The sequence below is a fragment of the Prosthecobacter sp. GW821-HT29F12 genome (genome assembly GCF_058803405.1).
This window is the reverse complement of sequence record NZ_CM179517.1, coordinates 6645766-6876451: the sequence shown is the minus strand read 5'-3', so window position 1 is coordinate 6876451 and position 230686 is coordinate 6645766. Positions and strand designations below refer to the sequence as shown.

The window sequence follows — 230686 nt, the reverse complement described above, 5'->3', positions numbered from 1 at the left end:
CAGCGGCTGCTGCAGCAGCAGCCGGACAAGGTGGAAGTCACGACGCTCCTTCCCGCAGTGAAGCCGGTGATCGAACGCTTGTCCCAGACCGCCGCCACTCAGGAGGAGAAGTACCTGCTGGCACAGACGATGAACTCGTTTGGCATGGAGGAGGAGGCAGAGAAGATGGTTCAAGCGGCGCAGGGGAGCACCGTCAGATCACGCCAACAAAGAATGCCGGTGGTCGCCAATCCCTACTCGCGCAGCTATTCCTACCGTCAGCAGCAGCAGAAGCGGCAGGTGTCCCCCGAGGAATTGATCAAGAAGGGCGACCAGGCTGGTGCCATCCAGGAAATCGTCAGACAGCTGCGCCTGGCGATCCAGGGCTGTCTGAACCCGCAGAACAGCTCCAGCGCCCATCATCAGATTCATGAGGTCATCAATCTGTTCACCCAGCACAAGCTGACGGATCAGGTGATGCAAACCCTGAAGACCGCCGCCGGTGCTGGATGGAAGCCGCAGCAGGAATACGCGGTGCTGCTGGAACATACCGGACTCGAAACCAAGCCCGCCATTGAAGCGCATCGCGCCGTGATCTCCGCCAATCCGCGTGCGTTTGCCTCGCATGCACGTCTGGCCACACTGCTGGCCATGGAGGGAGACTTCCAAACTGCGCTGCAGCATTGGAAGCTCCTGCCTGAAGTCACCCAGGCGATGTATCTGCCTGCGCTCATCCATGAGTTCAGCGAGCGGAGCAGCATTTCCATTCCACGGCCCGCCGCACTTTCAGGGCTGCTCTCCACATGGCTGCACTCCCTGCCAGCCAATCGTCCGCTGCCAGCCAGTCTCACCCAGCATTTTGTTCAGGCTTTGAACAACATTCAGCAAAGTGATTCTGGCCAGAACCTATCCTTCCCCGCCCTGTGGGAACCCTGCACGAAGGAGAACTCCCGCAACAATCGCAACTGGGTCTTCAATGACGACGGCACACTCAAGCTCACCCCTGAAAGCCAGAAGGCCAGGGACGAGCGGTGTGCGGCGCAGGACCAGCTCTGCCAAGCCATGCTGCAAATCTCCGAACTCGCACTCATGGGTTTCGCTCCGCTCGGAGGTCTGGCCATGTTTGAAAACCGCAGTCTCGCCGAGACAGAAAAAATGGCGCTCGATCTGCTCAGCCTGCGCGCCATGCCCAAGGTGAAAAGGCGGCTCATGGCTCAGGGCAGCTATCAGGGGTACAACGGCGGCACCGATCCCGCCTCACCCTTCGGCAGCCTGTTTGCCACCTCAGAGCGCATCGCCATGCCGGTGCCCGCCGTGTTCGCGACTTACAGCGCTGCACTGCGTGGAGATCAGCGCACGCTCGATGAGGTGATCTTCCCCGCCATTCTTAAGGCGGAAGGCAAATCCATCGCGGAGTACTGCCGTGCCTATGCCGCAGTGCTCATGGCGGATGAAGCACACTTCGTCTCTGCTGCATCTGCATGGCTCAAACCATCGGGTAAAGGCAATTACGCTCACCGCAGCCAGCAGCATGGGGGGCCTTTGGAGGAAATCGTGCAGCAGTGGCAGAAGCGGAAGATCAAGGAGTCATTGAACGAGCTCATCCTCTCTCAATACGCCCAGCCGACAAACGGCTACTTTGGATACTCGCTGCAGGTGGTGAATACCTACGTCTTTGCTCTCGGGCAGCGTGATCCGGAGGCTCTGCGCAGCTTCATCCACAGTCTGCGTGACCGATGGATCGGCACCACCCCTGAATTACGCGCCAAAAACATCGCTGACTGGCGTGAATACCAGCGGCAGCAGCAACGCGGCGGCCGCTTTTCCTCTCAGTCCTCACGCACCCTGCAGGCCGTCCAAGGTTACATCCAGTGGCTGCAAAATCTGCTGCAGGATCGCCGCGGCCTCGGGCTGATCGAATTCGCCATGGAAGACGGCCTCGACAATTCGCCTGACTGGCTGCGCCAGATCGCCTCCTATCATACTGGAAGCGACCGCATTCGTACACCCGAAGAGTTTCTGCACAGCGCTGCCGCCGTCGGCTTTCTTGGGGATGCCGCCCATTTCCGTGCGTATGATTTGAGTGAAGACCAACGGCACAACACCTGGCTGGGCAATCTCATCCGCCAGTGGCGCGAACGTTCGAACGACGAACTGCTCAACGCCACCCTGACCCTGCTCGGCAAACGCAAGCCCAGCTTCGGCACTGATCTCATGCAGGCACTGCTGCTTAAAAACAGCCGCACGGCGTTGCAACTGGACGGCAAACCGATTCCGCTCGAAGCCGCACAGGTCGCCAGGTTCCAATCCCGCGAGGCAGAAGACGGCTTTGCCTTTCGCGGTGCCGCGCTGCAGATGGTCCTGATACGGCATGCGCAGGAGATCGCCACGATGAGCGCCGTCAGCCAGTTTGATCTCGCCATCCTTCTGCGAGACGAGTTTCGAGGCTATCCGCATCCTGATCGGCTGGGCGAGGAACTCACCCGCGTCCTTGCCCCGCTGCTCAAAATCGAAAACATCGAACTCGCCCGCAAGGTCGATCAGGTGCTCGCCGCCAAGACCTGGAGTGATCTGCATCAGCAGGAATACCAGTTTACCCAGCAGTTTCCGTCCCTGCTGCGTGACTTTGCTGAATTCGACAGCGCCAAAGCTGATGCCGCTGCCCGTCACGCCGTAGAACTCCTGCGCGGCAGTCCTGAGCAGAAGCAGTCCATGCTGCAGAACAATCGTGAAACAACGGTGCACCGCCTGCTGACAGCGCTCGCCAGAGTGCCGCAGCTGCTTCACACCACGCTTGCGCTCGCCGAGCAGGAAGGCTTCTCTCAGTCGCTCAGCTGGACCTCCAACCTTCGCAGTTTCGTGGAAGAATCACTGCGTCGGCCAGAAAACGTCCGCTTCGTATTTTCCGGCACGCCTTGGGTCGCCGAGGCGGCGGGATTTCGGGATCTTAAGTCCGAAAACAACCAGGAACCGACGCTGCTCTCCAGCCTGATCAACCGGATCGAAAACAGCAAAGATCTCCGGACTGCGGTGAATGACCTCCTGGCGAAACAACCTGCCACCTTTGGCACCGAATTGCTGCTGGCATTTCTGCACCGGGCCCCGGGAGAAGACACAAACATACGCAGCTTTTACAACAGCAAACGCCCGGATGAATCCGCCATCCTCGCCTTCATCCAAAAGCGGCGGGAGGATTTTGCCAAACTCCATCAAGCATCGGCCGCCAATCTCCTGGCCATGCTCAATGCCCGCCTGCCAGATTTGGCTCAAAGATTAGAGCAGGAAGGCGCACTCAAGCAGGCCCTGCAGCCGTTGATCAACGCAAGTGCGGTTCAATATGAAGCTGACATAGCCAGCTGGATGCAGATGACCAGTCTGAGCGGCTCAGGCAGCCCGGTGTATGAAGCCATGCAGAATTGCCTGCCCTTGATTGACCGCCTGGCTCAATCAGACAAGCCGCGAGCCATCGCCCTGCTTGATCATGTCAGCAAACTCGTGGCGCAGCAGGATGCGCTGAACAGCCGTGGCGGCAGCCGTCCGCCGCCCCATCAAACCCAGGTCGCCCAATGGCTGCAAAATGCTGCCGCCGTGCCTGAGCTCTTCGGCGAAATCATGCAGCGTGCTGACGAAAGCGGAGCGGCCAGAGATTCATCCTGGCTGGGAAACATGCTTGGCTCCGCGCGCAATCTCTACAAGCACCGCGGAAAACCTTCGCGGGTCATCGCCCTGCTGGAGGCCGCAGGCATGCTTGATCCTGCCGCCACTTTCAATCCCCGCCCGCTGCCCGGCAATTCCCAGCAGTCCACCATGCTTGAAGTCATGAGCGCTGAGTTCACCGGTGGCAGCACACATCCCGGGCTTGTGGAGGAGCTCGGCAAACGCCAGCCGCGCACTTTCGGGGTGGATTTGATCCTCCTGCTTTGCAGCAAACGATACAATGCTCCGGACGAAGTGAGTGCTTTCGCCCAGGCTCACGCCGCTGAGATCTCCGCGTGCTCCGCTGAGCAGCAGAAGCTGATTGCCGGGTATGTTCAGCGGCGAAAGTGGACCGAGACTTTTGCCGCGCACGTGCCGGCCCTGCAGGACGAATTTGCGCCGCTGTTGGAGGAGCAGAATGCCAGGCGCCAGTCCTACATTGAGGATGTGCTCAAAACCACCACCTGGCAGGAGTTCGAACAGCTCTATTTTAAAATGCAGTCCCAACCCTCACGCGGCGGGCCCGCGATGGCGCGTGAGGAAATGGAAGCCCGCATGCGCATGAGTGCAGGACCGTATTTCCAGCGCGGCCAGAGCAGCCCCTCCATGGACTACCTCGCTTCTCATCTCATACCGCTGGCTGCAGTGGATGTGAAGAAAGCCCGGTTGACTCTCCGTCACTTCACCAGCCTTTACCGCGCCTCTTTCAACCAGTCAGCGGACCCCTATCGCACACCACCGGTGGACAGCTTCGTCATGACGTTGAGCGCCTCGCCCAGGCTGCTGTCCGAAGTTCTGCAACTCACGGTTCCAAGAAGCTCGACTCTCCGAACTCCCACCGGCAGCTCGATGAACACTTACACGCTGCTCGACCGTGCCTTTCCCTCCAGCACTCTCGCCAGTGCCGAGAAGACCATCACCACACTCGATGAAATGGAACTGCTGGCAGATGCCGAGACTTACGATGCTTTTCCGGGGCCCGGCCTGGCTTCAGGCAGCCTGCTGGGGATGGTGTTCGCGAAGCTGTCGCGGCTGAGTCCGGAAGTGGGGGCCCAAACCGCGCAATTGCTCGCGGAACAGAAGGACGCCAAATTCGGTCATCGCTTGTTCGCAGCAAAGCTCACCGCCGATGATTCGCCGGAGAAAGCCCGGCGCTGGGAACTCTGCACCGCCCAGTTTCCCCGCGTGCGCCTCCAGGCCGCAGGGGCCGTTTTGCAAGCCTTGGAAAACGTGTTCCCCGGGCTTGCGAAGACAGAACAGCCCGAAGGTGATCTGGCGCCTTTTGCCCCCTTGTTTCAACGCCGTGCGTTGGAAGAACGCAGTTACCTTGATGCCATCCAGTCCAGCCATAACAAGCAGACGCCGCCGTTTCGGGGATATTCTGCCGTTGTCCGGAGTGAACTGATCCGGCTGATGAAGGCCCACAAGTCAGCGGATATCAGCAGGCTCCTGCGTGGCCTGTCCGGTCAGCTTGAAACCCAGGAGGCGGCCAGTCGCTTTGCCACGCCCCCATATTACCGTGACGGCTACGGCGTGAGCTACTACCTTCGCAGCCTTTTGAGAGTCGATTCCGAGGATGCCCCGATCCTGCTCGCCTGCCAGATGCAGGCGGCGGCAGGCCTTCCCGAAATTCGTGTGCAGAATGAATCCCTTTCATCACAAAGCGCCGCTCAGTCGGATAATGCATTGTTCCAGCTCTGGGATCAACGTGGTGGCCGTGCCAGACCGAAGGAGGTCTTTGTTGAACTGGCGCGTGAAGTCGCGCGACATGACATTCAAAACACCTCAGGCCTGTGGCTGCCAGTGATGCATGATGCGCTCGACCGGATGGGAGAACTGGAACGCCGGGAAATTTCCGACTGGGCGGCCAAGGAAAAGCAGCCCGAGCTTCAGATTATCTGCCGCGAGCACCGCCTCGCTCAAAAGCTGCTCGAATGCACCGAGCCAGTCCATTCATCTGAAGGTGGCCCGCGCCGGCCTTCTCCTGGGGCAGCCTCCGCCTTGAAGAACTATGCCATCCTCAGCAAGGAGGCCCTGGGGATGCTGCAGGATGAGAAGACCGCCCCTCATGTCCGCCTGACACTGGCAGCGTTTCTCACATCCACGTACCCAGGCATGCTGGACGTGGAGGCCAGGCAGGCGTGGGGACTTGCCGCCGCCAAGTCCTGGCATGCGGGTGTTCCAATGACGCGATGGGAGCTCGAAACCCTGCTCAATTCTGCCGCAGTGCTGCCCATCAATAAAACCTGGGAGCAGACCAGCAAGCTCGCCATCGAACGCTGGAATCAGCGTGAGGAAATCATCCGTCCGACGCGACGGCGCTACATCGAGCCCGAGATGTATTCAGCCATCCTGCGCTTTGCCATTCGTTCGGGTGACACGACTTCCTTGGAACCGTTTATCGACACCTTCTCCCACTACAACATCCCGGGGTTTACCGGCATCCTGCTGGAAAATGGCGACTGGAAGCATATCGGGAAACTGAAACTGCGGACAACCACTCCCATGTCTTTCTCCACCCGTTCCGAAAAGTGGAATGGCTGGCTGCCACCCACGGATGCCACGCTCCAGGCGATGACCGACATCGATCGCGAAGACGCACTGCTCGCAGAAGTTCTGGCGCTCACTGCGAATGATGAAGCGACACGCATGCTCTATCCAGAAGGCCGCTTTCTGACACGCCACGAGCGACTGGCGGCCTTCGCGCAGAAAATCGCTTCCCTGCCTCTGCCAAAGAAACCTGCACTGCGTGCGCAAGCCCTCGTCATCCTCGGGCTTGAGCACCCGCAGGCTGCCTTGAAACTGCTGCCACAGTACGATGCCATCGCCCGGGTGTTTATGTCAGACACCCTCGGCGAGGGGTCCACCGAGATTCATCATTGGGAAAAATTTCTCGCGGTTCACGCAGCCTTGAAAACAGCCAAAGTCGACTTCACGGCACCCGACGTTCTCTACAATCGCTTGCTAAACGACCCGGGTGTCGTCAAACGCTATGGTGGATCGTCCACATCGGTGGGAGGGGCCTTCCGCTCGGCCTTGTTTCAGTGCTTGTCACAATTGTGGTCTGCTGGCATTGCGCGCGACCCCGAAAAAATGCTTCAGTTCACGGTCCTTTCCGGCACACAACAAAACTCGTCCGAATACGATTTCCTGCCGCCATCCGCACTTCAATCCGGCATCGGTGCATGGCAGGAAGTCCTCAAAAAGGAACCCCTGCCAACGAACGTGGTGGAACCAGTGCCCGGGGTCAGCAGCGTCACGCGCTTCATGGAGTTTGTCGCATCAATAGCCGGAACAGGTAAAAGCCGTCTCTCTTTCCAGCAGCGACTGGAACTGATCGTGCGTGTTTTCGGCCGGATGAAACTTTACTCCGCGCCCAACGTCTGGGCGCTGTTTGTCGAGTACAACATCTTTACTACCGACGAGCTGGACAAAAACGCCGGCGCAGTCCTGAAATACTCCGATTCGCTCAGCCCGGCCTGTCTTGAAGAATTCGCCGGGTATGTTCGCGATCATGGTGCGTACTCCATTGCCTCGCGAGCTTTTGAAACAGCGGCCGAAAAGTGGTCACGGTCAAAAGGGAGTACACCTTACGCCGCGAATCGCTGCCTGCTCAGCCGGGTCGAAATGCTTGTTCGGCTAGATGAATTGAAAGAAGCCAGACTGTGCCTCAAGAATTTCATTGAAGGCGACAGGGCTGTGTACAATCTCGCCAAGCACGAATCCTTGCTCAAGCTCCTTTCGCAGCCAGCTCCAGCACCTGCAAAGTAAGCATCACATTCAGCTCCAGATCCAGCGGCTGCCGCGTTTTGACAGGCCCGGCACTGCCGCGCGCGCGCCAGTGATTGATGCACATGCCCAGTGTCGCCAGATCCCCCGCATCGTTCAAAACATGGCCGTTGATGCCGGGGTCTATCAATTCACTGGCCCCATTGAAACTCGTCGTGATCACAGGAATGCCGGTGGCCAGCGCCTCGCTCACCACATTGGAGCAGGGTTCATAAATGGGCAGGAAGGTGAGCACATCGGCGGCGGCATAGGCGGCTTCCACATCGTTCAGCGGCCCTGTAAGGATGACGTTCGGTGGAATCTTGCCGCGCATGCGATCCCGCGTGACGACAAGCATCTTGAGCTGCGGATCATCACTGCGCCCGGCCATGAACTTCAGCAGCCAGGGCAGCCCCTTGCGCTCCCAACCTGAGCCGACGAAGACCAGCACGAAATCACTATCCGAGAGCCCAAAGCGTTTCCGCGCCGCAGCCCTCGACACGTTTTGGAAACGCCGCACGTCCACCCCGTTGCGGATCGTGTGCACTCGCTCCTGCGGGAAAGCGGGGAAATGCTGTGCGATCTCGCCACGCACCATTTCAGAGTTCACGATGATGCGCTGCGTGTTTGCCGGATCAAAGGTTTGCGCCTCAAGCGCCATCATGTTGCGGTGAAACGCACCCACCCCCACCAGCGGGCGCTTCCACCAGGGGGCGAACTGTCTGCGCCGCTGCAGCCACACACGATGCAGGCCGTCTCCAGCGCGGTAAACATCCTGCTTCAGCGTGCGCTCCAGGCTGAATACACAGTCAAACCTCTCATGCAGCAAAGCGGCGTTCACAGCCTCCGCAAAACGCTGCGGCCGCTCCGCGCGTGATCCATCCACAGGGACACCGTGAAACTGTACGCCCGCCGCCTGTCCCTTCCACTTTTCCGCAAACAGATGCGTCTCATGCCCCGCAGCAGTCAAGGCCCCCAGCAGACGTTGCACGTACAGCTCCGCGCCTCCGGTGGCGGAGTACTGTCGGCGAATGAGGGCGAGTTTCATGCGAGTGGCGCAAACGTCTCGTTTGCGGGCGGGACGCTTGAATTAGGACTGCTTGGACCGCCACTGCTCAAAGCTCTCCTTCGGCGTGCGAAAGACAGCACCGCAGCGCGGGCAGTGAATCTGCGCCACGCCGTCGGCAAAGATGTGGTCCAGGTCATCCTGCGGCAGGCGCATGATGATGGGCATCAGGCGCTCCACAGAGCAGCCGCATTCAAACACGTAGCCACGCGTTTCCAGCAGGGTGAGATGCTCGTTCGTTTCAATGGCAAGAACCTGCTCCAGCGTTAGTTCGGACAGCCATTGCTCATCGCAGTCCGGCTCGGCGGAAATTTGCACGAACTCTTCATCCTCCAGCCGGAAGAAGCGTGTGAGGCGCTGCTCGCTGGTGGTGTAAAACGTCTCCACCGCCTTCAGCATGTCGTCACCATGAAACTCGATCATGCTCTGCCGCGGCGCCTGATCCGGCCGCGTCGTCTGGGAGATGAACATTGCCTCGCCCTCCTGACGCACGTCTTCGGTGAAAACCCGGCCCGCCACACGGCCGGGACGTGAGCTGCCGGTGACAAACACGTTCGCACGCTGTGGCTCTTTGACGTGGATGGTCCACGCACAGCTTTCGTCCTGCGGGCGCGAGCAGAGATGCAGTGCCAGCGCAGCAAGCGCGTCCTTCAGCATTTGATCCAGCGACTCCGCATTCTGCAGGCCGTACTGCATCAGGTGAAGGTAGTAATCGAGATAGAGCGGACTGAAGCGCCCCCGTACCAGCAGCGCATTGCGCTTCCGCACGAAATAGGAGCGGAGGTCCACCACGGAAAGATCCGGTTCAAGCATCTGACTCATGCACAGCTTATCTCACCGGATGAAAGGGGGCGCAAGTGGCGCGGACGTCACTTCCCCGCCATGCCGCGGAATTTTTGCCGGTAGGCGCTCGGGGTCGTCCCCATCACCTCGCGGAAGCGGCGGTTGAAGTTCGCCAGGTTGCGGTAGCCACAGTCCATCGCGATGTCCGTGATGTTTGACACATCCTCCGCCAGCATGCCGCAGGCACGGCCGATGCGCACCTCGTTCACATACTGCGGCACCGTCTTGCCCGTGCGCGAGTGGAAGAAGCGGCTGAAGGCCCCCAGACTCAGGTGCGCCAGCTTCGCCAGACGTTCACGGTCGATTTCTTCCGTCAGATGCGTGTGAATGAAATCGATCACTCGCTCCATCCTCCCCTGGTCGGCAGATTCGAGCTTGGGCTCAAAATTGGAGCTGGCCAGCGCCTTCAAATCTTCAGAGCCGGCCAGCGCATTGAGAATGGCCAGCAGTTCGATCACCCGCGCCAGCCCCTCGCTGCCCGCGAGACGTTTCATGTGCTCCGTTACCACCGCACGGGCGGCCCCACGCACCTCCAGTCCGCGCGCCGCACGCTGCAGCAGCCGCTTCACCGGCTCCATCTCCGGCAGTGCCATGAAATCCCGCCCCAGAAAGTCCTCGTCAAACCGCACGATGATGGCATTCACCCGCCGCGCCTTCGCGTTCACGTCCTGATGCCACACATGCGGGAGATTGGAACCAATCAGCACGATGTCTCCGTCCGTGAGCGCGCTGATGTTGTCACCCACCACCCGATGACCGCGGCTCTCGATCGCCAGCGTCAGCTGATACTCCGGATGAAAATGCCAGCGCGTCCCATAGTCCAGCGCACGCACCGTCTCACAGTGGAAGGACTCCCACTGACGCTTGGGGACTTTCTCGAATACAGGCTTCATGAGGGAAGTTTGCAGTCGTTGGCGATGGTTTGCAATGGTTTGCGATTGTTGAACCAACGCAAACAACGGCAAACCACTGCCAACAACCGCAAACCAAATTACACGTCGTCGTCCTTGTCGTTGTCCCCGGCCTTCCGGCCGCGCAGCTTGGCTTCCATGAAGGCGTCCAAGTCTCCGTCCATCACAGCCTGCACGCTGCTGGTCTTTTCACCCGTGCGGTGGTCTTTGACCATCTGGTAAGGCTGGAAGACGTAGCTGCGAATCTGGCTGCCCCAGCCGATGTCGCTCTTCTCGCCATACTGGCGGTCGATCTCGGCCTGACGCTTGTCTTCCTCGATCTGGTAGAGCTTTGCCTTGAGCATCGCCATCGCTTTGGCGCGGTTCTTCGGCTGGCTGCGTTCGATCTGACAGGCCACAATGACACCGCTGGGAATGTGCGTCAGACGCACGGCGGTTTCCACCTTGTTCACGTTCTGGCCGCCTTTGCCGCCAGCACGATAGGTATCCACACGCAGATCTTCATCCCGCACGACAATGTCAATCTCCTCTTCGGAGTCGGGCGTCACGTCAATCGAAGCGAAACTCGTATGGCGCTTCTTCGCCGCATCAAAGGGGGAGATGCGCACGAGACGGTGCACACCGCGCTCGGTTTGCAGGAAGCCAAAGGCGTTTTCGCCGATGATTTCGAGCGTGGCGGAGCGTGTGCCCACGTCATCACCCGCTTCATGGTCGATGAGTTCCACCTTGTAGCCACGGCGCTGGCACCAGCGCTGATACATGCGCATCAGCATGTCCGCCCAGTCACAGGCCTCCGTGCCACCGGCTCCGGAATGGATGGTGATGAAGGCATTGCCACTGTCAAACGGGCCGCTGAGCAACTGGCTCAGTTCAAAGCTAGAAACATCCGCGCTGAGCTTCTTGTGCTCCTGCTCCACCTCATGCCACGTGTCTGTGTCGCCCGCTTCTTTGGCCAGCTCAATGAGCCCGTCAAAATCTCCGGCGCGCTGCTCGAGATCCTGCAGCGGTCCGATTTTCTTTTTGATGACATTCGTGCGGTCGATCAGCTTGCGCGCTGCGTTCGCGTCATCCCAGAAGCCAGGGGCCGCCATGCGGTCCTCCAGCATGGCCAGTTCGTCTTTTAATTTCGGGACGTCAAAGATACCTCCGGAGTTCCCCCAACCTTGCCTTGAGAGCCGTGGTGTCGAGGGATTGAAGGTCGGTGAGGATGGTCTTGCTGGTCTTTTCCATGCAGCGTAGATAGCGGCTTGGCGTGCGAGTTCAACGCCTTTTGTCATCATGGAAAAAACCGAGGCCATCCTCATCGGACGCACGCGCTATGCGGAGAGCAGCCTCATTGTTCAATGGTGCTCGCCGGAGGCCGGCCTGTTCAAAACCATCGCCAAAGGTTCCCTGCGGCCCAAATCACCGCTCTACGGCGTGCTGGACCTGTTTGTCTCCGCCGACCTGCGCTTCGTCCGCAGCAAATCTGGTGATCTCCACACCCTGGCCGAGGCCCGCTGGACCAATCCCCGCCTCGGCCTGCGTGAAAGTTATGGCCGTGTTCTCGCCGCCACCTACCTCGTCAAGCTCATCACCCTCGTCGCCGAAACCGACTCTCCCATCCCCGAGATTCACGAACTCCTCGTCAAAGCCCTCGACTACCTCGCCGCGAAGGATCCCGTGCCCGCCCTGATCACCCGCTTTGAGCAGCGCCTCGCCGAAATCCTCGGCATCATCCCCGAAGGCGAATCCGGCATGGCCGCCGCCGCCATCGAAGACAGCTTCCATCGCAAGCTGCCCGTGCAGCGCCGGCAGCTCGCGGATTGGATGGCCAAAAAATAATCAGCTACTTCAGCGCCGCCTCAATCGCGGCCAGCAACTCCGGTGAATCCGGCGCCACGTCCGAGCCAAAGCGCTGCAAAACCTTGCCGTCCTTGCTCACCAGAAACTTCTCAAAGTTCCAGCCGACTTCACCACCAGCAGCGGTTTGCAGCGCAGCATACAGCGGATGCTTGCCATCCCCCTTGATCGCCACCTTGGCAAACATCGGGAATGTCACCTTGTAGTTCAGGGAGCAGAAGCTCTTGATGTCCGCCTCGCTGCCCGGTTCCTGACCACCGAAATCGTTGCAGGGAAAGCCCAATACCGCCAGGCCCTTGCCGCTCATCTTTTCATGCAGTGCTTGCAGTCCGGCATACTGCGGCGTGTAGCCGCACTCGGAGGCCACATTCACAATGAGCAGCACCTTGCCTGCGTAGGCCTTGAGCGTGGTGTCTTTGCCGTCGATGTCCTTGATGGCGATGTCTTGAACATTGGTGTCAGCAGCGAAAGCCATGGAGGTCATGAGGAGGGAAAGGAGCAGGGTTTTCATGTGGGAAAAGGAACGCGGCAATTGCCACCTTGGTTTCACATCATTCCACCATGCTCAGGAAGATGTCTTCGAGCCGCCGCCCGCGCTTTTCGTGATCACGGCGCAGCTCTTCCAGCGTACCTAGAGCGATGAGCTTGCCGTGGTGGATGATGCCGATGCGGTCGGCCAGCTCTTCGGCGATGTTCAGCAGATGCGTGCTCATCAGCACCGTGGTACCGGCCTGGCTGCGCTCCTTGATCTCCCGCTTCACGGTACGTGCATGGATGGGGTCCAGGCCGACCATCGGTTCGTCGATGACGAAGACCTTCGGATCATGCAGCAGCGCGCTGGCGATGGCGAGGCGCTGCCTCGTGCCATGACTGAGGTTTTCAATACGCTGCCTTGCGTACTCATGCAGGGCAAATTTGGTGAACAGCACATCCGTCTGCGCCTCTGCATGGGGCTGATACATCTCAAACAGCTCCGCGATGAACTCCATGAACTCGGTCGGCGTGAGTTTCTCATAAAACACCGCCACGTCCGGCACATAGCCGAGCAAGGACTTTGCCTGCATGGATTCCAGCTGAACGTCATGGCCGCACAGCTTCACACGTCCCGAGTCCGGCTTCATCAGTCCTGTGAGCAGCTTCATCGCGGTGGTCTTGCCGGCACCGTTCGGCCCCAGAAAGGCGAACAGTTCGCCAGGCTTGATGGTGAGATTCAAGCCATCCAGCGCCCGCAGCTCGCCATAGTTCATCGTGAGGTCTTCAATCTCGATCATGCTTCAAAAGGGTTCGAATCAGTGCACGGCATCCTGCAGTCCGTGGATGGTGGGTTCCAGCAGCACGTAGTCGTCGGGAAGATCGATGCGCGCAAGCTCACCAGCTTCGGTGAAGATCATTTTGACCTCGTACATGCCCATGATCGGCAGCGTCAGCACAAAGCACTTCCGCTGCCTGCCTGCGAGCATCATCATCCCCTCGCGCGCCTGCAGTTTCGCGGCCTCCTTGTCCTTGTTGTCCGGCTGCTTGCCCGTTTTAGGCATGCCTCCGCCCAGCAGCGAGAGCATGGCCAGCGCACTGTCCTGACCGGCACCCATGCCCATGAGCAGCTTCACATCCTGCGAATTCATCAGAACACGTTCGCCCTGTTTCACCAGCACTTCGGGCGCCGGTTCTGTTTCGCTCCAGGTCAGGCGCATGCTCGCATCACGCTGCGGGAAGCTGGCTTTGATGGCCAGGTTTTGCCAGCGCTCGCCATCGGCCAGCGTGCAGCCCAGGCTCCAGCTCGCCATGATGCTGCGCACCTGGTCCTCCGGTGCCACCTGCTCCACGGCCCCATGGGCGATCAGGTCATACACGGTCTCCTGATTCGGCTTGGTGCGGCGGTTCACCTGCAGATTCGCATGCCCGATTTTTTCACGCTGATGGTAGAGATGCAGCGTGCAACCGAAGCTCTCCGACTGCCGCAAAAACAAATCCATCACCATGCGCGGAGGCACGATGGCAAAGCGTGAAGCCTCGGGGAAATAGATGTCACGCACCAGCAGTCCGGACATCACCGCCCAGAAAATCACCGCCAACACTGCCGCCACACGCCAGATCATTGCAGAATAGTAGTCAGGAAATGCGCGCACTGGCAAGCACTGCGGCATTTGGCTGCAAAAAAACTCGCCACATCAGCCCGCGTTTGCCACGATGCCCTCATGCGTCTGCTGCTTGCCCTTCTCCTCACCTCCCTCACTCTTTCCGCCGCCGATCAACGCCCACCGAATGTGGTGCTCATTCTGGTCGATGATCTGGGCTACGCCGATCTCGGCTGCTTTGGCGCGGAGAAGATCAAAACGCCGCACATGGACCGCATGGCATCGGAGGGGATGAAGTTCACCAGCTTCTACGTGGCTCAGGCCGTGTGCAGCGCCTCACGCGCGGCGCTCATGACCGGCTGCTACGCCAACCGCGTCGGCATGCAGGGTGCCTTGAATCACACGAGCAAGGAGGGCATCCACCCCGACGAATTCCTGCTGCCGGAGATGTGCAAAGCACGCGGCTACGCCACCGCCGCCTTCGGCAAATGGCACCTCGGCACCGACCTGCTGTTCAATCCGCTGCACAACGGCTTCGATGAATTCCTCGGCATTCCCTACTCCAACGACAACAGCAAGTATCACCCCTCCCTGGCGCAGGAAATGCCGCCCCTGCCCTTCTACGCCGGCTTGAAGGTCATCGAAACTGACCCCGATCAAAGCCAGTTCACCCGCCGCTTCACGGAAAGAGCGACGAGCTTCATCGAGCGTCACAAAGAACAGCCCTTCTTCCTCTACGTCCCCCATGTGATGCCACACGTCCCCATCTTTGCCTCCGCACCCTTTCGCGGTAAATCCAGCGCCGGACTCTACGGCGACGTGGTGCAGGAGATCGACGAGTCCGTGGGCCAGATCCTCGACACCCTCAAGCGCTGCGGCATCGATCAAAACACCCTGGTCCTCCTCTTCTCCGACAACGGCCCTTTCCTCAGCTACGGCAATCACGCCGGCAGCGCCAAACCCCTGCGCGAAGGCAAGCTCACCACCTTCGATGGCGGCGTGCGCAGCCCCTTCATCGCCCGCTGGCCCGGCCACATTCCCGCCGCTCAGGTCTGCGATGAGCCTGTGATGGAAATCGACCTGCTGCCCACCTTCGCCACCTTGATCGGCGGAAAACTCTCCGACCGCAAAATCGATGGCAAAGACATCCTCCCTCTGCTGGAAGGAAAACCAGGCGCCAAGTCCCCGCATGAAGCGCTGGTGTTTTACGGCGGCAATGAACTGCAGGCCATCCGCAGCGGCCCGTGGAAGCTGCATTTCCCCCACCCCTACATCACCGTGGATGGCGAGCCAGGCCGCGACGGCAAACCAGCACGCTTTGGCCAGATGAAACCCAAGGCGATCACCCAGAGCGGCATCGCCGGCATTGCCTCCCGCCACGGCTACCGCGTCGAAAACATCGGCCTGTCACTCTACAATCTTAACGACGATCCCGGTGAGACACACGATGTCTCAAAAGATCACCCTGAAATCGTGGCACGCCTGCAAAAGCTCGCCGAACCCACCCGCAAGGAACTGGGCGACACCCTCCTAAAAGTCAAAGGCACCGAAAACCGCCCTCTCGGCATCGCCCCATAGTTTAGCGTTTCGCCCTCTCCTTCGCGATAGCCTCCCGAATATGCTCCATCCGATTCTCAGGATTCGGATGCGAGCTCATAAAGTCTGATTTGTTCGCGCCACCGCTGACCTGGGCGAGAATTTCCATCACGCCAATGAGCGCTTCCGGATTGTAGCCCGCCTGCATCATAAACCGCACGCCGAGCGCGTCCGATTCCGACTCGTCATCCCGGCTGAACTTCATCACGCGCCATTGCGCCACCATGTTGGCAATCTGCGCCCCCGAGTTGTTGTGCCCGTCGGAAAGCAGCACGCCAAGTCCCTGCGCCAGACCGCTCCAGAGCTGGGAATTTGCCATCTGCTCATTCGAATGCCGTCCCACCACGTGTCCCATCTCGTGCCCCAGCACACCCGCAAGCTGGTCTTCCGATTTGAGACGGCGAAACAGCGCCTCGGTGATGAAAATCTGCCCGCCGGGCAGGGCGAATGCGTTCACCGTTTCGGTGTCGGCCAGCAGATGAAACTTAAACTGATACGACGTCTCCCTCGCCGCCGTGGAGGCGATCAAGCGCGCACCGACCCGGTCCACCAGCGCCCGCCCGTTGGCATCACGCGAGAGCCCGCCGCTTTCCCGGATCATCTGCGGCGCCGATTGCAGCCCCAGAGCGATCTCCTCCTGCGGCGTGGCCATCGCGAGTGCTTGCTTCCTACCGGTGAACTCATTTTGATAAGAGGTGGTGGCGATCCAGTGGTAAAGCAATGAACCAACGATGATCAGCAGCCCCAGGATGATGCGCGGGTTGATGCCCGGGCCGCTGCGCCTGCGGTCGTCCCCAAAGACGGAAATTCGCTTGAGAGATAAGAATCGGTGAAGCGTGGAGATCATGGATTGCCTTATACTTCATGGAAAAATCTTGAGCCAGCAGGTATTTTGCGGCATGGCAGGTCATGTCGTTGTTTCAAGAGCATGATCAGACTGTGGATTGGGGTCGCAAAGGCTCGCAGGCGGTTGTGACACTGGCGTGTCTCTTTGTCGTGCTGACCGGCCTGAAGGTCGCCGCCAATGTGCTGGTGCCCATTGTTTATGCCTTCTTCCTCGCGGTGCTCAGCTACCCGATGGTGCGCTGGCTCCGCCGGCACAAAGTTCCCGCAGGCCTCGCACTGGGCATCACCATGCTCATGAATCTGGGCGTCCTTGCGGGCATGGTCACGGTAGGTGTGCGCTTGCTCATCAGCTTCTGGAGAGATCTGCCGCATTACCTGCGCGGCCTGGAAAAGTATTCCAATGACCTCGGCGCCTGGCTCGAGCTCAAGGGCGTGGCTGACGCCAAGTCAATGCTGGGCGGCGTCTTCGACTGGAACACCCTCATCGGCTACGCCACCAAGCAGGATGTGATGGGAAGTCTCCCCGGACTGCTGGGCACCACCTTCGGCACCCTGGCCACCTTCCTCGCCAGCCTGATCATGATCATCATCGTCATGATGTTCATCCTCATGGAAGCCCGTGGCACCCAGAGCCGTCTGCAAGCCGTGCATCTCTCCGGCGGTCCGGATCTCACCGGCCTCATGCGCAGCGCGGACGACATCCAGAAGTACCTCGGCGTCAAAACACTCATCAGCGCGCTCACCGGCCTGCTCGCAGGCTTCTGGTGCTGGTTCTTCGACCTCCACTACCCGCTGCTCTGGGCGCTGGTGGCGTTCTTGTTTAATTACATCCCCGCCGTGGGCAGCACGGCAGCCTCCCTTCCCGCCATCGTCGAGGCGCTGGTGCAGCATGGCCCCGGCACGGCCATTTTCGTCGCCATCGGCTACGGCGGCATCAATTTCTTCCTCGATAACTTCGTGCAGCCCACCATGCTCGGCAATCGCTTCGGCATCTCGCCGCTCGTGGTCATTCTCTCCGTCATCTTCTGGGGCTGGCTCTGGGGCCCGCTGGGCATGTTTCTTGCCGTGCCTCTCACCATGGTTCTCAAGGTGCTGCTCGACAACAATGCCGAATTCCAGTGGATCTCCGTCGCCATGTCCAAAAAGAAAGTGCGCCATGGCGAAGTGGAAGTGGCAGGCTATGACCTGCAGATGAACGAGGACGAAACCATCGGCAGCGGCGCGAGCACAGAGATGCCAGGGCGGGACAAATAAGCAGCCAAACTGGGCTGCACATCTGTGCCACTTCGGCCTTTCAGTGTGCCAGTGTTGCACCGGTCAAACACCTAGGCAAACGACAAAAACAGGCCCTAACCTAGACAAATCAGGCGTAGCAGCCCATGCCAGGGCTGTGGCATGCTTCCAGCAAGAGAGTCAGAGAAACAACCCTTCTCCCAACCAACCATGTCACCCGAAAAATTCACCGTTAAGCTGCAGGAAGCCTTCAATGCCTCACAGTCCATCGCCACGCGTCATGGACATCAGGAGTTGAAGCCCTCCCACCTCATCCTCGCCCTGCTTGAGCAGGAGGGAGGCATCGCCACGCCCCTGTTTGAAAAGGCGGCGGTGAATCCGGCGGCGGCGCAAGGCCTGAAACCTGCGGTCGAAGCCCTGCTCGCTCGCCAGCCCAAAGTCAGTGGCGGCACCAGCGGCCTGCATCTCTCCAATGAGATGCGCGAGCTCATGACCAAGGCCGAGGACGAGCAGAAAAAGCTCAAGGACGAATACCTCAGCGTCGAGCACGTCATCCTCGCCCTCTTCAAAACCAAGACCGAACTGTCCGATCCCCTCAAGCAGGCTGGCCTCACCTACGACACCGTTTCCAAAGCCCTCACCGCCGTGCGCGGCAGCCAGCGCGTCGTGGATCAGGACCCCGAAGGCAAATATCAGACGCTCGAAAAATACGGCACCGATCTCACCGCCCGCGCCAAGCAGGGCAAGATCGATCCCGTCATCGGTCGCGATGAAGAAATCCGCCGCGTCATGCAGGTGCTCAGCCGCCGCACCAAGAACAACCCCGTGCTCATCGGCGAGCCCGGCGTGGGCAAGACCGCCATCGCCGAAGGCCTCGCACGCCGCATCGTCGCGGGTGACGTCCCCGATTCCCTCAAGGGCAAACGACTCATCAGCATGGACCTCGGTGGCATGATGGCCGGAGCCAAGTTCCGTGGCGAGTTCGAAGAGCGCCTCAAAGCCTTCCTCAAAGAAGTCACTTCCAGCGAAGGTGAAATCATTCTCTTCATCGACGAGCTTCACACCATCGTCGGCGCAGGCAAAGGCGAAGGTGCCATGGATGCGGGCAATCTGCTCAAGCCCCAGCTCGCCCGTGGTGAACTGCGCTGCATCGGCGCGACCACCCTCGACGAATACCGCAAGTACATCGAAAAAGACCCCGCACTGGAGCGCCGCTTCCAGCCCGTGAAAGTCGGCGAACCCAGTGTGGAAGACACCATCGCCATCCTGCGCGGTTTGAAGGAGCGCTATGAAGTCCATCACGGCGTGCGCATTCAAGACGGTGCCATCATCGCCGCCGCCACGCTGAGCAATCGCTACATCACTGATCGCTTCCTGCCGGACAAAGCCATCGACCTCGTGGACGAAGCCGCCAGCCGCATCAAGATCGAACTCGACTCCATGCCCACCGAGATCGACGTCATCGAACGTCAGGTCATGCAGGGAGAGATGGAGCGCCAGGCACTGAAAAAAGAAAAAGACGCCGCTTCCAAAGCCCGCCTCGAAAAACTCGACAAGGAGATCGCCGATCTCAAAGAAAGCTCATCCGCCCTCAAAGCCCAGTGGATGAAGGAGAAGGAATCCGTCGATGCCGGACGCAAGGTGAAGGAGGAGATCGACCGCCTGCGCACCGAGCTCGAACAAGCCCAGCGCCGTGGCGACTTCGGCCGTGCCGGTGAGATTCAGTACGGCCTCATCCCTGATCTCGAAAAGAAGCTCAGCGCCGCGCCCGTCGAAGCCTCCCAGCCGCGCGCCGCTCATTCCTTGCTGCGCGAAGAAGTCACGGAGGACGATATCGCCCGCGTCGTCGCCAACTGGACCGGCATCCCCGTCTCACGCCTGCAGGAAGGCGAGCGCTCCAAGCTCGTGAAAATGGAGGAGCGCCTCAGCCAGCGCGTCATCGGCCAGAAGGACGCCATCACCGCCGTCAGCAATGCCGTGCGCCGTGCGCGTGCCGGCATTCAGGATGAGAACCGCCCCATCGGCAGCTTCCTCTTCCTCGGCCCCACCGGCGTCGGCAAGACCGAGCTCTGCAAAGCCCTCGCCGAATTCCTCTTCGACGACGACACCGCCATGACCCGCATCGACATGAGCGAATACATGGAGAAGCACAGCGTCAGCCGCCTCATCGGCGCGCCTCCCGGCTACGTCGGTTACGAAGAAGGCGGCCAGCTCAGCGAAACCGTCCGCCGCCGCCCCTACAGCGTCGTGCTCTTCGATGAAGTCGAAAAAGCCCACCCCGATGTTTTCAACGTGCTGCTGCAGGTCCTCGACGACGGTCGCATCACCGACGGCCAGGGCCGCACGGTCGATTTCAAAAACACGGTCCTCATCATGACCAGCAACATCGGCAGCAGCGCCATCCAGGACGTCAGCAATCCTGAGCAGCGCGATGCCCTCGTGCGCGACAGCCTCAAGCAGTTCTTCCGCCCCGAGTTCCTCAACCGCATCGACGAGATCGTCATCTTCGACCGCCTCGACGCCGCCCAGCTCGATCAGATCGTCAAGATCCAGCTCCAGCGCGTCATCGATCGCCTCGCCAAGCAGAACATCCACCTCACCGTCACCGACGATACCACCCGCTACCTCGCCGACGCCGGCTTCGATCCCGTCTTCGGCGCGCGCCCCCTCAAACGCGCCATCCAAAAACACCTCCTCGATCCCCTCAGCCTCGCCGTCCTCGAAGGCGGCTTCAAAGACGGCGATCACATCACTGCCGAAATGAAGGGTGGGAAGCCGGTGTTTGAGAAGAAGTAAACGGGGCGCGGAATTTATTCCGCAGCACTCCGCCAACACCTCAAACAACGAAGATACCTCCCTGCCCGCCAGCATCCTGATATTGGCGGGCATTGTTTGGCAAGCACTCAGGCGCCCCAAACGACCGATGCGGACCAATGACCGCGATCCCGACGATACTCACTGTTACCACCCCCAATATCGGAACGAGGCATAAACTGTCTGTTTGGCATCGTCATAATAGAGAAGCAGGTTATCTTCGCCGACTTCGCGTCGCAGGCATTCGTCCATGGTCTCAAGCACCTTCGGCCAGCCTTCTGGCCGTGATTCCCGGCCGAAGAAGCTGATTCCACCAAGCAACTCCATGGAAAACTCCGGCTTGATGAGCTTATAAAAGTCCTTCGATGAAATGTGGAAAGTCAGAAGAAAACCGTCCATGCCGAGAGGCTTCAAGCTTTGAAGTTCCTTCGCATTTAGTCGCACTTCTTCACCAAAAAGTCGTTCGCATTCTACTTCCGCGTCTGGAGGCGTGCTCGCCAACACTAGCCATAGCAAGATGAGCAACGGACATGGCAGTGCAAGCATCGCAAGGCCCCGCTTCTTGGCGATCAACGCAATGATGAAGACAACAGTTCCGAGCAGGACGCCAAGCGCGATGAGAGCCATCAGAGGAGACATAACTGAACAAGGCGGCTATTCCTGAGTTTGTCGAAGTGGCGCTACGAAATAATGCCGCTTACTTCCTCCGCGCCCGCTTCGGCTTCTCCGGCACCAGCGTCATCTGCGGTGTCACTTTGATGCCCATGCGCTTGTAATAATCGAGCATCTTCTCCGTGGCCACGCGGCTGGCTTCGAGCACAATTTTCGACATCTCCGACATTTCGCGCGGAGGAGTCTCCTGAAGGCTGTTGGAGGCAAGCATGATTTGGAGTTCTTCGAGTGAATGAGTCGCGCTGTCGGCAATCTGCACGGCAGGCGGTGACTGATTGTCCCACAAACCCCACTCATCGGCAAGTGGCACGTAGTCCTCGATGAAATGCTTGCGACTCCTCTCAAAACGACGGCGAATGTCATCCTCCGGCACATCATGACCGCCAAGTTTCACGCGTAGGCCTACACGCCCGACAGCCTGATCCCCTGAACCAATGCGGATGTAATGCAGCAGAAAACGGTAACCCTGTGCCTTGGCCTCACGAATCATGGCCACATACGTTTTCCCGCTGAGCGTGGACTCAATGGCGAAGCTCGCCTTGGCCGCGATCAAGCCGCGCGCTTCTTCAATCAACAGCCGCCCTGCCTTAAATGCCGTGAGGCTCGGATCCAGCGGCGAAAGCCCCCGAGCGATCTCATCCGCATTGAGAAACCGCATCAGGCCAAGCCGCGGCAGAAGCTCCCGCGCCAGCGTTGTTTTACCTGCCCCATTGCAGCCACCAAGAATGCAGAGTGTCGGTGTCATGACGGTTGCGTCTTATCTTCCACAAAATCACTCGGACACAACCGCTTCACCGCCTTCGTCAGCGGATTCTGATCCTTGCGCCCATGCACATACAGCGCCGTCCATTCGGCCAGCCGACGCCCCAGAATGCGACAAGCCTCCTTCGTCTCCTCCTCACGCGGTGCCTTGGACGCCACCGCCCCATAATGCAGCGTCATCTTCTTGCCCGAGTAATCGGTGACGCCGAAGACCAGAAATCCAAAATTCATCAGCACCGTGAGAATGGACTGACACGCAAGCTCCATCCCGCCGCCCCAGCCACCCGCACTGCTGAAAGCACACGCGATCTTCCCATCCACCTCCAGCCATTTGTCCGCCATCGTCTCATCCCAGAAGCGCTTCATCTTCCACGACAGAATGCCCATGTTCGTAGGACTCCCCACGGCCAGCCCATCACACCACACCACATCTTCCGCCGTCGCCTCATCCACATGCCGCACCCGCACCTCAGTCTCCGGCACCTGCTGCACTCCTTCCGCCACCAGCGCAGCCATCTTGGCGACATTGCCGCTGCGGGAATCATAGAGGACAAGGATCTGGTTCATGGGTGGCACGATTCAACATCCCTGCGCCAGCTTCCGCAAGTATTCCAACTGCCTCTCCGGCGGTGCCCCATCGGCATGACACGGAAGGACACCATCAAGCGGCAGCTCCAACGCACGATGAATGCTGCGACGTGCCTCCACATTGTCTTGATTGAGATAAACGGGAGCGATCTGCGGTCCGAAACCAAAGGTGGCAAACAAATCCCCGCTGAAAAGCAGCCTGTGCTTGGCGGAGTAGTAGCCGCAGTGTCCATGCGTATGCCCGGGCAGCGCCACCACACGAAGACCGCCCCAGATTGAAAGTTCATCACCATCCTTGAGCAAACGATCCGGTTTAAACGAAGGCTGAAGCAGCAGCCGACGCCCCGCCCATTCAGCCACACCAGCGGCACGCCCGAGCCCGGTGTAGCGCGCACGCCCCTCATAATGTTCCAGATCGCGCTCAGGTCCCGCAATCCACGCAGCATGCTGTGCAGCCAGAGCAGGAGCATTCCTCACATGATCCAGATGCCCATGAGTGAGCAGGATGCCACGAATCGGCAGCGTCTCCCAACCACGCGCCACCAAGGCCGCATGCAATGCCTGCCGCCCACCGATAAAGCCAGTGTCGATGAGATAAAGTCCCTCCCCATCCCGCAGGACGAAAAACTGCACGATGAACGTGCGGACAATGAGCAGATCAGGCGGCATGCAGATTCATCCACGCTAGAGAGCCTCTTTTCCTGAAGCAACCCGCGAGTTCCTGCGTTTGATGGGACTCATGAAGTCGCTTTTCATCCTCACCTTGCTTCTCCTCGGCACCTTCGCACGCGCGGCGGACAAGCCGAACATCATCTTCATCCTGGCCGATGACATGGGCTACGGCGACGCCGGCTGCTTCGGTCAAAAAACCCTCACCACGCCGCACCTCGACAAAATGGCCTCCGAGGGCATGAAGTTCACCCGCATGTACGCGGGCTGCACCGTCTGCGCGCCATCCCGCTGCGTGCTGATGACCGGCCTTCACACCGGCCACTGCCGCGTGCGCGGCAATGGCGAAGGTCACATCCCAGACGAAGACCTCACCCTGCCCAAGGTGCTGAAGTCCGCCGGCTATCACACCGCCTGCATCGGCAAATACGGCCTCGGCAAGCCGCTCCCGCTGGACGATCCCCAGCGAAAAGGTTTCGATGAATCCTTCGGCTACGTCGGCACCAGCCACGCGCACAACTTCTACACCAAGGCCCTCGTTCGAAACGGCAAGATCGTGGACCTCCCGAACACCGTCATCCCCGGCTCATTCAAGGATGCGCATGATTATTCCGACAGCGATCTCGTCGGCACCGGTGTGGCCCCGCTGGACGGCCGCAAGTCTTGGGTCCCACAGCTCCTCGCCGACGACGTCCAGCGCTACCTCGGCGAGCGCGCCAAGGCCAAGGAACCCTTCTTCCTCTACTACGCCTTCAACATCCCCCACGCCAACAACGAAGCTGGCAAGAACTCGCCCTTGGGTCATGGCATGGAATCCCCCGACTACGGCGAATTCAAAGACAAAGACTGGCCCGATGCCGAGAAAGGCTTCGCCCAGTTCATCCGCTTCCTCGACAACGAGGTCGGCAAAGTGTTATCACGGCTCAAAGAACTCGGCCTCGCAGAGAACACCCTCGTCATGTTCTCCAGCGACAACGGCCCCCATCAGGAAGGCGGCCATCAAAGCGACTTCTTCAACAGCAACGGCGACTTCAAAGGCATCAAACGCGACATGACCGACGGCGGCATCCGCGAGCCCTTCATCGCCTGGTGGCCCGGCAAGGTCAAAGCAGGCGCAGTGAGCGAGCATGTCAGCGGCTTCCAGGATCTCCTGCCCACCGTGGCAGAACTCAGCGGTGCGAAAGTCACCGCCGAAACCGACGGCATTTCCTTCGCGCCCACCCTCCTCGGCAAACCAGGCCAGCAGCAGCACTCGCACCTCTACTGGGCTTTCGATGAACAGGGCGGCAAACTCGCCGTGCTGAAGTGGCCCTGGAAACTGATCTACCTCAACACTGGCGCTGCACCCAAAAACGCCAAAGCCAAGGCCAAATCCAAACCCCTCGAAAAACTCCTCTACAATCTTGAAACAGACATCGGCGAAGAAAAGAATCTCGCTGCGGAGAAGCCCGAGATCGTCGCTGAACTGGAAAAGCTCATGCAGGCCTCATACCGTGCGCCGTAAAGCTCTGTGACATTGTTGAGACGTTCGCAATAGACTGACCACCTCGTCTTGAAGGCCAACGGCCTTCCGTATCATAGCGAAGGGTTGCCGAGCATCAGCGAGGCTACCCTGGTACAGCCGCATCCTTCCGGGAAGCCAACCCAGCGCCTTCTTCACACGCCGTCTTCTCCAGCAGCGTCCGTCCGCCACTCCGCTGCAGGAGACTGTGTCCGCGCACGCCCAAGGCCTTCACACAAGCTCCCTTCATGTCCCTCTACTGCCCGGCCCTCTTCAGTGCCCCCCGCAGCATGCCACAGCCCCCCAGCACAAACAGCAGCGGAAACCAGATGGAATAGAGCGCTGCACGCGAGCCATGCTGCAGCACGGCCTCATCCGGAGCCGCCGGATTCACAAAGCATGTCTGACTCGATCCCGTCGGGTACTGCTGCTGCTTCTGCACCGCATCATCGAAATGCAGCGTCGGCGCGGCCTCCACCTGACGAATGCGCATGCTGCTGTGTTTCACACCCTTCACCTCATATTCGTAGCGCACCTCCACCCGGTGCGCGGGATCTGAGTGCGGCGTCGGCCTCTCGCTCACGATGCGGGAGGAGAGGATACGGCATGGAACCTGCGACCACTGCCGCGTGATCTGCGCCTTCTCATATGACAACCACATCCGCCACGCAAAGAACGATCCTGCCACGATGAGGAACAAACCCATCGTGCAAAGCCACAAGCGGCCTGATTGAGATGCAAATTGATTCTGCGACATGCGTTAGGGAAGCAGGCTTTGACTACGCTTCACGCGTGTTCCATACAGAGATGTATTCATCTCGCAAATATTCCACATGTCTGAACCTGCTCCCATTTCGATACGTCCGCCACGCTGGCTGCTGAAGCCCGCCGTGGAGGGCGCTGCCGAGCTGGCGGCAGACATGGGGCTGTCTCCGCTCATGGCGCAGCTTCTCGTGCAGCGCGGCCTCACCTCCGTGGAACTCGCGCGCGACTTCCTCGTGCCAAAGCTCGCCACCCTCGGCGATCCCACCGTTCTGCCTGAAATGATTCCCGCCGTCGCTCGCATTCTGCGCGCGGTCGATGAAAAACAAAGCGTCGTGCTTTATGGTGACTACGATGTGGATGGCGTCACGTCGATGGCACTGATGCATCTCATCTTGAAGGCCTATGGCCTCGAAACGCATCTCTTCCTCCCCACGCGCATGGAGGAAGGCTACGGTCTGAGTCTCGATGGCATCGCCAAATGCTACGAACAGTTTGGCAAACCGGACCTGTTCATCGCGCTCGATTGCGGCACCACCTCCTTGAAAGAAGTCGCCAAACTGCGCGCAGACGGCGTGGACTGCGTCATCATCGACCACCACGAACTCTCCCCGCAGGGTCGCCCAGACTGCCTCGCGCTGGTGAATCCAAAGCTCGGCAAAGACTACCACTACTTCTGCACCGCCGGTCTTGTGTTCAAAGTCTCGCACGCCCTGCTGAAGACGCGCATGATCGCAAGCTACGATCTGAAGGAAACGCTCGATCTCGTGGCACTCGGCACCGTGGCAGATCTCGTCCCGCTCATTGATGAAAACCGCCTGCTGGTGCGGCGCGGTCTCGAAGCACTGGCACAGACGACCCGCCATGGCCTGAAAGCCTTGAAGCAGATCGCCGGTGTGGAAGGCCTCGTGCAGACCCATCACGTCGGCTTCCGCCTCGGCCCCCGCTTGAATGCAGCGGGCCGGCTCGACACCGCCGCCACCGCCCTGCAGTTGCTCCTCGCGACAGACGCCACCAAAGGCGCCGCACTGGCTGAACTGCTCGAAGCCCACAACAAGGACCGTCAAAACGTGGAGCAGCAGGTGCACCTCGAAGCCGAGGCCATGCTCGCCAACATCGGCGAAATCGACAAGGTTTCCGCCATCGTGCTGGCCTCCCGCAAATGGCATCCGGGAGTGATCGGCATTGTGGCCTCGCGCATCTCGCGGCTGTGCCACCGCCCCACGATCCTCGTGTCCATCAACGAAGATGGCATCGGCAAAGGCAGCGGACGCAGCATACCGGGCTTTTCGCTCGTCGAAGCCATCGACATCTGCCGCGACCACCTGCTTGGTGGTGGTGGCCACGCGATGGCTGCCGGCATTTCCGTCCACGAAGACAAGATCGACTCCTTCCGTGCGGCGTTTCAGGTGGCCGCACGCGACGCCCTGAGCAAGGAAGCCATGACCGCCCTGCTGGAACTCGACGCCGAGGTCAAGCTGCGCGACCTCTCGCTGAGCTTCTTCGAAAGCTACAAGCTCCTCGAGCCCTTCGGCCAAAAAAACCCCGAGCCGTTGTTTCTCTGCCGCAATGTGAAACCCAAGCTTCCAGGTCGCACGATGAAGGAAAAGCACCTGCGCATCATCCTCACCCAGGAAGGTGCCTCCATGGAGGCACGCTGGTTCAATGCACCCATCGGCAATCTCCCTCCCGCCCCGTGGGATGTCGCCATGCGTATCCAGCGCGGCTGGTTTCGTGGCACGGAGCAGTGGCAGCTCACGCTTGAGGCGGTGCGCACTGCTGAATCCGTTCAGCGTGGGTGAAACCGGTAGTGCCCGGTGATCGGAAACTCAAACAGCCGGCTCTCATGCTTGGGTCCCTGTCCGATGTTGTGCACGATCCAGGGCGTCGCACTCCCATCCGCCGCTGGCACCACAATCGCAATGTGCGGCAGCCTGCCCGCAACCGTGCAGGTGATCAGATCCCCCGGCAGATAATCATCCGCCTTCTGCGTCACCGGCAGGGCCGCCCCACGCCTCTTGAAGAAGGTCTGCAAGTTCGGCACACGGCGGTGATCAATGTTTTTGTCCGTTGAGCTCAGCCCCCAAGTCTTCGGATACGCACCAAACGCGCGCTTCATGTCCTCATGCACCAGCTTTTGCAGATCGATCCCCAGCACCCGGTAGCTGCGGATGACTTCATCCGTGCACACACCCGTGTCGGCAGGCACATCGCCATTCGGATAGTCCAGCACCACATAGGCAGGCTCATAGCGCACCGTGTGCTGCACGCGCTCCAGAGCCGCCTTCACCAGCCGCTCAGCAAAGTTCGGCGCAACAGTTTGCGCCCTGCATGCCAGGACACAGGCCAAAAAAAGGATGCCGCGGCGAAAGAGGTTATTCATGCCCCACTTCGACACCGCCAATGAACGTCCGTTGAACTTCCAGCCTCCGGTTGAGCACCAGCACATCCGCCAGCTTCCCCTTCTCCAGACTTCCACACGTTTTACCCATCCCGGTCCGCTCCGCCGGCGTCAGGCTCGCCATGCGCACCGCATCCGGCAGCGAGGCCGAGGTGCTCTTCTTCATATGCCTCACCATATGGTCCAGCCCCATCACGGAACTCGCCAGCCCCTCTCCCGGCACGAATCCCACCCGGCCATCGCTCTCAAAAAACGAGCCGTCATCCTCCGATCCAAACCGGTAGCGCCCCGGCGGCATGTCCATGGCACGGTTGCAGTCAGTCACCAGGCACAGCCGCTGCGCGCCTTTCATGCGGAAGGCGAAATCCAGCAGCTCCGGCGCCAGGTGCATGCCGTCAGCAATGACCTCCGTGCTCATTTCCGCCGTGGCGAGGACGAACTGCTCCATGCTCGCCTGCATCGGCGTGCCAAATCGGGTGCGCAGGGAGGCCACCGAGCTCATCGCACACCAAAAATGATCCACATGCCGCATCCCCGCCTTGAAGGCCTTCGCCATCTCCGCCCAGTTGGCATTCGAATGCCCGCAGGTGATCAGGCAGCGCTTCTTGCGCGCCATCTGGTAAAACGCCTCCGCACCCGGAAGCTCCGCCGCACACGTGGCGATCCGCACCAGATCATCCCGAAACCACCGCGCATACTCCTCCGCATCCGGCGCACGCCGCCCTTCACGTGAGTGGCACCCCACCTTGTCCGGCGCAAAATATGGACCATACAAATGCACCCCGGCAATGCGTGATCCATGCCCCGGCTCCCAGCTTCGCTGCGCCTCTCGGCACGCTCCCAGCATGGCCATGATCTGCACCGGCGCCCCCGTCGTGGTCGTGGGAAAGATCGACGTGGTGCCATGCCGCGCATGCACCTTCAGGGCCGTGCGCACTGCAGGAACGGTGCCGTCCATGAAATCAGCCCCTGCACCGCCATGCACATGAATGTCGATGAACCCCGGGCTGATGTAGCCACGATTGGCATCCATCACGACCGCGTTCTTAGGCGCAGCGATGCCCTTGCCCACGGCCTTGATCCTGCCGCGTTCACACAGCACGGCTCCATCCTCGATCAACCTGTCCGGCAGGATGAGCGTGCCGTTTTGAATGAGCAACGCTGGTGCAGGCGGCGTTTTCATAGCAGCGTGAGCGGATTGACGCGAGTCTTCAGCGGAAACGTCACCCGCTGACCATTCAGCCGCTGCGATTCAAAGATGGCGCTCACCATCTCAATCGTCTCACGTCCCTGCTTCGCATCGATCAGCGGTGCACGATTGTCTCGGATCGCGGCGATCAGATCCAGCCCCGCGGTTTCATGGCTGGCCACCTGAGCCCCAAGATTGGCGATAGGTTCGGGCTTGTTAACCCCACCCGTGGTGATGGGCTGCCACTGGCGCGGCTCTTTGACGGCGGGATTGAACGGACTGCCGAGGCAGATGTGGGCCACCGGCTCCTTGTCGATGCGGAAATCGATGATGCCCTTCGTCCCGATGATCTGCAGGCCAAAGCCCGCCTCTTTCGTGCCGGCACTTTGCACCGAGTCAAAGAACATGGGAATGCCATTCGCCAGCTCAAACCTCGCATGCACCTCGTTGCCCGCGAGCGCACCGATGCCTTCATCCCCCTCCTTCACATCCGCCTTCGTGATCGGCTTGCCATCCTTCAGCACGGTGGCGCTGCATGCCTGCGGGGCTCCGCCGAAGTAGGTGCCAAGGTTGAAAAGATGCGTGCCCAGCACCCAGAGATCCAGCGAGCCACCACGCGTATCCTCCTTGCCCCGCCCCCGCATTTCCAGCACCCGGCCGATCACACCCTCCTGGATCAGTTTCGCAATCACCGGCAGCACCGGATGGTACCGGTTGCGATGCGCGATGGCGATCTTCGTCCCCGCCTTCTCCGCAGCGGCGATGATTTCGTCCGCTTCCGCCAGACTGCGGCAAAAGGGTTTTTCAATGTAGATGCCACGCGCCCCCGCCTGGATCGCCGCCAGCAGCATGTCCCGATGCTGGTCAATGTGGCGCGGACCGATGGCGACGATATCCGGCTTCACCTCGCTGAGCATGGCGCGGTAGTCGGCAAAGCCCTTGCTCACAGCCAGCTTCTTCAGCTCACCCTTGAGCCCCTTGTCGTCCGCATCCGCCACAGCCACGATCTCGACGGCGGGAATTTTGAGCCACATCGTATCGAGTCCGTGGCCATAGTTACCACGCCCCGTATGACCAATGACGGCAACGCGAAGTTTGGAATCAGCCGCAGCAGCAAAGCTGGAAGCAGCGAAAACAGCAGGCAGGGAGACGAGAAGATGGCGGCGGTTCATGCGGATTCATGAACGTCACCAGCATGTCCAAACACGCAATCAGATGCATTTGGAACTATTTCGCAGCCCCGGCGGGTCATACTTTGCGATTCTGAAGCCACCTTTTGAGTTTGTTTGTGGCAAATTGTGTCTATTCATCCCACCGCGTCCGCTCCCCAACCGCGCAGAGGACATTTCCACCCCCCATGTCAGAGACCCAAGTGCATGCCGCTGGCGACTCCGTGCCGGAGTTGAAGCAGCGTATTCGCGAACTGGCAGGCATGCTGCATGCCTGCCGCCTGCGCCTGCCCGATGCCCCCGCAGAGGCGGTGCGCGAAATGGCGGAAAGCGAAGAGCGCTTTGCTCTGGCCGTGCGTGGCACCAATGACGGCATCTGGGACTGGGACATCCGCACCGGCAAAGTGTTTTTCTCCCCGCCGTGGAAAAGCATGATCGGCTATGAAGACGATGAGCTCGCAAACGTCTTCGCCACCTTCGAATCTCATCTGCATCCCGAAGATCACGACCGCGTGATGGCCACCCTGAATGATTACCTGGCAGGCCGCATTCCGCGTTACTCCGTGGAGTTCCGCTTCCGCCACAAGGACGGCAGCTGGCGCTGGATCCTCGCCCGCGGCCGCGCCTTGCGTGATGAAAATGGCACGCCCTACCGCATGGCCGGATCACACACGGATGTGACCGAGCGCAAGCATGACGAGGAAGAGCTGCGTCAGGCCCGCCGGGCCGCCGAGTCCGCCAACAGCGCCAAAAGCGCCTTCCTGGCGAACATGAGCCATGAAATCCGCACCCCGATGAATGGCGTCATCGGCATGAGCGAACTGCTGCTCGGCACGGACCTCAACGAAACCCAGCGCGAATACCTGGAAATGCTCAAGCTTTCCGCAGACTCCCTGCTGGAGCTTCTCAACGACATCCTCGACTTCTCCAAAATCGAGGCCGGCCGCATGGAGCTGGACGCGCACGAGTTTGATCTGAACGAAGTCGTCACCGAGATCTCGCAGGCCATGGGCATCCGCGCGTTTCAAAAGCGGCTGGTGTTCCTCCATCACATCAGCCCGGATGTCCCCCTGCGTCTGATTGGCGATGACGGCCGCCTCCGGCAGATCCTGGTCAATCTTATCGGCAATGCCATCAAGTTCACCCACAAGGGCGGCGTCACCATCGAGGTCAGCTTGGAATCTCAGACTGCCGACATGGTCACTCTGCATTTCAAGATCAATGACACCGGCATCGGCATCGCCGCAGACATGCGGGAAAGCATCTTTGAGGCCTTCACCCAGGCGGAGCAGTCCACCTCCCGGCGCTACGGCGGCACCGGCCTCGGCCTCGCCATCTGCCATGATCTCGTTGCACTCATGCACGGCCGCATCTGGGTGGAGAGCCAGCCCGGCACCGGCAGCACCTTCCACTTCACCGCTTCCTTTGGCCGCACCAGCGGCATTTCGATCAAGCCCAAGTCCCCACGCTTCAAACCTGTGGTCACCGCTCATGCTTCCATGAAGGTGCTCATCGCCGAGGACGGCCACGTCAGCCAGCTCGTCGGGGCACGCATGCTGGAGAAACGCGGCCACGTCGTCACCCTCGCTTCCAACGGCAGGGAGGCCATTGACCGCTGTGAAAAGGAGGCCTTCGACGCCATCTTGATGGATGTTCACATGCCCGGCATCAATGGCTACGAAGCCACCGCCAAAATTCGTCAGGCCGAAAAGGCCACCGGCAGGCATGTCCCCATCATCGCCATGACGGCCAATGCCATGAAAGGCGACCGCGAGCGCTGCCTCGCGGCAGGCATGGATGATTACATCGCCAAACCCCTGCGCTCAGCTGAGTTGTTCCAGATCGTGGAGCAGTTCGCTCCACGGTCGGCCACACCCCAGCCAGCCCCGGCATCTCCTGCACCCGCACCCCGCCCGCAGATCGAGACACCTCCCTTCGACCTTGCCGAGTTTCGTGAATCCACCGGCGATGAAAAACTCATGCGCAAGCTCGTGTCCATCTTCTCTGAAGATGCGCAAAAATACCTGCGCAAAGCTGAGAAAGCGCTCGCAGCAGGCAAAGCCACTCAAGCCTATGAGGCCGCACACTCGCTCAAGGGCATGCTTGGCGTTTATTCCGCCAAAAAGGCGCTCACAATCTCCTCCGAACTCTGCGAATACGCCCACGCCGGAGATTTGAAGGGCGCTCAGCTCATGCTTGATCAGTTGAAAAAGGAATGCGCCCTGCTCGGCGAGGCCCTGCTCGCTGCTTTCGAGCCCGGTATTTGAATCAGCGGTACTCCGCCATGCCATCGTAGCCGTGCACCAGATGGATCGGATGCCCGACTTCCTTCAAAATCTGGCGCGTCAAATTAAGCTTGGCCTGCAGCGCAGCATCATCGTGGTCCGGGTCGTGATGCACCACGATCCACTTTTTAGCACCCACCAGCTTGGTCAGCGCACAGGCCGTGGCCAGATTGGAATGCCCCCATCCGATCCGTTTCGGGTAGTCCGTAGGCAAATACTGCGCCTCATGCACCAGCAAATCCACTCCGTCGAGGAAGGCCAGCATCGGCTCATAGGGCACCACGAGGTTTGAATCGCGCGTCAGCAGGACGGGGGAACCCGTGTAGCCCTGAAGAAATTCATTGTCGGGCACAAACGCCACGCTCCAGCCGTCATGCGTCACTTTGAATCCCACCGTCGCCCCGGGATGCTGCGTGAATTCACGCGTCACTGTCACGTCGCCGATTTTCACCGGTGCATCGTCGAGAAACACGAAGTTGATTTTAGCCCGCAGATCTTCCCGCTGAATCGGGAAATAATCACGGTCCATCTGGCCGCAGAGGAGTGACTCGATGTTTTTGCCAAAACCGCGCTCGCCGTAAACCGTGATTTCAAAGCCCGGCACGTAGATCGGCGTGAAAAAGGGGAAACCTTGGATGTGATCCCAGTGCGTGTGCGTGATGAACAGGTGGATGTGACACGGCCCGCCAGCCAGGAACGACTGCCCTGCATCCCGCAGTCCGGAGCCCGCATCAAACAGGATGCGCTCCTTCCCGGTGTTGTATTCAAAGCACGTGGTGTTGCCCCCATGCTGCGCATAGCGCGCTCCGCACACAGGGATCGAACCCCGCGTGCCCCAGAGCTTCACATGCGGACGCTTGGTGTCCAGCACCGGCGCATACTGCTCCGCAGACACAGGCAGGTGATCACGGTGCGTGATCCCCTTCGTCGTCGCGGCTTCATGAAAATACTGCCTCAGTTTCTCCAGCAGCAGCTCGGGGTCGAACGGCTTGATGAGCACATCCACCGGCCCGGTCTGCTGGATGTGTTTAAGTTCGGTCGAGTAATCCTTCGCCGTGCAGACAATCACCGGCATGTGCTGCGTGGACTGCTGCGCCCGCAGGTGCCGCAGCACCTCCAGCCCGTTCATTTTCGGCATGATCAGGTCCAGCACCAGCAGGTCGGGCTTGAATACCTCCATCTGTTCCAGGCACTCCTCCCCGTCTTCCGCCACGCACACCTCATAGCCATGCGTTTCAAGTGCATGCGACAGCCGCATGGAAAGCGCACGCACATCTTCTGCGAGCAGAATTTTTTTGGGTGGGGTTGGGATCGCCATATCTTGCCTCTATCTCTCAAATACGCGCAGGAGCATTGGTCGGGCTGGCGGGATTCGAACCCACGACCTCTTCGTCCCGAACGAAGCGCTCTACCAGGCTGAGCCACAGCCCGCCTTTGTCATTTCTGACTCTTGCGGCTCCACCTTGGGCATTGCTGCCATCCAGTGGGCGGGAAAGGATTTGTAGCCTCACAAGGGGTGCGCGCAAGCTGGAAAATGGCCCGCCTTCCGGGCACAGAAGGATCGCACCAGGATGAATAACGAAACTCCAAGTCAATCCCCCCGGCCGAGACTTGATAGGCAATGCACTCAAGGAATGCTTAGTTCAAGATCATGCGAAAAGGCTTTGCAGCGGCCATAGACGCGCTATCTTAAATGCTGAACGGCTCACGTACTTTGCACCGAAACACATGTTTTGGTACAATCCATGCGAGTGTCCGACCTCAACCCAACCAACCTAATACCAACCTGATCAGACTATGAAATTGAACGCATTGCTGAAAACGCTGGGGTTCTTGGCACTGGCCGCCACTCCCGTTGTGGCCGGAACATCCGCCCCTGCTAAGAATCCAAAAAACCCATACATCGCTCCTCCCGTGAACGATGACCTGGGCATCACCGCCTCCCTCGGCTACGACACCAACTACGTGTGGCGCGGTCTGAACTTCGGACAGCATTGGGTCCGTGCCGGCCTCAATGGCTCCATCCTCCTCGTCGGCGGTGCAGCTGAAGACGGCGCTGGCAGCACCTCCCTCCTCTGGGATGCGCAGTACGGCAGCTTTGCAGGCGACCAGGATCATTTCATGCCTGGCGGTGCCGGCAATGCCTCCTATCAGCGCCTTCAGCTTGGCACTGCTGTCTCCCATGACTTTGGTCCGGCCTCTCTGAGCCTCGGCTATCGCTACTACCGCAACATGGGCGTGTTGGGCACTCTCGGTGGAATGAATGACGGTCAGGAAGTCAGCCTTGGTGCATCCACGGCTCTCGGCCCGATCAATCTCTCCTCCAGCGCGAACTATGACTTCGTGAACGACTACTGGTATGTTGATCTCAGCGCGAGCTCAACCATCACGCTCACGGACGCCATCAGCGTTGTCCCTTACGCCACCATCGGCTATGGTCACAACATGAACTGGCAGTTCGCTCGCAACACGGGCGTGACCAGCACATGGGGCCGTAACAACACCTCCAACTTCACGGCGGTCACCACCGGCATCCAGGTTCCGATCAAGCTTAACAGCCGCGCAACCCTGACCCCCTACATCGCAGTGAACATCCCTATGAGCGGCATCCAGAACCTGCCACTCAACGGTTCTCCTGACAATGCTTGCAGCACCGTGCTTTACGGCGGCGTGACCCTCAGCGTCCGCTTCTAATACCTGTCGTTCTCTGAACGACTCAACCCTTCAAGGTTAACCTCCCGGCGCAAGCCGGGAGGTTTTTTTATGTCTGTTGCTCGGGCATGTGGATGGGATCAGGCGCGCCCCTGAGCATCCTATCAGGTGAGGGAAAATGCTTTCCCGTAATTACTGCACCTGCTAGCAAACCCTTTGAACGGCTCACATGCGTGGAATCAAACCTCCTGTTTTTGTTCCATCTCTTGCGAGTGTCTGACCTCAAACCCCAAAAACCTAAAAAACTGCTCAGACTATGAAATTGAACGCATTGCTGAAAACGCTGGGATTCTTGGCTCTGGCCGCCACTCCCGTTGTGGCCGGACCCTCCGCACCCGCTCCTAAAAACCCAATCGCTCCCGCTCCGGTGAACGATGACCTCGGTATCATCGCCTCCATCGGCTACGACTCCAACTATGTCTGGCGTGGCATCAACTACGGTCAGCATTGGGTGCGTGCCGGCCTCAATGGCGCAATCCCCCTCGTCGGCGGTGCCGCCGAAGACGGCGCTGGCAGCACCTCCCTCCTCTGGGACGTGAACTACGGCTCCCTCGCAGGTGATCAGGACCACTTCTCCCCCAATGGCCTGCAGGGCGTCGGCATCAGCAACACCGCTTCCTTCCAGCGCCTTCAGCTGGGTGCAGCCATCTCGCATGACTTCGGTCCTGCCGCAGTGAGCTTCGGCTACAGCTACATCCACAACATGGGCTCCTTGGCCAATGGCAGCGGTGCCAATCAGATTCCATTCACCACGGGTGGCTACGGCATGAACGACATCCAGCAGCTCACTCTTGGCGTCAACACCAACCTCGGCCCGATCAATCTGGCTTCGAGCGCGAACTATGACCTCGTCAACGGCGGCTGGTACTTCGACCTCACCGCCAAGTCCACCATCGCCGTGACCGATGCCCTCAGCATCGTCCCACACGCTGGTCTGGGCTATGGCCTGAACTACAATGCTGGCTGGACCCAGGCTTCCCGCAACCTCTACGGTGGCGGCGGTCTCTTCGGCCAGAGCGCTGCTCAGGGCGGCATCAGCGGCTGGACCGCTCTCAACGTTGGCGTTGATTTCCCAATCAAGCTCAACAGCCGTGCGACCCTCACCCCTTATGTGGCTTTCAACCTGCCAATGGGCCCGATGAAGAACATGGCTCATTCCGCTACGAACCCCTATGCACCCTTCCCTGGCGTTCCCGGTGGTCCTGCCACCGCTTTCCAGAGCGTTGTTTATTACGGCGTGACCCTCAGCGTCCGCTTCTAATTCAGATCGTTCTCTGAACGATTCAACCCTTCAAGGTTAACCTCCCGGCGCAAGCCGGGAGGTTTTTTTGTGCCTCAATGCGAGGCCGCTTCGCGCGCATTTCAACAATCCCACCCTCACCGAACCATCAGCGCGTGAACACACCCTCCGTAGGTTAGGTGTGGCGATGACCATCAACGTGTGAATACACCCGAGACCTCGGATCAAGCCAGCGCACCCACACATCATCTTCGATGGGCAGCCCCAAAACGCCCTGCCCCCTTCCTAAAAGATGTCCGGCTCCGGCACCGCAGGTCCGTATTGCAGGAAGTCAAAGTCAGCCCCCTGATCCGCCTGCGTCACATGCTCCACATAGAGCTTTGCATAGCCGCGATGGTATCGCGCTGGCGCAGGTTTCCAGGAAGCACGGCGTTCCTCCAGCTCCGCATCACTCACATGCAGATGCAGTTTCCGGTTCGGCACATCCAGCTCAATGAGGTCTCCCGTCTTCACCAGTGCCAGCGGTCCACCCACAGCGCTTTCCGGCGCGATGTGCAGTACGCACGCCCCGTAGCTCGTGCCGCTCATGCGGCAGTCGCTCAGGCGCACCATGTCACGGATGCCCTGCATGATCAGCTTCTTCGGAATCGGCAGCTGTCCCCACTCCGGCATCCCCGGCGCACCCACAGGCCCCGCATTGCGCAGAATCAAGACACTGTCCTTCGTCACATCCAGATCCATGTCATCGATGTTCTTTTTGAGCTCGGCATAGCTGTCAAACACCAGCGCAGGTCCGGTGTGCGTGCACAGCTCCTTCGTGGCCGCCGCATGTTTGATCACCGCACCATCCGGGCAAAGATTGCCACGCAGGATCGCCGTGCCACCATCCGGCTGCAGCGCATTGGCCGGTGTGCGGATCACATCGTCATTGTGAATGATCGCATCCTCAATGTCTTCACCCAGCGTCTTGCCCGTGATCGTCGGCACATCCGTGTGCAGCAGCTCGCGCATGCCATTGAGCAGCGCACGCAGACCACCCGCCAGGAAGAACTCCTCCATCAAATACTTGCCCGCAGGCCGCATGTTCGCCAGCAGCGGAATTTTGCGGCTGATCTCGTCAAACTTCTCCAGCGGCAGCTTGATGCCCAGCCGTCCCGCCATCGCCACCAGATGCACGATCGCATTCGTGCTGCCACCCAGAGCCATGTCCACTGCAATGGCATTTTCAAACGAGCGCTCGCTCACGATGCCCGACGGCTTGCGGTCCAGCCACACGTTCTCCACGATCTGCCTGCCAGCCGCCGCCGCGATGCGCGTGTGCGCGCTGTCCACAGCAGGAATCGAAGACGCCCCCGGAATGCACAGGCCCAGCGTCTCCGCCAAAGCGGTCAGCGTGCTCGCCGTGCCCATCGTCATGCAATGCCCCGGACTGCGCGCGATGCCGTCCTCGATCTCGCACCACTGCTCCCAGCTCAGATTGCCCGCACGCTTCTCATCCCAGTACTTCCACACGTCGCTGCCGCTGCCCAGCGTGTCTCCGCGCCAGTTGCCCTTGATCATCGGCCCGCAGGGCATGTAGATCACCGGGATGTCCATGCTGAACGCCCCCATGAGCAGCCCCGGCGTGGACTTGTCACAGCCACCCAGCAGCACCGCTCCATCGATCGGATTCGCCCGCAGCATTTCCTCCGTCTCCATCGCCAAAAAATTGCGGTGAAACATCGCCGTCGGCTTCGTCAGCATCTCCCCCGCAGACATCACCGGAACTTCCATCGGATGCCCGCCCGCCTGCAAAATCCCACGTTTCACCGCATCCGCCGTCAGCCGCAAATGCATGTGGCAGGAGTTCAGATCGCTCCACGTGTTCAAAATCCCGATCACCGGCTTGCCTACGATGTCCTCGCTCCCCCACCCCGCCTGCTTCGCCCGCGAGCGATGACCAAAGGATCTCAATTCATCACGGCCATACCAGCGCCAGGAGCGAAGTTGTTCAGGAGTTTTGCGAGTAAGAGTGTTTTCAGAAGCCATCGGTAAAAGGAATAACAAGATTCGCGTGCATTAACAGGCTGGATTTCTCCCGGTCAAATCGTCCTCGCACTTTCCCGCCCCTCCTCCAGCCTCACCTCCATTCCGGTTCCGTGTATTCAGTGTATTCCGTGGTTAAAAAAACTCTGCCCCCTCTGCCTCTCCGCTCCTCTGCGGCAAAATTCGAACGTCCCCATCGCTCTCCTGCAAAATCAGCCCATGCGTCCGATTCCACCCAAATCACGTCCGACATCGCTCTTGTCCTTTCTCCGTAGCTTCTGCTACAACCAAGCACCCACCATGCGCCCGCTGCTTTCCCTCTCTCTCTGCCTTCTCACCCTCAATCTCCTTGCCGCAGGCAAAGAGCTCGAAGGCGAACGTGCAGCCGCCTCCACCGTCTGCCCCACGCCTGAAGAAGCCCGCGCCAAAATGTCCGTGCCAGATGGCTACGAGGTCCGCTGCTTCGCCCACGAACCCATGGTCCAGAATCCCGTCGCCATGACCTGGGACCACCGCGGCCGTCTCTGGATCGTCGAAGCCTACGAATACCCCGAAGGCACGCCCCTCCCGGAAAACCAGCGCCCCTTTGGCGGCGTGGCCAAGGACGACAAATATCACCCCATGCCGAAACTCGGCGACAAGATCCCCCGCGATCGCGTCATCATCCTCGAAGACACCGACAACGACGGCACCGCCGACAAGCGCACCGTCTTCGTCGAAGGCCTCAACCTCGCCAGCGCCATCATCTGTGGCGACAACGGCATCTACGTCGGCCAGCAGCCCCACCTCATTCACTTCCGCGATGACGATGGCGACGACAAACCCGACGCCTGGCGCGTCATCCTCACCGGCTTCGGTCGCGAAGACACGCACGAACTCGTCAACAGCTTCACCTGGGGTCCCGACGGCTGGCTCTACATGACCCACGGCGTCTTCACCAACAGCAAAGTCCGCCGCCCCGGCCAGCCTGAAAAAGAAGGCTTCAAGTTCGACGCCGGCATCGGCCGCGCCCGCCCCACATCGCGCGAAAAAGAAGGAGCATGGGAATTCGAAGTCTTCGCCGACGGCACCAGCAATCCCTGGGGCTGCGACTACGACGCCGCAGGCAACTTCTTCGTCAGTGCCTGCGTCATTGATCACTTCTTCCACATGGCCCCCGGCGGCATCTACACCCGCCAGGGCGGAGCCCCCGAGAATCCCTATTCCTACGAACTCCTCCCCAGCATCGTCAAACATAAACACTTCCGCGCCGCCTACGCCGGCATCCAGATCTACCAGGGCGGCCGCTACCCCGCAGACACCCACGGCCACGCCTTCATCGGCAACATCCACGACAACGCCATCCACGAAGAAGTCCTCACCCCCGTCGGCGCCACTTTCAAATGCGAGCCCCGCCGCGACTTCCTCCGCGCCAACAACGGCTGGTTCCGTCCCGTCAGCACCCAGACCGGCCCCGATGGCTTCCTCTGGATCATGGACTGGTGCGACAAATACCCCTGCTACCAAAACGCCAAAGCCAATCCCGAAGGCGTGGACCGCGAACGCGGCCGCATCTGGCGCGTCGTCGTCCAAGACGAAAAATCCAAAACCACCCGCGACCAAACCGATCTCAACCTCAAAAAGCTCGCCACTAACGATCTCATAAATACCCTCGCACATCCCAACAACTGGATGCGCCGCACGGCGCGCAGAATGCTCGTGGAGCAAATGACTCCAGAAACAACCAAAGCTCTCACAGCAGTCGCCAAGGACAAGAAAGGCATTCCGCATCAGCGAGTCGAAGCCGCCTTTGCAGTGGCTCACTTGATTTATGACAACGACTGGAAGGTAAGCCTCACAGGAATGGAGGCTGCCAAGGAATTGTACAGTTCAAATATTCCAGCCATCCGTTCGACCTCATTGCGGATGTGGGGGGCATCCCGAGGCTGGCATGATGATGAGGACAACATTCCAGCCAATGCCACAGAAATTGACTTCGTTTTGAGCGAAGGAGATTCCCTCACCGATTTGTCCGATGATCTCGATCCAGGCGTGCGGCTTGCCTCCATCACCGCGCTTCGCGATGCTTCCGGACACGACCTGACCACCAATCGAAGAAGCCCATTTAAATTCGAAGTCAAAGGTCATAAGGATCGGTTGGACGCCAGACTGGATGCGGTTTTCGAATTGAAGAAAGTGCTGATAGGAAATGCCCAGGCTGATCGACAAATCGCCTTCGCAATTTGGATGTTCTTGGAGCCGCTTGTGGCTTCGCAGCCAGGCCGTTACCTCCCTGTTCTTGCTGAGACCGCCCCCTCCACACAGCCACTCTCACGTATCCTCTCTCACAAAGCCATGCGCCGTATGTGCGATACGCGGAAGGCGGAGAATCTCGATCTTGCTGTCGAGTTTTGTGACAAGCTGATTGAGCACGATGCCCTGTTGGTCGAAGCGATTGCCGGCCTGGTCAAAGGCCAGGAAGGCGGCATTATCATGCCTGTGAAAGATGTCTCCGGCAGTCTCGCGAACTGGCTCACGCATCCCAGCGCAGAGGTGCGCCAGCACGCCCAGAAACTTGCAGTTCTGTGGGGAGATGAAACCTCCGTGAAGGAGATGCTCGGCGCGCTGCACGACACAAAAAAACCTGAGAAAGAGCGCATCGCCATCCTGCAATCACTCCGTCCGGTGCGGACAAAGACGATGAAGGAAGGCCTCAAACCCCTCCTCACTCCCCAAACCTCCACCGCCCTCGCCGTCGCCGCCATCCGCGCCGCCGCAGATCTCGGCGGCGATGACTTCATCGCTCCGCTGCTGACCGTAGCGCAGGCCTCCGGCTCGCACTCCGATCCTCAAGCCCGCGGCCTGCTCTACAACGCCGCCATCGAAGCCCTCAGTGGCCGCACCATTTGGACCCAGGCCATGCTCAACGCCATTGCCGAAGGCAAAGTCAGCCCCACCGGCTTCCCCGTTCCCGTCCGCCGCGCCCTCGCCACCAGTAAAGACAAAGCCATTCGCGATCTCGCCTTCAAGGTCCTTGGCGCTTGGAAAGATTCCTCCGACGACGTGAAGTCCCTCATCGCCCAGAAGAAGCAAGCCTGCCTCACCGGCGAGCCCGATCTCGCCAACGGCAAACTCATCTTCACCTCCACCTGCATGGTCTGCCACGAGTTCCACGGCGGCGGCCAGAAGGTCGGCCCCGACCTCATCGGCAGCGGCCGCAGCAATCTCGACGCCATCCTCGCCAACGTCATCGATCCCAATCAGATCATCGGCAACGGCTACGAAAACTTCACCGTCACTACCAAAGACGGCCGCACCCTCGCCGGACGTGTCGTGGAGGACACCCCCAGCCACGTCAAACTCCTTGGCGCAGGCGGAGCCACCCAGGTCGTCCCGCGCGATCAAGTCGCCACCCTCACCAACACCAAGCAGAGCCTCATGCCCATGGGCTTTGGCAATTTCCCCGACACCGCCTTCCGCGATCTCATCTGGTACGTACTCGCCCCGCCGGAAGAAGGCCCTCTCACCAAGGAGAAAAAAGACCTCCTCATCAAAGGCGTCGAAGACACCGGCACCACCAAACCCAAAGGCCCCAGCTCGCGTGCCATCGACTGGGAAAGCGTCAGCCTCTGGAACCCCGAATGGAAAGTCAGCGCCCCCGACTTCGAACGCACCCCCGTCAAACTCGGTGAGTACTACGGCCAGAAAAACGTCCTCCTCGTCCACCCCTTCCCCGACAAAAAAACGCCCGCCAGCTTCGAGCGCAAACTCAAGGTCGAACCCGGCAAAACCAAGCTCACCGCCACCGTCGCCGCCGATGATCGCGGCGACTGGACCCTCAAGGCCGTCGTCAACGGCACCATGATCAAAGAGCTGACCGTCGACCACGAAAAACCCCGCTGGAAAACAGTCGAAATCGACCTCTCCAAATTCGCCGGCCAGGAAGTCACCCTCCGCCTCGAAGCCCACGCCAACGGCTGGAGCATGGAGTTCGCCTACTGGGGCGGTATCACCTTGGAGTGAGCCCCATTACTTTCGAAGACGTCTGATGATCAATACGAGAGCCTCAATCCCGACAATTAAGAGCCCCCATTCTGTCCATCCACTGGCCACCAGTTGGCCATAGGTACGACCATCGAGATGGATCTTCATCGTCGTCGGAGTCATGCCTGACGGCGTTTTCAGATATGTTCCAATGCTGGGCGAATAAAAGCGGTCCTCGGGTGAGCTGAAATAAGGATTCAACACAGTGAGGATGGCCGCGAGAAGCAAATAAAAGAACCAGCGGGAATAGGGAGGCAGCACTCTCTGCGGTTGAGTGGTTGTTTGCATGCTTGTTCATGCTGGCAGAATTTCCTCTGTCGCAAAAGCCCGAAATCATGCAGGATGCCCTCATGCGTTGCGCCCCCGCACTCCTTTCCCTTCTGGCCGTCAGCGTGAGTCTTCACGCGGCCCCTCCCTCCCCTGCCCCGCCAGCGGCTGCACCCGCGCCCGCTCCGGCCCCCAAACCTGAGACCAAGCCCGCACCCAAAGCAGAGCCAAAGACAGATCCCAAGGCACCCGCTTCCCCACCCGTAAAGCCACCGCCGGAGGACGCCTATGCGCAGATGGAAATGCTCACTCGCGCCATGGAGATGGTGCGGCAAAACTACGTGGATGATTCCAAGATCACCTACGCCGAGCTCGTCGAGGGCGCGCTGGAAGGCATGCTTCACAAGCTGGACCCTCATTGCGAGTACATGGGCAAGTCTCTCTTTGAAGACATGCAGCGTGAGCAGAGCGACACCTCCGAAGGCATCGGCATCACCATCGCCCTGCGCCAGAGCATCCTGACCATCATCACCGTGCGCGAAGACGGCCCCGCTGCTGCGGCAGGCGTCCTTTCGGGCGATCAACTCGTGCGCATCAACGACGTGCTGACCGACTCCGTGGGCATCGCCGAGGCCATGCAGCTTCTCAAAGGCAAGGCCGGCGATGAAGTCAGCCTCACCGTCCGCCGCCCCGGCACCAAGCAGTTCTTGGAATTCAAAGTGAAGCACGAAACGCTCACCGAGACCTCCTTGCACGATCCCATGCTGCTTTCGCCAAAGATGGCCGGCCCTTACAAAATCGGCTACGCACGCATCTCGCAGTACAACCAGCCCACCGCGCGCGAGCTGAGCAAGGCGCTCGATGAACTCGAAAAGCAGGGCATGAAGGCCTTCGTGCTCGATCTGCGCAACAACCCCGGCGGCCTTGTGGACAGCGCCGTCGCCGTGTGCGGCGAATTTCTTCCCGAAGGCACCGTGGTGGTCACCACCGAGGGCCGCGTCGCCTCGCAAAACCCGCCCCCCTTCCGCACCCCTTCTCGCAATGGCAAAGAGCCACGCAAGTATCCCATCGCAGTCCTCATCAATCAGGGCAGCGCCAGCGCCTCCGAAATCACCGCAGGCGCTCTTCAAGACTTGAAGCGCGCCATCATCGTCGGCACCACGAGCTTCGGCAAAGGCAGCGTGCAGACCATTCTCCCCATGAAAAACGGTGCCGCCATGCGCCTCACGACCGCGAAATACTACACCCCCAGCCATCGCACCATCCACGAAGCAGGCGTCGAGCCCAACATCGTCTCCGCCCTCACCTCTGAAGAAGAGCTCCGCATCGCCAAATGGCGCGCCTCCCACGGCACCGGCGAAGCCGCCGCACTGGAACTCGCCAACCTCGGCGACAAACAACTCGAACGCGCCGTCGACTCCCTCAAAGGCGTCCTCGTCTTCGATGCCTTCGTCGCCCCCTCCCTCGCCCCCGCAGCAAAGCCGTTGGAAAGCCGCTAAGCCAAGGTGTCGGGGTCTCCTGCCCCCGACTGTTGTCCGTCCGAACCTCGCAAGCGCAACAAGCACGAAGGGAGGGACATCTCCAGCCTACTCCAGCAACCCCCGCGCAATGATCGCATCCACCGGATTGTGGTCATCCGTAAAAACGTAGCTCGAACGCGGCACCGTCCCCGCAGGCACATGCGTGCGGATCAGTTGTTCCTGCCAGGAGCCCTGCTTCACATAGCGGTCCACAATCAGCGGCTTCAAATCTTCGCGTGAAGCCATGAGGATCACATTCTGCGTCTCATCACGGCGGTAACCCACGGCAAAAACCTCCACATAAGGAAACGCTTTCCGCACCGTGGCGATCATGCCCGAGGTCAGCTCCGCCTTCGGGCCGGAAATGGAGGCGATCAGGTTCATGATGAAGACCCCCTTCGGTTCCAGATGATCCGCGATCTGCTGATAAAACTCCTGCGTCGCGAGGTGCGGCGGGATCTGCCGGATGCCGTTGTACGCGTCCCCAAAAATCAGGTCCCACTTCTTGCCTTCATTCTGCAGCAGGTACCGGCGCGCATCACCCGCATGCGCCTTCACATGAGGATGTTCATCCAGCTTGAAAAACTTGCGCCCGACTTCGATCACCTGCGGGTCAATCTCCACCACATCCACCGCAGCCTCAGGAAATTCCCGCGACACATTCTCCGGCATGCCAAACGCGCCCGCGCCAATAAACAGCGCGCTGCCCACCTTCGCCGGCTCGCGCAGCATCGCCAGCTTCCAGTATTGTTGATACGGCAGAATAAGATCGCCGGTGTTCGCATCCATGCCCCCTTCCATCGTCGAATCCAGCTGGAGGATCCGGCGCTTCACATTGCCCTCGCTTCGCTCACTGACTTCGATGTGATGATAAAACGACTCATGCTCAAAGATCACACCCGGCTTCGGTTTCGGCGCCGTCATCCAGCTCATGCCAAAGGCAAAGAGGCCGCTCAAAATCACCGGGGCCTGCTGCTTCAGCGTGTTTTTGGCCAGTACGAATGCCGCAATGGCCAGCAGCATCAGCAGCGTCGCCGTGCCGAAAAAGATGCTGCGCACACCAAAGGTGGAGAGCAGGAAAAAGCCGGAGAGAAAGGTGCCCACGAAACTGCCCAGCGATCCCAGCATGCTGATCGTGCCCGCTGCCGCACCCACGTGCGTGTCCTTCAGCGTCAGACTGTAAAAGCGCACCGCAGCCGGTGACACGGCCCCCAGCAAAATCCCAGGAATCGCAAACAGCAGCAGCGAAATCATCACAGGCCCGGCAATGAGCCCCTGCGCGCTCATGCCCACAGCAAAGACCGTGTGCAGCGCCGGGATGAAGAAAGTCAGCACCGCAGATCCCGCCAGCAGCCAGCCGAGAAGATCAAGCGCCATCTTGCGGTCTGCCAGATGCCCCCCGAGGTATCCCCCCGCACTGAACGCGATCAAGATCACCCCGATCAATGCCGTCCAGGTGTACACGCTGTTGCCAAAGAACGGCGCCAGCAGGCGGTAGGCGCAGATTTCAATGACCATCATGGCTGCTCCGGCCAGGAAGCAGGAAATTCCCAGAAAAAGGCGCGTGCCACGTGTCGCGGCTGCATTCTCTGCCGAAGCGGCGGAAGATTTGGAAGGTGTGTGGGACATGCGTTTTTCGCGGTCAGTCGTTGTAAAAGACAAGGCTCATGATCTTCCACCCGGTGGAGGTCTTGATGAGCGTGAAACAATCGGTTCCGAGCGTGATGTCGGCTCCCTTCGTGAGCTTCCACCGCACGCTGGCCTGGGCGGTGCGCTCGTCGCTGAGAATCTTCATGTCCGTCGGCACCTCGGTCATCGGCACCGTGGTGGTGGCGTGGCTGAGTTTCTGGCCATGCAGAAAGTCCGTCAGCCCCTGGCTCTGCGGTATGCCCTGATGCACGAAGACGATGCGCGCCTGCTCATGAAAGCAGCCCCCATAGCCGTCCATGTCCTTGGCAGACCAGGTGGAAAAGTAATGCGTGAGGAACTCGCGCACGTCAGCAGAGTCAGTCTTCGACTCCGCCTGGCAGCCCATGAGCATCAGGGCCAAAAAAAAGAACGTCGCATGTCGCATGACGAACGCCATCGGCTTCAAACGCATGCTTGTTTCGTCATTCGTCATTCGGATTTCGTCATCGGCGCTCAGCGCCCGTTATTCCTCCGCAAAGGCCTCTTCTTTGACTCCGATCACACTCAGGATGCGGTTCAAATCTTCCACACCGTAGTAGTCGATCTCAATGCGGCCCTTCTTCTCGGCGTGATGAATGCTCACATTCGTGGTCAGATGCTGAATCAGCTTCTGCTCCACAGCCTCAATGGCACGCATCAGATCCGTCTCCGTAGGCTTCGGCTGGGGCGGCGGCGGCGGATGCAGGATGGCATCGATCGCTTTTTCCGTGGCGCGAACCGTCAGGCTCTTCGCCACGATCTGCTGCGCCAGACGCTCCTGCGCGTCATGCTGCTTCAGCATGAGCAGCACCTTGGCATGTCCGGTGGAAATCTTCGTCGCGATCAGCATGTCGCGGATGCTCTCCGGCAGTTCCAGCAGTCGCATCGTGTTGGCCACCGTCGCACGGTTCTTGCCCACACGCTGCGCGATGTCCTCCTGCCGCATCTGGAAATCCTTCGCCAGGCGCGAGTAGGCCTGCGCCTCCTCGATCGGGTTCAACCCTTCGCGCTGCAGGTTTTCGATCAGCGCCATCTCCAGCACATCCTTGTCGCTGGCTTCGCGGACAATGACGGGAACTTCCTTGAGACCCAGCTCGCGGGAGGCGCGGAAGCGCCGCTCACCGGCGATCAGTTCCAGCTTGCCGTTCACCCGGCGCACGATCAGCGGCTGGATGATGCCGTGCTCGCGGATGGACTCCATCAGCTCCGTCAGCATCTCCGGCTGGAATTCTTTGCGCGGCTGCAGCGGGCTCGGGACGATCTGGTCCAGCGTCACGCGATTCACCACGTCTCCAGGGGCTGGCTGTGCGAGTGCAGGCAGACGCGACACTCCAGACACCGATGAAGATGCCGAAATGAGTGCGCCGAGTCCTTTGCCGAGAGCCGCTTTTGCCATATGGGAGGGCGAGACTAGGGAGTACCCGGGACGATGCAAATCGGAATCGCGGCGAATGTGCGGCCGCCTCATCCAAAGCTTTACCAAAGTCAAATATCGTTCCATCTGATGACTATGAAAAGCATGACAGGATTTGGCCGGGGCGAATCACAGCGCTCCGGCGTGACGTGGAGCGTGGAATGCAGCTCCGTGAACCGCAAACAGCTCGAAGTCGCGGTCAATCTTCCCCGTGAACTCTCCGAGCTGGAAAACGCCGTCCGCACCGAGGTCTCCGCCGCCGTCTCCCGTGGCCGGGTGAATGTCGCCGTTCGCCGGGAAACAGGGGCAGCAGGAGCCGAGGCCGTCCGTGTCGATCAGGATCTCGCGTCTCATTATTACCACGCCCTGCACGCCCTCGCCTTAAAGCTGGACGTCCCTCCAAACATCACCTTGACCGACATCACCCGCCTGCCCGGCGTGATCACCCAGGCCCAGGCAGAAATCGCCACCGAAGACGCCTGGCCCTCCATTCAGGAAGCCCTGGCTGCCGCCCTGAAGCAATTGAACACCATGCGCAGCACCGAAGGTGCCAGCCTCCGCAGCGACATCGAAGCACGCCTCGCCGTCATCGAATCCCTGCTCGAATCCATCCGCGCCAAAGCCGCCACCGTTCCCGAGCACCAGCGCAAGGTCCTGCGTCAGCGCCTGGAAGACGCCGGACTGCCCCTCCCGCTGGACGACGAGCGCCTCGTCAAAGAAATCGCCCTCTTCGCGGACCGCACAGACATCTCCGAAGAGCTCACCCGCGCCGCCAGCCACGTGCAGCAGTTCCGCTCCTACCTGGCCAGCGACACCCCCGCCGGGCGCAGCCTCGATTTCCTCCTTCAAGAATTCTTCCGCGAGTTCAACACCATGGGCTCCAAGTGCAACAACGCCGAAATCGCCCACCACGTCGTCACCGCCAAGACCGAACTCGAAAAAATCCGCGAGCAGGTCCAAAACGCCGAATAATCAGATCACGAAGCCCCCGGCTTCGGCAGCCCCTTCGGCACCGATTTCGGGGCCTCCGCCGGCTTGGCCTTCCCATCCTCAGGCAGCCACGCCTCAGGCGCACCGGCCTTGACCATCACATCCCGCAGCATCACACGCCCGCCATCCCGGTGCTTGCACTCCTCCGCCGCCGCCATGAAGGCGTAAATTTCCAGCGTCTGCTTCGGCGAGACCGGCGGCTGCTTCGTCTGGAAAAATTTGACGATCTCACGCAGCATCGGCGTATAGTCGCCTTCGGACTTCTGCTCGGTGATCTGCTTGTCCCCAAAACGGATCAGCTTGTACGCCATCGCCCCTTCATGTATCGCCTGCAGCGTCCCAGTTCGCCCCCCGGACCAAAGCCCCGTGACGATGGATTCAGACGTCGTGGTCGTCCGAGTCACGGAAAGGCACCCGGGGCCCATCACCGTAAAAAGCGCCTCCGTCGGGTGAATCCCATAGAAAAACAGGTCAGGATGGAACGGCAGCACATGCGCCGGACCATAGGAAATCACGCTGCGCGCCGGGGTCGGCTCCGCATTGGCCACTTCCAGCACGCCAGGATACCAGCGCACGGCTGAGGCGCTGAACACCGGCACCTGCGCCGCTGCCGCCAGCTTGTAGATTTCCACCGCATCCTTCAGGGAGGCCGCCACCGGCTTGTCCATGAAGACCGGTTTGCCTGCGGCAATGATCTGCTTCATCTGCTCCAGGCGCGGCCTGCCTTCGAGGCTCAGCAGCATGATGGCATCCACATCTTTGCAGGCCTCCGCCACACTGCCCACGATGCGCACACCAAACTTGTCGCGCACCGTCGCCGTAAAGCCCTCGATGCGCGTCTTGCTCTCTTCAATGTCCGGGCTTCCGCTGGGGAAGGCCACCACCACCCGCGCACCAGGAATGTGGTTCGGGTTCGCGGGGTCGTTCAGGCGCAGCGTGAACTGCTCTGAATGCGAGGTGTCGAGCCCGATGATGCCGATGCGTAGGTCGTCTGCCATGAGGGTGGTGCTGAGCAGCGCCGCCACACATCCCATGACGAGGATGAGCTGATCTCGGAGACGGCAGGTCGGTCGCATGCCTGTAAAATGCAGGCTCGGGGGTCAAAGCGCAACTGTTGAGTCGCTTGACCGTCTCGCCCGCCCCGCTAGTCTCGCACAATGGAAACCGTCAGACTCGGCATCGTTGGGCTTGGAAACATGGGCAAGGCACACCTTGCGAACATTCGCGCGGGCAAAATCCCCGGCCTGCGCGTCACCGCTTTGTGCGAGAGCGTCGGCACCCTGCCGAACCTCACCGAAGGCGAAAAAGCCTTCACCGACGTCAATCTGATGATCCGCAGCGGTCACATCGACGCCATCCTCATCTGCACCCCGCACTTCAGCCACACCACCATCGGCATCGCAGCCCTCCAGGCCGGCCTCCACGTCCTCGTGGAAAAGCCCATCTCCGTTCACAAGGCCGATTGCGAGCGCCTCATCGCCGCCCACACGGACAAGAACAAAATCTTCGCCGCCATGTTCAACATGCGCACCAACGCCTGCTTCAAGAAGGTCAAGGACCTCATCGAAAGCGGTGAAATCGGCGCCGTCCGCCGCGTCCATTGGGAAGTCACCAACTGGTTCCGCACCAATTACTACTACGCCACCGGCGGCTGGCGCGGCACTTGGAAGGGCGAAGGCGGCGGCGTCCTCATGAATCAGTGCCCGCACAATCTCGACCTCTTCCAGTGGCTCTTCGGCATGCCTCAAAAAGTGCGCGGCTTCTGCCAGTTCGGCCGCTTCCACGAGATTGAGGTCGAGGACGATGTCACCGCCGTCATGCAGTATGACAATGGCACCACCGCCACCTTCGTCACCAGCACCGGCGAAGCCCCCGGCATCAACAAGCTCGAAATCTCCGCCGAGCAAGGCCGCCTCACCGTCACCGACGGCACCCGCATCCACTTCCAGCGCAACCGCCAGCAGATGAGCAAATTCTGCATGGAAGCCGAAGCCGCCTTCGCCATGCCCGAAAGCTGGCACATGGACATCCATGTGGATCAGACCGGTGGCCAGCACATCGAGATCCTGCAAAACTTCACCAATGCCATCCTGAAAGGCGAGAAACTCCTCTCCCCTGCCGCCGAAGGCATCCGCAGCGTCGAACTCGCCAACGCCATCCTCCTCTCCACCTGGCAGGACAAGACCATCGAGCTCCCCATGTCCTCCGCCGACTACGAGCGCATCCTCATGGAGAAGGGCGAGCAATCCACCTTCCAAAAAACCAAGGTCGTCGCCAAAGCCACCTCCGACGACTTCGCCAAAAGCTTCCGCTAAAAGCTCAGGCAACAATCACCCAAACAAAAACGCCGCCCGGGAAACCGCGCGGCGTTTTTTCTGCTCCAAAAAAGCTGCTGCTGCACACCCCCGCACAGCATCGGCACACTCATTGCTTGCAACCATTGAATAAATTCTCACGTTCTATCATCTGACCATTCATGCTCTCCCGCCTCACAGCCCTGATCCTCACCCTCTGCATCGGCCTTCCGATGTGCTGGTGCTGCATCACAGCTCCCCGGCAGGAAGAGGTCGCCAGCTGCTGCGCCAAAAAGCAGCACTCGGCCTCCGAGCATTCTCAGGAGCCAAACTGCCCCTGCGCCAAGCACGAAACCGCGCGCGATGTCGCCACCACCTTCGTCAACGCCCCGGCCCCCGCCTTGAAGCTGCTGGCCGAACCCACCTGGCACTCCCTTTCTCCTCTCAGCCTCATCTCAGAGGCTTTGGCCATTCATGCGCCCCGTCACAACCACGGGCCGCCCTTGCACGCGCCACCGCTCTACTCGCGGCATTGCGCCCTCTTGATTTGAAGCCACGCGCCATGCGTCTGGAAGCCAGACGCTCCGGGCAATGACTCGATTCCGCGCGGCCACCACATCCGCCGCCACCCAGACCGGCTGCCCGGTCGTCTGGCCTCACCGCCAGTTCAAACGCCACTCCATGGCAAACCGGCATGCTCACGCCTGCGCTGCATGCCGCAAATTCAAAGCAGGCACTTCAAAACACAACACATCCAAACACTATGAAAACCATCCTCATGCTCATCGCCGCAGCCTCCGTCGCCACCCTCTCCAGCACCGCTCTTGCCGCCGGCAAGGCCTGTGAAAAGTGCTGCAAGGACAACTGCGCCGCCTGCTGCAAGGACAAGGGCAAGACCTGCGGCAAAGACTGCTGCAAAGGCGAATAATCCCCCCCCCGGCCAAAAACCACGCCGTCACCCGGAAACGGGTGGCGGCTTTTTCATAGACCGGTTCTCAAAAAGATTGTCATTTTGATCCGGCGAGCGCAGCGGCCCCAGTGGCAAGGAGAGTGCGCCGCCTGCTATTTGAAAATAACAGGCAAGCACACGACGCAGCCAATGGGGCCGCTCCGCCGCCGGGCAATGTGACAAGATTTTTGAGAGTCGGTCTAGGTGATGCAGGCACTCTTGCCTGCACCTCGCCGGAGTCAGCCACATCCTTGAAAGCATCCGCACACTGATCCCAAAAAAGCTGTGTTCCGATAAGCGCTCGCCCCCCCCGCCTTCCCTTTACCTCTCCGCCGCCTGCTTGAGCGCCTTCAATGACGGCGCGCCGCTCAGCTTCGCCATCTCCGCAGCCACAATCTCTGCGCGCCTTGCCGCCTCCATGCGATCCTTGGCCTTGGCCTGCACCGCAGCGTTGTGCGCCTTGCGCAGTTTTTCGGCCACGGGCGAGGTGGGGCTTTTATCCGCTCCCGTAGCCGCCCAGTCGTGGGCAAACGAATTCACCAGCCTCGCCAGCTCTGCATCATGCTGTTCCAAGTTTTGCATCACCTCATGAATTTCTTCCGGTGTGGCCTGGGCGCTGGCGGACGAGCTGCGTGACGCACTCTTGGAAGACGGCCAGAAGATCAATGCCAAAAACCCAACCACCACCACTGCCACCACTCCGATGACCAGCATGAGCTGTTGCTGCTGCGGCGTCATTCCAACCGCCGGCTTGGGTGGCGGAGCTGCTTTCTTTTTCTCGACCGCCACGGGCACACCTGGCGCGCGCACGCCCGGCGCACGCGGCACACTCGGACCCGGTGCACGCACTGCCGGTACCGGTGCCGCTGCAGCAGGTGCCGACTGTGCAGCCGCACCCGAGCCTGCCCCCAAACGCAACCCTGCACCCAAGCCCGCCCCCATGCCCGCTCTCGAGGCTGTTCCCATGCCGATGCCTAGATCAATGGCCATGACATCGCCGGGCACCGCTTCAGGCTCGGCAGACTGCTTCATCGCCACATTGATGTGCGCACGAAGCTCTCCCGCATCCTGATACCGCTTCTCCGGATCGGGATCGATGGCCTTGGCGATGATGCTGTCCCACCGCGTTGAGATTTTGGCAAACTCCGTGACCGACCGCCGCGGCTCCCCCGGAATCGTACCCGTCAGCATCTCATAGAGCACCACACCTGCGGCGTAAATGTCCACTCGATGGTCCACCACGCTGCCACCACGAATCTCCGGCGCGGCATAGTCCGGCGTACCATAGGGGTTTTCCTGCTCCGCTTCGTCGGAGACCGGCCGCGCCAGTCCAAAGTCCGCCACCTTCACATGGTCGCTGTCATTGACCATGATGTTGCCCGGCTTGATGTCACGATGAATGATCTGATGATCATGCGCAAAGGTCAGCGCCTCACACAGCTGCATCGCCAGGTTCGTCGCCTTCCGCAGCGAAAGAGTCCCCTTGTGAATGAGATCGTGCAAAGAGCGCCCTTCGATCCATTCCATCACCAGATACAGGTGCCCTCCTGCCGTGATGCCAAAGTCATACACACCCACAATGTTCGTGTGATTTAGCTTCGCCATCGCGCGCGCCTCGATCTTGAAACGATCCGTGAATTCCTTTTCGGCCCCAAACTCCGGCGGCAAAATCTTCACCGCCACCCGCCGGTCCAGGCTCTCCTGATACGCCTTGTACACGGCCCCCATGCCACCGCATGCCGCCAGTTTTTCAAACTGGAACTGCGGCAGGTAGGCGTTCATCGCCTCCAGGCTCGGGACATCAAACGAAGGCAGCTCGCTGGGGGTAGTTTCTTCGGACATTCCTGATCCATAACCTTCTACAGCTTCTGCCGCGAGGAAAATTTCCTAACTGTTCCCTCCTGTAATGACTGCTCAACGCACAGGCTCTGCGGCCGTCGTCGGTGCCGTGCCCGCCCCCATTGTACCACCCACGCTTTCTCTCAAGGCTTTCATCGACGGCGCCGTCTTCAGCTTCGCCAGTTCCGCCGCCACGATTTCCGCACGTTTCGCAGCCTCCTCCCTGCCTGCGGCGGCACGTTCACGGGCCTTCTGCAAAACAAGCTCGCACTGGGCTATCCTCATTTTCCGGGCGGCCATGTCCGCACGTCCTTGAATCGCCTCGCGCTGCGCGTCGTAGGCCTTGCGCAGCGTCTTGAGCGTCTCCGGCCAGAGCTGATCCGGCTCGTCCAGCGGCTCATGATTCGCAATGTGGGAGATTTCACTCAGCACAAAATCCCGCTGCTGCGGCATCAGGCCGGCCAGACCACGTTGCAGCGCCGGGATGTATTTGTCAGCCAGGCTCTGCATTTCAGAACCAGTGCCTGTTTCCGAGTTGGTCATCCATTCTGCAGCGAAGTCACTGACCATCAGCGCCAGCTCCGCATCACGCTTCTCCAGTTGCTGGATCAATTCCTGCGGAGTTTCCGGCACCGGCACAACGGTTGGCATCACCACAGGCGCTGGCGCGGGTGTCGGAGCAGGTGCGGGCACAGGCGCCACGGCGACCATCTTTTCGACCTTCGGTGCAGGTTCTGGCGCTTTCATTTCCGGTTCCACAGCAGGCACCACCACCACCGGCTCCACCTTTTTGGCCGGCTCCTTCTCTTTCTCAATCTTGGGCGGCTGCTCAGGCTCATCAGCCTTCGGAGTGGCGGCAACCTTCTCTGTGGTCACAGGCACCTCCGATACAGCCTCGCCTTTGAAGATCATCCCGCCCACAATGCCGATGACAACCACCGCAGTTCCAATCAACACCAGGTGCAGCGGCTTCAATGCCGCTTTGCCCTGGGGCTCGTCCTCCTCCACAGCCACCACCTTCACCGGCTGAGCACCTTGGTTGATCAGCATCGCAATATGCGCACGAAATTCGCCCACATCCTGAAATCGCTTCGTGGGATCCGCATGCGTCGCCCGGTCAATCAGTTCATCCCATTTCGGAGACAGCGGAGCAAACTCAGTCACCGAACGCCGTGGCTGCTGCGGCACCCGCCCCGTCAGCATTTCGTACAACACCACACCTGCAGCGAAGATGTCCGCCCGCTGATCCACCGCGCCCTTGCCTAAAATTTCCGGGGCCGCGTAGTCCGGCGTGCCGAAGGGATTCTCCTCCGCCTCACCCGTGATCGGCCGTGCCAGTCCAAAGTCCGCCACCTTCACCTGATCATCCTCGCTGATCATGATGTTCCCCGGCTTGATGTCGCGATGAAGGATTTTGTTGTGATGCGCAAAGGCCAGCGCGTCACACAGCTGCATCGCCAGGCTCGCGGCTTTCCGCACCGGAATGCTCCCTTTATGAATCAGCGTGTGCAGCGTCTGCCCTTCCACCCACTCCATCACCAGATACAGGTGCCCCTCTTTGGTGATGCCAAAGTCATACACACCCACGATGTGCGTGTGGTTCAGCTTCGCCATCGCACGCGCCTCGGATTTGAATCGATCCGCAAAGTCCTCCTGCCTGCCAAATTCAGGCGGCAAAATTTTGATCGCCACCGGCCGGTCCAGGCTCACCTGCCTCCCACGGTACACCGCCCCCATGCCACCAAAGGCCGCGAGCTTTTCAAACGCATACTGCGGCAGCAATGCGGCCATCTCCTCGACGCTTGGGACGTCAAACGGGGGTTGATGCTGGGCTGAGGATTCCTGGGACATGAAAAAGGCGGCGGACTGTTACCGATACGCGCCCTAACAGCGAGTAAAATCACCATTGCTCACTTTGCCAGTCGGCCATCTCCCCTAGAGCTTCGCAGCCACCCTTGCCAGACCGCCGGCCTCCTTGACCCTGCACAAAAAGAGACTCGGCATGAAAATCGACGGTCCATTGTGCCGGTGTCTGGTACTTTTGTTCCTTTTGCCCTCGGAGCGGACGCCCGGCACGTTTTTGGCGCAGATTATGCATAGGGACTTCATCGTGCCAAATCCCCCCCGGCCAGTCAGTCGCACACCGTCCTCACCCCTCCTATTATGCCACACTCCCCAGTCTCTGAAGAAAAGCTTGTCGGTTTCCCTGCCCGCTGTCTTTCACTGCGCCAGAAGCTGCGTGTCTCAAAGCCCGAGCTCGCCCACTGGCTCGGCGTGGGTCGCAGTTACGTCACCGTCTTGGAGAAAGGCCGCCAGGCTCCTTCCAGACCCGTCTTCCAATTGATCGAAAAACTCGAAGCTGCCGCCAACCTCAAACAGCTCGCCATGCACATGCCACAGCCTGACACCACCTCTTCCCCCACCGAAATGGCTGGTCTCCCGCCCGCAGCCATTGAAGCTCTCGACCGCTTGGTGCAGCCGGAGCCAGCACCTGCACCCGCGCCCGCAGTCAAACCCGCCGAGAAGCCCGTCACCCGCGAAAAAAACACCTTCGCTTTGCGTGTCGCCGCCCTGCGTGAAAAAATGGGCGTCACTCGTCCAAAACTGGCCCAGCGCCTCGGCGTCTCCCGCCAGTACGTCACCAAAATCGAAAATGGCGCCCACGCTTCCCTGCCCGTCATCAAGCTGATCGAAAAACTCGAAGCCGAGATCCAAAACGAATCAGCCGCTGCCACCGCCGTTGCCGCAGAACACCAAACCGTCAGCGCTACCAGCGCCCCACCGCAGCCCGCCGCCGCACCTGCACCCGCTGTGGCGCACACTCCAGCCTTCTCGATGCCTGCTGCTCCCGCGCCCGTGGCCCCGCGCATCTCCCTCCTCCCCGTGCTCACTATCCCTGCCGCACGTGAACTGGCCTCGCCGGCTCAGGCCGCCTTCGCCGCCGCCGAGCACTTCGCCTTCAGCGTGACAGATCCTGATGCTTTCGCCATGCGCCTCGCAGGCGATGCCATGCTCCCCCAGCACCACGATGGCGAACTCGCCATCCTCTATCCCAACAGTCTCCCGCACACCGGCAACCGCGTCGTCGCACGCCTCAGCGACAGCCTCGGCGGCGATGTCCTTTTCCGCGTCTACAGCACCGCAGACCACGGCCACTCCATCGTCCTTTCCAGCCTGAACCCTCTCTATCCGCCAGTTACCCTGAGCCCCGAGGAAATCGCCTGGATTTATCCTGTCTCTTCCACGGTGCGCCAGATGATGCAGTAAACTGGCAATTCCGCGCAGCACGCCGGCGCTTGTATGCGCTTCGCACATGAGGCATGAAGTGGAGCACCCTCCGCTTCACCGCCCCATGCTGTCCCGACTCCTCGCCCTTTCCCTGTCAGCGGCCTCGCTCGCCTCCGCCGCAGACATTCTCCTCTCCCCCACCGGCCCCATCTCCACCCCGCAGGCCGCTCGTGATGCCGCACGCTCCGCCGCAAAGCCTGCACGCATCATCGTAGCCCCTGGCACCTACCCTGTCACTGAAACCCTCTCCCTCGGCAAAGAGGACTCCCAAGTCACCTGGACCGGCACCAACGCCACCTTCACCGCCGGCAAACCCATCACCGGCTGGCAAAAAACAAACGGCGGCCTCTGGAAAGCCCCGCTCCCCGACAAAGCCTGGAAGTTCGAACAGCTCTGGATCAACGGCCGCCGCGCCACCCTCGCTCGCTCGCCCAACAAAGGCTACTACCACATCACCGAAGCCGTCGGCGCAGGCGTGTTCCCAGACCTCAAGGAGAACATGAACTTCCACGCCTTCTCCATCGCCAAAGAGCAGTACGACGTCCTCAAATCCATCCCGCAGCCCGAGCGCGATTCCGTCCTCCTCACCGTCACCCACGCCTGGGCCGTCGGCCAGTGCCGCATCAAAGAACTCAACGACGAAGTCCTCGCCGTCCGCATCAAAGGCCGCTCCCGCTATCCCTTCGTCGAGTTCGAGCCCGACCAGCGCTGGTGGGTCGAAAACTTCCGCGCCGCCCTCGATGCCCCCGGCGAATGGTTCCTCGATCGCGCCCAAGGCGAAGTCCTCTACCTCCCCCTTCCCGGCGAAGACATGACCAAGGCCGAAGTCATCGCCCCCGTCGTGGACAAATTCCTTTCCATCAAAGCCGCGCACGATGTCCGCTTCGAAGGCATCTCCTTTCAAAGCAGCAACTACCACTATCCAGCAGACGGCCTGCACGACGGCCAGGCCGCCACCACCAGCGATGGCAGCATCGAGATCGAAGACTCCAGCGCCATCCACTTCACAAACTGCGAGATCGCCCACACCGGCCTCCACGCCCTCTGGTTTAAAAACGGCTGCTCAAACTCCACCATCACCCACAGCCATTTACACGATCTCGGCGGCGGCGGCGTCTATGTCGGCGAAATTGCACGCCCTGCCGATGAGCGCGTCAATCATCACATCACCATCGACGACTGCATCATTCACCACGGCGGCCGTCTCCACCCCAGCGCCTGCGGCGTCGTCTTCACCCACACCCAGTTCTGCACCGTCCGCCACTGCGACATCGCCGACCTCTACTACACCGGCATCAGCGCCGGATGGAACTGGGGCTATGGCGACACCGCCTCCCGCGAGACACTCGTCGAAAACAATCACATCCACCACCTCGGCTGGGCTTATCTCAGCGACATGGGCGGCTACTACGGCCTCGGCACCTCGCCCGGCACCGTCATCCGTGGCAATCATGTCCACCACGTCGCCAGCCATCGCTACGGCGGCTGGGGCCTCTACAATGACGAAGGCAGCGCCGACACCCTCATGGAAAACAACCTCGTGCACGACACCTGGAACGCCGGCTTCCATCAGCACTACGGCTACTTCAACACTGTCCGAAACAACATCTTCGCCTTCGGCCACACCGCGCAAATCCAGGCCTCCCGCAACGAAGCCCGCCTCCGCTTCCGCTACACCAACAACATCGTCGTCTGGGACCCCGCATCCCCCCTCCTCGATGGCGGCGAATGGAACTGGAAGTTCTTCGACAAACCCGAGCGCGGCGATCCCAAAGACAGCCTCGTCTTCCGCAAAAACCTCTACTGGCCCACCGACGGCAAAGTCCCCGCCAAGCTCACCAAAACAAATTTCACCTGGGACGAATGGCGCAAGATGGGCCGCGACAAAGACAGCCTCTTTGCCGATCCCCTCTTCGAAGACATCGCCAAGCGCGACTTTCGCCTCAAGCCCAACTCCCCCGCCGCAAAAATCAACTTCAAGCCCTGGGACCTTACCCTCGCCGGCGTCCGCAAAACCGACACCACATGGCGCACCCTCGCCGCTCAGGGCCAAGACTACCCCACCTGGGACACCGACGCCAAACCCTGGCCCGCCCCTCCCTACAAGGTCGATCAAGACTTCGAGCACGCCGGCATCGGTACCCTCGGCATTCGCGGCGCCAAATACACTCACGAAAACAAAGGCGAATCCATCGCCACCACCGACGAAACATCCTCCCCCTTCACCCCCGGCTCCAAGCGCAGCCTCAAAGTCCAGGACGCCCCCGACCTCAAACACAGCTACGATCCCATCCTCGACATCTACCCCACCACCTGGGACACCGGCACCTTCCACATCGAGTTCGATGTCATGGCCCAGCCCGGTGCCGACTGGTTCTTCGAGATCCGCGGCAAAAACCTCGACTTCGGCAACGGCCCCTACCTCCGCTGGCAGAAAGGCCAGCTCGCCGCCAGCACCGACGGCAAAGTCCAATTGGTAAGCATCCCCGCCGGCGAATGGTTCCACGTCTCCATCACCGCCACCACCGGCGCAGGCAAATGGTCCCTCGACATCACCCGTCAGGACGGCACCAAACACGCCTACCCCGACCTCAAGTGCAAGCCCGCCTGGACCAACGCCGGCTACCTCCTCTTCAGCGCCCTCGGCACCACCAAAACCGCCTTCTTCATCGACAACCTCAAGTTGGAACAGCTAAGATAACAGACGTGTTCCCGAACTGAAAATTTCACATCTGCCGGTGCATGCGCGATCGCGCTCGTAGGATGGTTGTGGCGACAGCCCGCCCGTCCACCAGCGCATGGCAACACCCATGACGCGCTGCCACCCAGAGTCAGCTCGTCTGGCGCAGCAGCTTTTTCATAATAAGAGGCCCCCAGCCCGCCAAACACACCCAACCCAAGTGAAGAGCAGTCCGCTATTCGGAAACAAGTCCAGCAGAGCATCTCCCGAAACTCACTCCCCGAGTCGAGACTTCGCGCCCTCCGTTCGGCTCGCGAAAACCTCCAGCTAAGCTCTGAACCGCGTAGCGGTGACATAACAGTAGCCGTGGGTGCCAACCCACGGTTCACACATTCACGGTCATTCCCACCCCGTGGAACCGCGTAGCGGTGACACAAACCTGCCTTGTCACCCATGTCTCGGCGATGACAAAAGCGCACACGATGCCGTGCCCTGACCAAGCACCACTCATCACCGGCATTTCATCACCAAGCTCCTGAAATTCGAAAGGATGCCGGTTCAGCGCCGCTCTTTGTCTGGACATCACTCTGATGCCTTCATTGGAAAAGCGCCCGCCATGACCCACCCCTCCTCAACCATCCGCCTCGGTCACACCGAAATTCTTTCCCCGGCGGCACTCACCACGGCCTCATCGTTGGCAGCGGCAAATCCTACCACAAGATAACATGAGCGAGAACACCTACTGGGAAAAGACCGACAGCTTTGAAACGAAGCTCCGCCTGCTGGAAGAAGCCTGGAAAAACAAGGACTTCCGCCTCGTCCGCTCACTCACCGACTCCCTGCGCAGCACCACCCTGCAGGCTCAGGCGGAAGGCGAAGACCACGGCACGCCCTTCGTCCCCACCGCTCAATTTGTGGCCGTGTCAGCGCTGCCGCCCGCGTGGCGCACCTGGGCATCCGGATGGCAGTTCTGCAAAGTGCTGACGCTGGACGAAACCATCGGCCTGGATCGCGCACCCGAGCCCGTGGAAGTCCTGCTCAGTTGCGCGGCGGAGCAGGCCGTCTCACTCACCCGCGAAGTCCGTGTCGCTCGCATCCAGCCCGACCACAGCCTCATCGAAGTGCCCAGCCAAACGCACAGCGAAGTTCGTCGCGGCAAAGAGCGCCAGGCCCACGTGCTCTTCATGGCCGAAGGCGCTGCCCATCTGCGCCAGACTTACCTCCTCTTCTATGGCAACCCCGATGCCGAGCTTCCCGCCTACCTGACCGACCTCCAAACACGCGGCGAAGGCTACGCGCTCGACATCGAAAACGACGCCTACAAAGCCTCCCTCTCCCACCAGATGGGACAGCTTGAGCGCATGACCCTCAAGCGCGAGCACGGCCTGGAACTCTTCGCCGGCGGCGAAGGTCATGGCGAGCCCCCGGGCATCGACTGGGCGCACGACTACGCCGCCGCCGGTCACTTTCAAAAACTGCGCGTCACCCTGTGGGAACGCTGCCCCGACTATGAAGTCATTCGCGGCCCCCTCTGCACCATCGTCCGCCGCTGGGGCTTTCCTTATTCTCCCGTGCATCCCGTCTTCTCCCCCAGCCGCCTGCACATCGAGGTCGAATACCGTTTTTATGCCGGCATCCCCTGGTTTCACAAGATCGGCCGCATGCATGTCATAAAGGAATTCGAAGCCGCGGCTCTGCGCGATGACGAGTGGGTCTTCTCCGGCCAGTCCTTCACCGAGATGCTCTGGATGGGTGCCGATGGCAAACTGCAAAGCGGACCCGTCGATCCCAAGCAGCGCGACAACATCTGGGCCGTCGGCTTTGCCAACAAAGACAGCAAAGACTCCTTCGTCGCCCTCTATCTCGAGCACACCGCCCAGGGCATGCCCGAGCCCAAACACTCAGGCTCGCCGAAGATGTTCTACCGCTGGCACGGCCATGTCTGGAGCCGCTATCCCCTGCCCCAGAAAGTCGTGCCCGCCGGAGCCGTGCTGCACCAAAAGAACGCCTACGTCGCCATCCCCTTCACCGCTGCCGAAGGCCCGGCGAAGCTCGAAGCCCTGCGCCATTGCCTCGCCAATCCTCTCCACCTTTCCCCCGGCGAAATCCCACGCAACATCACCCCGCCCAAGCCCACCACACGCCTCGCCCGACCCGGTGAAGCCGGCGACAGCCCCATCTCCAAACAAGCCCTGTGGGACGCCCTGCGCGAATGCAAAGACGAGCAGTTGTACACCGCCGACATCAGCGTCGTGGACCTCGGCCTCGTCCACGACATCCGCGTCCGTGGCGACACCGTCCACGTCATCATGTCCATGCCCCATCGCGGCCGCCCCCGGCTCGGCTTCTTCACCTTCGGCTCCGGCGGCAACTCCAAGCCCGTCGAGCCCCAATTACTGAAAGTCCCCGGCGTCAAACACGTCGTCGTCGAACAAGTCTGGGACCCCGCCTGGTCCTCCAACCGCCTCACCGACGCAGGCCGCCGCAAGCTGGGCCTGGAGGAGTAAAGGTAAGGAGTGGCCGGAGGTGGAGGGATCTTGGTCTATTGAGTGCTTAATGTTCCCTTTATTTTCTACGGAGCCCGGAACATACATGCCGAATGCCTGAAATTTGCCGGTTCCATAAAATCAAAATTCGCATGCACTTCGGGGACCACGAGCACCCGCCGCACCATTTTCACGCCAAGTCACCCAGTGGTAATGCCATGATCTCGCTGACTGGCATTATCATGGAAGGCAGCCTGCCGCCTGCTGAATTGCGGCTGGTTCAGTCCTGGGCGGTTCAGCATGCCGAAGAACTTGCCGCAAACTGGGACCGCTGCATGCGGAACGAATCACCTTTCAAAATCGACCCTTTGAAATAAATTAAACCCATGCCCGCCACTCTCCTAGACCTCAACGCTTGCGAAATCACTCGTGCCCGCGTCACCGGCGATCATCAAATCGCCATCCGCTTTCGTGACGGCCTGCTGGCCGAGCTTGACCTGGCTGACTGGCTCAGCCGTCAAAAGGGTCCCATGGTCGAACCTCTGCATTCAGCGGCCTACTTTGCTGATATGGACATCGACGACGGCGTTCTTACCTGGCCGAACCATTATGACCTTGACCCCGTCACGGTGCGGCATTGGGCGGAACAAGGATTCTGTGGCTGATTTTTTACATACAGGCGCCCTGGCATCTGTTTTCAATTCGTCCACGGCTCCGGTGGCAACTCCAAACCCGTCGAGCCCCAATTACTGAAAGTCCCCGGCGTCAAACACGTCGTCGTCGAACAAGTCTGGGACCCCGCCTGGTCCTCCAACCGCCTCACCGACGCAGGCCGCCACAAGCTGGGCCTGGAGGGGTGAGACAAACAATGCGACGTAAGTCATCGAACAAAACGAATGCAGGCAGCGGCTCGTATGGCAACTGTCGTGACATCAAAGCTTCCTGCTCGCTGGCGCCTGATACGCTGAGCTCGCACAAACCAACCCCCCCCGGCCCAGGCAAGTCTGCCAGACTCAAAAATGGTCGTGAAGGTCACGGGCGGACACTCGATGCCATTCTGAAGTCACGCACAGCCATCATCGGCCAAACAGGATCGGTGAAAAATGCCAGTCCCTTGGCCCGTCTCAATCCCGCGCACTTACGCCGCCTCGGGTGTAAACCAGTGTAGCAACGCACCCACTCCATGACCAACCGTCGTCACTTCCTCAGCAAAACCGCCGCTGCCTTCGCCGGTGTGCAAATCCTCCCGCGTTCCGTTTTCGGAGCCAATGAGAAGCTCAGCATCGCCTTTGTCGGAGCCGGCGGCAAAGGCTGGCACGCCGTGCAAAGCCTGCAAAACAACGACAGCGTGAACTTCGCCGCCTTTGCAGATGTGCATGAAGCCCGGGCCGCCGAGTCACGCAAAGCCAACCCCGCCGTGCCCTTTGTGTCCGACTTCCGCAAGATGCTCGATCAGCACGGCAAACACATCGACGGCATCATCATCTCCACACCAGACCACACGCATCACTTCACCGCCAAGACCTGCATGCAGGCCGGAAAGCCGGTGTATCTGGAGAAGCCGCTGACGCACAGCATCGCCGAGGCACGTGATTTGATGGCCCTGGAGCAGCAGACGAAGCTCGCCTGCCAGATGGGCAATCAAGGCCACTCCGGCGGCGGCATCCTCGTTATCGAAGAGTGGGTGAAAGCCGGCGTGCTCGGAAATGTGAACGAAGCTCACTGCTGGGCAGGCCCGATCTGGAGCTACCCTGATGCACGCCCCGCAGAAGAGCCGGTGCCCGCCGGTCTTGACTGGAATCAATGGCTCGGCCCCGCCGCAAGTGTTCCCTACAGCTCCAAGTATCTGCCTGCGCAGTGGCGCGGCTGGTTTGAGTTTGGCAACGGCACCCTCGGCGACTGGGCCTGCCACAACATGGACGCCCCCTATCACGTGTGGGGCCTCGACTGCCCCAGCCGCGTTGAGATCGAATCCTCAGGCCCCAGCAAGCTCTCCTTTCCAGCCAGGGTCAAACTCACCTACACCTTTCCCGCCAGCGCCACACGCGGCGAGTTCAAACTGCATTGGTACCACGGCGCAGACCACGCCCTCAAACGCCCGCCGGAACTCGATGCCGCACGCACCTTCCCGGAGGGCGGCACCCTCATTCACGGCAGCAAAGCCACCGTCCTCATGGGCACCCACGCCGGCACACCCCGCGTGATCCCCGAAGCCAAAATGCAGGAGCTCAGCACCTCACTGCCCAAGGTGAACCTCAAGCGCTCCAACCACTGGGACAACTGGCTTCTCGCCATCAAAGGCCAGGAAATCTGCCGCTCCAACTTCGCCTACGGCGGCCGCCTCACCGAGACCATGCACTTTGGCAACATCGCCCTGCATGTAAATCGCAGCCTCACCATCGATCCCGCCACCCGCAGCATCATCGGCGACGAAGAAGCCACCGCCCTCATGCACGGCCCCGCAGCACGCGAAGGCTGGAAGGTGTGAAAAGGTCAGCTGCACCCGCCCCGCGAAAAATCGCGCTAACGTCACCCAAAAACTGTGCCTGCGCAGATGCATTGAAGCACGATAGACACTCCTGTCTGTCGATCAGCGCCACCGCAATCCTCCGCGCCCACGCCCATCCCAGAGCTCAAACTCAACGCCCCCAAATGCAGATCCATCTTCCGTGATCCCATAACAGCCGTCTGCATTCTCCCATTCTCTCGCGGCGCAAAAAGGCTCCCCTCTCTTTCTCCGGCCATTCCTTTGCCCACCATTCCTTTGCCAAAAAAAGCCCCATCCTTTCGTCCAGCACTCCCTCAAAGCCCCCCCTTTTGCTGAATTCTCTGTTTCCGTGTATTCCGTGGTTAAAAAATTCCGTTCCCCTCCCCCTCCGGCCATTCCCCTGCTCCCCCATTCCATTGCTAAAAACAAACCCTTCCTTCCCCCAAAAACTCTCTCCACTTTTCCACCTCTCTCCCCTTTTCCGGTCACTCCCTCCCACTCCGATTTGACGAGTTGAACACCGCCAGCGCGCCATCCACCATGCCCCCATGAAGCACAGCGTCACCGAGCTCCCCTTCAACCGTTTCCTCGGCCTCGAATCATCCCCCGATCCCTCTCAACTCCTCCGCCTCCCCGCAGGCCCCCAATACCTCAACCACCTCGGCACCGTCCACGCCAGCGCCCAGCTCGCGCTCGCCGAAGCCTCCAGCGGCGAATTCCTCCTGCGTTCCCTCGGCTCTGACTCCGGCGTCATCCCCGTCGTCCGCCGTCTCGAATCCAAGTTCCGCAAACCCGCCAACGGCGCCATCACCTCCACCGTCACCACACCAGCCGAAACACTCGACCAACTCCGCGCCGACCTCGCCGCCAAAGGCCGCGCCATCGTCAGCATCGCCGTGGAACTCCATGACGAATCCGGTGCCCATACCCTCTCCTCCACCGTCGAATGGTTCATCACGCTCCTAAATCGCACCCCAGGCTGACACGCTTCAATCGACCACGGCATCCCGGCACTCAAAAATCAAAAATCGATTGCTCCTCAATCGTCAATCACTCACGCCCAGAACTCTCCCTCCTCGCCTCCGGCACCGCCCAGTTGCGCGCCCGTTTCGCACTTCGCTTCCAAAAACCCAACCTCCACGCGCATCTCATCAACCGCATCGTCATGGGCCAATTCGTCATAGACCACGAACGCGTCACCCGCACCTTCCCCGAAGGCACCGGCAGCATTGAACTCATCGCCACCTACGAGGTCGTTGACGGCAGAATCATCAACGCCTGGTTTCTCGCCGGCCCCAAAACACTCGACCCTCAATGAGTGAAACGGATCCACAACTCGCCTGGAGCCTCATCAACCCCTCCGACACCTCCGCCCCCGGCTGCAACCTCATCCGCCAATGGCTGCGCGAGCACAACTGGGCCGTGAATCCATCCTTTCCACAACTCGCCTGGAGCCTCATCAACCCCTCCGACACCTCCGCCCCCGGCTGCAACCTCATCCGCCAATGGCTGCGCGAGCACAACTGGGCCGTGAATCCATCCTTCATGGAGCATCTGCAACAACCCGCCCACGCTGCCCGGCCCCTCATCCTCCTCACTCACGCCAACGGCGAAACAGTAGGCGGCCTCCTCGCTGAAACCCAGCTCTCCTGGCTGCGCATCTCCATCATGTCCGTCCATCCCGAATGGCGCTCCAAAGGCATCGGCACCGCCCTCCTCGCAGAAGCCGAACGCCTCGCCCTCGAACGTGGCTGCAAGCACGTCTATGTCGATACCATGGAATATCAGGCACCGCAGTTTTACCAGGCTCACGGCTTCGAACGAGTCGGCCACATCCCCGACTGGGACTCGCACGGACACAGCAAAATGTATTTCTCCAAATCATTGAGCCCTGAAAAATAGGCTGGCACGCGACAATGCCGCTCATGCATTCCTCTTTTCACTAGGCGGCGTTTGAAACACCTGTGCTGAATGGCCATGGCAAGTTCATGCCATCTTATGGCCTGCTTCAAGCCGCAAGCCTCTCCCTCCGAAAGCGCGTAGCGCTGGCACAACCGTAGCCGTGGGCGCCAGCCCACGGAACCGCATCACCCATGTCCCCCCATTTCGTGGAACCGCGCAGCGGTGACACAAAACGCCGCCGCACCCAAATCTCACCGCGCAAGCGCTGTCGCGGGTTTTCAAACACCGCTTAATTCATGCACTTGCCCCCGGAGGGAGCATGGAAATGAGCCGGTGGTGAAACAAGGCCTGCCGAGCGAGAACCACCGGATCACGTGATGCAAGCATGCAGGATCAAGGTCGCATGCCAGAGGTATGCGAGATCCGTGTGCAGATTCATCGAGACCGCTGGGTTGCTTAAGATTTTTGGCCGTTGCCAATACTATGACGCGCTTCCAGACTCATCCGATTCTAAGGTGTGAATATATGACCCCAATGTCCTCATCGAGTCGCTCCATGAGACGTGAATACTCATCCTCCGTCATTCCTATGTCAGTCTGAAGGTGGCGATTGAGAGCTATACGCCCTCTCCGGTGGAGAAGTAACATTAGCCTCCCGTGATACCACCGACCAGACAGCGAACCAATCTCTGTCCAAGGATAGAAACGACGGCCATAATGGACTCCCTGTGAATCTATCCGCAACTCCAGGCGAAAGTCGGTCAGATAGTATCGAATGAGCATAGCGCCGATAAAAGCGAAGAGACTCAAGATGCCGATTGGAAATAAGCCAGGCACTAGCTTCCTGGGATCACGCCAAACGGCGGCGACCCACTGCGGGAAAAGACGGATAAGAAAGAAGGAGCAGAACGCAACGAACGCCATTCCGATGATCAATATTGGAAGTCGCCGATAATGGTATGTCGCAGTGTGATAGACTTCTTGCGTCACGGTGGGCGTGTTGAGTGGGGCGAACGACTCGGATCAGGCAACGGCGAGCGGAAAGCGTCGATGACACGACAGATGCCATAGCGAGCTCCCTGCCTGCATCCGTTTTGTTCGCGCTTGGTTGTTGTCGGTGACATATCAACAGTCGATCAGTCTAGGCGGTGTTTGAAAACCCTCATCGGCCGTATTGAAGCCAGTCGATGACGGCAGCAAACTCGATGAGCGAGAGGAAATGTGCGGCGAGTTTGTCTCGCCGAGTGCTGGCACAAGCCCAGCGCTTCAGACGGCAGAAGTAGTTCTCAATGCGATAGCGCTGTCGGTAAAGTTTACGGCTGACCTTGCGCTGGATTCCACATCTGGCTCTGCGTGGAATGCAATGGGTTGCCCCGAGCAGTTGAAGCTGCTGACGTAGCTTGTCACTGTCGAAGCCTTTGTCGCCAACCACGCACAGCCCTGCAGGGTTTCCCAGCAGCGGCAGAACATGGTGCCCTTCATAGGCCTGTCCTGCGATGAGCAGCAGGTTCACTGCAAGCCCCCGCCCATCAGTAAGGGCCATGATCTTGGTATTGCGGCCTCCTCGCGTTTTGCCCATGGCCTGCTTGTCTGCGCCACCTGCAGGATTTGCAGCACACTGATGAACCACCACATGCGTGCCATCCACAAGCCTGATGCGGTTCCTGGTTTTGCGGGAGACCATGGTGAGCATGCGCTTCCAGAGACCTTCGCGCGCCCACTGCCGATGCCAGCCATAGATGGTGCGCCAAGGACCAAAACATTCGGGCAGGTCACGCCAAGGACCCGCGTTGCGCAGCCGGTAAAACAAGCCTTCAAGAACAAGATCCAGCGACGCTCGCGGACGGCCGCCAATGTTCAAAGCACCATTTTTTTGAGTCGCTTTTTGAGCGGCTCCCACCATGCAAAGCGTTGTGTTTTCATCGGTTTTCTCTCATGCCACAAATGCTTTCCTTGGGCAATCGAGGGTTTTCAAACACCGCCTAGGGTCCATCTACCGCACCCACATCCATGCCATCGTAGCTATCAAGTCCGAACCTATCGGCGAGCGCATACAAAGAAGTATTCCGCTCAAACAACGATTCAGGCGTGTGGGTCTCGACCATATCGAAGCGCAAAAAGATGGTCTGACTCCCGTCATCTGGACTCGGGTCCAGAAAGCCTCTGACCTCGTAACCAATCGACTCAACGTGGCGGCCAGCCTCCGTGAGCTTGACTCTGTCCGTGTCGGTAAAGAAATACGACCACCTGCATTCACCGTCTATATCGAAACGTGCCTTCCCAGTCGCCTTGAGGTTACGGGTGTCATCAAAGAACCCAAGCAGCGTCTCCATGGTGATCATACGTCGTGGTGTCATTGAAAAATGAACTCGGTGGTTTTGCACGTGGCGCTCAATGGTTGAGCGAACGACTCGGATCAGGCGACGGCGAGCACAAGATGCCGCTGACACGACAGATGCCATTCGAGCCGTTGCCTGCATCCGTTTTGTTCGCCCTCATTTTGGGGTAAGTAACTCTGTGAGGGAATCAGACTTCTTCAAATTGCAGTCTTGGCAGAGGACGCGAAGGTTCTGAACAGAACTGCGTCCTCCGCGTGCTACTGGAATGACGTGATCGAAGTGGATTCGATCATCAGGAATGTGCTTGTGGCACTTCTGGCAGATTTGTCCATCTCGCCGAACTACCTTAAACATCACTTCTCGTGGTATGTATCGCCCAGTTCTTCTTTCTTCTTTGGTTTCCGTGAAGGGAACCGCCAGAAAGAAGATTGGGCATACGTGCCAGTACTGTTCGGCACGCGGTCTGCTATAGAGGGGTGAATGGAGCCAAGCATTTTTGAATTGAGGCGGCGGTGAAAGGGCCAGGGAGTGGGAGGTGGGCGACATCGTGGCATCCGGGCACGCGCAGCCCTGGCGCGCGCGCGCGCCTGCACTGCCCTTTGCTATGCGGGTTTCCAGTTGCTCAGCGTGCCATGCCGCGGCTTGCGCACCCGGGTGGCGCGCTGCACCTCAAGCCGCAGCGCCTCGGCAAGCTCCTCCTCGCTGGCCGTCTGCATCTGATGAAAGGCCAGCATCTCCAGCATGCGTTTGCTCGGCCGCCGTCCCAGCCTGCGCGTCAGCAGCACCGCGCAGATCAGCGCGGCATAGATCTGGATGGCCACGCCGTTTTCGCTCTCCGCAAACCAGTGCCGGCAGGGCAGCAGGCATTTGAGCCAGCGGAAAAATCCCTCCACCTCCCAGCGCTGCCGGTAGAGTCCGGCGAGCTCCCCGGCGCTGAGCTGTTCTGCCGTTTGATTGCTCACCAGCCATACGGGCTCCTCCATGTCCGGCCGGTCGACGACCACCAGGCGGAACGGGCCGCGCCTGCACAGGGCCCTCTCCCCGAGCATGACGCGCTCATCCCGGCAGACGCCGGCCTCAATGTCGCGCTGGCTTAGCGGCAGCTCCTGGAGCGTCTCCACCTTGACATGGTTCTGGCGCAGGCGCATGAGAAAGCCGCACCCGGCGCTCTCGAGCTCCTCGAGGTAGCGGTAGTTCATGCCGTAGTTGCGGTCGCCGATGTAGAACTCCCCGGCCTTGAGCTGCTGGCGCAGGGCTTTGCGCTCGCACAAAACCCCGTTGGAGGGCAGGCCGCCGGCAGGCAGGCCGTCGGCCAGGCGGTATTTGATGTGCAGGCGCACGGCGCGCTGGTCCTTGTACTGGCTGCGCCAGGTGGCCCAGTCCATGCGCGGGAGCACATACCACAAGGTGCTGTCGACCACGCGCAGCGCGGCGAGGTCCACGCCGCCGGGACCGGGCTGCGGGGGAAGGTCCGCCACCAGGCGCTCCAGCACGGCCTGGAGCAGCCGCGCATCAAAGAGGCTCTGCGCCTCCGAGAAGCTGCCCAGGCTTGCGGGCAGGGTGCCCAGGGAGCGTTGCGTGCGCTGCAGCCTGCTGGCCTGGCAGAGCCCGCGCATGGAGGTGATGACCGGGTTGAACAGGCCGAGCAAAAACAGCGAGAAGTAATCGCGCTGGTGGAGGGTGCGCCGCGGGTCGTGCTCGCTGCGGTGGGGCTGATGCAGCGGGCTGACGTCGTCGAGCACACGCTGGAACTGCTCGATGAGCTTCCAGTGCCGCAGCTGGGCGGCTTCAATCTTGGGGGCTGGGACTCGGGCTGCAGCCATCAGCAACTTCATGCCACCCTTCGCCCAAACGTACAGCAACGTTTTTGTCACATCACTCCACCTCAAACCCTGTGCCGAACACTATTGGCATACGTGCCCGTAAACGTTGCACTGAAGCTCGGTTGAATCGTAGTCGGCTAAAAGCTGCCATCTATCCGGATTAAAGAACTGTATGTCATGCAGAGCTGCGTGCATGTCGTCCTCTGATCTTACCGATGATGTGAGGACGGCCCATGCGGCGTCATAGCGTGTTTGAGCGCGCGCTACATCAGCCGCAGTAACCTGCCCCGTAGAGAGGGGATATTCTTCAACCAGAGGTCCGTATGGGCAATAGTTAAGCTCCCAACAGGGCTTGCAGACCGAATGGGGATGCCGTTTCTGTTTACGCATTGGAGTGGTTGGGCGAACGTCTAGCTCATCCACGGCGGGGAGGAAAGCCCGAATTCAAACAAGAGCGTTACCCGCCGTTGGATGCAGCGTCTTGTTCTTCCTCGTGTTGGTAGGTAGGATCATAGTCTCGATAGAGGATTCCGTAGCAGCGGATTCACATGCTGCCAAAACAGCGGAATCAACTTTTCATCCAAGTCTGACTCATCATCAAGTGTCCACGTTCCGGCCATGAACTTCTCAAATGCCAACGCTAAATCAAACCGGCACTCTGGAGGAATGGTAACCGTGACGGTGTATTCGAGCTGCCGTCGATTCATCTCAACGGCAGCCTTACTGCTGCCGTTGAGCAACGCGTCAAGTTCCAGTGATTCGGCAGAAGCAGGCCGGCTGCTCAAATCGTCTTCTCTGTCATAGAAATGAATAAACCCATCAGGATCAGCATGAATGATAAACTCGCGTCCTCTGACGATCTTAAGACAGTAATGGAAACATCCATCGCCGGGGTGATCGGCCCCTGGCGAGACCGGCTGACTAAAAGAGAGGCTTTTACGCTTCATGGTGTGGCAACCGAACTTGGTGTTTCTCGCGCTTTAGCAGCCAAGGCGTGGAACACACTTCGTTGGCCGAACTACTTGATGAGAAACAATTTTGTCGAGCACGTCAACAGCATTATGGGGAACAAATTTGTCGAGCACCAACGGATTTCAGCCTTCACGGGAGTTGCTTTTGACGCACTATGGCATGGAAAAAAGTCACCGGCCCTCAACCCCTGAAAATTCACGCGCGGCTGCAATATCAAGAGCTCCTCCCGGCGTTGATATGCCCATGCCTCTCCCGAACCTTCACTGGATCGAAACCGAGCGCACCCGCATGCGCCCTTTCGAGGAAGAGGATGCAGAGCAGGCCTTCGCATGGTTCTCAGATTGCGAGGTGATGCAGTTCATTCCTGGCGGGGCGGACCTCACGCTGGAGGACTCGCGCCGCCGCATCCATCGCTACCGCGAACATCAAAAACTTCATGGTTTCAGCAAACGGCTGATCCTTCATCGAGAAACCGGCAAGCCCATCGGCGACAGCGGTTTGTTTCATCTTCCCGACGGACAACGCATAGAGCTCGGCTTTCGTCTGGCGAAAACTTGCTGGGGCCAGGGTTACGCCATCGAGGTGGCCCGTGCCTGGCTCGAATGGTTTGACACACACCACGCAGCGGAACCGCTGTTCGCAGATGTGCATCCCGATCACCTGCGTTCCCGGCGTGTGCTGGAAAAACTTGGCTTTGACTGCTCCCATAAGGAAACCATCCTCGGCATGCCGATGCTGATTTACCGTCGCCGTTAGTTTTCGTCACCTGCCCCACACTCTGCCCACCATGAAACACCTTCTTCCGCTTCTGCTTCTGGTCACATCATCCGCATGGGCCCAGGACCTCAGCGCACAAAAACAAAACGCCCAGACCGTCGCCGAGAAAAACCAGGTCGAGCTCCGCCTCGACCAACCCTACGCCGGCAACGAAAACCCCAAACAGAAGGTCGATCTCTACCTTCCCAAGAAGCGCAACACCGACAAACCCCTTCCCGTCGTCGCCCTCATCCACGGCGGCGGCTGGGTGAATGGCGACCGCCTCGGCTACGCTGCCGCCGCCATCCAGTTTGCCCGCACCGGCAACTACGCCTCCGTTGCCGTCGGCTATCGCCTCACCAAAGAAGCCCACTGGCCCGCACAAATCTATGACTGCAAAGCCGCCATCCGCTGGATCCGCGCCCATGCCAAAGAATACAACCTCGACCCCGAAAAAATCGCCGTCATGGGCAGCTCCGCCGGCGGCCACCTCTCCTCCCTCATCGGCACCAGCGGCGACGTCAAAGAACTCGAGGGCGATCTCGGCCCCAACACCTCCTTCGCCAGCCGCGTCCAATGCGTCGTCAATCTCTGCGGCCCCGAAGACTTCACCCAGGCCCTCATGTTCGACAAAGACATGAAGCCCATCCTCAAAGACGATGCCGTCATCGGCCTCCTCGGTGGCAACTACGAAGAAAAACACGCCGAAGCCCTCGCCGCATCCCCCGTGACTTACGTCACCGACGATGACCCGCCCTTCATCACCTTCCATGGCACCGCCGACAAACGCGTCGCCTTCCTCCACGCCGAAGCCATCCACGCCACCCTGAAACAAGCCGGCGTCCCCTCCCTTCTCGTCCCCATAACAGACGGCGGCCACGGTTCCGTCGGCCATCCCGAAGTCATCGCCCGCGCCAAAACCTTTATTGGCAACACCCTCCGTGGCGAAGACACCCCCGTCGACGTCACCCCCATCCCCGCCCTGCCGGAAGTTAGGAAGTAGCCCGTCAAATGTACACACCCCCTGACTTCAAAATCGATGACCGCGACACGCTGAATGCTTTCATGCGCCAGCACAGCTTCGCCACCATCGTGTCACACGACGGCAAAGTTCCGCAGGCCACTCACATGCCCGTTTTGCTGAATCCGACACAAGGATCGCACGGTTGTCTGCTCTCCCACATGGCCCGCGCCAACCCTCAATGGCGCCATTTTTCCAACTCCGAGGTCCTCGTCATCTTCACCGGCCCCCACGCCTACATCTCACCCGCATGGTACGTCACCGAGCCCGCCGTCCCCACCTGGAACTACACCGCCGTCCACGCCTACGGCATTCCACGCATCGTCACTGACCATGACCGATTTGTGCAAATGCTGCACGATCTCGTCGAATTCTACGAAACCGGACGCCCCCACCGCTGGCACGGCCTCATGTCCGCCGAATTCCGCGATGGCCTCATGAAAGGCATAGTCGGCATCGAAATCGAAATCACCCGGCTCGAAGGCAAGTTCAAACTCAGCCAAAACCGTCCAAAAGATGCACCTTCTGTCATCGCCATGCTGGAAGACAGCATGGATCAGACCGATCGCGACACGGCCAAAATGATGAAGGAGAGACTTTGATGTCCACCCACACCGCCACCGTCCGCTGGAAAAACCAAGGTCCTGATTTCCTCAACCGCCGTTACTCGCGCGAACATGCGCTTCATTTCGACGGCGGTGCCATCATACCCGGTTCCCCCTCCCCGCAGATTGTGCCCGCTCCTTGGTCAAACCCCGCAGGCATCGACCCCGAAGAGATGTTCGTCGCATCCGTATCCAGCTGCCACATGCTCTGGTTCCTCCATGTGGCCTGTGACGCCGGTTTCCTTCCCGAGAGCTATGACGATGCAGCAGAAGGCATCATGACGAAAAACGTACGCGGCGTGCTCTGGATCAGCCAGATCACCTTGCATCCCCTCATCATTTGGAGCGGCGACAAGCAGCCCACTTCCACCGAATGCGATCACCTGCATCACCTTGCCCACGAACAATGCTTCATTGCCAATTCGATCAAAACAGATGTGATCGTGAAATCCAGAAACTGACATGAAACCGCAGCCCACACCCCAGCGCTTCGATGGCCGCTTCATCACGCTCACACCGCTCGACCTCGCGACGGATGTGGCAGAACTGTTTGCCATTTCGCATGTCGATGAAACCACACGCAAACTGTGGCGCTACATGCCTCGTGGGCCATTTGCTGATGCCCAAGATCAGGCCGCCTTTCTGCGTGAATGGCAGGCCACACCAAACGTGATCGCCTTCACCGTGCGTGACGCTGCTACACAGCATTGTCTTGGCAGCATCTCACTCATGAGCATCCGTGCTGAGCACGGCGTGGCAGAACTGGGCAACATTTGGTATGCGCCTGCAGCACAACGCACCAAGACCAACACCGAAGCCTGCTACCTGCTGCTGCGTCACTGCTTTGAAGATCTCGGCTACCGGCGCATGGAATGGAAATGCGATGCACGCAATGAACCCAGCCGCAATGCCGCCCTGCGCCTCGGCTTCACTTTTGAAGGCATTTTCCGCCAGCACATGATCATCAAAGGCGAAAACCGCGACACCGCATGGTTTGCCATGCTCGACCATGAATGGCCGCAGATTGCCACCGCGTTCCGCCGCTGGCTCTATGAAGACGACTCAATTCCGCTCGGACGATTGATTGCCGGGAGTCGCAGCGTACAAGCCCGTGCATGAAGCACGCCTTTCTCCTCCTGCTGACCAGCTCCTTGGTTGTCGCGGCTGACCCGAAGCCCAAGCCCGAGTTTCAATATCAGACCCAGGGTATTCAGGTCAGTCGGGCGACGGCTGATGAGCCTAAAGTGAAGGCCTTTGGCCCGGACACCATCAAAGCTGCCGCCAAATACCTCGATGATGGCGCCATCAGCTGGGTGCGCGAGAAAACCTGCGTGAACTGCCACACCACCGGCCCGTACCTGAGCGAGCGCCCAGCTTTGTCCAAACAGCTCGGCATGCCACTGGAGGAGGTGCTGGCAGACTTCGTCAAAACCGTGCCCGCAGAGGTCAAGCCGCAGAAAGAAACGGAAAAGGATGGCATCAAATACTACGGCGGCTCTTGGTCGAGCATCTGGCGCTCCATGGGTCTCGCCGAGTGGGACAAGCATGTGACAGGAAAACTCTCTCCCCACACGGAGCGCTCCTTGCAGGAAATGCTCATGCGTCAGTCCGCCGACGGCTCCTTCGTCAGCTATGGCGAAGTCGAAATCCCCCATATCACCACCGACTTCGAGCTCACTCTGCAAGCCGCCCGCGCGGCCACCACAGCGCCCGGCTGGCTCGCCAGCCTCAAGGACCCTGAACTGCTCGCGCGCGTTGAGAAAATGAAAGCATGGCTGCGCAATGCGCCGCCAAAAAATGACTTCGACCGCATCCTGCGCCTCCAGCTCGCGCATTACATGCCCGAGCTCGTGCCCCAGGCCCAGCGCGATACCGCGCTGGCTCTGCTGTCTTCCAAACAGCATGCCGATGGCGGCTGGTCGCTGCGCGACACGTCCTCCGTGGGTGACTGGCACTTCAAAATGAGCGACACCGTGGTGAAGCTCATCAATGGCCTGCCTGACGCCGCGAAACCGGAAAGCGATGCCTACATGACCGCCTTTGCCATCATCCTGATGCGTCAAAACAACATCCCAGCAAGCGATGAGCGCATCCAGCGCGGCCTCAAGTGGCTGAAGCAGGAGCAGCGCGTCTCCGGCCGCTGGTGGATGCAGTCTCTCTATCGTGGAAACTACAGCTACATCACCTACATCGCCACGGCTCAGGCTCTGAAGGCGCTGGCCTTGTGCGACGAGTTGCACTGAGTTTCATCGCCGCGCACGCCGATACACCGCCGGTGACTCGCCCATGCGTTTGCGGAAATGCTGGGTGAAGCTGCTCGCATCCACAAAGCCGCACTGCTCCGCCACCTCGCTGGCGGTCAGCGTCGTGCGTTCCAGGAGACGCACTGCGGCCAGCACCCGTGTCTTGATCAGAAATTCCTGCGGGGTGATGCCGAACGCGCTTTGAAACCGCCGCTGGAGCTGCCGCAGGGACTGCCCGCAGGACTTTGCCACATCCTCAATCAAGAGCGGCTTCGCATAGTCATGCCGGATGATCTCCACTGCCTGCGCCACGGTCTGAAACACCGGCAGTCTGCGCTCCGCTTCATCAGGGCGCCTTAATGTGCCCATCACACCCTGCACCCGGCGTTTGGAATCAAAGAGCGGCAGCTTTGTCACGAGAAACCAGTCCGGGATTCCTTGGGAATCCCACCAGAGCTCCACGCGCTCGATCACATCCACCTTGCCGGCCAGGATGCGTTTGTCGTCATCCACATAGGCCTGCGCCATCGTGTCCGGGTTCAGATCAAAGTCCGTGCGCCCAATGATCTCCGAATCATCCGGCATCTGGTAGCGCTGCATCAGCCCCTCGCTGGCAAACATGAGATGCCCCGCCTTGTTCTTGGCAAAGAAGTACACGCCGGGGATGTGATCAAACAGCCGCTGAAACAGCAGCGTCGGCTCCAGCGATGCCATCCATGCAGCGCGTTGCTTCCTCCAGCGCGCTATTTCCGCCGCAGTGCGCTTGGGGCGCACGCGGGGTCTCAGAGGCACATCAGATCGCCGGGAGGGTGTCACAAGAAAGAGAATGGCGTAGCGCAAGCCTTGCGCAACTCCCCTGCTTGCCTCAGCGCGCGATCTTTTCCAGCATCGCCCGGCAGTCTTCCCAGGCCACCTCATGAGGCTGCTGCTTGTGCAGCGCGGCCAGGGCCGCGGCGACGCCCGCGGCCTCGCCCATGGCCACGGCATTGCCCGTCACCCGATAGCTCGCATGTGCCACAAAATCCCCGCTGATGCAGCGTCCTGCCATCATGAGGCCGTCCACATCCTTCGCAATGAGAGCACGCAGAGGAATGTCGTAGGGAGTGAACTTTTTCACGCCACCGCGCTCGATGGTCAGCTTGTCGTTGTCCGCCTTGCTCTTCGCATGAATGTCCACGCCAAAGGTCACACGTGCCACCGCATCAGGATGGCGCGCGCCCTGGGTAAGATCCTCCGTTTTCACCACATAACGGCCATGAATGCGCCTGCCATCGCGCACGCCGATCTGCTCTGCCGTGGCCACCACCTGCAGGCCGTCCCACACGCCGCCCAGTTTCCGGAGAGCGCGTGTGATGGTGAAGATCTCCTTCCGTGCGCGCACCGTGGCGGTGGTCATCGCATCGGCGTCATCGGGGCGTACGCCGTATTCGTGGTTCAGCATCAGCAGCACGATGTTGTCACGAACATGGAAAATGGTCGGCATGCCATAGGAGGGGTCCACGCCTGCGCGCTGAATCTCCGCTTTGAAGTTCGCTGTTGCCTCCACGTGCCACTTGAGGTCGCCCTGATAAAAGGAGATGTATTTTCCCATCTGCGTCACATCCCGCACGACGGCCAGGGCATTCATGGTGAGCGGCTGGCAGGCGCACTCCGCCGACTTGTCATCCTGGCCCATCCTGCCCAGATCCCAGCCGCAGCCAGCGAGGGCTCCCAGCACGCCATCGCCTGTGGTGTCGATGAATACCGGAGCCTGCCAGGCCTCACGGCCGGAACGTGATTCCGTGATGACTGTGGTGAGTTGCCGTCCCTCGCGGTAGGCTGCCACCACGCGCGTTTGCAGGCGAAACTTCACCCCTGCCTCAGTGCACAGATCCTCCAGCAGCAGCTTCATTTCGTCCGGTTCATAAACAAAGCGCCCTGGATCGCCGCCACGGCGTGCTCCGCGTTCATCAAGCAGCCGCGTGATCTCCCGGGTGAAGCCGGGTTTGTCGAAATCAAAGATCCACGTGAGCAAGCCCGCCGTCCAGACACCGCCGAGGCAGCCATTCGTTTCAAACAAACGCACCCGTGCTCCCGCCCGCGCCGCAGCGACCGCAGCCGCCACACCCGCCGGGCCCGCACCGCAGACAATGACGTCCGCATCATGCACCAGCGTCACACTGCGGTTGGGTTCATCAAAGTTCACTGCATCGCTCTTGCTTTCCGAAGCAGACACCCATGTGGCCGCAGGCAGCAGCCCGGGACCTGCAAGAGCAGCACGCAAAAAGTGACGTCGGGAAAAATCGGCAGATTGGGGTTTCATGGATGGTTGGTACGCGTTGCAGTTTGCTGCCTCCCAGCCCAGCTTCCCAGTGGAAGATGCTAACAAAGATAGCACAAACGCAATATGTCCGAAGCTCATGCCCCTGCCAGCCGCTGGCCCCAGTGGATACACCGCCTGCTGAGGCGCGACTGGCCCAGACGTGTTCACCTGGCGCTGGAATCAGGTTCTCCAGCCCTGCGGGGTGGGCTGCCGGTGCATGACAGCCCGCGCTTCTCCATCTGCCTCGCCGGCACAGGCCGCTACGTTGTACTGCGGCAGCAGCGCCAGGAAGTCGTCACGCTTCAGCGCGGCGACGCCATCGTGGCTGCGCCCCAGGCACTGATGGAGCCACATCCTGCGGCGCACTATCTTGCCATCGGTTTCGTCTTTACTCCAGAGATGACGCAATACTTGCTGGCTAAGAAAGGCCGTGGAGGCCATCGGTTTCTTCAAACGCATCACGACTCACGGGTGCTGGATGAAGACGGGAGGCATTTTTTCCAAGCCTTGCAAAACCGGCGTGGTTCACCACCCGATGACCTCGCCGCACGTCGGCTCGTGGAACTCCTCCTCATCAAAACCGCCCAGATGTCTGAGCAGCCCGAGCCAGTGGTCTCAAAAGCTGGCAAGGCGCGATTCACCTGGCTGGCCGCCTGCCAGTTCGTGCAGGAAAACCTGCATCACCCCATCGGGCGGCAGGAGGTGGCGGACTTTCTGCATCTTCATCCCAACCATGTCTCCCGGCTGTTCCGTGACTTCAGCGGGCAGTCTTTTCTCGATTACCTGCTGCACGCACGACTGGAACGTTCTCAGCCTCTTCTAAAAGATCCGCAGCTCAACATCGCGGAGATCGCCCATGTCTGCGGCTTTCGCGATGCCAACTACTTCATCCGTTGTTATCGGCGTCATTTTGGCAAATCACCCGGCCGCGCCCGCTTGTCGCATTTCGCATGATCTTTGTCGTGACGACGACGCCGGGTTCTGCGTTAATCTGGTCCCCACAACCGCCCATGAAACCCATCGTTCAAATTTCCCTCGACCTCACCAACATCGACGAAGCGCTCGAAACCGCCGCCCTGGCCATGCGCGCCGGTGTGGACTGGTTGGAAGCCGGAACGCCTCTCATCCTTGCAGAAGGCCTCCACGGTGTGCGCGCATTGAGAAAAGCTTTTCCAAACACGCCGATCGTTGCCGATCTCAAAACAATGGATGGTGGCTATCTCGAAGCCGAAATGATGGCCAAGGCCGGTGCCACCCATGTCGTGGTCATGGCCCGTGCTCATGCCGAAACGGTGAAATGCGTGGTCAAAGCTGGCAAGGACTTCGGCTGCAAGGTCATGGGAGACAACATGATCTCCGAGGACATGATCGCCGGAGCCAAGTGGCTGGAGGATCTGGGCTGCGACTACGTGATTCATCACATTGGCTACGATGAGCGCCGGGGCATAGCCGCTGCAGGCAAACGCATGCCGAGCCCGCTGGATCAGCTCCGTGAAGTGGTCAACGCTGTCAAAATCCCCGTGCAGGCCGTTGGCGGACTCAGCTTGGAGCAGGCCATCCAGTGCCCCAAATACGGCGCTCCGCTCGTCGTCCTCGGCGCTCCTCTCACCATTGACGCCGACGCCTTCAAAACGGCGGACGGCAATCTCGAAGCATCACTGCGCATGATTTGCGAGGCGGTGCATGCGCAGGACGTTCCTGCGTTTTGAGCCAAGGACGACTTCCAAACAAAGCAGCTTGCATTTCGCAATGCAGGCTGGGTTGAAGGTCCGCCGGGACGGCAGACGTTTATTGTGACTGCAAGCGGAAGAACGCCGCGCCGTCTGGCACAGTAAACTGGAACTCCAACTGGCCCTGTGCATTGACTGTCGTTTGTGGCGCGGTCAGAGGGAAGGCATCGAAGTGCGTGAGGTCGGCGGACTTTTGCACGCCAATGGTCAGCTTAAACTGGCCGGTGATCCCATCCTTCTGCAGCAGGGGCACGCCCACGCTCAGCGCCTGGAATTGTGACTGCGTGTAGAGACTGTAGGTGTTGGGGGAGCCTGTCACATCATCGCGCCCGCTCTGGCGGCTGGCATTCACCTGAGTCTGGGTGAAGAGGTTCGCGGTATTGGCGTTGGTCGTGAGGGTGGTGACCAAGGCAGGCTGCGCCGTCTGCCAGTCAAAGCCGAGCGTACTCATCTTGAACTCGGCGGCATCATTGAGGCCATCGCTATCGGTGTCGTAGGTTTGAGACAAGCCGGTGCCGCTGAGAGCGATGTCGAACGGATTCTGATTGGGGTCATTGCTGGCGATGTGGAGTACGGCGGTGCGGGCACCGCTCACTGAGGCGGCGGTGGGCGTGAAGGTGACGGTGAAGGTCTTGCTGGCGTTCGAGGCCACGGTGGTCGTCATCCCGGTGGTGTTCACCGTGTAGTCGCCTGCATTGGTGCCGTCCTGGGTGATCACGATTCCAGTCAGGTCGCTGGCGCCCAGGTTCTTGACGGTGAAGGTCTTCGCCGCAGTGCCAGACCCTGCCGCCATGACGCCGAAGGTGATGGTGCTGCTGCCAGAGGTCAATCCAGTGCCCACAGGCTGTTCAATCGCAATTTCAGGGGCCGGCGGGGCGGCCACCAAGGCCAGCGTGTGGCCGGCAGAGCGTCCGCTCACCACCAGGCTGAAGTGCTCGCCGCTGGCCAGCGCGCTTGTGTTCACCGCCACCGGCACCTTACTCTGCGTCGTACTGTTGTTGCCCAGTTCGCCGTAGCTGTTGCCGCCCCACGCCGCCACCGATCCGTCGCTGCACAGCACCTGAGCGTGATAGCCTCCCGCTGCGATGGCCACCACCGTCTTGCCATATAGCGCACTCGTCCCGCTCGCCACGTTCACCGCCACCGGCACCTTGCTATCGGTCGTGCTGTTGTTGCCCAGCTTGCCATAGACGTTCCAGCCCCACGCCTCCACCGTGCCGTCACCGCACAGCGCCAGACTGTAACTTTCTCCCGCCGCAACGGCCGTCACAGTCTTGCCATACAACGCGCTCGTCCCGCTCGTCACGTTCACCGCCACGGGCACATGACTTTCGGTCGTGCTGTTATTGCCCAGCTGGCCAAAGCCGTTGTAGCCCCACGCAGCCACTGTGCCATCACTGCACAGCGCCAGACTGTGACTGTTCCCCGCCGCGACAGTCACCACCGTCTGGCCATACAGCACGCTCGTCCCACTCGCCACGTTTACCGCCACTGGCACATTGCTCTGCGTCGTGCTGTTGTTTCCCAGCTGGCCATTGATATTCCAGCCCCACGCCGCCACCGTGCCGTCGTTGCACAGCGCCAGACTGTGACCACTTCCCGCTGCGACGGACACCACCGTCTTGCCATACAACGCGCTCGTCCCGCTCGCCACGTTCACCGCCACCGGCACATTGCTCTGCATCGTGCTGTTGTTGCCCAGCTGGCCGCCGCTGTTGTCGCCCCACGCAGCCACTGTGCCATCACTGCACAGCACAAGACTGTACTCGTTTCCCGCCGAGACGGCCACCACCGTTTTGCCATACAGCGCACTCGTCCCGCTCGCCACGTTCACCGCCACCGGCACATTGCTCTGCGTCGTGCTGTTGTTGCCCAGCTGGCCAAAGGTGTTGGCCCCCCACGCAGCCACCGTGCCGTCACTGCACAGCGCCAGACTGTGACTTCCTCCCGCTGCGACGGTAACCACCGTCTTGCCGGAGAGCACTCCACTGCTGAGCACGGCGGTCGGCACCTGGCTGGCAGTCGTGCTGTTGTTACCCAGCTGGCCATTGCTATTGTTGCCCCAGGCCAGCTCACGCACTTTGCCCCACTGCAGCACCAGGTCATTGCCCGTGCCTCCATAATAGTTCGCCACAAAGGAGTAGTTCACCCCGCCGTAGCTCAGCACCACGCTCTGTCCTTGCGCCAGATTGCTGAACTTCCCGCTGATGAAGTCCAGCCCCGTGTTGTTAATGACCGTCAGGTTCGTGCCGGCCACCGGCGCGAAGTTGAGGCTGAGATTGACCGTGCCGATGGCGCTATAGTTGGAACTCGTCGCCCCCACGTCTGTAGCGGTGGTAAAGGTGAAGGTGAGTCCGTAGGGGATGACCGTGGCCACCTGCACGGCCGCTCCGCTGCTGGCAGAGTTGGTGGTGACGACCGCATTCAATGCCCCCACAGTCAGCCCGCTGATGCCGGTCACCGTAAGGCTGGTCGCCGTCGAGGCCGTCACTGTGCCGGTGCCTGTGGGGGAGAAAACCACTGTGTTGTTGCCGGGCGTCGTAGCGTCAAAGTTCGTGCCGTTGATGGTCAGGGTGGTGGCGTTGGCGACCAGGTTGGCCGTGCTCAACGTCACCGTTGGTGGTGGTGGTGGCGTGGCGGCCACCAAGGCGAGCGTGTGGGCGGCAGACCGCCCGCTCGCCACCAAGCTGAAACGTTCGCCACTGGCCAGTGTGCTTGTGTTCACCGCCAACGGCACACTACTCTGCCCCGTGCTGTTGGTTCCCAGCTGGCCAGAGGAGCCTTGCCCCCACGCCGCCACCGTGCCGTCACTGCACAGCGCCACACTGTGATAGGTACCCGCTGAGAGGGCGACCACGGTCTTGCCATACAGCGCGCTCGTCCCGCTCGCCACGTTCACCGCCACCGGCACATTGCTCTGCGTCGTGCTGTTGTTTCCCAGCTGGCCACTTTCGTCCCGGCCCCAGGCCGCCACCGTGCCGTCACTGCACAGCGTCAGACTGTGATAGTCTCCTGCGGCGAGAGACACTACCGTCTTGCCATACAGTGCGCTCGTCCCGCTCGCCACGTTCACCGCCACCGGCACATTGCTCTGCGTCGTGCTGTTGTTTCCCAGTACACCATAGAAGTTCCAGCCGCACGCCGCCACGGTGCCGTCACTGCACAGCGCCAGAGTGTGATAGCCACCCGCTGCGACGGCCACCACCGTCTTGCCATATAGTACGCTCGTCCCGCTCGTCACGTTCACCGCCACCGGCACATTGCTATCGGTCGTGCTGTTGTTGCCCAGTTGGCCATAGACGTTGAAGCCCCAGGCCGCCACCGTGCCGTCACTGCACAGCGCCAGACTGTGACCGTTTCCCGCCGCGACGGACACCACCGTCTTGCCATACAGCGCGCTCGTCCCGCTCGTCACGTTCACCGCCACCGGTACATTGCTATCGGTCGTGCCGTTGTTGCCCAGCTGGCCACGGTCGTTGAGGCCCCACGCCGCCACCGTGCCGTCGCTGCACAGCGCCAGACTGTGAGTCTGTCCCGCTGCGACAGCCACCACCGTCTTGCCGGAGAGCACCCCGCTGCTGACCACGGCGACCGGCGTATGTCTTTCGGTCGTGCTGCTGTTGCCCAACTGGCCATGGTCGTTGGCGCCCCACGCCGCCACCGTGCCGTCACTGCACAGCGCCAGACTGTGACCTCCTCCCGCTGCAATGGCCATCACTGTCCTGCCTGAGAGCACACCGTTGCTGAGCACGGCGGTCGGCACTTGGCTATCAGTTGTGCTATTGTTCCCCAGCTGGCCTTGGGCGTTATAGCCCCAGGCCAGCTCACGCACTCTCGCCCACTGGAGCACCAGGTCATTGCCTGTGCCGCCATAGTAGTTCGCCACAAAGGAGTAGCCCACCCCGCCGTAGCTCAGCACCACGGCCTGCCCCTGCGCCAGATTGCTGAACTTCCCGCTGATGAAGCCCAGCCCCGTGTTGTTGATGGCCGTCAGGTTCGTGCCGGTCACCGGTGTGAAGTTGAGGCTGAGACTGATCGTGCCGCTGGCGCTATAGCTGCTCGCGGTGACAGGCACATCAGTGGCGGAATTGAAGGTGTAGGCAAGGGCTGCCGAGGGGACCACCACAAAAGCAAGGCCCATCATCAAGGCGGCCCTCCGCAGAAAACGAGCGAAAGTGCGGACAGGGAGAGGGGTATGGGTGCTCATGAGATGACGGATTGAACGGGGGGGCGGGGGTGTCTCGCACTAGAGACGGTCCATGGCAGGGTATCTTTTTTAGCAAATCTTCAAATTGTTTTACGCCATTTAAATAGAGGAACTAAAAAATCTAGCCGAAGATGCAGCTCACTTAGCCCATGCCTTCCCCCTCGCCGGACAAGCCCACCCTGCCGAGTGGATGCCCCCCTCTCTATTATTACCGCCTAGCCAAGCAGCCGCGCCGACGATGGAAAACGCCAACCTAACGTCCCGCTCCTCCAGCGTCACCTGACCGCCTTTGACGACGGACCGGAAGGCCAGCATCAGCAGGATGCAGGCCCTCTCTCCCATGTCGCATTTCATCCATTCTTTGTCGTGACGGTCTGGACAGAATGGTTCATCGTCAAGCCCAACCATGAAATCCGCCGCCGTCGTTAATTACGCGCCTGAAAAAGGCTCCGTCGAAGTCCGTGAAATCGAAACACCCACCATCGGCAGCGAGGACGTGCTCCTCGAAGTGGCCAATGTGGGTGTCTGTGGCTCCGATCTGCACCAGTGGACCGCCGACCATTCCTGGCCGGTGAACTATCCGGTCGTGCTCGGCCATGAGTTCGGCGGACGCATCGTCGAAGTGGGCAAGGACGTGGAAGGCTGGAAGGAAGGCGACCGCGTCGTCTCCGAAACTGCGGCCATCATCAGCCCGAACAATCCGATGACCAAGCGAGGGCTCTACAATCTGGACCCAACCCGCAAGGGCTTCGGCTATGGCGTGAACGGAGCCATGACGAAATATGTGCGCGTGCCCAGCCGCATTCTGCACCACGTGCCGGATCAGCTTCCCTTTGAGCAGGCCTGCCTCACCGAACCCTGCTGCGTGGCCTACAGCGCGGTGGTGAAAAATGCGCGCATTGAACCTGGTGACCGAGTCGTCGTGCTTGGGCCAGGGACCATCGGCATCCTTTGCGCCGCAATGGCGCGTCTTTGCGGTGCACAAGTTGCCATCGTCGGCTTGCCGCAGGATGCGCACCGTTTGGAAATCGCGAAGCAGTACGGTTGCGAAGTCATCATTGGCGATGCGAAGCCGTGGGCCACTGCCCGCGACGGATTGGGCTGCGACGGAGTGATTGACGCTGCAGGTGCGAGCATCACACTCAAGATCGCGCTCGACATCGTGCGCCCGGCCGGATGGATCAGCAAAGTAGGATGGGGCCCGCAGCCTCTCGGCTTCAACCTCGATCCGCTGGTGCAGAAGAACATCACACTGCAAGGCAGCTTCAGCCACAACTGGCCGATCTGGGAGCGCGTCATCGCCCTGCTGAGCAGTGGTCAGTTTGATGTGAAGCCGATCATCGGCGGCGTCTGGCCCGTGACCGAATGGCACGAAGCCTTTGAGAAGATGCACAAGGGCGAAGTCGTGAAGAGCGTGCTGCGTCCGGTGTGATCGCCGGATCATCCCCATCCCTTTAAATCGCATGAGCATGCGATTTTTGTCGGCTGTGGCACTGTCTTGGGTGAGCGCACCTTCGCAGTGCCTGCCGGAAACGGGGCAATGGACCTTCACCCGCTCGGTACTGGACTTTGTGAACAAGTTCGTCAAATAGCCTGTGTGATGGACGGCGCACGGCCGTTCTTCTTTCTTCACCCACCACCACCATGAAATCCATTCTCTGCCTCGCCCTCCTGGCGACCTCCGCATTTGCCCTCGATTATCCACGCGTCATTTTCTCGGACGACTTCGCCGCCGACGGTTTCGGCAAAGCCTGGGGCCATTACAAGAGCTCCAGCGTGGTGAAAGACGGCGTGCTGGTGGGCATCACCGCGCCGGAGTCGGATCATGCGGCGGTGGATGTGATCCGAATCGCCCCTGAGACGGATCTGGAAGTGTCGGTGAAGTTCCAGTTCGTCAGCGATCAGGCCAAGGGCTTCAATGTCTGGCTTGATGACAAGGACTACAAAGGATCGCACGCAGGGCACATTTGCAGCATCTCGGTGAATCCAAAGTCCGTGGTCGTTGCGGATGCCAAGGCTGGCACCTTCAGCAACGACATCTACACACGCAAGAAGACGGTGCCGCCGACGCTGACTGCGGAGGACAAGGCCAACATGCTCAAGTGGACGAAGTCGGTGCCCACCACAGTGTCTCTCAAAGAGTGGCACACGCTCACCGTGCGCACCCAGAATGACGTGGTCGAAACCAGCATCGACGGGAAGGTTGTCAGCACTTTCCAGTCTCCCGGTGTCGCGCATGATCACAAGACGGTCGTGAGTCTCACCACCAACCGCATTGACGTGAAGTACGACGACTTCAGCATCAAGGGCGTGGCGAAATAATCAGACGAGTTTCCCTCTCACCAGTTTTTGATCCATTTGACGCCGAGGCTGGCATTGGCCTCGGTGTCTTTGGATTTGGCCATGACGTTTTTGTCGTCTTGAGAATATGACCAAAGGTCATAGGTGGAGTTGAGGGTGTTTTTCTTTGCGCTGTCGGCTTTGATGTATTGAAATGGGCGTCCGAAGGAATCGACGAGAATGTAATTGCCGCCCACCTTGCGCCACATGCCCTCCGGCATATCGGCCATGATGACGTTCTTCATTTCGTCTGCGCTGACCTTGCCATCTGACTGAGATTCGCCTTTCTCAGCGCGTCCGGCTCCCTTGATGGCATCATAGCCGTCTCCCCGCAGTGCTTGATACAGGCACCGGGCGGCACCGATGCGATAGACCTTTCCGGGCATGATCTCGGCGGTTTCATCTGCATTTACCGGCTCCGGATATTCACCATACTGCTCGTAGTAGCGCTCCAAGGCAGCCGCGACCGCCTCCATCGTGCCTTGGGTTGCCTGACGCTTGGATGAGCCCGATCCCCCCGGTACCAAGCACCAAGGCCGCAAGCAGTGCAATGATGCCGATGACAACGAGCAGCTCTATCAGCGTGAAACCATGGCCTTTAGAGCATTTTAAATAATAATGTAGCCATTGGGCGGGGATATGCTATGCATTGGGCATGGCAACACTCTCCCTTGATTTGCGTGAACGCATCGTCAGCGCGTATGACAAAGGTGAAGGCACGCGTGATGAGATCGCACGGCGCTTTCGCGTCTCGCTGGGCATGGTCAAAAAGCTCCTCCAGCAGCGTCGCAAGACCGGCAGCATCAAGTCCCGGCACCACCTCGCCGGACGCAAGAAGCTCATTGTGGCTGAGCACCGCATGACCATTAGGCAGCAGCTCAAACGCAAGCCCGACATGACGCTGGCCGAACTGCGCGACGCTCTGGGGCTGAAGTGCACGCTGCCCGCGATTCATTATGTGCTCGTGGACATGGGGCTGACATATAAAAAAAGACGCTCCGCGCCGCCGAGCAGGACCGGGAGGACGTCCGCAAAGCACGCCGCTGCTGGAAGCGCCGGCAAGGCGGCTTAGAGCCTTGGCGGCTGGTCTTTCTCGACGAGAGCGGTGCCAAGACCAACATGACGCGCCTGCGCGGCAGGGCACCCCGTGGGCGGCGGCTGCATGCCGCAGCCCCCTGTGGCCGCTGGCAGAGCACCACGATGATCTCCTCCATCCGGCTCGATGGCACCACGGCCTGCATGCACCTGGCAGGAGCCGCCGACACCGACGCCTTTGTGGCCTATATCGGCCAGGTGCTCTGCCCAACACTCAAGCAAGGTGACATTGTGGTGATGGACAATCTCGCGGTGCACAAGAGTCCGGAAGTGCTGCGCTTGGTGGCGGCAGCAGGAGCGGAGGTGCGGTTCCTGCCGGCCTACTCGCCCGACCTCAATCCCATTGAGAAAATGTGGAGCAAGATCAAAGCGCTGCTGCGCAGCGCCGAGGCCCGCACCCCCGAGCAACTCGACCAAGCCATCAGTCTGGCATTCTCAAAAATCACAGCCAAAGACGCTGCAGGTTGGTTTGCTTCTTGTGGCTATAGTATTATTTAATATGCTCTAGGCGGTGTTTGAAAACCCTCGATTGCCCAAGGAAAGCATTTGTGGCATGAGAGAAAACCGATGAAAACACAACGCTTTGCATGGTGGGAGCCGCTCAAAAAGCGACTCAAAAAAATGGTGCTTTGAACATTGGCGGCCGTCCGCGAGCGTCGCTGGATCTTGTTCTTGAAGGCTTGTTTTACCGGCTGCGCAACGCGGGTCCTTGGCGTGACCTGCCCGAATGTTTTGGTCCTTGGCGCACCATCTATGGCTGGCATCGGCAGTGGGCGCGCGAAGGTCTCTGGAAGCGCATGCTCACCATGGTCTCCCGCAAAACCAGGAACCGCATCAGGCTTGTGGATGGCACGCATGTGGTGGTTCATCAGTGTGCTGCAAATCCTGCAGGTGGCGCAGACAAGCAGGCCATGGGCAAAACGCGAGGAGGCCGCAATACCAAGATCATGGCCCTTACTGATGGGCGGGGGCTTGCAGTGAACCTGCTGCTCATCGCAGGACAGGCCTATGAAGGGCACCATGTTCTGCCGCTGCTGGGAAACCCTGCAGGGCTGTGCGTGGTTGGCGACAAAGGCTTCGACAGTGACAAGCTACGTCAGCAGCTTCAACTGCTCGGGGCAACCCATTGCATTCCACGCAGAGCCAGATGTGGAATCCAGCGCAAGGTCAGCCGTAAACTTTACCGACAGCGCTATCGCATTGAGAACTACTTCTGCCGTCTGAAGCGCTGGGCTTGTGCCAGCACTCGGCGAGACAAACTCGCCGCACATTTCCTCTCGCTCATCGAGTTTGCTGCCGTCATCGACTGGCTTCAATACGGCCGATGAGGGTTTTCAAACACCGCCTAGGCGGTGTTTGAAAACCCTCAATTGCCCGAGGAGAGCGTTTGTGGCATGAGAGAAAACCGATGAGAACACAACGCTTTGCATGGTGGGAGCCGATCAAAAAGCGGCTCAAAAAAATGGTGCCTTGAACATTGGCGGCAGGCCGCGAGCGTCGCTGGATCTTGTCCTTGAGGGCTTGTTTTACCGGCTGCGCAACGCAGGTCCCTGGCGTGACCTGCCCGAATGCTTTGGTCCCTGGCGCACCATCTATGGCTGGCATCGGCAGTGGGCACGTGAAGGTCTCTGGAAGCGCATGCTCACCATGGTCTCCCGCAAAACCAGAAACCGCATCAGGCTTGTGGATGGCACGCACGTGGTGGTTCATCAGTGTGCCGCCAATCCTGCAGGTGGCGCAGACAAGCAGGCCATGGGCAAAACGCGCGGAGGCCGCAACACCAAGATCATGGCTCTTACCGATGGGAGGGGGCTTGCAGTGAACCTGCTGCTCATCGCAGGACAGGCCTATGAAGGACACCATGTTCTGCCACTGCTTGGAAATCCTACGGGGCTCTGCGTGGTTGGCGACAAAGGCTTCGACAGTGACAAGCTGCGCCAGCAGCTTCAACTGCTCGGAGCAACCCATTGCATTCCACGCAGAGCCAGATGTGGAATCCAGCGCAAGGTCAGCCGTAAGCTTTACCGGCAGCGCTATCGCATTGAGAACTACTTCTGCCGTCTGAAGCGCTGGGCTTGTGCCAGCACTCGGCGAGATAAGCTCGCCGCACATTTCCTCTCGCTCATCGAGTTTGCTGCCGTCATCGACTGGCTTCAATACGGCCGATGAGGGTTTTCAAACACCGCCTAAGGGTGATTTTCATGGGGAAATGATAGGTGAAACCGGGGATTTGCCCAAGCTCAAAATCATTGACGCATTTCACACAGACTTTGTCGTGGAACTGCAGGGCGTGTCTCCGTTATGCTCAGAGTCATGAATCCCAACCCAACCAGCAGTGACCCAAGCACGCGGCGTGCCTTCGTGAAGGCGTCTGCCGTCGCGGCGGTGGCCCCCATGGCATCTGTGGTGGCGGCGGATCAGGTGATGGTGAAAGCACCGATGCGCGAGATCGAGACGGATGTGCTCGTTTGCGGTGGTGGCTGCGCGGGGACAGCGGCGGCACTCAGCGCCGCACGCAATGGCGCGAAGACACTTCTGGTGGAAAAGGCCCCGTTCGCGGGCGGCATCATCACCAGCGTGGGGCTGCCTTACTTTGATGGCATTGCGGACATCAAAACGCATCGCGTCGTGGTTCGCGGGATCGCATTGGAGTTGCTAGCGAAGACGGGGGTATGCAAGGCGGATGCCAAGGAGATCAAACCGCACAACCCCACGATACCGAACACGTTTGAGTTCAAGGTGCTGCTGGACCGCGAGTTGCAGGCCTGCGGCGACAAGTTGACTGTGCTTTTCAATTCCTTCGTGTGTGATGCGGAGTCTGCCAATGGCCGTGTGACTTCGGTGGTGATCGCGAACAAGGACGGACTCGTCCGCATCAAGCCCAAGGTGGTGATCGACTGCACGGGCGATGCCGATGTGGCGGCGCGCGCGGGTGCGCCCACCGAGCAAAGCGCCGAGGTGCAGCCGCTGACGCTGCATTTCCGCATCGCCAAGGTCCAGCGCGTGCAGGACATCAGCAAGCTCTGCCGTGCTGCGCTGGTGAAAGCGCAGGAGCTGGGAGAACTGCCGCATTTTTACGGGCCGGGAGTGATGTTCATGTATTCCAACGATGAGGTTTATATTCACGGTGTGCGTGTTCCCGCGAATCCCACCGACGCCGCTGATCTGAGCCGCGCTGAGATGCAGGGCCGGGCCGATGCGCTGGCCATGCATCGTGCGTGGAAGCGTGATATTCCCGCCTTTGCGGACTCCTATTTTCTCGAAGCTTATCCGTGGATCGGCGTGCGTGAGTCGCGCAGGCTCATCGGTCAGCACATTTTGAACGAGAAGGAAATCATGCAGGGCCGTCGGTTTGATGATGCGATTGCCACCGGCTGCTGGTATCTCGACCTGCACCCGAACAAAACCGTTGTCGGCAGTGCGAATGATTTTGATCCGCAGAAGGTGCAGCCAGGGCCTTATGACATTCCGTATCGCTCGCTGGTGCCGCAGCAGATTGAAAATCTGCTGGTGGCGGGCCGCTGCCACAGCGCCACGCGTGGCGCGCATGCTTCCACCCGTGTAACGGTGACCGCCATGGCGCTTGGTGAAGCGGCGGGTTGTGCTGCGGCGATGAGTTTGAAGCAGAAAACTTCGGTCGCATCGCTGAATGGTCAGCGCGTACGTGAAACTCTCTCCCAACAAAATTCCGGTCCTTTTACTGATTCCTAACCCATGTCCCGTCTTCAAAACAAAGTCGTCATCGTCACCGGCAGCGTCACCGGCATCGGCAAAGCCATCGCCAAGCGCTGCGTCGCAGAAGGAGCCCGCGTACTCATTCATGGTCTTGAGCAGGATCTTGGAGAGCAAACGGTTGCAGAACTCGGCACGGAGAACGCCACGCTTGTGATCAAAGATCTCGCTGACGAAGCCGCACCGCAGATGCTGGTAGATCAGGCTATCAAGGCCTTTGGTAAAATTGATGCCGTCGTCAACAACGCCGCGCAGGTGGGCACGGGGAACCTTCAAACTACGGACGGCGCGTGGTTCCGCCGCATGCTGGAGATCAACTGCGTGGTGCCTTACCTCATCATCCGCGCCGCGCTTCCTCACCTGCGCGAAACGCATGGCAGCATCATCAACATTGGCAGCGTCAATGCCTACAGCGGCGAGCCCAACCTCATGCCCTACAGCGTAAGCAAAGGTGCGCTTATGACACTGACCCGCAATCTGGGCGATACGCTCATGCGCGAAGACGGTGTGCGGGTGAACCAGATCAATCCTGGCTGGGTGCTCACGGAAAACGAGGCCAAGCGCAAACGCGAACACGGCCTGCGCGAAGACTGGTATGCCGATCTTCCCAAAGTCTATGCTCCCGCCGGACGCATCCTCTGGCCCGATGAGATCGCCGCCTGTGCGGCATGGCTGCTGGCCGATGAATGCGGCCCCATCAGCGGTCAGGTGTTTGACTTGGAACAGCATCCCTTCATTGGCCGCAATCCACCCAAAGACGCCTCCACCATTCCCTCCAAATAACCACCATGCCCAAACTCGCCGCCTTCCCCAAAGCCTTCATGCAGGCCCTCTGCAAAGAAGGAACCATGACCGTCTCCGAATGGATTCAGCTCGCCGCCAAACTCGATGTGCAGGGCCTTGAATGGTACGCAGGCTTTCTCGAGATGGCCGATGAGAGCAACTGGCCGCGCTTTCGCAAGGAGGTCGAGGATACTGGCAAGGTGATTCCGATGATGTGCTGCTCGCCCGACTTCACCCACCCGGATGCTGCTTTCCGCGACAAAGAAATCGCGAAGCAGAAACGCTGGATCGATATGACGCACACGCTCGGTGGATCCTACTGCCGCGTCCTCAGCGGGCAACGTCGTCCTGAACTGACGTTGGATGAAGGCGTGAAACTGGCCGCTGAATCCATCTATGCCTGCTTGCCCTATGCGCAGGAGCGCGGCATCACGCTGATCATTGAGAATCACTACAAGGATGATTTTTGGGAGTATCCCGAATTCGCGCAGAAGATGGATGTGTTCTGCAAACTCGTGGATGCGGTGAACCACCCGAACTTCGGCGTGAACTACGATCCTTCCAACACCTACCTCGCGGGTGAGGACCCGATTGAGCTGTTGAAGCGTGTGTCGCACCGAGTCGTGACCATGCATGCGAGCGACCGCTATCTGGCGGAAGGCACCATCGAAGATCTGCGCAAAGAAGAAGGCGGTGCGCAGGGCTATGCTAAGCGCCTGCGCCATGGCGAGATCGGCAAAGGGCTCAATGACTACGATGCGATCTTCACCGAACTGAAGAGCAAAGGCTTCAACGGCTGGATCAGCATCGAGGACGGTGTGGATGGCATGGAGCAGCTCGCACGCAGTGTGGATTTCCTGAAAAAGAAGATCGCCATCTACTGGCCGCAGTAGGCGATTCCACCCCCTCCATTTTTGTGATGAAAACGAACCCACGTAATTTCCTGGGAGGCATCTCCCTGCTCGTTTCACTCCGATGAAACCCACCATTTTCCTCTTCTGCCTCGCTCTGGCATCACTCTCGCATGGTGAGAGCGCGGGCCCGCTTCAGCCTGTCCTGCAGTCATTTGTGGACAAGCACATTGCGCCTGGTGTTGTTGTGTTGGTAGCCAACAAAGACAAGGTGCTCGATCTTGAGGCGGCGGGTTATGCCAGCCTGGCCAACAAAGCACCCATGCGCAAAGATGCGGTCTTTTGGATCGCTTCCATGAGCAAGTCGCTGACAGGCACAGCGCTGATGATGCTCGTCGATGAAGGCAAGGTGAGCCTGGATGATCCGGTGGAGAAGTTTTTGCCGGAGTTCAAAGGGCAACAGGTGAAAGCAGCGGACGGAACGCTCCACGCGCCTAAGAACCCGATAACTGTGCGGGAGGTGATGTGTCACACCAGCGGCCTCGTGCTCGCAAATGAAAAGGGATTGAAGAAAACGCAGTCGCTGCAGGAAAATGTGGTCTTGTTCGCCTCTTACCCTCTTCGTCAGGAGCCGGGCACGAAATACGAATACAACAACTGCGGCATCGATACGGGTGGCCGCATCATTGAGGTGCTCAGCGGCATGCGCTACGCTGACTTCATGCAGAAGCGTCTGTTTGATCCGCTGGGCATGAAGGACACGACCTTCTGGCCGAATGAAGAACAGGCATCACGGCTCGCACACACGGCACGCGTCACTGCGGACAAGACAGGTCTTGAGGAAATCAAGCAGGACAAGGATGCCGAACAGCGCATCATCGACAAATGGAGCGAGGGTGTCCATGTGCCGCGCGCGATCACGGCCGACATGGGCGCGGGCGTGGCTTTCAGCTATGCCAAGCACTTTGGTGAACCCGCCGGTGGCTTTTACTCCACGGCGTCCGATATTGGCACGTTCTGCCGCATGCTCCTCAATGGTGGTACGCTCGATGGGAAACGCTACCTTTCCGAACAGGCGGTGAAGCAGATGTCCTCCATTCAAACGGGTGATGTGCCTGTGAGCCCAGATTCAGCTTATGGCGTTGGCTTCTCGATCAAACTCAAGGATGATGAAGGCCCCAGCGTCGGCAGTTTTGGCCACCGGGGTGCACGCCGCACTGCCATGTGGATCGATCCGAAGAATGAGCTCGCAATGGTGATCCTCGTCGAGCGATTTGACATGACCGGCGAGGAGCAGAAGATCATGTACGGGAGCTTCATGAAAGCCGCAGTCACGCATTTTGGGATCAAACCATGAAGACCATGCTCATGCTTGTCGGTGCTCTGCTCTTCGATGATCCCGCACAAGGCATCACACTCGGGTGCCTGCGCCATCAACCTGATACCTGGATCGCCGACACACATGACCAAGGCGCCATTCCTGAGGATCCCCATACAGTGGCAAACGAATTGAAGCGGAATGCGCAGGCAGAATCGAAACTGCGTGGTGAACTCGGTCTAGGTCCAAATGACGTGCTGCTGAAGACCTTGGATCAACCCGCCAAAAATCCGTGAGCCAGCGAATTCATGCGCGCCTTGCCGCATCTCCGAGCTGCGGTTAGGAAGACTACTGCTAACTTTTAGAAGTAAGACACAACACTGATTCAACCATGAAACGCCTCCTGCTCCATCTAAGTCCCTGCCTCGTTCTGATCACCTCCGCACTCCATGCACAGGAACCGGAGCGCATTCGCGATGTCATTTACACCAAGCATGATGGCGTGGCGCTGACCATGGATGTGTTCAAGCCGGTGAAGCCGAACGGGGCGGCCATCATCAAGATCGTGAGCGGCGGATGGAAATCGAACCACAATGGCATCAGCGATGGCGGCTGGCCGAAGGCGGGCTACACGACGTTTGTGGTTGTGCATGGCACGCAGCCGCGTTTTCAGGTGGAGGAGATCGTGGCGGATCTGAATCGTGCGGTGCGTTTTGTGCGTGCTCATGCGGCCGACTATGGCGTGGATCCGCAAAAGCTCGGTGTCACTGGCAGCAGCGCAGGCGGGCACCTGAGCCTGATGCTGGCCACACGCGGGGGACCTGGCGATGCGAAGGCGGCAGATCCTATCGACCGTGAGAGCAGCGCGGTGAATGCCGTGGCATGCTTTTATCCGCCGACTGATTACCTGAACTGGTTCGAGCCGGGCGACAACGCGGTGGGCATCGGCAAGCTCGCGGCGTATGCAGGGGCTTTTGGTCCGAAGGCGGCGACCGAGGAAGGACGCGCGGCATTGGGACGCGAGCTCTCATCCATCTACTGGGTTCACAAGGGGCAGCCGCCGATCTTCATCGTGCATGGCGATGCTGACCCGCAGGTTTCGATCACACAGTCACAACGCTTTCTCAAGCGCTGCCACGAAGAGGGGGCCGTGTGCGAGCTGGTCATCCGCGAAGGTGCGGGGCATGGCGGCTGGCAGGAAATGCCACAGGACACGGAGCGCATGATCGAGTGGTTTGATCTTCAGCTTCTCGGCAAGCAGCCGGCCAAGGCGTTCACGCTGAATGTGACCTCACTCCCCAGCACACCGGTGCAGAAGGCTAAGAAGCCTTGAGTTCACTTGCCTTTATCATGAAGCCCTTTCTCTGCCTCCTGCTTCTCAGCATCACAGCTTGGGCTGATGATTCTGCCACTCTCACCGCCCTGCTGGCCAAAGGCGGCGTGGTGACGATTCCGTCTGGGGATTATCATCTTGATGGCATCAAGCCTCTAACGCTGGCCTCAAACATGACCGTGTTCGCTCATGGGGCCAGATTCATTCTACCCGAGACACTGCCTGACAAGGCGCGAGTGGTTGTGTTTGCTGGAGAGAACATCTCACACTTCACATGGCAGGGAGGGGAGTTTGTGGGCCATGTGTTTGATCCTGCCCAAAAGGAGAATCTGTGGGAGCCCAATGCGAACACGAAGGGCATTGAGATCACCACGACGAAAGAAGGCGGCACGCATGATATTCTCTTTCGCGAAGTGAAGGCCAATGGCATGGCCGGTGCCGTGATCGGAGTGCACGGACAGGCCGGAAAAAACAGCGAGAGTGAAGTGACCGCCTACGCCGAGCGCGTGGCGTTGGAAAGCTGCACGCTGCTGCGCAGCGGCAAGTTCATGTGGGACTACGGCTATCTCTGGCAGATCATGACGTGGCCTGAGTCGTATGAGCCATGGGAAGTGGAGGGGGCGAAGAAGTATTTCCGCACCGATCTCATGCGTGAGGTGACCTTCAGCAGTGATCTCGTGAAGTTCGACAACACGAACCGTCCGCTTGTCATCAGCGAAACCGATGAACCCAAGGATGCGCTGACCTTCCTGGGAACGGATCTGCCAAAAAATATCGTGCGTGGTCGCCAATATTTTGTTGTCGAATCCACGCCGGAACACATCAAGATTTCGGATCAGCCACAAGGTGCACCGGTTCGCTTTGAAGGTGGCGGAAGCGGCAGCCTGACCTTTAACATTAGCGCAACTTACCTCGCCGCGTATGCTCCGACGGGCAGTGGTCCGGGCAAAGGTGCCTTTGACATTGTGGGTGCCAAGGATGTGCGCGTCACCGGCTGCCAGCTCAGTGCGATAGGCGACACCATGCACATCCAGCGCAGCCGCAACATCGTCTTCGCGAACAACCACATCCTCGGCAGCCGCATGGGGGCCTTCTTTCTGGCGGAGTACTGCCAGAACGCCGCGATCACCGGCAATCTCGTGGACGGCACCAACGGCTCGCGCGTGGTGAGTGTGGAAAAAAGCTGCACGGACGTGACGATGACGGGCAACACCTTTCGCAATGGCGGACGCGGCGCGTGGATCAACCAGCCGGTCAATTTCGTCATGACGGACAATGTCTTCGTGAACAACACGACAAAGAACGAGCCCGACATGCGGCGTGGTCGCATCTCCTACCGCACGGCCAAGCCGGGTGAGTTTCCGGAACTCTACTTCACGATCTATGAGCCTGGCGCTGCCTACGGCCCCGTCATTGTGCGAGACAACATCTTCATCCTCGGCGATTCCTCACCCGGCGAGGCCGTCACATTCGCTCCCAACGGCCACGACCTGCAGTTCACCGGAAACACTTTCCAAAACAAGGCGGCAACCATCCTCGTGGATCCAAGCTGCAGAAATGCATTGATCGAGCACAATCAAGGAGCAACGACCGTCAGCAAGCCGGTGGATTTCAATCACGGGCGGCGGTGATTTCCAGCCTTACCCGCCCAGCGTCGGTGCGAAATTGAAAGGGATCAGCGGCGTATCGAGCGGCAGCCGGTATTTGTCCGGCTGTGCGTGGTTGTAAGCGCGGGTGGGGTGGTTGATAAAGCTGGCATCTACATGCCCCACATTTTGCACCGCGTGATACACGCCGGCAGGAATGCGCACGAGTCCGCGCTTCCGATCACTGAAGTACAGGACATTCAATTTTTGATAGGTGGGAGAATCCGGCCGGTCGTCGTAGAGAGCCACACGAAAAGAACCGACGGCCATAAACAGGCGGTCGGTCTGCAGGAGGTGTTTGACCCAGCCCTTCGTCTGGCCAGGCCGGATGCTGGCGAAGTAGGCGTAAACCATGGGGCCGTCATCAAAGTCCCACGCAGTGCTGTATACCTCGCAGAGATCACCTCGTTCATCGGGATGTGTGACCGCAAGACGCACTTTGACACCATCGATCAGAGTTTGGACGGGCTGGCCTTGCGGCGTGACGGTTTGCCGATCAGGCGTGGCGGAAAGTTCAGATTTCATGGATGAAAATTAGGATTTGGGTACGAGCCCCTTGTACTTACGGCGGCGGTCAAACACCGTTTTTTTATACCCTCGGAACAGTTTGCCGAAGAAGTCCGCCTTAGCACGGAACCACAGGCCTATCAACGTGCCTGCTGCCTGGAAAGGATGGGTGGCCAGCTCTATCAGCTCTGCTTGTTCAATGTTCTCTCCGGCTTCCAATCTTTTGGTCCATGCCGCCTGCTCATGACAGGGTTTGTCACGGTAGACATTCTTTCGTTCAGCCGCAGGCAGTTTCAATACGGTGAGCCGGGGCACAAAGCGAAACACGCCTCCGGCCTCATGCATTCGGACCAGCAAGTCCGCTTCAGGATCCATGGTGATCTCACGATAAGACCGCCAACCTCCCACTTTTTGCGCCAGGCTTTTGCGATGCATCACTCCAGAAGGAGGGATCCACATGCCGGGCTGATAGCGCTGGGGATTGTGCGGCATCAATGCCCGCTTTTGATCCGGCAGAATGAACGAAAGGGCTCCCCAGGCCACGTCTGCACCATCGTCCAGGGCTGCCACCAGTGATTCCAGATGGTGCGGCAGCCAGAGATCATCATGCCCCAGATAGGCGACGTATTCGCCCCGTGCGCGCTGGATACCATCATTGTTCGGCCCGCCCTGCTGCCCGAAGTTTGTCGCCCGATTGTACCAATGCACACGCGGGTCCTGAATGGCGGTCACCACTTGTTCAGAGTCGTCCGTGCAGGCGTCTCCCACCACCCACAGTTCAAAATCCGTCCGCGTCTGGCGCAAGATGCTGCCAATGGAGTATGGCAGGACCGAACTCCAGTTGTAGGTGGCCATTACGACAGTGACTTTGGGTTCTGTATTCACCATCGCGCCCCGATACGCGAACGCCCGGTGTGCGTCAACTTCCCCGGCCCAATTATCGCTGACGGGCAACAAGGCACCGCATGAATGCAAAACCGCTCGAAAGACATAGATGGCCTGTGCTATAGGCAGGCCTCATGGCTCTCACTCGCATTTACCTGATTCGTCACGGCGCCACCATTCTGACTGCCGAAGACCGCTTTGCCGGCGCCACCAATGTGCCGCTGTCCGATGAAGGCCGTGCGCAGGCGGGCCGCCTGGCGCAGCGTCTGAAAGGCCTGCCGGTGGCTGCGGTGTACGCCTCACCTCTTGATCGCACGATGGAAACGGCGCGCATTCTGGCAGCGCCGCATCAACTGGAGGTCCATCCACGTGACGGCCTGCGTGAGATCTCGCATGGCCACTGGGAGCAACTGACACGTGCCGAGGTGGAACAGCAGTTTCCTGCCGAGGCAGCCGCGTGGGATGAAGATCCCTTCACCTTTGCTCCTGAAGGAGGCGAGAGTGGCCTCGCGGTGACCGCACGCGCACTGCCGGCTTTGATGGAAGTGGTCAGGCAGCACGAAGGTGAGTCATTGATTGTCGTTTCGCACAAGGCGACGATCCGCCTGCTGCTCAGTTCCCTGCTCGGATTCGATCCCCGGCGGTATCGGGATAATCTGGATCAAAACCCGGCTGCACTGAATGTCGTAGACTTCAAAGATCCGGTGCGTGCGCGTTTGATGCTCTTCAATGACACCTCGCATTACTCCGAAGACACATTGATCAAGCCTGACACCCCCAAGGCTTGTCTTTCGACCTGGTGGGCGAAATGAAACGGCTCTGAATACTCCTCCCCATTTCAAAGATTGTTGCGCATTAGAGCGGCATCCCGACAGTTTTGTTCCCATGAACGACGACCTTCTGCGTGACACTGAACGCTTCCTGCATGAGCAGATCCCGCTCACGCAGGCGATGGGTGTAAAGCTGGAAAGCTACAACGGCGCACAACTCGTGGTGACAGCACCGCTGGAGCCGAATCACAATCATCTCGGCACCGCTTTCGGCGGCAGCCTCAGTGCGCTGACCACGCTGACCGGCTATGCCATGCTCTGGCTGCAACTGGGGGACCGCAATGCACACATCGTGATCCGCGAAAGCAACATCCGCTACAAGCGCCCGGTGGGCGGCATGCTCCGAGCTGTGTGCATGAGGCCGGATGAGGCGGCGCTGGCCGCGTTCAAATCAGTCTTCCAAAGCACCGGCAAGGCGCATCTCAAACTTCAGGTGCAGGTCATCCACGCAGAGCAAATCTGCGTGCTGTTTGAGGGGGACTTCGTGGCGCTCCGCTAACACTCGCAGCATGTGCTAGGGCACGCCTTCTCACTTGGCTTTGGCCACTCCCATGTCCACGAGTTCGACTCGGCGGTTCTTCGCACGGCCTTCCTCGGTGGCATTTGTCGCCACAGGAGAAGCGAAGGAAATTCCGACCGGAAACAGCCGCTCTTTGGAAATGCCTTTGTCCGCCAGATTCGCCACCACGGAGTCAGCGCGCTTCTGTGACAAGCTGCGGTTGTACTCAAAGCTGCCTTCCGTATCCGTGTGGCCGACGACGAGCACGCGCAGGTCCGCCTTTTCCTGGAGCAGTTTGGCGATCTCCGCCAGCGTTGCTTCGGAGTCCGGGCGGATCGTGGCTTTGTCGGTGTCAAACTGGATGCCGTAGAGAGCCACCTTGCCATTGAGGGCGATCTGACTGGCCATTTCTGCCGCCTTCACCAGCACCATCTTCTGCTCCATCGGTTTCACTTCGCAGATGTCCACGCGTACAAGGGTGCTCTTCTCAGGAACCTTCAGCGAGGCAGCAGTCCATGAAGCTTCAAATGACCAGACGGAGCAGAAAACATCTCCTTCGGGACGTGAGAGGCGGGTGGCAAGGTAGTGCGACTTTGTCTTGTCCGGCCCCTGCATGGCCATGATCTGCGGATGATCCCGGTTCGTGTTCTCCGGAGTCATGCCATAGACTTCCATCGCCAGATTGTCGCCCTTGTTCTTCTCGATCTCCTCGCCCGAGGCACGGAAGAGAATCTCAAATCCTTTTTCCTTCAGTTCATTTTCATACTGGCGCACGCCTTCCAGCGTGCCGATGCCTGCGGGCAGGTTGTAAAATAGCGTGGTCTTGCGCCCTTCGACCTCCACTTTTTTGAAGGGCTTCATCTTACCTTCGCCGTAATCAAAGACGATGCACTCCAGCGCCATCTTCAGCGCGTCGTAGTTCTTCTGTTCATACGATACCAGCGTGGAGCCTTCGTAGCGCTTGAGCAGAGGATGGTCCTTGCCGCCCTTCACATCCGCAGCCGTTGAAACCTCCAAGCACAAACCAAAGGCAAAAACGGCAGTGAGAAGAACAGGCTTCAGAATTTTCATATGCGGGAAAATGAACTCACCGCGCCGCCACGCAAGCAAACTCCTTGGATAGAATGCCGAATCTTGAGGTGAGTGGCTTGATGCGTTTCGATTCTTGGCGGCCTGCTTCCTTCCGAGCCTGCAAGAAGTGCGCGGGCCTGCCGTTCAAATTTCCCCATGATTCGAACGACACTCCTCTCTCTTCTTCTCGGCACGGCCTCCCTGGCTGTGGCCGGTCAAACCCTGCCTGAAAGCGCCAAAGTCGGCCAGTTCTATGCCGGCTGCCAGGCCTACACCTTCAAGTCGTTTGATTTGATGACGGCTCTGGAAAAAATCGCCGCCGCCGGTGGCAAGACGGTGGAGTTTTTCCCCGGCCATCTGCTTTCCAAGGCCGATCCGAAGTCCAAGTTCGACCACAACACCACAGCGGAGCAGCGCGCTCCGGTGAAGGCCAAACTAAAGGAACTGGGCCTCACGCCCGTGGGCTATGGCGTGGTGCGCCTGCCAAACAACGAGGAGGAATGCCGCAAGATTTTCGACTTCTGCAAGGACATGGGAGTTGGCGTGGTCGTCAGCGAACCTGCCGACGATGCCTTCGACCTCATCGAAAAACTGGTGAAGGAATACGACATCAAGATGGGGATCCACAATCACCCCAAGAAGCCGCTGGATCGCAGCTATCGCTACTGGGACCCCGAGTATGTGCTCAGCCTGGTGAAAGACCGCGATGCCCGCATGGGCTCCTGCGCAGACATCGGCCACTGGGTGCGCTCGGGAGTGAAACCCACCGACGCCATCAAGATTCTCAAAGGCCGCATCTTTGACAGTCACGTCAAAGACCTCGACGCTTTCGGCGTGCGTGAAGCCAAGGACATGGTCTGGGGCACCGGCCAGTCGGACATCCCTGCCGTGCTCAACCTCTATGCCGAGCAGGGCTTCATGGGCCCGCTGGATGTCGAATGGGAAAAGGACTGGGAGACCAGCCTGCCTGACGTGACGAAGTGCCTGGAATTCGTGAAGAACTTCAAGCCCACGCCAACGAAGTAACCGTCAATTTTTAAACTTCACTCCGCAGCGGCGCAGAGTCACCCACTCTGCGCCGTTTTGTTTTTCCGCCCGACACTTCGCGGCGACAGCATCCAGCATTGACCACACGACGTCCGCCACCATGATTCCCGCCATGAAACACCGCACCCTCCTTATCACTCTTCTTCTGATCTGCTTTGGCGCAACCTTCACTCATGCCGATCAGTTCGTGCTGTTTGATGTCACCTTCACTTTCACTCAGGAAGACGCTTTGAATTCGAAGCCCAATCAGTCGCACTATTATGTCAAAGGCGACATGCTGAATGCTGCGCGCCCCAAGGACTGGACGGCCCCCGTGGACTACCGCAATGGCACCGTGCATGTGCGGCTTGAAGTTCTTGAAAAGCCCGCGGGCGATCAACCCACGACATGGAGCGTCTGCTACATTCCCTACAAGGGCCAGAACCACGGCTACGGCTGCATTGGCACCGGAGTTTATAAGACCACCGGCGTGCATGAGAAGGACCTCGACATGACCACCTTCTGGCAAAACAACGACATCCTCTGGAACCAGGGCATCAAGGAAATGCATCTCGTCATCAAAGACGATCACAATCTGCATGCTCACAAACGTCCTGATCCCGAAAAGTTCTTTCCCACCAAAGTTCGCATGACGCTTATCCAGGTCTCGAAGGGTATGAAGTATGATCCTTCGAAAGTGCCAGGACTGACGGCGGTGAAACCCAACTGACCCGGTGCTATGCCGTGCCCGCCCGGCGCTGCATTTGCCGTGATTTGCGCCAGAGCAACACGAGCGGCAGGAACCAGAAAATATTGAGCAGGACCGCGTATTTCATCGCCTGGCGGGTGAACTGGAAAAACACGCTCTGCTTCATCACCGCCCTGGCAGCAGCATCATTCACATGCTGCGCTACGGCCACGTCACCCAGTGCATAATGATGCGCGGCAACCAAGGCGCCCTGCACCGCCTCCCAGCCCACGACACAGCCGCCGTAGGCATTCCAGCCGAGGGCGCAGCCACCAATGGCCCATACGCCGACTCCGAGGCCGCCCCAGCAGGCCACGCCTGTCGCCAGTCCGCCCAATGAGACCAGCCCCAATGAACAGGCCCCCAGACTGATGGGCGCAATGGTGCAGGCACCAAAAGCCCCGATCACCCCGATGGCAAAGTCTCCCACCGCGAACCATGCCTTCACAGGGCGGATAGGCTCACCGCGTTTCCGGCCCAAGCGCAAGTGCACAAGAGGCAGCCCCAGCAGCATCCACTTGCTGCGATACTCGAGCTCCGGCACGCCCCATTTTCCAATGGACAGACTCGGCGCTTCTTGGACCGCCGCTTCCTGGAATGCCACTTTCCGGTTCTGCCGAAAACCCCATACCAAACCACCTAAACAGAAGAGCAGACATGCCGCGATCATCACCGTCAGCAGGGTGACGTATGCTGCAGGATGCTGCAGAGCCAGCCATTTGCCGTTGTATATAAGTGCCGCCGTGAACGCGCAGAAAAAGAGGATCCCTCCCAGCACCACCAGGAAGAACTTCTTGATCATCTGCTGCTCCTCCACGGACCGCGCGCTGTCCATGCTCACCTTGTAGCCGATGCCTGCGGCCACAAAAGCAAGCAGCGGGCTCAGCACCCCGTTCATCAAAAAGACAAGGAAGGTCTTGCCGCTTGCACCCCCTTTGACCAGCGTCACTCCGGCAGTGGCGGCGGAGGCAGATGTGGTGGCCAGCGGCAGCGCCGCGAGCACGCCGCAGGTGAAGGCTGCGGTGGGCATGGTCTGGCGCAGCGTGTTTCCCAGCCTGCGCTCCACGTGCTCCGCCAGCATCGCACGGCCACGCGCCAGACGCTGCTTCACCGCGTCTTCAGACAGCCCCAGAGACTCCGCCACCGCGCCCACGGATTCCTGCTGACGATAATACAACACCATGGGTTCTCGATAGTTCGATGGCAGGGTCTGCAGCGCGCTCCAGAGCATCGCCGTTTCCTGTTCATTGATCGCGCACTCATCGGGCGAAAGTTCGTCTGATGCCGGATGCATCACCTCATCCAGTTCTGCCGCCATCGCTGTGGGTGTACGCTGCTGCCGGCGCAGGAAATTATGGATGACATGACGGGCGATACCGCAGAGCCAGCCGCGAAGATTGCCCTTCTCTCGCAGATTGCGCAGCTGCTTCCATGCGGTGATAAAGGTTTCCTGAGCCAGGTCTTCGCTCACATGCACATTGCCGCAGGCGCTGTAGGCCAGCCCGCAGACGAGCGACTGGTGCCGCTCCACGATGCGGCCGAAGGCCTGTGTGTCGCCCAGCAGGCTGAGTTCCACGAGTTGAGTGTCGTCTGTAGTTCCAGGGATGAGAGTTGCAGTATTCATGTCATCCTCCAGTGGTCGCCGCTGCATGCGCGGTGACAAAAAATGTGTGCTTTCACGCGAAACGTCAAACACAACGCAGCACCATCCACGCAAGGCGAAAACTAGCGCTATCTTATCCAATCCGCCGCGCCAAAGCTCTCCGCCATGAAACTCCCCGGCTATTCTTTCTTCACCGGCCTGCTCACCTGCCTTTTCGGAGCACTCCAGCAGACATCGGCTGAACCGATTCAGGTGAAAGCTCAATTTGTGCATGAGGATGGCCGTGCGATTTCTGGCATGCCCGTGCGTATGATCATTGGCAGCGAGAAAGACTCACGCGCTCCGAATGCGGGGAAAAACCTCACCACCGACAGCGATGGCCGCGTGAGCTACACCATTGATGCTCCCATCAAGGAGCGGAAGATTCAAACCGGCTCCGCCTTCTTCCGCTCAGCATCGCAATTAATCGAGGTCGGCATCGAGATGGAACTGCTGGGGCGCCGCGCCTTTTATTGGATTGAACTGGATCTGGTCAAAGCCGGTCCATTGATGGGCCAGACTGCCTACGTAGCAGGTTCCAACGGTCGCTTTGACCAGATGCTCAAGTTCAATGATAAAACGCATAGCTGGTCCTTTCCTGACGATCCCAAAGGCATGCAACTGACCGGCACGGGAGCGAATGTTCTCCAGCATGACATGAAGAAAAACGCCACAACAGGTCGCTGGGAAATCGATTTGAAAGTGGAAAAGCAGAAGTGGGAGCAGCGCTGAAGCCGTTCAAGCCAGGCCAATGCTGGCTCCATCAGTGACCTTCTGGAGCCATTCGATGCGTCGCTGGAGTCTCGATTGGCGCTCCTCGTTTGGATTCGGGTAGAGGATCGGATACCAGGCGGTCATCACAGCCGCACGACCGATAAGGCTTTGCTGCAAGGCGCAGGCGTCAATGCTCCCTCCTGCCTCGCAATACGCATCACATATCGCCTGCACGGTGGCGTGGTCGTCTTCCAAAATTTGCGCATTCCAGATGATGGAGGCTACATCCCATTCGATGGGCCCCGCGAAGGTGTCTTCCCAATCGGTCCACAACAGTCCGCGCGTGGTGTTCATGAGGTTGCCCATGTGGGCATCTCCATGCAGAGCCTGATGCGGATAGCGGTTGAGCACCTCGATGGAGCGCGTGAGGTGATCCCTCAGCATCTGCTGCGTGTCTGAAGGAAACAGTTCACGGTTTTGCAAAATCTCGAGGCTTTCCGTGAGGATCGCCAGCTTGGGAAGTGGCTCCTCAAAACGGCGCATGATGTCGTGGCATTGGCACAGCGTGTGCCCGATTTCACTAGCATCAGGCTCGGTATCCACGCGAGTGACAAACTGCCAAAAATTCATCGGATAGCCCAGATGCTCATGGGGCCCCGGCGGAAGATCGGGGTGCAGCGGGATCACCGGTGCGCCGCTCTCCGTCAAATGGTGGGCGATGGCATTCTCCCGCGCAAACCACTCCGTGCCCTGCCTTGGCCCGTCCACATCCTGTACCACGCGTGCCACCAGTGTTTCGGTGAGGCGCAGCACCAGCGTGCTGCCGTTTTGAAGAATGTCGCAGCGGTCCGGCGTGATGCCATGGGCGATGGCTGTTTCCGTGGCGGCGCGGGTGGGAAGTTCAATGTCAGTCATAAAATGAAAGCACCAGAATTCAGCCCACCCACTCGCACGATTTTACGCACGCCCCTGCGAGCGTCGCTGCCCAGCGTACGCGCCAGCCGGCAATCTCCGTGGCATACTCGCGAGCTTCGTCGTCGTGATAGGCCGGCTGTGGCTGCAGGGCGAGGGATTCGTCTATGATCACGCGCACGTCATCCGGCACGCGGCTGTCGCAGTCCCAGCGCACAGGCAGTCGCTGCGGTGCCTCATTCGCAAAAGCGCTGATAGCCTCCGGAATCGAGTCGGCATAGCGGACGTAGGGTTTGATGTCGAGAATCGGCGTACCATCTACGAGATCGACTCCCGACACAAAAAGGCGTGGCGCGGCATCGCCTTCGGTTTCCACGCGATCCAGCTTCACCACGCTGAGGGTCAGCCGGTTTGGCCGAAAGGGTGAGCGCGTGGCGAACACCCCGCGCCGTTCATTGCCCCCGAGTCGTGGCGGGCGCACGGTGAGCGATGTCGGTTCTTCGATGACCAGATGAAACTGCGTGATGAGCCACAGGTGGCTGAACTGCTCGATGCCGCGCACCGCCTCCATGCGCCGGTACGCCGGCTCAAACTCCACCACACCCCAGGCACTGGGCACCAGCCCGGGCTGCCGTGGCACACCGAACTTGTCGGTGTAACAGGTGCGCAGCGTGGCGATGATGTTCAATGAAATCATGAGACGAAGTGAGCGCGCACTTGCTTGTTCGCATCCATTTTCTTCATCACTTGCCGAATCGGACGCCCACCTCATCTTCATCACACATGCCCCCCGCCCGCCTGCTGCTCTCCATTCTGCTCCTATCGCCCCCCCTCCATGCCGAACGCATGAGCTGGCTGGAGAACGACCGCATCAAGCTGGGCGTGGATCTTGATCATGGCGGTGCCATCACCTTTCTGGCCAGCGTGAAGGACGGTGCGAATGTGATCAACAACTTCGATCTGGGGCGGCAGGTGCAGCTTTCATTTTACTCCGGCCCGGTGCCCTTTGAAGCGGACGGGCAGAAGCCCGCGGAGCACTGGCGGCACATCGGCTGGAACCCGATTCAAACGGGCGACGATTTCAAAAACGCCAGCCGCATTTTGACGCACGAAAACGACGGCAAGCAGATTCACCTCACCTGCGTGCCGCTGCAATGGCCTCTCAACAACGTGCCTGGAGAATGCATCTTCGACTCCTGGCTGGAACTTGACGGCGCAGTGGTGAAGGCGCGGGCGCGGCTCACGAACACACGCAGCGACACCACGCAGTATCCCGCACGCTTGCAGGAGCTTCCCGCCGTCTATGCCAATGCCGCATTTCCTCGTGTGGTCAGCTACATGAATGACAAGCCCTTCACCCAGGATGCTGTGTCCGCAGCGCCCACACCTCAGGGCAAACATCCGTGGTCTTTCTGGACCGGCACCGAGGGCTGGGCGGCGCTTCTTGATGAGAAAGATTACGGCCTCGGACTGATCACTCCGGGGCGCGTGCACTTCACCGGCGGCTTTGCCGGCAAGCCCGGCCCCAATGACACCCATGGCAACAGCACTGGCTACCTTGCCGGACAGGCTCTGGAAATTCTGGATCACAACATCGTCTATGAATTCCGCTACGAGCTCGTGCTCGGCACTGTGCAGGAGATCCGCGCACGCGCAGACACACACCGCCCGCAGGGACCACCCTCCTGGAGTTTCACGCAGGATCGCCAGGGCTGGCACTACCAAAACGCCCGGGACACAGGCTGGCCGGTGAAGGATCATCTGCACCTACAGCTTGAGCAGGATGATCCGCAACTCATCAGCCCGCAGACTTTCTGGCAGGCGGCCGATGCACCGTATCTCATCATTGATGCCGCATTTCATACCAAGCAGAAACAGGGCATCGTGATGTGGCAGCAGCATGGGACGCAAGGCTACTCGTCAGAAAACAAGATCTCCTTTCCCATCATCGCTGACGATGAGTTTCACCGTCATGTCATCCCGCTGTCCTCCGTCCCTGCCTATCATGGCGGCATGCTCCGCCTGCGGATCGACCCTGTGGGCAGCGCCGAAGCGGGTGCATGGATGAAAGTGCGCAGCATTCAGCTCTCGGCCAAGCCGGAGTGAGTTGCGGGCAGGCGATCGACTGCCTTGGTTGAATCATTGTACAAGAGTCGGCTTCTTCCTTCGTTTAGTCGCACACCTCAATATCACCATGCTCCGCGCCGCCCTCTGCTTCTTCTCACTCGCTGTTGTTTTACCCCTCGCCGCCAAAGACCAGGCGGCACCGGAAGGTTTCACCCCCATATTCAATGGCAAAGACCTCAGCGGCTGGAGCGGCAGCGAGAAATACTGGTCCGTCGAAGACGGCTGCCTCACCGGCGTCGCCGATGGCAAGCTGGACTACAACCGCTTCATCACCTGGAAAGACGGCAAGGTGAAGAACTTCGAGCTGCGCGTGAAGGTGAAAGTCACCCCCGGCGGCAACAGCGGCCTGCAGTATCGCGGCCAGGAGCGCCCCGATCTCGGCGAGTGGGTCGTCACCGGTTATCAGTGCGATGTTGTCCCCGCCAAGGATGACTACAACGGCATGCTCTACGAGGAGCGTGGCCGCCGCATCCTCGCTCACACCGGCGAGAAGGTCATCATCGATCCGCAGGGCCAGCCCTGGGTCGTTGGGAAGCTGCCCATCCAAAACTTCCCCGCCGACCAATGGCACGACTACCGCATCCTCGTTGAAGGCAATCACCACCAGCACTGGATCGACGGCGTGCAAACCGTGGACGTCATCGACCTTGATGAAAAAGGCCGCGCCCTCGAAGGCGTCATCGCCGTGCAGGTCCACGTCGGCCCCGCCATGAAGATTCAGTACAAAGACTTTTTCGTGAAGCACCTCCCCGCTGATCTGCCAATCAAGACGGCCGCCGAAGCGCCGATCCCGACAGACGCCGTGAAGGTCGTGCCGCAGGGAGGCAAACCGAAGAAAGCTGCGAAGTAATCAGTCGCTCACTTGCACACGTTGCATGGCTTTGAAAACGGTCACTGCGTGTCGGAATTTTTGGCACCCATAACTTGTGGCGCATGCCACCACATCCTGTTAACCGGAAACTTTAACTGATGCGTTTTTGATTTTTTTTGATTCGGAATAAGCCCGTTTCTCATCGCTATGCAGCTGTCGTGTGTCATTAAAGCCCCCCCCTTTTTTGACCCATGTTTTGTGTTCTGACTTCCTGGAGAATTATTCCAGCCCTCATTCTCTTCGCCATCGTAACGCAGACCTCCGCCAGCACTTTGATCTGGGATGGAAACACCAGCACCACAGGCCTTCAGGATGGAGGGGGCAACTGGAACAACTCGGACACCAACCGGTGGTACGATGGCACAAACTACCAGATCTGGAGCAGCACCACACCGGACAGCGCCACCTTTGGCAATGCCAGTGGCGCAGCGGGCACCATCACGCTCACATCGCCCATTTCCGCCAGCGACCTCACGTTTAATCCCGCAGGCTCCGGCACTTACACGATCACAGGTACGGCGACCAACAAGCTCACGCTCACCGGCGATCACACGCCTGTCATTCTGGTCAATCTGGACTCAGCAACCGCCGCCACCATCACCGCCGTCGTCGCCGGCACTCAGGGACTTACCAAAACGGGTGCCGGCATTCTGGTGCTGGGGGGCACCCTGGCCAATGAATATACCGGCACAACAACCGTTTCCGCAGGCACCCTGAAAATGTCAAAAACAGCCGGCCTCGCAGCCATCAATGGAGATGTCATCATCGACGGCGGCACCCTCCAATGGACTGCGGCCAACCAGATCGCTGACACGGCCAGCGTGACATTGAACACCGGCACGCTTTGGATTGGTGCGCAAACGGAAACCATTCGCAATCTCACCCTGAATGGCGGCACCAACAATGGCGGCACCAGCTCCAATGGCGGCACCTTTGCCATCACCGACACTCTCACCGTCACCAGCAACACCAATCTGGGGCTGAACAGCGGCGCCAACTGGTCTGCAAACACAGTCGTTTTCACCGGCAGCGGCACCGCACTTTCCATGACAGGCAACAGCAGCGTCGTCATCTCGCAGTTCGTGGTCGGCACTGGCGGGCTTTCGATCACGAGTCGAACGATCAGCCTCAACACGGGCAACACAGGAAACTCCACGGCCAAGGGCAGCAAGATCGTCCTCAACGGCGACGTCACCGCCACAGGTGTGAACACCTTCAATAAGAATGGCACCAATGTCGGTGTGGCGCAGGTGGATCTCGGCAGCGCCACGCGCACCTGGAATGTCACCACGATATTGAGCACGGATGTCACCAACGTCGGTATTGCCATCGTCGGCACAGGCTCTGCCGGGCTGACCAAGACCGGGGGCGGTACACTGCTTTTTTCCGGTGAAGACGCCAACACCTACACCGGCCTCACCACCATCTCGGCCGGCATTCTTCAAGTCGGCAAAAATGCAGGCGTGAATGCGATCGCCGGAGACATCCAGATCAACTCCGGCGGCAAGCTTGCTTACACCACGCTCAATGACCAGCTCGCAGACACCACCTCCATCACGCTCAATGGTGGCACCATCAACTTCAACAACCGTACTGAGACCTTTGCCAACCTCTATCAGATCGCCGCTGGCAGCAATGTGAATCCGGATCAGGGAAATGGTTCCATCGTCACCATCACCGGAACACTTCGAGCCACCGCCGGTAACACCATCGGTCTCAACAGCGGCGGTCGCTGGACTGTTTACAACACCGAGTTTGCCAGCTCCTTCACGGGGACTGCCATCGCGCTGAATGGCAACAGCACCACCAGCATGAACCGCTACACCGCAGGTGTGGCCGGCAACGGTGGCATCAGCCTGACCGGCCAGAACATCAGCCTTGCCAAAGGCACCACAGCCTCGGCCAAAGGCAGTGAACTGGTGCTAGACGGCACGCTCACCGCCAGCGGCACGAACAACATCAACGCGGGCGGTGGCACGATCGGCGTGGCCCAGGTGAACCTTGATGGTGGCCAGCGCGAGTTCAACATCACCAGCGGCACCACCACCAGCAACGCCGCAGTGGTCAGCACCACGGTCACCGTCACGAATGACGATTCCACTCCCACGGCTGGCGGCGTCACCAAGACCGGTGCCGGCACCCTGGTGTTCACGGCGGTGAACACCTACACCGGCGCCACTGGGGTGCAGGCGGGGACGCTGCGCCTTGGCAGCACAGGTTCCATTGATGCCTCTCCCGCCATCACCGTCGCCAGCGGTGCCACGTTTGATGTGGCCAGTGTCAGCGGCGGCTATGCCGTGAAGTCCGGCCAGACCCTGCAAGGCGGCGGCACCGTTTCCGGAGCCACCACGATCAACAGTGGTGCCACACTCTCCATGGGCACCACCGGCGGCGATGTCACCCAGACTCTGACGGTGACTGGAAACCTCACTCTCGCCTCAGGTTCCACCACCGTGTTTGATCTGGGCACGCCCACCTTCACCAGCACCAACAGCTTTGGCGGCAATGATGTCGGCACCGCCGGCTACAACACTTACATCCAAGGCTTCGCCACCGCCTCCACCGGCGACCACGACCGACTGATTTCTTCCGGCAGCATCACCCAGGCCGTGGGTGCCGCCATCACCGTCCTGGCCAATGGCATCACGCCGACCTACGGGCAAATCTTCAACTTGGTGGACTGGCAGACCACCTTCAACGCTTCCTCGAATCTTGGCACCAATTATCGCACTGGCGCGGGGGATGGCGCATTCGACCTCGACCTGCCGGACATCTCCGCCAGCGGCCTCGTTTGGGACATGAGTTTCTTTGCTTCCAGTGGCATCCTCGTCGTCGTGCCGGAACCCTCCCGCGCGCTCCTTCTTCTCATCGGTCTCAGCATCGCATTGCTGCGCCGCCGCAGGACTCGTTGATGGAAGTCAGCAATCAAACCAATTTTGAAACCGCCTGTGCAGCACCGCACTCCTGTGTCACCAAAGGCGAAGGCGCCGGGATTTCTCCCGACGCCTTCATTGTGGATCGGCCCTCATAAGCCGGATTCTGTGTCCCCGATGCCCTTCGACACCTGGCTGTGATCATTTATCTGTCAGGCTGATCGCTCAGCCTGCCCCCGCTTGCGCAGTGGAGCGACTATTACCCGGAGGTATCCATCCCTTGCGGGACTTGCGGCCAGGCGGGCCTTTCTCCTGTTCTGTCTTGCACCGCATGAGGTTTGTCGTGCCCCCTTCCTCGCGGTTGGGGCGGTGGGCTCTTACCCCGCCGTTTCACCCTTACCCCCTTTCGCTCTTGCGAGCTACGGAGGGCGGTTTGTTTTCTGTGATACTGTCTGTGACTACGGCTTGCACCGCAGCCCCCACACTTTCATGTGGCATGCTGCCCTGTGGTGTCCGGACTTTCCTCTGGCATCTCCGCCTTGCAGCAAAAATACCAGCGATCACTCCGACCGACCCGCCGTGAGAGTAAGGGCTTCAGCGAAAAGGGCAAGCCGGGTGTACGTGGAAAGATGCCGCGAAACTTATTCCCCGTCTCCGGTGTTGAACCGCATCCACCCACCACCGCGCCATGAAACTCCTGCCTTCTTTTCTGCTCGCTCTCACAGTCAGCTTCTCTCTGACCCATGCCGAAGACGCCCCGAAGCAACGCCCTGATGGTGCAGGCACCGGCGGCCAGGGCCGTGAGAAGATCAAGGAGATGATGCTGCAGAAGTTTGACGCCAATAAAAACGGCACGCTCGATCCCGATGAAAAAGCTGCCGCCATGAAAGCCATGCAGGAACGCCGTGGCGGCGGCCCCAAAGGCGGCTCCCCCGGCGAACCCACGAAAGGCGGTGGCCCGATGCAGGCGATGCTTCTGCAAAAATTTGACGCCAACAAGAACGGCGTCCTCGATCCCGACGAAAAAGCTGCCGCCATGAAAGCCATGCAGGAGCGCAAGGGCAAATCAGGCGGGTTCCCCGGTGCTGCTGGCCCCAGCACGGAATGTGGCAGCAAGTTCCGTCGTCCGCCGGAAGCACCAAAAGAAGGCGACGCCAAATAAGCTGGCAGCGATCCTTACTTCCCAACGCTGTCCTTGAGCAGCTTCAGCAGCGCATAGTCCGCGTACTGGATGTCGCTGATCTTCCATGCGCCGCCCTGCTGCACGCAGTGGAAGGTGATGCGCTTCTTCTCTTCAAAGTTCACAAAGGTCACCAGGACGGTGGCCTTGCCCTCTTCAATCTTAGCCGGGTGGATCACGAAGTTTTTGATCTCCATGTCCTGGGCATCGTAGAGCGGGTCGCCATCGAGCGCGCCGACTTCGCCTTTGGAGTCGATGGTGTCCTTCCAGAGGAGATCCCCGAGTTCCTTCGTGAAGTAGTGGTCCACCAGCGCCCGGTCCTTGTCTTGGAAAAAGGGTGACGCCTTTTTCTTCTCCGACTTGTAGAGCTCCGCGACCAGCACATCTGGCGTGGCTGCCTTGTCAGCAGCGTGAAGAGTCAGACCGCAGGAAACAAACAGCAGGAGCAGAGTCAGGAGGCGCATGCGGCTGTTATCGCCGCAAACGCGCCAAAGTCGAGTTCATCATCTCACTCGTCAGCTTCCTTCTTGCCCTTCTTCTTGGGCGCTTCAGGCAGCGGCACGCCGCGCTGGCGGGCCTCCCACTCCGCGAAGCCTTTCTTGCTGTGATTTCCCACATACTGATAGGTGTCAAAAATCGCTCCATTGCCAAGCACACGCGGGTCTTTTTCCACTTTGAGCATGGCTTCCAGCTTCGCCCGCAGCTCTTGTTTCTTCGCGGCGGACTCGGGCACCTTGGCCAGATTTTTCAGGCACTCGGGATCTTCGGCAATGTTATAGAGCTCTTCCTCCGGGCGGTAGTTGAAGGCGAGATCATAGAAGAACCCCTTGTTCTCCACGATCCATGATTTCGTCGGCCCGTCATCGCAGTTGCCGTAGCCGGTTTCGGGATTGCAGGCGGGCCAGCGCTCCGGGTGGTAATTGTGGCTGTAGAAAAACTCGGGCGTGCGGATGGCGCGCACAGGATAGCCCCAGTCGTTCGGACGCCCCAGATCATGGCGCTCCTTGCCAGCCAGCATGACTGCGGTCTTCCACAAAGCCGCTCTTCTCACTGCGCAGGATGTTCACCAAACTGCTGCCACTCATCTGCTCATGCTTCGGCAGTCCAGCCAGTTCGAGATACGTGGGCGCAAGATCACGCACATTGATAAAATCTTCCACCACCCGCCCCGGCTTGATCCCCTTCCCCCAGCGCATGGCCAGCGGCAGATGATAGCCGTCCTCATAAATCTGCCCCTTCACCCGTGGAAACGGCATGCCATGATCCGACGTCACAATCACCAACGTGTCCTCCAGCAGGCCGGACTTCTCCAGCAGGTCGAGCGTCTGTCCGATCTGCTTGTCGCCCCATTCCACCTCGATGGCATAGTCAGCCAGATCACCGCGCACCGTGGCGTTGTCAGGCAGGTAACCGGGCACCTTCACGTCTTCAAGTTTCTTGCCCAAACGAACACCAGAATCGAGCTCATAAGAGCGGTGCGGCTCCTTGAATCCCATCCAGAAACAGAAGGGCTGCGCCTTGTCGCGCTGCGCCAGAAACGCCTCAAAGTTGCGAGGGTAATCCGTGGTGGTAATGCCCTTCGCCGGCACTTCTTGTTTGAACTCATCAAACGCCGGCCCGGCCGGATTGCGCGTGCGGCCTTCCAGTTTGAACTCACCCGGTCCCCAACCCTTGCCAGTGAGGCCCACGGTGTAGCCGCCTTTTTCCAGCAGGTCGGGATACACGGCAAACTTCGGCGGGAAGATGCCGCCATGACAAACCGCCTCTTCAAGCTGCCAGGAATTCCGCCCTGTGAGGATCGTGGCGCGGCACGGACTGCACTTCGGATTGGAGGTGAAAGCGTTCTTAAACAGCACCCCTTCCTTCGCCACGCGGTCAAAGTTCGGCGTCTTGACCCAGTCACAGCCATAGGCACCCGCATGCTGCCAGCCCCAGTCATCAAAGATGATGAAGAGGATGTTCGGACGCGCTGCATCCGCAGCACGGATGCCGGCAGCAAAGACGAGAGCAGCAAGGACGACCAGATGGATTTTCATGCGCCGTGAAACGCATGAGAAGTCCTCAACTTGCAGCCGCTTCTTCCACGCTCACACAGGTGCAGACAAGGTGGCGGTCACCATAAACGTTGTCGATGCGCGATACAGGCGGCCAGTACTTCGACTCCTGCACCCACGGCAGCGGGAAGGCGGCGGCTTCACGCGTGTAAGCATGAGGCCAGTCGCTCTTCGTCACAGCGGCGGCGGTGTGCGGGGCCTGCTTGAGCGTGTTGTCCGTGGGATGATACGTGCTGCTTTCGACACCGATCATCTCCGCGTGGATGCACTGCATCGCCTCGCAGAAGCGGTCGATCTCCGCCTGGCTCTCGCTCTCCGTGGGCTCAATCATGAGCGTGCCAGAAACAGGCCAGCTCATCGTCGGCGCATGATAACCAAAATCCATCAGCCGCTTCGCCACATCTTCCACCGTGACCTTGTGGAAATGGCTGAAATCGAGGATGCACTCGTGCGCAACGAAGCCCTTGGTTCCCTTGTACAGCGTGGGAAAATTCGCCTCCAACTTTCTGGCGACATAATTCGCATTGAGGATGGCGTACTTGGTCGCATCGACAAGACGCGGCCCCATCATGGCGATATACATCCAGGAGATCGTGCAGATGCTGGCGCTGCCCCAGGGAGCGGAACAAACCGCGCCTTCACGGCGGTCCGTCTGCCATGTGTGGTGCCCCGGCAGATGCGCACGCAGATGCGCGGCCACCGCGATGGGCCCGACGCCCGGCCCGCCACCGCCATGCGGAATGCAGAAAGTCTTGTGCAGATTCAGATGGCACACATCTGCGCCGATGCGCCCCGGCGAAGTCAGCCCCACCTGTGCATTCATGTTGGCGCCGTCCATGTAAACCTGGCCGCCATGGTCATGCACCAGTCGACAGATTTCGACAATGGACTCTTCAAACACACCATGAGTCGAAGGATACGTGACCATCAGCGCGGCCACCTTGTCTTTGTTCGCCTCCAGTTTCGCCTTCAAATCATCGACCGAAATATTGCCCTGATTGTCACAGGTCACCGGCACGACTTTGAATCCGCTCATCACCGCGCTGGCCGGGTTCGTGCCATGTGCCGAGGTGGGGATGAGGCAGACATCGCGGTGGTCCTCACCACGCGCGGCGTGGAAGCGTTTGATCGCCAGCAGGCCTGCGTATTCGCCCTGAGATCCCGCATTCGGCTGCAATGACACCGCATCAAAGCCAGTGCATTCAGCCAGCCAGCCTTCGAGGTCACTGAACATCGAGCGGTAGCCCTCGGTCTGATCATGCGGCGCGAAGGGGTGCAGGCCGTTCACCTCCGGCCAGCTCAGCGGCATCATCTCCGCCGCTGCATTCAGTTTCATCGTGCAGGAGCCCAGCGGAATCATGCTGCGGTTCAGCGCGATGTCCTTCGACTCCAGCCGATGCAGGTAGCGCATCATCTCCGTCTCGGAGTGGTAAGAATTGAACACCGGATGCGTCAGAAACGCTGACTTGCGGTGGTGCCGCGCGGAGCAGTGCAGCGGATTTTCATCATCGAGTACCGGCGGCTGCTGCGCCTTGGAAATGCCAAAGGCTGTGAGCAGGTTGAGCAGCTCTTCCTCCCGCACACGTTCATCCAAAGCGACGCCCACCGTGGTGGCGTCGATCTTGCGTAGATTGATGCCGAAGATCAGCGCACGCTTGAGCAAATCATCGGCGTTCGGCACGCGCACGCTCAGCGTGTCAAAGAAGTCGTCGCTCAGTACATCCAGTCCCGCACGTATCAGCTCGCCTGCCAGCCAGACCGCTGCGTCATGCACACGGTGCGCGATGGTCTTGAGTCCCTGTGGCCCGTGATACACGGCATACATGGAAGCCATCACGGCAAGCAGCACCTGCGCGGTGCAGATGTTGCTGGTGGCTTTCTCACGGCGGATGTGCTGCTCACGCGTTTGCAGGGAAAGCCGATAGGCAGGCCTGCCCGCGGCATCCTTGGATACACCGATCAAGCGGCCGGGCAGCCGGCGCTTCAACGCATCACGCACGGCCATGAAGGCGGCATGCGGCCCGCCAAAACCCAGTGGCACGCCAAAGCGCTGGCTGTTGCCCACGCAGATGTCCGCTCCGAATTCCCCCGGTGGCCGCAGCACCGTGAGCGCCAGCAGATCAGCACTGACGACGAGCAAAGCGCCCGCCTCATGGGTCTCATTCGCCAACTCGGCAAAATCATGAATGACCCCCAGCGTGTCAGGATATTGCACAAGCACGGCGGCCAGCCCCTTGGTGCCATCGTGCTTCCATTTGAGCACATCCCCCACCTCCACGCGGATGCCCAGCGCATCCATGCGCGTGCGCACCACCTCGATGTTATGCGGGTGGCACTGGTCGGAGACAAACACGCGTGATGCTCCAGCCGCCTGCGCCACGGCCAGTCCCAGTGCCTCAGCACAAGCGGTGCCTTCATCAAGCAGCGAGGCGTTCGCAACATCCAGCGCCGTGAGGTCGCGGATCATCGTCTGAAAATTGATCAATGCCTCAAGACGGCCCTGCGCGATCTCCGCCTGATAAGGTGTGTAGGCCGTGTACCAGCCGGGATTTTCGAGGATGTTCCGCTGAATGACCGGCGGTGTGAAGGTGTCATGGAAGCCGAGCCCGATGAACGAACGCATCACCTTGTTCAGGCCCATGATCTGCCGCATGCGGCGCAGCGCCTGCTCCTCGCTCAGCGGGGGTGCCAGATTGAGCGGCTCACGCGCGCGAATGCCTTCCGGCACCACCTGGTCGATAAGCTCATCGAGCGTTTTGAAACCGAGCGTTTGCAGCATGCTCTCCGCCTCGGCGGCGGAGGGACCAATGTGACGGCGGGAAAAGTTTGTGGGCATCGAAATCGGAGCGGTTTGAGGAGGCCGCCACGGTATCTAGCCGAGGGCCCGTGTCACTTGCCAAACAAGGCCCAGAATTTTTTCTCGGAGGCCTTCTGCTTGCCCTTCGCTTCGCGCAAAAACGGTGCCAGCGAGGCCAGATTCAAGATCAAGTGATTGAGGAAATTGAACGGCGCCCGCAGTGGACGCTCGAAATCCACGAACAACACCACGCGATAGCCGTCGGTGTCGTTCCAGACTTCGTGATTATAAGTGTCATCAAAGATGATCGCTCTGCCCTCCTGCCAGGCATAGACCTGATCGGCGATGCGAATGCGGCACTGGTGACGCGGCTCCGGCACCATCAGCCCTAGATGCATGCGCAGTACACCCGCGAAGGGGCCCCGGTGCTCAGGGATGTGTTTGTTCGGAGAAAGGATGGAGAAGAAGCCGGTCGTGCAGCCAGGGATCTGGGCCAGCACTTTCATGGTCTCCGGGCAGTGGCGGGCGTTTTCCTCGCAGTCCATGCCGACCCCTTTGAGAAAGAACGTCTTCCACTGGTCATCGCCCTGGATCATGCCGACCTCCTTCACGATGTCCTGAAAGCTGGGCATCGCATCGCGGTATTTCATCACTGAGTCGACTTCGGCACGAACCTTCTGCCAGTCTGCCTCAATACCCTTGACCCAAGGGAAGTGCCGCGAGTCATAGATCGGCGGATCACCGTGAATGGAACAATGCGCAATGACCGCCTCGACAACGTCCTGCAGACGATTGGTGATGCGCTCCACCCAGCCGTTGGCCGGAAAGGTGCGATGACGGCGGTGATAGGCGTCAATCGGCTTGAGCTGAAAGCCGGCTGGGACGGTGGCGATGGAAGAGGATGCTTCGGGAGGCATGGGACTAAACTCCGTGACGAGTAACGAATCCGTCACTTTTTGCAGCCAAAAAATAGCGCGTCAACCGCTCAAAACCACACAGGGTTCAGGCAATGTGTTTGCCGTAGGTGGCGGCGTCCATCAATGCCTCAAACTCCGCAAGATTGGAGGACTGGATTTTGAAAATCCAGCCACCGGCATAAGGATCACGATTGAGAAGACCCGGGTCGCCGGTCAGCGCCTCATTGACGGCCACGATTTCTCCAGACACCGGAGCATAAATATCACTCGCCGCTTTGACAGATTCGATCACGCACACCTGCTGCCCCGCAGTGACCTGGGTGCCCACCTTGGGAGGGTCCACAAAGACCACGTCCGTCAGTTCCGCCTGCGCATGATCCGTGATTCCGACCGGAGACGGGCTTTGGGTGGGATCGATCCATTCGTGGGAGTCACGGTAGCGGAGGTTTTCGGGGACGTTGCTCATGGGGATGTCTGTTTGGGAATATTAAAGGGAGGGCTTGCGATAAAACGGCTTCTTCACCACTTCCGCCGGGAAACGCCGCCCGCGGATTTCGATTTCCAGCGTGCTGCCGATCGTGGCGGCGCTCAGCGGCACGTAGGCCATGCCGATGCCGGCTCCAAGGCTGGGAGACTGCGTGCCGCTGCACACCTCGCCGATGATCTCCCCGGCGAATGCCACCGGATAATGCGGCCGTGGTGGCGGAGCCGCGCCCGTCATGCGGAAGGCGGCCAGCTTGTCGGGCAGTCCGGCGGCTTTTTGCGCTACCAGCGCTTCACGACCTGTGAAGTCGCCTTTGTCCAGATCCACAAAGAAGCCGAGTCCAGCCTGCAGCGGCGTGCGCTGTTCAGAAAGATCATTGCCATTGAGGGGATAACCCATCTCAAGCCGCAGCGTGTCCCGGGCCCCGAGACCGCAGGGCATGCCACCAGCAGCCTTCACGGCGTCCACGATTTTGCGGAACCACGTCTCCGCCGTCTCCATGGGCATGAAAAACTCAAAGCCTTCCTCCCCGGTGTAGCCAGTACCGCACAGCCACATCGGCCCTTCGCTGGTCATGGAGACTAGGATGGTGTTGTGCTCAGGAAAGGATGCGGCACTGCCAAAGACCGCTGCCACCACTTCACGGGCCTTGGGTCCCTGGATTGCCAGACCTGCGGTGAAATCACTCGCGTTGGCCATCATCACCTCATCATCTTTATTGAGCTGGGTTTCCAGATGCGCCCAGTCCGCATCAATGCGCGAAGCATTCACGACGAGGTAAAATTCACGTTCACTGGTGCGGTAGGCGATCAAGTCATCAATCACGCCACCGAGTCCGTTCAGCAGCAGGGTGTACTGCCCCTGGCCGGGCTGCAGCTTGGTGATGTTGTTGGTCAGCACCCGGTTCAGAAAAGCCTCGGCACCGGGGCCGCTCACGATGAACTGCCCCATGTGGGAAATATCGAACACGCCGACGCTCTGCCGCACGGCTTTGTGTTCATCGACGATGCCGGTGTACTGCACCGGCATGTCCCAGCCGGCAAAGGGCACCATGCGAGCCCCCATTTCCACATGCACGGCGTGTAGGGGAGTACGGCGAAGAGGGGTGGTATCAGACACAGTGCGCGCATGTTGTGAAGCGCGGAGGCTTTGTCAATTCTCGCGGCATTTTAAGCCAATTTCTGAATGCCAATCTTATTTGCAGGCCCTCGCATCCACTCCATACTTGGCATCCCCCAAACGCCCGCGAAAAAAAGCCCCAACCATGGCAGCCCCTTTCCTCACCCAGGACTTTCACATCCGCTGGTCCACCCTGACCCCCGAACACATCGAAGCCGACATCCGCGCCGCCCTTGAAAAAGCGCAGGCGAATCTGGATGCCGTCATCGATCAGGACCGCGGCAAACTGATGAATTTTGACTCCGTCGTGCTCGGTCTCGACGAGTGCACCCGCGAACTGAATGAAGCCTGGGGCCTGGTGACCCATCTCGATTCCTTGTGCAACTCCCCCGCCCTGCGTGAAGCGCACAACAAGATGCTGTCTGAAGTCAGCTCCTTCTTCGCCAAGATCCCGCTCAACGAGCACCTCTGGGACCTCTTTGTCACGTATAGCAAGACCGACGAGGCGAAGCAGCTCACGCCCGTGCGCAAACGCGCCCTGCAGGAGGCCATGGAAGGCTTCATCGAGGCTGGCGCCGATCTGCCGCCGGACAAAAAGAAGCGCATGGAGGAGATCGAAGCCGAACTCTCCAAGCACACGCAGAAATATTCCGAGAACGTGCTCGATTCCACGAACAAGTGGGAGCTGCTCATCGAAGACGTGGATCGCCTCAAGGGCCTGCCACAGACCGCCATCGAAGCCGCCAGGGCGGATGCGCTGGCCAAGAATCTCGGCACTCCTGAGAAGCCCGTCTATCGCTTCACCCTGAAGGCACCCTCGATGATTCCGGTCATGGAATACCTCGAAGACGAAGGCATCCGCCGTCAGGTCTGGGAAGGCTCCTGCAGCATTGGCCGCGGCGGCGACCACGACAACACCGAGCTCGTCTGGAAGATCCTGCGCCTGCGCCATGAGAAGGCGCAGATCATGGGCAAGGCGAACTTCGCCGATCATGTGCTGAACCATCGCATGGCCAAGAACGGCCAGAGCGCCCTCCGTTTCATCACGGATCTCTACGAGCGCGTGCATGAAGCCTTCCAGCGTGAAACCATCGAGCTGCAGGAATTCCGCGCCGACAACGCCCACCAGGCCGTTGATCTTTTCGAGCCCTGGGAAGTCTCCTTCTGGAGCGAACGCCAGCGCAAATCGAAGTACGATTTTGATGAGGAAGAGTTGCGCCCCTTCTTCCCCATCGACAAGGTGCTCAACGGCATGTTCCAGCTGGCAGAAAAGGTCTTCGATCTGCGCATCACCAGCCGCGAGGTCGTTTATATCGAGCCCGGCAAGGAGGCTCCGGCCAATGTCAGCTCCCAGCCCGGCAAAGCAGGCCCCGTGGAGGTCTGGCACCCCGAGGTAAAGTTCTACGAAGTGCGCAATGAGAAGGGCGTGCACATCGGCTCCTTTTACGCCGACTGGCATCCGCGTGACTCCAAGCGCGGCGGAGCCTGGATGAACTATCTCCGCATGGGCGTGCCTCCCAGCGGCGAGCGCGACCGCCGCCTGCACCTCGGCCTCATCTGCGGGAACATGACGCCGCCTGTGGATGGCAAGCCGGCTCTGCTCACGCATGATGAAGTCACCACCGTCTTCCATGAGTTCGGCCATCTGCTCCACCAGCTTTGCGGCAATGTGGAAATCCCCTCGCTCAACGGCGTCAGCGTTTACTGGGACTTCGTTGAGCTGCCCTCGCAGCTCATGGAAAACTTCTGCTGGGAGCGTGAGAGCCTTGACCTCTTCGCCCGCCATCATGAAACCGGCGAAACGATCCCTGCGCGCCTCTTCAAAAAGCTGCTCGCCGCCAAGAACTACCGCAGCGCCAGCGACATCATGCGCCAGCTCGCCTTCGGCAAGTTGGACCTCGAACTGCACATGCACCACGCCACCGATGAAGGCGTGGACCTCGACAAGCTCGCGCGCTCCATTTTGAAAGGCTACATCATGCAGCTCAAAACCGAGCAGCCCACCATGGCACGTCGTTTCGGCCATCTCTTCAGCAGCCCCGTCGGTTATGCCGCCGGCTACTACAGCTACAAATGGGCCGAAGTGCTGGATGCCGATGCCTTCACCCGCTTCCAGCAGGAAGGCGTGCTCAATCCCACCGTGGGCCGCGAGTTCCGCGACACGATCCTCAGCAAAGGCAACTCCGAAGACCCCGCGAAGCTCTTCCAGAACTTCATGGGCCGCGATCCCGATGCCATGGCCCTGCTCGTGCGCGCCGGTCTCGCATAAAGTACGTTGGGTGTGTTTGGCGGAAGTAATTTCTCAATCACATAACCGCTGCTTCGCCCAACCGCCCGACTCTGGCGAGCGTTCGCAAACCATAGTGTTTGCCATACGATCACAACCGGGCGGCCTGTCGCCAGACCCATTCTACGCCTTCGCCGCCCGCCCTCGATACGCCACGGCGAAAAATACGCACACCAACGCGGTCAGCGCCGTCTCCCCCCACCAGAAACGAGGCCAGTTGGTGATCGTGCCTTTGGTGCAGGCCGCATACCACCAGCCGCCGCCGAGGTAGCCGATCAGATTGCCCACGCCGCCCATCAGCATGGCCAGCAGCGCCTGCGCGCGCACCCGCCATTTCGGATCAATGCGTTCCTCCAGATAGATCTGGGTGGTGATGAAGTAGAGCGTGTAGGCAAAGCCGTGCAGGAAGGTGCCAAACATCACGCTGGGCAGCGTGTTGATCGTATTGAAGGTGTAGCGCACCACACAAATCGCGATGCCGGACAAGAAAACCCACTTCAGCCGAAAACGCGCCATCACTCCCGCCAGCAGCAGCATGACCAGCACCTCTGTCGTCTGCCCGAGCGATATGACGGCGGAGATGTGCTGCACGCCAAGATCGTGCAACTGACGCGAGGTGTACGGATAAAACGCCGCCAGCGGAATGCAGTACAAGGCCGCCGTCAGGAAAACGACACGGTGATCGCGGTGGACGAGCAGCCCAAGGGCATCCAGGCCAAGGATCTGTTTCCAGGTGCGGTGCTGCACGACCTCGCCGGGAGGGATCATCGGCAGCCGCCACGTCAGCGTCATCACTACCAGCCATAATCCCGCTGCGGTAATACCCGCCACCAGCGAGGCATCGGCCCGCAGCACAAAGCTCACGACCCAGCAGCCCACCATCCAGCCGGCGGTGGCGCAGGCCCGCAGCGGACCAAACTGCTGCTTGGTGTTATGCAGCTGGGAGAAAACAATGCTGCTCGTCAGGCTCCACACCGGCGTGGCCACCAAAGTGTGCACCTGCGCACAGATCAAGACCATCAAATCACTCCACCCCCACTCCAGCGAACCGCAGGTGATCAGCAGGGCGATGCTCGTAGCCGCCGTCAGCCAGCGCAGCAGCAGCACCGGCGAGTGCTTTTGATCCGCCAGCGCTCCCACAAACAAGGGCGAGATGAACGCGGCGAGGGCCGTCGTGGCAAACACCCAGGGCACCAGATGCCCCCGGCCGTGCGCATTGAAGACGTTCGCCAGCGGCACGCTCCACATCCCCATGGGCATCGCTGTGCAGAAAAACAGCGTCGCCAGCGATTTGCGGCTGGCCTTGGCATCCGTGGCGGGGTTGGACATCGTTGTTATTTTTGAAATAAGCCGGGAGGCGGCAAACTCCAACAACGAGTCTGTAAAAAGCGTTGGTTGCACCCCCGCCTTGCCTTTCCATCTTCCGCGACCTTTCTACCTCCCCTCCCAACCTCCCTTTCTCATGGAAAACGTCATCATCATCGGCACCGGCTGCGCCGGATACACCGCAGCCATCTACACCGGCCGCGCCAACCTCAAGCCCCTGATCCTCTCCGGCAACATGCCCGGCGGCCAGCTCACCACGACCACGGAGGTCGAAAACTTCCCCGGCTTCCCGAACGGCATCATGGGCCCGGAGCTGATGATGAACATGCAGACTCAGGCCGAGAAATTCGGCGCCCGCATCGAGTACGCCCTCGTCAGCAGCGTCAAAAAGACCGCTGCAGGCCACTTCGAAGTGCACACCGATGGCGGCACTGTCTATGAGACCCATACAGTGATCGTTGCCACCGGCGCCTCCCCCAAGCACCTCGGCCTGCCCAATGAAAAGGCCCTGATCGGTCGCGGTCTGACCAGCTGCGCCACCTGTGACGGCGCCTTCTACCGCAACGTCCCCGTCTGCGTCATCGGCGGTGGCGACAGCGCCTGCGAAGAAGCCGGATTCCTCACCAAATTCGCCAGCACCGTCTATTTGATTCATCGCCGCGACGAGTTGCGCGCCTCGAAAATCATGGCCGACCGCGCCCTCGCCAATCCGAAGATCAAGCCAGTCTGGAACTCCACAGTCAGCGAATATCTGACCGACGAGAAGGGCGAAATGCGCGCCGTGACCCTCGAAAACCTCGTTACGGGTGAAAAGAGCGAGCTGGAGCTGAAGTGCGTCTTCGTCGCCATCGGCCACGTGCCGAACGGCCAGTTCCTCGGCGATCTCGTCGACACCGACGAAGGCGGCTACATCCTGCAGACCGAAGGCACCCGCACCAAAACGGAAGGCCTCTTCGCCGCCGGTGACGTGGCCGACCACGTCTATCGTCAGGCCATCACCGCGGCGGGCCAGGGCTGTGCCGCCGCCCTCGAAGCGGAACGCTACCTCGCCGATCACGGCGTGCATTGATTGACGCTGGACAGATGCGCTGCGGCAAGGCATATGAATCGCGGCTTCCCAAGCCGCGCACACGTAACACTTACGCATGAGTCAATTGGTAATCCCCCCAGCCGTCCGCCTCGCTCTACTTTCCGCACTTGCTCTGCTGGCCTCCTGCCAGAGTTCGTCTTCGCGTGGACAGACGCAGTACCTCGAAGCCTTCTCCACCACAAGCGTCCCGCATTCCGCGCTGTACAATGCGGACCAGGACTCCTACTGGGATGGCGACGGCATGTCTGGCGCACCCAGCATCATCATCGATATCAGCGACCAGAAGGCCTACTTCTACAAAGGCGGCGCGCTCGCGGGTGTCTCCGCCCTATCCACAGGCGACGAACGGCACGCCACCAAAACTGGCAACTTCAAGATCTTCGAGAAGGACCAGTGGCACAAATCCAATCTCTACGGCGACTTTGTGGACAGCGCAGGAAACGTCGTCCAGGCCAACGTGGACGTCACCAAGGACAAGGCGCCTCCCGGCACACGGTTCGAGGGCTCCAAGATGCACCACTTCATGCGCTTCGTCGGCGGCATCGGCATGCACGAGGGATTCCTCCCCGGCTACGCCGCTTCCCACGGGTGCGTCCGCATGCCTCCGCACATGGCGGCCATTTTCTACAACAACGTCACAAAAGGCACCCCCGTCACGGTTCGTCCCTGATGGTTCGCTGCTGCTGAAATCATGACACCGGAAACACCGCTCGAAATCGACCCCACGGATGTCAGCAATCTGCTGCAGCATCCCGGCGAGCGCACCTTCCGGCTCATCGACTGCCGTGAAGAAAGCGAATGGCAGATCTGCCACCTGCCGCACGCGCAGCTCGTCCCCCTCTCACGCTTCGGTGAGCTGGTGCCCCAGATGTTCACCGACACTCAGGAGCACGTCATCATCTACTGCCACCACGGCATGCGCAGCCTCCGCGCCGCCCAGTTTCTGCGGCAGCATGGCTTCGCCCGTGCCCAGAGCATGAGCGGCGGCATTGACGCATGGTCGGACATGGTCGACCCCGCTACGCCACGTTACTGACACACATCCGGGTGAGTTTGCTGTGGCACCCAGTGCCTGCGCGACTACCCTTCACGCTACCCCCGCACACGCACCCACGCATGGTACGACTCATCACACAGCAAGGACAGCTCATCGACTGGAATGACGAAAAGACACATCCGTTCCCGGATAATCTCGTCTTCCTCGATTTGCTGAACCCCGGCCGTGCCGAGGAGCTGGAGGCGGAAAAATGGCTCGAATACCAGCTCCCCACGCGTGAAGAAATGCAGGAGATCGAGGAGTCCAGCCGACTCTACACCGAGAAGGGCACGCTGTACATGACCGCGTGGCTGCCCGTCGGACTGGACAACCCGGATCCTGACAACACGTCCATCTCCTTCGTCATTGCGCCCGACTGCCTCACCACCGTGCGCTACGCCGACCCGCTGTCCTTTCGCATACTTGCAGATCAGGCCAAACGCCAGTGCACCCTGCCCCTGACCAGTGATGCCGTTTTCCTCCTCCTGCTGGAGCTCATCGTCGCCCGCATCGCCGATGCACTGCAGGGAGTCGAAGGCGACATGAAAAAAATCTGCCGCGACATTTTCAGCCTCGATCCGCACAAAGCGCACGCCGCAGTGGAAAAAGATCTCAGCGATGTCGTCAAACTGCTGGGCCGCCGCAGCGCCCTCGTCGCCAATGTGCGCGAGAGCCTCCTCAGCATCAGCCGCATGCTGCAGTATTTCCTCAACAATGCCGCCAGCTGGATGCGCGGAGACCTCGCCGCGCAGTTCCGCAGCGTCATGCGCGACATCAAGAGCATGGACGACTACACCAACCAGCAGACTCAGGAGATGACCTTCCTGCTGGAGTCCACCCTCGGCCTCATCAACATCCAGCAGAACCAGATCATCAAGATCTTCACTGTCGCCAGCGTGCTCTTCATGCCACCGACCCTCATCGCCAGCATCTACGGCATGAACGTCGGCCTCCCCGCCGCCACCAACGGCTGGGCCTTCCTCCTCGTCATGCTCATGATCGTTCTCTCAGCGATCCTGCCCATCGTTTATTTCAAGCGCAAGCGCCTGCTCTAGAGCAGGCGCGGCCGCGGCCAATCACTAATACTGGTAGCTGAAGCGGATGCTCCCAAAGTGCGCCTGCAGATCATGGCGGAAGAACTGCCCCTGATAGGACAGCATGAGGCTGAACCGGTCGGTGAATGCAAGGCTCACCCCAAGTCCGGCCACAAGATAGTCCTGACCTGGAGCCTGCTGGCCGCCAGTGGATGAGAAGGGCACATTGATCAGTGACACGCTGGTGCCGTTGTTGTTTTTGATGTTCTGCCGCTCATAGCTCAGACGCACCTGCGGTGTGATCGTCCCAAAGCTTGCCTTGATCTGCTTGGAAGCAGACCAGCCAACCCGGCTGACCAGAGATTGATAACTCTGCGAGTTGTAATGCAAGGCCGCCAGACCGCCGCCAGTTTCATTGTAGGCGTCAATCGAACCATGCAAGTAGTCCACACCCGCGAAGGGGCCGGTCACCAGCGTGTCATTCTGGAAACGCATGTTCCAGCCTGTGTTGTACTGCACCGAGTGCGTGTAGGTGCGGGTTGAGCCAAAGGCCGTCGGGAATGCCACCCCGGTGTTGCGAATGGAGTCCATCTGGTAGGTGCCAAAGCTGTAGAGCAGGCTGTTCCAGAAACCGCCGCGCACATAGGAGACGTAAGCAGAAAGCGCCGGACCTTCGAGATGCAGGCTGCCTGCATTGCCGGTGTACCCCTGGCTGCTCTGCAGGAAGGATGCGGCGAATCCGAGGGTCAGCCCCCGCGAAAGATGCCGCTCTGCGCCAACGCCGGAAGCCCACGAGTCAATCTGCACACCTGACTGCGTGCGGATGGGATTGAGTTTGACGTTGCCGTAATTTACCGTGGCAAACACTTCCCACTGCCTGGAGCGCGCCACGCGTTTGGCGATGGGTGAAGCCTTCTTGGGATCGCCGTCCCCTTCACCAACAATGACCCCGTCATCAAGCGCAGCAGTGATGGAGCCTGAGTCGTCGTCATCGTCCTCTTCACCACCACCAGCTCGAAGATTGAAGAGGTGCCCGTTCAGATCACTCGTCACCGTATTGCCACCGGACACCAGCGCCTGCACTTCGACAGCGGCAAGTGCCAGACCGCCATTCGTGTCGATGATGGAGAACACACCATTGCTCTGGTCGAGGTAGCTAGTGAAGCCGCTCGCCAAATGAAGGCTGCTGTCATTCAAAGCCAGGCTGGCCGTGAAGCTCCCCGCATTGGCATCGCCGCTGTTGAGATGAACCAGCTGCCATTGGTCGCCGCCGCGGAAGTTCGTCATGCCATTGGGATTGCCGATGACAACCGTGCCGCCAGCCGTGGCATCCACCTTGCCATGCAGATTGATGGAATCCGCCGCCGTGGCATTGCTGAGATTGTTGCCCAAACCGGCGCCACTGAACAGATCCAGCCGGATCACGCTGTCAGCGCCCATCACCACAGCCCCCGAACCCGAGGTCGTCAGCGCAAAGGTCGTGGCCGTTGTCGCCACTCCCGGATCACCCACACTGAACGTGCCATTGATGAACATGGACTGGTTCGCCGCCGTGGTGATGGCACCCGTGCCAGCCAGCAGGCTGTTACTGCTGAGGTCCAGCCGCGTCGTGGTCACCGATGCATTGGCAATCAGGGCAGCGCTGTTCTGCACCGTGGTGGGACCGTTGTAGTCGCTGTCGGCGCTGACCACCAGCGTCGTTCCATCCACCACCAAATCAGAGCTGGCGCTGGCTCCGCTGATGCCTGTGCCGCTCACATTCACCGTCCCACCTCCCGTGATGGTGAGTACCGTGCCATCCTTCACCAGACCACCAGTGAGGTTCAAGATACCGCCACCCGCATTGATGCTGGCATTCGTCGCAGCAGTGATCGCTCCGGTGTAGGTGCTCGTGCCGCTGTTGCGCAGTGCGCCGCTACTACCCGTACCGCTGCCATTAAGAGAAAGGGATTCGGCATTGCTGTAGTTCACGTTGTTGAGCAGCAGTGTCGCACCACTGCTCACCGTGGTGCCCGCGTCTGCTGTGCCCAGCGCATTGTTGCGGGTCACTTCCAAGGTACCTGCGCGGACGTTCGTCGTGCCTGTGTAGGTGTTGTCACCATTGAGTGTCAGAGTGCCGCTGCCGGCCTGGGTCACCCCGCCGCTACCGCTGATCACACTGGCAAAACCGCTTCCCTGAACCACTCCATCCGTGCGATTGAATGCCAGGGTACCATTGTTGTTGAGCACACTGCTGGTGGACAGCGAACCCGTGGTGCCACCATTGCCGATCTGCAGCACTCCCGCGCTGATCGTCGTGGCACCGGTGTAGCTGTTCGCCCCGGTGAGCACCCAGGTGCCAGCACCAGACTTCGTCAGCGCGGTGGCATCACCATTGTCGCCTACGATTGCGGCAAGGATGTTGTCGCCCGTGTTTGTTCCAGTGAGAGTCAGCGTGCGGACGCCGCTCTGACCGTTGAAGTCCAGGCTGCCCGTGTTGGTAAAGTTGACGGCTCCCGTGCCAGAAGCATCCAAGGTGCCGCCACTGCTGCCAACGCTGAACAGCCGGTCAGTGCTGGTTGCACCACCGGTATATTGCAAGGTGCCGCCGTTGAGCACCAGATTGGCCGCGGCATTGGTGGATGCCCCCAGATTGCTGTTGATGCCCCCGTCCGTGAGGACAGCCACACTGAGCACGCCTGCATTGATGGTCGTGCTGCCGCTGTAACTGTTGTCACCCGTCAGCGTTGTGGTTCCAGTTCCAGCCTGAGTGAGCGCACCGCTCCCGCTGATCGCATTGGCCAGGGTGAGAGCGTCCGAACGGTTGATCGTCAGGCTGGCATTGTTGATCACATTGCCTGTGCCGAGCGTGCCGCTCGTACTCCCGGTGCCAATCTGCAAGACGCCAGCGCTGATGGTGGTGGTGCCGCTGTAAGTGTTGTTGCCGGAAATCGTGAACGTCCCCGTTCCCAATTTCAGCAGTGACAATGCTCCGCTGCCGCCATCTTGAATGGTGCCGCTGAATGCAGTGCTGCTGTTGTTCCCGCCCAAGGTCAGAGTGGCCGCAGTGGCGGAGTTGTTCCGAACGGTTCCGGAACCGGCCAGTGACTGAATGCTGGCATTCAATCCATTCAACTCCAGGGTGGCGTGCAAACCAATGATCAGCGCTGAATCCAGGATGCTGCCACCGATTTGCAGCACCCCGGAACTGAGAGTCGTCGCCCCCGTATAGGTATTGGCCCCGGTAAGCAGCCATGTGGCATCGCCATCAATGGTCACCGAGGTCGCCCCGCCGAAGTCTCCGATGGCTGCGGCGATGATGTTGACCCCCGTGGTGTTCGTACCTGTGAGCATCAGGGTGCGTGCACCACTCTCACCATTGAAGCCCATGCTGCCGGTATTGGTAAAATTCAAGGTGCCGCTGCCAGACACATCGATGACACCGCCGCCGGTGCCCACGCTGAACAACCGGTCCGTGCTGGCATTGGTACTCCCCGTGTATTGCAGCGTGCCGCCATCGAGCACCAGATTCGTGGCCGCATTGCTTGAGGCGCCGATGTTGCTGTTGCTCCCGCCATTGGCGAGGGAGGTCACATTGAGAACACCCGAGGTGATCGTCGTCGCTCCGGTGTACGAATTGGTGCCGCTGAGCGTGGCCGTACCGGTCCCCGCCTGCGTGAGAGTACCGTTGCCACTTATGGTGTTGGCGACAGTAAAAGCGTCGGAACGGTTCAGCGTGAGCTTGCCGTTGTTCGTCACCGCACCACTGCCCAGAGATCCGCTGGTGCCACCATTGCCGATTTGCAGCTCTCCGGCGCTGATGACTGTCGTACCGGTGTAAGTGTTTGCCCCTGCGAGCACCCAGGTGCCGATGCCGGATTTCGTCAGAGAGGTGGCTCCACCATTGTCACCGATCACCGCCGCAATCGTGTTGTCTCCCGTGTTCGTGCCCGCGAGCGTGAGCGTCCGCGCGCCAGTCTGGAAGTTGAAGCCCATGCTGCCGGAGTTGGTAAAGTTCACCGCACCCGTACCGGAGGCATCCAGCGTGCCACCGCTCGTGGTGACGGTGAACAATCTGTCCGTGGACACCGCAGCCCCCGTGTAGCGCAGTGTGCCGCCGGTGAGGATCAGGCTGGACGCCGCATTGGTGGATGCGCCGATATTGCTCGCCGTTCCGCCGTTTGCCAGAGTGGAGACGCTGAGAACTCCGGCACTGACCACCGTGCCCCCGGTGTAGGTGTTGCTGCCCGTCAGGGTGAGCGTGCCGCCCAAGCCGCCTTTGTTGAAGGCTAGAAAAGCACTGCCACCGTTCTGAATGATCCCATCAAAAGAGGAGTTCGCAGAGCCTCCTACGTTCAGGGTAGCCCCTGTGGCCGTGCCGTTTTGCACCGTGCCCGAACCTGCCAGACCGCCGATGGAGTTGGTGAAGCCATTGACTTCAAGAACAGCGCCACTGTCAACTGTGACTGCTGAACCAGCGCTGAACGCATTTCCACCTCCCGCCTGCAGTTTGCCCGCATTGACGAAGGTCGCGCCCGTATAGCTCTTGGCGCCGGTGATGAATGTCGTCGTGCCGGCACCCGCCTGTGTAAAGGTGCCGGTGCCGCTGATCGTGTTGGCGATGGTGACCGCATCCGCGCGGTTGATGATCAGCGCGGCGTTGTTGGTGACGGTACCACTGCCAAGAGATCCCGTTGTACCTCCATTGCCAATCTGGAGTGTACCAGCACTGATCGTGGTGTTAACGTAGCTGTTTGTGCCCGTGAGAGTGGTGGTGCCCGCTCCCGATTGAGTGAGAGAACCGGTGCCTGAAATAGCATTGGCAAGAGTGACGGCGTCTGAGCGGTTGACGACAAGACTGGCATTGTCGGTCACGCTGCCCGTTCCCAAGGCTCCCGTCGTGCCGCCGCTGCCAACCTGTAGTACTCCGGCGCTGATGGTCGTGGCTCCCGTGTAAGCATTCGTGCCGGTGAGCACCCAGGTGCCAGCGCCGGATTTAGTCAATGATGTGGCCCCCCCGTTGTCACCGATGGCTGCGGCAAGGGTGTTGCTGCCAGTGCTGGTGCCGGTGAGGGTCAAGGTGCGGGCGCCGCTCTGGCTGTTGAAACCCATGCCGCCGGTGCTGGTGAAGTTTACAGCGCCCGTACCGGAAGCATCCAGCGCGCCGCCGCTGGTTCCCACACTGAACAGCCGGTCGGTGCTGGCTGTCAAACCGGTGTATCGAAACACACTGCCATTGAGAACTAGATTGGTGGCGCTGCTGGACGAGGAGCCGATGCCGCTCGTGCTGCCACCATTGGCCAACGAAGAAACACTGAGAACACCCGAGTTGATCAGAGTGGCCCCGGTGTAGGAGTTAGCGCCGGACAGGATGATGATGCCGGTGCCTGATTGAGAAACGGACCCGCTGCCACTGATGACGTTGATAAAGTTAAGACTGCTGTCGCTGCGATTAAAAATCAGACTGCCGTTATTCGAAACTGCACCTGTCCCCATGGTCCCGGAAGTTCCCCCGTTGCCGATTTGCAAGGTCCCTGAACTGATCACGGTTCCGCCGCTGTAACTGGCAGAGCCCGTGATAATGGCCGTTCCCGTTCCAGTCACACGAAAGCCAACACCGCCACTAATGATCCCTGAGAAGGTGGCCGTGCCTGTTCCAGCATGGATGATCAAGCCGCTGCCGTTGATGAAGTTGTTGACTGTAATGGAGTCAGAACGGTTGAAAATTAAACTGGCGTTGTCAGATACCGCGCCAGATCCCAATGCACCGGTGGTGCCACCGCTGCCGACCTGCAGCACCCCTGCACTGATTGTGGTGGTACCAGTGTAGCTGTTCGCTCCGGTCAGCACCCAGGTGCCAGCCCCCGATTTCACCAACGCTGTGGCACCAGTGTTATCACCGATCACCGCGGCGAGGGTATTACTGCCGGTGTTCGTGCCAGTAAGAGTCAATGTGCGCGCGCCAGTCTGGCTGTTGAACCCCATGCTGCCCGTGTTCGTGAAATTGACCGCTCCGGTCCCGGAAGCATCGAGTGCACCGCTACTGCTGCCGATGCTGAAAAGACGGTCCGTGCTGACAGCAACGCCCGTATATTTCAGAACGGCGGTGGAGTTGTTCAGGATGAGATTGGAAGCGGCGTTCGTGGCAGCACCGATGTTGCTGGCACTGCCACCATCAGCCAGGGTGGAAACTGAGAGCACGCCACCGGACACAGTCGTCACCCCCGTATAGGTGTTGGTTCCCGCCAGAACCCACGTTCCGGTACCAGACTTGGTCAGCGAAGTTGCCCCCGAATTGTCTCCAATCACAGGCGTCATCGTGTTGTTCTGCGTGTTGGTCCCGCTCAAGATCAGCAGTCTTGTTCCAGTGGAAGAGGCGAAACCCATGGCTCCAGTGTTGGTAAACACGAGCGGCCCGGTGCCCGAAGCATCGATGGTGCCCACTGCAAGTGAGCCCCCGGTAACCGAAAACAGTCGGTCTGTCGAAGCCCCCGTCCCAACGTAACGCAAGGTGCCCACGGTCGTGATTATCAAATTGTCTGCCGCGGAACTTGAAGCCCCGATGCTGCTCGGCACCCCGCCGTTGCCAAGATCGCTCACCGTCACAATTCCCCCGTTGCTGATGATGCGGGTCACCCCGGTGTAAGTGTTCGTGCCGCTGAGCGTCAGCATCGTGTTTCCATTGCTGGTCACGCCGCCTGCTCCACTGATGGTCTGCGCCAGATTCACCGATCCCGAGCGCGTGGCAAACAAAGTTCCTCCTGCGTTGATGATGATCGCTCCCGTGCCAATGCTCCCGGTGCTTCCACCGAAGGTGCCAATAGACAAAGCTCCAGTGATCGTGGTCGTACCCGTGTAGGTGTTGTTGTCACTGGTTAGCCGAACAGTGCCAAGCGTGTTTGATTTCACCACCGACGTCGCACCGCCATTGTCTGAAATCCCGCTGGCCATGATAATGACTCCACCGAAGGTGCTGTTGCTAAATGCAAAGGTCAAAGTGCGTGCCCCGCTCTGACCGTTAAATCCGAGGCTGCCTGTGTTGGTAAAAGTGAGAGTTCCAGCCACAGGAAGACTGATGGTGCCGCCCGCAGCGCCCACACTAAACAAGCGGTCCGTGCTGGTGGTTGTGGTGTTGTTATACTGCAGTGTACCGCCATTGAGCACCAGATTGCTCGCCGCATTGCTGGAGGCACCGATGTTGCTGTTGCTGCCGCCGTTGGCCAGGCTCGTCACATTGAGCACACCGCCGCTGATGGTCGTCACGCCTAGATAACTGTTCGTACCGCTGAGAGTGGTCGTGCCCGCACCCGCCTGAGTCACCGATCCGCTCCCGCTGATGGCATTGGTCACCGTCAGGCTGTCTGAGCGGTTGAACGTCAGATTGCCATTGTCAGTGACAGCCCCGCTTCCCAGCGTGCCACTGGTGCCGCCATTACCGACCTGCAGCACACCGCCGCTGATGGTCGTCACGCCTAGATAACTGTTCGTACCGCTGAGCGTGGTCGTGCCCGCACCCGCCTGAGTCACCGATCCGCTGCCGCTGATGGCATTGGCCACCGTCAGGCTGTCTGAGCGGTTGAATGTCAGATTGCCATTGTCAGTGACAGCCCCGCTTCCCAGCGTGCCGCTGGTGCCGCCATTACCGACCTGCAGCACACCGCCGCTGATCGTCGTCACACCGGCATAGCTGTTGGCACCAGTGAGTATGGTCGTGCCCGTTCCTGCCTGGGTGAGAGAACCTGTCCCGCTGATGCTGTTTGAGATGGTGACAGTGTCAGAGCGTTTAAAGGTAAGGTTGGCATTGTCCGTCACTGCGCCGCTGCCGAGCGTGCCGGCGGTGCCACCGCTTCCCATCTGCAGCACCCCGGTGCTGATGGTCGTCGTCCCCGTGTAGTTGTTCGCTCCAGTCAGCACCCAGGTGCCGACACCAGATTTCGTCAACGAAGTGGCGCCACCATTGTCGCCGATCGCAGCAGCGAGTGTATTGGCCCCCGTGTTCGTACCCGTCAGCGTCAAGGTGCGCGCACCCGTCAGACTGTTGAACCCCATGCTGCCTGTGTTCGTGAAATTCACCGCCCCTGTGCCGGAGGCATTCAGCGTGCCGCCTAAGGTGCCGATGCCAAACAAACGGTCCGTGGAGGAACCGGCGCCGGTATATTTGAGAATGCCATTGTTGAGGACGATGTTGGTTGCCGCATTGCTGGCTGCACCCAGATTGCTGGCCACACCACCGTCAGCAAGCGTCGCAACAGAAAGAGTCAGCCCGCCCGCAATGGATGTCACGCCTGTGTACGTGTTGGTTCCGCTCAGGGTGTGCGAACCGGCATTCACCGTGACCCCGCCCGTGCCGCTGATGGTTTGTGACAGGGTGAGGCCGGCCGTATTGTTCAGCATGAGCGTGCCATTGTCCACAATGTCCCCGCTGATGGAGCCGCTGCTGCCAAAGTTCCCAAGGACCAATGTGCCTCCGCTGATGGTGGTGAGTCCCGTGTAAGTATTGTTCCCGGTCAGCATCCAGGTCCCGGTGCCAGATTTGATCAACGATGTGGCACCACCGCTGTCGCCAATCACAGCGGCGAGGACATTGCCCGCACCATTGGTCCCCGTCAAAGTGAGCGTGCGTGCGCCAGACTGCCCGTTGAACCCCATGCTGCCCGTGTTCGTGAAGCTCAGCACCACTCCGGAAGAGTCGAGCGTGCCCCCTGAGGTGCCCACGCTGAACAACCGGTCGATGCTCGCGGCACTACCACCCGTGTACCGCAATGTGCCGCCATTGAGAACAAGATTGGTTGCCACATTGGAGGACGCACCAAGGCTGCTGTTGCTGCCGCCATTCGCAAGGGAGATGACGTTCAGAACCCCCGCATCAATGACCGTCGCACCAGTATATGAATTGGTCCCGCTTAGTGTGGTGGTCCCAGCGCCCTCTTGAGTCACCGAACCGCTGCCGCTGATGGTGTTGGCGATAGTGAACGAATCAGAGCGGTTGAATATCAGCTTGCCACTGTCGGTGACTGCCCCGCTGCCCAGCGTGCCACTGGTGCCACCAGCGCCAATCTGAAGCACACCTGCGCTGATGGTTGTCGTGCCCGAGTAGCTGTTGTTTCCGGTGAGCACCCAGGTGCCCGCGCCTGTTTTGTTGAGCGAAGTTGCTCCGCTGTTGTCACTGATGACTGCCGCGAGCGTGTTGTCTCCCGTGTTCGTACCCGTCAGCGTCAAAGTGCGCGTACCCGTCTGGCTGTTGAACCCCATGCTCCCCGTGTTGGTGAAATTCACCGCGCCCGTACCAGAGGAATCCAGCGTGCCGCCAGTGTTCCCCACACTGAACAACCGGTCCGTGCTCGACCCGGCCCCCGTGTAGAGCAGCTTGCCGCCATTGAGCACCAGATTTGTCGCCGCACTGCTCGCAGCACCGATGCCGCTGGCGCTGCCGCCATCGGCCAGGCTCGTCACACTCAGCACTCCACCATTCAGCGTGGTTGCCCCCGTGTACGTGTTGGCCCCCGTCAAAGCCCACGTGCTGGAAACCACCGAATGCGTCACAGATGTCGCCCCGCCGTTGTCACCAATGACGGCCGCAATCGAACTGGTGCCACCATTGGAATTCGCCAGCGTCAGCGTGCGCGCCCCGCTCCCGACGAAACCCATGCTTCCCGTGTTGGTAAAGGTCACTGCGCCAGTCCCAAACACGTTCAAAGTAATGCCGGAAGTGCCCAGGCTGAACAACCGGTCCGTGCTCACCGCTCCCCCTGTGTAGGTGAACGTACCGCCATTGAGCACCAGATTGCTCGCGTCATTGCTGGATGCACCGATGCTGCTCGCGACGCCGCCATTGGCGAGGGAGCTGACTTTGAGTGCTATGGTGTTGGTGATGGTTGTCGCCCCGGTGTAGGTGTTCGCCCCGGTGAGCACCCAGACGCCAGTTCCTGTTTTGTTGACCGAGGTCGGTCCGCCATTATCACCAATCACCGCCGCCAATGTGTTGTCGTTCGCATTGTTGCCCGTCAGGGTCAGCGTGCGTGCGCCACTCTGCCCATTGAACCCCATGCTTCCCGTGTTGGTGAAGATGATGTTGAAGCCACCGGAGGCATCAAGGGTTCCTCCACTGGTGCCCACGCTGAACAGCCGGTCCGTGCTGACTGCTGCGCCCGCGCCAACAGAATATCTCAGCGTACCCCCGTTGAGCACCAGATTCGCCGCATCATTGCTTGCAGCCCCGATGTTGCTGTTGCTGCCACCGTTGGCGAGAGTCGTCACATTGAGCACACCACCGCTGATCGTGGTGATACCCGTGTAAGTGTTCGTACCGGAGAGCGTCAGTGTGCCTGTCCCATCCTTGCTCAGACCAGTGCTGCCACCCAGAGCAGCGCTGATGGTCGCCGTCACATTGGCGGTGATCGTCGAATTCGAAAGCGTGAGGGTGTTCCCGCCGCCAGCCAGAGTGTAGGCGGAATTGAATACCATGTTCCCCACCGTCACCGCGCCCCCCAGTGTCACAGTGCCCGCCGTCGCGCCAAAGATCGCAGAGTCCGGTGTGGCGCTGTTCCAGGTGGTATCTCCACTGCCGGTGTTCCAGTTGCCCAGGCCGTCGGTCCAGGTCCCGGCGCCACCGGTGATGCTGCTTCCATTTCCCGAGACAATGTCCCAGGTCAATGTGGCTGCCTGCAATCCTGGCCCCACCTGCCAGCAACCCGCCACAGCCATCATCACAGCCACCACCCGCGTCCGCCACCTGCGGGGCATCGCGAAAGCTCGCCCTGAAGAACTTGCCGCACAATGGTTTGAACTCCCTCCACAATTAAGAACAGCCTTCATGATAAAAAACAAATTTAATATAAACAAATTTCTTAAGTTCTAAGATGGCTGCATGCCACACAAACAAACACTCAGCCCACCTCCCTTCCGCAAGTTGCGGAATCACCGCGTCTAAATCATGCAGCGGCTACACCTGCGTGAAAAGTCGCCCACGCCACTACAACAGAATAATAAAGATTCCTGAGTTGGAGGGGCGATAACACGAACGCAGGGATCGATTTGCATAGTCGGGAAACTGATAATTAAATTTAATATTATACCAAAAATAAGATATAGGCTTACCGAGTAGCAAGGATAAAACCTCTCACGCAGCAGGTATTGCTCCACCCCTTTCACCTCTCCTGCTTCCCGAGATCCCCGCAACCCCCAGTAGGCGCCCCTCCACCCCTCCCCATTCGGCCAACCAGCCAGCCGAAAACCATTCAACGTGAACAGGTGAATGCGCCCTCTGCCAATAGCGCTTCACGCCGGATGGCTCACTGGTCCAGCGCCGTCATAGGAAAATCCGCACTGGGCGCATGCTGCCCGGCCATGATCGCCTTCATCTTGGTGACAAGTTCAGGATGCTCGGCAGCAACGTCCTGAGTCTCAGCAGGATCCTTCGCGATGTTGAAAAGTTCCTCGGTCATAGTGGCGGCCTTGGCCTTGCCCTTCCCCTTGCCTTTGGGCGTCAGATTGCGCCGCACAAGTTTCCAGTCGCCCATGCGCAGCATCTGCTGGCCGCCGTAGCCATGAAATTCACGGTAGAGGAATTCCCGCTCCGGCTGCTTCTCCCCCAGCAGCGTCGGCGCAAAGCTGATCCCGTCCGTCCTCGGCGTCTTGTCTTTCGCACCCACCAGCTCCAGCAGCGTCGGCATCCAGTCTTCAAAGCCGGTGATCCGGTCACTGGTCGTTCCGGCCCTGATCCTTCCCTGCCAGCGTACGATGCCCGGAGAACGGATCCCGCCCTCATACAGCGTGCCCTTGCCGTCGCGCCGTCCCTCGTTGGAATTAAAGAAGGCGCAGTCAGTTCCTGCCAGCCCCTGATGCGTGCCGCTGACGGGCCCATTGTCGCTCACAAACACAAAGATCGTGTCCTTGTCGAGGCCCAGTTCCGTGATCAGCGCCTGCATGCGCCCGATCTCACGATCCATTCGCGTGATCATCGCGGCATACGCAGCCTTGGGCTTGAAATGCGGAAGGTAGCCGTTGCCACCGGGATAGGGCGGATCATCGAATTTGCCGAGGTATTCCTGCAGGGAGTCATCCGGCACCTGCAGCGCCACGTGCGGCACAGTCGTGGGCCAGTAGAGAAAGAATGGCTTGTCCTTGTTGGCACGGGCGAATTTCAGCGCCTCTTCCGCGATGAGATCAGCCGAGTACTCGCTGCCCTTGAAGCGCTGGTAGGTTTCCGGCTTCGACGGATCTTCATCAGCCCTGAGCTTGTCGTTTGAAGGGAAGGGCGGATTTTTGAGTTCGATGGTGCGGTCATTGTCCCACAGGTAGGTCGGATAAAAATTGTGCGCCACACCCTGACAGTTGTAGCCAAACCAGCGGTCAAAGCCCTGCTTCAAGGGCTCCCCGGTGGAACCCGGACCACCCAGACCCCACTTGCCAAAACCGCCCGTCGTATACCCGAGCGGCCTCAGGACTTCAGGAAGGAGCACCGTGTCAGCGGGAATGGGAAACTGGCCTTCGTGCTCAGGTTTGCCCATTTTGGGCAGGCCCTTGGCATCGTCTGCCTGCCGGTTGTCACGAATGAAGGCATGCCCAGGATGCAGGCCGCTCATCAGCACGCAGCGTGAGGGCGCACACACCGCATTGCCACAGTAATGCTGGGTGAAACGCATGCCTTCGGCCGCCATGCGGTCGATGTTCGGCGTCTTGATGATCTTCTGTCCGTAACATCCCAGATCCCCGGGACCAAGATCGTCCGCCATGATGAAGATGACATTGGGCTGGCGTGCCTGCACGGTCAGCGTCAGGGCTAGCAGAAGAAGGAGAGACTTCATGGTGGATGAGAAACGGCAGCAGGAGCAGTTTGTTTCGCTTTCTGCTTCGGCAGCGAGTCGATCTTCCATTGCAGCCACAGCGTCAGCAGCAGCATCGCCGCAATGAGCAGGAAGATGACGTAAAAGCCGGGACGGGAGAGAAACTTCATGAGATGAAATCAGGCAAATAAAGCGAGTTTCACCCTGCTCGCTCCGTCTTTCCCTTGCCATGAAATTCACCGCCCTGCTTGTTCTGTTTTTCGCCGCCCTCCAGTCTGCACGGGCGCTCCCTGAGGCGGAGCTCCAGCGCTTCATTGATGAAGCGATCAAAGCCGGCGGTGGTGAGGTGGTCATTCCACCCGGCGTGCATCTCATTGAGCGCGGTCTAATCGTGAAAGACGCGAAGAAACTCCGCATCGTCGGCCTCGATGCCGAGAACACCGTGCTGCAACTTCCGCCCGTCGCCTATGCCCTGGCTGCGGGCACCACGGCGGCAGGCGCCACGGCGATCCCGGTGAAATCCCAGCGCGGCTTCAAGCCGGGCATGCGTTTGAAGATCGAGGCCGATGGCGAGCTCGACAGCTTCACCAAAAAGCCCAGGCCCTACCACCTCGCCATCGTGAAAACCGTCGATAAGGAGACCATCCAGCTCGAGTCCTCACTCAAATTTCCCGTTCCAGACGGCACCATGATCCGCCATGAGGATGCACCGAACCTCATCGAAATTCGCGGAGCCAGCGAAAACGTGCTCATTCAAAAGCTCACACTGGATGGCGGTCGCGTGGATGGCGATCCACCTATTCGCGGTCATGCACAGCTCTGCGCCGTGTTCGCCTCAGGTGCCTACAGCTATGAAAAAGGCCCCACAGGACCGAAGGTGAAGAAGCTCGGCATCTCCCGCTGCTTCATCCAAAACTGCCACGGACGCGGCATCGCCTTGTACTCCGTGGAAGCAGCCGAAATCGACGGCTGCACCATTCGTGACACCTCGGATGAGGCCATTGATTTTGATCACTTCACCGTGAAGTCCATCGCCACGCACAACCACATCGCCCGCTGCCTTCTCGGGGTGGAGTTGAATGATGCCAACGACTGCCTCGTCGCGGGAAACGAATTCCTCGAATGCGGCACCGGCATCAATCTCTGGCGCTGGTGCAAGCTGCCAGGGCTGAACGAAGGAAATCTCATAGTGCAAAACCTCTTTGAACGCACCCGGGGCAACGCCGTGCAGATCGCCACCGGCACGAAGGGCAACACCGTCGCGCAGAATGAAATCAACGCTTCCGGCAAAAACGGCATCATCCTGTCCGGAGAAGCCCAGATCGTGAAGGCGAACAAAATCACCGGCAGCGGCATGAAGGCCATCGTGATCCAGGAAGGCAAACACGACGTCTCCGAATAATCACCCTCCGTAAAGCGCCCGCACCAGCCCGACAACCCGCTCCCCTGGCAATGCACCAATTTCCATCTGGTTCATGGTGTAGGCAAAGCTGATCCCGTTCTCAGGATCCGCAAAGGCAAGGCTGCCACCGGCACCGGGGTGACCGTAAGCGCGGCGACTCGGGCCATAAAGCTGGCGCAGCTTGCCGCCATCAGACTCAGGGTCCTCGTTCAAGGGGTCCTGCATCATGCCCGTGGAGAATGCGATGGGAGTGAGCAGCACGGAATCCACCTCCTGCGTGAGCGTCTGCTCAAACCGGCGCACCACTATTTCAGGAATGAGCTGAACACCATTCCACACACCGCCCTGAGCCAGCATGGCGTAAAATTTGGCAAGCCCCTGCGCACTGCCCACGCCGCCCATGCTCGCATAGCCGCGTGACCACATTTCGCTTTGATTGAAATCGCTGACCGCATTCAGGCCAAAGGGCGAGGTGAACGTGCGCTGCGTGAGTGTGCCCGCCGTATTGAAGGCTTTGATGAAAGGCTGGTCACTGTTGGCAATGCTGATCTTCCCGGGGTAGACTGGCGAGACGCGGTCCCACTGCGCACTTGGGAGCCCGATCCAGAAATCGAGCGCCATCGGGCTGCCAAAAACCTCACGATAGTACTCACCCAGCGATTCTGCCTCCGTGAGGCGGCGTACGATTTCATCCAGCAGGAAGCCGAAGGTGCGTGCGTGATAGCCTTGGCGCGTGCCAGGCTCCCACAAGGGCCGCTGGCGTTCGAGCGCCTCAACCACGGCGTCGTAATTGTAGATCGGCGCGCGTTCATCCAGCGCGCACAAGCCGGCGGTATGGGACAGCAGATGAATGAAGGCGATGTTGGACTTCCCCCCCCCAACAAACTCGGGCCACACCTCCGCCACAGGACATTCCAGCGGGATGCCCGCCTCTTCCAGCGCGAGCAGGCAGCACACGGCGGCAGGGCCTTTGGTGGCGGACCACACGGGGACCAGGGTGTCGCGATCCCACTCCCGGGTGTGTGCCCGGTCACGATGACCATGCGCAAGGTTCAGCACCTCCTGCCCATGCTGCCAGATGGAGACCGAGGCCCCCATCTCCCAGCGCGTGCGAAAGCTCTCTTCGAACCATGCACGTACTGCCTGAAGATTTGCGGGACTGCCAGGGGAACTCATGCGTGGTGGGACTCTAGTTGCGCCCGCAAACAGTCGAGATCGCGGTCTCTTCTGGCATGCTGGCGCAGTTCACCGTCCATCTCAAAAGCCCGCTTCAGATAGGAGAGAGATTTGTCCAGATGTCCGAGGCAGGCGTTGTAGCAGCCCATGTTATAATAATAGACCGGCTTGGCTCGCAGGGTGGCGGGGCCGCGCGAAAGCACATCTACCGCCTCGGCGGTGCGCCCGAGTTCATGCAGGCAGAAAGCCGCATGGATGAAGCCTCCGGGCTCCATCGGTTCCTGGGAGCAGAGCTTGGTGGCCAGCGTCAGCGCTTCCTCCCACCGGTGCCCTCCCATGAGGCAGAGCAGCGTGATCTCGATCACATCCACCCGGTTGTGCATTTCCGCCGGCAGTGGGGACAATTCCACCCGAGCCTCGTCAAAGAGACCCAGCTCCACGTAGCCCTGGGCGGCGATGATCCTGCGTTCAGCTTCGGTCATTTTTTGAGTATGAATGGCCTGATCAGAACGCAAAGCATGCGCGGGAACAAGGTTTTTCGTGCCTGACGACACGCAAAAAGAGGTTCGTTCGCCCATGGATGCTTCAAACAGCGGCCGCTTTCACTTCCCGCAGTTTCTTTGCCATCTCCATGCGCGATCCAATTTCCCAGCAGCTCCAGGTGGTGATGTAGCTGACGAGGGACACCACCGCCCCGAGGATGATGCCGCCGACCAGCATGACCGGTGCATGCTCCTTGAGCACGATCCAGGCTTCAACCATGGACTCGGGCAGATGCTTGGGGAACGGCGAGGTGGGCACCGCAGTGTAGAAGGCCAGCACCCATTTGCCGATGGCGTATTCCAGCCACGCCATGAAGGGCACGGTGACCGGATTGCTCACCCAGCACAGGGCGATGGCGATCGGGATGTTCACCCGGAAAATGGCGGACAGAATGATGGCCGCCGGAGTTTGGATCGGCAGCAGCTGCAGGGTGATGAACATCCCCACGGCCATGCCTCCGGAAAGCGTGTGCTGCGTGGGCTTCCACACGCGTTTGTCGAGAAAGTGCCGTGCAAACCACCGCCGGGCCGGGCTTTGCCTCAGCTTGCGGGGATGTTTGAGAAAGCGGATGGTTTTGAACACCGAACGGCGAAACCAGCCCCGGGCGAGAGCGAGCATGATCAGTGTCCTCCCCCATTATAGACCCAGATCAGCAGCGCACTGCCAAGCGCGATGCGATACCAGGCAAAACCGTTGAACGTGTGCCCCTGTACAAAACGAATGAGCCATTTCACCACGATGAAGGCGGAGACGGCTGAAACCACCGTGCCGAGGACCACCATGCCCCAGTCTTCATTCCCAGCCTCACCATCCTTGATGGCTGAGAGGATTTTGAATGCACCCGCAGCCATCAAGGTGGGGATGCCCAGCAGGAAGGAAAACTCCGTGGCGGCAGGACGTGAAACGCCAAAAGCCAGCGCCATCAGAATGCTGGCCCCCGAACGCGAGGTCCCGGGAAAGACCGCCGCAAGCAGCTGCGCCAGCGCCACGGCCACGACAACCGCCCAAGTGATGTCCGCCGTACCCATCTTGTCCTTGTGCAAAAACTCCAAAATGAGGATGATGAACCCGCCGATCAACGTGGCCCAGGCCACGGGGGGAATGGTTTCCGGCAGCTTGACACCGAACTTCTTGATGATCAATCCACCGACGGCGGTGATGAAAAAAGACACAAACAGTTTCGCCAGATAAGTCCGTGTGGTGGCATCCCCCAGCGTGGTGGCCAGATGTTTCAGCCGCTGGGTGAAAACCGCCAGCACCGCCAGCACCGCACCGCTCTGGATCACCACATTGAACAAGTCGCTTTTCTGCGGCAGCCAGTGCAGATTTTGCGGGATGAGAAGGTGCCCGGTGGAGGAGATGGGAAGGAATTCGGTGACACCTTCAATGATGCCGAGGAGAATGATCGCAAGCCAGTCGGGCATGGCGGGAATGGAAAGAGGGGATGGTGGTAAAGAGGTTGGAACAATCAGGCGGGTGGCGCAGTTTGCAACTTCACTGAATGCATTGAACCTGATAATTCGCAGCAAGCCGCCATTCTCTTCCATCGCAATGGTTTTCAGGCTGGCCTTTGCAACGATTTCGACTACCATCTCCATCCCTTCGGCATGCCAGCCAGTGCCTTCCATTCCCCCATCTCGTTGTCCGCCCCCCGTTTTTCGTGGTGGCACGCGCTGATGTGTGTCTGTGCCGCGCTGCTCCTGACGGTGCCTGCCGCCGCCCAGTCCGGCTCCACGATTCGCGTGCGTCTGGCGGATGGCTTTGATTTTCCTGTGGGCAAGCCGGACGCTGACGGCTTTTACAAAGCACGCGGCTACTGGCCCAACGGTCATCTGGGTGAAGACTGGAACGGCCGCGGCGGCGGGGACACCGATCTCGGGGAGCCGATTTATTCCATTGGCCGTGGCGTGGTGATTTTCTCACAAAACATCGGCGTTGGCTGGGGTAACTGCATCTTGGTACGCCACATTTTCCGCGAGGCTGATGGCAAAGTCGCCATGGTGGACTCGCTCTACGGCCACCTGCATGAGCGCAAGGTCAAGCTCCATGACCTCGTCGAAAAAGGCCAGCTCGTCGGCACCATGGGCGGCAACAACGGCATGTACCCGGTGCACTTGCACCTGGAAGTACGCAAGAATCTGCAGATCGGCATGAACCGCTCCTCGTTTGCCCGTGATTCTTCCAACTACTACAGCCCGACGGCCTTTATCAACGCACGTCGCGTCCTGCCTTCAAGCATGCAGAAATACTCCGTGCCGGTGAACAATTTCGCCCCCTACGGTCGGGCGCTGGCGGACACCAACAGCGATGGTTCAAGCACCGCCAGTGTGGATGTGCCCGCCTTCAAAGGCAGCTCTGGCGCCGCCAAGGACGATTCCAAACAGGATGATGACTTCTGGTCACGCCTGAAAGCCAAAATGCGCAACGGCCAGACCACGAACGCCACCGACGAGAAACGCTGAGCAGGCCACGGCAGATAATAGCCCTTGATTCATCTCTAGCCGTGGTGGCATCTTTGCTGCTATTATAGGACATCTTACTCCCGGCCATGCAAATACCGCCCCGCTCCTCCCCTCCCCGATCCGTTTACGGCGGCAGTCTTGTGCCTGTTCTCATCGTCGTGGGCGCACTCGCGCTCAGCACGGCCATTTTCTTCCTGTTTACCAAAAAGAAAATCCAGGCCCAAAAGGACGCCGTGGCCGAAGCTCCTGGCTCCACCGACTCACCCGCCAGGTCAGCCGCTGAGGCCGCCAAGTCGGCTGCAGCGGCAATCCCTGCCAAGCCACCCATGGTGAAACCTTCGGAGCCTTCGAAGCCTGCACCTCCAGCCTTTGCTTTCGCCCGCCCGCTGGATCTGGGCAGGCAGCTGGTGCGCAGCCTCACCACGGGAGATTTTGCCACCGCTGGCAAGCTCGCTGCCGCCTCAGATGCGGAGCAGTCAAACAGCGCCGCCAAGCTCTTCGAAAAGCTCGCCTCCATGGGCTACAAGCCTGCAGCGGAGGATCAGGTGGAACTGCTCGGCCTTGTCGAAAATCGCACCCGCATCACCCTTCCCTTTGTCATGGCTGGCTCGCAGGAAACCCTGCGCATCCAGCTCGATCTGGAGCGTGACGAAAAAATGGGCTGGAAAATCGCCAAAGCCACCCTGCCCAAGGCCATGAGCAGTGCCATCGCCGCCATGCCAGCCACTTCCCCTACTGCGGCTCCTGCAGCCGCAGCCACACCTGGCACTTCGGCATCTAAAACGACCCCAGCCCCTGTCGCGTCCGCCTCCATGAAGCCGCTCTTCACCGTTGAGGACGGCACTGATGCGCTGGCCTTCGCCAGTGATTTCGTCCGCCACCTCCTGAAGCACGACTTCAATGCCGCACGCGCTTTTGTCGATGACAAAAAAGTCCCGGTCGAGCGCCTCCTCGGCCTCTGCATCGTCTTTGAAGAAGGCCAGTATTCCTTGAATCCGGCCAAGCCGCTCATCGTGACCATCGCCAACCCCGAGGTCTCCTGGGTCATTGCTCAGGTGCAGTCGGAGTCGCTCCAGCAAAACACCGAATTTGGCGTGGAACTCAAACGTGCGGACACCGCCCAGCCATGGAAAATCGTGGGACTCAATCTCTCCGACATCCTCGGCTCCTTCGCCAAAAGCGCCTCTAAGCTCGGCGTGCCCTACACGCCCATCGTGAAAAATCCCAAGGGCGGCGAATCACTCGCCCTCTACTTTGAATACGACCGCGCCGAACTTCACCCCCGTGCCCTCAAGCAGCTCGAAGTCATCGCCGCCCTGATGAAGGCGGACCCGTCCAAAAAACTCCGCATCGCCGGCCACACTGATGAAAAAGGCGAGGATGACTACAACATCCGTCTCTCACGTGGACGCGCAGAGTCGGTGAAGAAGCAGCTCGCCGCCCTCGGCGTGCCAGCCGGGCAGGTGGAAACCACCGGCCTCGGCAAAGCCCAGCCGCTCAGCCCGAACAAGAAATCCGACGGCACCGACGATCCCGAAGGCCGCAGCCACAACCGCCGCGCTGAGATCTACCTCGATTTCTGATTCTTTGCCGCGTCTTGCACCGTTGTCGCGTCCGCCTAGTCTGGCGTACGCATGAAGAAAAAGTCCCCACCCGCCCCGCCACCACCCGAATCATCGTGGAAGGCCGGGTTGTTCCTCGGTGGCATCGCCGCAGGCGTGGTGGCCTTGGTCGCATGGGCCTTATGGCCGCAGAAAAAGTACACCCCTCTGCCCGCCGCCCCCGTGGCGGTCTCCCTCGCAAAGGTTGAACCTTACGCGATGCCGGACGAAAAAAAGACTTTCGCCCAATACGCCGGCTCTCAAAGCTGCCGCGCATGCCACGCCGATCAGTTTACCAAATGGCAGGGTTCTCATCACGGCCTCGCGGAACGCAAACCCGATCCCAAACTCGACGACGCCGCTTTTGTCCCCACCCGCAGCTTCCAGCACGGCACACAGACCACTGAGGCACGCAAAAACGGCAGCGACTATGAACTGACCGCCCTAGGCTTCGGCAACAAAATCACCCCCTACCGCGTCGAACGCGTCATCGGCCACGATCCCCTGCGCCAGTTCCTCGTCGATGGTGGACATGGCCGCCTTCAAGCCATGGAAGCCTGCCTCGATCCGAAGAAAAACGAGTGGTTCAATGTCTATGGCAATGAAGACCGCAAGCCCGGCGAATGGGGCCACTGGACCGGTCGCGGCATGGTCTGGAACCAGATGTGCGCCTCCTGCCACAACACCCGCCTGCGCAAAAACTACGACGCCAAGACCGACGCCTACCGCACCACCATGGCCGAGATGTCCGTGAGCTGCGAATCCTGCCACGGCCCCATGAAGCCGCACAACACCTGGCAGCATGCCCATCCCGGCGCCAAAGGCGATCCCACCATCACCAAATTCACCCGCGACCAGCATATCGAAAACTGCGCCGGATGCCACGCCCTCCGCGGTGAGGTCACCGGTGATTTCGTCCCCGGCGAATCCTTCTGGGACCACTACCGCCTCACCATCACCGATCAAACCGACACCTTCTACCCCGACGGCCAGATCCGCGGAGAGGACTACGAGTTCAGCAGCTTTCTCAGCAGCCGCATGCACAACGCCGGCGTGCGCTGCATGGACTGCCATGACATGCACAGCATGAAGACCGTCCTGCCCGGCAACCAGCTCTGCATGCGCTGCCACACCCCCGGCGGCTTCCCCAACGCACCGCCCATCATGCCGGAGGCTCACAGCTTTCACCAGCCTGCCAGCACCGGCAATCAATGCGTGAACTGCCACATGCCCCAGACGGTTTACATGCAGCGCCACCCACGGCACGACCACGGCTTCACCATTCCCGACCCGCTGCTCACCAAGCAGTTCAACGTGCCCAACGCCTGCAACAAATGCCACACCGACAAAACCACCGACTGGGCGCTCGAAGCCACGAAAAAATGGTGGGGCCCCAAAATGGACCGCAAAACACGCACCCGCGCCACGCTCATCGCCCAGGCTCGCCAGGGGAATGAAGAGGCCCGCAGCGGACTCGTGGATCTGCTCAGCAGCGATGAAATCCCCCACTGGAAAGCCAGCGCCACACTGCTCCTGGACCGCTGGATCGACCAGCCTGCCGTGCAAACCGCCGTCGCCGCCCAGTTGCAGCACGCTCATCCGCTCGTGCGTGAAAGCGCCATCCGCACCCTGGAACCCGTCTTGCAAAGCGGCTCGATCCACTCGGCCATCGAGCCTCTGCTCAAGGACCCGGCACGCAGCGTTCGCGTCTCCGCCGCATGGGCTCTGCGCGAAGGACTGCACCTCGACTCCCCCGCCGGCCAGGACCTTCAGCACATGCTCAATTGGAACGCCGACCAGCCAAGCGGCCAGATGCAGCTCGCCCAGTTCGAGTTCGCCCGGCGCAATCTTTCCGCCGCCACCCAGCACATGGAAACCGCCATCAGCTGGGATCCAAACTCTCCCCCTTTTCATCACGATCTGGCCATGATGTACAGCACCACCGGCCAAACCCAGCTCGCCATCGCCAAACTGCGCGATGCCATCAAACTCGCTCCCAATCACGCCGAGTATCATTACGAACTCGGCCTCGCTCTCAGCGAGACGGGCGACATCCCGGCCGTGATTCAATCCTTGGAGGAAGCCACCCGTCTTGATCCCGGCCTGTCACGCGCTTGGTACAATCTCGGACTCGCCAAAAACGGCCAGGGGGACGTCCCCGGAGCCCTCGGCGCATTACAACGCGGCGAACTCGCCAATCCCCGCGATCCCGGCATCCCCTATGCCCGCGCCACCATTCTCGCACGGCAAAACCGCATCCCCGAAGCCATCGCCGCACTCGATCGCGCCTTGCGCATCTCCCCCGGCTACGCCGAAGCCCTGGAACTCCGCGCCGCTTTGACGAGGCGCTGATCAGCCATCCGCCTTCTTCCACTCCTCACCTTCCTCGTCGTCGTCATCGCCGCCGAAGCCGTCGTCATATTCATCCTCACTCTTGCCGGGTTCGAGGCCGGCGATGGTGTTGATGTCTTCATCGCTGAACTCCTCGATGTCGTCCTCATCATCATCTTCGTCCTCCTCCGCAGCCGCTTCAGCCGCCTGCTGCACCTCCAGCCCTTTCTTTTCGATCTGGGCCAGCGTGTCGCTCACATCCTCCACCGTGTCCCACACGGACTTCGCCACAAAAATCGGCGCGCTCTGCTGCACCGCCATGGCAATGCTGTCGCTCGGGCGCGCATCCAGTTCGATCACCTTGCGCGAGGTCTGCAGTTCGTTCTCCGCGGAGATGATGAGCCGCGCATGGAAGACGCTGCCATTGATGTTGTTGATCACCACGCGCTCCACCTTGGCGCCAAAGGCCAGCAGCAGATGCCCCACCAGATCATGAGTCAGCGGCCGCTCCTTGGAGACCCCCCGCATGAACATGGAAATCGCCGTCCCCACCGACTCGTCGATGTAGATCACGAAGACCTTCGTTTCATTGCCCAGGAAAACGGCAAAGCTGCCCTCCAGCGGCAGCACCGCTCTCACCTGCACTTCGATGACGTCCTTGTTCATTAACTCCAATTAAAAACCGCACGCAGCCCGATGGCAACACACACCGTGGGTTTTTGTGCGCCTAAACTGGAGCACCCCCGGCGATCTCCACAACCCCTCCGCCGAGTCCCATGGCCAGGAAACGTCGCGAAACCTCGACATACTTCAGCGCCAGCTTCGCATTCGCCTGCTGCTCCTCCAGAGACAGCGCACGCACCACCCGCGCGGGTGAGCCGACGACCAGCGAGCCTTCCGGAATGATCGTGTTTTTGGTCACCAAAGCTCCCGCCGCAATGATGCTGCGCGCTCCGATCTGCGCACCGTCCAGAATGATCGCCCCCATGCCCACCAGCACCTCATCCCCCACGGTGCAGGCATGCACCACGGCGCGGTGCCCCACCGTCACGCGATCCCCCAGCACGCACGCGCAGTCATCGCTCACATGCAGCACGCTGCCATCCTGCACATTGCTTTGCACACCCACCACGATGCGGTTGATGTCTCCCCTGAGGACCGAGCCATACCAGACGCTGGACTGCTCCCGCAATTCCACCGCACCCAGCACAATGGCTCCTTGGGCTATAAACACATCCGCAGCCACAGAAGGCCGTGATTCAGGAAGCAAGAATTTCTTTAATGGATCCATGGCAGGAAGAAAGATTTTATGATTGTGAAACGAATCGGAAAGCGCCATAAAAAGCGCCGCGCCACATGCATTCTGGAACGGTCTGACCTTCTATCCAACAACGAATCTCACCCACGCTCATGAACAAAGCTCAACTCATCGACGCAGTGCAGGAAATCCTTGGTGGCGACACCTCCAAGCGAGCCGCCTCTGAAGCTCTGGACGCTGTGCTGACCGCCATCACCAAAGGTGTGAAAAAGGGCCCCGTGCAGCTCATCGGCTTCGGCACCTTCAAGCCGGTGGACCGCAACGCACGCATGGGCCGCAATCCCAAGACCAAGGAGCCAGTCGAAATCAAAGCCTCCAAGACCGTGCGCTTCGTCGCATCCGCCGCTCTCAAGTCTTCACTCTAAGACAGGTCACTCACTTTCACCCGCGCTTCGTTCATGGAGCGCGGGTTTTTTGTGCCTCAGTCTTTCAGTTCCTGCTCCATGCGCTCACTCAGCCACTGCTTGATCATGCTCTGGTAGTTCAGGTAGCGGCGGCGGGCCACTCGCTTGATGCGGCTCAGCATGCGCGGGTCAAACCTCAGCGTGATCGTGGTGGACTCACGCACATCCGCGCGATGAATGGACGCCTGCATCAGGCGTGCGTCCAGCTGGTGCGCGGCCCAGAATTGTCCTTCGGCTTCGTCGCCATCAAATGCCGGCACATCTTTCCATGCTCGGACAGGCTTCAAATCGGCAGGTGCGGTTTCCATGATGGTGCTGGGTGGGTTCAGAGTTCTTCCGCCTTCTTGCGCTCGAAAAAGTCATGCTCCCCGGGAGTCATCAGCCGGGCGAAAATGACACGGTAGTGTTTGCCGTCGGTCCAAAACACACTGAACACCGACTTCCCCTGAAGTGATTTGCCCAGGTTGTAGTAACGAGCCTCCGCGCTCCCCTCCTGGCCGTCCGGCAGCAGCTTGATCGAGAACGGATCCTCAAACGACTCCTCAATATCCTTCGGAGGAAGGAGTGAGAGGTCAAACGCGGCGCCGATCCAGTCAAAGTCCATGGAGTTGTATTTACGAGATTATTTGCGGTATTCGATCAGTTCTATCTCATAACCCTCGGGAGCGTCAATGAAAGCAAATACACCGCTCGAGCTGGGAGTCGGCCCGTCCGAGAGCGGATAACCCAGAGCGGCGGCGTGTTTCGCGAACTCTTCAATGCTCTCCACCTCAAACGCCAGATGCGTCAGATCGCTGCAAAAGGTCACCGGCCCGCTGGCGGGAAAGCTGCAAATCTCAATGAGTTCGTCACTGTTCGGCGTCTGCAGAAAGACTAGTTCCGATCCGCGCGGCGACTTGTGGCGGCGCACTTCCTTCAGGCCGAGCACCTGCGTGTAAAAGTTGATCGTCTTTTCGAGATCGTTCACCCGGTAGCGGGTGTGGAGGAGTTTTTTGACCATGATGCACGGTTTATGCCACAGGCTGCAGGACGTGGCAAATGATCCTCCATGTAGAGGAAAGCTTGATGTGTCGGGCGACGTCTCCTAAATCCTCACACATGATTTCCATCGATCTCACAGGTAAAGTCGCCCTCATCACCGGCGCATCAAAGGGCATCGGCACGCAGGTGGCCCGCACCTTCCACCGCGCCGGCGCCACCGTCGTCATCAACCACCTCGGCACCCCCGGCACCACGGAAGGCGCTCAAGCCCTCGCCGATGAACTCAACCTCCTCCGCACAGACAGCGCCAGCATCATTCCTGCTGACGTCGCCAAACCCGAGCAGGTGCAGAGCATGATGGGAGACATCCAGGCACGTCATGGCGGCCTCGATTTCCTGGTGAACAATGCCGCCATCATCAAGGACCGCACCATCGCCAAGATGGGTCTCGATGAATGGGACGCCGTCATTGACGTGAACCTCTCCGGCGTGTTCTACTGCTGCAAATACGCCCTTGAGATCATGCGTGATGGCGGTGCCATCGTCAGCTTCGGCAGCATCGCCGCCATCCAAGGCTTCTTTGGCCAGGCCAACTACGCCGCCGCCAAGTCCGGCGTGCAGGCCATGATGCGCGTCCTCAGCCGTGAAGCCGCCCGCAAGCAGATCCGCGCCAACGCCATCGCCCCCGGTGTCATCGATACCGCCATGGCCGCCACCATTCCCGAAAACGTCCGCGCCGAGATGATCAAAAACGTCCCCCTCGCCCGCTTCGGCACCACCGAGGAAGTCGCCAATGTCGTCCTCTTCCTCTGCTCGCCGCTGGCATCCTATGTCACCGGTCAGACCATCGAAATCAACGGCGGCTGGAGAGGCTGAGTAAATACTCCAAAACAGCTCTCCCTCTCCCCGCCCCTGACCCACGACAACAACGCATATTTCTCTTCGGGGAGAGGGCCGGGGTGAGGGGACAACGGACGCCCTTCGCCAGCATGAAGAGGCCCTCCACATACCTCCCCTCCAAGGAATATAAAATCATTCAGATGCTCTAAAAACGTTTCCAATGCGCGCCCCAGCCATCCACGCCACAGCAGACGAAGCCATCGCCGCCATTCCCAGCGGTGCCACCGTGGCCGTCAGTGGTTTCGTCGGTGCCGGACATGCGGAAATGCTCACCTCCGCCTTGGAGCGGCGCTTCCTGCAAACCGGCACGCCAAACGACCTCACTCTCTACTACTGTGCAGGTCAGGGAGACCGGGCAGAGCGCGGCTTGAACCACCTCGCCCATCGCGGCTTGCTCAAACGCATCGTCGGCGGCCATTGGAATCTCGCGCCAAAGCTCGGGGCGCTGGCTCTGGCCAACGAAGTCGAGGCCTACAACCTGCCTCAGGGCGTCCTCTCCGTCCTCACCCGCGAGATCGCCGCCAAACGTCCCGGCTTGTTCACCCAGGTCGGGCTGAACACCTTCATCGACCCCATTCACAGCGGCGGCATGCTCAACGCACGCACCACCGAACCACTCGTGGAGCGCATCGAACTCGATGGCCAGATCTGGCTGCGCTACAAACCCATGCCCATCCATGTGGCCCTGATCCGCGCCACCTATGCCGATCCTCGCGGCAATCTCAGCATGGATCGCGAAGGCCTGATCAGCGAAGTGCTGCCGATGGCGCAGGCCGCGAAAAATCACGGCGGCATCGTCATCGCCCAAGTTGAAAAGATCGTCGACCAGCTGCCCGATCCCAAATCCGTACGCGTTCCCGGTCTGCTCGTTGATTACATCGTCACCTCGGGCGGCCAGCAGCATGATCAGACCTTTGGTGAAGTCTTCAAAGAAGACTTCGTCGTCACCAGCGACGGCACCTTCAGCCTTCCCCCGATGTCGGAATCCGAACGCAAACGCATCGGCGCGCGTGCGCTGCGCGAAGTGCGCAATGGCGACATCGTCAATCTCGGCATCGGCCTTCCCGAAGCCGTGGCCATGGTCGCTGCGGAAACCGGTCGCCTGAGTGAATTCACCCTCACGGTCGAAAGCGGCCCCACCGGCGGCGTGCCCGCCTCCGGCCTCAGCTTTGGCTGCAGCCACTTTCCAGAAGCCATCATCGACCAGCCTTCCCAGTTCGACTTCTACGATGGCGGCGGACTCGACATCGGCGTGCTCGGCGCCGTCGAAATCGATGCCGAAGGCAATGTGAACGTCGCCAGCTTTGCAGACCGTTTCGCCGGCGTCGGCGGTTTCGTCAACATCGCCCAGTGCGCACGCCGCCTCGTGTTTTGCTGCACCTTCAAAGCGAAGGAGAATGCGAAATTCGTGAATCACATCCAGCACGTCTGCTTCCACGGCCCCTCCGCCATCGCCCGCGGCCAGCAGGTGCTTTACGTGACCGAACGCGCCGTGTTCGAACTCACCCCGCGCGGCCTCCGCCTCATAGAAATCGCCGCTGGACTCGATCTGCAACGCGACGTGCTCGATCACATGCAGTTCAAACCCCTGCTCGCCGAAACCATCTCCATCATCCCATGAAGCCCGTTTATATCATCGACGCCAAGCGCACCCCCATCGGCCGTTTTGGCGGTGGCTTGAAAGCCCTCACCGCAGCAGAACTCGGACACGCTCTCGGAGATGCCATGCTTCCACAGGAACTGCGCGCCCACATTCAGCAGGTCATCCTCGGCCAGGTTCTTCAGGCAGGCAGTGGCATGAACGTGGCACGTCAGATCGGGCTCAAGCTCGGCCTGCCGCAGGAAGTGCCCGCCTATACCGTCAACATGGCCTGCGGCTCCTCCCTCAAAGCCGTCGCGCTCGCCGCCGATGCCATCCGCAGTGGCGAAAACGATCTCGTGCTCGCCGGCGGCGTTGAAATGATGAGCCGCGCCCCGCATTACGCCACGGATCTGCGCTGGGGCAAAAAGCTCGGCGATTCTTCCATGCAGGACGCCATGTTCGTCGATGGCCTCACCGATCCCCTTCTCAAAATAGGCATGGGCGAAACCGCTGAACGCATCGCCGACAAACACAGCATCACCCGCGCCGAGCAGGATGCCTTCTCCGCACTCAGCCAGAGCCGTGTCGCCGCCAGTCGCGCCACCTTGAGCCGCGAGATCATTCCCGCCGGCGATTTGACCGAAGACGAGCATCCGCGCGCCGACACCACGGTCGATTCCCTATCAAAGCTAAAGCCAGCCTTCCGCAAAGACGGCACCGTCACCGCCGGCAATGCCTCGGGTATTAATGATGGCGCTGCTTTGGCCCTGCTAGCCAGCGAGGACGCCGTCTCACTCCACGGTCTGAAACCCCGCGCACGCATCATCGCCAGCGCCGCTGTCGGCTGTGATCCCGCCTTGATGGGCCTCGGCCCCGTGGGTGCCATCCGTAAAGTCTGCGCCCAGACCGGCTGGAGCCTCGGTGAAGTCGATGCCATCGAAATCAACGAAGCCTTCGCCGCCCAGGCGCTCGGCTGCATCAAGGAGCTCAATATCGACCCAGCGAAGCTCAATCCACGCGGAGGCGCCATCGCTCTCGGCCACCCCATCGGTGCCAGCGGCGCCCGTGTGCTGGTCACCCTTCTGCACTATCTCGAAGATCACGGCCTGCGCCGCGGCATCGCCAGCCTCTGCATCGGCGGCGGCATGGGCATTGCCATGGCCATCGAACGCTAAGCCCTCTGAGATTATTCTCAGTCAGATGGACCGGGCAACAAGCGCCACAACAAGCGCCTGGCCACCGCTTCCAAACCCACTCCAACAAATTGAACTTCAGTCATTTTCACACTCCTTACCTTGCCTGATCAAGCCCGGCTCCGGCGCGCCCTTTCCCCATTGCGCCCACTCAAAACAGCGAAGCCCCGTTAATATTTTCTCTTCACTTCTGGTTAAAACCTTTTTTAATCTCGTTAAACCACGCGCATGACTTTCATTCAGCTTCTCAACCAGCGGCAACGTCTGGCAGACTCCTTCATCCGCAGCACTTGGACCGGCATCACAACCGCGATGGCTTTGATGGCTACAGTCATTTCAGCGCAGCAGACGGCTTTGCCGCCTGAGCTGGGGTCGCTGAATCAACAGTTCATCAAGCTGCAAAAAGAGCATGTCACGGCCCCCTTTGAATCTGGTCTTGTCATACTCAACACCGGTTACTTAGGTGCCATCGACAAAGCCATGGCAGCGGAAAAAGAAGCCGCCAATTTGGACGGCATACTGGCGCTGGAGGCAGAAAAGAAGCTGGTCACAGAGAAGCATCTCCTGGCCGAAAAGTTGCCTCTGCCACAAACCGATGATGAAAAGACTTCAGCGGCGGTGAAAAATCTCCGCTCCATTTACCGCACGTCGCATGCGAAGCTCGAAGCACAACGACTGAAGAATCTACAAGGACTCGTCGCTCCGCTCGAAGTGCGCTTGAAACAGATGGAGGCGGACTTCATCAAAGCGGACCACATCGCCGATGCGAAGACCGTGCGCAGCTACCGGGAGGCGCTGGCAGAGGATGCGCCGGCCGCAGGAGAACCAAAGCCCGCTGCGACTCTCAACCCCGCTTCGATGATCACGGCGAAAGATGGCTTTACCAACACGCTCGGCATGAAGTTCCTTCCGGTGAAAGGCACCGATGTGCTGTTCTGTATTCACGAGGTACGTTACAAAGACTATGCCTTGTATGCTGCAGAGAATCAGGGCGTGGATGTCGCTTGGAAGGATCAAACAATCGATGGCCATGCCATCACTGAGCGCAAAGAAGACCACCCAGTGATCAAGGTCAGTTGGGATGACGCACAGAAGTTCTGCGCCTGGCTGAGCAAGAAAGAAGGGAAACTCTACCGCCTGCCTACGGACGAGGAATGGAGCTACGCGGCGGGCATCGGTCAGAAGGAGAAGCGGAAGAAGGGAGAACTGCCCTCCCAGGTGCCACCGGTGCCAGATGCATTCCCGTGGGGTGACGACTTTCCGCTCAAGACAAAGAACAAGCCTGGAAACTTCAGCGATGTCAGCCTCAAAGGCAAAGCGCCGGGCCCGGATGGCAAGGCGGACAACAGCGACGACTACGATGACGGCTTCCCGACCACTGCACCGGTGATGAGCTTCAAGCCAAACAAATTCGGTCTCTATGATCTTGGCGGCAACGTCTGGGAATGGTGCGAAGATTGGTATGACAATGCGCAGCAAGACCGTGAGTTGCGCGGTGCCTCCTGGCATGACGGCAACCGCTTCTTTCTGCTGGCGTCCTACCGCCTTCACGGCTCCCCCGGCGGTCGTCACAACGACCACGGCTTCCGATGTGTGGTGGTGCCACCCCGTAGTCTGAATGATTGATGCTCTTTGAGACTGTACGAAGTAAAATGCCGGCCTCAATGACCCTTGATTAGGGGCACGCAGCGTGGTCTGTGCCAATGGCGTGGCGCTGGGGAGTCGCGAGTTTGTGGAAGGGATCTTTGAGGCGCAGGAACGAGGCGCGGCACATGCCGGACTCTGAGGAGGCTTTTACACACTGCGGCACTTGCGTCTTAGTCCCGTCGGCTGAAAAACTGCCCTGTGTGTCACCCCTCAAAACGCGCGGTCGTGCCATTCATATCCCGCGAAGTCACATATAGCGGTAACACTTCCCTTTTTCACCCGTGGCGGCATCCCTAATACGATACCTTTACAAACGCGGCCCAGACTTCAGAAGTGCATAGGCATCACGCCGACAATCACAGGCGATTGAGACCGCTTCGCAGCAGCGTTTCCGCAGGAAATTTTAAGGCTCGGCTTGCGCAGCCGCGTCGTATCTCCATGATGAATTCCTCCCCACATGAGCGCTGTTTTTGACTCCCTTTCGCGATTTTACGCCTCCTCCATTGGCAAGAAGATTCTGGTGGCCCTGACCGGCCTCGCACTGATCGGCTTTGTACTTGGCCACATGATCGGCAACCTGCTGATCTTTGTCGGCAGGGACGCCATCAATGAATACGGGCACATGCTCCAGACCGCGCTGCATGGCGGCGGTGTCTGGATCGCCCGCATCGGACTGCTGGCCGCCGTGGTGATTCACATCGTGGCCACCATCTCTCTGACCCGCGCCAATCGTGCAGCTCGTCTGGACAAGTATGGCCAGCACAAGGCGCAGGTGAGCAGCAAATCCTCCCGCATCATGATCTGGAGCGGCCTGACCATCCTGGCCTTCATCGTCTATCATCTGCTGCACTTCACCGTCCACGCCGGCAACGACTACGGCACCTACAAGACCACGCTCCACGGTGAGACCGTCCATGACGTCTACCGCATGGTCATCGCAGGCTTCTCCTGGGCCCCGGCGGTGTTCTTCTACATCCTCGCCATGCTGCTGCTCACCAGCCATCTCAGCCACGGCTTCAGCAGCCTGTTCCAGACACTCGGCGTCGCCACGGACAAGACGGAGCCGCTGTTCAAGAAACTCGGTTACGCCTTCGCGGGTCTGATCCTCGTGGGCAACTGCTCCATCCCCATCGCCATCTACTTCTTCGGCTACGGACGTTAATTTTTTCTGCGACTCGCCATGTCTCTTAATTCCAACATTCCCTCCGGCCCGATGGCCACGAAGTGGTCCAAGCACAAGCAGGACTCGAAGCTCATCAATCCGAAGAACAAACGCAAGTTCACCGTGCTCGTCGTGGGCAGCGGCCTTGCTGGCTCCTCCGCAGCAGCGACGCTTTCGGAGCTCGGCTACAAGGTGAAGTGCTTCTGCTTCCAGGACAGCGCCCGTCGTGCCCACTCCATCGCAGCGCAGGGCGGTATCAACGCGGCCAAGAACTATCAGAATGACGGTGACAGCGTGCACCGTCTTTTCTATGACACGGTCAAAGGCGGCGACTTCCGCGCCCGTGAGGCCAACGTGCATCGTCTCGCCGAAGTCAGCGTCAACATCATCGACCAGTGCGTCGCGCAGGGTGTGCCCTTCGCCCGTGAATACGGCGGCATGCTGGCCAATCGCTCCTTCGGCGGTGCTCAGGTGAGCCGCACCTTTTATGCCCGTGGCCAGACCGGACAGCAGCTCCTGCTCGGCGCCTACTCGGCCCTGAACAAGGAAATCGCCTCCGGCGGCGTGAAGATGTACCCGCGCACAGAGATGCTCGATCTCGTGACCGTGGACGGCCACGCCAAGGGCATCGTCACACGCGATCTCGTCACCGGCAAAATCGAATCTCACGCGGGTGATGCCGTGCTGCTTTGCACCGGCGGTTACGGCAACGTCTTCTACCTCTCCACCAATGCGATGGGCTGCAACGTCACCGCGACGTGGCGCGCTCACCGCAAGGGCGCTTTCTTTGCCAATCCCTGCTACACGCAGATTCACCCGACCTGCATTCCCGTCAGCGGCGACTACCAGAGCAAGCTGACGCTCATGTCCGAGTCCCTCCGCAACGACGGCCGCGTCTGGGTGCCGAAGAAGAAGGAAGACTGCGGCAAGGCTCCCGACCAGATCCCAGAAGCGGACCGCGACTACTACCTCGAGCGCAAATACCCCAGCTTCGGCAACCTCGCCCCTCGTGACATCTCCTCCCGTGCGGCCAAGGAAGCCTGTGATGACGGACGCGGTGTCGGCCCTGGCGGTCGCGGCGTGTATCTCGACTTCGCGGAGGCCATCGGTCAGTTCGGCCAGAAGACCATCGCCGAACGTTACGGCAACCTCTTCGACATGTACGAGCGCATCACCGGTGAAAGCGCCTACAAGCGCCCGATGCGCATCTACCCCGCCGTTCACTACACCATGGGCGGCCTCTGGGTGGACTACAACCTCATGAGCAACCTCCCCGGCCTGCACGTGCTTGGCGAGGCGAACTTCTCCGACCACGGTGCCAATCGCCTCGGAGCCAGCGCGCTCATGCAAGGCCTCGCAGATGGTTATTTCGTCATCCCGACGACCATCGCCAACTACCTCGTGAATCAGAAGCCCGGCAGCATCACCACCGAGCATCCTGAATTCAAGAAGGCCGTCGAAAACTGCACCGCACAGACCAAGCGCTTCCTCAACATCAAGGGCAAGCGCAGCGTGGACAGCTTCCACCGCGAACTCGGTCTCCTCGTCTGGGACAAATGCGGCATGGCCCGCACCAAGGAAGGCCTTACCGAGGCCATCAACCGCATCCCCGCCCTGCGCGAAGAATTCTGGCAGAACGTGAATGTCCCCGGCAGCGGCGACTTCACCAATCCCGAGCTCGAAAAAGCCGGTCGCGTGGCCGACTTCATGGAGTTCGCCGAACTCCTCTGCCTCGACGCCCGCCACCGCGAAGAAAGCTGCGGCGGCCACTTCCGCTCCGAATATCAATACCCGGATGGCGAAGCCAAGCGCGACGACGAAAACTTCAGCTACGCCGCCGCTTGGGAATACACCGGCAACCTCAGCCAGCCCATCCTGAACAAGGAGCCGCTGACCTTCGAAGAAGTCCACCTCGCCGTCCGCAGTTACAAATAACGTTTCTTTCCCGTCCCCATGTCTCAACTCAATCTGCACCTCAAAGTCTGGCGTCAGAACGGCTCGCAGCCCGGCCATTTCCAGGACATCGACGCTCCGGACATCCCCGATCATGCCTCCTTCCTGGAGATGATGGACATCGTCAACGAACGCCTCATTTCCAAGGGCGAAGATCCCGTGGCCTTTGACCATGACTGCCGTGAAGGCATCTGCGGCATGTGCTCCATGCAGATCAACGGCGTGCCCCACGGCCCTGAAAAAGCCACCACGACCTGCCAGCTTCACATGCGCAAGTTCCGCACCGGAGACACCATCTGGGTCGAGCCCTTCCGCGCACGTGCGTTCCCAGTCCTGAAAGATCTCATGATCGACCGCAGCGCCTTTGACCGCATCCAGCAGGCCGGCGGTTTCGTCAGCGTGCGCACAGGTGCGCCGCAGGACGCCAATGCCCTGCCCATCGGCAAGGAAGTCGCTGATTCCGCCATGGACGCCGCCGAGTGCATCGGCTGCGGTGCCTGCGTGGCCGCCTGTAAAAACGCCAGCGCCATGCTCTTCGTCTCCGCGAAAGCCGGCCAGCTTAATTCCCTGCCCCAAGGTCAGCCTGAAAAAGACCGCCGCACCCTCGGCATGGTCCGCCAGATGGACAAGGAAGGCTTCGGCAACTGCACCAATCAATACGAGTGCGAAGCCGCCTGCCCCAAGGAGATCAGCGTCCGCTGGATCACCAAGCTCAACCGCGACTACGCCGTGGCTGCCGTCAAAGACGCCTTCGGCAACACCCGCAAGGAAGCGGGCGGTGGAGACTGATCAGTTACTGCTTCGGCTCCCCGGGAGGAGGAGCCGGCTTGTCCTGCTCCGGTGGCGGACGGCGAAACCCGTCCTTGGGCTCTCCTCCTCGCTCACGAAATTTCATGAATTCCTGACCTGCCGCCTCGCGGTAGATTTCCCGGAATCTTTTGAAGGCCTCCATGCGCTCTCCCGGAGGCAGCGCATCCAGTTTCGCCAGGGCTTCTTTGACACGAGGCAGCTGCAGAAGCCGCTCATGGAAACCCCGCGTCTCATCCCGGCGTTCAGGCCGTGCGATTGATTGAAGTTCCGCTCCGAGACGGATGGCCGCCATGTGGGCAAAATTGGGCGAATCCGGCTTTGGCATCTCTGGCAGGCCACGCTGATCCATCGGGAACTGCGGTTTGATCTTCTCCAGGATGCCCACGACTTCAGGATCAATTTCCTTCAGGGCGTTGTGCAGCGTGTTGCGCATCTCCTCATTCGCCCGCAGCGCCTTGTCCCGCGATTCGATCACCTCGGGACGCTGCCAGGCCTTTTCGAAAGCGGCCCTCACCTTCTGCTTCTCGACTTCAGAGAGCTTTTCAAAGCCGTCAAACCCACGCGGTCTGCCCATGCCCGGAGGTCCATGACGATCGCCATCCCGATACGGCGGCGGTCCGTCGCCAGGTTTCGGCGGAGGTGGCGGCGGCATTGGTTTGTCACCTTCGGACTGAGCGAGGGCAGCCGTGGCAAGGGCAAAAAGGAAAACCAGAGGACGCATGACGGTCATTTTCCGCCGCTGCAACCTGTTGGCAACTTGATAGCTAGGCTCAGTCTTCATTGAGGCTAATAACCCGTCTGAATGCCAAAAGTTGCACTCATTTGATACGCTCCAGTTTCAGCAAGGGTGCCGCCTGGGAGGCAAACTGCGCCACGTAAAGGTTTCCCTCAGCATCCACAGCCACGCCATGAGGGTGAATGAAGGTCTTGTGGTCGCTCTGCATCGGCTGCAGCACACCATCCACATAAACAGCCGCCGGTGCACCAATGTTGGACACGATCCGATACTCCCGGTCCACGATGGAAATGAATCCAGGGGAGTTCTTGTCCTTCGGCCATTGGTCCCCCAGATGCGGCACAATCACATGCTCCCCCCAAAACACGATGTCTCGCGGATTCCCGCCTGGCATGGCGATTTTGTCGATGAAGCGCCCGTCTGCCGTAAAACGTTTGATTTCCTGCTGGTCACTCATGGCGATAATCACCCGTGTTTTTGCTGAATCCGACACATCAAGTCCACCTCCATGCGGCCCCCAATGCTTCAGCTGGTTCTCCCCTTCCCCCAGATTTCCACCCCACCACCGCAGCAGCGAGCCATCCGGCTTGTAGTGAAAAATGTAGTCCTTCCCATAACCGTCGAACACGCAAAACTCCCCGTTCGCGAAATGGATCGTTTTCGAAGGCCGGTATTCATTTGCGCTCGCATGCAGCTTCGCCTGTTCCGGCCATGCAAAATGCGCCAGTTCTTCGCCATCCAGCGTCAATTTGCGCACCTCATGGAGCTGCGTGTCCGTGATGAAAAGCACCTCGCGCTCCCCTTCCCGCACCAGACTCATCCCATGCGCCCCCGGCATGCGCGCCGTCCAGTGCTTGATCAAGGCCCCCGTTTTCGGATCGAGCACGATCACATTGTTCCTGGCGTCATCCGTCAGAAACAACAAGCGTCCATTTGCATCAATGTTCACTGCGTGACCATTTTTGACGTTCACCTGCGCAAGCGCCTCCCGTCCCCAGCCGGGCACAACCCGATAACGAAACTCCCCCTGGCCAAGAATGTCTTCAGCTTGGGAAATACCTGCTGCAAGCAGGCAGAAGATAGCAAAACGAATCATGCAGCCATGCAATCATGCCTCCCGCCCCGGCGCAAGATCAACGCATGGATGGTTTGCCAGCACCCGTATTGCTGCGAGGGTGATCCCCGCTTCTTCTCATGGTCTTCATTCTCATTGTCGCTGCTCTTTTCCTCGGCCTCGCCGTCGCCCGCTGGGCTCAGGCACGCCATGAGTCGATGATGCTCAAAGGCTTTCGGGCGAATGCCCCCACTGCGCATACCGGCAGCGAGATCGCCCTCATGTTTCTGAAATCCGAAGGGGTGGATGACGTGCAGATCGTCGAGCACAACGCCGTCGTGACCGATTACTTCGACCCCACCCGCCGCCGCCTGTTTCTGCGTCGGGACGTCGCCGAGGGCACAACCTTGTCTGCCTGGGCCATCGCTCTTCATGAGGCAGCCCACGCGCTGCAGACGGGCGAGTCCTTGAGTGAACTCAAGTGGCGGCAGAGCTGCATCCGCATGAGCCGCTACATTCCCATGGCTGCGGTATTCGCCATCGTGGGATTGATGATCGCCCGTATTCTCATAGCGAAGAACGCCATTTTCGTCACCGCCGGAGTGATCGTCATCCTGCTGCTGCTGAACCTCGGCAGCGTGCCGCTGGAGTTCAATGCCAACAAGCGTCTGCGTCGTTTCCTGGATGAGTATCTCAAAAATCATCCCCAGGCTGGCGGGCGGCTTGATGAACTGCTTTTTTGCATGGCCATTCGTGAAGTCGGCGATCTCCTGCGCTCGCCGCGCTATTTCTTCCTGAGCGCCCTGCCCGGCACGGGAAAGATGAGGCCACAGTGATCTGAGTGGCAAGGCGTCCATCTTGGGTGACGTTGAGTTCTCATGGTCAAACTTGCCGCCTTCTTCATTCTTGCCACCTCGTCCGTACTTCTCGCAGACACCCAAACACCGGCTTCATACAGCGGTGATTTTGTCATCAAGGTCAACTACCGCTACCTCCTGAGCAAGCCGGAGGGCTACGCAGACACCAAGGATAAAAAATGGCCGCTGGTGGTGTTCCTGCACGGCTCCGGTGAACGGGGCACCGATCTCGAACTGATCAAAAAGCACGGACCGCCGAAGCTGCTGGCAGCCGGGCAGAAATTTCCCGCCATCGTCGCCAGCCTGCAATGCGAACCCAACAACCTATGGAATCCGCACAGTGTGCAGGCAGTCACCGAACACTTGATCAAAACGCTGCGTGTCGATCCCAAGCGCGTGTATCTCACCGGCATCAGCATGGGAGGCTTTGGCACCTGGGAGACCGCTTTTGAGTATCCTGAGACCTACGCTGCCATCGCTCCCATCTGCGGCGGTGCGGGTGTGCGCTGGGTGACAGCGCAGCGGCTCAAGAGCATGCCCTGCTGGATCTTCCATGGCGACAAGGACGGTGCAGTTCCTATCGAGAACAGCCAGAAGATTTATGATTCTCTGAAAAAGATCGACGCGCCGGTCAAATTCACCATCTACCCGGGCGTCGGTCATGATTCGTGGACTCAAACTTATGCCAACCCAGAGTTCTGGAGCTGGCTGTTTGAGCAGAAGAAGCCATGACAGGCGGCAGGTCCGGCGGGCGTTTGACTCTCATGATCCGACCTCTTCTCCTGCTTTTCATCGCCTCTTCCTTGCAGGCTCAGGTGCTGCCCGGCACCCAGCCGCTGGAGCCGAATCCCGATTTCTCCGCCACCATGGTGGCGGGCATCGACAAAATGGCTCTGCGGCTCATCGAGCAGTCGAAAACGGGCCGTAAACCGACGCGCGAAAAATTGAAGGCCATCATCGGTGCGGTGGACGAGCGCCTACCCATCGCGGCGCTCGAACTGGTTGGTGACACCTCCAATCCGGCGCTCCTGGCGGAAACGGACACCGCACGCATCCTGCGGGTGCGCTGGCCAGTGTTTGATGGCGTACATGGAGAGGGCATTCTGATTCAGCCGAAAGACAAACCGGTGGCGCGGGTGATCTACATCCCGGACGCTGACACCGATCCCGAGAAGCTGGCGAATGACGCCATGCTGGCCTACAGCGGCTGCGAGATCGTCATCCCTGCGCTTATCAGCCGCAGCAGCGAGTTCAGCACCAATGACAAGTTTGGTGTGAAGACGAACGTGCCGCACCGCGAGTGGATCTACCGCCAGTCGTATGAATTGGGGCGCCACATCATTGGCTACGAAGTGCAGAAGATGCTGTCACTCGTCGATTACTTCGGCACGCAGCCGAAGCTGCCTCTGCTTGTGGCCGGACTCGGCGAAGGCGGCCTGATCGCCATGTACTCCGGAGCCATCGACGAGCGCATCAGCTCTGTCTATGTGTGGGGCTGTTTCGAGCCGCGTGAGGGAGTATGGGCCGAGCCTATCTACCGCAATGTCTTCAACCTGCTGCGTGACTTTGGCGATGCCGAAGTGGCCTCCCTCATCGGGCCACGTCCCCTGGTGGTGCAAAACCTCGGCTTCCCGAATGTGCAGGGCCCGCCGAAGGCAAAGCCGGGCGAACGTGAAATCGCAGCTCCCGGCAAGATCAGCAAACCCACCCTCGAAGCCGTCAAGGCCGAGGTCGCCCGTGCCAAGGCACTCGTGCCCGGTGACTGGCTGATGCTGGCGACGGAGGAGCATGGCCTGAAGGAGGTGGTCACTCATCTGCTGCCTGCCGATGTTTCGGCGCAGCTCGTGAAACGCATCGAGCCGATCATGCCACAGAAAAACGAGCAGCGCGCCCGAGTGGATGCCACCCGACAGAAGCGCATGGTGCGGGAACTGGAGACATTCACGCAGCGTCTGCTCGTGAGCACCGAAATGGAGCGCAAAGCGCAGTTTTGGGACAAGCTGCCGCTCAAGAGCATGGCGGAGTTTGAGAGGCACACCGCTGGTGAACGCGACCGCTTTTGGAATGAAGTCATCGGCCGCTTGCCAGATCCGAACCTGCCGGTGAATGCCAAAAGCCGCTTTGTGCGTGAGACGGACAAGGTCAGGATCTTCGAGGTGACAATGGATGTGTGGGACGATGTCTTTGCCTGGGGCTGGCTGTGCCTGCCGAAAGATCTCAAGCCCGGAGAGAAGCGCCCCGTCGTCGTCTGCCAGCATGGGCTGGAAGGCATCCCGGAGGACACCATCACCACGGACGAGACTCAGAAAGCCTATGCGCCCTACAAAGGTTTCACGCTGCGACTTGCCGAACAGGGCTTTATCACCTTCGCCCCTCACAATCCGTATCGTGGCAAGGATGCGTTCCGCACGCTGCAGCGGAAGCTCAATCCGCTGGGGCTTACGCTCTACAGTGTGATCAACGGCCAGCATCAGCGCATTCTGGAGTGGCTGAAGGCACAGCCCTTCACCCAGCCGGACAAGATCGCCTTCTACGGCCTCAGCTACGGTGGGAAATCCGCCATGCGCACACCTGCCGTGCTCACGGACTACTGCCTGAGCATCTGCAGCGGCGACTTCAACGAATGGGTGCGCAAGTGCGTGAGCAGCGACATGCCGATGAGCTACATCCACACCCATGAGTATGAAATCTGGGAGTGGAACATGGGCCGCACATTCAACTATGCGGAAATGGCCGCCCTCATCGCGCCAAGACCGTTCATGGTCGAGCGCGGCCACAACGACGGTGTGGGCGTGGATGAATGGGTGAACTACGAGTTCGCCAAGGTGCGCCGGCTTTACAACAAACTCCTCATCGGTGACCGCACGACCATCGAGCACTTCGACGGCCCTCACACCATCCACGGAGTTGGCACATTTGAATTCTTGAAACAGAATCTCGGTTGGAAGTGATTTCCTGCATTTAACAAAGCTCTCCAATCCATTCCGGACTTAGAGGCAAAGGCTTAGGTTCTTTTGAACCAACTGCCAAGGGATGGCCGCGGCCATTCACCTATGGTCTCGTGCAATGAGCGTGACCCATTTTTTAAAGAAGCCTGTATTCTCCCTGCCGGCGCGCCAGGAGCTGCCCAATTTGCGGCATTTTTTCAGGCGTCTTTGGCTCATCTTCGGGGGGTCTGCACTGCTGCTGCTGGTCAGTTTTATCGTGTTTGAAAACATCGGAGCCACTCTGGAAGAAGAACGCACCGCCACAGTGAACGCGGTCAACCTGCTGGGAAGGCAGCGTGCAGACAGCCAGACACTCAGCCGACTGATGCTCCAGGCGGAGAGCAGCACCGCACCGCTGCAGACGTACTATCTGGGACGCATTGACCTCGTCTGGGGGCTCATGAACACCTGCGAGGAAACCCTCCAGTCTGGCAAGCTGGTGAAACACGCAACGGGGAACCAGCTGGCCAGCATTCTGCAAAAGCTGGAAGAAGCCCATGGAAGCTATTTGAAAATAGCCAAGCTGATGAGGAGGCTCTATCCCCACACCGATGCCACCCCCACTCTGCTAAGGGGCATGGGAGAACTGCTGACCGAAGACTGTGACGCTCTGGCAGGTTCTCTGGATCAGGCCGCCCAAAAAATCATCCAGGTCAATGCGGACATCAACGAGCATATCCGGCTGCTGGACTGGCTGCAGATCGGAGTGACAGGAGGCATCGCCTTGATGACAGCCCTGCTGCTGACGCGCGGACAGATCTCCACCATGGAGCGGCTGATCGACACCAGTGTGAAACTCCAGGAACTGACGTATCTGCAGAATGGCGTACTGGAGAGCGCCGCCTGCGGCATCATAAGCACCAACACGAAGGGACTGATCGCCACGTTCAACTGCGGGGCTGAAAAGCTCACGGGATATTTGCGACAGGAGGTTGTCGGCAGCCTGACCCCAGAACTGTTCCATGATGCCTCCGACATGGAGCGCATGGCCGCCGAAGTCTCGCGTGAAACTGGCATGAACGTAGCACCGGGATTTGAGGTGTTCGTAGCCCATGTTAAATGCGGCATCCTGCGTGAACGTGAATGCACCTATGTGCGGAAAGATGGCAGCCGCGTCTCCGTCTCCCTGAATGTCACAGCCATGCTGGACGAGGAAGGAGAGATCACCGGCTTCCTCGGCATCGTGACCGACATCACTGAAAAGAAGAAGCTGGAGCAGCAGTTTCTGCGCGCACAGCGGATCGAAAGCGTGGGCACGCTGGCGGGCGGCATCGCCCATGATCTTAACAACGTGCTCACGCCCATCATCATGTCGATCGAGCTGCTGCGGCTCACTCACACGAACGAACGCACACTCTCCATTCTGGGCAACATTGAAAGCAGTGCCAGACGCGGGGCGGATCTGGTGCGGCAGATCCTCACGTTTGCGCGCGGAGTGGAGGGGAGGCGCACGGAATTGCGCGCAGGCCCTCTCATCAAGGACATCCAGCACTTCGTTCAGGACACCTTCCCCAAGAACATCTGCTGTTTCAGCAAACTGCCTGACGAACTGCCTTCATTTCTGGGGGATCCCACGCAGCTGCATCAAATTCTGCTCAATCTGTGCGTGAATGCGCGTGATGCCATGCCCGACGGCGGAACGCTGACCATCGCTGCCGGCTGTTCCGTCATGGACGAGGCCGCAGCAGCCTTGCAAATGGATGCCAAACCCGGCCCCTATGTCACGATCAGCGTGAGTGACACCGGCAGCGGCATTCCCCCGGATGTCTTGGACAAGATTTTCGACCCCTTCTTCACCACCAAGGAGATCGGCAAGGGCACGGGTCTGGGTCTGTCCACAGTGCTGAGCATCACCAAGAGCCATGGCGGCTTCGTCACAGTCACCAGCGAACCCACCAAGGAGACCGCCTTCACCATCTGGCTGCCAGCCGTCCCCAATACGGGCAACTGCATCAATTCCCCACTCAAGGATGAACCGCCGATGCCGCTGGGCAAAGGCGAACTGATCCTGATCGTGGATGATGAGGAGGCCATCCGCACCACCACGCGACAGACCCTGGAGGCGCTGGACTACCGCACGCTGGTGGCCGCCAATGGTGCTGAGGCAGTGGCGCTATACACGCAGCACAACGCGGAAATCGCCGTGGTGCTGACGGACATGATGATGCCAGTCATGGATGGCCCGGCCACCATCCAGATGCTCCAGCGCATCAACCCCGATGTGAAAATCATCGCGGCCAGCGGTGTCGCCCACCTGGGCGGCCCGGCCAAAGTGGCCGAGATGGGTGTCAGGCACTTCCTGCCCAAACCTTACACGGCCCAGACTGTGATGACGACACTCCACCTTGTGATCAACGAAGCAAACACCTGGCGGGAGGCGCCGGTCAGCAGCATGACGTTGTGATAAGACCTGCCTCTCAGCTTTTCATCGGCGCTGTTGAGAGCACGGGCTGGATGTGATGTTCGGAGACGAGCGTGACGAGCAGATTGTTCACCATGGTGGATTTGGAGGCGGAGTCGAGCTGCACGATGCCGTCGGTTTCAAGCTTGCGCAGCGCCATTTCGACCATGCCGATGGCACCGTCCACGATGATCTGGCGCGCGGCGAGAACCGCCTGCGCCTGCTGGCGGCGCAGCATGGCCTGGGCAATTTCCGGGCTGTAGGCCAGGTGGCTGAGCTGGGCTTCCAAAACTTCAATGCCTGCGATACTGGTGCGTTCCGCCAGTTCCGCACACAACTGACGTGCGATGTCCACCGGGTGGCTGCGGAGGGCGATCTCCCCGGGCGCGTGCGGCTCATAGGGGAAAAGATTGGAGAGGTGGCGTAGTGCCGTTTCCCCCTGCAGACGAACGAAGTTGTTGCAGTTCTCGACGGCAAAGGTCGCCTTGGCCGAGTCCACCACACGCCAGACGATCACCGCTGCGATTTCAATCGGATTGCCATGAGCATCGTTAACTTTGAGCTGCTCGCTTTGGAAGTTGGCGATCTTGAGGGAGATCTTCTGCCTGCCGGCGAAGGGGTTGATCCACCAGAACCCGTTGTGAACGAGGCTGCCGGTGTACTTGCCAAAGAAGGTGAGCACCACGGCTTCATTGGGAGAAACGATGACGAAACCCTTCAGCAGCAAGAACCCGATGATGGCCGCTGGAACGGTCAGGAGCGGGAGGTACTCAGGGAACTGATAAAAGCTGATGGCCACAAGACCAAGGGCCGCAAAAATGACGAGGATGCCGGGAAGGGCCAGAGCATTGCGTTCTTTCATAATCAGAAGGTTGTTTAGGACGCAATTGAACTGGTTGCTTGAATTCCAGTCACTGAGAATTTTACGGTGATTTTCCACCCACCTGCGACCACGACAGCCCGTTTGCATTCGCTGCATCGTCCGCTACGCTGAGGGCGTAAACCCAACGCGCTATGCAAACACCCAAAATTACCGCCTACCTGAAAACCTACTGTGGCTGGAGCGAAGGCGTCCGTGCCATCTTCCGCAAATACGATCTCCCTTTTGAAGAGAAGGACATCATCAAAAATCCCGCCTTCCGCTGGGAAATGGAACAGAAGAGCGGCCAGCCGCTGTCCCCCTGCGTGGAAATCAACGGCACCATGCTGGCCGACATCAGCGGCGCTGAAGTGGAGGCCTGGATGAATGACAACGGCCTGCTCGAAAAGAACGAAGCTCCGGCCGATGCACCAACCAATTCCGCCTGCACCGACGCGCAGCACGCCGCCATGGCCGCAGGTCAGGTGGGCACCTTGAAATTCGTGGGCTGATTCTGCATGCGTTCCCGGCTTTTCCTCCTTGGGCTGGCGTTTGCCCTCACAGCCTGCAACACTGTCTACTACGCCGCCTGGGAAAAGCTGGGCTACGAGAAGCGTGACCTGCTCAAAAGCGCGGTCAAGAAAGCTCGTGGCGAGCAAAAAGATGCGGGTGCGCAGTTTCAAGATGCCCTGACCCAGCTCAAAAAGCTGACCAACTACAACGGTGGCAATCTCGAGTCCGCCTACAACCGCTTCAAAGGCGAATATGAAGACTGCGAAGCCCAGGCAAGCCGGGTGCGCAGCCAGATCCGCGAGGTGGACACGGTGGCGCGGGATCTCTTCCGCGAATGGGAGGCCGAAATCCGCCAGTATGAAAACGCCTCTCTCGCTGCCGACAGCCGCCGCAAACTGGCGGACACTCGCAGCCGGTTTGAGCCGCTTTCGCGTTCCCTGCACTCGGCCGAAGCCACGATGGAGCCTGTCCTGCGCCAGTTTCACGATCAGGTTCTCTATCTGAAGCACAATCTGAACGCCGCAGCCATCGGCTCGTTGCGCGGCACGGCAGACAACATCCAGAGTGACATTCAACGTCTGCTCGATCAGATGAACCGCTCCATCGCAGAGGCGGACCGGTTCATTCAGACGCTGTAAAAAGGACGACAGACACTCTGGTCTGTCGGTCTGGGACAATTTGTGAACGCTGATCGACAGACAGGAGAGCCGAGGCTTGGGGAGACAGGCAAAGCCAATCTGTCGTACTCCAGAAAAAAGCCCTCCCGCTTCGCAGCAGGAGGGCCTTTCAACCTAACTCCAAAAACAGATCAGGCTTTAATCATGCCGTGAGGGTCGATGACGTACTTACGGGCAGCGCCCTTGTCGAAGTCCACGTAGCCTTTGGGAGCACCCTTCAGGGAGATCACCTGCACGTTGGTCGCCTTGGCGATTTTGATCTTGTCATGCAAGATGGCCATCATGAGGCGACGATGATACTTCATGACCGGGCACTGGCCGGTGACGAAGGTGTGGCTCTTGGCCCAGCCGAGACCGATGCGGATGGACAGGCTGCCAACTTTGGCCGCTTCATCGACCGCGCCCGGATCACCTGTGACGTAGAGGCCGGGAATGCCGATGGCGCCGCCCGCCTTGGTGAGTTCCATGACGCTGTTGAGCACCTGAGCAGGCACTTCCTTGCTGTGGTCATGGCCGCAGCCACGGGCTTCAAAGCCGACGCAATCCACTGCGCAATCCACTTCCGGCACGCCGAGGATGTTTTCGATCTGATCCTGAATGGAGGCAGAGAGGGAAACGTCCACGGTTTCACAACCGAAGCGGCGGGCCTGGGCCAGACGCTCCTTGTTCAAATCACCGACGATGACGACAGCGGCGCCGAGCAGATGGCAGGAAGCGGCACAGGCGAGACCGACAGGGCCGGCACCAGCGATGTAAACCGTGGCACCCGGGCCCACTCCAGCGGAAACGGCACCGTGATAGCCGGTGGGGAAGATGTCCGAGAGGAGAGTGAGGTCTTTGATCTTGGCCAGGGCCTGATCGCGGTCCGGGAACTTCAGGAGATTGAAGTCAGCGTAGGGCACCATGACGTACTCCGCCTGACCACCGACCCAGCCACCCATGTCCACGTAGCCATAAGCAGCGCCTGGACGGGCAGGATTCACATTCAGACAGATGCCGGTTTTGCCTTCTTTGCAGTTGGCGCAGCGTCCGCAGGCAATGTTGAAAGGCACGCTGACGATGTCGCCTTTCTTGATGAACTCCACATCGCGGCCCGTCTCGATGACTTCACCAGTGATTTCATGGCCGAGGATCAGCCCCTTCTGTGCGGTGGTACGACCTCGCACCATGTGCTGGTCGGAGCCGCAGATGTTGGTGCTGACGACTTTAAGGATGACTCCGTGATGGCATTTGCGCTTTTGTTCGCGCAATTCCAGTTTCGGGAAATCAATGCTCTGAACCTCTACCTTACCGGTACCCATGTAGGCGACACCATGATTGCTTGGCATAATATTGTGTGGTTGTGGTTGGTTGAATTTAGGGGATTCCCGGTCATGCTAGTCAGAACCGGCGGATCGCGTCAATCCCAGTGAAGGAAAAACGTTGGCAGCCAGGAATGAGCGGTGCAGGGGCCGGGAAAAGGCTGACGCCGCTGGGATTAGCTAAACGAATGGCGCCAGATGCTCTTTCGGATTGCCTGCCCGCGAGCAGCCCGCCACAATGCGCATGCATGAAAATTACATCACTCGCATTGTCCCTGCTCCTGCTTGCCACCACCGCCCTCCGGGCCCAGACCCCGGCTCCTGCCGTCAAACCAGCCGCTCCGGCGGTCGTCATGCCCCCGCAGCCGCCGGATGTGCCAGCGGAGAAGTATGGCAAAGATGGCAAGATCAACCCCGGCTTCATCGCTTCGCATGAGAAGTTCGTGAACATCGCCAAGGAAGGCAAAGCGCAGCTCGTGTTCCTTGGTGACTCGATCACCGCCGGCTGGGCGGGCGCTGGCAAGGAAGTCTGGGCAAAGGCCTTCGCCGGCTACACCCCTGCAAATTTCGGCATCGGCGGCGACCGCACTCAGCATGTGCTGTGGCGCATCCAGAATGGCGAACTTGAGGTCATCAAACCGAAGGCCGTGGTGCTCATGATCGGCACCAACAACTCTGGCTCAGATTCCGCTGAAGGCATCGCCAAAGGCGTCACTGTCATTGTCGAAACCATCCGCGCCAAACAGCCGCAGGCGAAGATCCTCCTGCTCGCGGTTTTCCCACGTGGTGAAAAAGCCAGTCCGAATCCAGGCCGCGACAAACTGAAGCAGGTGAACGCCATCATCGCCAAACTCGACGACGGCAAGAATGTCTTCTTCCTCGACATCGGTGACAAGTTCATGCAGCCCGACGGCAGCCTCACCAAGGAGATCATGCCTGACTTCCTTCACCTCTCCCCTGCCGGCTATCAGATCTGGGCTGACGCCATTGGTCCAAAGCTCGCCGAGCTGATGAAGTAATCCGCCCCGTCATTCTCACCACGGATTCATCTGGCACACGCGAGACCTGCGTGCATAGGAAGGCCATGCCCCAGCCCGTTATTCTTTCCGACATCGGCAAAGTCCTCATCGATTTCGACTTCAGCATCGCCGCCCGGCGGCTGGCGCAGCAGTGCGACCATCCGGCGGAGACGGTGCTGACATTGTTCGATGACATCAAAGGCCCCTATGAGGTGGGGGACATGGATGATGCGGAGTTCGTGAGGCAGGGCATGGCGCTGACGGGGTTTCGTGGCTCGCCCGATGAATTTGCGGCCATCTGGTGCGAAATCTTTGCTCAGAACGAGCCCATGCACGCGACGCTCTCCGCGCTGGCGGGAAAGCTGCCGATGCACCTGCTCTCCAACACCAACGAGCTGCACAAAGGCTACTTCTTGCGCGAGTTTGCGATTTTCCAGCATTTCCAAGATGGAGTGTATTCGCACACCGCCCGCTGCGCCAAGCCAGGCGAGGAGATCTTCCTCAAGACCGCCGCGCAGCTGGATCTGGACCCCGCGCGAACGTTTTACATCGACGATCTGGAGCCAAACATCGCCACCGCGAAACGCCTGGGTTTTCGGACATTTCATTACAGCTTTGTGAAGCATTCGCAGCTTCAGAGGGAGCTGGACGAATGGCTGACAGCTCAGGGCATTGGTTGACGGGCGCGAATACCTGTCATACCCAGTACGTGCTGCCGTTCGTATCACTTGTGTGGCATGATAGCATGCACGACTAAATCCATGAAATGCGACGTTTGCGAAAATGAGGCCACCGTGTTCCTCACCCAGATCATCAACGGTCAGATGACCACGGTGAATCTGTGTGAGACCTGCTCCAAGGCCAAAGGCGTGACCGAAGAAACAGGCTTCGGTCTGGCGGAGGCATTTCTGAGCCCCTCCCACCGAACGGAGTCGGACACGATGGAAATCGTGTGCGACGCCTGCGGCTTCACGGCCTCCCAGCTTAAAAAGATCGGCCGTATGGGCTGCCCGGAATGTTATGCCGCCTTCCGAGATGGACTGGATGGACTGCTGCGCAACATGCACAAGGGAACACGGCATGTGGGCAAGCGCCCGAGCCACCTCAGCGCTGTCGCCCCCCAGATACTCCCAAGGCAGCGAGCCTCTGCCTTGAAGGAAGCGCCCCCACCCGCCCCGGTGCCGGCTCCTCCCGTGCCGCCACCGGATATTGCCAAACTCCGCGCCGAGCTGGACCTGGCCGTGAAGGAGGAGCGCTACGAGGACGCCGCCAAGTTGAAATCCGAGATCGAAAATCTCCAGCCCAAGGCTTCCAAATGAAGGATGTCTCAGCTGGAATGATCCTTCCCCATCTTTCAACGCGTATCTCTATTGCACCGTCCAACTTCGTAATCTCATGATGCGTTTTGCCACACTGATCAAGAACCCCGCCGACTGGATGAAAGGCGCGGGGCCGCACTCCGACGTGGTCATGACCTCGCGCGTGCGTCTGGCACGCAACCTCCGTGGTTATCCCTTCCCCGGCTTCAGCCAGGAGCGCCAGCGCATTGAGCTGCTGGAGCGTGCACGCCCGGTGGTGGAAGAACTGCCCGAAATGCGGGACGGCTACAGCGAGGACTACACCGAGCTCAGCAAGATCCGCAAACAGGTGCTGGTGGAGCGCCACCTCGTCAGCCGTGAGCATGCGGCACGCTCATCCGGCTGCGCCGTGGTCGTGGACCGCAAGCAGAGCATCTCCATCATGATCAATGAGGAGGACCACTTCCGCATCCAGGGCATCCGCCCGGGGCTGAACCTCACCAGCGCCTTTGAAGTGGTGGACCGCGTGGACACGGAGCTGGAAGGCCTGCTGCCGTATGCGTTTGACCCCAAGCTCGGCTACCTGACCGCTTGCCCCACCAATCTCGGCACCGGCATGCGCGCCTCCGTCATGCTGCATCTGCCGGCTCTGGTGCTCACCGAGCAGATCAACCCGGTGATCAAGGCCATTGGCAAGATCGGCCTGGCCGTTCGTGGTCTCTACGGCGAGGGCACCGAAGCTCTGGGCAACCTTTTCCAGATCTCCAACCAGCACACGCTGGGTGAAGCGGAGCCTGAAATCATCGCCCAGATCGAAAAGGTCATCGAAGGCGTGGTCCGCTCTGAAGTGACGGCCCGTGCCAAGCTCAAGGAGGACCACCAGACGATGCTGCAAGACCAGATCGGGCGTGCCTTCGCCATTTTGAGGTATGCGCACATCCTTACCTCCAAAGAGGCACTGAACCTGCTTTCCATGCTGCGTCTCGGTGCAGACCTCGACCTTGTCGGGAACTGTGACCGCAGCCTGATCGACATGCTTCTGCTTGAAATTCAACCTGCGCATCTGCAGCTCAATGCTGCGCGTGAATTGTCCCCTGAAGAGCGTGACAGCATGCGCGCTGATTTAACCCGCACGCGGTTGCAATCCATCGACGGCCCGGGTAGTTTTCCACCATCACAATCTAACAATGGAGGCACCACCTCCCCTACTAATGATGAATAATTTCACTCCACGCGCCCAACAGGTTCTGGCCCTTGCCCGCAAGGAAGCCGACCGTTTCAACCACAATTACGTCGGCACGGAGCATCTCCTGCTTGGCCTGATCAAACTCGGCCAGGGGGTCGCAGTCAACGTTTTGACCAAGCTCGGCCTCGACCTCGAGACCGTGCGCATGCAGGTGGAGCAGCAGGTCGGCTCCGGCCCTGAGACCAAGATGGTCGGCAACATCCCCTACACCCCGAGGGTGAAGAAGGTGCTCGCTCTGGCCTCCAAGGAAGCCAAGGCGCTCAACCACAGCTACGTCGGCACGGAGCACATCCTGCTCGGCCTCCTCCGCGAAGGCGAAGGCGTGGCCGCGCAGGTGCTGCGCAACCTCGACGTGAACCTCGATAAGGCGCGCAGCGAGATCCTCAAGGAACTTGATCCCAATTTCTCCTCCCAGAACGAGGAGGAAGAGGAGGAAAGCGAACCCGTCAATCCAACGGGCAACACGCCTTCCGGCGACAAGAAGAAAAACGAAAAGACCCCGGCCCTCAAGGCCTTCGGTCGCGACCTCACCGAGCTCGCCATCAAGGGTGAAATGGACCCCGTCATCGGCCGTTCGGAAGAAATCGCCCGCGTCATCCAGATCCTTTGCCGCCGCACCAAGAACAACCCGGTGCTCATCGGTGAAGCTGGCGTCGGCAAGACCGCTATCGTCGAAGGCTTGGCCCAGGAAATTGCCGCCGGCAACGTTCCTGAAATCTTGCGCGACAAGAAAGTGATCACCCTCGATCTCGCACTCATGGTCGCTGGCACGAAGTATCGCGGCCAGTTTGAAGAGCGCATCAAGGCGGTGATGGATGAAATCCGCCGCAACAAGAACGTCATTCTCTTCATCGACGAACTGCACACCATCGTGGGTGCCGGCGGCGCTGAAGGCGCGATGGACGCCAGCAACATCATCAAACCCGCGCTCAGCCGTGGGGAACTGCAATGCGTCGGTGCCACCACGCTGAATGAATACCGCAAGTACATCGAGAAGGACTCCGCGCTGGAACGCCGCTTCCAGAGCGTGAAGATCGAGGAACCCTCCGTCGAGGACGCCATCCGCATTCTCTTTGGCCTGCGTGGCAAATATGAGCTTCACCACAAGGCGAAGTACAGCGAAGACGCGCTAAAGGCCGCCGTGAATCTCAGCTCACGCTACCTGCCCTCCCGTTTCCTGCCTGACAAGGCCATCGACATCATGGACGAAGCCGGCTCCAAGGCCCGCATCGCCGCCATGACCCGTCCGCCCGAACTCAAGGTGATCGAAGGCGAGATTGAAGAGATCCGCGTCGAGAAGGAAGGTTCCATCAAGGAGCAGGACTTCGAAAAAGCTGCGAGCCTCCGTGACCGTGAGAAGAACGCGAAGAAGCGTTTTGATGACGTGCTGGAAGCCTGGCGCACCAACAATCAGGAGCGCATCGTTGACGTCACCGAAGAGGACATCATGTCCGTCGTGTCCAAGTGGACCGGCGTTCCTCTTCAGCGCATGGAACAGGCTGAAGCCGAGAAGCTGCTCAAGATGGAAACCGAGCTCAAGGGCAAGGTCATCGGGCAGGACGAAGCCGTCATCGCCATCAGCAAGGCCCTGCGCCGCTCCCGTGCCGACCTGAAGGATCCACGCCGCCCGATCGGCTCCTTCCTCTTCCTCGGCCCGACCGGTGTCGGCAAGACCTTCCTCGCGAAGAACCTCGCCGAATTCATGTTTGGCACCGCCGAGTCGCTGATCCAGATCGACATGTCCGAGTACATGGAGAAGCACACCGCCAGCCGTCTGATCGGTGCGCCTCCGGGATACGTCGGTTATGAAGAAGGCGGCCAGCTTTCCGAAGCCGTGCGCCGTCGCCCTTACTCCGTGATCTTGTTCGACGAAGTCGAAAAAGCGCACCCGGATGTCATGCACCTCCTGCTTCAGATTCTCGAAGAAGGCCAGGTTACCGACAACTTTGGCCGCAAGATCGACTTCCGGAACACCATCGTCATCCTCACCTCCAACATCGGTGCGGAGCAGATCAAACGCCAGACCAGCCTGGGCTTCATGGCCATGCAGGAAGACGCCGCAGACAACGTCGGCATCAAAGGCAAGATCACCGAAGCCGCGAAGAAGTTCTTCAAGCCTGAGTTTCTCAACCGCCTCGACGACATCGTCATCTTCCGCATGCTCGAGAAGGAGCAGCTCAACAAGATCGTCGATCTCGAAGTCAGCAAAGTGGTTGTCCGCCTCAAGAAGAAGAACATCCACATCACCCTGGACGACAGCGCCCGCGAGTTCCTCATGAAGGAGGGTTTTGATCCGCAGTATGGTGCGCGTCCGATGCGCCGTGCCGTGGAGAAAAACATCGAAGACCCGCTGGCCGAGCATCTCCTGCGCGGAGACATCCGCGAAGGCGACATCGTCAAGGTCTCCTTTGACGACGAGCACAAGCGCCTCAAGTTTGCCGCCGACAAGCGCGAAACCACTGACATCCCGGCTCCGGCCGAGACGCCAGCCCCTTAACCGGGTAAGATCCGCCGGGCTCTGCCTGCCATGATCCGTGCCCTGATCCTCATTCTCCTCCTCGGCAGCCTCGGCTGCTGGTTGGATCGTGAGCATCAGGCGGGGCGGTTCCAGCGTGTGGACGAGTTGTTCCTCGACTTTCTCGTCGCAAACGCGCGGGATCGTTTTGTCGCGGCCGATGATCATGCGGTTTCCTCTTCTCCGGTTGTGCTGGTGAAAATGCGTGTGGCTGACAAGTCGGAATATGCAGGCTGGCCCCCGCGCCCGCTGGACTGGCAGATGGTCCTGAAGGGCTTGCAGGCGTACAATCCGGCCGTGGTGGTGATACCCGAAACACTGTTTTGGGGCCGTCCTTCGCCCGAGTTTGTGAATGAGGCAGCGCAGGCCTTGGTGCCCTTTCCGAGCACGGTTCTGGGCGTTGAGGCCCAGTTGGCAGCCAGCCGTGAAGCACCCGCATTTCTCGGCGGCCTCGAAAGCTCTCTGCCACCCTTTCAAAAGGTGCAGGGGGACATTGGATCCGTTCCGCCTTTAGGGGCCTTGATTGCTGCCCCGGACGACCTGCTCCGCCGACAGGCAGAGATCGGCATCGCCCTGCCATTTGATGCAAAGAACACCCGCAAACTGGCTTATGCCATGCAGGAGAGCGGCCATCTGCTGCCAACCGTCCTGGCCCAGACTCTGGCACGTTTCACCCAGACGCCGTATGCCACTCAGCGCCTGCTGCTGGGTCCTGGAGCGGGTGCTTACCTCTCCAATGGTGCTTTTGTGCCGCTTTCGGCAGCCGGTGAATTCATCATCAACACGAAACAACCCGTCCACGAGGTGGATGTGCTCCATTTGATGACGTCGGAACTGGCCGATGCCCTTTCTCCGCAGGACAAGGCGAATCTCTCAGGTGACAAGGTGATCGTCATTGGAACCGATGATGACGCGCAAAGCGGACTGGCACGCCTGCATGCCCAGGCGCTCGCCCAGGTCCTCGCCCTGCCACGTCTGCGACTGCTGCCTGCCTGGGCCCAATGGATCATCTGGAGTGCCGCCGGACTGACTGGGCTTTGGCTGGTGTTGTTTGTCCCACGCAGCAAAGCCATCCTGCGTGGCACGCTGTGCATCTTCGCCGCGCTGGTCGTCTGCTTTCTCGCCTTTCAGTCCAGTTTGATCTGGTGTCCGCCGACGATTCCCGCTGCTCTGATCGCCGTATCGACGGTGTTTGCGCGAATCGCCGGCCGCAGGAAGCAGACTCTTACCTGACTGCCTTTTTGACTGGGACGGCAAAGACCTGCACCTCGATGTAGTGGTTCATCTCGTTGGCCGAGTTGCCATTGCTCCATAGGCGGACGTAACGAGCCTTGGCGGCCTTGCCTTCAATGATGCGGCCATAGTTGGTCTCAATGTAGGAGGGGTCTTTGCCCTTTCCTAGGCCGGAAGTGTTGTCATGATCGGAATTCCACAGGGTGGTGACACCGGTTCTGAACTCGGGATCGTCCGACACCTGAATGACCACATCTAGGTAGGCATGCGCTGCCTTGTGATAATGCCATACCGCGACTTTTTGCAGTGTGTGAGTGGCTTCGAGATCGATCTGCACCCACTGCTTCCCAGGCATGAGTTCGACGAAGCTCCCATCGGAGCCGTCGGCATCACCATCCGTGATCAGCGTGAGATCACCGATGATGGGAGCTGCGTCCGAGGCAGTGACCTTTTTTCCCTTCGCGACGTTCACGGTCCCTTTGAGAGCCTTGAAACTCTTGATCCACTTCGAGGGGTCGGTTATCTCAACATTGGGAAGATCCAGCACAGGGGGGGCGATGAACAGTGGCTTGGGGAGATCTATTTTTATTTCTTCCTGCTCTCCAACCAAGACACCCGTCTCAGCAGGTGTGACAAAATCTGGCAATCGAGTCCCGACGATAAAATCCTGGTCCTGCTGGCTTAAACTCGAAAGTGGCACTGTGACCACAGTCCCGTCTTCACGTTTAAGCAGGATATTGTCGCCCGTGCGACGGACCAGTTCTGCCCGGATCTCATTCTGGCCGCTGGCATCCTTCCAGATGCGGTCCGCAGATTGGAGCGCCCCCGCCACCAGACACAGGCAAACCAGAATCCCAGGCTTCAGCGGCAGTCGTTTCAGATGGGTGCGCATGATGCCAAAAGGTGAAACAAGAACGCCGGACGGCAACCGGATAGCAGGCACCCTCCATGCGGGCCAATGGGGGCGCCCCCCTCAATTAGCCCTTGTGGAACACTGGCAAGCCCCTAGTGTCGGCCTCCCCTCCCCCAAAACAATATAGCATGCGTTTTCGCAACCTGACCCGCCGGCGTGAGATCGGCGCCAATTCCTACCTCCTCGAAGCCGGAGATTCTCGCGTCGTGCTGGATGCCGGCATGCACCCGAAACGCGCAGGCTACGAAGCCCTGCCGGATTTCGCACCGCTGCCGCACAAGTCGGCCAACGCAGTGATCATCACGCATGCGCATCACGATCACATCGGCTCCATGCCCGTGCTGCAGCGCAAGCAGCCAAACACCCCGGTGCTGATGACCGAAATCACCGGCGAGCTGGCGTCAGCGATGTTGCACAACTCTGTCAACGTGATGACGAAGCAGCGCGAGGAGGAAAGCATCACGGAATACCCCCTTTTCACCCACCGCGAACTGGATGACATCCGCGCCCAATGGATCTACCGCGACATCGACCGCCCGTTTGAAATTCCGGACACCAATCTGGAGGCCACGATGTTCGACGCCGGTCACATCCTCGGTTCCACGGGCGTCCTGGTCCGTGAAGGCAGCAACACGTTGTTCTATACGGGTGACGTGAATTTCGAGGCGCAGACGATCTGCCGCGCCGCCGACTTCCCCACCAGCGGCATCGACGTGATGATCGCCGAGACGACGCGTGGCGATTATGCACGCCCGGAAGGCTTTTCCCGCAAGAGTGAAAAAGAACGTCTCGCCGGAGTGATCCGCGAAACGCATGAAGCCGGTGGCGCCGTCATGATCCCCGTTTTTGCCCTCGGCAAGACGCAGGAGGTCATGCTGATGCTGCACGAACTGCATCAGGAAGGCCTCATCCCTGAGATGCCGCTCTACATCGGCGGTCTGAGCACCAAGATCACCGTGCTCTATGATCACTACGCCTCCCGCAGCCGCCGCAGCTATCCTGGCTTTCGCCTGCTGGACGACATGAAGATGCTCGTACCACGCAAGAGCAAGAAACGGCAGGAAATCGTTTCCAGCCCGCGCTCCCTCTACGCGCTTTCCAGCGGCATGATGACGGAGCACACCGTCTCCAACACCTTCGCGCAGAAATTCCTCGATAATCCGCGCAACACCGTCTGCTTCGTCGGCTACACCGACCCCGATTCCCCCGGCTACAAGATCCGCAATGCCACCCCCGGCACGATGATCAAACTCGCCAAGGACATGCCTGCCGTGGCACTGAACGCTCGCATCGAGAGCTTTGACCTCAGCGCCCACGCTTCACGTGAGCAGATCGCCGAATACATCGAGAAGGTGAAGCCCAAGAAGCTCCTGCTCGTCCACGGCGAAGAGCCTGCGCAGATGTGGTTCACCCGCCGCTTCACGGAAACCATCCCCGGGACGGAAATTATCCGCCCTGAACCGCATCAGCCGATCGATCTCTGGTAACTTCCGGCCATGCCGCGCCTCATTGCCATAGTCGCCATGTCCAGCAACCGCGTCATCGGACGCGAGGGCAAGCTGCCGTGGCATTTCCCGGAGGATTTGAAGTTTTTCAAGCGAACGACACTCGGCCACCCCATCCTCATGGGGCGTGCGACGTATGACTCCATCGGCAGGCCGCTGCCGGGACGCCAGAACATTGTTTTAAGCCACACGATGGCACCACGCGAAGGGCTCACCGTCATTCGGAGCGCCGCCGAACTGCCGCAGGTGTGCAGTGAAGCCGAAACCGTCTTTGTCATCGGCGGGGCACGCGTGTTCGAGGAACTTCTACCCCAGTGTGATGGACTGTATCTGACCTGGATCGCCGAACCCTACGAGGGCGATGTTCTACTGCCCCCCTTCGAACATCTTTTCCAACTCAAGGAAATCGTGGGTCAATCGGAAGGCTTGGAATTTCGCTATTACGAAAGACTGGCAGACGTGAAATAACAGCACCCCCAAGGTGTTTTCACATCCTCCTTACAACTCATTTACGAGCGCCTGACGCATCGTTTTCGATCTGTGGAAGACTACCCGCAGACAACGAAACGGAGACGGTTCAGTCAAAACTTTCAAATAGTGGTTCCTTCTGGCTGTTGGACTCTATCAAGCGACGGGGCGGATCGGGTGATCCGCCCCGTTTGCTTTTCTGGCCAGGGCGCGAACACCCGCTTCCCCTCCTCACGGTAGGTTTCTGATACTGAAATGCTTGATTTCCCTGCTCATGTCCCGAAGGTGCAGTAATCGCCGCCAACCTTAGACGATGAAATTCGCCATTTTCGGAGACATCCACGCCAATCTTGAAGCCCTGCAGACCGTTCTGTGGGACGCTCAGGAACAGGGTTGTGCCAATTACGTCTGCCTCGGCGACATCGTCGGCTACGCAGCCAACCCGGTGGAATGCCTGCAGGCAGTGCGGGATCTCGGCTGCCCGGTGGTGCGCGGCAATCACGATGAAGGGGCCGCCAGCGAGAGCTCCCTCGAAGAATTGAACCCCCTGGCCCAGAACGCCCTGCTGTGGACGCGTGAACAGCTCAGCGAAGAGCAGCGCCAGTGGCTGCGGGATCTGAAGCTGGTGCGCCAGGTGCGCGACTTCACCATCGTCCATGCCACTCTCGATTCTCCCGGCAACTGGGGCTACGTGACCAACCGCTTTGATGCGATGGCCAGCTTCAGCTACCAGTTCACGCAGGTCTGTTTCTACGGCCACACGCATGTGCCCCGCATCTTTGAAAAAGACGACGCTGTGCGTGCCGCCCGTGGCACCGACGTCATGCTGCAGCGCGGTGTGAAATACTTCGTCAATGTGGGCAGTGTCGGCCAGCCCCGTGACGGCGACTGGCGTGCCGCCTACGCCATCTACGACGTGCAGGCGCAGACGATTTCGATCCGCCGGCTGGAATACGACATCGAAACCGCGCAGGGTAAAATCCGTGCCGCTGGTCTTCCCTCTCTGCTGGCCGACCGTCTTGCCTTGGGCAAATGAGCGCCGCCACGCGCCAGCTTCCCAGCCTGCGCGATTTCCGCTCCGCGCTCATCGTCAAGCCGAGTTCCTTGGGCGACATCGTCCACACGCTGCCTGCCGTGAAAGCGCTGCGGGATGCGCATCCGCAGCTGAAAATCCGCTGGCTCGCCAACACCGAATGGACGCCGATCCTGCAGGGCAGCCCGCTGCTCGATGAAGTGATCCCCTTCCCTCGCAAAACTTTTCGCGGTCTGACCGGTCTGGCGCGCTTCTGGAACTGGCGGCGCACCTGGATGACACTGCCACGTGAGGAGCCCGAGATCGTGCTCGATTTCCAGGGCCTTCTGCGCAGTGGAGTGGTCAGCAGCTGGCGTGGATCGCAAACCGTCATCGGCCTCTCGGATGCCCGCGAAGGCTCCCGCTTCTTTTACAACCACACGGTGCCAGTGAATGCCGGAGCCCATGCGGTGGACCGCTATCTGGAGCTGCCGCGTGCCTTGGGCATCCGCATCGAGCCAGAGGACATCGCCTTTGAGCTCACTCCCGGCGCTGCGCCCGCTGGCTGGCCTGAGGTGCTGCCGAATTTCATCGCCGTGCATCCCTGGTCACGTGGGGAGGGCAAATCTCTCTCCAATTCCTCCCTGCAGGCGCTTTGCGATGCTTTGGCTCCGCATCCCGTCGTCCTCGTCGGCATAACATCCGACCCGACCCGCCCAACCGGAAGCCATATTCATGACTGGAGCCAGCGCACCTCCCTGCCCGAGCTGATCTGGATCATGCGGCAGGCAATGTTTTGCATCAGCGTGGACAGCGGCCCCATGCACATCGCTGCAGCGGTCAATCCGCAGACGCTCGGCATCCATACCTGGAGTGATCCGCGCAAAGTCGGCCCATATCCTTCCGGTGCTCACGTCTGGAAAGGCGGACGCATCGCGCCGCGCGGCGAATTCAGCGCTGAGGAATACCAGAACGATGCCAGCGTGTCCGAACAGGACGCACGCGGCATCGGCGAATGGGTGTGCCAAAGACTGGCCTAAGGTGCTGCCGGTTACTTCTTCGCGGCAGCGTCCTTGACCATCTTCACATATTTGGCGGGATCGGCCTTGAAGTCCTTGAGGCAGGATTTGCAGCAGAGATACACGTCCGTGCCTTCGTGGGTGACTTTGACCGGCTTGCCCATCTCGCCACCGAAAGCTTCGCCAGAGACGGCGCAGGTTTTGAGGGGGTAGGAGGCAGGGATGCCTTCAGGAGCCTTGCCATCGGCGGCATGAAGGAAGCTGAGGCTGAGGCTGAAAAGGAAGAGGAGACCGAGGATGACTTTCATGGTGATGTGGTACGGATGGATTAACGGGAAAGTTTGGCCAGATATTTGGCCTGATTGGCTTCAAACTTCTTCACGCAGGGTTTGCAGCAGAATTTGATCTCCTGCCCGTTGTAGATCTTCGTCACAGGATCGCCCATGGATCCGAGTGTGTTGCCGCTGACGAGGCAGGTCTTGAGTGGGTAGGGTTTTGTTCCAGGAGCGGCCTGCAGGCCGAAGGAGGTGAGCAGGAGAAGAATGGCGAGTTTGGTTTTCATGGGTGTGTTTTTTGTTTTGAAGGGTGGCTTAAAACCGGAAGCCAAGACCGGCACCGAAACCATAATCAGTATGGTAGGCGGTGGAGAGGGACAGGCGCTTGGTGAGCATGTATTCCGCGCCAAAGGCGAGCTCCCATATCTGCTGCGTGTCATACTGAGCACGGGCATTGACACTGAAGCGCGGGGTGATCTGAAAGGTTCTGCCAATGTTGAAACGGAAATCACCGGCACTGCCCACGTTGGCGGTAAGTACGAAAAGATAGGGCAGCCGATACCAGAAGCCGGCGAGTGCACGGTTCTCGGTGCCGGAAATGTTGGTCAGGCGTGCGCCGGTGAAGACGCCGAAGTTGGGATTGATGTAGCGCTCGTAGAGGAGGTCGATTTCGTATTCGGTTTTGTGCTGTGAATGATTGAGGCCGATCTCCCATGGAATGCGCAGGGCATTGCGACCGCTCATCAGAGTTGCGGTGCCGTCAGAGAGCTGGGAGAGCACATTGAAGTCCGCAAACGGGTAGAGCATGGGCATGGCGTGCTCTCCCATGGCAGGCATGTGCGGCATGAGATGGGATGGAGCTCCCAGCTGCGGCGTTTCCTTCTGATAACTGACGATGCGGGCCATTCCCTCCATCATGTGATAGAGGATGTGGCAGTGGAACATCCAGTCGCCCTGCTCATTGGCCTCAAACTCGATGGTGCGTCGGCCCATGGGTGGCACATCGACAGTGTGCTTCAGTGGCGACCACGCCCCCTGGCCATTGAGCAGGCGGAAGAAATGCCCGTGCAGATGGATCGGGTGGTGCATCATCGTGTCGTTCACGAGTTCCATGCGGAGGATTTCACCGCGCTTCACGGGGATGACACCGTCCTCATCAATGGTCTTGCCATTGAAGGACCAGATGTAGCGCTGCATGTCACCTGTGAGGCGCAGCGTCAGCTCGCGAACTGGCAGGCCGGCAGGCAGCGTGGTGGGCTTCACGGCGCGCAGCTGGCGGTATGGTGCCATGGGCCGCGGTGGTTGCTCCGCCGTGCTGTCGGCATCCATGTCATCCAGCGCGGCCATAAGCATGTCATCCATGCTGTAGAGATTGGGTTTTGGCACTGTGGGAGCGGGATGTTCAGCGCCGCTGCCAAAGAAGGCGCTGCTGCTGCCGGAGCCATCCTGCGCCGTGGCACGCAGCTCCCAACGACCGCTCGCCGGGACGGTAAGCAGCACGTCATACGTTTCGGCGATGCCCATGAGCAGACGCTGCACTTTCACGGGCTGCACTGAAGTGCCGTCTGCAGCGACAATGGTCAGTGGACCGGTGGCTGACTCCAGATAAAAATACGTGGCCGCCCCGGCATTGATGAAGCGCAGTCGCACGGTTTGCCCAGCCTTGTCAGGAACGTTGAATTGACGGACACCATTGATGAGAAACGCATCATAGGCCACATCCGAGATGTCCATCGGCGGCATGCGCGAGCGCTCGCGCGCCAGGTAATCCTTCAGCATGCCCTTTTTCATGGCTCCCGTGATGCTCTGTGCCGTGCCCTTTTTCACCGGATACCAGTTCGTGCCACGCTTGAGGCTGCGCAGCACCTCATGCGGATTTTCGTTGATCCAATCGGACAGGACCATCACCTGATCCACATCTGCATGCTCGGCTTCGCCGCCGCGTGGCAGCACCACGATGCTGCCATACACACCCCGCTGCTCCTGCAATCCGGTGTGCGAATGAAACCAGTAGGTGCCTGCATGCCGCAGTGGGAAGGTGAAGGTGTGCGTCTGCCCGGCCTTGATTGGCGGCGTGGTCACATAGGGCACGCCATCCTGTTCATTTGGCAGCAGCAGGCCGTGCCAGTGGGTGGAGGTTTCCTCATGCTTCAGCAGGTTGTGCACATGAATGACCGCCGTGTCGCCCTCACGGAATCGGAGCGTCGGTCCAGGCATCGTACCGTTGATGGTCAGCGCCTTCACGGCTTTGCCAGCTGGAGACAGCACCTGCTCCGCGATTTCCAGATCATACTCCACCGTGGCCGCCATGGCAGACGGCAGCGCTCCAGTCAGCAAACTGAGGCAGGTGAGGATGGAAAAACGGGTGTGCATTCAAACCGATAAACACCACATCGGACCGAAACCCTCGGTAATTCTTATCATTCGCAATCCGCCACAAAATTTGTGCATTTTCCGCAAGGGTTTGGGCGGACCTGGGTGTTAGTCATGATAACATTCTTGATTCCATGAACGACGACCAGCTTCATCAGCTCCTCCGCGAATCTCCCGCACCCGTTTCACTGCCCAGTTCTTTCACCCGGGAAGTCTGGGCACGCATTGAGGCCGCCGAAGCCACCTCTCTCCGCACAGCCCTGTCTCAGCTCTGGCAGGCCTGGCTGGGCACGCTCGCCCGGCCTGCGCCTGCTTTTGCCACCATCGCCGTCTGCATGCTGATAGGAGGCGGGTTTGGCTTGATCCAACAGCGCGATTCCTTCCCGGCGAGGGGTGAGCTGGCCTATGTGGAATCGATCAATCCCTTCCTGCAAATGGACCACGAGGTGTCGCCATGAAGCGCGGACTGATCATCCTCATCGTTGCTGTCATCCTCGGCGTTGGCATGTTCTTTGGCTCGCGGCGGATGCTGCGTCCATGCGACTGCGTGCAGACGGCGCAGATGCCAGTCGAAAACGGCAGCCTGCTGCCCGAACTCCAGTGGCTGCGCGTCTCACTGCATCTCACCGACCCGCAATTTGAAAAGGTGCAGGCACTGCATCTGGCCTATCAGCCGAAATGTGCGGAGTTGTGCATGCGCATCCAGCATTCAGACCATGCACTGCAGGAGGCTGCCTCTCGAAGCCGAGTAGTGACGGCCGATGTCACGAAACTCATGCATGAGCGCGCCGATCTCACTCAGGAGTGCCAGCAGGCGATGCTGCAGCATGTCTATGAGACAGCCGACTGCATGGCGCCGGAACAGGCGGACAAGTACCTGAAGATCGTGCTGCCCCATGTGCTGGGGTCAGTCCATTCATCCCACTGAGTCATCTGCATGTCCGATACGCCTCCCGACGCCGACATTGCCGCCATGCAGCGACTCGCCGCAGGTGATGATCTGGCGCTGAACAGCCTGATGGAACGCTGGAAGAACAAGGTGGCCGCGTTTCTCCTGCGCATGACGGGCAATACCGCCTCGGCCACCGACCTCACGCAGGAGACCTTTGTGAAGCTGTATCAAAGCCGCGCGCGCTATCATCCCTCCGCGCCGTTTCCGACCTATCTCTTCCGCATTGCCGCCAATCTCGCGCGCAACCATGCGCGCTGGAGGCAGCGGCATCCCACGGTTTCCATCGACAACGAAGACGATCATGTGCCTGAGAGCGTGGAGACCCAGCCCGGCCCGGATGAGCAGATGGTACACAGCGAGCAGTTGCAGCGCGTCGAAGCTGCACTCGCAGCGCTGCCTGACGATCTGCGCGAGGCCATGCTGCTCTTCACTTACCAGGACATGAGCTATGCAGAGATCGCCGCCGCCGTGGGCTGCACCTCCAAGGCGGTTGAAACACGCATCTACCGCGCACGTCATATTTTGCGCTCCTCACTCGGCGGTTCCCAGACGGACTGAGTCTGCCTTGTCATGCACTGCGCGAGCTTTGCGCATTACAAGGGTTTGCCGAAGCAACGGGGTTTGTCGTCGTTGAAGCAGATGCTTCTTCAACACTCAACACTACCACAACATGAAAACGAAACTCATCAAATCCATCATCATCGGAATCATGGCAGTCAGCGCCTTGGCTCTCGTCTCCTGTCAGGCCACTGCTGCCAAGCACGCCAGCTGCTGTCCTACCAGCGCTGTGACCTGCAGCAAGTGCCACACCGTCACGTTCAAATCCCCCTCGGTCACTTCAGCTCCTGGTGACAAAGGCATCATCACCCTCCACTCCTCCAGCCACATGAGCTGCCCGGACTGCGAGACCAAGCTCGTCGCCTGGGGCAAGAAGGGCGAACTGCCTACCCACACCTGCAAGACCTGCGGCGGCACTCTGCATCACTGCTCGATCCACTAAGCTGGTGCGTGGCATCCACACGGGCGGCGTCTGTGATCCAGACGCCGCTTTGTTTTTATCGAACGTGCGGGACTTTGAGCCCAAACCAAACCACGGCGCACAAGGCGAGCCCACCACCCGTGCCAAAGGCAACGAGAGGTCCATATGCCGTCCACAGCCAGCCCATGAGCAGGCTGGCAGGCAAAGCACCGATACCGGTGATGAAATTGAAGCTGCCAAATGCGCGACCACGCTGGGCGTCCGGATAAAAATCGGCCACCAGCGCACGCTCCGTTGATTCCGTCATGCCGTAGAAGAGACCATAGGCGACAAACAAGGCCCAGATGTGCCAGGGTTGATTCGCGAGGCCAAAGCCCACATACACCAGCGCATACACGCACCAGCCACCGATGATGAGTCCACGGCGGCCGATGCGGTCACTCAGCACGCCCGCAGGATAGCTGCTCAAAGATTTTACCAAGCTGAGCGCCAGCCACAGCAGCGGCAGACTGCTGACCGGAATGCCCACCGCCTGCGCTCGCAGCAGCAAGAAAGCATCGCTCGAATTTCCCAGCGTGAACAGCAGCACTGCGCCGAGATAGCTCTTGAAGGCGGGCGTGACATTGAAAGGAACCACGGATTTGTCGACAGCAGGTGCTGCGGGAAGCAGCTGATCCCGTGCGCCAAAGATCAGGCAAGCCATCGCCCCAACCATGGGGATCACGGCGATCCAAAACAGCACCCGGTAATCACTCGTGAACCACTGCAGCATGACCCAGGCAATCAATGGGCCGAACACAGCTCCCGCATTGTCCATGGCACGCTGCACACCAAAGGCCGCTCCACGCTGCTCCGCTGGCACAGAGGCGGCCAGCAAGGCATCGCGCGGCGAAGTTCGGATGCCTTTACCAATACGGTCGATAAAGCGTGCGCCAAGCACCTGCGCCCCCGTGGCGGCAATGGCAATCAAAGGCCGGGTAAGCGCACTAAGGCCATATCCTGCGATCATGAGCGGCTTGCGCTTTCGCACCCGGTCAGACCACCAGCCGCTGGCGATTTTCAGCAGGCTTGCTGTGGACTCTGCGATGCCCTCCACCAATCCCACAAACGCCATGCTGGCCCCCAGCACCGTGGTGAGAAAGACCGGCAGCAGCGGGTACACCATCTCGGTGGAGACATCGGTGAAAAAGCTCACCCATCCCAGCGCCCAAACGGTGGCTGGTAAGCGTGGGCGAAGAGTTTTGGGCTTTGGATCACTCATGCTGTTTATTTCACACTGTCCGACACTTTGCCAAACCGTACATACAAGGCTGGCAGAAGAAACAAATTCAGCAATGTGCTGGTCACGAGTCCACCGAGAATAACGAGCGCCATCGGCCGCTCGATTTCATTGCCCGGCACATTGCCTTTGAGGACAAGAGGCAGCAGCGCGAGCGCGGCGGTGGAGGCGGTCATAAGGATGGGAACGAGGCGCTCAGCACTGCCCTCCAAAACCAGATCCAGACCAAAGGTGCGACCTTCGTCGGTCTGCAAATGTCGGTAATGACTGACAAGCAGAATGCCATTGCGCGCAGCGATGCCAAGCACCGTGACAAAACCAACCAGCGATCCGAGTGAAAGAATGCCACCTCCCAGCCACGCCGCCATGACACCTCCGATAAGTGCAAAAGGCAGCGTAAATGCGATCAAAACGACCAGCCGTGGCGACTGAAAGTCAGCAAGCAGCAGCACGAGAATGCCAGCGAATGAAGCCAGAGCGAGCCAGCCGAGGCGGCTCTGCGCGGACTGGCGCTCTGCCCATTCGCCGAGAATTTCAGGATGATACCCAGCAGGAAACTGCACTTTGCTCACACGCTCTTCAATCTCGCGGGCGACTTCCCCAAGCGCGCGACCGGTGACATTGCAGGTCACGTCGATGCGGCGGGAGGCTCCTTCGCGTTTAATCGCGTTCGGCGTCGGCACGATGGCAAGATCCGCCACATCCTCGAGGCGTACATGCCCGCCGGCAGGCGTTTCGATGAGGAGTTCACGCAGCGTGGTGTAGTCAGCACGCACCGCAGGCAGGCTCCAGACCGTGACATCATGCACGCGCTGATCCTGGTACACTTCGCCCACTTTCCGCCCGCTGATGAGCGTGGTCACTGCCTGGCGCACTTTGCCTGCTGTGAGTCCGTGCAGTGCGGCTGACTCAGGCCGCAGCTTGACTGTAATCTGGGGCACTAAGGTGAGTGATTCCACCTTCAAGGCACTCACACCGGGAACATCCTTCAAAGTCGCTCCGACAGCCGCTGCTCGATCTCGCAGCACATCGAGATCGGAGCCGAAAATGCGCACGACGATGCTGGCGCTGGCCCCCGTGAGCACTTCCTTCACACGCTCCCGCAGAAAGGTGAGCAGGTCACGCGTGAGACCTGGATAGCCATCCACCACTGCCTGCGCTTTGTGAATCGTTTCATCGTAATCCACATTGGGATCAAGGCTGATCCACAGCTCCGTGAAGTCCGGGCCCACCACTTCATCCGCCACCTCCGCACGACCAATGTGCGCGCCAAGATTCCGCACGCCGGGAATCGCGCGCAGATCCTTGCTGGCGGCAATGGTGATGCGCGTGCTTGCTTCCACTGAAGTGTTCGGCTTTTCCAGCCAATGCATGAGGAAGTCACGCTCCTTGAAGTTCGGCAGAAACTCCTCCTTGAGCTGGGTGTGCCAGATAAATCCCGTGAAGGCAAAAGCACCCGCGAGAATCAGCAGCGCCAGCCAGGGACTGCGCGCAAACACCGGCAGCACAGCACGGTAGGCAGCCTTGAGTCCACGGGCGACGAAGGCATCACGATGCTGACCATCCTTGACTCGCAGCAGCATCAAACTCAACGCGGGTGTGACTGTCAGCGCCACAACTAGCGATGCGCTGATGGCAAGAATGTAGGACAGCGCCAGCGGTTTGAAAAAAGTGCCCGCAAGTCCGGGCAGGAAGAACACCGGAATAAACACCAGCACGATGATGACGCTGGCGTACACCACTGCGCTGCGAACCTCCAGCGAAGCTTCGAGCACCACCCGCAACTTTGACTTTGGCTCTGCAAGCCCGGCGTTTTGCCGCAGACGGCGCAGGATGTTTTCCACATCAATGATCGCATCATCCACCACTTCGCCGAGCGCGATGATGAGCCCCGCGAGAATCATGGTGTTGATCGTTTCACCGCGCCATGACAGAAAGAGCAGTGCAATGGCCAGCGAAAGCGGGATGGCCGTGAGGCTGATGACCGTGGTACGCCAGTCGCCAAGGAACAACGCGAGCACGACGACGACCAGCAAGCAGCCGAGCCACAGCGCCTCGCTGAGATGATCCATGGAAAGCTGAATGAAGGTGGCGGGCCGGAAGATGGTGCTGTCCATGTCCACCCCAAGAAGGCCGGGTTTCAGCTCCTCCAGCATCTTTTCGACACCATGCGTGACATCGAGAGTGTTGCCCCATGGCTGCTTTTCGACAATGAGCAGGATGCCCGGACCATCATTGATGACTCCATTCCCAATCGGGGCCGGGTTGCCGATCTTCACCTCGGCGACATCACCAAGACGGATTGGCGCGCCATTGCGAAACTCCACCACCGTGCGCGCCAGATCCTCCGGCGTGACGATCAAGGCAAGCTGCGCCACGCTGAGCCGCTGATTGGGAGTGTCGATGAATCCGCCTGCGCTGATCACCGCCGCATCGCCAGCGGCCTTGGTGATCGCATCCAGCGTCACGCCTGCCGCGCGCAGGCGCTGGGGATCCACGAGCACCTGAAACTGCTTGTCGCGCTGTCCCCAGATCGCGACGTTGGCCACTCCACGGACGGACATGAGGCGCGGCCGAATCGTCCAGCGCGAAAGTTCGCTCAGCTCCATCTGCGACAGCGTTTTCGACGTCAGCCCCACTTTCAGCACACGGCTCAACGACGAATACGGCGACATGAGCACGGGCGGTTTCACCACGGCTGGCAGCCGATTCTGCGCGAGATTCAGTCTTTCCTGCACGAGCTGCCGTGCCTTGAGGATGTCCGTGCCTGTATCAAAGATCATCACCACCGAGGACAGACCCAGCACGGACTTGGACCGCAGCGTCTTGAGAAACGGCAGGCCGTTAAGCGAGTTCTCCAGCGGTACCGTGACCAAGGCATCGACTTCCTCCGTGGAAAGTCCCGGTGCCTCAGTCTGCACCTCGACCAGTGGCGGCGCGAATTCAGGAAACACATCCAGCGGCGCATTTTTCGTCGCATTAATGCCGACCAGCAGCAGCGCCAGCGCGGCAGCGACGACGAGCACGCGCATATTCAGCGCCCAGGAGACGATGGAGTTCAGCATGGCCGTTATTTCCCCGTCATGAATTCTGTGCCAAACAGCTCCGCTGAGCCATCCGTCACAATTTTGCTGCCGGCAGCAGGACCGCTGGCAAGCACCGCATCAGAGCCAGCGATGCGGGCGACCTGAATGCGCTTTCGCGTATAAACATGCTCAGCGGTTTGAACATAGACCCACTGGCCGCCGTGAATGTCATGCAGCACCGCATTGAAAGGAATGACCAGATGCTCTTCCTGACTGTCTGGAGTGGGGATTTCCACGGCAAGGCGCTCTCCTGCACGCAGGGTGCTGTCTGCTGGCAGCTGATAATACCAGTCCACGGTATTGGTCAGGGCATTCGCCGTGGGTGGTCCCGCCACGGGTTCAGCGCTCTGGCTTTTGGCATCAAAGCCGAGGGTGCGGATGCTTGCGGCCGCCTTGGCATCGAGCAGCGGCAACTCACCGCTGTAAATCGCCACCCGCACCCAGGCGCGCTTTTTGCCGCCCGTTTTACCGACGGGATCGCCCAGGATGTCACGCTGCGCTTTCGCAGTTGCCAGCGTGCCCTCGGCAAGTGACAGCGCCGTTTTCGCTTCATCAACGGAACGCACACTGCCGGCCTCGGCATTGAGCACTTTTTGCGCGCGCTCGACGGCGATCTTCGCAGCCTCGATCTGCACCCTGGCCTGGAGGATGCGGCCATCCGCAGCAGCCTGCAAATCCGCAAGACGCAGCACCTCGTCAAGCGTGCCTCCCAGCACAGGCGCAACGCCGCCGCCTTCCCCAGCCAGAGGATAGACGACTTCGCCTGAAAACAACCGCGTGCCGGGCACTCGACGCTTTTCAACCGGGACGACTTTCAGCCGCAGGCGCTGCTCAGCATCGGGTTTGAGAGTGATAACCACGAGGTCACCTTCCTTGGTCACGGCGGCGGGAGCAGCACCACCCGAATCGGCGGCTTGCAGTGAATCCACCGCAAAAAGGAGAGCAAAAACGACAGAGGTTTTCATGGTGTGCAAAAAGTAAAAAATCAAAGCCGGGCCTGCATCGCATCTTCCAGCGCACCAGCGGCAGTCTGTGCCTCGATATCGGCGGCCATGCGCGCGAGATTGGCGGTGCTGGCCTCAATCTGACGGCGTGTGAGTTCGAGCGGTGAGAGCTCACCGGCATCAACCATGCGTTTTGTGGTACCAGCCGCAGCAGCCGACTCCTGCGACAACGTGGCCGCAGTCTGCGCCTTTTTCCGCGAGGCCTCATACGCAGCCAGTGCGATGTTCAGTTCGCCCTGAATCGTGTCCTGCTGCGCCAAAAAGCGCGCTTCGGCAGACTTACGTTTCGCCTCTGCCTGTGCGATTGGACCGCGATTGCCATTGATGGGGAGTTCCAGGCTCACGCCGAGCTGCCAGCGGTTCTGTCCTTGGTTGTAATCAAACCCGGGGCCAAGTCGTATATCAGGATACTGCTTGGCGTATTCCAACCGCAGTGCGGACTCCGCCGCCGCATAATCGGCCAGCAGTGCCATCAAATCAGCCCGCTGCGTCAGTGCCATTCGACGGCTGCTGCTGGTGCTCTGCGCAGGCAGGCGCGTGAAACCGGAAAAATCGAGCGTGATGCTCTTCAAGGCCGACAACGGCACTCCCACAGCAGCAGCAAGTTTTGCCTCGCCGGTGGCAGCCAGTCGTTGGGCATCCTGCAGAGCCAGACGGGTGCGGTTCAGCGCCAGACGCGCCTGGGTCAGCTCAAACGGCGAAACATCGCCTGCCTCCATCTGCGCCGTCAGTTTCTTGATCGCCTCATCATGCAGTTTTTGCTCCGTCTCCAGCAGGCGGATGTTTTCACGGGCGCTGTGCAGCTCAAGCATCGCCAAACGCACACGCGAGCGTGCGGTCCATGCCCGTGCAGACACACGCCATCTCGCCGCTTCCGCAGCAGCCATTGCCTGCTCCGTGCGCCTTGTGCGTTTGCCGGCGGTTTCGATTTGATAAAAAACGTTTCCAGCCAGAAACCAGGGCGTGATCGAGGTGCGGTGGAAGCTGGCATACTGCGGGCCAAAGGTGAACACGGGGTTTGGCCGCTGTTTGGCCGTTTTGATGGCTGCGTATAGTTCCTCCGCCTCTGCGCGTGCCAAGGTTACATCCGGATGAAAATACGCTGCGGCCAGCGCCAGACGATTGACTTCCCAGGTGCCGTTTTCCGCCTTCTGTTCTGCAAGAAACTGCCGCAGGCCGGGATCACTCAAAGAGCGGCCTGCAAACGCCGCCGAACTGGCCTCCGCAGATAACGGACGCGCCTGATAGCTCAAGCATGAATTCAGCGCAGCCACAGCGAGGATGAACAGTAACCGGGTATATTTCATGCAGTGCGGTTTTGACTAAGCGGAACCATGAACAGGCCACCAGTGAAAAGGTTGTCATTAACCCGTCATGATAGACTCGCAGGCAGGCTCAGCGTGAGCTGAGTGCGCTCGTCCGACAAGACCTCGAAAGCCAGGCTGCCGTGATGGGATCTGGCAATGGATTGCGCAATGCTCAGACCGAGACCGCTGCCCTCGATGGCGCTGCCATGCGAAGCATCGCCACGCAAAAAACGCTCGAACACACGGGATCGAAGCTCGAGCGGCAGGACCGGTCCGGTGTTGGTGATGCGGAAGATGACTTGCTTTTCGTCGTGATTCAGATCCAGAACAACACTGCCGTTTTTGTGGTTATGCTTCACGGCATTGTCTCCCAGGACCAGCAGCAGCTGGCGCAGCCGCATGCGATCCCCCGCCACCGCCGAGGGCTGACACGCCGCAAGTGTAATGGTGATGTTCTGCGCAACAGAAAGAAGCGTGAGGTCTTCCACCAGATCACGCACGAGTTCATGCAGAGCTACGATGCCATGGGAGGACTCCAACTGGCCAGCGTCCGCCTTGGCCAGGAAAGCTAGCTGGCCGACAATGACCGAGAGACGCTGCACCTCCTCAAGCATGGAGGCGATGCGTTCACGATGCGCCGCCGGTGTTGTGTCATCACCGATCATCTGCTCCAGGGTGCCGTGGAGAATGGTGAGCGGTGTTTTGAGCTCATGCGAGGCATGCAATGTGAATTCCCTTGCCTGGGTGAATGAGGCGCCCAAACGTTCCTTCATGCTGTTAAAAACGGCGGACATGCGGTCAAGCTCATCCCCATTTCCGCTGCGTGCCACGGGTTCGGCGAGATTGGACTCCGTGGTTTTTTCGAGAGCCTCTGTCAGCTCTTCAATGGGACGCAGGGCACGCCGCATGAGCAGGCGCCCGCCAATGATGCCAAGCAGGATCGCAGGCAGACCGCCAAACAGGATGATTTCCACCGTCTCCCACAGCGGGGACTGCTGCAAGGTGGCCGCGACTCCGCCCTGCAGCGCAACTTCACGCTGCTCGGTGAATTCAAACCAGCTCCAGAACGCGACGATGACCAAGGACACACTGAGCGTGGCGGCGTAATGCAGCAGGATGCGGCGGCGCAGTGTCATGGCTGAAGGCGGAGCGCGTAGCCAAGGCCGCGCACGGTTTGAATGAGGACGGGCGAATGATCACGATCAATTTTTTCCCGCAGACGCCTGACATAGACATCCACCAGATTGCTGCCGGGATCAAAATCATACTCCCACACGCTGACGATGATCTCACGGCGACTGACCACGCGGCCCTCCGCACGCAGCAGGCACTCCAGCAGGAGGCTCTCGCGCGAAGACAAATCAATGCGCTTGCCTGAACGCCGCGTTTCGCGCGTGCCTGTGTCATAAGTCAGATCCGCAAGCGTCAGCACCGCTGGTTTGAGAACCACATTCCGCCGCAGCAGCGATCTCAGCCGCGCGAGAAGCTCGGACATGGCAAAGGGCTTGGGCAGATAATCATCCGCACCCGCATTAAGGCCCTCCACACGCTGCTCCACATCGCCACGGGCGGAAAGCATGATGACAGGCGTGGTGCGCCCCTGCTGACGCAGCTCACGCACAAGGCTGAGGCCGTCGCGCTTTGGCAGCATGATGTCCACCAGCAAGGCATCAAAGGTTCCCTCCAAGGCACGCTGGAGGCCGCTTTCGCCATCGCCCACGTGACTGACCTCGAACTCCTCCTGCCGCAGCGCGCTGGCAAGCAACGCGGCGGTCTTGGGATCATCTTCGACAATCAGGATGTGCATGGGAACATGGAAGCAGGCAGGACGACGACGGCAAATGATGAAGTTGTCATGCAAGCACCCCGGCCTTCATGAGAGTTTTTTCATCTTGCAGGCAAAATCATAACTCGGCATTTCATTACCACCTCGTTAGCCTGCCATACAGCCTGCTTTCACGCTCCTTTTCACTTCTCCAACCATGACTCCCAACCCACAACCAACAGTCATGCCCAGACGACTGACACCACGATCGACCATCGCCCGGGGTGCTCTGTTGATCACCGCCATGTTTCTGCTGATTGCGCTGCTCATCCGTGTCGCGCTTATGATTCAAGGGCGGTATGACATCGCGTGGAATCTTTCTCTGCTCGGCTCGTTTGGCTTTGGCCTTTGGTATGATCTGCTGGCCGCCTGCTACGCGGTGGTGCCATGGTTTTTGCTCACTCTGCTGCTGCCACCTGCGCTGTGGCGCAGCAGGGCGGCCCCTTGGGTTGTGTCTTTTCTCCTCCTGTTGTACGCCGTGGTGTTCATTTTCATCGGCGTGGCGGAGTGGTTTTTCTGGGATGAATTTCAGGTGCGGTTCAATTTCATCGCGGTGGATTACCTCGTTTTCACCCAGGAGGTGATCGACAACATCCAGCAGTCCTATCCGATGCCGCTGATCTACGCCGGACTGGCGCTCGCCGGCTCTGGTGTGGTCTGGGTGACATGGAAGACAGGCGCGGTGCGCTGGGTATGCGCAGGAGAGAGCGCGTGGAAGCTGCGCGTCCTGCCCGTGCTCGGCATCGCCATCGTGGTGGTGGGCATCTCCTATCTTTTCTCGCAGTCGCAGCTCCCGCGTTTTAACAATGAATTCAATCGCGAACTGGCCAAGGACGGCCCCTATGCTTTCTGCGCCGCGTTTTGGGAGAGCGAGATTGATTACGAGCGCTTCTACCTCAAGCAGGACACCGATAAGGCGCTCGCCCGAGCGAAGGAATTGCTCACTCTGTCCGACACACCAGGTGCCAGCTCTGATCCACGCGATCTGCGCCGCGTCATCAAGCACGAAGGCCCGGAGAAGCGGCACAACATTGTCTTTGTTTCCGTGGAAAGCCTGAGCGCCGCATTCATGAGTCACTTCAAGGTGAACTTCAAGATGCGCTCCTATCTCACGCCGAATCTCGACCGCCTCGCAGATGAAGGGATCCTCTTCACCAATCTCTACGCCACGGGCACGCGCACCGTGCGCGGGCTTGAAGCGCTGACTCTCAGTGTGCCGCCAACGCCGGGCCAGTCCATTGTCTGGCGGCCGATGAACACGAATCTCTTCACCTCCGGCTCCGTCTGCCGCAGCCGCGGTTACGACGTCAGCTACCTCTACGGTGGAGACGCGATGTTTGACAACATGCGCACCTACTTTTCCCGCAACAACTACCGGGTGATCGATCGCGGCACCAAACCCAAAAGCGAGATCACTTTCCAAAACGCCTGGGGTGTGGCGGACGAGGATCTGTTCCGCTGGGCCCTGCAGGAGGCGGATACAAACCATGCCGCAAGCAAACCCTTCTTCATGCACGTCATGACGGTGTCCAACCACCGCCCCTTCACCTTCCCGGAGAACCGCATCGACATGCCGCAGGGCTCTCGTGATGCCGCCGTGAAATACACCGACTGGTGCATCGGCGACTTCCTCGAAAAGGCGAAATCAAAGCCGTGGTTTGCCAACACGATCTTTGTCGTCGTGGCGGATCACTGCCACGGCAGCGCAGGCAAGGTGGAGCTGGATGTCACCAAGTATCACATCCCCTGCATCATCTGGAATCCTCAGCTCATCCAACCCCGTTCCTACGACCGCCTGTGCAGCCAGATCGACATGGTTCCAACTCTCTTTGGCCTGATGAACTGGAGCTACACCACGCGAAACTTTGGCCAGGATGTCTTCTCTTCCGGCTACACGCCAGACAAGGAGCGCATCTACGTTTCAAACTACCAAAAGATCGCCTACATCACCCAGGGTGAATTTGCCATGCTCAAACCCAAGCAGGAGTCCACCCTTGGCAAGGTGGACCTCAAATCGGGCACCATCACACAGGACAAATCAGGAGCATTGAAGTCGCGGCGGGATGACACCATCTCACTCTACCAGTCCGCCTCATGGCTCTTCCGCAACGGGCATCTGGGTGCAGAGACGGACAACCCGTGAGTCACTGGCCCATCCTTAATGGACCACCACTTCGCACCTCCGTGAGTTTGCCATAGAGGATCGTGACACCACCGTTTACAATCACATGATCAAACCCTTCCGCGTAGTGATGCGGGTCGCTGAAGGTGGAAGGATCCGTGACTTTGGCAGGATCAAAGATCACGATGTCGGCATGCGCACCCACTTGGATCATGCCACGATCTTTGAGATGAAAAGTCTGCGCCGGCAGTGATGTCATGCGGCGCACGGCTTCAGGCAAAGTGAGCAGTTTCAATTCGCCCACGTAGCGGCCCAGCACACGCGCATTGTTGCCGTAGCTGCGCGGGTGCGGCACATCCTCGCCAAGGCGGCGCGGCCCGCCATCGCTGGCGATCATCGTGAGTGGATGCTCCAGGAATGTCTGCAAATCGTCTTCATTCATGCCGTGGAAGATGGCGCTGGCACCACCCTGAGCTTCGATCTCAAGGATGACTTCGATTTGATCGTCAAGCGTATCAGCTCCACGCCGCATCTTCGCCGCCTCAGGAATGGTTTTGCCATTGAGCGAGGGGTCCGCCTTGCAGCGGGCGATCACCGCATAGCCGTAATCTTTGCGCCCCTGACGGTCACGCATCTTGGCCATGCTGGCGATGATCGAGGCTTTCTTCTGTGGATCAGCTAGCCGTGCGACGAAGTCTGCCTGCTCGCCTTCGAGAGCGCTGTCCGGCAAAGTCTGGCGCAGCCCAGTGCTGGAGGCCGTGTAGGCGTACTGATCTTGCGTGATCTTCAATCCGTCCGCACGCGCCTTGTCGAGCACTGCGAGCACTTCATGGGCTTTGCCCCATGCTGTCGGACCTGAGAGCTTGATGTGTGAGACTTCAGCGCGAATTTTTGCTTCTTTGGCAATGCGGATGATCTCATCCAGCGCCTCAAAAATGCGCACGGTTTCATAACGCATGTGACTGACATAGATGCCGTCATGAGCTGCAGCGACCTTTGCCAGCTCGATGAGTTCATCCGTCTTCGCAAAAGAGCCAGGCACATAAATGAGCCCCGTGCTCAATCCAACCGCTCCATCCTTCATCGCCTGATCGACCAGTCCTTTCATCGTGGCGAGTTGTTCCTCATTCGGCGCACGGATGAAACTGCCGCCCATGCCCTGCTCACGCACGGAACCATGACCGATCAGGGTGGCCACATTGAGAGCGACTTTCGATTCCTCGATCTCCTGAAAAAACTTTGCCATGTCGGTGCGAGAATGACCGCAGTTGCCAGTGATGATGGTCGTGACTCCCATGCGCAGAAAATTCTCCGCAGCCGGGATGAGGCAGATGTCTTCCGAATGGGTGTGTACATCAATGAAACCCGGGGCGGCCACTTTGCCGCCGGCATCAATAACCGTGTCGGCCGAGCCTTTGACCTGGCCGACCGCCACAATGCGACCACCCTTCACAGCAATACTGCCATGCACCAGCGGTCCGCCACCTCCATCCGCAATCTGGGCGTTGGTGATGAGAAGATCAAAATCAGCCGCCAGGGCGGAACCCGCGAGCAGCAGGGCAAAAAAGAAGCCGGAATTCATGGTGACAGGGAAAGACGTGGCTGATGGCACGGACATTGCCAGGATTCCTTTTGCCAATCCGGCCTCCGCATTCCATATCTTCGCACCATGATCGACCTGACGAACAAGAAAATCGCCCTCCTGATGGGCGGCCCCGGCTCCGAACGCAAAGTTTCGCTCAAAACCGCCGAAAGCGTGGCCGAAGCGTTGCGCAGCAAAGGCGCCATCGTCGTCGAAGTGGATGTTACCGGCCCGGACTTCGAAGTCCCTGGAGATGTGTTCATCGCCATGAACCTGATCCACGGTACCTTTGGCGAGGATGGCCAGATCCAGGCCATCCTCGAACAACGCGGCATCCGCTACACCGGTGCGGGTGTGATCAGCAGCCGCATCGCCTTCGACAAGCTTCTGAGCAAGGAACGTTTCATCGCCGCCGGTGTGCCGACTCCGCTCTCGCAGACCTATCCGCTCGATGGCAGTCAGCCGCTGGCAATCTCCCTGCCGCTCGTCGTCAAACCACCGCGTGAAGGCTCCAGCGTCGGCGTGCATATCTGCCACACGCAGGCGGAACTCGATGCCGCCATTGAAGACGCAAAGAAATTTGGCAATGACACCCTGATCGAAGACTACGTGGCCGGCAAGGAGCTGACGGTCGGCATTCTCGGCGATCAGGTGCTGCCGATCATTCACATCGAACCCGTCGAAGGCTTCTACGACATCAACAACAAGTACCCCTGGATGGGCGGCACCGGCAAAACGAATTACAACTGCCCCGCCAACCTCACCCCCGAGGTGACCAAGGCCGTGCAGGACGCCGCGCTGAAGGCTTTCCGCTCCTGCGGCACCGAAGTCTATGGCCGCGTGGATGTCATGCTGCGTGAAAGCGATCAGGCTCCCTTCGTGCTCGAAGTAAACACCATCCCCGGCATGACCAGCAGCAGCCTGCTGCCCAAAGCCGCGAAGGCCGTGGGCATTGAGTTCCCCGATCTGTGCGCGAAGATCATTGAGCTGTCGATTGCCGCCAGACCCTGAGTTTGCTCAGGCCCGGGTGGGCTTGCGCAGCCACAGATCACTGCAAAACAACAGTACGCCGAGCCAGATCAGGCCAAACGACACCAAGGAAGCGGTGCTGACGGGCTCGTGATACACAAAAGCCCCCACCATGAACTGTCCCGTGGGCGCGAGGAACTGCAGCACTCCGAGCAGCGCGAATGGCAACTGCCGCGCACCATGCGCGAAACCCAGCAGCGGAATCGTGGTGATGATGCCGAGCCCAACAATGAGCAGCAGATCATGCGCTGAAGCCGTGCCCCAGATGGGCATGCCGCTCTGCTGCGTCCAGATCAGATAGAACACCGCCACCGGGATGCCGACCACGGTCTCCACCGCCAACCCGGGCAGTGAACCCAGCAGCGAGCGCCGCCGCGCGAGGCCGTAAAGCGCAAAGCTTCCCGCCAGCAGCAGCCCGATCCACGGAAACCTCCCCAGCAAGACGAGTTGCGTCAACACCCCAAAAGCAGCGGAGGCGATGCTGAATTTTTGCAATCGCGTCAGCCGCTCACCCAGCAAGCGGCTGCCGATGAGCACATTCAGCAGCGGATTGATGAAATAGCCGAGGCTGCAGTCGAGGATGCGCCCATGCTGCGCCGCCCAGACAAAGACGCCCCAGTTGATGGCCAGCAAAAAGGCGGACCAGGCATGTGCTTTGAGCAGGCGCGTATCACGCATGGAGCACAGAAAGCCGGACCACTCGCCGCGCAGCATCAGCAGGGGCAGCACGGTGGCCAGGGTCCAGACCACACGCTGCGCCAGGGCCACGCCACTGCCGAGATGGCCGATCTGTTTCCAATAGACCGGCAGCACGCCCCACAGGCCAAAGGCGATCACGGCACTCAGCACTGCATTGGTGGGTGATTTTTCAGGATTCATGCAGCTGGGTTTTACGAGTGTAGAGAATGAGGAGTGCCGCCACAATACCGAGCACGGCATTCATCACCCACAGCACGGTGGGATGATGATCATAAAGCGGCATGCCCAGAGCGGAGCTGGCGGTATTTCCCGCACACCACGCCAGACTGAGAAAGCCGACGTAACGCCCGCGCATGTCGTCAGGAGAGAGGCTCGCCGAATAGGCCTGCTGCCGCGAAAACGCGGACATCTCCCCCATTGTGAAGACCACCATCATCAGCACAAAGGCAGTGAGCGATCCGCTGATCAGGAAGGTGAGGAAACTGGCTCCCATCAGAATGTAGCCGAGCGCGAGCACCTGCTTGACCGGCCACAACCGCAGTCCTGCCGCCAGCGGCACCTCAAAGAGGCAGATCATCACGCCATTCAAAGCCAGAACGAGACCGCAGAAATGCAGCGGCAGGCCATTGCGCTCAAAGTGCAGCGGAAACGTGGTGTTCGTCTGCCGGAAGATCCACGCCGTGCAGACGCAGGCCCCGAACAAGGCCAGGAAGGCGTGATTGGCACGGATCGACTGCCATGCATGTCCCCAGCCCGCATGCTCGCGTGCCGTGCGTCTACCGCGCGGCAAAAACAGCCATGCGACGATGCCAAAGAAAGCGGAGGAGGCCGCATCCACCACGAAGAGCCAGAAAAATGAATACTCCGCCAGGAACCCTGCCGTCGCGGGGCCAAGGGACCACGCCAGGTTCACGGCAAACCTTTGCACCGCATAGGCGATGACGCGGTGCTCTGGTGGCACAATGTCCTGCACCAGCGCTGCGCTGGCCGGACTACCTGCTTCATTGATGGCCCCCGTGATGAAGGCCAGGGCAGCCAGCGCCCGCCAGTCCACCGCCTGCGACATGGCGATCATGCAAACTGCGCCAGCAAGCGCTGAGACAGCCATGGTGACATTTCGGCCCAGACGGTCCGCCATCCAGCCGCCGATCCCGGCGGCAATGAAGCCCCCTAACGAATACGCAGCCACGGCGTAGCCGGCCTGCGTGGCCGTGTTGCCGTTCCGCGTGATGAAGAGCGCCAGAAACGGCACGACGAAAACGCCGAACCGGTTGACGAAAGTCGCGCCTACGAGAACCCAGAAGGGCTTGGGCAGGAGGTGCAGTTGAGATAAAAGAGACATGGTTGGAAAGAGAAAATGAGATTCATGGAAAGTGGGGAGATGAGCGGGTACGCAAAACGGGCCGGCTCACGTGAGCCGGCCCGTCGAAGGCTTTGAAGGTTGCTGTGTTCGTTTAGATTACAGGCCTTTGCTCACAATGTATTTCACGAGATCGACGACTCGGTTGGAGTAACCCCACTCGTTGTCGTACCAGCTCACCAGCTTGAAGAACTTGCTGTTCAGCTCAAGGCCGGAACCGGCGTCAAAGATGGAGCTGTGCTGGTCGTGCATGAAGTCGGTGCTCACCACTTCGTCGGAGGTCCAGTTCAGGATGCCCTTGAGGTAGGTTTCGCTGGCCTTCTTCATGGCGGCGGAGATTTCCTTGTAGCTGGTTTCCTTCTCCGTCTTCACGGTAAGATCGACCACGGAAACCGTCGGCGTTGGCACGCGGAAGGACATACCGGTGAGCTTGCCCTTCACTTCTGGAATGGCGAGACCCACGGCCTTGGCGGCTCCGGTGCCGGAAGGAATGATGTTGATGGCGGCGCTGCGGCCACCTTTCCAATCCTTGGCGCTCGGGCCGTCCACAGTCTTCTGCGTGGCGGTGTAGCTGTGGATGGTGGTCATGAGGCCTTCAGCGACGCCGAATCCTTCTTTCAGAAGAACGTGAACGACAGGGGCCAGGCAGTTCGTCGTGCAGCTTGCGTTGGAAACGACGTGGTGATTGGCTGCATCATACTTCTCATGGTTCACGCCCATGACGATCGTGATGTCTTCATCTTTGCCAGGAGCGGAGATGATGACCTTCTTCGCACCAGCGTCGATGTGGCCCTGGGCCTTGGCGCGCTCGGTGAAGAGACCGGTGGACTCGATGACGATGTCCACGCCAAGCTCTTTCCAGGGGAGTGCCGAAGGACCTGCGCGCACAGCGAGGCATTTGATCTCATGGCCATCGACCACCAGGATGTCGTCTGCAGCCAGATCAGGGCTGGATTTCTTGGAGGAAACGTTCTCACGGGCCTTGCCCTGGGTGGAGTCGTATTTGACGAGGTAGGCGAGATTGTCTGCAGGCACGAGGTCGTTCACAGCAACGACTTCAATTTCCTTGCCCAGGAGGCCCTGGTCACAGATTGCGCGAAACACGAGGCGACCGATGCGCCCGAAACCATTGATGCCGATTTTGACCATGTTATTTGAGGTAGTTTGGATTTTTGAGGGAGGCAGGATTACCGCCGGGGGGAGAGGGTGTCAACCGCCGAGGCAGCAGGATTCGGGCCCGAGAAAGCTGGTGTTAATACAAACCTTACGATTAAAATTAAGGCATGAGCCCTGTTTTATTCACCTCGAGGGTGGTCCTTTGCCTTCTCAACCTCCCCTGCTTGACACTCAGGCTGCCTGCGGCCGAGCCCAACCATGGAAACGTGCAGGTCTCAGCAAAAGTTTGGACATTGGATTCCGCCGTCCCGCTCAAAGAGATGGGGCCGCTTGCCAGACAAATGCCGGCCAATCCAACCATTGGAGGAGTCCTGCCGGAGCCTCAACCGATGCTGCCAGGAATGATGCCAGCTCCTGTCTTTCTCCCTGCCGCCAAAGCCATGCGCATCCTGCAGGAACTCGAGACGAATTCCGGGGCCAGGAGTCATCCTTCGGTCACCAAAACGGTAGCCATCGGCGAGGAAGTGGTCTTCAGCATTCCTTTCGCGACTGAAAAACTCGAAATGCATGTGCAGACAGTTTTAAACTGCCGCCTGCGCGATGTGGTCAGCCTGCTGGCCTCCTTCCCAGATGCCTCTCGTTCGGTGAATCCCGTGATGGAAATGCAATATTCATCCCCGTCGTACGAGGACACCTCCTGCCTGCTCTGCCGTACTGAGGCAAAAGGCCCCCTACTGCACCACACCCTGATCCTGATGGAAGAATCTCATTATGACGTATGCGGGACGGACTCGGTTACACTCACCCGCAACCAGATGCAGCGCCTGATTCTTCCCCAGGTGCATCTGGAAAATCTGACCTCGCTCCGTCTACTCGAATGGCTGGTGCAGCAGAGCCGAGAGCAGGGCGGATCATCAGATCACACTTCCCGGCGCGGCATCAATGCGGTCTGGCGGCTGGAGACAGCGGAAGATGTAAAAAACTCTTACCCGCTGGGCATCGACTCACTTTTCGAGGAGAAGGGCACGACTCTCCGAAAAGCTCTCACCGTGCTGACCGAATTGAGCCAAATGGACATGGGGATCGAACAGCACGCTCTGGTCTTTCACACCGGCTCAACAGACAAAGAATGCTCTCCAGGAGAACTGTTGCGTCGTCAGTTTAAGGTAAAGTCGGAGATTCTGAAGCGTTTCCAGGACAATTCAGCCATCAACAGAGCCGCACGGTCATCCAACATCCCCATCTATGAAGAAGATGGTTTGGCGCTGGATCGAGAGCTCCTCATTCTGACCTACAGACAGACACCCGAACACTTTATACTGGCCGAAAAATGGCTGCGTGATCAGAATCTTCTGAACGAAACACCTCCGCCCCCACCCGCGCTGCCTGCGGCACTTGCCATAGCCGGGAAGATCGTTCTGCCGCAGCTTGATCTGCGACGGACCAGCTTGAACGAGGCTGTGAAAGCCATTCAGCAGGCTGCGGCGGCAGCCGACCCACCGGTCAAAGATCTGAAAATTGTCATCCAGCCAGGCACCGAGGAAAAAACCCTCATCACCATGTTCACACGTGGAATGCCCGCAGATGAAGCACTCAAACATTGTGCCCGTTTGAGTTTTCATCGGATCGAAGCCGACGAGACAACCATCATCTTGAAACCTTCATTTTAGGCCTGCCCCCGCACGGCTCGTTTCGCCGCCCGGAATTCGGCTGCTGCTCCACCAGCCAATGCCTCATCACTACATTTGTAGTTGCCATTTCACGACAAATGTAGTGAAATGATTTTAATTCCATAAAATCATGCCAAACGCACCCGACATCGCTGAATCTGAATGGTCCATCATGGAGGTTCTCTGGGAGTCTTCCCCGCAAACCGCCTCGGAAGTCACCAGGGCACTGCGCCCCACCATGAACTGGGCGGAAAACACCGTCCGCACCCTGCTCACACGCCTGGTGGAAAAAGGCGCGCTCAAGACCGCCGAGAACGCCAGCGGCACCCGCACCTTCCTCCCCGCCGTGAAACGCGAGGCCTGCGTGCGCGCCGAGAGCGAATCCTTCATGCAGCGCATCTTCGGCGGCGCCGCCAAGCCCCTGCTCGTTCACTTCGCCCAAAACAGCAAGCTCACCGCGGAAGAGGTGAAGGAGCTCAAAAAGCTGCTCGACCAGTCTCTCAACTCCTAACCCACCATGAACACGCTCACCCAACTCTTCGACTGGCTGCTCGCCGCCAGTCTGCGTGCGTCGCTGCTCACGCTGGCCACGTTGATCGTTCAGGCGGCTTTTCGTCGGCACCTCACCGCCGGCATGCGCTATGCCCTCTGGCTGCCTGTGCTTGTCGTTCTCCTCATGCCTGTGCTGCCACAAAGCCGCTGGAGCATCGAGCACGTCTTTCAAGCACCACCCCAGCCAGCACCACCCAATCTCTCGGCCGTCTCTCCTTTGATGGCGGAGCCAGCCCCGGTTGTTTTCGAAGCGCCTGCCTCCCTTCCCGACCCCATCCACTGGCAGCACGTGTTCCTTCTTGCCTGGCTCGTCGTCTCCGCAGGCATGCTCGTCTTCGGCAGCGTCTCCTTCATGCTCACCTTGCGCCGTTTCAAACAAGCCCGCCATCCCGCCAGCGACGAGCTTCTCGCAACGCTCGCCCAAATCGCCAGCGAAATGCACTTGCGCTACGTCCCGCGAGTTTTGATCGCCTCAAGTGTCAGCAGCCCTGCCGTCACCGGTCTCCTGCGCCCCACCTTGCTGCTGCCCACAGAGTTCGACCGAGAGTTCACGCCTGCTGAGGCAAGGCTCGTCCTCAAGCACGAACTCATGCATCTCAAGCGTGGAGATCTCTCGCTCAATGCCCTCATGTGTGTTCTGATGGCGCTGCACTGGTTCAATCCCCTGCTCTGGATCGCGTTCTTCAAAATCCGTGCCGACCGCGAAGCCGCCTGCGATGCCCAGGTGCTTCAGGATGCCACTCGTAATCACCGCATCGCCTACGGCCACGCCCTCCTCAAAGTCGAAACCGCCTTCTCCCCTCGCGGCTTCAGCCTCGGGTTTGTCGGCATCTTCCAGCGCGGTGCCGCCTTGCGCTCCCGCATCCAGTCCATTGCCAAACATCGTGCGCCTCATCCCACCATGAAGGCACTGATCACCATGTGTATCGTGATCATGACCTTTTTCGGAGTCACGCGTGCTCAGCAGCCGAAACCCGCTGAGGATGCGCCGCTCATCGCGATCGAAGTGAAAATCGTTGAATTCAAGAAAGCCACCGACTGGAATTTTGACGGCAGACTGCCAGCCGATGAAACACAGTCTTTTCTCCCGGCGCTGTTGTCCCCCGACGAATTCGCCGTTCAACTGCGGGAGCTGCTGAGGAATGACAGAACCAATGTCACCTCCTACCCACGCATAGTCACGGCCAACGAGAAGGAAGTCGTGATTAAAAGCATCGTGAACCAGCCCAGCAAAGACAAGGATGGCAAAATTGTCTATGTGCCAATCGGCCTCGTCTGCAAGTTCACGCCCACCGTGAGTGGTGAAGCGGTCAACCTCGGCATTGATATCACCGACTCGGATCTCTTTGATCCAGCAACAGGTGCGGTGATCTCCGAGTTCAAAGGCGACTATGCGAACGCCCGCAGCCGGGTTTACAAGTCCACTCAACAAATGCAGACCGGACAATCCTGTGTGATCGCCGGTTGGCATGACGGCAAACCTCAAAGCAAACGCCCCGTGCTTTACATCATCACCCCCCACGTGATCGATCCAAAAAAGGGCGGTCTTCCAGCAGCCGCCCCCAGCGACTTCGCCGTCGGAAAATCCGCCTTTCGTCCTCGCGACTCCATGGTCATTACCTCCATGACGCGCTCAGCCGAGATGCTCACGGTCGGGGTGGATTATGAACTCGGCAGCGCAGATGAAGCCACCGCAGCCCTGTCCATCACTTCCACCACCACCGATGACAAATCATCCGCCTTTGATGCAAGGCAGCAGGTCCTTTTGAAACGAGGCCGGGGCAGCTTCGTACTGCATCTCCCCAATCCCTCCCAAGGACTGCCACACATTACTTTCTACGACCCCCTCACACACAAGCCATTCGGCGGCATCTACTTCGGCACTGAGGCAGAAGCTGCCAAGTCCCGGGCGCTCGATCTGAGTTACATGACCTCATCCGCTCAGGCTAAAGCAGCATCCTCGGCGCTCAATCCACCCGACAAACTCGGTGAGATTGTCATCACAGCAAAGGAAACATCCATCGATCCCAGCACGGAAATTCAAACCGCAAAAGGTGACGCCAGATGCCAGGTGGGGGATACCTCCATTCAAGCGGCAGAACTGATCTGCGATCGCAGAGCCCATCAGCTTAAAATCCGCGGTCCGTTCACCATCATCAGTGGTGGCAGCCAAAAACACAGCAGTACCTCATCAGAATCCTCTGCTGTGCTGGATCTGGCCTCCGGCAAGCTGACCACCTCCGGAGCACACGTGACAGAAATTCTCACGCCACCGGAAAACAAATCTCAGGCCTCCAGCCCTGCTGCACAGCTATCACCAAGTGCCGCCGAGGCAAAGGCCGCAGAACTGCGCAAAGCACGGCCGCAACAGTATGACTTCGCCAAGGCGAACCTCGGCGATGTGCTGCGTTTTCTTGCCACCGATGCCAGCATCAATTTCATTTCTCTGCCGGATGACAATCCCATCAATCAAAAGTTGGTGACCTTCAGTATCAACAGCAGCCCGTTTGAGGTCCTTGAGGCTCTTTGTCGCGCAAATGGTTTGGTGCTCACACTTGACCAGAACAGGTGGTTCATGCGTGTCGCCGATGATTCCGCTCTGGTCACGAAGGAATATGCCCTGCCAAAAACGCAGGCCAGCATCGAAACCATCCTCAAAGACATCAGCACAGTCATCGAGGGTGACGAAACCAAGCCTGTTGCAGACGCACCTCAGCCCAGCGTGACCTTCAAAAAGGAACAGAACTCGGTCTCCGTTAAGGCCACCCGCCTGCAGCACACCTGGATCAGCGCCTATTTCCAAGGGCTGGGCAGTTCAGTGCAGTCCGCCAAAACCAAGTGATCCCCAGTTGAACTTGCCTCGATGCTCGCTCTGGATGCCCCGCTCATGGCATCCACACAAGACCTCGATCTCACTCAGCGCCTTCGCGAAAACGCCTGGATTGGCGATGCCGTTCTCGAACTCTACGTCCGCAGCCTCATCCTGAAGCAGCAAGGCAAAGTGGATGCCGAGATGAAAACACGCTTCACCTGCAATCAGTTCCTCTCCTGCACCGGCAATCCCACCGCCGTCGAGGCCGACATCGGTGTGATCTATCAGCGCGAAGGCCTGGAGGCCGCCTTTGCCTGGATTCGCGAAACTCTGGAACCTCTCTTTCTCAAACAGGAAGCGAAGCGCAAGCGCACCGGCAAGTAACTAGGCCCGCTGCCCGAGCGCCTTCAGCTTGGCCTCCGCTTCGCTCCAGGGCACATCATGTGGCAGACGCTTCGTCGTCGCAGCCAGCGCCGCAGTCACCCCCGCAGCCTCGCCCATCGCCACGGAGTTCCCCGTCACGCGATAGCTCGCATGCGCGATGAAATCACCGCTGATGTTGCGCCCGGCCATCATCAGCCCGTCCACATCTTTCGCGATCAGCGCCCGCAGCGGAATGTCATACGGCTTCACCTTGATGCCTGCATTGCTGTAGGCCGACTTCTTGTTCATGTCCGCACTCAGCGCATGAATGTCCACACTGAAGGTGGGCCGTACCACCGCATCTTCATAGCGCGCGCCGGCGATCACATCTTCCTTGCTCACCGTGTAGCGCCCAGCAATGCGCCGGCCGTCGCGCACACCGATCTGCTCCGCCGTCGCGGCGATTTGCAGCCCCTCCCACGGACCGCCGAGCTTGCGCAGGCCGTTCACGATTTTGTTCATCTCTGCACGGGCGTGCACCGTGGCCTCAGTGATCTTCGCCGCATCAAAACACGGCACGCCATATTGGTGGTTCATCATCACCAGCAGCAGATTGTCCCGCACCTGCCACAGCGTGGGCTTCGCATACGAGGGGAAATGGTCGGTGCGTTTGATCTCAGCGAGGAACGCGTCTTTTGACGTGCCATCCGTCTTGCTCGGATCTGAACCGTGAATGAAATCCTTCAATGCCGCCGCGTCTTTGCACACCAGCAGCGCATTGAGCGACATCGGCTGGCATGGGCACGAATCTGCCTCGCCATACTCAAAAGCACAACCTGCCAGCGCACCGAGATCTCCATCGCCCGTGGTATCAATGAACACCGGCGCTTTCCAAGCCTGCCGCCCCGACTTCGACTCAGTCACGATCGTCGCGAGTCGTTTCCCTTCGCGGTAGGCCGCGCAGACCTTGGTGTGGAGCTGGAACTTGATGCCAGCTTCCACAAACATTTCCTCCAGCAGCAGCTTCATGCCTTCCGGCTCGTAAACGACGCTCTTTTTGTTCGTGCCACGGCGGATGTCGCGTTCCTCCAATCTCTTGAGAAGTTCCTGGTTGAAGCCGGGCTTGTCGAAATCCAGGAGGTAACCCAGCAGTCCGGCCGTCCACACGCCACCGAGACAGCCCCGCCACTCAAACACCCGCACCTTGGCCCCGGCCCGCGCCGCAGTGATCGCCGCCGCAATTCCCGCCGGTCCCGCACCACAGACAATGACATCGGCATCTTCCGCCAGCGGCAGATCTTGCGCAGGCTCATGAAACTTCCCCGCAATGGCCTTTTCCACCTCCGCCGCGTTCATGACTCCAGGGGTGACAAGTGCACCGGAGAATGCGGCGGCCAGGAAGGAGCGGCGTTTGAGATCAGGGGAAGGGCTGGGAGTGCTCATGATGGAATAGAAGTCAGTTTCAAGACGCAATTGGACATCATTATTGATCACTTTTGACCGTCAGCGACTCCACCTGCACCGCCACAGCCTCATCGCACTTCTTCAATGCGTCCTGAAGTTTCGCACGATCTCCCCCGCTTTCTTGAATCAATCGCCGGGCGATGGCTACCGCCGGCTCAAACCGACCATCTCCATCCGCATCCAGCCAGATCGGATTCGTCGAGCCCACCACACGCGGCACGAAGGCCTTGCTGCTCGGTTGATACGGACGCGGAATCTCCCAGAAGGGCTCGGTGACGCCGGGCCCCGACGCAATCACCACCAGATGCACATCATGCGCCGGTTTCGGCAGCTGCCAGACGATGCGCGCCTTTTCACCCGCACGATGATCATCCTCGATTCTCTGCTCGCGTATCAAAATGCCATTCGCAAACAGCTCAATGCGATCCGCTTGCGTCCACGCCGGGCCAAAAACGGTGGCCTCCACCTTGATGCTATTCCCCAGTCCCGTGACCAGATCGCCGACTGTGAACTTGTCATTCACCTTCAGTTGCGCCAGCAGACCGAGGCTCACCAGCAGCCTGCCTTCCTTGTAGCTGCGCCAGACTTCATCGAGATCAAGGTTCGCTGCATCGGCATCTTTCGCCGCCACATACGTGCGCCCCTGCCCCAGTATGAAGCGATTCACATCGTGACTGTCGCTGGATGCAATCGCCGCAATGCGATGTCCGCGATTCAGCAGAGCAAACCAGTCCCGGTACAGCAGATGAATGTCCGACTGCATCGCTGCTGAGGTGATCACCTCCATCGCATCAATGTCCAGCGCGTCAGCCTGACGATGCCTGCCCGTCTTCGGATTGAACTGCATGCCGCCTAATGGAATGAAGCCGCTGTGAAGGTCACGTGGATGATTCAGCGTGATCACCTTCACCCCCGGTGTCGCACGGATCTCTGGCAGCAGCTTCGCCCAGTCCTCCTGCTCATGATTCACCACCCGGGCCCCCGGTTCAATTGGGAACGCATTGAAGTGCCCGTGCTTCGTCGTCACCTCATTGCCGATCACCGGCGTGAAGCGCTCCGCCACACCCATGCTCGCCGCGCTGGGCGCATAATCCGTGTGATGATTGTGATCCGTCGCAACCGCCAGCTCGATCCCCTCTCCCGCAATCGTCAGCATGCGCTCCTCGATCTTCGCATCGCCATGCCCGCTGTGCGTCAGCGTATGAATGTGGCTGTCTGCCGCGATCCAGCCCACCGTCGGCACCTCTCGCTTTAGTTTCAGCGCCACCTGCTTTGTATCGCCCTCGCGCAGCGAAATTGCCGCACGCTCCACACCCCATTCAAACCCACGCCCCGCATGCAGGATGTAGTCGCCCGGCGGCAGTGACAGCATGGCCTTGCCATTCCGCGTATAAACCACGCCAATGCGCACCGCCACCTCGCCCGCAGGTTCCGCGCGCAGCGGCTGCAAGGTTCCATCCGCTCGTGTCAAGGTCAGCCGACACGGCAGTCCCCCGCCCTTTTCACCATCCGTCACTGTCACCTCCACTTGCGCGCCGCTCATCACCTCCGCCACCGGCTTCGCTGCGATGAACACCGGCCCCACTTCGATGTCGTCCAGCCCCGGCGGCGCTTCGATGGTCAGAACATTTTCCCCATCACGCAGTACACCCGCCGGGATCGTCAGCAGGCTCTCCATCGCCGTTTCTGCCGTCACCAGCGTTCCCAGCTTGCGCCCGTTCAACAACACCGGCCATGTCAGTTTCACATCTCGCTGCCAGATCCTCAGAGTCTGATCTGTGGCATTCGCCTTGGCCTCAAAGCGCCGCTCCAGCCGCTCCGCATCGACTGAGCGGTCCTTGAACGCCTCCCATTCAAACTGCCCCGTCCTTCCAAGGTGCAGCCGCTTGGCTTCCACCGTCAAATCCTCCGCCATTAAACCAAGTGCAGGTAGGCAAAACAGAATCCATTTCATCCAGCACCAACGCCCCCATTTGATGACAACTATCCACCCGCCGTTGAATTGACGCATGACCTTGCCAAAGCTGTCACATGAAACGCTACCCAGTCCGCCACACGCTCGCATCTTCCTTGGATTGGTCAGTGGCCGAGCTATTGACCGGCTTCACCTTTCCATGGGAAAATCGAATCTCTCCTCTCACCGAATTCCGTGCCCTGTGGAATGAAACCCATCTTCATTTCCGCTTCGACTGCACCGATGACGATTTAGTACTGCCCGACGGCCCCACCGCCAAAGACCGAGTGCTCGGCTCCGACCGCGTCGAAATCTTCCTCGCCCCCGATCTGAGCCTGAAACCCTACTTCTGTCTCGAGATGTCCCCCCGTGGCGACGTGCTGGCCTACGAAGCAAATTTCTACCGCGAAATGAACTGGGACTGGCAATGCGAGGGCCTGCAACTCACCGCCCACATCGAAGGCAATCGTTACACCGTCACCGGCAGCCTCCCGCTCGACACGTTGCGTGCCTTGAAGATGCTCAAGCCCGGCTCATCCGAATTCATCGCCGGCGTCTACCGCGCCGAGTTTCATCACCGCCCCGATGGCACGGTTCACTCCGGCTGGATGCCATGGATCAATCCTCAAACTGAACGCCCGGACTTCCATGTGCCCGCTTCTTTCGGTTTGTTCGAACTCGTGCAATGATCACTTCACTCCTGCCGGTGGATACTTCGACACAGTCTCCCACGCGATTTTTTGAAGAATCGCATGCTGCTCCGCATTGATGCTGCGCTCAGGAGCGATGTGTCCCACAGGGCTCATCCGATAGATCGCGGCAAAGTTGCAGCAGGCAGCCAGCACCATGATGGGGCCCTGACCATGACCGATGGGATCGCGGAAGAGCGCGGACTGCTTCGTGATCCCAGGAAACTCACCTGCCACAACCATGGCACGCAGCTTCACCACCGCATCGCCCACAGGGACAATGAACACACACGGTTTGCCGTGCTGCTGGTTGAGTCCGGCCACTTGCGCTTCGATCTGCGTGCGCCAACCATTGATGGCGGCTTGCAGATCTTCGATCTTCACGTTGTCACGCTGGGCATTGTCCTTGATGCGCCGGTCCGGCTCACCGGAAGCAGGTGCTGGCAGGTCAAAGGGATACCACGAGGCCTGCACGAGAAAACGCATGTTGGGGTTGTGCTCCAAACCAAGGTTCACGAAATTCGTGATGCCTTCATCCGGACTGAGCAGGTGCGACGCCATCGTGAAGACATCGACATCGCCGCGAATGAGCGCCTGCTTTGCAGTGTTCTTCTCATCCGGCACCTGCCAGTGCTGAATGACTTTGGAACCACCGATGCCCTGCTGCCCCACAAGCTTGTGACCTTGAATGTCCGTGGTCTTGACCATCGCCTCAATCATCCCCGGCACAAACATGTGAAAGCTGTGCCCCGTGTAAAAGATCCGCTGCCCGGGAACAGCGGCAGCGTCAGCGGCGAAAACACTGGCACAAGACAATGAAGCAAGCAGACAGGCCGTGAGAAACCGAGTGATGAATGGGTGGCGGTGCATGTCCATGGTGATTCCTATCTAACGCATTCTCCAGACACTTCATTGCTTTGTTCCCTCTTCCACCTGCCCAGCATTCAACGGCTACTTTCTCCGTAGAGTGTAGCTATGCGCGACAGTCCCATTGGGCAGGTCGTCCCGAGTCACTCCGGGGACTATGGAGCGCACATAGTCCACCTTCGCTTCATTCGGACCGACGATGACACGCACATGCCCCGAGCTGCCGAGAATGGTGCCTGTATAACCGTATTCCTCGGCGCTGCGCGTCCCCCCGCTCGGATGGCCGGGCTGAGGCACCTCCTGATAGATGATGCCGTCGAGCTCTTCCTTCACAAAGAGGTGATCGTGACCATGGAAGACAATGCTCACGCCATTTTTGACGAAGAGCTGATGAATCGGCATCTCCCAGCCGGGGCGGTGCTGCTTGAAGCCGTCGCTGCCATCCGCGTTTTTGCCGCCCCACTCCATGAACGGCGCAGGCTTCACAGCACCGCGTACATCTTTGCCAAGACCTCCAACGAGGTGGTGAAGAAAGACAAATTTGAAAGGGGCATTGCTCGTCTCAAGCACCTTCGCGAGCCATCGATACTGCGCCTCACCGAGCGTCATGCTCCAGTTGTCCTCGCCTTTGCGGTCACGCGTGAACCAAAACGGATCCAGCACGACAAACAGCGCGCTGCCCCACTCAAAAGCATAAAAATCCTCGAGCATGCCGGCACCTTCCTCCGTCTTCGCATTGCCAGTGTAAATGCCGCCCGGCTCCGGATTCGGGAAATACTTCTTCCGCATGCCAATGGACCACAGCGGCATGGAGTTCGGCTGACCGGTCAGTCGTGAGCCCTGCTCACCGTCATGATTGCCCAATGCGAGCAGGATCGGCACGCTGTGAGCGATGCGGCCCATGTAAAATCGCTGCGCCTTGTACTGCGACTCGGCACGCGTGTAAAAACTGCCAAATTTATCCACCATCGTCGTATCGCCGAGGTCGATCATGAAATCGGGTTTGTCCGCAAGCATGTTGGCCAGCGTCTGCTGATACACCCGCACGTCCGTGCTGACATCCAGATGTGAATCCGCCTGCGTGGTGAAGGTGAAACTGGATGCCTGCGCACGCTGTGTGTGGAAGCTGCGGACCTCATCGCGCACAGCTTCCCCGCCACCGGTGCGATAGGTCAGCTGATACACATAACCTGTGTCTGCCTTCAACTGGCCAAGCAGGATCGTCTGCGACTCTCCTGCGCGGAGTTTGACGACCTCGGAGCGCTGCGTCAGCGACGTCGGGCTCGTGCCATAGGAAACAAAGGCATCCATGTCCTGCCACGCAAGCACGCTCAGCGTCACCAATTCAGCACCGGGCCGGCAAAGCCAGACATTAAAAAGATACTGCGGCACCACGGCGGGCTCCACCTGCCCGCCCGGTCCTGCTCCTTTGCCCTTGCCTCGTTCATCCTTGGCAGGTTTCGTTTCATTTTGTCCGAACGCCATGATGACAAACGCGGCCAGAGCGCAGAGAAGAGAGAGATGCTTCATGGCCACTCATGGTAGCAACCAATGTCAAAACAGCATCAAGCGAGGGCCGTTCATTTGTCAGTGAATCGTCAGTGATCCGGCTGAACTCCACCATCCTGACTGGATTCATCCAGCTCCGCCAGTTCACTTAGCAGGGTCGTGGCGTACGTTCCTTTGGGAAGATCAAAGCGAATCTGCAGGTCACCATTTTCCATCACCTCAAACTTGGAGTCGAGCGGACGCAAACGCATCACGCGGCGCTCCTGTCGCAGTCCGAAGGCTTCCAGTCCAGCGGTGATGTCAGGAAATCCAGCGAGCAGCTCTTGTTCGAGCCTGCGCACCTCGCCCACACTTTGCAGCTCACCACTGCCCCAAAGGGGTGCTGTGAGTTCGACGATGCCTTTTTCAAACCGTTCCACCTCATCGCCACGCTGATTTTCCGGGAGCAGGATGGTGCCGTTGTCAGCAAAGCCGAAGACTTCACCATCCATTGGTTTGTCCCAGCTCCCGCGTGTCATACGGCCAGCCACCACGGCATTGAACAAATGACTGCGCGCAGCAGAAAGCAGGATGCCTCTCCGCAGGCGATCCCCCGGTGTGAACTCTCCGCGGAACATCGCCTGCGCCTTCGCCACATTTTGCCCTCCGTTGCCAAAACGCTGTGTGCCGAAGTAATTTGGAGCGCCCTTCTCCGTGATCGCCTGCCAGCGCTGTGCGGCAAGCCCTGCATCGAAATCAGGCTCACGCAGCCGGATTGTGAAACGATTGCCCAGATGAATACCACGCCGCAGCTTGCGTAAATTGCGAGTGATGCGCAGCACTCTCAGCCCCTCAGACTCCAATGCCTTCGGTTCCGGCGAAGCCTGTCCCGGCATATGCAGGCTGAACCATTGGCGCGTGACCGCATGCCGGTCCTTCAGCCCGCAATGGCTAACCAATCGCCGCCGAATGCCCACTGCGTCCGCCAGTCGTGCCGCTGCGGCATTGCTGTCCAGAATCCGCTTTTCAGCCCATACGAGGCAATGCTCGCCCTCACCCGATGGTTCAAACCCGAGCAACTCCTCCACCACAAAATCTTCCGGCTGCACTTTGAAACGCGCACGACCTAAAGGGCCGCCGTGCAGATAGGGAAGTTCATTCGAGTCTGAAATCATGTTCACGCCTCGGGCCCGCTCACCAGATGTTTCGGCAGGTCCGCCACACGCTCACATCCCACCTGCTCCATCACCTGCTTGATCTGGCGCTTCAGCATCGTCATCGTGTGATCACCGCCGGCCTTGCCCAGTGCAGCGACGCCATACATGAAAGACCGCCCCATGAAGGCAAACCTGGCACCGCTGGCAAGAGCGCAGGCCACATCAGGCCCGGCGCGCAGGCCACTGTCGATCATGACCGCGGTGCGCTGTCCAAATTTCTTCGCAAGTTCGGTGAGCGGTTTGATGGTGGACTGTCCCGCATCAAGCTGACGACCACCGTGGTTGGACACAATGAAACCATCCACTCCCAGGCCCATCGCCGTTTCCGCATCCTCCTCAGTAACAACCCCCTTCACGACGAGCTTGCCCTTCCAGCGCTCGCGAATGGCTTTGATCTTCGTCGGATTCAAACGACCCGAGAAAGTCTTGTTCATGAAGAGGCCGAGGTGTTTCATGCTCAGCCCCTTCGGCAGATAAGGCTTCATCGTCTTGAACTCCGGCGCACCTGCCGCGAGCTGGCTGAACGACCACGTGGGATGCAGCATCATCTGGATCACATTGCGCACCGACATTCTCGGCGGAATGGACAGGCCGTTGCGGATTTCCTTGGGACGATAGGCAAAGGTGGGCGTGTCTGCGAGGATGACGAGCACTGGAAAACCCGCGTCCCGCGCACGATCCAGCAGCTTGTCGCGCAACGAATCCTCGGCGGGATGGTAAAGCTGAAACCAGGCCTTCCCCTGCGTGAGTTCCGCCACGGTTTCGATGCTGGCCGTCGCAACCGTGCTGAGCGTAAAGGGAATGTTATGCTGATGCGCCGCCTTTGCGATGATCTCAGTCGCCTTGGGCCAGATCAGTCCCTGCAGCCCGATGGGCGAGACGCCAAAAGGTGCATCGTAAGTCGTGCCAAAGAGCTCCGTCTTCAGGTCTGAACCCGGATAGTCCCGCAAATACCAAGGCCGCAGCTGCACCTGCCGGATCTCATCTGTGTTGCGCTGGAGATTGATGTTTGAGAAGCAGCCGCCCTCCAGATACTCAAAGGCAAAGCGCGGTACACGCTGACGCGCTCTCTCGCGAAGATGTTCGATGGAGGGGTAGTTGGAATTGAAAGCTTCAGACATGGGGCGTGAGTGATTTGCAGTGAAGACGAAAACCGCCCGTCGATCAACACTGGCGGCCCGTCTTCTTCATCCGCAGTAAACGCCGGATTTACAATCTTCCAACACCCACACTGCAAATACCGAAACGCACATGCGCGATTCCGGGGCCGGCGGCTGATCACTTCACCTTCTTCATGCCATCTTTCTTCTTTCCACCGGGCCCCTTGCCTTTGCCCGGTCCTCGTCCCTGCGGAAACTCTCCACGCTCCAGCGCTGCGTAGGCCTGCTCCCCGAGGCCTGCACGGACGTGGGCCTTGAGCTCGGCCTGAAGTCTTGCAGCAAGTTCAGGATTTTGCTTCGCGAGATCACGTGTCTCCCCAAGGTCCTTCACCACATCAAAGAGCAGACCTTCCTTGGTATCCCAAAAATAGAGCAGCTTGTAGTCTCCCCTGCGAATGGCGGACTGCGGATGCTCAACCTCGACAGTCTGGTGCCACACGAATCGATCGACAGGGCGCTTCACCAGCGCCTTGCCAGCGCTCATCAGCAATGGCTTCCAACTGCCCCCTTCAACACCCTTCGGCAGCACAAACCCTGGAGCCGCAAAATCAAGAACCGTGGCCATCAGATCGTAGCTGATGACAGGGGTGGTGCAGTTCACACCACCTTTGATGCCAGGAACTCGAATGATCATCGGCTCACGGATGCCGCCTTCGCCCAGATCACCTTTGCCGCCGTTAAGCAGCGTCGTTCGCGCACCGTTGTCGGAGGTGTAAATGACGAGGGTGTTTTCGGCGATGCGCAGGTCGTCGAGCTTCTTCAAGACCGCCCCCACACAAGTGTCGAGATCCTCAGCCATGGCCGCCATCACCGCACGATCTCCGCGCCCGCCTTTGCTCGCATCAGCCATGCCTTCATATTTTTTGAGCGTCGCAACAAGCGCCTGCGGTGTCTGATGCACGGCATAGTAGGAGAGCTGAAGAAAGAACGGGTGCCCCTCTTTCACCTGCGACTCCATGAATGCACCCGCCCGTTGAGTGATGCTGAAGGACTGCTTGGGATCTTCTGGATCTGTCGTGTCTCCATCCTCATTCATCGTGATGCCATCGCTGGCATCGTAACCCATCGACTCCGGCGTGTGAAACCACTGCCACTTGCCGAAATGCGCCGCACGGTAGGTGCCATCCGCCTTCTTGAGCGTGTTCACAAGTGAGTCCGTGACCGGAGCACTCCAGTTGCGCGCATTTTTGTCAGTCGCATTGAGCGTGCTCGTACTGCGCCCCATCTGGATCGCCGCGCGTGAGCACTCGCATTTGCAGTGGGCCGCATAGGCCTGAGAAAATGTGATGCCCTGCGCGGCGAGCTTTTCGAGATTCGGCGTGTGAAACTCACGACTCGCACTGCCAGCTTCATTTGGCATCATGCGGACTGATGTGCCGCTCCAAGATTGATCATCCGCAAGGATGAAGAGAATGTTTGGGGCCTTGGCCCAGGCACTGCCAGCCAGAAGCAGCAGCAGACTAGATGTGATGAGTGTTTTCATTTCAGGGGTGCTCCGGTGACGTCGAGATCCGGCTTGGTGTTCCAGCGTTGCTTCCACTCAGGCTTTTCGATCTTGGTGCGGAAGATGATCGTGTTGTCGAGTGCGAGATCATCGGTCCAGATGAACTTGGCGCCTTCAAAATCATTCTCGAAATAAGGCTGCTTCGGATCGACCTCCTCCACCGTGTACTCTTTGGCGTTTTTCCATGAGCTGTCGTCGAAATCCACGGCCCACCAGTTGGCCGGCAGCGGCTCATGTTTGACCTGCGGGTTTGCAGTGTCGCCATTGATCGGACCGTGGAAAAAGCTTTTTGCCTTCCACCTGGCATTGGTCACGGTGCCGTCGGCGAACTTCAAAATAAAACCGCCATCGCCGACGCTGCTGCCATATTCGAGGCCGGTCTTTGGATCAGCGTTATCCTTCGCAAGCACGGCAATCGTCATTGGGTACTCGGGCAGAAAGTCAACGCTCACAACGTTGTGCGGGGTGAACTGAATGGGATCGACGGCAACGAGTCGGCCGTTCACGTAGAGCATGAACCAGTTGTCCGCATACACGTTGAGTTTCATCGTGTCAGCAATGCTCGGTTTGATGAGTCCCGGTGGACCACCACCTTTCTTCTTTTTGCCGACTCCACCCTTTCCCGTCTCACCCGGAGCACCCCCAGGCCGCTGCCCACCCTGACCTGCACCGCCCTGCATCGTCTGCGCGCCTCCGCCGCTTGCACCGTTCTTTCCAGGGGGATTGAAAATGCTGTCGAGCGGGCGCATACCACCGCTGCCCCCAGCCCCGTTTGCGGTTGGTCCGGGAGGAGGATTCGTGGCAGGTGGTGGCGCGGGCGGTTGATCTCCACTGCCTGGAGCGGCAGCGCGCAACGGCGTGTTTGGCGCGTTTTGTATCTCTTCTGCCGTGAGCTTGCCGTCGTGGTCCAGATCCGCTGCACCGAAAATGTACTTGGCGGCATCCGCCAGTTCCGCGCTGCTCAGACGGCTGTCCTGGTTCACATCCAGTTCGTAAGCATGACGATAGATAAAACCGGCAAACGCAGCACCTTCGCGAATGTCGCCAGCCGAATCGATCTCCGCAGGCGTGATGATGCCATCCATGTCCGCATCATATTTGGAAGCAGCGAGCTTCATGTCAGCAAGAGCCTCTGCCACGGTCACGATGCCATCCTGATCGCGATCGAGCTCAGTTCCATGCATCTGCATCCATGGCTTGCGCTGTCCCCCCTGCTGCCCGCCGCCACTGCCCTGCGGAGTCATGGGCTGCGTAGGCTGCATGGACGTTTCCGGCCGTGTCGGCTGGGGGCTTTCGCCGGGAACCATGCCACTGCGTCCGCCACTTTCACCACCACCACGTGAGTAAACAACGCTCAAATCGGCCTTGGCAAGAATCTTGCCATCAATCGCAGCGAGTAAGTCCTCGCGTGTCACGCCACCACGCCCCGTGGCTTTGGGCACGGGCTCAGCCGAAAGCGCATACACATGCAGCACATATGTCTTTTCACCGGGGCCCTGTGAATGCGGCGGCTCGTAGCCTTCTTCACCTTTGAACCCAACTCCCAGCTTGCCCACACCCTTCACGTTCTTCGGCAGGTTCGTCACCTTCGCCGGGATGTCCCACATCACCCAGTAGCTCTTCATCTCATTGCCTGGAGCCAGGTGATCCATGATCAAGGCAAAGCTCTTCGTGCCAGCGGGTGCGCCTTTCCATTCCAGGGGCAGCGTCGCACCACTGCCATCGCCGGTATAGTCTGCGGGCAGATTGCCGCCGTCTGCCACTTCGGGGCTGGTCAAAACGAATCCGTTTGCTGCCGCAGCAGGCGCACCGCCCCGCCGACCACTGGGTTGTTCTGCAGCCGCTGACACCACCAGTTCGCTCACATCTAGCTCGCCGTCAGCATTACGGTCCATCGCTGAAAATTCACTGCGGGCCTTTGCCATGGCCGCAGCCAGCGTCCCCCCACTGCGCTTCGCGGCATACTCACGCTTCACATTGTCAGCGAATTCTTGTGCCGTCACGGTGCCGTCCCCATTCACATCCATCAGGCTGCCAGCAGCCTGCGGCTGAGGTGGACGCGGTGCGTCTTCCGGAGGAGGTGCAGGTGGATTCTCATCAGGCTTCATACCTTTCCCAGGGCCGCCCTTGCCTTTTCCACCGCCACCGGGACCTTTGCCTCCGCCACCACCACCGCCCCGGCTCGTATAGACTTCCTTCACGACACCCTCACTACCATTGTTAAACTCAAAAGGATAGGTGCCATCGCTGTTGATGCTGTAGATGATCGAACGCTTGTCACTGCCCACCTGATAGCTGAGCTTGTAGCTGTTGGCTCCCGTGCTCTCAAAACCGGTGATCTCCGCACCGCGCAGGGGCGCTGTATCGGGGCGCACACCTTGCGCATGCGGCTGAGGGTCCACCTGGCCCTCCGCCTCCACCACCACTCCATGAAACGCGCTCTGCAAATAGGGCCGCTTCGTCGAAGCATGGTAGTGGTAGCCCACCTTCGCATCTTCATGGCCATGGCATTCGTCCAGCTTGCCAACAAGCGATCCGTCCGGCTCCGTGAGGCCATAGATCGGGTAGCCGTCCAGCGCATACGCAACCGGCATCCCCTTCCCCACCACCTGCTGCAAATGCAACGGAGTGATGTGGTAATGATAATCATCCGCCCGTCCGCAATGACCTCCCCACCGATCCAGCTCGCCGATCTCATAGGAAACCTCGCCGCGATTGTTCTGCGGGTTGAAGATCGGGATGCCATTTACACCGAGCGCAATGGCCCCGCGCAGGAAATGACCTTCCACCATGGCTGGCGTTTTCGCCGGGACCGGATGCAAAGGAATGCGCCACATGTTGTCCCCCGTGTAGTTCTGCGGCAGCGGGACCTGCTGCTGCCAGGCAGTGATACCCACCATCATGTTGTGATCCGGCATCCCGTTGGACCCAACGAACAGGAAATCCTTGTCCCACTTCAATTCGAGCCTCGAGAAAGCAAGAAACGGCTTCGCCGCCGCCGGTGCGTTCGCCGCATTGGCCACCGTTGCCGCAGCAAGGTTCAACGTGGACGCCGTCGAAGCCACCTGCACCGGCTTGCTCTCCCCTTGAGCAGACGTCCCATGCTCCTGCATCCACTCCTCCAGAATATGCTCCCGCAGGGTCTCTTTGTCGGTGGATACACCGGCTTTCCATGTGTGGGCGGAAAGACTGGTCGTGAGCAGCAGAAGTGCAGAAATCGTTTTCATCATGCCGACTCTAACCCTGCCAGCGTCAGCACGGCTTCAAGGAATCGCCGGAGATTTGTCAGAATTGCGTCAAGACAAGATTCAGGAGAACTCGACTCGGCGGATATTTTTACTTCTCACGGACGTCCGCGTTGGTGCTGCCGTAAGATCGAAGAATGACCGGCAGGTCCGTCATGCTGGCAATGCGTTCGAAATAGTCCCAGTCCGAAAGAATCGGTTCCACAGCATACCTGGGCTTGGAGCTCTCGAGAAGCTGGGTCAGCATGCTCTGGTGTGACAAGTCCCCACAAACACCCATGGGAAGTCGGTCAATGATGGCCAAAGAAGGAGTCGAATAACTCTCACACCACTGCAGCGACATGCCGCGTTGAAACACGTCCAGATGGCTGACAAGCAGCCCGTTCAGCGGACCCATCACTTCGAGTGCGTAGCGCAAAAGCACGGCATCGGGGTGTCCACGTCTAAATCCGCCCTGCCAGCCTTCGCTATGATTGTGGGGCTCGGGCAGCAGACCGTTCAACGTTTCATCGTGCGTCGGAAACGGGCCGGCTCCATGTCGCGTGAGGTAGGACCTCAGCACGCCGTAATGCCGGATCGGCGCCTCAAGCTCAAAACATTGGGCCGCAGCTTCAACTGCAGCCGTGGTGATGGAACTCCAGGTCGTATGTGGATGAAAGCCACGCCACTCGTCGAGAAGCACGCCTTGCGCGCCTTCAAACACGACGCATCCCGGCTGCTTCAATTGAGCGCTTATCTCCTCCATGGAAGCCGGCGCGCATTGCCGCGCCAGTGCTCTTGCCATGTTGAGCCATCTTCCGGCTAGCGACTCATCTTGCAGTGTCTGCATCTCCTCCGCCAATGCGGCATTCCCATCTTGTGCGCATTGCTGGGACAGCTCCGCGAAAAGCGTCTCGCGGATCGAGTTGAGTTTGTCCATCTGCGTCCGCACATGGGCTGCATTAGCCCCAGACAGATCAGCATATCGCATGGCCTGATCGGGGTGAGCAAGCGCGTGGCGCACCGTCTCGCCCACTCCCACACCACAGGTGCCATGCGCCGCCTCACCTCGCAGGAGTTCACGCGCACGTCCTGCAGCCTGATGATAAGGCGTCGTGACACGACATCGTGCGTCAATCATAAGACGCGGCAGAGCATCATGAACACCGATGCGGCCCAACGCCTCAGCCTCCACGAGGAGGGCCGCCGGGTGCAGCACCATCGGATCGAGCAGCACCGTGCGCGCTCCCGGCACCAATGTCCCCGCGCCAAACTGAGAAAACGTATGATGTCTTCCCACATCTCCGCCATCGGCTGATGTCACCACATTGTGCCCCGCTTGCGCTCCGCCGCTGAAACGCACAACAGTGTGGGCCTGCCAGCGTCGCGTGAGTGCATCGACAAAATGCCCTTTTCCGCAGTCGCCGAAGCCGAGCCCCAGCACCGAAGCATAACGCGTTTCACTCACGTGAGTAGGTCACCCAAACAAACGCTTCCACCATGTATCCCCCGTCGCAGCCCCAGGACTCGCAGAAGTATGCGTTGGCAGGTTCAGCAATGCGGCATAGGGCTGGACCGCCCGGAGGGTCGATCCCACATGGTCTCGATTGAATCCATTGTTGGACAGGATCGTCGCCAGTGCGTCCAAGCTTGGGATTCGTCCTTCGGTCAGCCCAACGATCGCAGCAGCCACTGAACAGGCATCACTCGGAGACTCCATGATGATGGTGTGATCTCCAAGAAGTTGTCTCCAGCGTGGGCCGCAGCGCTTTGCCCGCCCCGCATCGGGAATCAGGAAGAAAAGGTGGTAGCTTTCAGCAGCAGCGGCGATCACTTCTTCGATGGGAATATCTTCATCCAGTTTTTCACCAACAAGCGCCTCGATCTGGTGGCGTGAAACTGCAGGATAAGGCAGCTCATCACCGGTCATGAAGAGATACCCCTTCTTCTTTCGCTTCACCCAGTTGTCCATGTCCGTGTGTTGGGCGGCAATATAAAACGCCAGTTCATAGCTTTCCTGGCCGCTTCCACCGCCGCCGCCTTCCAGATAGCTCCAGGTCAGCCACTGGTCCATCAGCTCCGCCGTGCTTTCAAACTGCCCCACCTGCAAAGAAGCCTGGTCCGAGGTGGCATCGCCGACTGCCATGAACATGACCTGCGGATCTTTCTCACCGCAGGCGGTGAGCAGTTTCATCAGGTTGGGCAGTTCCTGCTTGGCCAGCAGATGCGGGATGTCCCCCATCGATCCAGTGACATCCAGGGCAAAAACAATGCCCAGAGTATCAGGATGATCCGCACTGTCCCGGCACTCCCGCACCTTGAGCCCTTTCGGATTCATGAGCGCATGGCATTGCGTCTGTCTGAAGACTTCGGTGCGTGCCTGGTGCGAACGTCCGGCAATCAGCGCGGTGTGGGCGGCAAAAGAGTAGTTTCCGTATCCCATAAATGAATTGGTTGTTGAGTTGTCTGCTTGAGGAATAAAAACGTCAAAGAATCAAAGGCAGGAAAGATGGCGCGCCAAAGGCCGCCTGGGCCGCTGATCGAAGCAGGGCATCCAGTCCTTCGGCCCCGTGCGTTTGGCAAAAACTCTCATCCTCACTTGAGCGCGTCAGGAGTTCGGCAAGGCCGGCGGGCACGCCATGCGGAATCACGCCCGATCCCCCGGACCCGCACACCAAAACCCGCACCACCCTTGCACAACGCAGCAAATCCGTGACCTGGTCTTTCTCACTCGCATCCTTTTTCGCCGAAGCCCAGCCGATCAGGCGAACACCATGATCCTGGGCATGCACCAGCGCATGCTCAGGCCGCACATCCCCATGGGCCCAGCCCTGGGCATGCACAAAATGCAGCACATCAAGCATTCGTCTCCAGATCCATACCGCATGCCGTGGATCAACTCCCTGTGAGAAACGTTCGCTCAAGGCCGCCAGACTCCCCCAGTAGCCGATGGGATGCCGCAGCACGAGAGCCTGTTTGGAGGCACTTCCCTCCACCGGTCCTTGCGCAATGACTTCCGGCAGACGTTGGGCGGCATAAACACTGGCCGCACCGCTTTGAGATGCCTGCAGTTCACGCAGGACCTCTGCCTCACGGGCATAACGGGCCGCAGCAGCAGGCGCGGAAGAAGTTTTGAGCGTCGCCAAAAACGGCTGCACACCGATTCTTCGGGCTAGATAGACCTGGGAGACTTCGCCGCTCCCCAGAACTTGAATCAAACGATAGTTTTCTCCTCCACATCGAAGGTCGCTGCCAGGGGCTTCATGGCCTTGACGCGCTCTCACCAGAGCCTGACGAAACGAATCACGCATCACCATTGACTCCGTCCTGTTGATAAGTGCGCCGCAAGACGCGCATTTCACCGCTCTCCAGATGGCCACCCGAGGGAGCGGCGCAGAGCACTGCGGACAGTTCAATGAAACCCAGGCCATTAGAAATTCCCTCCACCTGGCTGTGTTCTAAAAGTCAAAGCAGCAACGTCTTTGCATGGTGTCACTCGGATTGACGAGTCTCTGACGTAGGGTGGGATTACTATCAGGTTCATTGGCTTTGCTTAGCGAGCATGACAAGCCAGCACGAGCGGGCAAGAACTGATTTCTGAAACAGCATCCTAAACATCGAGTTCTTTTGTCAGCGTCCTGTAAAGGTGCTGGCACAAGGATAATCCGCTGTTGATAGTTGCATCATGTCACCCGTCACGCGCATCCTCGTCATCGACGACGACACCGAGCTTTCCCAGCTCGTGGCCGATTACTTAAAGCCGATGGGCTTTGAGGTCGAGTGCGAAAACGAGGGTACCAGCGGAGCCGAACGCGCCCTCAGCGAGCCATGGAATGCGATCATCCTTGATGTGATGATGCCCGGCTGCGATGGCTTTGAGGTACTGCGGCGCATTCGCGCAAAATCCAAGGTGCCCGTCATGATGCTCACAGGCCGTGGTGAAGAGGTGGATCGCATCGTCGGTCTCGAACTCGGAGCAGACGACTATCTGCCAAAAACGTTTTCATCGCGCGAGCTTCTCGCCCGGCTGCGCGCCGTGCTGCGGCGCTCCGGCTGGGTGGCGGAAACTTCCACGCAGGCGCCCATGAAGGAGATCGTCATCGGCCCGCTGCGCATCAATGTGGATTCGCATGTGGTCGTTCTCGGCGACACTCCTTTGGATCTCACTCCCGCAGAGTTCGGTCTCCTGCTCTCACTGGCAAAAGCCCATGGCCGAGTGCGCACCCGCGAGCAGCTCATTGAAGACGTTGCCGACCGTGAGTGGGATGTGTTTGACCGCGCCATCGACATGCACATTTCCACGCTGCGCCGCAAGCTGGGGGACGACCCAAAGAATCCCCAGTTCATCAAGACCGTGCGCGGCTACGGCTACCAGCTCGTCACTCCCACTCGCTGACCCCTCATGAGCCGACTGCGCCTGCCATTGTATCTGAAAATTCTGCTCTGGTTCGGGGTGAATCTGCTGGTGCTGGCATTGCTCGTGTTTGGATTCCTCAGCATGCAGTTTCGCATGAGCCTGGACTGGATGCTTTCGGGGGAGGCAGGCGAGCGTGTCTCAGCCATCGGCGACAGCCTCACGGACGAGCTCTCCCGGCTTCCCGAGCAGCAATGGCCAGAAGCTCTAATGCGGCACGGCGCGCAGTACAATGTGACCTTCGCTCTTTTCAGCAGCAACGGAACCCAGATTATGGGAACCCACGTTCAGGTTCCTCCTGAAGTTCTGCCAAAACTCATCGACAAACGCAGCCCGAACGACCGCCCTCCCCCACGACGCCCGCCACCCGGCGTTGCCAGAAAGCGACCCTCCGATGCGCCACCCAAACCGCGCTTCATGCTGCGCGCCGGTGATCCCGCGCACTATTGGGCTGGCGTGCATCTCGATCTCACCCAGCAGATCGATCACCGCCCGCTGACCCTGCTCATGGTATCCAACTCCATCACCGGCGGCGGCCTTTTCTTCGATCTATGGCCCTGGCTTGGCCTCTCCGCCGCAGCGCTGCTGCTCTCCGCGCTCGTCTGGATGCCTTTCGTACGCGGCATCACCGGCTTTATTGGACGTCTCAACCTTGCCGCAGGCCGCATCGCACAGGGAAACTTCGGCGAACGTGTCTCACGCAGCCGAAATGATGAACTGGGCGAGTTGTCCTCCTCCGTGAACACCATGGCTGCGCAGCTCGGCGAATACGTCGCGGAGCAGCGTCGCATCACCGCGGACGTGGCGCATGAGCTCTGCTCACCGATCGCGCGCATGCAGATGGCGCTTGGCGTGGTGGAACAACGCAGCACGCCAGAGCAGGCCGGCTACCTGCAAAAACT

At 59.6% G+C, this 230686-nt stretch carries 190 protein-coding genes, 1 tRNA gene, 1 other RNA gene and 2 pseudogenes (2 of these 194 running past the window's edge); 101 read left to right on the top strand and 93 right to left on the bottom strand.

Features of this window, described 5'->3' with window-relative positions; all coding sequences use genetic code 11:
• A protein-coding gene (locus AC3RLQ_RS28435) for a tetratricopeptide repeat protein (RefSeq protein WP_493031995.1) crosses the window boundary here: on the top strand, positions 1-7446 show its 3' portion. Its footprint begins 4161 nt before the window's first position; the window shows 7446 of its 11607 coding nt (coding positions 4162-11607); the start codon falls outside the window, past its left edge; its stop codon occupies positions 7444-7446.
• Here AC3RLQ_RS28435 and AC3RLQ_RS28430 read toward each other — a convergent pair.
• The 4 genes from AC3RLQ_RS28430 to prfB all read right to left on the bottom strand — a co-directional run bounded on the left by AC3RLQ_RS28430 (position 7406) and on the right by prfB (position 11493).
• Entirely contained in the window at positions 7406-8491 is a 1086-nt protein-coding gene (locus AC3RLQ_RS28430) for a glycosyltransferase family 4 protein (protein ID WP_493031994.1), read from the bottom strand. The genes AC3RLQ_RS28435 and AC3RLQ_RS28430 overlap by 41 nt on opposite strands.
• A 42-nt stretch (positions 8492-8533) precedes the next feature.
• Positions 8534-9331: an Hsp33 family molecular chaperone HslO gene (locus AC3RLQ_RS28425; RefSeq protein ID WP_422321729.1), complete on the bottom strand. Its 798-nt coding sequence runs from the start codon at positions 9329-9331 to the stop codon at positions 8534-8536.
• A 47-nt stretch (positions 9332-9378) separates the two neighbouring features.
• Positions 9379-10245: a helix-turn-helix domain-containing protein gene (locus AC3RLQ_RS28420; RefSeq protein WP_422321728.1), complete on the bottom strand. Its 867-nt coding sequence runs from the start codon at positions 10243-10245 to the stop codon at positions 9379-9381.
• A 98-nt stretch (positions 10246-10343) separates the two neighbouring features.
• A protein-coding gene (gene prfB, locus AC3RLQ_RS28415; protein ID WP_493031993.1) for a peptide chain release factor 2 occupies positions 10344-11493 on the bottom strand; the annotation gives its coding sequence in 2 pieces (ribosomal slippage) (positions 10344-11405 and positions 11407-11493; 1149 coding nt in all).
• A 48-nt stretch (positions 11494-11541) separates the two neighbouring features.
• On the opposite strand from prfB, the gene recO reads away from it, so the two are divergent.
• Positions 11542-12087: a DNA repair protein RecO gene (gene recO, locus AC3RLQ_RS28410; protein WP_493031992.1), complete on the top strand. Its 546-nt coding sequence runs from the start codon at positions 11542-11544 to the stop codon at positions 12085-12087.
• Positions 12088-12091: 4 nt separating this feature from the next.
• Here the strand turns inward: recO and AC3RLQ_RS28405 are convergent, their stop codons facing one another.
• From AC3RLQ_RS28405 to AC3RLQ_RS28395, 3 genes are read right to left on the bottom strand one after another with little or no spacing between them, the layout of a single operon-like run.
• On the bottom strand, positions 12092-12616 hold the full coding sequence (locus AC3RLQ_RS28405; RefSeq protein ID WP_493031991.1) for a glutathione peroxidase: 525 nt from the start codon (positions 12614-12616) through the stop codon (positions 12092-12094).
• Positions 12617-12656: 40 nt separating this feature from the next.
• Positions 12657-13376 carry an ABC transporter ATP-binding protein gene (locus AC3RLQ_RS28400; RefSeq protein WP_493031990.1) on the bottom strand — a complete coding sequence of 240 codons (720 nt, stop codon included), beginning with the start codon at positions 13374-13376 and terminating at the stop codon, positions 12657-12659.
• An 18-nt stretch (positions 13377-13394) separates the two neighbouring features.
• Positions 13395-14231: a hypothetical protein gene (locus AC3RLQ_RS28395; RefSeq protein WP_493031989.1), complete on the bottom strand. Its 837-nt coding sequence runs from the start codon at positions 14229-14231 to the stop codon at positions 13395-13397.
• A 69-nt stretch (positions 14232-14300) separates the two neighbouring features.
• Here AC3RLQ_RS28395 and AC3RLQ_RS28390 point away from each other — a divergent pair, with 69 nt between their 5' ends.
• Positions 14301-15758, top strand: coding sequence for a sulfatase family protein (locus AC3RLQ_RS28390; protein ID WP_493031988.1), 1458 nt, complete (start codon positions 14301-14303; stop codon positions 15756-15758).
• Between the two features lies 1 nt (position 15759).
• Here the strand turns inward: AC3RLQ_RS28390 and AC3RLQ_RS28385 are convergent, their stop codons facing one another.
• Positions 15760-16623, bottom strand: a complete 864-nt coding sequence (locus AC3RLQ_RS28385; protein WP_493031987.1) for a M48 family metalloprotease — start codon at positions 16621-16623, stop codon at positions 15760-15762.
• 62 nt (positions 16624-16685) lie between these two features.
• On the opposite strand from AC3RLQ_RS28385, the gene AC3RLQ_RS28380 reads away from it, so the two are divergent.
• Together AC3RLQ_RS28380 and clpB are read left to right on the top strand one after the other, a co-directional pair.
• A complete protein-coding gene (locus AC3RLQ_RS28380; protein ID WP_461527245.1) occupies positions 16686-17876 on the top strand; it encodes an AI-2E family transporter in 1191 nt (396 codons plus the stop codon).
• A 189-nt stretch (positions 17877-18065) separates the two neighbouring features.
• Positions 18066-20651 carry an ATP-dependent chaperone ClpB gene (gene clpB / locus AC3RLQ_RS28375; RefSeq protein ID WP_493031986.1) on the top strand — a complete coding sequence of 862 codons (2586 nt, stop codon included), beginning with the start codon at positions 18066-18068 and terminating at the stop codon, positions 20649-20651.
• A 165-nt stretch (positions 20652-20816) separates the two neighbouring features.
• Here the strand turns inward: clpB and AC3RLQ_RS28370 are convergent, their stop codons facing one another.
• The 4 genes from AC3RLQ_RS28370 to AC3RLQ_RS28355 all read right to left on the bottom strand — a co-directional run bounded on the left by AC3RLQ_RS28370 (position 20817) and on the right by AC3RLQ_RS28355 (position 23360).
• Positions 20817-21296: a hypothetical protein gene (locus AC3RLQ_RS28370; RefSeq protein ID WP_493031985.1), complete on the bottom strand. Its 480-nt coding sequence runs from the start codon at positions 21294-21296 to the stop codon at positions 20817-20819.
• 70 nt (positions 21297-21366) lie between these two features.
• Positions 21367-22086, bottom strand: coding sequence for an ATPase (locus tag AC3RLQ_RS28365; RefSeq protein ID WP_493031984.1), 720 nt, complete (start codon positions 22084-22086; stop codon positions 21367-21369).
• Complete coding sequence (locus AC3RLQ_RS28360; protein ID WP_493031983.1) at positions 22083-22670, bottom strand: flavodoxin family protein; 588 nt, start codon at positions 22668-22670, stop codon at positions 22083-22085. Before AC3RLQ_RS28360 ends, AC3RLQ_RS28365 begins: the two co-directional genes overlap by 4 nt.
• 12 nt (positions 22671-22682) lie before the next feature.
• A complete protein-coding gene (locus AC3RLQ_RS28355; protein WP_493031982.1) occupies positions 22683-23360 on the bottom strand; it encodes an MBL fold metallo-hydrolase in 678 nt (225 codons plus the stop codon).
• A gap of 70 nt (positions 23361-23430) precedes the next feature.
• Here AC3RLQ_RS28355 and AC3RLQ_RS28350 point away from each other — a divergent pair, with 70 nt between their 5' ends.
• Positions 23431-24864, top strand: coding sequence for an arylsulfatase (locus AC3RLQ_RS28350; RefSeq protein WP_493031981.1), 1434 nt, complete (start codon positions 23431-23433; stop codon positions 24862-24864).
• A gap of 253 nt (positions 24865-25117) precedes the next feature.
• On the opposite strand, the gene AC3RLQ_RS28345 is transcribed toward AC3RLQ_RS28350, so the two are convergent.
• Positions 25118-25567: a DUF3592 domain-containing protein gene (locus AC3RLQ_RS28345; protein WP_493031980.1), complete on the bottom strand. Its 450-nt coding sequence runs from the start codon at positions 25565-25567 to the stop codon at positions 25118-25120.
• 127 nt (positions 25568-25694) lie between these two features.
• On the opposite strand from AC3RLQ_RS28345, the gene recJ reads away from it, so the two are divergent.
• Positions 25695-27425, top strand: a complete 1731-nt coding sequence (gene recJ / locus AC3RLQ_RS28340) for a single-stranded-DNA-specific exonuclease RecJ (RefSeq protein ID WP_493031979.1) — start codon at positions 25695-25697, stop codon at positions 27423-27425.
• Here recJ and AC3RLQ_RS28335 read toward each other — a convergent pair.
• Genes AC3RLQ_RS28335 through AC3RLQ_RS28325 form a run of 3 tightly spaced genes read right to left on the bottom strand, consistent with a single transcriptional unit; the run spans position 27413 to position 30385 of the window.
• Positions 27413-28006 (bottom strand): DUF1287 domain-containing protein, encoded by a 594-nt coding sequence (locus AC3RLQ_RS28335; RefSeq protein WP_493031978.1) that lies wholly within the window; start codon positions 28004-28006, stop codon positions 27413-27415. The genes recJ and AC3RLQ_RS28335 overlap by 13 nt on opposite strands.
• Positions 27999-29207 (bottom strand): amidohydrolase family protein, encoded by a 1209-nt coding sequence (locus tag AC3RLQ_RS28330; RefSeq protein ID WP_493031977.1) that lies wholly within the window; start codon positions 29205-29207, stop codon positions 27999-28001. Before AC3RLQ_RS28330 ends, AC3RLQ_RS28335 begins: the two co-directional genes overlap by 8 nt.
• A complete protein-coding gene (locus tag AC3RLQ_RS28325; RefSeq protein ID WP_493031976.1) occupies positions 29204-30385 on the bottom strand; it encodes a Gfo/Idh/MocA family protein in 1182 nt (393 codons plus the stop codon). The genes AC3RLQ_RS28330 and AC3RLQ_RS28325 overlap by 4 nt, the downstream gene beginning before the upstream one ends.
• Before the next feature lie 185 nt (positions 30386-30570).
• Here AC3RLQ_RS28325 and AC3RLQ_RS28320 point away from each other — a divergent pair, with 185 nt between their 5' ends.
• Positions 30571-32649, top strand: coding sequence for a PAS domain-containing hybrid sensor histidine kinase/response regulator (locus AC3RLQ_RS28320; RefSeq protein WP_493031975.1), 2079 nt, complete (start codon positions 30571-30573; stop codon positions 32647-32649).
• Position 32650: 1 nt separating this feature from the next.
• Here AC3RLQ_RS28320 and AC3RLQ_RS28315 read toward each other — a convergent pair whose 3' ends face one another.
• Both AC3RLQ_RS28315 and AC3RLQ_RS28310 read right to left on the bottom strand, forming a co-directional pair.
• Positions 32651-33985, bottom strand: a complete 1335-nt coding sequence (locus AC3RLQ_RS28315) for a response regulator (protein WP_493031974.1) — start codon at positions 33983-33985, stop codon at positions 32651-32653.
• A 36-nt stretch (positions 33986-34021) separates the two neighbouring features.
• Positions 34022-34098 (bottom strand) — tRNA-Pro (locus AC3RLQ_RS28310).
• Between the two features lie 483 nt (positions 34099-34581).
• Here AC3RLQ_RS28310 and AC3RLQ_RS28305 point away from each other — a divergent pair.
• Complete coding sequence (locus AC3RLQ_RS28305; protein ID WP_493031973.1) at positions 34582-35361, top strand: hypothetical protein; 780 nt, start codon at positions 34582-34584, stop codon at positions 35359-35361.
• A gap of 274 nt (positions 35362-35635) precedes the next feature.
• A complete protein-coding gene (locus tag AC3RLQ_RS28300) occupies positions 35636-36640 on the top strand; it encodes a hypothetical protein (RefSeq protein WP_493031972.1) in 1005 nt (334 codons plus the stop codon).
• A 264-nt stretch (positions 36641-36904) separates the two neighbouring features.
• On the opposite strand, the gene araD is transcribed toward AC3RLQ_RS28300, so the two are convergent.
• Positions 36905-38647, bottom strand: coding sequence for an L-arabinonate dehydratase (araD, locus tag AC3RLQ_RS28295; RefSeq protein ID WP_493031971.1), 1743 nt, complete (start codon positions 38645-38647; stop codon positions 36905-36907).
• A gap of 297 nt (positions 38648-38944) precedes the next feature.
• Between araD and AC3RLQ_RS28290 the strand changes: the two genes are divergently transcribed.
• On the top strand, positions 38945-42646 hold the full coding sequence (locus AC3RLQ_RS28290) for a PVC-type heme-binding CxxCH protein (protein WP_493031970.1): 3702 nt from the start codon (positions 38945-38947) through the stop codon (positions 42644-42646).
• Positions 42647-42652: 6 nt separating this feature from the next.
• On the opposite strand, the gene AC3RLQ_RS28285 is transcribed toward AC3RLQ_RS28290, so the two are convergent.
• Positions 42653-42955 carry a hypothetical protein gene (locus AC3RLQ_RS28285; protein WP_493031969.1) on the bottom strand — a complete coding sequence of 101 codons (303 nt, stop codon included), beginning with the start codon at positions 42953-42955 and terminating at the stop codon, positions 42653-42655.
• An 8-nt stretch (positions 42956-42963) separates the two neighbouring features.
• Between AC3RLQ_RS28285 and AC3RLQ_RS28280 the strand changes: the two genes are divergently transcribed.
• Positions 42964-44433: a S41 family peptidase gene (locus AC3RLQ_RS28280; protein WP_493031968.1), complete on the top strand. Its 1470-nt coding sequence runs from the start codon at positions 42964-42966 to the stop codon at positions 44431-44433.
• Positions 44434-44520: 87 nt separating this feature from the next.
• On the opposite strand, the gene AC3RLQ_RS28275 is transcribed toward AC3RLQ_RS28280, so the two are convergent.
• The 3 genes from AC3RLQ_RS28275 to AC3RLQ_RS28265 are packed head-to-tail and all read right to left on the bottom strand — an operon-like array spanning position 44521 to position 47518.
• Positions 44521-46083, bottom strand: a complete 1563-nt coding sequence (locus AC3RLQ_RS28275; protein WP_493031967.1) for a fused MFS/spermidine synthase — start codon at positions 46081-46083, stop codon at positions 44521-44523.
• Between the two features lie 13 nt (positions 46084-46096).
• Complete coding sequence (locus AC3RLQ_RS28270; RefSeq protein WP_493031966.1) at positions 46097-46576, bottom strand: nuclear transport factor 2 family protein; 480 nt, start codon at positions 46574-46576, stop codon at positions 46097-46099.
• Between the two features lie 30 nt (positions 46577-46606).
• The gene (locus AC3RLQ_RS28265; RefSeq protein ID WP_493031965.1) at positions 46607-47518 is read right to left on the bottom strand and encodes a ParB/RepB/Spo0J family partition protein; all 912 of its coding nucleotides are present in this window, start codon (positions 47516-47518) and stop codon (positions 46607-46609) included.
• Between the two features lie 114 nt (positions 47519-47632).
• Between AC3RLQ_RS28265 and AC3RLQ_RS28260 the strand changes: the two genes are divergently transcribed.
• Positions 47633-48508 (top strand): YicC/YloC family endoribonuclease, encoded by an 876-nt coding sequence (locus tag AC3RLQ_RS28260; RefSeq protein WP_493031964.1) that lies wholly within the window; start codon positions 47633-47635, stop codon positions 48506-48508.
• 5 nt (positions 48509-48513) lie between these two features.
• Here AC3RLQ_RS28260 and AC3RLQ_RS28255 read toward each other — a convergent pair whose 3' ends face one another.
• On the bottom strand, positions 48514-49602 hold the full coding sequence (locus tag AC3RLQ_RS28255; RefSeq protein WP_493031963.1) for a Gfo/Idh/MocA family protein: 1089 nt from the start codon (positions 49600-49602) through the stop codon (positions 48514-48516).
• An 81-nt stretch (positions 49603-49683) separates the two neighbouring features.
• Between AC3RLQ_RS28255 and AC3RLQ_RS28250 the strand changes: the two genes are divergently transcribed.
• The 3 genes from AC3RLQ_RS28250 to AC3RLQ_RS28240 all read left to right on the top strand — a co-directional run bounded on the left by AC3RLQ_RS28250 (position 49684) and on the right by AC3RLQ_RS28240 (position 51748).
• Positions 49684-50841, top strand: coding sequence for a Gfo/Idh/MocA family protein (locus tag AC3RLQ_RS28250; protein WP_493031962.1), 1158 nt, complete (start codon positions 49684-49686; stop codon positions 50839-50841).
• A gap of 161 nt (positions 50842-51002) precedes the next feature.
• Positions 51003-51371, top strand: a complete 369-nt coding sequence (locus AC3RLQ_RS28245) for a hypothetical protein (protein WP_493031961.1) — start codon at positions 51003-51005, stop codon at positions 51369-51371.
• Between the two features lie 212 nt (positions 51372-51583).
• A complete protein-coding gene (locus tag AC3RLQ_RS28240) occupies positions 51584-51748 on the top strand; it encodes a hypothetical protein (protein WP_461527218.1) in 165 nt (54 codons plus the stop codon).
• Positions 51749-52090: 342 nt separating this feature from the next.
• Here AC3RLQ_RS28240 and AC3RLQ_RS28235 read toward each other — a convergent pair whose 3' ends face one another.
• Positions 52091-53611 (bottom strand): serine/threonine-protein kinase, encoded by a 1521-nt coding sequence (locus tag AC3RLQ_RS28235; RefSeq protein ID WP_493031960.1) that lies wholly within the window; start codon positions 53609-53611, stop codon positions 52091-52093.
• Positions 53612-53683: 72 nt separating this feature from the next.
• The gene (locus AC3RLQ_RS28230) at positions 53684-55459 is read right to left on the bottom strand and encodes a serine/threonine-protein kinase (RefSeq protein ID WP_493031959.1); all 1776 of its coding nucleotides are present in this window, start codon (positions 55457-55459) and stop codon (positions 53684-53686) included.
• A 312-nt stretch (positions 55460-55771) separates the two neighbouring features.
• On the opposite strand from AC3RLQ_RS28230, the gene AC3RLQ_RS28225 reads away from it, so the two are divergent.
• The 9 genes from AC3RLQ_RS28225 (at position 55772) to AC3RLQ_RS28185 (ending at position 66452) form a co-directional block, all read left to right on the top strand.
• Positions 55772-56875, top strand: a complete 1104-nt coding sequence (locus AC3RLQ_RS28225) for a helix-turn-helix domain-containing protein (RefSeq protein ID WP_493031958.1) — start codon at positions 55772-55774, stop codon at positions 56873-56875.
• Positions 56876-56960: 85 nt separating this feature from the next.
• Positions 56961-59597, top strand: a complete 2637-nt coding sequence (locus tag AC3RLQ_RS28220; RefSeq protein WP_493031957.1) for a right-handed parallel beta-helix repeat-containing protein — start codon at positions 56961-56963, stop codon at positions 59595-59597.
• 704 nt (positions 59598-60301) lie between these two features.
• Positions 60302-62083: a metal-sulfur cluster assembly factor gene (locus tag AC3RLQ_RS28215; RefSeq protein ID WP_493031956.1), complete on the top strand. Its 1782-nt coding sequence runs from the start codon at positions 60302-60304 to the stop codon at positions 62081-62083.
• A gap of 92 nt (positions 62084-62175) precedes the next feature.
• Positions 62176-62439, top strand: coding sequence for a DUF4160 domain-containing protein (locus AC3RLQ_RS28210; RefSeq protein WP_493031955.1), 264 nt, complete (start codon positions 62176-62178; stop codon positions 62437-62439).
• A gap of 9 nt (positions 62440-62448) precedes the next feature.
• Positions 62449-62727, top strand: coding sequence for a DUF2442 domain-containing protein (locus AC3RLQ_RS28205; protein WP_493031954.1), 279 nt, complete (start codon positions 62449-62451; stop codon positions 62725-62727).
• A 518-nt stretch (positions 62728-63245) separates the two neighbouring features.
• Positions 63246-64550 carry a Gfo/Idh/MocA family protein gene (locus tag AC3RLQ_RS28200; protein ID WP_493031953.1) on the top strand — a complete coding sequence of 435 codons (1305 nt, stop codon included), beginning with the start codon at positions 63246-63248 and terminating at the stop codon, positions 64548-64550.
• A 548-nt stretch (positions 64551-65098) separates the two neighbouring features.
• On the top strand, positions 65099-65533 hold the full coding sequence (locus AC3RLQ_RS28195; RefSeq protein WP_493031952.1) for a DUF4442 domain-containing protein: 435 nt from the start codon (positions 65099-65101) through the stop codon (positions 65531-65533).
• Positions 65534-65715: 182 nt separating this feature from the next.
• Positions 65716-65868, top strand: a complete 153-nt coding sequence (locus tag AC3RLQ_RS28190; RefSeq protein ID WP_493031951.1) for a hypothetical protein — start codon at positions 65716-65718, stop codon at positions 65866-65868.
• A complete protein-coding gene (locus AC3RLQ_RS28185; RefSeq protein WP_493031950.1) occupies positions 65865-66452 on the top strand; it encodes a GNAT family N-acetyltransferase in 588 nt (195 codons plus the stop codon). Before AC3RLQ_RS28190 ends, AC3RLQ_RS28185 begins: the two co-directional genes overlap by 4 nt.
• Before the next feature lie 1161 nt (positions 66453-67613).
• Here AC3RLQ_RS28185 and AC3RLQ_RS28180 read toward each other — a convergent pair.
• From AC3RLQ_RS28180 to AC3RLQ_RS28160, 5 genes are all read right to left on the bottom strand, one after another.
• On the bottom strand, positions 67614-68354 hold the full coding sequence (locus AC3RLQ_RS28180) for an IS5 family transposase (protein WP_493031932.1): 741 nt from the start codon (positions 68352-68354) through the stop codon (positions 67614-67616).
• A gap of 79 nt (positions 68355-68433) precedes the next feature.
• The gene (locus tag AC3RLQ_RS28175) at positions 68434-68784 is read right to left on the bottom strand and encodes a ribonuclease E inhibitor RraB (protein WP_493031949.1); all 351 of its coding nucleotides are present in this window, start codon (positions 68782-68784) and stop codon (positions 68434-68436) included.
• Positions 68785-68946: 162 nt separating this feature from the next.
• A complete protein-coding gene (locus tag AC3RLQ_RS28170; protein WP_493038775.1) occupies positions 68947-69144 on the bottom strand; it encodes an HNH endonuclease in 198 nt (65 codons plus the stop codon).
• Positions 69145-69392: 248 nt separating this feature from the next.
• Positions 69393-70613, bottom strand: a complete 1221-nt coding sequence (locus AC3RLQ_RS28165; RefSeq protein WP_493031948.1) for an IS4 family transposase — start codon at positions 70611-70613, stop codon at positions 69393-69395.
• A gap of 509 nt (positions 70614-71122) precedes the next feature.
• On the bottom strand, positions 71123-71560 hold the full coding sequence (locus AC3RLQ_RS28160) for a hypothetical protein (protein WP_493031947.1): 438 nt from the start codon (positions 71558-71560) through the stop codon (positions 71123-71125).
• Positions 71561-71828: 268 nt separating this feature from the next.
• On the opposite strand from AC3RLQ_RS28160, the gene AC3RLQ_RS28155 reads away from it, so the two are divergent.
• The 6 genes from AC3RLQ_RS28155 to AC3RLQ_RS28130 are packed head-to-tail and all read left to right on the top strand — an operon-like array spanning position 71829 to position 76210.
• Entirely contained in the window at positions 71829-72341 is a 513-nt protein-coding gene (locus AC3RLQ_RS28155; RefSeq protein WP_493031946.1) for a GNAT family N-acetyltransferase, read from the top strand.
• Between the two features lie 31 nt (positions 72342-72372).
• Complete coding sequence (locus tag AC3RLQ_RS28150; protein WP_493031945.1) at positions 72373-73344, top strand: alpha/beta hydrolase fold domain-containing protein; 972 nt, start codon at positions 72373-72375, stop codon at positions 73342-73344.
• Positions 73345-73352: 8 nt separating this feature from the next.
• Complete coding sequence (locus AC3RLQ_RS28145; protein ID WP_493031944.1) at positions 73353-73964, top strand: FMN-binding negative transcriptional regulator; 612 nt, start codon at positions 73353-73355, stop codon at positions 73962-73964.
• Positions 73964-74428 (top strand): OsmC family protein, encoded by a 465-nt coding sequence (locus AC3RLQ_RS28140; protein ID WP_493031943.1) that lies wholly within the window; start codon positions 73964-73966, stop codon positions 74426-74428. The genes AC3RLQ_RS28145 and AC3RLQ_RS28140 overlap by 1 nt, the downstream gene beginning before the upstream one ends.
• Position 74429: 1 nt before the next feature.
• Positions 74430-75086: a GNAT family N-acetyltransferase gene (locus tag AC3RLQ_RS28135; RefSeq protein ID WP_493031942.1), complete on the top strand. Its 657-nt coding sequence runs from the start codon at positions 74430-74432 to the stop codon at positions 75084-75086.
• Positions 75083-76210 (top strand): prenyltransferase/squalene oxidase repeat-containing protein, encoded by a 1128-nt coding sequence (locus AC3RLQ_RS28130; RefSeq protein ID WP_493031941.1) that lies wholly within the window; start codon positions 75083-75085, stop codon positions 76208-76210. The genes AC3RLQ_RS28135 and AC3RLQ_RS28130 overlap by 4 nt, the downstream gene beginning before the upstream one ends.
• 3 nt (positions 76211-76213) lie before the next feature.
• Here the strand turns inward: AC3RLQ_RS28130 and AC3RLQ_RS28125 are convergent, their stop codons facing one another.
• Positions 76214-77002: a helix-turn-helix domain-containing protein gene (locus tag AC3RLQ_RS28125; protein ID WP_493031940.1), complete on the bottom strand. Its 789-nt coding sequence runs from the start codon at positions 77000-77002 to the stop codon at positions 76214-76216.
• Positions 77003-77075: 73 nt separating this feature from the next.
• Positions 77076-78512: an FAD-dependent oxidoreductase gene (locus tag AC3RLQ_RS28120; RefSeq protein ID WP_493031939.1), complete on the bottom strand. Its 1437-nt coding sequence runs from the start codon at positions 78510-78512 to the stop codon at positions 77076-77078.
• An 84-nt stretch (positions 78513-78596) separates the two neighbouring features.
• Between AC3RLQ_RS28120 and AC3RLQ_RS28115 the strand changes: the two genes are divergently transcribed.
• Both AC3RLQ_RS28115 and AC3RLQ_RS28110 read left to right on the top strand, forming a co-directional pair.
• Positions 78597-79466, top strand: coding sequence for a helix-turn-helix transcriptional regulator (locus AC3RLQ_RS28115; protein WP_493031938.1), 870 nt, complete (start codon positions 78597-78599; stop codon positions 79464-79466).
• A 56-nt stretch (positions 79467-79522) separates the two neighbouring features.
• Positions 79523-80221, top strand: coding sequence for an orotidine 5'-phosphate decarboxylase / HUMPS family protein (locus AC3RLQ_RS28110; protein WP_493031937.1), 699 nt, complete (start codon positions 79523-79525; stop codon positions 80219-80221).
• A gap of 79 nt (positions 80222-80300) precedes the next feature.
• Here AC3RLQ_RS28110 and AC3RLQ_RS28105 read toward each other — a convergent pair whose 3' ends face one another.
• On the bottom strand, positions 80301-84449 hold the full coding sequence (locus AC3RLQ_RS28105; RefSeq protein ID WP_493031936.1) for an RCC1 domain-containing protein: 4149 nt from the start codon (positions 84447-84449) through the stop codon (positions 80301-80303).
• A gap of 406 nt (positions 84450-84855) precedes the next feature.
• On the opposite strand from AC3RLQ_RS28105, the gene AC3RLQ_RS28100 reads away from it, so the two are divergent.
• A complete protein-coding gene (locus AC3RLQ_RS28100) occupies positions 84856-85881 on the top strand; it encodes a zinc-binding dehydrogenase (protein ID WP_422314814.1) in 1026 nt (341 codons plus the stop codon).
• 212 nt (positions 85882-86093) lie between these two features.
• Positions 86094-86771, top strand: coding sequence for a 3-keto-alpha-glucoside-1,2-lyase-like domain-containing protein (locus tag AC3RLQ_RS28095; protein WP_493031935.1), 678 nt, complete (start codon positions 86094-86096; stop codon positions 86769-86771).
• A gap of 17 nt (positions 86772-86788) precedes the next feature.
• On the opposite strand, the gene AC3RLQ_RS28090 is transcribed toward AC3RLQ_RS28095, so the two are convergent.
• Positions 86789-87265 carry a hypothetical protein gene (locus AC3RLQ_RS28090; RefSeq protein WP_493031934.1) on the bottom strand — a complete coding sequence of 159 codons (477 nt, stop codon included), beginning with the start codon at positions 87263-87265 and terminating at the stop codon, positions 86789-86791.
• Positions 87216-87428 (bottom strand): type II secretion system protein, encoded by a 213-nt coding sequence (locus tag AC3RLQ_RS28085; RefSeq protein WP_493038773.1) that lies wholly within the window; start codon positions 87426-87428, stop codon positions 87216-87218. The genes AC3RLQ_RS28090 and AC3RLQ_RS28085 overlap by 50 nt, the downstream gene beginning before the upstream one ends.
• A 16-nt stretch (positions 87429-87444) precedes the next feature.
• On the opposite strand from AC3RLQ_RS28085, the gene AC3RLQ_RS28080 reads away from it, so the two are divergent.
• The 11 genes and pseudogenes from AC3RLQ_RS28080 to AC3RLQ_RS28030 all read left to right on the top strand — a co-directional run bounded on the left by AC3RLQ_RS28080 (position 87445) and on the right by AC3RLQ_RS28030 (position 97532).
• Positions 87445-87861: a transposase gene (locus AC3RLQ_RS28080; RefSeq protein WP_493031933.1), complete on the top strand. Its 417-nt coding sequence runs from the start codon at positions 87445-87447 to the stop codon at positions 87859-87861.
• Positions 87843-88382, top strand: a pseudogene (locus AC3RLQ_RS28075) (IS630 family transposase); the annotation flags it as partial. The gene AC3RLQ_RS28080 and the pseudogene AC3RLQ_RS28075, both read left to right, overlap by 19 nt.
• A gap of 89 nt (positions 88383-88471) precedes the next feature.
• Positions 88472-89212: an IS5 family transposase gene (locus tag AC3RLQ_RS28070; RefSeq protein WP_493031932.1), complete on the top strand. Its 741-nt coding sequence runs from the start codon at positions 88472-88474 to the stop codon at positions 89210-89212.
• 100 nt (positions 89213-89312) lie between these two features.
• Complete coding sequence (locus AC3RLQ_RS28065; protein WP_493031931.1) at positions 89313-90053, top strand: IS5 family transposase; 741 nt, start codon at positions 89313-89315, stop codon at positions 90051-90053.
• 144 nt (positions 90054-90197) lie between these two features.
• Complete coding sequence (locus tag AC3RLQ_RS28060; RefSeq protein ID WP_493031930.1) at positions 90198-91595, top strand: FAD-dependent oxidoreductase; 1398 nt, start codon at positions 90198-90200, stop codon at positions 91593-91595.
• Positions 91596-91598: 3 nt separating this feature from the next.
• Positions 91599-92399 (top strand): SDR family NAD(P)-dependent oxidoreductase, encoded by an 801-nt coding sequence (locus AC3RLQ_RS28055; RefSeq protein ID WP_493031929.1) that lies wholly within the window; start codon positions 91599-91601, stop codon positions 92397-92399.
• Positions 92400-92404: 5 nt separating this feature from the next.
• Positions 92405-93292 (top strand): sugar phosphate isomerase/epimerase family protein, encoded by an 888-nt coding sequence (locus tag AC3RLQ_RS28050; RefSeq protein ID WP_493031928.1) that lies wholly within the window; start codon positions 92405-92407, stop codon positions 93290-93292.
• An 82-nt stretch (positions 93293-93374) separates the two neighbouring features.
• The gene (locus AC3RLQ_RS28045) at positions 93375-94607 is read left to right on the top strand and encodes a serine hydrolase domain-containing protein (RefSeq protein WP_493031927.1); all 1233 of its coding nucleotides are present in this window, start codon (positions 93375-93377) and stop codon (positions 94605-94607) included.
• Positions 94604-94864 (top strand): hypothetical protein, encoded by a 261-nt coding sequence (locus tag AC3RLQ_RS28040; RefSeq protein WP_493031926.1) that lies wholly within the window; start codon positions 94604-94606, stop codon positions 94862-94864. Before AC3RLQ_RS28045 ends, AC3RLQ_RS28040 begins: the two co-directional genes overlap by 4 nt.
• Positions 94865-94959: 95 nt before the next feature.
• Entirely contained in the window at positions 94960-95901 is a 942-nt protein-coding gene (locus AC3RLQ_RS28035) for a prolyl oligopeptidase family serine peptidase (RefSeq protein ID WP_493031925.1), read from the top strand.
• 17 nt (positions 95902-95918) lie between these two features.
• A complete protein-coding gene (locus tag AC3RLQ_RS28030) occupies positions 95919-97532 on the top strand; it encodes a right-handed parallel beta-helix repeat-containing protein (RefSeq protein WP_493031924.1) in 1614 nt (537 codons plus the stop codon).
• A gap of 9 nt (positions 97533-97541) precedes the next feature.
• Here the strand turns inward: AC3RLQ_RS28030 and AC3RLQ_RS28025 are convergent, their stop codons facing one another.
• Both AC3RLQ_RS28025 and AC3RLQ_RS28020 read right to left on the bottom strand, forming a co-directional pair.
• Positions 97542-98072 (bottom strand): dTDP-4-dehydrorhamnose 3,5-epimerase family protein, encoded by a 531-nt coding sequence (locus tag AC3RLQ_RS28025; protein ID WP_487687409.1) that lies wholly within the window; start codon positions 98070-98072, stop codon positions 97542-97544.
• Between the two features lie 9 nt (positions 98073-98081).
• The gene (locus AC3RLQ_RS28020; RefSeq protein ID WP_493031923.1) at positions 98082-99011 is read right to left on the bottom strand and encodes a glycosyltransferase family 2 protein; all 930 of its coding nucleotides are present in this window, start codon (positions 99009-99011) and stop codon (positions 98082-98084) included.
• A gap of 62 nt (positions 99012-99073) precedes the next feature.
• Between AC3RLQ_RS28020 and AC3RLQ_RS28015 the strand changes: the two genes are divergently transcribed.
• Both AC3RLQ_RS28015 and AC3RLQ_RS28010 read left to right on the top strand, forming a co-directional pair.
• Positions 99074-99751: a histidine phosphatase family protein gene (locus AC3RLQ_RS28015; protein ID WP_493031922.1), complete on the top strand. Its 678-nt coding sequence runs from the start codon at positions 99074-99076 to the stop codon at positions 99749-99751.
• Positions 99752-99824: 73 nt separating this feature from the next.
• On the top strand, positions 99825-100268 hold the full coding sequence (locus AC3RLQ_RS28010) for a YiiD C-terminal domain-containing protein (RefSeq protein ID WP_493031921.1): 444 nt from the start codon (positions 99825-99827) through the stop codon (positions 100266-100268).
• Between the two features lie 30 nt (positions 100269-100298).
• Here AC3RLQ_RS28010 and AC3RLQ_RS28005 read toward each other — a convergent pair whose 3' ends face one another.
• Positions 100299-101339, bottom strand: a complete 1041-nt coding sequence (locus AC3RLQ_RS28005) for an OmpA family protein (RefSeq protein WP_493031920.1) — start codon at positions 101337-101339, stop codon at positions 100299-100301.
• 156 nt (positions 101340-101495) lie between these two features.
• Here AC3RLQ_RS28005 and AC3RLQ_RS28000 point away from each other — a divergent pair, with 156 nt between their 5' ends.
• Together AC3RLQ_RS28000 and AC3RLQ_RS27995 are read left to right on the top strand one after the other, a co-directional pair.
• Positions 101496-102365, top strand: coding sequence for a sugar phosphate isomerase/epimerase family protein (locus AC3RLQ_RS28000; protein ID WP_493031919.1), 870 nt, complete (start codon positions 101496-101498; stop codon positions 102363-102365).
• Positions 102366-102498: 133 nt separating this feature from the next.
• Positions 102499-103095, top strand: a complete 597-nt coding sequence (locus tag AC3RLQ_RS27995; protein WP_493031918.1) for a hypothetical protein — start codon at positions 102499-102501, stop codon at positions 103093-103095.
• A 7-nt stretch (positions 103096-103102) separates the two neighbouring features.
• On the opposite strand, the gene AC3RLQ_RS27990 is transcribed toward AC3RLQ_RS27995, so the two are convergent.
• The gene (locus tag AC3RLQ_RS27990; protein WP_493031917.1) at positions 103103-104737 is read right to left on the bottom strand and encodes an RNA polymerase sigma factor; all 1635 of its coding nucleotides are present in this window, start codon (positions 104735-104737) and stop codon (positions 103103-103105) included.
• 144 nt (positions 104738-104881) lie between these two features.
• Here AC3RLQ_RS27990 and AC3RLQ_RS27985 point away from each other — a divergent pair, with 144 nt between their 5' ends.
• Entirely contained in the window at positions 104882-105487 is a 606-nt protein-coding gene (locus AC3RLQ_RS27985) for a hypothetical protein (RefSeq protein WP_493031916.1), read from the top strand.
• Positions 105488-105493: 6 nt separating this feature from the next.
• On the opposite strand, the gene AC3RLQ_RS27980 is transcribed toward AC3RLQ_RS27985, so the two are convergent.
• On the bottom strand, positions 105494-106384 hold the full coding sequence (locus AC3RLQ_RS27980) for a phosphotransferase (protein WP_493031915.1): 891 nt from the start codon (positions 106382-106384) through the stop codon (positions 105494-105496).
• A 19-nt stretch (positions 106385-106403) separates the two neighbouring features.
• Positions 106404-107078 carry a tRNA (N6-threonylcarbamoyladenosine(37)-N6)-methyltransferase TrmO gene (gene tsaA / locus AC3RLQ_RS27975; RefSeq protein ID WP_493031914.1) on the bottom strand — a complete coding sequence of 225 codons (675 nt, stop codon included), beginning with the start codon at positions 107076-107078 and terminating at the stop codon, positions 106404-106406.
• 86 nt (positions 107079-107164) lie between these two features.
• On the opposite strand from tsaA, the gene AC3RLQ_RS27970 reads away from it, so the two are divergent.
• The 3 genes from AC3RLQ_RS27970 (at position 107165) to AC3RLQ_RS27960 (ending at position 112291) form a co-directional block, all read left to right on the top strand.
• Entirely contained in the window at positions 107165-108487 is a 1323-nt protein-coding gene (locus tag AC3RLQ_RS27970; protein ID WP_493031913.1) for a hypothetical protein, read from the top strand.
• A gap of 88 nt (positions 108488-108575) precedes the next feature.
• Positions 108576-109358, top strand: coding sequence for a 3-keto-disaccharide hydrolase (locus AC3RLQ_RS27965; RefSeq protein WP_493031912.1), 783 nt, complete (start codon positions 108576-108578; stop codon positions 109356-109358).
• 212 nt (positions 109359-109570) lie between these two features.
• On the top strand, positions 109571-112291 hold the full coding sequence (locus AC3RLQ_RS27960) for an autotransporter-associated beta strand repeat-containing protein (RefSeq protein WP_493031911.1): 2721 nt from the start codon (positions 109571-109573) through the stop codon (positions 112289-112291).
• Positions 112292-112389: 98 nt separating this feature from the next.
• On the opposite strand, the gene rnpB is transcribed toward AC3RLQ_RS27960, so the two are convergent.
• Positions 112390-112829, bottom strand: an RNA gene (gene rnpB / locus AC3RLQ_RS27955) — RNase P RNA component class A.
• 111 nt (positions 112830-112940) lie between these two features.
• Here rnpB and AC3RLQ_RS27950 point away from each other — a divergent pair.
• The gene (locus AC3RLQ_RS27950; RefSeq protein ID WP_493031910.1) at positions 112941-113414 is read left to right on the top strand and encodes an EF-hand domain-containing protein; all 474 of its coding nucleotides are present in this window, start codon (positions 112941-112943) and stop codon (positions 113412-113414) included.
• Positions 113415-113428: 14 nt separating this feature from the next.
• Here AC3RLQ_RS27950 and AC3RLQ_RS27945 read toward each other — a convergent pair whose 3' ends face one another.
• The 7 genes from AC3RLQ_RS27945 to gcvT form a co-directional block, all read right to left on the bottom strand.
• Positions 113429-113896 carry a DUF3828 domain-containing protein gene (locus AC3RLQ_RS27945; RefSeq protein ID WP_493031909.1) on the bottom strand — a complete coding sequence of 156 codons (468 nt, stop codon included), beginning with the start codon at positions 113894-113896 and terminating at the stop codon, positions 113429-113431.
• Between the two features lie 44 nt (positions 113897-113940).
• Positions 113941-114450 (bottom strand): hypothetical protein, encoded by a 510-nt coding sequence (locus AC3RLQ_RS27940; protein WP_493031908.1) that lies wholly within the window; start codon positions 114448-114450, stop codon positions 113941-113943.
• Positions 114425-115468 (bottom strand): sulfatase family protein, encoded by a 1044-nt coding sequence (locus AC3RLQ_RS27935; protein ID WP_493031907.1) that lies wholly within the window; start codon positions 115466-115468, stop codon positions 114425-114427. The genes AC3RLQ_RS27940 and AC3RLQ_RS27935 overlap by 26 nt, the downstream gene beginning before the upstream one ends.
• A 25-nt stretch (positions 115469-115493) precedes the next feature.
• A complete protein-coding gene (gcvP, locus tag AC3RLQ_RS27930; RefSeq protein ID WP_493031906.1) occupies positions 115494-118322 on the bottom strand; it encodes an aminomethyl-transferring glycine dehydrogenase in 2829 nt (942 codons plus the stop codon).
• A 53-nt stretch (positions 118323-118375) separates the two neighbouring features.
• Entirely contained in the window at positions 118376-119200 is an 825-nt protein-coding gene (locus tag AC3RLQ_RS27925) for an aspartyl/asparaginyl beta-hydroxylase domain-containing protein (RefSeq protein WP_493031905.1), read from the bottom strand.
• Positions 119201-119285: 85 nt separating this feature from the next.
• The gene (gcvH, locus tag AC3RLQ_RS27920) at positions 119286-119666 is read right to left on the bottom strand and encodes a glycine cleavage system protein GcvH (RefSeq protein WP_422318373.1); all 381 of its coding nucleotides are present in this window, start codon (positions 119664-119666) and stop codon (positions 119286-119288) included.
• Between the two features lie 21 nt (positions 119667-119687).
• Positions 119688-120803: a glycine cleavage system aminomethyltransferase GcvT gene (gene gcvT, locus AC3RLQ_RS27915; RefSeq protein ID WP_493031904.1), complete on the bottom strand. Its 1116-nt coding sequence runs from the start codon at positions 120801-120803 to the stop codon at positions 119688-119690.
• Between the two features lie 145 nt (positions 120804-120948).
• Here gcvT and AC3RLQ_RS27910 point away from each other — a divergent pair, with 145 nt between their 5' ends.
• Positions 120949-123072 (top strand): M3 family metallopeptidase, encoded by a 2124-nt coding sequence (locus tag AC3RLQ_RS27910; RefSeq protein WP_493031903.1) that lies wholly within the window; start codon positions 120949-120951, stop codon positions 123070-123072.
• A 141-nt stretch (positions 123073-123213) separates the two neighbouring features.
• Here the strand turns inward: AC3RLQ_RS27910 and AC3RLQ_RS27905 are convergent, their stop codons facing one another.
• Positions 123214-124419, bottom strand: a complete 1206-nt coding sequence (locus AC3RLQ_RS27905) for an MFS transporter (protein WP_493031902.1) — start codon at positions 124417-124419, stop codon at positions 123214-123216.
• A gap of 133 nt (positions 124420-124552) precedes the next feature.
• Between AC3RLQ_RS27905 and trxB the strand changes: the two genes are divergently transcribed.
• The 4 genes from trxB (at position 124553) to AC3RLQ_RS27885 (ending at position 127597) form a co-directional block, all read left to right on the top strand.
• Entirely contained in the window at positions 124553-125485 is a 933-nt protein-coding gene (gene trxB, locus AC3RLQ_RS27900; protein WP_487687465.1) for a thioredoxin-disulfide reductase, read from the top strand.
• A 76-nt stretch (positions 125486-125561) separates the two neighbouring features.
• Positions 125562-126176 (top strand): L,D-transpeptidase, encoded by a 615-nt coding sequence (locus AC3RLQ_RS27895; protein WP_493031901.1) that lies wholly within the window; start codon positions 125562-125564, stop codon positions 126174-126176.
• A 21-nt stretch (positions 126177-126197) separates the two neighbouring features.
• Positions 126198-126542: a rhodanese-like domain-containing protein gene (locus AC3RLQ_RS27890; protein ID WP_493031900.1), complete on the top strand. Its 345-nt coding sequence runs from the start codon at positions 126198-126200 to the stop codon at positions 126540-126542.
• An 80-nt stretch (positions 126543-126622) separates the two neighbouring features.
• Positions 126623-127597, top strand: a complete 975-nt coding sequence (locus tag AC3RLQ_RS27885; protein ID WP_493031899.1) for a magnesium transporter CorA family protein — start codon at positions 126623-126625, stop codon at positions 127595-127597.
• A 24-nt stretch (positions 127598-127621) separates the two neighbouring features.
• On the opposite strand, the gene AC3RLQ_RS27880 is transcribed toward AC3RLQ_RS27885, so the two are convergent.
• The 3 genes from AC3RLQ_RS27880 to AC3RLQ_RS27870 form a co-directional block, all read right to left on the bottom strand.
• The gene (locus AC3RLQ_RS27880; protein ID WP_493031898.1) at positions 127622-138298 is read right to left on the bottom strand and encodes an autotransporter-associated beta strand repeat-containing protein; all 10677 of its coding nucleotides are present in this window, start codon (positions 138296-138298) and stop codon (positions 127622-127624) included.
• Positions 138299-138846: 548 nt separating this feature from the next.
• Positions 138847-140361: an arylsulfatase gene (locus AC3RLQ_RS27875; protein WP_493031897.1), complete on the bottom strand. Its 1515-nt coding sequence runs from the start codon at positions 140359-140361 to the stop codon at positions 138847-138849.
• Positions 140358-140510 (bottom strand): hypothetical protein, encoded by a 153-nt coding sequence (locus AC3RLQ_RS27870; protein WP_422318394.1) that lies wholly within the window; start codon positions 140508-140510, stop codon positions 140358-140360. The genes AC3RLQ_RS27875 and AC3RLQ_RS27870 overlap by 4 nt, the downstream gene beginning before the upstream one ends.
• A 59-nt stretch (positions 140511-140569) precedes the next feature.
• On the opposite strand from AC3RLQ_RS27870, the gene AC3RLQ_RS27865 reads away from it, so the two are divergent.
• The gene (locus AC3RLQ_RS27865) at positions 140570-141742 is read left to right on the top strand and encodes a right-handed parallel beta-helix repeat-containing protein (protein ID WP_493031896.1); all 1173 of its coding nucleotides are present in this window, start codon (positions 140570-140572) and stop codon (positions 141740-141742) included.
• Here AC3RLQ_RS27865 and AC3RLQ_RS27860 read toward each other — a convergent pair whose 3' ends face one another.
• From AC3RLQ_RS27860 to AC3RLQ_RS27845, 4 genes are all read right to left on the bottom strand, one after another.
• Positions 141743-142918, bottom strand: a complete 1176-nt coding sequence (locus AC3RLQ_RS27860) for a serine hydrolase domain-containing protein (protein ID WP_493031895.1) — start codon at positions 142916-142918, stop codon at positions 141743-141745.
• A complete protein-coding gene (locus AC3RLQ_RS27855) occupies positions 142915-143400 on the bottom strand; it encodes a TPR end-of-group domain-containing protein (RefSeq protein WP_422318400.1) in 486 nt (161 codons plus the stop codon). Before AC3RLQ_RS27855 ends, AC3RLQ_RS27860 begins: the two co-directional genes overlap by 4 nt.
• A gap of 103 nt (positions 143401-143503) precedes the next feature.
• Complete coding sequence (locus AC3RLQ_RS27850) at positions 143504-144079, bottom strand: DUF2062 domain-containing protein (RefSeq protein ID WP_493031894.1); 576 nt, start codon at positions 144077-144079, stop codon at positions 143504-143506.
• A gap of 2 nt (positions 144080-144081) precedes the next feature.
• Positions 144082-144885 carry an undecaprenyl-diphosphate phosphatase gene (locus AC3RLQ_RS27845; RefSeq protein WP_493031893.1) on the bottom strand — a complete coding sequence of 268 codons (804 nt, stop codon included), beginning with the start codon at positions 144883-144885 and terminating at the stop codon, positions 144082-144084.
• Between the two features lie 183 nt (positions 144886-145068).
• On the opposite strand from AC3RLQ_RS27845, the gene AC3RLQ_RS27840 reads away from it, so the two are divergent.
• The 3 genes from AC3RLQ_RS27840 (at position 145069) to AC3RLQ_RS27830 (ending at position 149876) form a co-directional block, all read left to right on the top strand.
• The gene (locus AC3RLQ_RS27840; protein WP_493031892.1) at positions 145069-145923 is read left to right on the top strand and encodes a M23 family metallopeptidase; all 855 of its coding nucleotides are present in this window, start codon (positions 145069-145071) and stop codon (positions 145921-145923) included.
• A gap of 86 nt (positions 145924-146009) precedes the next feature.
• The gene (locus tag AC3RLQ_RS27835) at positions 146010-147506 is read left to right on the top strand and encodes an OmpA family protein (protein ID WP_493031891.1); all 1497 of its coding nucleotides are present in this window, start codon (positions 146010-146012) and stop codon (positions 147504-147506) included.
• Positions 147507-147557: 51 nt separating this feature from the next.
• Entirely contained in the window at positions 147558-149876 is a 2319-nt protein-coding gene (locus tag AC3RLQ_RS27830) for a tetratricopeptide repeat protein (RefSeq protein WP_493031890.1), read from the top strand.
• Here AC3RLQ_RS27830 and AC3RLQ_RS27825 read toward each other — a convergent pair whose 3' ends face one another.
• Positions 149877-150521 (bottom strand): bifunctional nuclease family protein, encoded by a 645-nt coding sequence (locus AC3RLQ_RS27825; protein WP_493031889.1) that lies wholly within the window; start codon positions 150519-150521, stop codon positions 149877-149879.
• A gap of 61 nt (positions 150522-150582) precedes the next feature.
• Entirely contained in the window at positions 150583-151089 is a 507-nt protein-coding gene (locus tag AC3RLQ_RS27820; protein ID WP_493031888.1) for a gamma carbonic anhydrase family protein, read from the bottom strand.
• 176 nt (positions 151090-151265) lie between these two features.
• Here AC3RLQ_RS27820 and AC3RLQ_RS27815 point away from each other — a divergent pair, with 176 nt between their 5' ends.
• Positions 151266-151538, top strand: a complete 273-nt coding sequence (locus AC3RLQ_RS27815) for an HU family DNA-binding protein (RefSeq protein ID WP_422318416.1) — start codon at positions 151266-151268, stop codon at positions 151536-151538.
• A 56-nt stretch (positions 151539-151594) separates the two neighbouring features.
• On the opposite strand, the gene AC3RLQ_RS27810 is transcribed toward AC3RLQ_RS27815, so the two are convergent.
• Genes AC3RLQ_RS27810 through AC3RLQ_RS27800 form a run of 3 tightly spaced genes read right to left on the bottom strand, consistent with a single transcriptional unit; the run spans position 151595 to position 152577 of the window.
• A complete protein-coding gene (locus AC3RLQ_RS27810; protein ID WP_487687494.1) occupies positions 151595-151885 on the bottom strand; it encodes a CopG family antitoxin in 291 nt (96 codons plus the stop codon).
• 17 nt (positions 151886-151902) lie between these two features.
• On the bottom strand, positions 151903-152181 hold the full coding sequence (locus AC3RLQ_RS27805; protein WP_422318420.1) for a BrnT family toxin: 279 nt from the start codon (positions 152179-152181) through the stop codon (positions 151903-151905).
• A gap of 18 nt (positions 152182-152199) precedes the next feature.
• Positions 152200-152577, bottom strand: coding sequence for a VOC family protein (locus AC3RLQ_RS27800; RefSeq protein WP_397380537.1), 378 nt, complete (start codon positions 152575-152577; stop codon positions 152200-152202).
• A gap of 98 nt (positions 152578-152675) precedes the next feature.
• Between AC3RLQ_RS27800 and AC3RLQ_RS27795 the strand changes: the two genes are divergently transcribed.
• The 7 genes from AC3RLQ_RS27795 (at position 152676) to AC3RLQ_RS27765 (ending at position 161784) form a co-directional block, all read left to right on the top strand.
• Positions 152676-153434, top strand: a complete 759-nt coding sequence (locus AC3RLQ_RS27795) for an SDR family oxidoreductase (RefSeq protein ID WP_493031887.1) — start codon at positions 152676-152678, stop codon at positions 153432-153434.
• 184 nt (positions 153435-153618) lie between these two features.
• Positions 153619-155079: an acyl CoA:acetate/3-ketoacid CoA transferase gene (locus AC3RLQ_RS27790; protein WP_493031886.1), complete on the top strand. Its 1461-nt coding sequence runs from the start codon at positions 153619-153621 to the stop codon at positions 155077-155079.
• On the top strand, positions 155076-156215 hold the full coding sequence (locus AC3RLQ_RS27785; RefSeq protein ID WP_493031885.1) for a thiolase family protein: 1140 nt from the start codon (positions 155076-155078) through the stop codon (positions 156213-156215). Before AC3RLQ_RS27790 ends, AC3RLQ_RS27785 begins: the two co-directional genes overlap by 4 nt.
• Positions 156216-156461: 246 nt before the next feature.
• Positions 156462-157859 carry a formylglycine-generating enzyme family protein gene (locus AC3RLQ_RS27780; RefSeq protein WP_493031884.1) on the top strand — a complete coding sequence of 466 codons (1398 nt, stop codon included), beginning with the start codon at positions 156462-156464 and terminating at the stop codon, positions 157857-157859.
• Positions 157860-158337: 478 nt separating this feature from the next.
• Positions 158338-159042, top strand: a complete 705-nt coding sequence (locus AC3RLQ_RS27775; protein ID WP_493031883.1) for a succinate dehydrogenase cytochrome b subunit — start codon at positions 158338-158340, stop codon at positions 159040-159042.
• Positions 159043-159060: 18 nt separating this feature from the next.
• Positions 159061-160977 carry a fumarate reductase/succinate dehydrogenase flavoprotein subunit gene (locus AC3RLQ_RS27770; protein WP_493031882.1) on the top strand — a complete coding sequence of 639 codons (1917 nt, stop codon included), beginning with the start codon at positions 159061-159063 and terminating at the stop codon, positions 160975-160977.
• Between the two features lie 18 nt (positions 160978-160995).
• The gene (locus AC3RLQ_RS27765) at positions 160996-161784 is read left to right on the top strand and encodes a succinate dehydrogenase/fumarate reductase iron-sulfur subunit (protein ID WP_493031881.1); all 789 of its coding nucleotides are present in this window, start codon (positions 160996-160998) and stop codon (positions 161782-161784) included.
• Between the two features lie 4 nt (positions 161785-161788).
• Here the strand turns inward: AC3RLQ_RS27765 and AC3RLQ_RS27760 are convergent, their stop codons facing one another.
• Both AC3RLQ_RS27760 and AC3RLQ_RS27755 read right to left on the bottom strand, forming a co-directional pair.
• On the bottom strand, positions 161789-162526 hold the full coding sequence (locus tag AC3RLQ_RS27760; protein WP_493031880.1) for a hypothetical protein: 738 nt from the start codon (positions 162524-162526) through the stop codon (positions 161789-161791).
• A 97-nt stretch (positions 162527-162623) separates the two neighbouring features.
• The gene (locus AC3RLQ_RS27755) at positions 162624-163637 is read right to left on the bottom strand and encodes a hypothetical protein (RefSeq protein ID WP_493031879.1); all 1014 of its coding nucleotides are present in this window, start codon (positions 163635-163637) and stop codon (positions 162624-162626) included.
• A gap of 98 nt (positions 163638-163735) precedes the next feature.
• On the opposite strand from AC3RLQ_RS27755, the gene AC3RLQ_RS27750 reads away from it, so the two are divergent.
• The 4 genes from AC3RLQ_RS27750 (at position 163736) to AC3RLQ_RS27735 (ending at position 169843) form a co-directional block, all read left to right on the top strand.
• Positions 163736-164431 carry a zinc metallopeptidase gene (locus tag AC3RLQ_RS27750; protein WP_493031878.1) on the top strand — a complete coding sequence of 232 codons (696 nt, stop codon included), beginning with the start codon at positions 163736-163738 and terminating at the stop codon, positions 164429-164431.
• A 42-nt stretch (positions 164432-164473) separates the two neighbouring features.
• A complete protein-coding gene (locus AC3RLQ_RS27745; RefSeq protein ID WP_493031877.1) occupies positions 164474-165184 on the top strand; it encodes a carboxylesterase family protein in 711 nt (236 codons plus the stop codon).
• 32 nt (positions 165185-165216) lie between these two features.
• Entirely contained in the window at positions 165217-167403 is a 2187-nt protein-coding gene (locus tag AC3RLQ_RS27740) for an alpha/beta hydrolase family protein (protein ID WP_493031876.1), read from the top strand.
• Between the two features lie 121 nt (positions 167404-167524).
• Positions 167525-169843: a hybrid sensor histidine kinase/response regulator gene (locus AC3RLQ_RS27735; protein WP_493031875.1), complete on the top strand. Its 2319-nt coding sequence runs from the start codon at positions 167525-167527 to the stop codon at positions 169841-169843.
• A 13-nt stretch (positions 169844-169856) separates the two neighbouring features.
• Here the strand turns inward: AC3RLQ_RS27735 and AC3RLQ_RS27730 are convergent, their stop codons facing one another.
• On the bottom strand, positions 169857-170702 hold the full coding sequence (locus tag AC3RLQ_RS27730) for an SPFH domain-containing protein (RefSeq protein ID WP_493031874.1): 846 nt from the start codon (positions 170700-170702) through the stop codon (positions 169857-169859).
• 152 nt (positions 170703-170854) lie between these two features.
• On the opposite strand from AC3RLQ_RS27730, the gene AC3RLQ_RS27725 reads away from it, so the two are divergent.
• Together AC3RLQ_RS27725 and AC3RLQ_RS27720 are read left to right on the top strand one after the other, a co-directional pair.
• Complete coding sequence (locus AC3RLQ_RS27725; protein ID WP_493031873.1) at positions 170855-171211, top strand: glutaredoxin family protein; 357 nt, start codon at positions 170855-170857, stop codon at positions 171209-171211.
• Between the two features lie 6 nt (positions 171212-171217).
• Entirely contained in the window at positions 171218-171850 is a 633-nt protein-coding gene (locus AC3RLQ_RS27720) for a DUF2959 domain-containing protein (protein ID WP_493031872.1), read from the top strand.
• A 170-nt stretch (positions 171851-172020) separates the two neighbouring features.
• Here the strand turns inward: AC3RLQ_RS27720 and fdhA are convergent, their stop codons facing one another.
• Entirely contained in the window at positions 172021-173217 is a 1197-nt protein-coding gene (gene fdhA / locus AC3RLQ_RS27715) for a formaldehyde dehydrogenase, glutathione-independent (protein ID WP_493031871.1), read from the bottom strand.
• Positions 173218-173438: 221 nt separating this feature from the next.
• On the opposite strand from fdhA, the gene AC3RLQ_RS27710 reads away from it, so the two are divergent.
• From AC3RLQ_RS27710 to AC3RLQ_RS27685, 6 genes are all read left to right on the top strand, one after another.
• Entirely contained in the window at positions 173439-174209 is a 771-nt protein-coding gene (locus tag AC3RLQ_RS27710; protein WP_487687526.1) for a platelet-activating factor acetylhydrolase IB subunit, read from the top strand.
• 65 nt (positions 174210-174274) lie between these two features.
• A complete protein-coding gene (locus AC3RLQ_RS27705; RefSeq protein WP_493031870.1) occupies positions 174275-174889 on the top strand; it encodes an HAD-IA family hydrolase in 615 nt (204 codons plus the stop codon).
• 81 nt (positions 174890-174970) lie between these two features.
• On the top strand, positions 174971-175528 hold the full coding sequence (locus tag AC3RLQ_RS27700; RefSeq protein WP_493031869.1) for a UvrB/UvrC motif-containing protein: 558 nt from the start codon (positions 174971-174973) through the stop codon (positions 175526-175528).
• Positions 175529-175604: 76 nt separating this feature from the next.
• A complete protein-coding gene (locus tag AC3RLQ_RS27695; protein ID WP_422318466.1) occupies positions 175605-176729 on the top strand; it encodes a protein arginine kinase in 1125 nt (374 codons plus the stop codon).
• On the top strand, positions 176719-179250 hold the full coding sequence (locus tag AC3RLQ_RS27690; protein WP_493031868.1) for an ATP-dependent Clp protease ATP-binding subunit: 2532 nt from the start codon (positions 176719-176721) through the stop codon (positions 179248-179250). Before AC3RLQ_RS27695 ends, AC3RLQ_RS27690 begins: the two co-directional genes overlap by 11 nt.
• 30 nt (positions 179251-179280) lie before the next feature.
• Entirely contained in the window at positions 179281-180501 is a 1221-nt protein-coding gene (locus AC3RLQ_RS27685; RefSeq protein ID WP_493031867.1) for a hypothetical protein, read from the top strand.
• Here AC3RLQ_RS27685 and AC3RLQ_RS27680 read toward each other — a convergent pair.
• Complete coding sequence (locus AC3RLQ_RS27680) at positions 180494-181393, bottom strand: SHD1 domain-containing protein (protein ID WP_493031866.1); 900 nt, start codon at positions 181391-181393, stop codon at positions 180494-180496. The two genes, AC3RLQ_RS27685 and AC3RLQ_RS27680, sit on opposite strands and share 8 nt — an antisense overlap.
• A gap of 149 nt (positions 181394-181542) precedes the next feature.
• Here AC3RLQ_RS27680 and AC3RLQ_RS27675 point away from each other — a divergent pair, with 149 nt between their 5' ends.
• From AC3RLQ_RS27675 to AC3RLQ_RS27660, 4 genes are all read left to right on the top strand, one after another.
• The gene (locus AC3RLQ_RS27675; protein WP_493031865.1) at positions 181543-182901 is read left to right on the top strand and encodes an MBL fold metallo-hydrolase; all 1359 of its coding nucleotides are present in this window, start codon (positions 181543-181545) and stop codon (positions 182899-182901) included.
• Positions 182902-182910: 9 nt separating this feature from the next.
• Positions 182911-183387 (top strand): dihydrofolate reductase, encoded by a 477-nt coding sequence (locus tag AC3RLQ_RS27670; RefSeq protein WP_493031864.1) that lies wholly within the window; start codon positions 182911-182913, stop codon positions 183385-183387.
• 313 nt (positions 183388-183700) lie between these two features.
• Positions 183701-184423 (top strand): metallophosphoesterase family protein, encoded by a 723-nt coding sequence (locus AC3RLQ_RS27665; RefSeq protein ID WP_422318478.1) that lies wholly within the window; start codon positions 183701-183703, stop codon positions 184421-184423.
• Entirely contained in the window at positions 184420-185439 is a 1020-nt protein-coding gene (locus AC3RLQ_RS27660) for a glycosyltransferase family 9 protein (protein ID WP_493031863.1), read from the top strand. The genes AC3RLQ_RS27665 and AC3RLQ_RS27660 overlap by 4 nt, the downstream gene beginning before the upstream one ends.
• A gap of 11 nt (positions 185440-185450) precedes the next feature.
• Here AC3RLQ_RS27660 and AC3RLQ_RS27655 read toward each other — a convergent pair whose 3' ends face one another.
• Genes AC3RLQ_RS27655 through AC3RLQ_RS27645 form a run of 3 tightly spaced genes read right to left on the bottom strand, consistent with a single transcriptional unit; the run spans position 185451 to position 188066 of the window.
• The gene (locus tag AC3RLQ_RS27655) at positions 185451-185726 is read right to left on the bottom strand and encodes a hypothetical protein (RefSeq protein ID WP_493031862.1); all 276 of its coding nucleotides are present in this window, start codon (positions 185724-185726) and stop codon (positions 185451-185453) included.
• A gap of 20 nt (positions 185727-185746) precedes the next feature.
• The gene (locus tag AC3RLQ_RS27650; RefSeq protein WP_493031861.1) at positions 185747-185980 is read right to left on the bottom strand and encodes a hypothetical protein; all 234 of its coding nucleotides are present in this window, start codon (positions 185978-185980) and stop codon (positions 185747-185749) included.
• A gap of 28 nt (positions 185981-186008) precedes the next feature.
• Positions 186009-188066 (bottom strand): multicopper oxidase domain-containing protein, encoded by a 2058-nt coding sequence (locus tag AC3RLQ_RS27645; RefSeq protein ID WP_493031860.1) that lies wholly within the window; start codon positions 188064-188066, stop codon positions 186009-186011.
• Positions 188067-188200: 134 nt separating this feature from the next.
• On the opposite strand from AC3RLQ_RS27645, the gene AC3RLQ_RS27640 reads away from it, so the two are divergent.
• From AC3RLQ_RS27640 to AC3RLQ_RS27625, 4 genes are all read left to right on the top strand, one after another.
• Positions 188201-188524 carry a hypothetical protein gene (locus tag AC3RLQ_RS27640; protein WP_487687546.1) on the top strand — a complete coding sequence of 108 codons (324 nt, stop codon included), beginning with the start codon at positions 188201-188203 and terminating at the stop codon, positions 188522-188524.
• Complete coding sequence (locus tag AC3RLQ_RS27635; protein WP_493031859.1) at positions 188521-188994, top strand: hypothetical protein; 474 nt, start codon at positions 188521-188523, stop codon at positions 188992-188994. Before AC3RLQ_RS27640 ends, AC3RLQ_RS27635 begins: the two co-directional genes overlap by 4 nt.
• A gap of 9 nt (positions 188995-189003) precedes the next feature.
• The gene (locus AC3RLQ_RS27630; protein ID WP_493031858.1) at positions 189004-189576 is read left to right on the top strand and encodes an RNA polymerase sigma factor; all 573 of its coding nucleotides are present in this window, start codon (positions 189004-189006) and stop codon (positions 189574-189576) included.
• A gap of 112 nt (positions 189577-189688) precedes the next feature.
• Positions 189689-190018 (top strand): hypothetical protein, encoded by a 330-nt coding sequence (locus tag AC3RLQ_RS27625; protein WP_461523888.1) that lies wholly within the window; start codon positions 189689-189691, stop codon positions 190016-190018.
• A gap of 55 nt (positions 190019-190073) precedes the next feature.
• On the opposite strand, the gene AC3RLQ_RS27620 is transcribed toward AC3RLQ_RS27625, so the two are convergent.
• The 6 genes from AC3RLQ_RS27620 to AC3RLQ_RS27595 form a co-directional block, all read right to left on the bottom strand.
• The gene (locus AC3RLQ_RS27620) at positions 190074-191258 is read right to left on the bottom strand and encodes an MFS transporter (protein ID WP_493031857.1); all 1185 of its coding nucleotides are present in this window, start codon (positions 191256-191258) and stop codon (positions 190074-190076) included.
• 5 nt (positions 191259-191263) lie between these two features.
• Positions 191264-194341: an efflux RND transporter permease subunit gene (locus AC3RLQ_RS27615; protein WP_493031856.1), complete on the bottom strand. Its 3078-nt coding sequence runs from the start codon at positions 194339-194341 to the stop codon at positions 191264-191266.
• 5 nt (positions 194342-194346) lie between these two features.
• The gene (locus tag AC3RLQ_RS27610) at positions 194347-195327 is read right to left on the bottom strand and encodes an efflux RND transporter periplasmic adaptor subunit (protein ID WP_493031855.1); all 981 of its coding nucleotides are present in this window, start codon (positions 195325-195327) and stop codon (positions 194347-194349) included.
• A 20-nt stretch (positions 195328-195347) separates the two neighbouring features.
• Positions 195348-196673 carry a TolC family protein gene (locus AC3RLQ_RS27605; RefSeq protein ID WP_461523884.1) on the bottom strand — a complete coding sequence of 442 codons (1326 nt, stop codon included), beginning with the start codon at positions 196671-196673 and terminating at the stop codon, positions 195348-195350.
• 65 nt (positions 196674-196738) lie between these two features.
• Positions 196739-197809, bottom strand: coding sequence for a sensor histidine kinase (locus tag AC3RLQ_RS27600; protein ID WP_461523883.1), 1071 nt, complete (start codon positions 197807-197809; stop codon positions 196739-196741).
• Positions 197806-198480, bottom strand: a complete 675-nt coding sequence (locus AC3RLQ_RS27595) for a response regulator transcription factor (RefSeq protein WP_461523882.1) — start codon at positions 198478-198480, stop codon at positions 197806-197808. The genes AC3RLQ_RS27600 and AC3RLQ_RS27595 overlap by 4 nt, the downstream gene beginning before the upstream one ends.
• Before the next feature lie 202 nt (positions 198481-198682).
• Between AC3RLQ_RS27595 and AC3RLQ_RS27590 the strand changes: the two genes are divergently transcribed.
• Complete coding sequence (locus AC3RLQ_RS27590) at positions 198683-200641, top strand: LTA synthase family protein (protein WP_493031854.1); 1959 nt, start codon at positions 198683-198685, stop codon at positions 200639-200641.
• Position 200642: 1 nt separating this feature from the next.
• Here the strand turns inward: AC3RLQ_RS27590 and AC3RLQ_RS27585 are convergent, their stop codons facing one another.
• Entirely contained in the window at positions 200643-202202 is a 1560-nt protein-coding gene (locus AC3RLQ_RS27585) for an N-acyl-D-amino-acid deacylase family protein (RefSeq protein ID WP_493031853.1), read from the bottom strand.
• A gap of 87 nt (positions 202203-202289) precedes the next feature.
• Here AC3RLQ_RS27585 and AC3RLQ_RS27580 point away from each other — a divergent pair, with 87 nt between their 5' ends.
• Positions 202290-203213, top strand: a complete 924-nt coding sequence (locus tag AC3RLQ_RS27580) for a D-alanine--D-alanine ligase (RefSeq protein ID WP_493031852.1) — start codon at positions 202290-202292, stop codon at positions 203211-203213.
• Between the two features lie 6 nt (positions 203214-203219).
• On the opposite strand, the gene rarD is transcribed toward AC3RLQ_RS27580, so the two are convergent.
• The 3 genes from rarD to gap all read right to left on the bottom strand — a co-directional run bounded on the left by rarD (position 203220) and on the right by gap (position 206439).
• Complete coding sequence (gene rarD / locus AC3RLQ_RS27575) at positions 203220-204110, bottom strand: EamA family transporter RarD (RefSeq protein ID WP_493031851.1); 891 nt, start codon at positions 204108-204110, stop codon at positions 203220-203222.
• The gene (locus tag AC3RLQ_RS27570) at positions 204100-205272 is read right to left on the bottom strand and encodes an MFS transporter (RefSeq protein ID WP_493031850.1); all 1173 of its coding nucleotides are present in this window, start codon (positions 205270-205272) and stop codon (positions 204100-204102) included. The genes rarD and AC3RLQ_RS27570 overlap by 11 nt, the downstream gene beginning before the upstream one ends.
• 117 nt (positions 205273-205389) lie before the next feature.
• Complete coding sequence (gene gap, locus AC3RLQ_RS27565) at positions 205390-206439, bottom strand: type I glyceraldehyde-3-phosphate dehydrogenase (protein ID WP_493031849.1); 1050 nt, start codon at positions 206437-206439, stop codon at positions 205390-205392.
• Between the two features lie 191 nt (positions 206440-206630).
• Between gap and AC3RLQ_RS27560 the strand changes: the two genes are divergently transcribed.
• The 4 genes from AC3RLQ_RS27560 (at position 206631) to AC3RLQ_RS27545 (ending at position 211824) form a co-directional block, all read left to right on the top strand.
• The gene (locus AC3RLQ_RS27560; protein ID WP_493031848.1) at positions 206631-208076 is read left to right on the top strand and encodes a hypothetical protein; all 1446 of its coding nucleotides are present in this window, start codon (positions 206631-206633) and stop codon (positions 208074-208076) included.
• Between the two features lie 130 nt (positions 208077-208206).
• On the top strand, positions 208207-208587 hold the full coding sequence (locus AC3RLQ_RS27555; RefSeq protein ID WP_493031847.1) for a BlaI/MecI/CopY family transcriptional regulator: 381 nt from the start codon (positions 208207-208209) through the stop codon (positions 208585-208587).
• A 6-nt stretch (positions 208588-208593) separates the two neighbouring features.
• On the top strand, positions 208594-211470 hold the full coding sequence (locus AC3RLQ_RS27550) for a M56 family metallopeptidase (RefSeq protein WP_493031846.1): 2877 nt from the start codon (positions 208594-208596) through the stop codon (positions 211468-211470).
• 45 nt (positions 211471-211515) lie between these two features.
• Positions 211516-211824 carry a ribonuclease III domain-containing protein gene (locus tag AC3RLQ_RS27545; protein ID WP_493031845.1) on the top strand — a complete coding sequence of 103 codons (309 nt, stop codon included), beginning with the start codon at positions 211516-211518 and terminating at the stop codon, positions 211822-211824.
• On the opposite strand, the gene AC3RLQ_RS27540 is transcribed toward AC3RLQ_RS27545, so the two are convergent.
• Positions 211825-213246 carry an FAD-dependent oxidoreductase gene (locus tag AC3RLQ_RS27540; RefSeq protein ID WP_493031844.1) on the bottom strand — a complete coding sequence of 474 codons (1422 nt, stop codon included), beginning with the start codon at positions 213244-213246 and terminating at the stop codon, positions 211825-211827.
• Positions 213247-213286: 40 nt separating this feature from the next.
• Positions 213287-215221 (bottom strand): CehA/McbA family metallohydrolase, encoded by a 1935-nt coding sequence (locus AC3RLQ_RS27535; protein ID WP_493031843.1) that lies wholly within the window; start codon positions 215219-215221, stop codon positions 213287-213289.
• Positions 215222-215298: 77 nt separating this feature from the next.
• Here AC3RLQ_RS27535 and AC3RLQ_RS27530 point away from each other — a divergent pair, with 77 nt between their 5' ends.
• Entirely contained in the window at positions 215299-215910 is a 612-nt protein-coding gene (locus tag AC3RLQ_RS27530) for a carbohydrate-binding family 9-like protein (protein WP_493031842.1), read from the top strand.
• Here the strand turns inward: AC3RLQ_RS27530 and AC3RLQ_RS27525 are convergent, their stop codons facing one another.
• The 10 genes and pseudogenes from AC3RLQ_RS27525 to AC3RLQ_RS27480 form a co-directional block, all read right to left on the bottom strand.
• Positions 215911-216780 (bottom strand): hypothetical protein, encoded by an 870-nt coding sequence (locus AC3RLQ_RS27525; protein WP_493031841.1) that lies wholly within the window; start codon positions 216778-216780, stop codon positions 215911-215913.
• A gap of 81 nt (positions 216781-216861) precedes the next feature.
• Positions 216862-218307, bottom strand: coding sequence for a metallophosphoesterase family protein (locus AC3RLQ_RS27520; protein WP_493031840.1), 1446 nt, complete (start codon positions 218305-218307; stop codon positions 216862-216864).
• Between the two features lie 68 nt (positions 218308-218375).
• Complete coding sequence (gene truD / locus AC3RLQ_RS27515; protein ID WP_493031839.1) at positions 218376-219440, bottom strand: tRNA pseudouridine(13) synthase TruD; 1065 nt, start codon at positions 219438-219440, stop codon at positions 218376-218378.
• Positions 219441-219442: 2 nt separating this feature from the next.
• On the bottom strand, positions 219443-220603 hold the full coding sequence (locus tag AC3RLQ_RS27510) for an alpha-hydroxy acid oxidase (RefSeq protein WP_493031838.1): 1161 nt from the start codon (positions 220601-220603) through the stop codon (positions 219443-219445).
• A 157-nt stretch (positions 220604-220760) separates the two neighbouring features.
• On the bottom strand, positions 220761-222125 hold the full coding sequence (locus tag AC3RLQ_RS27505; protein WP_493031837.1) for a sulfatase-like hydrolase/transferase: 1365 nt from the start codon (positions 222123-222125) through the stop codon (positions 220761-220763).
• Entirely contained in the window at positions 222122-222826 is a 705-nt protein-coding gene (locus tag AC3RLQ_RS27500; protein WP_493038771.1) for a hypothetical protein, read from the bottom strand. Before AC3RLQ_RS27500 ends, AC3RLQ_RS27505 begins: the two co-directional genes overlap by 4 nt.
• 192 nt (positions 222827-223018) lie before the next feature.
• A pseudogene (locus tag AC3RLQ_RS27495) lies at positions 223019-224983 on the bottom strand (YHYH protein); the annotation flags it as partial.
• 499 nt (positions 224984-225482) lie between these two features.
• A complete protein-coding gene (locus tag AC3RLQ_RS27490; protein WP_493038769.1) occupies positions 225483-226814 on the bottom strand; it encodes an adenylosuccinate synthetase in 1332 nt (443 codons plus the stop codon).
• A 33-nt stretch (positions 226815-226847) separates the two neighbouring features.
• Complete coding sequence (locus tag AC3RLQ_RS27485) at positions 226848-227813, bottom strand: vWA domain-containing protein (protein WP_493031836.1); 966 nt, start codon at positions 227811-227813, stop codon at positions 226848-226850.
• 43 nt (positions 227814-227856) lie between these two features.
• Positions 227857-228588, bottom strand: coding sequence for a lipopolysaccharide kinase InaA family protein (locus tag AC3RLQ_RS27480; protein WP_493031835.1), 732 nt, complete (start codon positions 228586-228588; stop codon positions 227857-227859).
• A 467-nt stretch (positions 228589-229055) separates the two neighbouring features.
• On the opposite strand from AC3RLQ_RS27480, the gene AC3RLQ_RS27475 reads away from it, so the two are divergent.
• The gene (locus tag AC3RLQ_RS27475) at positions 229056-229766 is read left to right on the top strand and encodes a response regulator transcription factor (RefSeq protein WP_493031834.1); all 711 of its coding nucleotides are present in this window, start codon (positions 229056-229058) and stop codon (positions 229764-229766) included.
• A 6-nt stretch (positions 229767-229772) separates the two neighbouring features.
• Positions 229773-230686, top strand: the 5' portion of a protein-coding gene (locus tag AC3RLQ_RS27470; RefSeq protein ID WP_493031833.1) for a sensor histidine kinase. 526 nt of this gene lie beyond the right edge of the window; only the first 914 of its 1440 coding nucleotides appear in the window; it begins with the start codon at positions 229773-229775; the stop codon falls past the right edge of the window.

Bases quoted from the DNA above. Each gene is read 5' to 3' on its own strand.
- AC3RLQ_RS28430 (WP_493031994.1), bottom strand. From the start codon at position 8,491: ATGAAACTCGCCCTCATTCGCCGACAGTACTCCGCCACCGGAGGCGCG.
- AC3RLQ_RS28425 (WP_422321729.1), bottom strand. From the start codon at position 9,331: ATGAGTCAGATGCTTGAACCGGATCTTTCCGTGGTGGACCTCCGCTCC.
- AC3RLQ_RS28420 (WP_422321728.1), bottom strand. From the start codon at position 10,245: ATGAAGCCTGTATTCGAGAAAGTCCCCAAGCGTCAGTGGGAGTCCTTC.
- recO (WP_493031992.1), top strand. From the start codon at position 11,542: ATGGAAAAAACCGAGGCCATCCTCATCGGACGCACGCGCTATGCGGAG.
- AC3RLQ_RS28405 (WP_493031991.1), bottom strand. From the start codon at position 12,616: ATGAAAACCCTGCTCCTTTCCCTCCTCATGACCTCCATGGCTTTCGCT.
- AC3RLQ_RS28400 (WP_493031990.1), bottom strand. From the start codon at position 13,376: ATGATCGAGATTGAAGACCTCACGATGAACTATGGCGAGCTGCGGGCG.
- AC3RLQ_RS28390 (WP_493031988.1), top strand. From the start codon at position 14,301: ATGCGTCTGCTGCTTGCCCTTCTCCTCACCTCCCTCACTCTTTCCGCC.
- AC3RLQ_RS28385 (WP_493031987.1), bottom strand. From the start codon at position 16,623: ATGATCTCCACGCTTCACCGATTCTTATCTCTCAAGCGAATTTCCGTC.
- AC3RLQ_RS28380 (WP_461527245.1), top strand. From the start codon at position 16,686: ATGTCGTTGTTTCAAGAGCATGATCAGACTGTGGATTGGGGTCGCAAA.
- clpB (WP_493031986.1), top strand. From the start codon at position 18,066: ATGTCACCCGAAAAATTCACCGTTAAGCTGCAGGAAGCCTTCAATGCC.
- AC3RLQ_RS28370 (WP_493031985.1), bottom strand. From the start codon at position 21,296: ATGGCTCTCATCGCGCTTGGCGTCCTGCTCGGAACTGTTGTCTTCATC.
- AC3RLQ_RS28365 (WP_493031984.1), bottom strand. From the start codon at position 22,086: ATGACACCGACACTCTGCATTCTTGGTGGCTGCAATGGGGCAGGTAAA.
- AC3RLQ_RS28360 (WP_493031983.1), bottom strand. From the start codon at position 22,670: ATGAACCAGATCCTTGTCCTCTATGATTCCCGCAGCGGCAATGTCGCC.
- AC3RLQ_RS28355 (WP_493031982.1), bottom strand. From the start codon at position 23,360: ATGCCGCCTGATCTGCTCATTGTCCGCACGTTCATCGTGCAGTTTTTC.
- AC3RLQ_RS28350 (WP_493031981.1), top strand. From the start codon at position 23,431: ATGAAGTCGCTTTTCATCCTCACCTTGCTTCTCCTCGGCACCTTCGCA.
- AC3RLQ_RS28345 (WP_493031980.1), bottom strand. From the start codon at position 25,567: ATGGGTTTGTTCCTCATCGTGGCAGGATCGTTCTTTGCGTGGCGGATG.
- recJ (WP_493031979.1), top strand. From the start codon at position 25,695: ATGTCTGAACCTGCTCCCATTTCGATACGTCCGCCACGCTGGCTGCTG.
- AC3RLQ_RS28335 (WP_493031978.1), bottom strand. From the start codon at position 28,006: ATGAATAACCTCTTTCGCCGCGGCATCCTTTTTTTGGCCTGTGTCCTG.
- AC3RLQ_RS28330 (WP_493031977.1), bottom strand. From the start codon at position 29,207: ATGAAAACGCCGCCTGCACCAGCGTTGCTCATTCAAAACGGCACGCTC.
- AC3RLQ_RS28325 (WP_493031976.1), bottom strand. From the start codon at position 30,385: ATGAACCGCCGCCATCTTCTCGTCTCCCTGCCTGCTGTTTTCGCTGCT.
- AC3RLQ_RS28320 (WP_493031975.1), top strand. From the start codon at position 30,571: ATGTCAGAGACCCAAGTGCATGCCGCTGGCGACTCCGTGCCGGAGTTG.
- AC3RLQ_RS28315 (WP_493031974.1), bottom strand. From the start codon at position 33,985: ATGGCGATCCCAACCCCACCCAAAAAAATTCTGCTCGCAGAAGATGTG.
- AC3RLQ_RS28300 (WP_493031972.1), top strand. From the start codon at position 35,636: ATGAAATTGAACGCATTGCTGAAAACGCTGGGATTCTTGGCTCTGGCC.
- araD (WP_493031971.1), bottom strand. From the start codon at position 38,647: ATGGCTTCTGAAAACACTCTTACTCGCAAAACTCCTGAACAACTTCGC.
- AC3RLQ_RS28290 (WP_493031970.1), top strand. From the start codon at position 38,945: ATGCGCCCGCTGCTTTCCCTCTCTCTCTGCCTTCTCACCCTCAATCTC.
- AC3RLQ_RS28285 (WP_493031969.1), bottom strand. From the start codon at position 42,955: ATGCAAACAACCACTCAACCGCAGAGAGTGCTGCCTCCCTATTCCCGC.
- AC3RLQ_RS28280 (WP_493031968.1), top strand. From the start codon at position 42,964: ATGCTGGCAGAATTTCCTCTGTCGCAAAAGCCCGAAATCATGCAGGAT.
- AC3RLQ_RS28275 (WP_493031967.1), bottom strand. From the start codon at position 46,083: ATGTCCCACACACCTTCCAAATCTTCCGCCGCTTCGGCAGAGAATGCA.
- AC3RLQ_RS28270 (WP_493031966.1), bottom strand. From the start codon at position 46,576: ATGACGAATGACGAAACAAGCATGCGTTTGAAGCCGATGGCGTTCGTC.
- AC3RLQ_RS28265 (WP_493031965.1), bottom strand. From the start codon at position 47,518: ATGGCAAAAGCGGCTCTCGGCAAAGGACTCGGCGCACTCATTTCGGCA.
- AC3RLQ_RS28260 (WP_493031964.1), top strand. From the start codon at position 47,633: ATGAAAAGCATGACAGGATTTGGCCGGGGCGAATCACAGCGCTCCGGC.
- AC3RLQ_RS28255 (WP_493031963.1), bottom strand. From the start codon at position 49,602: ATGCGACCGACCTGCCGTCTCCGAGATCAGCTCATCCTCGTCATGGGA.
- AC3RLQ_RS28250 (WP_493031962.1), top strand. From the start codon at position 49,684: ATGGAAACCGTCAGACTCGGCATCGTTGGGCTTGGAAACATGGGCAAG.
- AC3RLQ_RS28245 (WP_493031961.1), top strand. From the start codon at position 51,003: ATGCTCTCCCGCCTCACAGCCCTGATCCTCACCCTCTGCATCGGCCTT.
- AC3RLQ_RS28240 (WP_461527218.1), top strand. From the start codon at position 51,584: ATGAAAACCATCCTCATGCTCATCGCCGCAGCCTCCGTCGCCACCCTC.
- AC3RLQ_RS28235 (WP_493031960.1), bottom strand. From the start codon at position 53,611: ATGTCCGAAGAAACTACCCCCAGCGAGCTGCCTTCGTTTGATGTCCCG.
- AC3RLQ_RS28230 (WP_493031959.1), bottom strand. From the start codon at position 55,459: ATGTCCCAGGAATCCTCAGCCCAGCATCAACCCCCGTTTGACGTCCCA.
- AC3RLQ_RS28225 (WP_493031958.1), top strand. From the start codon at position 55,772: ATGCCACACTCCCCAGTCTCTGAAGAAAAGCTTGTCGGTTTCCCTGCC.
- AC3RLQ_RS28220 (WP_493031957.1), top strand. From the start codon at position 56,961: ATGCTGTCCCGACTCCTCGCCCTTTCCCTGTCAGCGGCCTCGCTCGCC.
- AC3RLQ_RS28215 (WP_493031956.1), top strand. From the start codon at position 60,302: ATGAGCGAGAACACCTACTGGGAAAAGACCGACAGCTTTGAAACGAAG.
- AC3RLQ_RS28210 (WP_493031955.1), top strand. From the start codon at position 62,176: ATGCCTGAAATTTGCCGGTTCCATAAAATCAAAATTCGCATGCACTTC.
- AC3RLQ_RS28205 (WP_493031954.1), top strand. From the start codon at position 62,449: ATGCCCGCCACTCTCCTAGACCTCAACGCTTGCGAAATCACTCGTGCC.
- AC3RLQ_RS28200 (WP_493031953.1), top strand. From the start codon at position 63,246: ATGACCAACCGTCGTCACTTCCTCAGCAAAACCGCCGCTGCCTTCGCC.
- AC3RLQ_RS28195 (WP_493031952.1), top strand. From the start codon at position 65,099: ATGAAGCACAGCGTCACCGAGCTCCCCTTCAACCGTTTCCTCGGCCTC.
- AC3RLQ_RS28190 (WP_493031951.1), top strand. From the start codon at position 65,716: ATGGGCCAATTCGTCATAGACCACGAACGCGTCACCCGCACCTTCCCC.
- AC3RLQ_RS28185 (WP_493031950.1), top strand. From the start codon at position 65,865: ATGAGTGAAACGGATCCACAACTCGCCTGGAGCCTCATCAACCCCTCC.
- AC3RLQ_RS28180 (WP_493031932.1), bottom strand. From the start codon at position 68,354: ATGGTGGGAGCCGCTCAAAAAGCGACTCAAAAAAATGGTGCTTTGAAC.
- AC3RLQ_RS28175 (WP_493031949.1), bottom strand. From the start codon at position 68,784: ATGGAGACGCTGCTTGGGTTCTTTGATGACACCCGTAACCTCAAGGCG.
- AC3RLQ_RS28170 (WP_493038775.1), bottom strand. From the start codon at position 69,144: ATGTTTAAGGTAGTTCGGCGAGATGGACAAATCTGCCAGAAGTGCCAC.
- AC3RLQ_RS28165 (WP_493031948.1), bottom strand. From the start codon at position 70,613: ATGGCTGCAGCCCGAGTCCCAGCCCCCAAGATTGAAGCCGCCCAGCTG.
- AC3RLQ_RS28160 (WP_493031947.1), bottom strand. From the start codon at position 71,560: ATGAAGCGTAAAAGCCTCTCTTTTAGTCAGCCGGTCTCGCCAGGGGCC.
- AC3RLQ_RS28155 (WP_493031946.1), top strand. From the start codon at position 71,829: ATGCCTCTCCCGAACCTTCACTGGATCGAAACCGAGCGCACCCGCATG.
- AC3RLQ_RS28150 (WP_493031945.1), top strand. From the start codon at position 72,373: ATGAAACACCTTCTTCCGCTTCTGCTTCTGGTCACATCATCCGCATGG.
- AC3RLQ_RS28145 (WP_493031944.1), top strand. From the start codon at position 73,353: ATGTACACACCCCCTGACTTCAAAATCGATGACCGCGACACGCTGAAT.
- AC3RLQ_RS28140 (WP_493031943.1), top strand. From the start codon at position 73,964: ATGTCCACCCACACCGCCACCGTCCGCTGGAAAAACCAAGGTCCTGAT.
- AC3RLQ_RS28135 (WP_493031942.1), top strand. From the start codon at position 74,430: ATGAAACCGCAGCCCACACCCCAGCGCTTCGATGGCCGCTTCATCACG.
- AC3RLQ_RS28130 (WP_493031941.1), top strand. From the start codon at position 75,083: ATGAAGCACGCCTTTCTCCTCCTGCTGACCAGCTCCTTGGTTGTCGCG.
- AC3RLQ_RS28120 (WP_493031939.1), bottom strand. From the start codon at position 78,512: ATGAAACCCCAATCTGCCGATTTTTCCCGACGTCACTTTTTGCGTGCT.
- AC3RLQ_RS28115 (WP_493031938.1), top strand. From the start codon at position 78,597: ATGTCCGAAGCTCATGCCCCTGCCAGCCGCTGGCCCCAGTGGATACAC.
- AC3RLQ_RS28110 (WP_493031937.1), top strand. From the start codon at position 79,523: ATGAAACCCATCGTTCAAATTTCCCTCGACCTCACCAACATCGACGAA.
- AC3RLQ_RS28105 (WP_493031936.1), bottom strand. From the start codon at position 84,449: ATGAGCACCCATACCCCTCTCCCTGTCCGCACTTTCGCTCGTTTTCTG.
- AC3RLQ_RS28100 (WP_422314814.1), top strand. From the start codon at position 84,856: ATGAAATCCGCCGCCGTCGTTAATTACGCGCCTGAAAAAGGCTCCGTC.
- AC3RLQ_RS28095 (WP_493031935.1), top strand. From the start codon at position 86,094: ATGAAATCCATTCTCTGCCTCGCCCTCCTGGCGACCTCCGCATTTGCC.
- AC3RLQ_RS28090 (WP_493031934.1), bottom strand. From the start codon at position 87,265: ATGGAGGCGGTCGCGGCTGCCTTGGAGCGCTACTACGAGCAGTATGGT.
- AC3RLQ_RS28080 (WP_493031933.1), top strand. From the start codon at position 87,445: ATGGCAACACTCTCCCTTGATTTGCGTGAACGCATCGTCAGCGCGTAT.
- AC3RLQ_RS28070 (WP_493031932.1), top strand. From the start codon at position 88,472: ATGGTGGGAGCCGCTCAAAAAGCGACTCAAAAAAATGGTGCTTTGAAC.
- AC3RLQ_RS28065 (WP_493031931.1), top strand. From the start codon at position 89,313: ATGGTGGGAGCCGATCAAAAAGCGGCTCAAAAAAATGGTGCCTTGAAC.
- AC3RLQ_RS28060 (WP_493031930.1), top strand. From the start codon at position 90,198: ATGAATCCCAACCCAACCAGCAGTGACCCAAGCACGCGGCGTGCCTTC.
- AC3RLQ_RS28055 (WP_493031929.1), top strand. From the start codon at position 91,599: ATGTCCCGTCTTCAAAACAAAGTCGTCATCGTCACCGGCAGCGTCACC.
- AC3RLQ_RS28050 (WP_493031928.1), top strand. From the start codon at position 92,405: ATGCCCAAACTCGCCGCCTTCCCCAAAGCCTTCATGCAGGCCCTCTGC.
- AC3RLQ_RS28045 (WP_493031927.1), top strand. From the start codon at position 93,375: ATGAAACCCACCATTTTCCTCTTCTGCCTCGCTCTGGCATCACTCTCG.
- AC3RLQ_RS28040 (WP_493031926.1), top strand. From the start codon at position 94,604: ATGAAGACCATGCTCATGCTTGTCGGTGCTCTGCTCTTCGATGATCCC.
- AC3RLQ_RS28035 (WP_493031925.1), top strand. From the start codon at position 94,960: ATGAAACGCCTCCTGCTCCATCTAAGTCCCTGCCTCGTTCTGATCACC.
- AC3RLQ_RS28030 (WP_493031924.1), top strand. From the start codon at position 95,919: ATGAAGCCCTTTCTCTGCCTCCTGCTTCTCAGCATCACAGCTTGGGCT.
- AC3RLQ_RS28025 (WP_487687409.1), bottom strand. From the start codon at position 98,072: ATGAAATCTGAACTTTCCGCCACGCCTGATCGGCAAACCGTCACGCCG.
- AC3RLQ_RS28015 (WP_493031922.1), top strand. From the start codon at position 99,074: ATGGCTCTCACTCGCATTTACCTGATTCGTCACGGCGCCACCATTCTG.
- AC3RLQ_RS28010 (WP_493031921.1), top strand. From the start codon at position 99,825: ATGAACGACGACCTTCTGCGTGACACTGAACGCTTCCTGCATGAGCAG.
- AC3RLQ_RS28005 (WP_493031920.1), bottom strand. From the start codon at position 101,339: ATGAAAATTCTGAAGCCTGTTCTTCTCACTGCCGTTTTTGCCTTTGGT.
- AC3RLQ_RS28000 (WP_493031919.1), top strand. From the start codon at position 101,496: ATGATTCGAACGACACTCCTCTCTCTTCTTCTCGGCACGGCCTCCCTG.
- AC3RLQ_RS27995 (WP_493031918.1), top strand. From the start codon at position 102,499: ATGAAACACCGCACCCTCCTTATCACTCTTCTTCTGATCTGCTTTGGC.
- AC3RLQ_RS27990 (WP_493031917.1), bottom strand. From the start codon at position 104,737: ATGAATACTGCAACTCTCATCCCTGGAACTACAGACGACACTCAACTC.
- AC3RLQ_RS27985 (WP_493031916.1), top strand. From the start codon at position 104,882: ATGAAACTCCCCGGCTATTCTTTCTTCACCGGCCTGCTCACCTGCCTT.
- AC3RLQ_RS27980 (WP_493031915.1), bottom strand. From the start codon at position 106,384: ATGACTGACATTGAACTTCCCACCCGCGCCGCCACGGAAACAGCCATC.
- tsaA (WP_493031914.1), bottom strand. From the start codon at position 107,078: ATGATTTCATTGAACATCATCGCCACGCTGCGCACCTGTTACACCGAC.
- AC3RLQ_RS27970 (WP_493031913.1), top strand. From the start codon at position 107,165: ATGCCCCCCGCCCGCCTGCTGCTCTCCATTCTGCTCCTATCGCCCCCC.
- AC3RLQ_RS27965 (WP_493031912.1), top strand. From the start codon at position 108,576: ATGCTCCGCGCCGCCCTCTGCTTCTTCTCACTCGCTGTTGTTTTACCC.
- AC3RLQ_RS27960 (WP_493031911.1), top strand. From the start codon at position 109,571: ATGTTTTGTGTTCTGACTTCCTGGAGAATTATTCCAGCCCTCATTCTC.
- AC3RLQ_RS27950 (WP_493031910.1), top strand. From the start codon at position 112,941: ATGAAACTCCTGCCTTCTTTTCTGCTCGCTCTCACAGTCAGCTTCTCT.
- AC3RLQ_RS27945 (WP_493031909.1), bottom strand. From the start codon at position 113,896: ATGCGCCTCCTGACTCTGCTCCTGCTGTTTGTTTCCTGCGGTCTGACT.
- AC3RLQ_RS27940 (WP_493031908.1), bottom strand. From the start codon at position 114,450: ATGCTGGCTGGCAAGGAGCGCCATGATCTGGGGCGTCCGAACGACTGG.
- AC3RLQ_RS27935 (WP_493031907.1), bottom strand. From the start codon at position 115,468: ATGAAAATCCATCTGGTCGTCCTTGCTGCTCTCGTCTTTGCTGCCGGC.
- gcvP (WP_493031906.1), bottom strand. From the start codon at position 118,322: ATGCCCACAAACTTTTCCCGCCGTCACATTGGTCCCTCCGCCGCCGAG.
- AC3RLQ_RS27925 (WP_493031905.1), bottom strand. From the start codon at position 119,200: ATGCCTCCCGAAGCATCCTCTTCCATCGCCACCGTCCCAGCCGGCTTT.
- gcvH (WP_422318373.1), bottom strand. From the start codon at position 119,666: ATGAGCAACGTCCCCGAAAACCTCCGCTACCGTGACTCCCACGAATGG.
- AC3RLQ_RS27910 (WP_493031903.1), top strand. From the start codon at position 120,949: ATGGCAGCCCCTTTCCTCACCCAGGACTTTCACATCCGCTGGTCCACC.
- AC3RLQ_RS27905 (WP_493031902.1), bottom strand. From the start codon at position 124,419: ATGTCCAACCCCGCCACGGATGCCAAGGCCAGCCGCAAATCGCTGGCG.
- trxB (WP_487687465.1), top strand. From the start codon at position 124,553: ATGGAAAACGTCATCATCATCGGCACCGGCTGCGCCGGATACACCGCA.
- AC3RLQ_RS27895 (WP_493031901.1), top strand. From the start codon at position 125,562: ATGAGTCAATTGGTAATCCCCCCAGCCGTCCGCCTCGCTCTACTTTCC.
- AC3RLQ_RS27890 (WP_493031900.1), top strand. From the start codon at position 126,198: ATGACACCGGAAACACCGCTCGAAATCGACCCCACGGATGTCAGCAAT.
- AC3RLQ_RS27885 (WP_493031899.1), top strand. From the start codon at position 126,623: ATGGTACGACTCATCACACAGCAAGGACAGCTCATCGACTGGAATGAC.
- AC3RLQ_RS27880 (WP_493031898.1), bottom strand. From the start codon at position 138,298: ATGCCCCGCAGGTGGCGGACGCGGGTGGTGGCTGTGATGATGGCTGTG.
- AC3RLQ_RS27875 (WP_493031897.1), bottom strand. From the start codon at position 140,361: ATGAAGTCTCTCCTTCTTCTGCTAGCCCTGACGCTGACCGTGCAGGCA.
- AC3RLQ_RS27870 (WP_422318394.1), bottom strand. From the start codon at position 140,510: ATGAAGTTTCTCTCCCGTCCCGGCTTTTACGTCATCTTCCTGCTCATT.
- AC3RLQ_RS27865 (WP_493031896.1), top strand. From the start codon at position 140,570: ATGAAATTCACCGCCCTGCTTGTTCTGTTTTTCGCCGCCCTCCAGTCT.
- AC3RLQ_RS27860 (WP_493031895.1), bottom strand. From the start codon at position 142,918: ATGAGTTCCCCTGGCAGTCCCGCAAATCTTCAGGCAGTACGTGCATGG.
- AC3RLQ_RS27855 (WP_422318400.1), bottom strand. From the start codon at position 143,400: ATGACCGAAGCTGAACGCAGGATCATCGCCGCCCAGGGCTACGTGGAG.
- AC3RLQ_RS27850 (WP_493031894.1), bottom strand. From the start codon at position 144,079: ATGCTCGCTCTCGCCCGGGGCTGGTTTCGCCGTTCGGTGTTCAAAACC.
- AC3RLQ_RS27845 (WP_493031893.1), bottom strand. From the start codon at position 144,885: ATGCCCGACTGGCTTGCGATCATTCTCCTCGGCATCATTGAAGGTGTC.
- AC3RLQ_RS27840 (WP_493031892.1), top strand. From the start codon at position 145,069: ATGCCAGCCAGTGCCTTCCATTCCCCCATCTCGTTGTCCGCCCCCCGT.
- AC3RLQ_RS27835 (WP_493031891.1), top strand. From the start codon at position 146,010: ATGCAAATACCGCCCCGCTCCTCCCCTCCCCGATCCGTTTACGGCGGC.
- AC3RLQ_RS27830 (WP_493031890.1), top strand. From the start codon at position 147,558: ATGAAGAAAAAGTCCCCACCCGCCCCGCCACCACCCGAATCATCGTGG.
- AC3RLQ_RS27825 (WP_493031889.1), bottom strand. From the start codon at position 150,521: ATGAACAAGGACGTCATCGAAGTGCAGGTGAGAGCGGTGCTGCCGCTG.
- AC3RLQ_RS27815 (WP_422318416.1), top strand. From the start codon at position 151,266: ATGAACAAAGCTCAACTCATCGACGCAGTGCAGGAAATCCTTGGTGGC.
- AC3RLQ_RS27810 (WP_487687494.1), bottom strand. From the start codon at position 151,885: ATGGAAACCGCACCTGCCGATTTGAAGCCTGTCCGAGCATGGAAAGAT.
- AC3RLQ_RS27805 (WP_422318420.1), bottom strand. From the start codon at position 152,181: ATGGACTTTGACTGGATCGGCGCCGCGTTTGACCTCTCACTCCTTCCT.
- AC3RLQ_RS27800 (WP_397380537.1), bottom strand. From the start codon at position 152,577: ATGGTCAAAAAACTCCTCCACACCCGCTACCGGGTGAACGATCTCGAA.
- AC3RLQ_RS27795 (WP_493031887.1), top strand. From the start codon at position 152,676: ATGATTTCCATCGATCTCACAGGTAAAGTCGCCCTCATCACCGGCGCA.
- AC3RLQ_RS27790 (WP_493031886.1), top strand. From the start codon at position 153,619: ATGCGCGCCCCAGCCATCCACGCCACAGCAGACGAAGCCATCGCCGCC.
- AC3RLQ_RS27785 (WP_493031885.1), top strand. From the start codon at position 155,076: ATGAAGCCCGTTTATATCATCGACGCCAAGCGCACCCCCATCGGCCGT.
- AC3RLQ_RS27780 (WP_493031884.1), top strand. From the start codon at position 156,462: ATGACTTTCATTCAGCTTCTCAACCAGCGGCAACGTCTGGCAGACTCC.
- AC3RLQ_RS27775 (WP_493031883.1), top strand. From the start codon at position 158,338: ATGAGCGCTGTTTTTGACTCCCTTTCGCGATTTTACGCCTCCTCCATT.
- AC3RLQ_RS27770 (WP_493031882.1), top strand. From the start codon at position 159,061: ATGTCTCTTAATTCCAACATTCCCTCCGGCCCGATGGCCACGAAGTGG.
- AC3RLQ_RS27765 (WP_493031881.1), top strand. From the start codon at position 160,996: ATGTCTCAACTCAATCTGCACCTCAAAGTCTGGCGTCAGAACGGCTCG.
- AC3RLQ_RS27760 (WP_493031880.1), bottom strand. From the start codon at position 162,526: ATGCGTCCTCTGGTTTTCCTTTTTGCCCTTGCCACGGCTGCCCTCGCT.
- AC3RLQ_RS27755 (WP_493031879.1), bottom strand. From the start codon at position 163,637: ATGATTCGTTTTGCTATCTTCTGCCTGCTTGCAGCAGGTATTTCCCAA.
- AC3RLQ_RS27750 (WP_493031878.1), top strand. From the start codon at position 163,736: ATGGTCTTCATTCTCATTGTCGCTGCTCTTTTCCTCGGCCTCGCCGTC.
- AC3RLQ_RS27745 (WP_493031877.1), top strand. From the start codon at position 164,474: ATGGTCAAACTTGCCGCCTTCTTCATTCTTGCCACCTCGTCCGTACTT.
- AC3RLQ_RS27740 (WP_493031876.1), top strand. From the start codon at position 165,217: ATGATCCGACCTCTTCTCCTGCTTTTCATCGCCTCTTCCTTGCAGGCT.
- AC3RLQ_RS27730 (WP_493031874.1), bottom strand. From the start codon at position 170,702: ATGAAAGAACGCAATGCTCTGGCCCTTCCCGGCATCCTCGTCATTTTT.
- AC3RLQ_RS27725 (WP_493031873.1), top strand. From the start codon at position 170,855: ATGCAAACACCCAAAATTACCGCCTACCTGAAAACCTACTGTGGCTGG.
- AC3RLQ_RS27720 (WP_493031872.1), top strand. From the start codon at position 171,218: ATGCGTTCCCGGCTTTTCCTCCTTGGGCTGGCGTTTGCCCTCACAGCC.
- fdhA (WP_493031871.1), bottom strand. From the start codon at position 173,217: ATGCCAAGCAATCATGGTGTCGCCTACATGGGTACCGGTAAGGTAGAG.
- AC3RLQ_RS27710 (WP_487687526.1), top strand. From the start codon at position 173,439: ATGAAAATTACATCACTCGCATTGTCCCTGCTCCTGCTTGCCACCACC.
- AC3RLQ_RS27705 (WP_493031870.1), top strand. From the start codon at position 174,275: ATGCCCCAGCCCGTTATTCTTTCCGACATCGGCAAAGTCCTCATCGAT.
- AC3RLQ_RS27700 (WP_493031869.1), top strand. From the start codon at position 174,971: ATGAAATGCGACGTTTGCGAAAATGAGGCCACCGTGTTCCTCACCCAG.
- AC3RLQ_RS27695 (WP_422318466.1), top strand. From the start codon at position 175,605: ATGATGCGTTTTGCCACACTGATCAAGAACCCCGCCGACTGGATGAAA.
- AC3RLQ_RS27690 (WP_493031868.1), top strand. From the start codon at position 176,719: ATGATGAATAATTTCACTCCACGCGCCCAACAGGTTCTGGCCCTTGCC.
- AC3RLQ_RS27685 (WP_493031867.1), top strand. From the start codon at position 179,281: ATGATCCGTGCCCTGATCCTCATTCTCCTCCTCGGCAGCCTCGGCTGC.
- AC3RLQ_RS27680 (WP_493031866.1), bottom strand. From the start codon at position 181,393: ATGCGCACCCATCTGAAACGACTGCCGCTGAAGCCTGGGATTCTGGTT.
- AC3RLQ_RS27675 (WP_493031865.1), top strand. From the start codon at position 181,543: ATGCGTTTTCGCAACCTGACCCGCCGGCGTGAGATCGGCGCCAATTCC.
- AC3RLQ_RS27670 (WP_493031864.1), top strand. From the start codon at position 182,911: ATGCCGCGCCTCATTGCCATAGTCGCCATGTCCAGCAACCGCGTCATC.
- AC3RLQ_RS27665 (WP_422318478.1), top strand. From the start codon at position 183,701: ATGAAATTCGCCATTTTCGGAGACATCCACGCCAATCTTGAAGCCCTG.
- AC3RLQ_RS27660 (WP_493031863.1), top strand. From the start codon at position 184,420: ATGAGCGCCGCCACGCGCCAGCTTCCCAGCCTGCGCGATTTCCGCTCC.
- AC3RLQ_RS27655 (WP_493031862.1), bottom strand. From the start codon at position 185,726: ATGAAAGTCATCCTCGGTCTCCTCTTCCTTTTCAGCCTCAGCCTCAGC.
- AC3RLQ_RS27650 (WP_493031861.1), bottom strand. From the start codon at position 185,980: ATGAAAACCAAACTCGCCATTCTTCTCCTGCTCACCTCCTTCGGCCTG.
- AC3RLQ_RS27645 (WP_493031860.1), bottom strand. From the start codon at position 188,066: ATGCACACCCGTTTTTCCATCCTCACCTGCCTCAGTTTGCTGACTGGA.
- AC3RLQ_RS27640 (WP_487687546.1), top strand. From the start codon at position 188,201: ATGAACGACGACCAGCTTCATCAGCTCCTCCGCGAATCTCCCGCACCC.
- AC3RLQ_RS27635 (WP_493031859.1), top strand. From the start codon at position 188,521: ATGAAGCGCGGACTGATCATCCTCATCGTTGCTGTCATCCTCGGCGTT.
- AC3RLQ_RS27630 (WP_493031858.1), top strand. From the start codon at position 189,004: ATGTCCGATACGCCTCCCGACGCCGACATTGCCGCCATGCAGCGACTC.
- AC3RLQ_RS27625 (WP_461523888.1), top strand. From the start codon at position 189,689: ATGAAAACGAAACTCATCAAATCCATCATCATCGGAATCATGGCAGTC.
- AC3RLQ_RS27620 (WP_493031857.1), bottom strand. From the start codon at position 191,258: ATGAGTGATCCAAAGCCCAAAACTCTTCGCCCACGCTTACCAGCCACC.
- AC3RLQ_RS27615 (WP_493031856.1), bottom strand. From the start codon at position 194,341: ATGCTGAACTCCATCGTCTCCTGGGCGCTGAATATGCGCGTGCTCGTC.
- AC3RLQ_RS27610 (WP_493031855.1), bottom strand. From the start codon at position 195,327: ATGAAAACCTCTGTCGTTTTTGCTCTCCTTTTTGCGGTGGATTCACTG.
- AC3RLQ_RS27605 (WP_461523884.1), bottom strand. From the start codon at position 196,673: ATGAAATATACCCGGTTACTGTTCATCCTCGCTGTGGCTGCGCTGAAT.
- AC3RLQ_RS27600 (WP_461523883.1), bottom strand. From the start codon at position 197,809: ATGACACTGCGCCGCCGCATCCTGCTGCATTACGCCGCCACGCTCAGT.
- AC3RLQ_RS27595 (WP_461523882.1), bottom strand. From the start codon at position 198,480: ATGCACATCCTGATTGTCGAAGATGATCCCAAGACCGCCGCGTTGCTT.
- AC3RLQ_RS27590 (WP_493031854.1), top strand. From the start codon at position 198,683: ATGCCCAGACGACTGACACCACGATCGACCATCGCCCGGGGTGCTCTG.
- AC3RLQ_RS27585 (WP_493031853.1), bottom strand. From the start codon at position 202,202: ATGAATTCCGGCTTCTTTTTTGCCCTGCTGCTCGCGGGTTCCGCCCTG.
- AC3RLQ_RS27580 (WP_493031852.1), top strand. From the start codon at position 202,290: ATGATCGACCTGACGAACAAGAAAATCGCCCTCCTGATGGGCGGCCCC.
- rarD (WP_493031851.1), bottom strand. From the start codon at position 204,110: ATGAATCCTGAAAAATCACCCACCAATGCAGTGCTGAGTGCCGTGATC.
- AC3RLQ_RS27570 (WP_493031850.1), bottom strand. From the start codon at position 205,272: ATGTCTCTTTTATCTCAACTGCACCTCCTGCCCAAGCCCTTCTGGGTT.
- gap (WP_493031849.1), bottom strand. From the start codon at position 206,439: ATGGTCAAAATCGGCATCAATGGTTTCGGGCGCATCGGTCGCCTCGTG.
- AC3RLQ_RS27555 (WP_493031847.1), top strand. From the start codon at position 208,207: ATGCCAAACGCACCCGACATCGCTGAATCTGAATGGTCCATCATGGAG.
- AC3RLQ_RS27550 (WP_493031846.1), top strand. From the start codon at position 208,594: ATGAACACGCTCACCCAACTCTTCGACTGGCTGCTCGCCGCCAGTCTG.
- AC3RLQ_RS27545 (WP_493031845.1), top strand. From the start codon at position 211,516: ATGGCATCCACACAAGACCTCGATCTCACTCAGCGCCTTCGCGAAAAC.
- AC3RLQ_RS27540 (WP_493031844.1), bottom strand. From the start codon at position 213,246: ATGAGCACTCCCAGCCCTTCCCCTGATCTCAAACGCCGCTCCTTCCTG.
- AC3RLQ_RS27535 (WP_493031843.1), bottom strand. From the start codon at position 215,221: ATGAAATGGATTCTGTTTTGCCTACCTGCACTTGGTTTAATGGCGGAG.
- AC3RLQ_RS27530 (WP_493031842.1), top strand. From the start codon at position 215,299: ATGAAACGCTACCCAGTCCGCCACACGCTCGCATCTTCCTTGGATTGG.
- AC3RLQ_RS27525 (WP_493031841.1), bottom strand. From the start codon at position 216,780: ATGCACCGCCACCCATTCATCACTCGGTTTCTCACGGCCTGTCTGCTT.
- AC3RLQ_RS27520 (WP_493031840.1), bottom strand. From the start codon at position 218,307: ATGAAGCATCTCTCTCTTCTCTGCGCTCTGGCCGCGTTTGTCATCATG.
- truD (WP_493031839.1), bottom strand. From the start codon at position 219,440: ATGATTTCAGACTCGAATGAACTTCCCTATCTGCACGGCGGCCCTTTA.
- AC3RLQ_RS27510 (WP_493031838.1), bottom strand. From the start codon at position 220,603: ATGTCTGAAGCTTTCAATTCCAACTACCCCTCCATCGAACATCTTCGC.
- AC3RLQ_RS27505 (WP_493031837.1), bottom strand. From the start codon at position 222,125: ATGAAAACACTCATCACATCTAGTCTGCTGCTGCTTCTGGCTGGCAGT.
- AC3RLQ_RS27500 (WP_493038771.1), bottom strand. From the start codon at position 222,826: ATGCAGGGCGGTGCAGGTCAGGGTGGGCAGCGGCCTGGGGGTGCTCCG.
- AC3RLQ_RS27485 (WP_493031836.1), bottom strand. From the start codon at position 227,813: ATGGGATACGGAAACTACTCTTTTGCCGCCCACACCGCGCTGATTGCC.
- AC3RLQ_RS27475 (WP_493031834.1), top strand. From the start codon at position 229,056: ATGTCACCCGTCACGCGCATCCTCGTCATCGACGACGACACCGAGCTT.